195 protein-coding genes, 1 other RNA gene, 2 pseudogenes and 3 riboswitches (2 of these 201 cut by a window edge) are annotated in these 228,402 nt (G+C 72.3%); of the genes and pseudogenes, 103 read left to right on the top strand and 95 right to left on the bottom strand.

From position 1 onward, the window contains the following. The 3 genes from ACZ5ON_RS00260 to ACZ5ON_RS00270 all read left to right on the top strand — a co-directional run. Positions 1-73, top strand: partial view of a dolichyl-phosphate-mannose--protein mannosyltransferase gene (locus tag ACZ5ON_RS00260; protein WP_465582337.1) — the 3' portion only. 1,553 nt of this gene lie to the left of the window's left edge; only the last 73 of its 1,626 coding nucleotides appear in the window; its start codon lies beyond the left edge, outside the window; it ends in the stop codon at positions 71-73. Continuing rightward, positions 37-861 (top strand): ABC transporter permease, encoded by an 825-nt coding sequence (locus ACZ5ON_RS00265; RefSeq protein WP_465582340.1) that lies wholly within the window; start codon positions 37-39, stop codon positions 859-861. Before ACZ5ON_RS00260 ends, ACZ5ON_RS00265 begins: the two co-directional genes overlap by 37 nt. A 202-nt stretch (positions 862-1,063) precedes the next feature. Continuing rightward, the gene (locus ACZ5ON_RS00270; protein ID WP_465582343.1) at positions 1,064-1,648 is read left to right on the top strand and encodes a TMEM165/GDT1 family protein; all 585 of its coding nucleotides are present in this window, start codon (positions 1,064-1,066) and stop codon (positions 1,646-1,648) included. Positions 1,649-1,754: 106 nt separating this feature from the next. Here the strand turns inward: ACZ5ON_RS00270 and ACZ5ON_RS00275 are convergent, their stop codons facing one another. Then, complete coding sequence (locus tag ACZ5ON_RS00275) at positions 1,755-2,849, bottom strand: peptidoglycan-binding domain-containing protein (protein WP_465582346.1); 1,095 nt, start codon at positions 2,847-2,849, stop codon at positions 1,755-1,757. 251 nt (positions 2,850-3,100) lie between these two features. Here ACZ5ON_RS00275 and ACZ5ON_RS00280 point away from each other — a divergent pair, with 251 nt between their 5' ends. Then, the gene (locus tag ACZ5ON_RS00280; protein ID WP_465582349.1) at positions 3,101-5,170 is read left to right on the top strand and encodes an MDR family MFS transporter; all 2,070 of its coding nucleotides are present in this window, start codon (positions 3,101-3,103) and stop codon (positions 5,168-5,170) included. Between the two features lie 57 nt (positions 5,171-5,227). Here ACZ5ON_RS00280 and ACZ5ON_RS00285 read toward each other — a convergent pair whose 3' ends face one another. After that, on the bottom strand, positions 5,228-6,397 hold the full coding sequence (locus ACZ5ON_RS00285; protein ID WP_465582352.1) for an acyltransferase family protein: 1,170 nt from the start codon (positions 6,395-6,397) through the stop codon (positions 5,228-5,230). A 269-nt stretch (positions 6,398-6,666) separates the two neighbouring features. On the opposite strand from ACZ5ON_RS00285, the gene ACZ5ON_RS00290 reads away from it, so the two are divergent. Then, positions 6,667-6,999, top strand: coding sequence for an antibiotic biosynthesis monooxygenase family protein (locus tag ACZ5ON_RS00290; protein WP_465582355.1), 333 nt, complete (start codon positions 6,667-6,669; stop codon positions 6,997-6,999). A 116-nt stretch (positions 7,000-7,115) separates the two neighbouring features. On the opposite strand, the gene ACZ5ON_RS00295 is transcribed toward ACZ5ON_RS00290, so the two are convergent. From ACZ5ON_RS00295 to ACZ5ON_RS00320, 6 genes are all read right to left on the bottom strand, one after another. Continuing rightward, positions 7,116-7,958: an ECF transporter S component gene (locus ACZ5ON_RS00295; protein ID WP_465582358.1), complete on the bottom strand. Its 843-nt coding sequence runs from the start codon at positions 7,956-7,958 to the stop codon at positions 7,116-7,118. Continuing rightward, positions 7,955-9,574, bottom strand: coding sequence for an ABC transporter ATP-binding protein (locus ACZ5ON_RS00300; RefSeq protein ID WP_465582361.1), 1,620 nt, complete (start codon positions 9,572-9,574; stop codon positions 7,955-7,957). Before ACZ5ON_RS00300 ends, ACZ5ON_RS00295 begins: the two co-directional genes overlap by 4 nt. Next, on the bottom strand, positions 9,571-10,674 hold the full coding sequence (locus tag ACZ5ON_RS00305; protein WP_465582364.1) for a CbiQ family ECF transporter T component: 1,104 nt from the start codon (positions 10,672-10,674) through the stop codon (positions 9,571-9,573). Before ACZ5ON_RS00305 ends, ACZ5ON_RS00300 begins: the two co-directional genes overlap by 4 nt. A 22-nt stretch (positions 10,675-10,696) precedes the next feature. After that, positions 10,697-11,365 (bottom strand): SCO2322 family protein, encoded by a 669-nt coding sequence (locus ACZ5ON_RS00310; RefSeq protein WP_465582367.1) that lies wholly within the window; start codon positions 11,363-11,365, stop codon positions 10,697-10,699. Next, positions 11,362-12,837, bottom strand: coding sequence for a prenyltransferase/squalene oxidase repeat-containing protein (locus ACZ5ON_RS00315; protein WP_465582370.1), 1,476 nt, complete (start codon positions 12,835-12,837; stop codon positions 11,362-11,364). The genes ACZ5ON_RS00310 and ACZ5ON_RS00315 overlap by 4 nt, the downstream gene beginning before the upstream one ends. Positions 12,838-13,105: 268 nt before the next feature. After that, on the bottom strand, positions 13,106-13,726 hold the full coding sequence (locus tag ACZ5ON_RS00320) for a TetR family transcriptional regulator (RefSeq protein WP_465582373.1): 621 nt from the start codon (positions 13,724-13,726) through the stop codon (positions 13,106-13,108). Between the two features lie 238 nt (positions 13,727-13,964). Between ACZ5ON_RS00320 and ACZ5ON_RS00325 the strand changes: the two genes are divergently transcribed. The 3 genes from ACZ5ON_RS00325 (at position 13,965) to ACZ5ON_RS00335 (ending at position 17,164) form a co-directional block, all read left to right on the top strand. Continuing rightward, a complete protein-coding gene (locus ACZ5ON_RS00325; protein WP_465582376.1) occupies positions 13,965-15,278 on the top strand; it encodes a glycosyltransferase family 4 protein in 1,314 nt (437 codons plus the stop codon). Positions 15,279-15,374: 96 nt separating this feature from the next. Then, positions 15,375-16,109, top strand: a complete 735-nt coding sequence (locus ACZ5ON_RS00330; protein ID WP_344634252.1) for a class I SAM-dependent methyltransferase — start codon at positions 15,375-15,377, stop codon at positions 16,107-16,109. Further along, positions 16,106-17,164 carry a prenyltransferase/squalene oxidase repeat-containing protein gene (locus ACZ5ON_RS00335; protein ID WP_465582381.1) on the top strand — a complete coding sequence of 353 codons (1,059 nt, stop codon included), beginning with the start codon at positions 16,106-16,108 and terminating at the stop codon, positions 17,162-17,164. Before ACZ5ON_RS00330 ends, ACZ5ON_RS00335 begins: the two co-directional genes overlap by 4 nt. 110 nt (positions 17,165-17,274) lie before the next feature. Here the strand turns inward: ACZ5ON_RS00335 and ACZ5ON_RS00340 are convergent, their stop codons facing one another. From ACZ5ON_RS00340 to lanL, 10 genes are all read right to left on the bottom strand, one after another. Continuing rightward, positions 17,275-19,809: a DUF6185 family protein gene (locus ACZ5ON_RS00340; RefSeq protein WP_465582384.1), complete on the bottom strand. Its 2,535-nt coding sequence runs from the start codon at positions 19,807-19,809 to the stop codon at positions 17,275-17,277. A gap of 468 nt (positions 19,810-20,277) precedes the next feature. Continuing rightward, positions 20,278-21,297, bottom strand: coding sequence for a hypothetical protein (locus ACZ5ON_RS00345; RefSeq protein WP_465582387.1), 1,020 nt, complete (start codon positions 21,295-21,297; stop codon positions 20,278-20,280). Positions 21,298-21,470: 173 nt separating this feature from the next. Then, a complete protein-coding gene (locus ACZ5ON_RS00350) occupies positions 21,471-22,421 on the bottom strand; it encodes an N-acetylmuramoyl-L-alanine amidase (RefSeq protein WP_465582390.1) in 951 nt (316 codons plus the stop codon). 7 nt (positions 22,422-22,428) lie between these two features. Beyond that, positions 22,429-23,877, bottom strand: a complete 1,449-nt coding sequence (locus tag ACZ5ON_RS00355) for a hypothetical protein (RefSeq protein WP_465582393.1) — start codon at positions 23,875-23,877, stop codon at positions 22,429-22,431. A gap of 222 nt (positions 23,878-24,099) precedes the next feature. Further along, on the bottom strand, positions 24,100-24,798 hold the full coding sequence (locus tag ACZ5ON_RS00360; protein ID WP_465582396.1) for a class I SAM-dependent methyltransferase: 699 nt from the start codon (positions 24,796-24,798) through the stop codon (positions 24,100-24,102). A 98-nt stretch (positions 24,799-24,896) separates the two neighbouring features. Then, a complete protein-coding gene (locus ACZ5ON_RS00365; RefSeq protein ID WP_465582399.1) occupies positions 24,897-26,222 on the bottom strand; it encodes a M48 family metallopeptidase in 1,326 nt (441 codons plus the stop codon). 198 nt (positions 26,223-26,420) lie between these two features. Further along, positions 26,421-26,576: a hypothetical protein gene (locus ACZ5ON_RS00370; RefSeq protein ID WP_465582402.1), complete on the bottom strand. Its 156-nt coding sequence runs from the start codon at positions 26,574-26,576 to the stop codon at positions 26,421-26,423. A gap of 776 nt (positions 26,577-27,352) precedes the next feature. Next, positions 27,353-27,496, bottom strand: coding sequence for a VenA family class IV lanthipeptide (locus tag ACZ5ON_RS00375; protein WP_465582405.1), 144 nt, complete (start codon positions 27,494-27,496; stop codon positions 27,353-27,355). A 222-nt stretch (positions 27,497-27,718) separates the two neighbouring features. After that, the gene (locus ACZ5ON_RS00380) at positions 27,719-29,827 is read right to left on the bottom strand and encodes an alpha/beta hydrolase family protein (RefSeq protein ID WP_465582408.1); all 2,109 of its coding nucleotides are present in this window, start codon (positions 29,825-29,827) and stop codon (positions 27,719-27,721) included. 54 nt (positions 29,828-29,881) lie between these two features. Continuing rightward, complete coding sequence (lanL, locus tag ACZ5ON_RS00385) at positions 29,882-32,872, bottom strand: class IV lanthionine synthetase LanL (protein ID WP_465582411.1); 2,991 nt, start codon at positions 32,870-32,872, stop codon at positions 29,882-29,884. 657 nt (positions 32,873-33,529) lie between these two features. Here lanL and ACZ5ON_RS00390 point away from each other — a divergent pair. From ACZ5ON_RS00390 to ACZ5ON_RS00400, 3 genes are all read left to right on the top strand, one after another. Then, positions 33,530-34,411 (top strand): Nif3-like dinuclear metal center hexameric protein, encoded by an 882-nt coding sequence (locus tag ACZ5ON_RS00390; protein WP_465582414.1) that lies wholly within the window; start codon positions 33,530-33,532, stop codon positions 34,409-34,411. A gap of 99 nt (positions 34,412-34,510) precedes the next feature. Next, complete coding sequence (locus tag ACZ5ON_RS00395; RefSeq protein ID WP_465582417.1) at positions 34,511-35,251, top strand: zinc ribbon domain-containing protein; 741 nt, start codon at positions 34,511-34,513, stop codon at positions 35,249-35,251. Between the two features lie 263 nt (positions 35,252-35,514). Continuing rightward, entirely contained in the window at positions 35,515-36,666 is a 1,152-nt protein-coding gene (locus ACZ5ON_RS00400) for a bifunctional RNase H/acid phosphatase (protein WP_465582420.1), read from the top strand. Between the two features lie 275 nt (positions 36,667-36,941). On the opposite strand, the gene yaaA is transcribed toward ACZ5ON_RS00400, so the two are convergent. Both yaaA and ACZ5ON_RS00410 read right to left on the bottom strand, forming a co-directional pair. Further along, positions 36,942-37,742, bottom strand: a complete 801-nt coding sequence (gene yaaA, locus ACZ5ON_RS00405; protein WP_465582423.1) for a peroxide stress protein YaaA — start codon at positions 37,740-37,742, stop codon at positions 36,942-36,944. 44 nt (positions 37,743-37,786) lie between these two features. Continuing rightward, positions 37,787-38,335, bottom strand: coding sequence for a DUF3995 domain-containing protein (locus ACZ5ON_RS00410; RefSeq protein WP_465582426.1), 549 nt, complete (start codon positions 38,333-38,335; stop codon positions 37,787-37,789). A gap of 101 nt (positions 38,336-38,436) precedes the next feature. Between ACZ5ON_RS00410 and ACZ5ON_RS00415 the strand changes: the two genes are divergently transcribed. The 8 genes from ACZ5ON_RS00415 to ACZ5ON_RS00450 all read left to right on the top strand — a co-directional run bounded on the left by ACZ5ON_RS00415 (position 38,437) and on the right by ACZ5ON_RS00450 (position 48,168). Further along, a complete protein-coding gene (locus ACZ5ON_RS00415; RefSeq protein WP_465582429.1) occupies positions 38,437-39,882 on the top strand; it encodes an RNB domain-containing ribonuclease in 1,446 nt (481 codons plus the stop codon). A 142-nt stretch (positions 39,883-40,024) separates the two neighbouring features. Then, positions 40,025-41,494 (top strand): MFS transporter, encoded by a 1,470-nt coding sequence (locus tag ACZ5ON_RS00420; RefSeq protein WP_465582432.1) that lies wholly within the window; start codon positions 40,025-40,027, stop codon positions 41,492-41,494. Positions 41,495-41,569: 75 nt separating this feature from the next. After that, an RNA gene (rnpB, locus tag ACZ5ON_RS00425) (RNase P RNA component class A) lies at positions 41,570-41,971 on the top strand. A gap of 1,436 nt (positions 41,972-43,407) precedes the next feature. Beyond that, a complete protein-coding gene (locus ACZ5ON_RS00430) occupies positions 43,408-43,752 on the top strand; it encodes a hypothetical protein (RefSeq protein ID WP_465582435.1) in 345 nt (114 codons plus the stop codon). Positions 43,753-43,775: 23 nt separating this feature from the next. Further along, positions 43,776-44,771, top strand: a complete 996-nt coding sequence (gene sbnA, locus ACZ5ON_RS00435) for a 2,3-diaminopropionate biosynthesis protein SbnA (protein ID WP_465582438.1) — start codon at positions 43,776-43,778, stop codon at positions 44,769-44,771. 313 nt (positions 44,772-45,084) lie between these two features. Continuing rightward, positions 45,085-46,266 (top strand): LuxE/PaaK family acyltransferase, encoded by a 1,182-nt coding sequence (locus ACZ5ON_RS00440; RefSeq protein WP_465582441.1) that lies wholly within the window; start codon positions 45,085-45,087, stop codon positions 46,264-46,266. Then, positions 46,263-47,585: an acyl-CoA reductase gene (locus tag ACZ5ON_RS00445; protein ID WP_465582444.1), complete on the top strand. Its 1,323-nt coding sequence runs from the start codon at positions 46,263-46,265 to the stop codon at positions 47,583-47,585. Before ACZ5ON_RS00440 ends, ACZ5ON_RS00445 begins: the two co-directional genes overlap by 4 nt. Positions 47,586-47,739: 154 nt before the next feature. After that, on the top strand, positions 47,740-48,168 hold the full coding sequence (locus tag ACZ5ON_RS00450) for a hypothetical protein (RefSeq protein ID WP_465582447.1): 429 nt from the start codon (positions 47,740-47,742) through the stop codon (positions 48,166-48,168). 24 nt (positions 48,169-48,192) lie between these two features. Here the strand turns inward: ACZ5ON_RS00450 and ACZ5ON_RS00455 are convergent, their stop codons facing one another. From ACZ5ON_RS00455 to ACZ5ON_RS00485, 7 genes are all read right to left on the bottom strand, one after another. Next, positions 48,193-49,035, bottom strand: coding sequence for a pentapeptide repeat-containing protein (locus tag ACZ5ON_RS00455; RefSeq protein WP_465582450.1), 843 nt, complete (start codon positions 49,033-49,035; stop codon positions 48,193-48,195). A 158-nt stretch (positions 49,036-49,193) separates the two neighbouring features. Next, positions 49,194-49,661 (bottom strand): cysteine/serine endopeptidase inhibitor, encoded by a 468-nt coding sequence (locus ACZ5ON_RS00460; RefSeq protein WP_465582453.1) that lies wholly within the window; start codon positions 49,659-49,661, stop codon positions 49,194-49,196. Between the two features lie 547 nt (positions 49,662-50,208). After that, positions 50,209-50,619 carry a cytidine deaminase family protein gene (locus ACZ5ON_RS00465; RefSeq protein ID WP_465582456.1) on the bottom strand — a complete coding sequence of 137 codons (411 nt, stop codon included), beginning with the start codon at positions 50,617-50,619 and terminating at the stop codon, positions 50,209-50,211. A 258-nt stretch (positions 50,620-50,877) separates the two neighbouring features. Then, on the bottom strand, positions 50,878-51,051 hold the full coding sequence (locus ACZ5ON_RS00470; protein WP_465582459.1) for a hypothetical protein: 174 nt from the start codon (positions 51,049-51,051) through the stop codon (positions 50,878-50,880). 124 nt (positions 51,052-51,175) lie between these two features. Then, positions 51,176-51,673, bottom strand: a complete 498-nt coding sequence (locus ACZ5ON_RS00475; RefSeq protein ID WP_465582462.1) for an NUDIX domain-containing protein — start codon at positions 51,671-51,673, stop codon at positions 51,176-51,178. 39 nt (positions 51,674-51,712) lie between these two features. Continuing rightward, on the bottom strand, positions 51,713-52,744 hold the full coding sequence (locus tag ACZ5ON_RS00480) for a serine hydrolase domain-containing protein (RefSeq protein WP_465582465.1): 1,032 nt from the start codon (positions 52,742-52,744) through the stop codon (positions 51,713-51,715). Positions 52,745-52,886: 142 nt separating this feature from the next. Further along, positions 52,887-53,282, bottom strand: a complete 396-nt coding sequence (locus ACZ5ON_RS00485) for an ACT domain-containing protein (RefSeq protein WP_465582468.1) — start codon at positions 53,280-53,282, stop codon at positions 52,887-52,889. A 136-nt stretch (positions 53,283-53,418) separates the two neighbouring features. Here ACZ5ON_RS00485 and ACZ5ON_RS00490 point away from each other — a divergent pair, with 136 nt between their 5' ends. Together ACZ5ON_RS00490 and ACZ5ON_RS00495 are read left to right on the top strand one after the other, a co-directional pair. Further along, positions 53,419-53,793 (top strand): PadR family transcriptional regulator, encoded by a 375-nt coding sequence (locus ACZ5ON_RS00490; protein WP_465582471.1) that lies wholly within the window; start codon positions 53,419-53,421, stop codon positions 53,791-53,793. Beyond that, positions 53,790-54,755, top strand: coding sequence for a permease prefix domain 1-containing protein (locus tag ACZ5ON_RS00495; protein ID WP_465582474.1), 966 nt, complete (start codon positions 53,790-53,792; stop codon positions 54,753-54,755). Before ACZ5ON_RS00490 ends, ACZ5ON_RS00495 begins: the two co-directional genes overlap by 4 nt. Before the next feature lie 280 nt (positions 54,756-55,035). Here ACZ5ON_RS00495 and dmpI read toward each other — a convergent pair whose 3' ends face one another. The 3 genes from dmpI to ACZ5ON_RS00510 all read right to left on the bottom strand — a co-directional run bounded on the left by dmpI (position 55,036) and on the right by ACZ5ON_RS00510 (position 57,611). After that, on the bottom strand, positions 55,036-55,218 hold the full coding sequence (gene dmpI / locus ACZ5ON_RS00500) for a 4-oxalocrotonate tautomerase DmpI (RefSeq protein WP_465582477.1): 183 nt from the start codon (positions 55,216-55,218) through the stop codon (positions 55,036-55,038). 228 nt (positions 55,219-55,446) lie between these two features. After that, positions 55,447-56,373, bottom strand: coding sequence for a LysR family transcriptional regulator (locus ACZ5ON_RS00505; RefSeq protein WP_465582480.1), 927 nt, complete (start codon positions 56,371-56,373; stop codon positions 55,447-55,449). Positions 56,374-56,750: 377 nt separating this feature from the next. Continuing rightward, entirely contained in the window at positions 56,751-57,611 is an 861-nt protein-coding gene (locus ACZ5ON_RS00510; protein WP_465582483.1) for a class I SAM-dependent methyltransferase, read from the bottom strand. Between the two features lie 55 nt (positions 57,612-57,666). Between ACZ5ON_RS00510 and ACZ5ON_RS00515 the strand changes: the two are divergent. Then, positions 57,667-57,891, top strand: a pseudogene (locus ACZ5ON_RS00515) (hypothetical protein); the annotation flags it as partial. A 354-nt stretch (positions 57,892-58,245) separates the two neighbouring features. Here ACZ5ON_RS00515 and ACZ5ON_RS00520 read toward each other — a convergent pair. Beyond that, positions 58,246-58,734, bottom strand: a complete 489-nt coding sequence (locus ACZ5ON_RS00520) for a MarR family winged helix-turn-helix transcriptional regulator (protein WP_465582486.1) — start codon at positions 58,732-58,734, stop codon at positions 58,246-58,248. Between the two features lie 88 nt (positions 58,735-58,822). Here ACZ5ON_RS00520 and ACZ5ON_RS00525 point away from each other — a divergent pair, with 88 nt between their 5' ends. Further along, complete coding sequence (locus ACZ5ON_RS00525) at positions 58,823-59,410, top strand: NADPH-dependent FMN reductase (RefSeq protein ID WP_465582489.1); 588 nt, start codon at positions 58,823-58,825, stop codon at positions 59,408-59,410. A gap of 132 nt (positions 59,411-59,542) precedes the next feature. Here ACZ5ON_RS00525 and ACZ5ON_RS00530 read toward each other — a convergent pair whose 3' ends face one another. After that, a complete protein-coding gene (locus ACZ5ON_RS00530; protein WP_465582492.1) occupies positions 59,543-59,992 on the bottom strand; it encodes a hypothetical protein in 450 nt (149 codons plus the stop codon). A gap of 333 nt (positions 59,993-60,325) precedes the next feature. On the opposite strand from ACZ5ON_RS00530, the gene ACZ5ON_RS00535 reads away from it, so the two are divergent. Then, positions 60,326-60,970: a PadR family transcriptional regulator gene (locus tag ACZ5ON_RS00535; protein WP_465582778.1), complete on the top strand. Its 645-nt coding sequence runs from the start codon at positions 60,326-60,328 to the stop codon at positions 60,968-60,970. A 123-nt stretch (positions 60,971-61,093) separates the two neighbouring features. Here ACZ5ON_RS00535 and ACZ5ON_RS00540 read toward each other — a convergent pair whose 3' ends face one another. Then, the gene (locus tag ACZ5ON_RS00540; RefSeq protein WP_344634214.1) at positions 61,094-61,315 is read right to left on the bottom strand and encodes a hypothetical protein; all 222 of its coding nucleotides are present in this window, start codon (positions 61,313-61,315) and stop codon (positions 61,094-61,096) included. Positions 61,316-61,781: 466 nt separating this feature from the next. Between ACZ5ON_RS00540 and ACZ5ON_RS00545 the strand changes: the two genes are divergently transcribed. Beyond that, positions 61,782-62,489 (top strand): bifunctional DNA primase/polymerase, encoded by a 708-nt coding sequence (locus ACZ5ON_RS00545; protein WP_465582784.1) that lies wholly within the window; start codon positions 61,782-61,784, stop codon positions 62,487-62,489. A 135-nt stretch (positions 62,490-62,624) separates the two neighbouring features. On the opposite strand, the gene map is transcribed toward ACZ5ON_RS00545, so the two are convergent. Beyond that, positions 62,625-63,470: a type I methionyl aminopeptidase gene (map, locus tag ACZ5ON_RS00550; RefSeq protein ID WP_465582790.1), complete on the bottom strand. Its 846-nt coding sequence runs from the start codon at positions 63,468-63,470 to the stop codon at positions 62,625-62,627. 104 nt (positions 63,471-63,574) lie between these two features. Here map and ACZ5ON_RS00555 point away from each other — a divergent pair, with 104 nt between their 5' ends. Then, entirely contained in the window at positions 63,575-63,799 is a 225-nt protein-coding gene (locus ACZ5ON_RS00555; protein WP_465582793.1) for a hypothetical protein, read from the top strand. Between the two features lie 130 nt (positions 63,800-63,929). Here ACZ5ON_RS00555 and ACZ5ON_RS00560 read toward each other — a convergent pair whose 3' ends face one another. Continuing rightward, positions 63,930-65,252: an MFS transporter gene (locus tag ACZ5ON_RS00560; protein WP_465582797.1), complete on the bottom strand. Its 1,323-nt coding sequence runs from the start codon at positions 65,250-65,252 to the stop codon at positions 63,930-63,932. A gap of 114 nt (positions 65,253-65,366) precedes the next feature. Here ACZ5ON_RS00560 and ACZ5ON_RS00565 point away from each other — a divergent pair, with 114 nt between their 5' ends. After that, positions 65,367-65,987, top strand: a complete 621-nt coding sequence (locus tag ACZ5ON_RS00565) for a hypothetical protein (RefSeq protein WP_465582804.1) — start codon at positions 65,367-65,369, stop codon at positions 65,985-65,987. 16 nt (positions 65,988-66,003) lie between these two features. Here the strand turns inward: ACZ5ON_RS00565 and ACZ5ON_RS00570 are convergent, their stop codons facing one another. After that, complete coding sequence (locus ACZ5ON_RS00570; RefSeq protein ID WP_465582808.1) at positions 66,004-66,570, bottom strand: hypothetical protein; 567 nt, start codon at positions 66,568-66,570, stop codon at positions 66,004-66,006. A gap of 227 nt (positions 66,571-66,797) precedes the next feature. Between ACZ5ON_RS00570 and npdG the strand changes: the two genes are divergently transcribed. Further along, positions 66,798-67,490 (top strand): NADPH-dependent F420 reductase, encoded by a 693-nt coding sequence (gene npdG, locus ACZ5ON_RS00575; protein ID WP_465582813.1) that lies wholly within the window; start codon positions 66,798-66,800, stop codon positions 67,488-67,490. 86 nt (positions 67,491-67,576) lie between these two features. After that, a complete protein-coding gene (locus tag ACZ5ON_RS00580) occupies positions 67,577-67,765 on the top strand; it encodes a hypothetical protein (RefSeq protein WP_344634207.1) in 189 nt (62 codons plus the stop codon). Between the two features lie 40 nt (positions 67,766-67,805). Here the strand turns inward: ACZ5ON_RS00580 and ACZ5ON_RS00585 are convergent, their stop codons facing one another. Beyond that, on the bottom strand, positions 67,806-68,621 hold the full coding sequence (locus ACZ5ON_RS00585; protein WP_465582819.1) for a site-2 protease family protein: 816 nt from the start codon (positions 68,619-68,621) through the stop codon (positions 67,806-67,808). Between the two features lie 206 nt (positions 68,622-68,827). Between ACZ5ON_RS00585 and ACZ5ON_RS00590 the strand changes: the two genes are divergently transcribed. After that, complete coding sequence (locus ACZ5ON_RS00590; protein ID WP_465582822.1) at positions 68,828-72,367, top strand: AfsR/SARP family transcriptional regulator; 3,540 nt, start codon at positions 68,828-68,830, stop codon at positions 72,365-72,367. A gap of 60 nt (positions 72,368-72,427) precedes the next feature. On the opposite strand, the gene ACZ5ON_RS00595 is transcribed toward ACZ5ON_RS00590, so the two are convergent. From ACZ5ON_RS00595 to panB, 3 genes are all read right to left on the bottom strand, one after another. Continuing rightward, entirely contained in the window at positions 72,428-73,234 is an 807-nt protein-coding gene (locus ACZ5ON_RS00595; protein WP_465582827.1) for an ABC transporter permease, read from the bottom strand. Further along, on the bottom strand, positions 73,231-74,247 hold the full coding sequence (locus ACZ5ON_RS00600) for an ATP-binding cassette domain-containing protein (RefSeq protein ID WP_465582830.1): 1,017 nt from the start codon (positions 74,245-74,247) through the stop codon (positions 73,231-73,233). Before ACZ5ON_RS00600 ends, ACZ5ON_RS00595 begins: the two co-directional genes overlap by 4 nt. 175 nt (positions 74,248-74,422) lie before the next feature. Beyond that, the gene (gene panB / locus ACZ5ON_RS00605; RefSeq protein ID WP_465582833.1) at positions 74,423-75,295 is read right to left on the bottom strand and encodes a 3-methyl-2-oxobutanoate hydroxymethyltransferase; all 873 of its coding nucleotides are present in this window, start codon (positions 75,293-75,295) and stop codon (positions 74,423-74,425) included. A gap of 260 nt (positions 75,296-75,555) precedes the next feature. Between panB and ACZ5ON_RS00610 the strand changes: the two genes are divergently transcribed. From ACZ5ON_RS00610 to ACZ5ON_RS00620, 3 genes are all read left to right on the top strand, one after another. Next, positions 75,556-77,142, top strand: coding sequence for an MFS transporter (locus ACZ5ON_RS00610; RefSeq protein ID WP_465582836.1), 1,587 nt, complete (start codon positions 75,556-75,558; stop codon positions 77,140-77,142). 141 nt (positions 77,143-77,283) lie between these two features. After that, entirely contained in the window at positions 77,284-77,985 is a 702-nt protein-coding gene (locus ACZ5ON_RS00615; RefSeq protein ID WP_465582840.1) for a TetR/AcrR family transcriptional regulator, read from the top strand. A gap of 119 nt (positions 77,986-78,104) precedes the next feature. Continuing rightward, positions 78,105-79,160: an endonuclease/exonuclease/phosphatase family protein gene (locus ACZ5ON_RS00620; RefSeq protein WP_465582843.1), complete on the top strand. Its 1,056-nt coding sequence runs from the start codon at positions 78,105-78,107 to the stop codon at positions 79,158-79,160. Between the two features lie 103 nt (positions 79,161-79,263). Here the strand turns inward: ACZ5ON_RS00620 and ACZ5ON_RS00625 are convergent, their stop codons facing one another. Further along, positions 79,264-81,015, bottom strand: coding sequence for an NAD+ synthase (locus ACZ5ON_RS00625; protein WP_465582846.1), 1,752 nt, complete (start codon positions 81,013-81,015; stop codon positions 79,264-79,266). A gap of 231 nt (positions 81,016-81,246) precedes the next feature. Here ACZ5ON_RS00625 and glnA (ACZ5ON_RS00630) point away from each other — a divergent pair, with 231 nt between their 5' ends. The 7 genes from glnA (ACZ5ON_RS00630) (at position 81,247) to ACZ5ON_RS00660 (ending at position 92,577) form a co-directional block, all read left to right on the top strand. After that, a complete protein-coding gene (gene glnA / locus ACZ5ON_RS00630; protein ID WP_344634197.1) occupies positions 81,247-82,608 on the top strand; it encodes a type I glutamate--ammonia ligase in 1,362 nt (453 codons plus the stop codon). A gap of 839 nt (positions 82,609-83,447) precedes the next feature. After that, positions 83,448-86,417 carry a nitrate- and nitrite sensing domain-containing protein gene (locus ACZ5ON_RS00635; RefSeq protein WP_465582851.1) on the top strand — a complete coding sequence of 990 codons (2,970 nt, stop codon included), beginning with the start codon at positions 83,448-83,450 and terminating at the stop codon, positions 86,415-86,417. Between the two features lie 348 nt (positions 86,418-86,765). After that, entirely contained in the window at positions 86,766-87,203 is a 438-nt protein-coding gene (locus ACZ5ON_RS00640) for a roadblock/LC7 domain-containing protein (protein WP_465582854.1), read from the top strand. Between the two features lie 47 nt (positions 87,204-87,250). Beyond that, a complete protein-coding gene (locus ACZ5ON_RS00645) occupies positions 87,251-87,613 on the top strand; it encodes a DUF742 domain-containing protein (protein ID WP_465583913.1) in 363 nt (120 codons plus the stop codon). Positions 87,614-87,633: 20 nt separating this feature from the next. Next, positions 87,634-88,212 (top strand): GTP-binding protein, encoded by a 579-nt coding sequence (locus tag ACZ5ON_RS00650; RefSeq protein ID WP_465582857.1) that lies wholly within the window; start codon positions 87,634-87,636, stop codon positions 88,210-88,212. A gap of 43 nt (positions 88,213-88,255) precedes the next feature. Further along, positions 88,256-89,389 (top strand): FAD-dependent monooxygenase, encoded by a 1,134-nt coding sequence (locus ACZ5ON_RS00655; protein WP_465582860.1) that lies wholly within the window; start codon positions 88,256-88,258, stop codon positions 89,387-89,389. A 155-nt stretch (positions 89,390-89,544) separates the two neighbouring features. Continuing rightward, complete coding sequence (locus ACZ5ON_RS00660) at positions 89,545-92,577, top strand: bifunctional [glutamine synthetase] adenylyltransferase/[glutamine synthetase]-adenylyl-L-tyrosine phosphorylase (protein ID WP_465582865.1); 3,033 nt, start codon at positions 89,545-89,547, stop codon at positions 92,575-92,577. A 70-nt stretch (positions 92,578-92,647) separates the two neighbouring features. Here the strand turns inward: ACZ5ON_RS00660 and ACZ5ON_RS00665 are convergent, their stop codons facing one another. Further along, positions 92,648-93,610, bottom strand: a complete 963-nt coding sequence (locus ACZ5ON_RS00665; protein WP_465582867.1) for a phosphatase PAP2 family protein — start codon at positions 93,608-93,610, stop codon at positions 92,648-92,650. 488 nt (positions 93,611-94,098) lie between these two features. Between ACZ5ON_RS00665 and pulA the strand changes: the two genes are divergently transcribed. Together pulA and ACZ5ON_RS00675 are read left to right on the top strand one after the other, a co-directional pair. Further along, entirely contained in the window at positions 94,099-99,612 is a 5,514-nt protein-coding gene (pulA, locus tag ACZ5ON_RS00670) for a pullulanase-type alpha-1,6-glucosidase (RefSeq protein ID WP_465582869.1), read from the top strand. Positions 99,613-100,148: 536 nt separating this feature from the next. Beyond that, positions 100,149-102,479: a M4 family metallopeptidase gene (locus tag ACZ5ON_RS00675; protein ID WP_465582872.1), complete on the top strand. Its 2,331-nt coding sequence runs from the start codon at positions 100,149-100,151 to the stop codon at positions 102,477-102,479. 59 nt (positions 102,480-102,538) lie between these two features. Here ACZ5ON_RS00675 and ACZ5ON_RS00680 read toward each other — a convergent pair whose 3' ends face one another. Together ACZ5ON_RS00680 and ACZ5ON_RS00685 are read right to left on the bottom strand one after the other, a co-directional pair. Next, the gene (locus ACZ5ON_RS00680; protein WP_465582876.1) at positions 102,539-103,408 is read right to left on the bottom strand and encodes a hypothetical protein; all 870 of its coding nucleotides are present in this window, start codon (positions 103,406-103,408) and stop codon (positions 102,539-102,541) included. Between the two features lie 57 nt (positions 103,409-103,465). Beyond that, entirely contained in the window at positions 103,466-103,975 is a 510-nt protein-coding gene (locus tag ACZ5ON_RS00685; RefSeq protein WP_465582879.1) for a SigE family RNA polymerase sigma factor, read from the bottom strand. Positions 103,976-104,239: 264 nt separating this feature from the next. On the opposite strand from ACZ5ON_RS00685, the gene ACZ5ON_RS00690 reads away from it, so the two are divergent. Both ACZ5ON_RS00690 and ACZ5ON_RS00695 read left to right on the top strand, forming a co-directional pair. Continuing rightward, positions 104,240-105,970 carry a carbohydrate-binding module family 20 domain-containing protein gene (locus ACZ5ON_RS00690; protein WP_465582882.1) on the top strand — a complete coding sequence of 577 codons (1,731 nt, stop codon included), beginning with the start codon at positions 104,240-104,242 and terminating at the stop codon, positions 105,968-105,970. Positions 105,971-106,096: 126 nt separating this feature from the next. Next, positions 106,097-106,318, top strand: coding sequence for a hypothetical protein (locus ACZ5ON_RS00695; protein ID WP_465582885.1), 222 nt, complete (start codon positions 106,097-106,099; stop codon positions 106,316-106,318). Between the two features lie 53 nt (positions 106,319-106,371). On the opposite strand, the gene ACZ5ON_RS00700 is transcribed toward ACZ5ON_RS00695, so the two are convergent. Beyond that, positions 106,372-107,124: an SDR family oxidoreductase gene (locus ACZ5ON_RS00700; RefSeq protein WP_465582888.1), complete on the bottom strand. Its 753-nt coding sequence runs from the start codon at positions 107,122-107,124 to the stop codon at positions 106,372-106,374. Positions 107,125-107,820: 696 nt separating this feature from the next. On the opposite strand from ACZ5ON_RS00700, the gene ACZ5ON_RS00705 reads away from it, so the two are divergent. The 4 genes from ACZ5ON_RS00705 (at position 107,821) to ACZ5ON_RS00720 (ending at position 113,369) form a co-directional block, all read left to right on the top strand. Further along, the gene (locus ACZ5ON_RS00705) at positions 107,821-108,858 is read left to right on the top strand and encodes an alpha/beta hydrolase (RefSeq protein WP_465582892.1); all 1,038 of its coding nucleotides are present in this window, start codon (positions 107,821-107,823) and stop codon (positions 108,856-108,858) included. A 247-nt stretch (positions 108,859-109,105) separates the two neighbouring features. Beyond that, positions 109,106-109,849, top strand: a complete 744-nt coding sequence (locus ACZ5ON_RS00710; protein ID WP_465582897.1) for a hemerythrin domain-containing protein — start codon at positions 109,106-109,108, stop codon at positions 109,847-109,849. A gap of 131 nt (positions 109,850-109,980) precedes the next feature. After that, positions 109,981-110,943, top strand: a complete 963-nt coding sequence (locus tag ACZ5ON_RS00715) for a DUF1152 domain-containing protein (RefSeq protein ID WP_465582900.1) — start codon at positions 109,981-109,983, stop codon at positions 110,941-110,943. A gap of 179 nt (positions 110,944-111,122) precedes the next feature. Then, positions 111,123-113,369, top strand: coding sequence for a terpene synthase family protein (locus tag ACZ5ON_RS00720; protein WP_465582906.1), 2,247 nt, complete (start codon positions 111,123-111,125; stop codon positions 113,367-113,369). Between the two features lie 211 nt (positions 113,370-113,580). Here ACZ5ON_RS00720 and ACZ5ON_RS00725 read toward each other — a convergent pair whose 3' ends face one another. Then, positions 113,581-113,940 carry an ArsC/Spx/MgsR family protein gene (locus ACZ5ON_RS00725; protein ID WP_465582909.1) on the bottom strand — a complete coding sequence of 120 codons (360 nt, stop codon included), beginning with the start codon at positions 113,938-113,940 and terminating at the stop codon, positions 113,581-113,583. Between the two features lie 137 nt (positions 113,941-114,077). Between ACZ5ON_RS00725 and ACZ5ON_RS00730 the strand changes: the two genes are divergently transcribed. Next, positions 114,078-115,295 carry a cytochrome P450 gene (locus ACZ5ON_RS00730; protein ID WP_465582912.1) on the top strand — a complete coding sequence of 406 codons (1,218 nt, stop codon included), beginning with the start codon at positions 114,078-114,080 and terminating at the stop codon, positions 115,293-115,295. Here the strand turns inward: ACZ5ON_RS00730 and ACZ5ON_RS00735 are convergent, their stop codons facing one another. Further along, entirely contained in the window at positions 115,296-115,844 is a 549-nt protein-coding gene (locus tag ACZ5ON_RS00735) for a hypothetical protein (protein WP_465582915.1), read from the bottom strand. Positions 115,845-116,172: 328 nt separating this feature from the next. Between ACZ5ON_RS00735 and ACZ5ON_RS00740 the strand changes: the two genes are divergently transcribed. Continuing rightward, on the top strand, positions 116,173-116,358 hold the full coding sequence (locus tag ACZ5ON_RS00740) for a DUF6011 domain-containing protein (protein WP_465582920.1): 186 nt from the start codon (positions 116,173-116,175) through the stop codon (positions 116,356-116,358). 729 nt (positions 116,359-117,087) lie between these two features. On the opposite strand, the gene glnA (ACZ5ON_RS00745) is transcribed toward ACZ5ON_RS00740, so the two are convergent. Further along, positions 117,088-118,500, bottom strand: a complete 1,413-nt coding sequence (gene glnA / locus ACZ5ON_RS00745) for a type I glutamate--ammonia ligase (protein WP_465582925.1) — start codon at positions 118,498-118,500, stop codon at positions 117,088-117,090. 268 nt (positions 118,501-118,768) lie between these two features. On the opposite strand from glnA (ACZ5ON_RS00745), the gene ACZ5ON_RS00750 reads away from it, so the two are divergent. After that, positions 118,769-119,236: an RDD family protein gene (locus ACZ5ON_RS00750; RefSeq protein WP_344634168.1), complete on the top strand. Its 468-nt coding sequence runs from the start codon at positions 118,769-118,771 to the stop codon at positions 119,234-119,236. 119 nt (positions 119,237-119,355) lie between these two features. Here the strand turns inward: ACZ5ON_RS00750 and ACZ5ON_RS00755 are convergent, their stop codons facing one another. The 6 genes from ACZ5ON_RS00755 to ACZ5ON_RS00780 all read right to left on the bottom strand — a co-directional run bounded on the left by ACZ5ON_RS00755 (position 119,356) and on the right by ACZ5ON_RS00780 (position 125,683). Then, positions 119,356-120,054 (bottom strand): DUF4191 domain-containing protein, encoded by a 699-nt coding sequence (locus ACZ5ON_RS00755; protein WP_465582932.1) that lies wholly within the window; start codon positions 120,052-120,054, stop codon positions 119,356-119,358. A 178-nt stretch (positions 120,055-120,232) separates the two neighbouring features. Continuing rightward, entirely contained in the window at positions 120,233-120,451 is a 219-nt protein-coding gene (locus tag ACZ5ON_RS00760) for an SCO2195 family GlnR-regulated protein (protein ID WP_465582935.1), read from the bottom strand. Between the two features lie 150 nt (positions 120,452-120,601). Beyond that, positions 120,602-121,555, bottom strand: coding sequence for a lipoyl synthase (gene lipA, locus ACZ5ON_RS00765; RefSeq protein WP_465582939.1), 954 nt, complete (start codon positions 121,553-121,555; stop codon positions 120,602-120,604). Positions 121,556-121,721: 166 nt separating this feature from the next. Next, positions 121,722-122,492, bottom strand: coding sequence for a lipoyl(octanoyl) transferase LipB (lipB, locus tag ACZ5ON_RS00770; protein WP_465583916.1), 771 nt, complete (start codon positions 122,490-122,492; stop codon positions 121,722-121,724). 138 nt (positions 122,493-122,630) lie between these two features. Beyond that, complete coding sequence (locus tag ACZ5ON_RS00775; RefSeq protein WP_465582945.1) at positions 122,631-124,793, bottom strand: helix-turn-helix domain-containing protein; 2,163 nt, start codon at positions 124,791-124,793, stop codon at positions 122,631-122,633. A 128-nt stretch (positions 124,794-124,921) separates the two neighbouring features. Continuing rightward, positions 124,922-125,683 carry a 3-hydroxybutyrate dehydrogenase gene (locus ACZ5ON_RS00780; RefSeq protein WP_465582950.1) on the bottom strand — a complete coding sequence of 254 codons (762 nt, stop codon included), beginning with the start codon at positions 125,681-125,683 and terminating at the stop codon, positions 124,922-124,924. A 301-nt stretch (positions 125,684-125,984) separates the two neighbouring features. Here ACZ5ON_RS00780 and ACZ5ON_RS00785 point away from each other — a divergent pair, with 301 nt between their 5' ends. Then, the gene (locus tag ACZ5ON_RS00785; protein ID WP_465582952.1) at positions 125,985-127,760 is read left to right on the top strand and encodes a regulator; all 1,776 of its coding nucleotides are present in this window, start codon (positions 125,985-125,987) and stop codon (positions 127,758-127,760) included. Positions 127,761-127,879: 119 nt separating this feature from the next. On the opposite strand, the gene ACZ5ON_RS00790 is transcribed toward ACZ5ON_RS00785, so the two are convergent. Together ACZ5ON_RS00790 and ACZ5ON_RS00795 are read right to left on the bottom strand one after the other, a co-directional pair. After that, positions 127,880-129,205 carry an NAD(P)/FAD-dependent oxidoreductase gene (locus tag ACZ5ON_RS00790; protein WP_465582956.1) on the bottom strand — a complete coding sequence of 442 codons (1,326 nt, stop codon included), beginning with the start codon at positions 129,203-129,205 and terminating at the stop codon, positions 127,880-127,882. 622 nt (positions 129,206-129,827) lie between these two features. After that, the gene (locus tag ACZ5ON_RS00795) at positions 129,828-130,751 is read right to left on the bottom strand and encodes a TIGR01777 family oxidoreductase (RefSeq protein WP_465582961.1); all 924 of its coding nucleotides are present in this window, start codon (positions 130,749-130,751) and stop codon (positions 129,828-129,830) included. A 64-nt stretch (positions 130,752-130,815) separates the two neighbouring features. Here ACZ5ON_RS00795 and ACZ5ON_RS00800 point away from each other — a divergent pair, with 64 nt between their 5' ends. Next, a complete protein-coding gene (locus ACZ5ON_RS00800; protein WP_465582964.1) occupies positions 130,816-131,319 on the top strand; it encodes a GNAT family N-acetyltransferase in 504 nt (167 codons plus the stop codon). Positions 131,320-131,456: 137 nt separating this feature from the next. After that, entirely contained in the window at positions 131,457-132,266 is an 810-nt protein-coding gene (locus tag ACZ5ON_RS00805; RefSeq protein WP_465582967.1) for a hypothetical protein, read from the top strand. Positions 132,267-132,281: 15 nt separating this feature from the next. On the opposite strand, the gene ACZ5ON_RS00810 is transcribed toward ACZ5ON_RS00805, so the two are convergent. The 8 genes and pseudogenes from ACZ5ON_RS00810 to cobU all read right to left on the bottom strand — a co-directional run. After that, the gene (locus ACZ5ON_RS00810) at positions 132,282-132,797 is read right to left on the bottom strand and encodes a DUF4240 domain-containing protein (RefSeq protein WP_465582970.1); all 516 of its coding nucleotides are present in this window, start codon (positions 132,795-132,797) and stop codon (positions 132,282-132,284) included. Positions 132,798-132,951: 154 nt separating this feature from the next. Further along, complete coding sequence (locus tag ACZ5ON_RS00815) at positions 132,952-134,364, bottom strand: esterase/lipase family protein (RefSeq protein WP_465582975.1); 1,413 nt, start codon at positions 134,362-134,364, stop codon at positions 132,952-132,954. A 158-nt stretch (positions 134,365-134,522) separates the two neighbouring features. Beyond that, on the bottom strand, positions 134,523-136,328 hold the full coding sequence (gene sucB, locus ACZ5ON_RS00820; protein WP_465582982.1) for a 2-oxoglutarate dehydrogenase, E2 component, dihydrolipoamide succinyltransferase: 1,806 nt from the start codon (positions 136,326-136,328) through the stop codon (positions 134,523-134,525). Between the two features lie 58 nt (positions 136,329-136,386). Next, entirely contained in the window at positions 136,387-137,775 is a 1,389-nt protein-coding gene (lpdA, locus tag ACZ5ON_RS00825; RefSeq protein ID WP_344634153.1) for a dihydrolipoyl dehydrogenase, read from the bottom strand. Positions 137,776-138,191: 416 nt separating this feature from the next. Further along, positions 138,192-139,688 (bottom strand): leucyl aminopeptidase, encoded by a 1,497-nt coding sequence (locus tag ACZ5ON_RS00830; protein WP_465582987.1) that lies wholly within the window; start codon positions 139,686-139,688, stop codon positions 138,192-138,194. A gap of 244 nt (positions 139,689-139,932) precedes the next feature. Then, entirely contained in the window at positions 139,933-140,772 is an 840-nt protein-coding gene (locus tag ACZ5ON_RS00835; RefSeq protein WP_465583919.1) for an adenosylcobinamide-GDP ribazoletransferase, read from the bottom strand. A 113-nt stretch (positions 140,773-140,885) separates the two neighbouring features. Continuing rightward, a complete protein-coding gene (locus tag ACZ5ON_RS00840; RefSeq protein ID WP_465582991.1) occupies positions 140,886-142,007 on the bottom strand; it encodes a nicotinate-nucleotide--dimethylbenzimidazole phosphoribosyltransferase in 1,122 nt (373 codons plus the stop codon). A 66-nt stretch (positions 142,008-142,073) separates the two neighbouring features. Beyond that, positions 142,074-142,622, bottom strand: a pseudogene (cobU, locus tag ACZ5ON_RS00845) (bifunctional adenosylcobinamide kinase/adenosylcobinamide-phosphate guanylyltransferase); the annotation flags it as partial. 123 nt (positions 142,623-142,745) lie between these two features. Here cobU and ACZ5ON_RS00850 point away from each other — a divergent pair. Next, positions 142,746-142,946 carry a hypothetical protein gene (locus ACZ5ON_RS00850; RefSeq protein ID WP_465582996.1) on the top strand — a complete coding sequence of 67 codons (201 nt, stop codon included), beginning with the start codon at positions 142,746-142,748 and terminating at the stop codon, positions 142,944-142,946. A gap of 180 nt (positions 142,947-143,126) precedes the next feature. Here the strand turns inward: ACZ5ON_RS00850 and ACZ5ON_RS00855 are convergent, their stop codons facing one another. After that, the gene (locus ACZ5ON_RS00855; protein WP_465583922.1) at positions 143,127-143,873 is read right to left on the bottom strand and encodes a methyltransferase domain-containing protein; all 747 of its coding nucleotides are present in this window, start codon (positions 143,871-143,873) and stop codon (positions 143,127-143,129) included. 188 nt (positions 143,874-144,061) lie between these two features. Further along, on the bottom strand, positions 144,062-144,658 hold the full coding sequence (locus ACZ5ON_RS00860) for a DUF3043 domain-containing protein (protein WP_465583001.1): 597 nt from the start codon (positions 144,656-144,658) through the stop codon (positions 144,062-144,064). Positions 144,659-144,984: 326 nt separating this feature from the next. On the opposite strand from ACZ5ON_RS00860, the gene ACZ5ON_RS00865 reads away from it, so the two are divergent. Further along, a complete protein-coding gene (locus ACZ5ON_RS00865; protein WP_465583004.1) occupies positions 144,985-145,758 on the top strand; it encodes a PspA/IM30 family protein in 774 nt (257 codons plus the stop codon). Positions 145,759-145,806: 48 nt separating this feature from the next. After that, complete coding sequence (gene pspAA / locus ACZ5ON_RS00870; protein WP_344634147.1) at positions 145,807-146,100, top strand: PspA-associated protein PspAA; 294 nt, start codon at positions 145,807-145,809, stop codon at positions 146,098-146,100. Positions 146,101-146,164: 64 nt separating this feature from the next. Here the strand turns inward: pspAA and nadA are convergent, their stop codons facing one another. Continuing rightward, positions 146,165-147,394, bottom strand: coding sequence for a quinolinate synthase NadA (nadA, locus tag ACZ5ON_RS00875; RefSeq protein ID WP_465583010.1), 1,230 nt, complete (start codon positions 147,392-147,394; stop codon positions 146,165-146,167). A gap of 229 nt (positions 147,395-147,623) precedes the next feature. On the opposite strand from nadA, the gene ACZ5ON_RS00880 reads away from it, so the two are divergent. The 3 genes from ACZ5ON_RS00880 (at position 147,624) to ACZ5ON_RS00890 (ending at position 150,724) form a co-directional block, all read left to right on the top strand. Continuing rightward, a complete protein-coding gene (locus tag ACZ5ON_RS00880; RefSeq protein ID WP_465583015.1) occupies positions 147,624-148,550 on the top strand; it encodes an NADP-dependent oxidoreductase in 927 nt (308 codons plus the stop codon). 160 nt (positions 148,551-148,710) lie between these two features. Next, positions 148,711-149,178 (top strand): Lrp/AsnC family transcriptional regulator, encoded by a 468-nt coding sequence (locus ACZ5ON_RS00885; protein ID WP_465583018.1) that lies wholly within the window; start codon positions 148,711-148,713, stop codon positions 149,176-149,178. Between the two features lie 178 nt (positions 149,179-149,356). Then, positions 149,357-150,724 (top strand): pyridoxal phosphate-dependent decarboxylase family protein, encoded by a 1,368-nt coding sequence (locus tag ACZ5ON_RS00890; RefSeq protein WP_465583021.1) that lies wholly within the window; start codon positions 149,357-149,359, stop codon positions 150,722-150,724. Between the two features lie 75 nt (positions 150,725-150,799). Here ACZ5ON_RS00890 and ACZ5ON_RS00895 read toward each other — a convergent pair whose 3' ends face one another. Then, positions 150,800-151,672 (bottom strand): GNAT family N-acetyltransferase, encoded by an 873-nt coding sequence (locus ACZ5ON_RS00895; protein ID WP_465583024.1) that lies wholly within the window; start codon positions 151,670-151,672, stop codon positions 150,800-150,802. 206 nt (positions 151,673-151,878) lie between these two features. Here ACZ5ON_RS00895 and erpA point away from each other — a divergent pair, with 206 nt between their 5' ends. After that, the gene (gene erpA / locus ACZ5ON_RS00900; RefSeq protein WP_344634142.1) at positions 151,879-152,232 is read left to right on the top strand and encodes an iron-sulfur cluster insertion protein ErpA; all 354 of its coding nucleotides are present in this window, start codon (positions 151,879-151,881) and stop codon (positions 152,230-152,232) included. A gap of 92 nt (positions 152,233-152,324) precedes the next feature. Here erpA and ACZ5ON_RS00905 read toward each other — a convergent pair whose 3' ends face one another. Then, positions 152,325-152,951: a hypothetical protein gene (locus tag ACZ5ON_RS00905; protein WP_465583029.1), complete on the bottom strand. Its 627-nt coding sequence runs from the start codon at positions 152,949-152,951 to the stop codon at positions 152,325-152,327. A 104-nt stretch (positions 152,952-153,055) separates the two neighbouring features. Beyond that, the gene (locus ACZ5ON_RS00910) at positions 153,056-153,295 is read right to left on the bottom strand and encodes a hypothetical protein (RefSeq protein WP_465583032.1); all 240 of its coding nucleotides are present in this window, start codon (positions 153,293-153,295) and stop codon (positions 153,056-153,058) included. Positions 153,296-153,526: 231 nt separating this feature from the next. Here ACZ5ON_RS00910 and ACZ5ON_RS00915 point away from each other — a divergent pair, with 231 nt between their 5' ends. Next, positions 153,527-154,504: a carbohydrate kinase family protein gene (locus ACZ5ON_RS00915; RefSeq protein WP_465583036.1), complete on the top strand. Its 978-nt coding sequence runs from the start codon at positions 153,527-153,529 to the stop codon at positions 154,502-154,504. 78 nt (positions 154,505-154,582) lie between these two features. On the opposite strand, the gene ACZ5ON_RS00920 is transcribed toward ACZ5ON_RS00915, so the two are convergent. Beyond that, complete coding sequence (locus ACZ5ON_RS00920) at positions 154,583-155,968, bottom strand: aminotransferase class V-fold PLP-dependent enzyme (RefSeq protein WP_465583040.1); 1,386 nt, start codon at positions 155,966-155,968, stop codon at positions 154,583-154,585. Between the two features lie 504 nt (positions 155,969-156,472). On the opposite strand from ACZ5ON_RS00920, the gene ctaC reads away from it, so the two are divergent. The 4 genes from ctaC (at position 156,473) to ACZ5ON_RS00940 (ending at position 160,966) form a co-directional block, all read left to right on the top strand. Next, a complete protein-coding gene (ctaC, locus tag ACZ5ON_RS00925; RefSeq protein ID WP_465583044.1) occupies positions 156,473-157,324 on the top strand; it encodes an aa3-type cytochrome oxidase subunit II in 852 nt (283 codons plus the stop codon). Further along, a complete protein-coding gene (gene ctaD, locus ACZ5ON_RS00930; RefSeq protein ID WP_465583047.1) occupies positions 157,321-159,096 on the top strand; it encodes an aa3-type cytochrome oxidase subunit I in 1,776 nt (591 codons plus the stop codon). The genes ctaC and ctaD overlap by 4 nt, the downstream gene beginning before the upstream one ends. Beyond that, the gene (locus ACZ5ON_RS00935) at positions 159,096-159,494 is read left to right on the top strand and encodes a cytochrome c oxidase subunit 4 (protein ID WP_465583051.1); all 399 of its coding nucleotides are present in this window, start codon (positions 159,096-159,098) and stop codon (positions 159,492-159,494) included. Before ctaD ends, ACZ5ON_RS00935 begins: the two co-directional genes overlap by 1 nt. A gap of 326 nt (positions 159,495-159,820) precedes the next feature. Next, positions 159,821-160,966 (top strand): L,D-transpeptidase, encoded by a 1,146-nt coding sequence (locus ACZ5ON_RS00940; protein ID WP_465583055.1) that lies wholly within the window; start codon positions 159,821-159,823, stop codon positions 160,964-160,966. A gap of 16 nt (positions 160,967-160,982) precedes the next feature. On the opposite strand, the gene ACZ5ON_RS00945 is transcribed toward ACZ5ON_RS00940, so the two are convergent. The 5 genes from ACZ5ON_RS00945 to ctaE form a co-directional block, all read right to left on the bottom strand. Then, a complete protein-coding gene (locus ACZ5ON_RS00945) occupies positions 160,983-161,351 on the bottom strand; it encodes a GntR family transcriptional regulator (protein WP_465583058.1) in 369 nt (122 codons plus the stop codon). Positions 161,352-161,697: 346 nt separating this feature from the next. Further along, the gene (qcrB, locus tag ACZ5ON_RS00950) at positions 161,698-163,359 is read right to left on the bottom strand and encodes a cytochrome bc1 complex cytochrome b subunit (protein WP_465583061.1); all 1,662 of its coding nucleotides are present in this window, start codon (positions 163,357-163,359) and stop codon (positions 161,698-161,700) included. Continuing rightward, positions 163,356-164,423 carry a cytochrome bc1 complex Rieske iron-sulfur subunit gene (gene qcrA, locus ACZ5ON_RS00955; RefSeq protein WP_465583064.1) on the bottom strand — a complete coding sequence of 356 codons (1,068 nt, stop codon included), beginning with the start codon at positions 164,421-164,423 and terminating at the stop codon, positions 163,356-163,358. Before qcrA ends, qcrB begins: the two co-directional genes overlap by 4 nt. Next, positions 164,420-165,229, bottom strand: a complete 810-nt coding sequence (gene qcrC / locus ACZ5ON_RS00960) for a cytochrome bc1 complex diheme cytochrome c subunit (protein ID WP_465583069.1) — start codon at positions 165,227-165,229, stop codon at positions 164,420-164,422. The genes qcrA and qcrC overlap by 4 nt, the downstream gene beginning before the upstream one ends. A gap of 162 nt (positions 165,230-165,391) precedes the next feature. Then, on the bottom strand, positions 165,392-166,012 hold the full coding sequence (ctaE, locus tag ACZ5ON_RS00965) for an aa3-type cytochrome oxidase subunit III (RefSeq protein WP_344634129.1): 621 nt from the start codon (positions 166,010-166,012) through the stop codon (positions 165,392-165,394). Positions 166,013-166,457: 445 nt separating this feature from the next. Here ctaE and ACZ5ON_RS00970 point away from each other — a divergent pair, with 445 nt between their 5' ends. The 3 genes from ACZ5ON_RS00970 (at position 166,458) to ACZ5ON_RS00980 (ending at position 169,892) form a co-directional block, all read left to right on the top strand. Then, positions 166,458-166,883, top strand: coding sequence for a hypothetical protein (locus tag ACZ5ON_RS00970; RefSeq protein WP_465583073.1), 426 nt, complete (start codon positions 166,458-166,460; stop codon positions 166,881-166,883). A 121-nt stretch (positions 166,884-167,004) separates the two neighbouring features. Beyond that, positions 167,005-168,081 (top strand): anthranilate phosphoribosyltransferase, encoded by a 1,077-nt coding sequence (gene trpD, locus ACZ5ON_RS00975; RefSeq protein WP_465583076.1) that lies wholly within the window; start codon positions 167,005-167,007, stop codon positions 168,079-168,081. 235 nt (positions 168,082-168,316) lie between these two features. Then, positions 168,317-168,434, top strand: a riboswitch (SAM riboswitch). A 51-nt stretch (positions 168,435-168,485) separates the two neighbouring features. After that, positions 168,486-169,892, top strand: coding sequence for an aminotransferase class V-fold PLP-dependent enzyme (locus ACZ5ON_RS00980; protein WP_465583080.1), 1,407 nt, complete (start codon positions 168,486-168,488; stop codon positions 169,890-169,892). Positions 169,893-169,907: 15 nt separating this feature from the next. On the opposite strand, the gene ACZ5ON_RS00985 is transcribed toward ACZ5ON_RS00980, so the two are convergent. Together ACZ5ON_RS00985 and ACZ5ON_RS00990 are read right to left on the bottom strand one after the other, a co-directional pair. Continuing rightward, positions 169,908-170,189 (bottom strand): Lrp/AsnC family transcriptional regulator, encoded by a 282-nt coding sequence (locus ACZ5ON_RS00985; RefSeq protein ID WP_344634125.1) that lies wholly within the window; start codon positions 170,187-170,189, stop codon positions 169,908-169,910. Beyond that, entirely contained in the window at positions 170,186-170,995 is an 810-nt protein-coding gene (locus ACZ5ON_RS00990; RefSeq protein ID WP_465583085.1) for a rhomboid family intramembrane serine protease, read from the bottom strand. The genes ACZ5ON_RS00985 and ACZ5ON_RS00990 overlap by 4 nt, the downstream gene beginning before the upstream one ends. Positions 170,996-171,198: 203 nt before the next feature. Between ACZ5ON_RS00990 and ACZ5ON_RS00995 the strand changes: the two genes are divergently transcribed. From ACZ5ON_RS00995 to ACZ5ON_RS01020, 6 genes are all read left to right on the top strand, one after another. Then, complete coding sequence (locus ACZ5ON_RS00995; RefSeq protein ID WP_465583087.1) at positions 171,199-171,450, top strand: hypothetical protein; 252 nt, start codon at positions 171,199-171,201, stop codon at positions 171,448-171,450. A gap of 339 nt (positions 171,451-171,789) precedes the next feature. Further along, positions 171,790-173,199 carry an NYN domain-containing protein gene (locus ACZ5ON_RS01000; protein WP_465583926.1) on the top strand — a complete coding sequence of 470 codons (1,410 nt, stop codon included), beginning with the start codon at positions 171,790-171,792 and terminating at the stop codon, positions 173,197-173,199. Between the two features lie 224 nt (positions 173,200-173,423). Further along, the gene (locus ACZ5ON_RS01005) at positions 173,424-174,452 is read left to right on the top strand and encodes a C40 family peptidase (RefSeq protein WP_465583090.1); all 1,029 of its coding nucleotides are present in this window, start codon (positions 173,424-173,426) and stop codon (positions 174,450-174,452) included. A 305-nt stretch (positions 174,453-174,757) separates the two neighbouring features. Further along, positions 174,758-174,920: riboswitch (cyclic di-AMP (ydaO/yuaA leader) on the top strand. Positions 174,921-174,930: 10 nt separating this feature from the next. Next, a complete protein-coding gene (locus tag ACZ5ON_RS01010) occupies positions 174,931-176,034 on the top strand; it encodes a C40 family peptidase (protein ID WP_465583093.1) in 1,104 nt (367 codons plus the stop codon). Between the two features lie 192 nt (positions 176,035-176,226). Beyond that, positions 176,227-177,291, top strand: a complete 1,065-nt coding sequence (locus tag ACZ5ON_RS01015; protein WP_465583097.1) for a C40 family peptidase — start codon at positions 176,227-176,229, stop codon at positions 177,289-177,291. A 59-nt stretch (positions 177,292-177,350) separates the two neighbouring features. Then, a complete protein-coding gene (locus ACZ5ON_RS01020) occupies positions 177,351-178,577 on the top strand; it encodes a hypothetical protein (RefSeq protein WP_465583102.1) in 1,227 nt (408 codons plus the stop codon). A 74-nt stretch (positions 178,578-178,651) separates the two neighbouring features. On the opposite strand, the gene ACZ5ON_RS01025 is transcribed toward ACZ5ON_RS01020, so the two are convergent. Beyond that, positions 178,652-179,962 carry a glycosyltransferase 87 family protein gene (locus ACZ5ON_RS01025; RefSeq protein WP_465583930.1) on the bottom strand — a complete coding sequence of 437 codons (1,311 nt, stop codon included), beginning with the start codon at positions 179,960-179,962 and terminating at the stop codon, positions 178,652-178,654. A 232-nt stretch (positions 179,963-180,194) separates the two neighbouring features. Here ACZ5ON_RS01025 and ACZ5ON_RS01030 point away from each other — a divergent pair, with 232 nt between their 5' ends. After that, positions 180,195-181,331: a glycosyltransferase family 4 protein gene (locus tag ACZ5ON_RS01030; RefSeq protein WP_465583105.1), complete on the top strand. Its 1,137-nt coding sequence runs from the start codon at positions 180,195-180,197 to the stop codon at positions 181,329-181,331. Between the two features lie 146 nt (positions 181,332-181,477). On the opposite strand, the gene ACZ5ON_RS01035 is transcribed toward ACZ5ON_RS01030, so the two are convergent. After that, on the bottom strand, positions 181,478-183,271 hold the full coding sequence (locus ACZ5ON_RS01035; RefSeq protein WP_465583112.1) for an AMP-dependent synthetase/ligase: 1,794 nt from the start codon (positions 183,269-183,271) through the stop codon (positions 181,478-181,480). Between the two features lie 300 nt (positions 183,272-183,571). Between ACZ5ON_RS01035 and ACZ5ON_RS01040 the strand changes: the two genes are divergently transcribed. The 5 genes from ACZ5ON_RS01040 to ACZ5ON_RS01060 all read left to right on the top strand — a co-directional run bounded on the left by ACZ5ON_RS01040 (position 183,572) and on the right by ACZ5ON_RS01060 (position 187,574). After that, entirely contained in the window at positions 183,572-184,003 is a 432-nt protein-coding gene (locus ACZ5ON_RS01040) for an SRPBCC family protein (RefSeq protein ID WP_465583115.1), read from the top strand. Between the two features lie 10 nt (positions 184,004-184,013). After that, on the top strand, positions 184,014-185,189 hold the full coding sequence (locus tag ACZ5ON_RS01045; protein WP_465583118.1) for an ArsA family ATPase: 1,176 nt from the start codon (positions 184,014-184,016) through the stop codon (positions 185,187-185,189). Positions 185,190-185,238: 49 nt separating this feature from the next. Continuing rightward, positions 185,239-185,514: a DUF5304 family protein gene (locus ACZ5ON_RS01050; protein WP_465583122.1), complete on the top strand. Its 276-nt coding sequence runs from the start codon at positions 185,239-185,241 to the stop codon at positions 185,512-185,514. Between the two features lie 196 nt (positions 185,515-185,710). Beyond that, positions 185,711-186,652: an ROK family glucokinase gene (locus ACZ5ON_RS01055; protein WP_465583126.1), complete on the top strand. Its 942-nt coding sequence runs from the start codon at positions 185,711-185,713 to the stop codon at positions 186,650-186,652. Between the two features lie 154 nt (positions 186,653-186,806). After that, positions 186,807-187,574: an endonuclease/exonuclease/phosphatase family protein gene (locus ACZ5ON_RS01060; protein ID WP_465583129.1), complete on the top strand. Its 768-nt coding sequence runs from the start codon at positions 186,807-186,809 to the stop codon at positions 187,572-187,574. On the opposite strand, the gene ACZ5ON_RS01065 is transcribed toward ACZ5ON_RS01060, so the two are convergent. Together ACZ5ON_RS01065 and ACZ5ON_RS01070 are read right to left on the bottom strand one after the other, a co-directional pair. Then, the gene (locus ACZ5ON_RS01065) at positions 187,567-188,148 is read right to left on the bottom strand and encodes a hypothetical protein (protein WP_465583132.1); all 582 of its coding nucleotides are present in this window, start codon (positions 188,146-188,148) and stop codon (positions 187,567-187,569) included. The two genes, ACZ5ON_RS01060 and ACZ5ON_RS01065, sit on opposite strands and share 8 nt — an antisense overlap. 30 nt (positions 188,149-188,178) lie before the next feature. Next, positions 188,179-188,967 carry an alpha/beta hydrolase gene (locus tag ACZ5ON_RS01070; RefSeq protein WP_465583136.1) on the bottom strand — a complete coding sequence of 263 codons (789 nt, stop codon included), beginning with the start codon at positions 188,965-188,967 and terminating at the stop codon, positions 188,179-188,181. Between the two features lie 233 nt (positions 188,968-189,200). Here ACZ5ON_RS01070 and ACZ5ON_RS01075 point away from each other — a divergent pair, with 233 nt between their 5' ends. From ACZ5ON_RS01075 to ACZ5ON_RS01085, 3 genes are read left to right on the top strand one after another with little or no spacing between them, the layout of a single operon-like run. Next, on the top strand, positions 189,201-189,989 hold the full coding sequence (locus ACZ5ON_RS01075) for a lysophospholipid acyltransferase family protein (RefSeq protein ID WP_465583933.1): 789 nt from the start codon (positions 189,201-189,203) through the stop codon (positions 189,987-189,989). 25 nt (positions 189,990-190,014) lie between these two features. Next, positions 190,015-191,184, top strand: coding sequence for a MacS family sensor histidine kinase (gene macS, locus ACZ5ON_RS01080; RefSeq protein WP_465583140.1), 1,170 nt, complete (start codon positions 190,015-190,017; stop codon positions 191,182-191,184). Between the two features lie 20 nt (positions 191,185-191,204). Next, positions 191,205-191,849 carry a response regulator gene (locus ACZ5ON_RS01085; RefSeq protein WP_465583936.1) on the top strand — a complete coding sequence of 215 codons (645 nt, stop codon included), beginning with the start codon at positions 191,205-191,207 and terminating at the stop codon, positions 191,847-191,849. A gap of 74 nt (positions 191,850-191,923) precedes the next feature. Here the strand turns inward: ACZ5ON_RS01085 and ACZ5ON_RS01090 are convergent, their stop codons facing one another. Next, positions 191,924-193,885: an anthranilate synthase family protein gene (locus ACZ5ON_RS01090; RefSeq protein ID WP_465583143.1), complete on the bottom strand. Its 1,962-nt coding sequence runs from the start codon at positions 193,883-193,885 to the stop codon at positions 191,924-191,926. 304 nt (positions 193,886-194,189) lie between these two features. Here ACZ5ON_RS01090 and ACZ5ON_RS01095 point away from each other — a divergent pair, with 304 nt between their 5' ends. Both ACZ5ON_RS01095 and ACZ5ON_RS01100 read left to right on the top strand, forming a co-directional pair. Then, a complete protein-coding gene (locus tag ACZ5ON_RS01095; RefSeq protein ID WP_465583939.1) occupies positions 194,190-195,536 on the top strand; it encodes a class II 3-deoxy-7-phosphoheptulonate synthase in 1,347 nt (448 codons plus the stop codon). Between the two features lie 300 nt (positions 195,537-195,836). After that, a complete protein-coding gene (locus ACZ5ON_RS01100; protein ID WP_344634105.1) occupies positions 195,837-196,085 on the top strand; it encodes a (2Fe-2S)-binding protein in 249 nt (82 codons plus the stop codon). 13 nt (positions 196,086-196,098) lie between these two features. On the opposite strand, the gene bfr is transcribed toward ACZ5ON_RS01100, so the two are convergent. Next, entirely contained in the window at positions 196,099-196,578 is a 480-nt protein-coding gene (bfr, locus tag ACZ5ON_RS01105; protein WP_465583147.1) for a bacterioferritin, read from the bottom strand. A gap of 213 nt (positions 196,579-196,791) precedes the next feature. On the opposite strand from bfr, the gene ACZ5ON_RS01110 reads away from it, so the two are divergent. Beyond that, positions 196,792-197,421 (top strand): sulfite oxidase-like oxidoreductase, encoded by a 630-nt coding sequence (locus tag ACZ5ON_RS01110; protein WP_465583150.1) that lies wholly within the window; start codon positions 196,792-196,794, stop codon positions 197,419-197,421. A 67-nt stretch (positions 197,422-197,488) separates the two neighbouring features. On the opposite strand, the gene pknB is transcribed toward ACZ5ON_RS01110, so the two are convergent. The 4 genes from pknB to thiO form a co-directional block, all read right to left on the bottom strand. After that, complete coding sequence (gene pknB, locus ACZ5ON_RS01115; RefSeq protein ID WP_465583153.1) at positions 197,489-199,219, bottom strand: Stk1 family PASTA domain-containing Ser/Thr kinase; 1,731 nt, start codon at positions 199,217-199,219, stop codon at positions 197,489-197,491. A 124-nt stretch (positions 199,220-199,343) separates the two neighbouring features. Then, the gene (locus tag ACZ5ON_RS01120) at positions 199,344-200,162 is read right to left on the bottom strand and encodes a thiazole synthase (protein ID WP_465583156.1); all 819 of its coding nucleotides are present in this window, start codon (positions 200,160-200,162) and stop codon (positions 199,344-199,346) included. Between the two features lie 7 nt (positions 200,163-200,169). Next, on the bottom strand, positions 200,170-200,379 hold the full coding sequence (gene thiS / locus ACZ5ON_RS01125) for a sulfur carrier protein ThiS (RefSeq protein ID WP_465583161.1): 210 nt from the start codon (positions 200,377-200,379) through the stop codon (positions 200,170-200,172). After that, complete coding sequence (thiO, locus tag ACZ5ON_RS01130) at positions 200,376-201,539, bottom strand: glycine oxidase ThiO (RefSeq protein ID WP_465583164.1); 1,164 nt, start codon at positions 201,537-201,539, stop codon at positions 200,376-200,378. Before thiO ends, thiS begins: the two co-directional genes overlap by 4 nt. Then, a riboswitch (TPP riboswitch) is annotated at positions 201,534-201,646 on the bottom strand. It overlaps the preceding gene by 6 nt. A 120-nt stretch (positions 201,647-201,766) precedes the next feature. Here thiO and ACZ5ON_RS01135 point away from each other — a divergent pair. The 3 genes from ACZ5ON_RS01135 (at position 201,767) to thiE (ending at position 204,058) form a co-directional block, all read left to right on the top strand. Then, positions 201,767-202,951 carry an NAD(P)/FAD-dependent oxidoreductase gene (locus ACZ5ON_RS01135; RefSeq protein ID WP_465583942.1) on the top strand — a complete coding sequence of 395 codons (1,185 nt, stop codon included), beginning with the start codon at positions 201,767-201,769 and terminating at the stop codon, positions 202,949-202,951. 82 nt (positions 202,952-203,033) lie between these two features. Continuing rightward, positions 203,034-203,399, top strand: coding sequence for an Rv2175c family DNA-binding protein (locus ACZ5ON_RS01140; RefSeq protein WP_344634098.1), 366 nt, complete (start codon positions 203,034-203,036; stop codon positions 203,397-203,399). Then, positions 203,399-204,058 (top strand): thiamine phosphate synthase, encoded by a 660-nt coding sequence (thiE, locus tag ACZ5ON_RS01145; protein ID WP_465583167.1) that lies wholly within the window; start codon positions 203,399-203,401, stop codon positions 204,056-204,058. Before ACZ5ON_RS01140 ends, thiE begins: the two co-directional genes overlap by 1 nt. A gap of 84 nt (positions 204,059-204,142) precedes the next feature. Here the strand turns inward: thiE and ACZ5ON_RS01150 are convergent, their stop codons facing one another. Then, positions 204,143-205,249: a polyprenyl synthetase family protein gene (locus tag ACZ5ON_RS01150; RefSeq protein WP_465583173.1), complete on the bottom strand. Its 1,107-nt coding sequence runs from the start codon at positions 205,247-205,249 to the stop codon at positions 204,143-204,145. 149 nt (positions 205,250-205,398) lie between these two features. On the opposite strand from ACZ5ON_RS01150, the gene metF reads away from it, so the two are divergent. The 3 genes from metF to ACZ5ON_RS01165 all read left to right on the top strand — a co-directional run bounded on the left by metF (position 205,399) and on the right by ACZ5ON_RS01165 (position 207,835). Next, the gene (gene metF / locus ACZ5ON_RS01155; RefSeq protein WP_465583176.1) at positions 205,399-206,313 is read left to right on the top strand and encodes a methylenetetrahydrofolate reductase [NAD(P)H]; all 915 of its coding nucleotides are present in this window, start codon (positions 205,399-205,401) and stop codon (positions 206,311-206,313) included. A 96-nt stretch (positions 206,314-206,409) separates the two neighbouring features. Further along, positions 206,410-207,267: a hypothetical protein gene (locus tag ACZ5ON_RS01160; RefSeq protein WP_465583179.1), complete on the top strand. Its 858-nt coding sequence runs from the start codon at positions 206,410-206,412 to the stop codon at positions 207,265-207,267. 133 nt (positions 207,268-207,400) lie between these two features. After that, the gene (locus tag ACZ5ON_RS01165) at positions 207,401-207,835 is read left to right on the top strand and encodes an SRPBCC family protein (RefSeq protein WP_465583184.1); all 435 of its coding nucleotides are present in this window, start codon (positions 207,401-207,403) and stop codon (positions 207,833-207,835) included. Between the two features lie 30 nt (positions 207,836-207,865). Here the strand turns inward: ACZ5ON_RS01165 and ACZ5ON_RS01170 are convergent, their stop codons facing one another. Then, positions 207,866-209,314 carry a phytoene desaturase family protein gene (locus ACZ5ON_RS01170; RefSeq protein ID WP_465583187.1) on the bottom strand — a complete coding sequence of 483 codons (1,449 nt, stop codon included), beginning with the start codon at positions 209,312-209,314 and terminating at the stop codon, positions 207,866-207,868. A 71-nt stretch (positions 209,315-209,385) separates the two neighbouring features. After that, positions 209,386-210,012 (bottom strand): DUF4126 domain-containing protein, encoded by a 627-nt coding sequence (locus ACZ5ON_RS01175; protein WP_465583190.1) that lies wholly within the window; start codon positions 210,010-210,012, stop codon positions 209,386-209,388. Positions 210,013-210,671: 659 nt separating this feature from the next. Between ACZ5ON_RS01175 and ACZ5ON_RS01180 the strand changes: the two genes are divergently transcribed. The 3 genes from ACZ5ON_RS01180 to ACZ5ON_RS01190 all read left to right on the top strand — a co-directional run bounded on the left by ACZ5ON_RS01180 (position 210,672) and on the right by ACZ5ON_RS01190 (position 212,781). Further along, a complete protein-coding gene (locus ACZ5ON_RS01180; protein ID WP_465583193.1) occupies positions 210,672-211,259 on the top strand; it encodes an SAV_6107 family HEPN domain-containing protein in 588 nt (195 codons plus the stop codon). Between the two features lie 132 nt (positions 211,260-211,391). Continuing rightward, on the top strand, positions 211,392-212,144 hold the full coding sequence (locus ACZ5ON_RS01185; protein ID WP_465583196.1) for a methyltransferase domain-containing protein: 753 nt from the start codon (positions 211,392-211,394) through the stop codon (positions 212,142-212,144). Positions 212,145-212,397: 253 nt separating this feature from the next. Continuing rightward, positions 212,398-212,781 carry a DUF3040 domain-containing protein gene (locus ACZ5ON_RS01190; protein WP_465583200.1) on the top strand — a complete coding sequence of 128 codons (384 nt, stop codon included), beginning with the start codon at positions 212,398-212,400 and terminating at the stop codon, positions 212,779-212,781. A gap of 71 nt (positions 212,782-212,852) precedes the next feature. Here ACZ5ON_RS01190 and ACZ5ON_RS01195 read toward each other — a convergent pair whose 3' ends face one another. The 4 genes from ACZ5ON_RS01195 to ACZ5ON_RS01210 all read right to left on the bottom strand — a co-directional run bounded on the left by ACZ5ON_RS01195 (position 212,853) and on the right by ACZ5ON_RS01210 (position 218,418). Continuing rightward, positions 212,853-215,228, bottom strand: coding sequence for a transglutaminase TgpA family protein (locus tag ACZ5ON_RS01195; protein WP_465583204.1), 2,376 nt, complete (start codon positions 215,226-215,228; stop codon positions 212,853-212,855). Beyond that, positions 215,225-216,556 (bottom strand): DUF58 domain-containing protein, encoded by a 1,332-nt coding sequence (locus ACZ5ON_RS01200; RefSeq protein WP_465583210.1) that lies wholly within the window; start codon positions 216,554-216,556, stop codon positions 215,225-215,227. The genes ACZ5ON_RS01195 and ACZ5ON_RS01200 overlap by 4 nt, the downstream gene beginning before the upstream one ends. A gap of 1 nt (position 216,557) precedes the next feature. Continuing rightward, complete coding sequence (locus tag ACZ5ON_RS01205) at positions 216,558-217,508, bottom strand: AAA family ATPase (RefSeq protein WP_465583946.1); 951 nt, start codon at positions 217,506-217,508, stop codon at positions 216,558-216,560. 370 nt (positions 217,509-217,878) lie between these two features. Next, complete coding sequence (locus ACZ5ON_RS01210) at positions 217,879-218,418, bottom strand: beta-class carbonic anhydrase (RefSeq protein WP_465583213.1); 540 nt, start codon at positions 218,416-218,418, stop codon at positions 217,879-217,881. 495 nt (positions 218,419-218,913) lie between these two features. On the opposite strand from ACZ5ON_RS01210, the gene rsmH reads away from it, so the two are divergent. The 7 genes from rsmH to murD all read left to right on the top strand — a co-directional run. Next, the gene (gene rsmH, locus ACZ5ON_RS01215) at positions 218,914-219,882 is read left to right on the top strand and encodes a 16S rRNA (cytosine(1402)-N(4))-methyltransferase RsmH (RefSeq protein ID WP_465583217.1); all 969 of its coding nucleotides are present in this window, start codon (positions 218,914-218,916) and stop codon (positions 219,880-219,882) included. Between the two features lie 102 nt (positions 219,883-219,984). Continuing rightward, positions 219,985-220,521 (top strand): cell division protein FtsL, encoded by a 537-nt coding sequence (ftsL, locus tag ACZ5ON_RS01220; RefSeq protein WP_465583220.1) that lies wholly within the window; start codon positions 219,985-219,987, stop codon positions 220,519-220,521. Next, positions 220,518-222,635 carry a peptidoglycan D,D-transpeptidase FtsI family protein gene (locus ACZ5ON_RS01225; protein ID WP_465583223.1) on the top strand — a complete coding sequence of 706 codons (2,118 nt, stop codon included), beginning with the start codon at positions 220,518-220,520 and terminating at the stop codon, positions 222,633-222,635. Before ftsL ends, ACZ5ON_RS01225 begins: the two co-directional genes overlap by 4 nt. A gap of 218 nt (positions 222,636-222,853) precedes the next feature. Next, on the top strand, positions 222,854-224,545 hold the full coding sequence (locus tag ACZ5ON_RS01230; RefSeq protein WP_465583226.1) for a UDP-N-acetylmuramoyl-L-alanyl-D-glutamate--2,6-diaminopimelate ligase: 1,692 nt from the start codon (positions 222,854-222,856) through the stop codon (positions 224,543-224,545). After that, positions 224,542-225,945 (top strand): UDP-N-acetylmuramoyl-tripeptide--D-alanyl-D-alanine ligase, encoded by a 1,404-nt coding sequence (locus ACZ5ON_RS01235; RefSeq protein ID WP_465583232.1) that lies wholly within the window; start codon positions 224,542-224,544, stop codon positions 225,943-225,945. Before ACZ5ON_RS01230 ends, ACZ5ON_RS01235 begins: the two co-directional genes overlap by 4 nt. After that, positions 225,945-227,006 (top strand): phospho-N-acetylmuramoyl-pentapeptide-transferase, encoded by a 1,062-nt coding sequence (gene mraY / locus ACZ5ON_RS01240; RefSeq protein WP_465583949.1) that lies wholly within the window; start codon positions 225,945-225,947, stop codon positions 227,004-227,006. Before ACZ5ON_RS01235 ends, mraY begins: the two co-directional genes overlap by 1 nt. Beyond that, on the top strand, positions 227,003-228,402 hold the 5' portion of the coding sequence (murD, locus tag ACZ5ON_RS01245; RefSeq protein ID WP_465583236.1) for a UDP-N-acetylmuramoyl-L-alanine--D-glutamate ligase. Its footprint extends 31 nt past the window's final position; 1,400 of the gene's 1,431 nt are visible here — the first part of the coding sequence; its start codon is at positions 227,003-227,005; its stop codon lies beyond the right edge, outside the window. Before mraY ends, murD begins: the two co-directional genes overlap by 4 nt.

Raw genomic sequence — 228,402 nt, forward strand, 5'->3', positions numbered from 1 at the left:
CCCGCTCTACACGGCGGAGGTGATCCCGATGACTCAGTGGCAGAGTCGGATGTGGTTCACCAGTTGGATCTGAGCGCGGTGGCGGCCGCGGGCCAGTTGCTCCCGGTCACTCCCGCACTCGGCGTCGTCACCGCCGCGCTGCTGCTCGCGGCGGTCGCGGTCACCGGAGGGGGGAGGCTCGGACACGGGCGGGACGTCCTGCTGGCGGGCCTGCGGGCGGTGTTGCAACTCGCGGCGGTCGCCTTCGTGATCACCTGGGTGGTCGGCTCGATGCTGACCTCCGCGCTGTTCGTCCTGGTGATGTTCGCGGTCGCGGTGCGCACCGCCGGGCGGCGGATGACGGACGGCCCCGGCTGGGTCTGGGCCGCGGTCCCGATCGGGGCCGGTGTGCTGCCGGTGCTGGTGCTGCTGCTCGCCGGCGGGCTCCTGCCGCCGAAGGGCCTGTCGGTCGTCCCGGTCGCCGGGATCCTGCTCGGCGGCGGGCTCACCGCCACCTCGTTGGCCGGCCGCCGGGCCCTGGACGAGCTGCGCCTGCGGCACGGCGAGGTGGAGGCGGCGCTGGCGCTCGGCTTCGAGGAGCGGGACGCGCGCCTGGAGATCTGCCGCACGGCGGCGGCCACCTCACTCGTCCCGGCACTGGACCAGACCAGGACGGTGGGCCTGGTCACCCTGCCGGGCGCCTTCGTCGGGATGCTGCTGGGCGGGGCGACGCCCGTCCAGGCCGGCGCGGTCCAGTTGTTCGTGCTGATCGCGCTGCTCGTGGTGGAGGCGGTGGCGATCGTGGCGGTGCTCGAACTGGTGGGGCGGGGACTGGTGACCCGCGAGACCGCTCACCGGGTCAGGTACGCTGGTCGGAGTTGAAGGGGAGTAGCCCTCCACCGGACCGTCGACATACTGGCTTCGCCTCGTGCGGGCCCGGCGCCCGGGACACCGCCCGTGACGGGGGTGTCGGCGAGACCTTCGGCCGCAGTGCTGTGACCATGACCAGTGCTGTCGGGCCGAGGCGTCCCCCGATGGGCGGTCATCCGGCCCGGCAGCCCGACCAAGGGAAATCCACCCCCCGATGAGCCTGACCATCGCCGCCCTCACCTTCGGCATCATCTTCCTCGCCGAACTGCCCGACAAGACCGCCCTGGCCAGCCTGGTCCTCGGCACCCGCTACCGGGCGAGCTACGTCTTCGCCGGGATCGCCGCCGCCTTCGCACTCCACGTGGGTCTCGCCCTGGCGGCGGGCAGCCTGCTCGCCCTGCTCCCGCAGCGCTGGGTGGAGGGCATCACCGGGCTGCTGTTCCTGGTGGGTGCGCTGATGCTGCTCTGGCACAAGGACGAGGACGAGGAGGGGCACGCCGCCAAGGAGCCGTCCTCGGGCAGCTTCTGGAAGGTCGCCGGTGCCAGCTTCGTGGTCGTCGCGGTCGCCGAGTTCGGCGACCTGACCCAGATCATGACGGCCAACCTCGCCGCCAAGTACGCCGACCCGGTGTCGGTCGGCCTCGGCGCCTGGCTGGCGCTCTGCGCGGTCGGCGGGATCGCGATCGTGGGCGGGCAGAAGCTGCTGCAGTACGTGCCGATGCGGGTCATCGTCCGGGTGGCCGCCGTGGTGATGCTGCTGATGGCCGCCTTCAGCGTCTTCAACGCCGTCACGGGCTGACCCGGCCGACGGCCGCGGGGATGTGAGGCGTGCCGCGGTCGGCCGGGGCCTTCGGACGTGCGGTTCCCCGCGCCGTCGAGGGGTGCCCAGCCGGCCGCCCGGGTGCTCAGCAGAACGCGTCGTCCAGCGCCGCTCGGGTGTTGGGGCCGAAGACGCCGCTCGGATCGCCCTGGACGTTCGCGTCCCACTGGAAGCTCCGCACGCCCTTGGTCGTCGGGCCGTCGTAGGTGCCGCTCGCCCGTACGTGGTAGCCGCAGTTGGAGAGCTGCTGCTGCATGGCGGCGACGTCCGGGCCCTTCATTCCGGGACCCAGGGTGCGCGGGCCGCTCGGTGTCGGGGACGGGGACGCGGTGGTCGGCTCGGCGGACGGGGACGCGGTCGGCTTGGTCGTGGTCGCCCTGGCGATCACCGGGAGCCGGCTGAGGGTGGGGCTCGGCTTGGGGCTGGCCTTGCTCGGCGAGGGGGAGGGGCTGTCCGAGGCCGGGGCGGTGGTCGCCGGGACGCTCGGGGCCGAGCTGGTGGGCACGGGCTGCACGGTGCCGACCGGAAGCGGGTCGGCCTGGTTGACGCCCTTGTTCCCCGAGGCGGGCACCAGGGCGAAGGCGATCCCGGCGCCGATCGCGACGATCCCCACTCCGGCCGCCGCCATGACGACCTTGCGCTTCATGGGCGCCGACTGTTGCTGCGCCCGCCGCTCGGCCCTGCCACCCGGCCCGTCACCCGCCTGGAAGGCGAAGATCCCGAGCTCGGCGGCCCGGTCCTGCGGCTGGTGCGGTGCCTGGTACTGCGGCTGCTGAGGCGGCGTGGGCCGGTACTGCGGCTGCTGAGGCGGTGCGGGTCGGTACTGCGGCTGCTGAGGCGGTGCGGGTCGGTACTGCGGCGGGTAGGGCTGCTGAGCGGATCCGGACTGGTGCTGCTGCGGCGGTACGGGCGGCAGCAGCGTGGTGGCCTGCTGGTCCTGGGAAGGGACCGGCGGCAGCAGCGCGGTCGGGAAGGCGTCCGGGTCCGGCTCCTCGTACTCGGCCGCGGCCGGGACGTACGGGCGGACCAGCGGCGGGCCCTCGGCGTGCGGGAGGACCGCGGTCTCCTCCAGGTCGGGGTGCACCGGCTGATAGCCCGACCGGCCGTACGAAACGGGGGTGCATGCGCACCCGCCGGCCGTCCGGACGGTGCCGCAGCCGGCACAGTGCTCTCCCGGCATGGGCCGGTCCTCCTCGGTTCTGGTGGCGAACCCGCCTGATTATGCAGGAGCGTCCTGGGAGTTGACAGAGTCAAGCGTCCGGACCTGAGGCAGTTGTCCTGATCTGTGACGGTCTGTGCCATGTGAACGCTTGGCCGCCTTCCCGCGACGGCGGGATGCAGACGGTGCAATCAGATGTGGTGAATTCGGACAATACTGACACCATGGTGAGTCTGGATGATCGTCAGCCCGGATTTCACCGAGGAGCCGACATGGCGAACCCGGCAGGCGCGTCCGACCGGGCCGGAGCGGGCGGTCCCGCACTCCCGCAGACGACGGCGCACAACCTCTGGGTGCCGATCGGTGCGCTGCTGCTGGCGCTGCTGCTGGCGGCGCTCGACCAGACCATCGTCTCCACCGCGCTGCCCACCATCGTCAGCGACCTCGGCGGTCTGAAGCACCTCTCCTGGGTGGTCACCGCCTATCTGCTCGCCTCCACCGCCGCCACCCCGCTGTGGGGCAAGCTCGGCGACATGTACGGCCGGAAGCGGCTCTTCCGGGCCTCGATCGTGATCTTCCTGATCGGTTCCGCGCTCTGCGGACTCGCCCGGAACATGGGCGAGTTGATCGCCTTCCGGGCGCTGCAGGGGCTGGGCGGCGGCGGGCTGATCGTGCTCACCCAGGCGATCGTCGGCGACCTGGTCCCGCCCCGTGACCGGGGAAAGTACCAGGGCCTGTTCGGCGCCGTGTTCGGCGTCACCAGCGTGCTCGGCCCACTGCTCGGCGGGGTCTTCGTCGACAACCTCAGCTGGCGCTGGGTCTTCTACATCAACCTGCCGATCGGCGTCGTCGCGCTGGTGGTGATCGCCGCCGTGCTCCCCAGTGCCGGGGTGACGCGCCGGCACACCATCGACTACCTGGGCACCTTCCTGATCGCCTCGGTCGCCACCTGCCTGGTGCTGATGACTTCGCTGGGCGGCATCACCTGGCCGTGGGGCTCCTGGCAGGTGGTCGGCCTGGCGGTGCTCGGCGCGGTCCTGCTGGTCGCGTTCGTCGCCGTCGAGCGCCGCGCCGCCGAACCGGTCATCCCGATGCGGCTGTTCCGCTCCCGGACCTTCAGCCTGGTCACGGTGATCTCCTTCGTGGTCGGCTTCGCGATGTTCGGCGCGCTCACCTACCTGCCGACCTTCCTCCAGGTCGTCAAACGGGTCTCGCCGACCCTGTCCGGCATCCACATGCTGCCGATGGTGCTCGGCATGCTGTTGACCTCGATCGTCGCCGGCCAGGTCGTCGCCCGCACCGGCCACTACCGGATCTTCCCGATCGCCGGGACCGCGGTCACCACCGTCGGCCTGGTCCTGCTCTCCCGGCTCACCGAGCACAGCACCACCACCGAGACGAGCCTCTACTTCCTGGTCTTCGGCCTCGGGCTCGGCCTGGTCATGCAGGTGCTGGTGCTGATCGTGCAGAACTCGGTCGACTACCAGGACCTCGGGGTGGCCACCGGCGCCGCGACCTTCTTCCGCTCCGTCGGCGCCTCCTTCGGGGTCTCCATCTTCGGCACCGTCTTCGCGTCCGGCCTGGGCCGCCGGCTGCCCGAGGTGCTGGCCGGACTCCCGCTGCCACCCGGCTTCAACCCCGCGACCGTCACCGCCGACCCGCGGGTCGTCGCCACCCTGCCGGCCGCCGTGCAGGACGCGGTCCACCGCGCGTACGCCGAGTCGATCACCCGGGTCTTCCCGTACGCCGTACCGGTCGCCGTCGTCGCCTTCGTGCTGTCGCTGTTCATCCGGGAGCAGAAGCTGCGCACCACGGTCACCGCCCCGGACCTGGGCGAGAGCATCGGAGTCAACCCCGTCGAACGCTCCTCGCTGGACGAGATCGCCCGCGCGCTGTCCCTGCTCGGCTCCCGGGACGCCCGGCGCGACCTCTTCCGGCGGATCACCGAGGAGGCCGGACTCGACCTCGAACCCGCCTCCAGCTGGCTGATCCTCGCCATGCACCACCAGGGCCAGGTCGAACCCGCCGAACTCGCCGAGCGCCGGATCGTCCCGACCGAGGTGGTCGAGGCGGCCGTCCGGGAGGTGGGGAGCCGCGGCCTCGCGGTCCGCGACGGTCTGGCGATCCGCCTCACCGAACGCGGCCGGCAGGTGGCCGAGAAGCTGGTCGCCGCCCGGCGCTCCCAACTCGCCGCCCTGCTGGGCGACTACGACGAGAGGCGCTACGGCGACCTGGCCGACCTGCTCAACCGCCTCAGCAGGCAGCTCTGCACCGACGACCGCGACCGACCGGACCGCACCGGCCCCGACCAGACCCAGCGCGGCGAGGGCCACGCGGCCTGATCCGCGCCGGACGCCTGGTCCCCGGGCCGGTTCCGGGAACACCCGGTCGCCCGGCAGTCAGGACGCGGCGCGCCTCCCGGGCCACCGGGCGAGCAGCAGCCTGCGGCCGGGATTCTCGACGAAGGTGTGCATGGTCCAGGCGGCGGCCAGTGCGGCCGTGAGGACCGTACCCGCCAGCAGCAGGCCGTTCGGCCACCACGGCTCCTTCGGATGCGGGCGGAACAGGTGCTCGCCCGTCCGGATGACCAGTACGTGGACCATGTAGAAGGCGAAGGAGAGCTCGCCCAGCCGCACAGCGAGCCGGCCTCGCCAGGGCGAGGGTTCGCCGCGCAGATCGGCCGTCGCGGCAGCAGGGACGAGCGCGGCGAAGCCGACCACCGTGCAGGCGGCGAACCGGTACGTCCAGTCGGCCTGCGAGCTGAGGAAGTAGCCCGCCATCGTCAGACCGAGCGACACCGTCAGGCCGGGACCGCGCCAGCGGCCCGCCCGGACCAGCTCCGCGAGGGCGATGCCCAGCAGGAACTCCGGGAGCCGGGCGAGCGGGAGGTAGTAGACGGCCCAGGTCTGATCGGCCGCGGGGGCCAAGTGGCCGGCCAGGACGGGCATCGCCACCACGACGGCGACGCCGGCCGCCGCGACGACCGCGCTGCCGCGCCACCCGAGGCTGCGCAGCGGACGGATGACCAGCGGGAAGAGGAAGTAGAAGAACGCCTCGCAGGCGAGCGACCAGCTGACCGAGTTGACGCTCTCGAAGTAGGGGTACCGCGGAATCCAGGACTGGACCAGGAGCAGGTTCGCCAGCAGCTGCCTGCGCAGTGGCCTGGCGCCCGCGCCCAGGAAGCAGGCCAGGGCGAGCGCGATCACCGCCGTCACCGCGTGGAGCGGGTACACCCGGGCGAACCGGCGCCGCCAGAACTCGGTGACACCGCCGCCGGGCGGGGTGGACCAGGCGAGTACGAAGCCGGAGAGGACGAAGAAGAACGACACCCCCGTGTTGCCGGCCCCGAAGGCGAAGCCGACCACGTCCCCCACGCGGCCGCCGAAGTACCCGGAGATGTGCACGTGGTACAGGAACACCATGAGCGCGGCACCCCACCGCAGACCGGTCAGCGACGGCAACGCCGCCGGCCGGACGGACTGCGCCGCACCGTCGGCCCCAGTCGGTCGGCCGACCGAGGCGGTCTTGGAACGCTCGGGAACGAGGCTGACTGCGCGATCGGTGGTCATCGGCCGGAAGGTAGCAGGAGCAAGTGAACAACAGGGCTACAGCTGGGGGAAACTGATGAATCGTCATATTCGCTTCGCCTTCTCATTGAAGGCGGTGCGGTGAGGACTTCGTGGCCGTCGGCGGGGCGCGGGTCCGGGCCTGCCGCACGCGTGCGCGGCACGCGGAGGCGGCGTGGGAAGCGGGTGGGGGCGGCAGCCCGGGTCAAGGCTCGTACGCTTGGCGAGGGCGGCGCCAGGCCGCCCGAGAGCCGCACGTCGAGAGGTTTCCCATGGCTGTTGTGAAGATCAATGTGCTGACCGTGCCCGAGGAGATGCGGGAGACGTTGGAGAAGCGGTTCGCCTCGCGGGCGGGTGCGGTGGAGGGCTCGGACGGGTTCGAGTGGTTCGAGCTGCTGCGTCCCGTCGAGGGGACCGACAAGTACCTCGTCTACACCCGGTGGGAGAGCGAGGAGCACTTCAAGGCGTGGATGGAGGGGCCGATGCAGGCGGCGCACCGCCAGGGGCCGGCGGCGGAGGGCGGCGAGGCGCCCAAGCGCCCGGCGGCGAGCGACTCCACGCTGTGGTCCTTCGAGGTCGTGCAGTCGGCCGGCCCGAAGAAGTAGTCCCGCTGCGGTGGGCCCGCACTTTTGGTGACGGGAGATGGTGCGGGGAACCGCGCGAGAAGCCGGACGACTTGAGGGTGGCCCCTCGTGCGGTTCCCCGCACCCGTCGGGAGGGTTCAGGGCCGGAAGTCGGCCGTGGCCGTGAAGGCGGCGCGGCGGCCGGCCCGGCGCAGGGCGCGGAGGACCGGGCCGCCGACGGTGAGGCAGAGGACGGCGGTCAGGGCGGCGCGGGGGAGGTCCCAGCCGAGGGACGTGGTGAGGCAGTAGGTGATGAAGCGGGGCAGGTTGGCGCTGAGCGGGTCGCCGGGGACGAAGGCGATCGAGCTGCTCAGGCCGCCGATGTACGGCCAGCCCTGGAGGTTCATCACGGTCCCGTACGCGACGGCGGCCAGGCTGCCGTAGCCGGCGAGAAGTGCGCGTTCGCCGGCGCCCCGAAGTGAGGCCGCCCCTGGGAGCAGGCCGGCGCCGAGGCAGACCCAGCCCATGCTGAGCATCTGGAACGGCAGCCAGGGCCCGACTCCGGCGGTGAGCAGGGCGGAGGCGAACATCGAGACCGAGCCGAGGACGAAGCCGAAGCCAGGACCGAGCACCCGGCCGGCCAGCACCATCAGGAAGAACATCGGCTCCAGCCCGGCCGTACCCGCGCCGAGCGGCCGCAGCGCCGCACCCGTGGCGGCCAGTACGCCGAGCAGGGCCACCGCCTTGGCGTCCAGACCGCGCTCGCCGCCGCCAGCCGAGCGGCCCTCGGAGATCTGCGCGATCACCACGGCCAGCAGCAGCGGCATCAGCAGGGCGAACAGCCAGGGCGCGTCGGCAGAGTGGCCGACCAGCGCGGAGGAGCGGTCGGCGAGCAGCGGCCAGCCGAAGGCGGCTACGCCGATGGCGGAGACCAGGACGAGCAGGGCGATCGACCGCCGTCCGAGCGGGACCGGCCGGGCGAGCGCTTCCGGGGTGCTCACAGCGCCTCCTCGGCGGCGAGCGCCTCGACCACCTGCGGGACGGTCAGCCAGGGGGCCGGGGAGAGGATCTTCGCGACCTGGGGGGCGAACGCGGGTGAGGAGAGAACGATCTCCGGGGTCGGCCCGTCCGCGACGATCTCGCCCTCGGCCAGGATGACCGTGCGGTGGGCGAGTTCGGCGGCGAGTTCGACGTCGTGGGTGGCGAGCAGCACGGCGTGCGACTCGGCGGCGAGGCCGCGCAGGATCTCGACCAGGCGCGCCTTGGCGGCGTAGTCGAGGCCGCGGGTCGGCTCGTCCAGCAGGATCACGCCGGGCCGGGCGGTGAGCACCACGGCGAGCGCGAGGCTCAGCCGCTGGCCCTCGGAGAGGTCCCGGGGGTGGGTGGCGTCGTCGATGCCGGGGAGCAGCCGGGCCACCAGGTTGCGGCAGGTGCCGGGTTCGGCGGCCGCGTCGCGGTCGGCGGCGGCGCACTCGGCGGCGACCGTCTCCGCGTACAGCAGGTCGCGCGGGTCCTGCGGGACCAGGCCGACCTGGCGGATCAGCTCCTTGGGCCGGGCCTGGTGCGGGATCAGGCCGCCGACTTGGACCGAGCCGGCGGCGGGGCGGTGCAGCCCGACCAGCGAGCCGAGCAGGGTGGACTTCCCGGCGCCGTTGCGGCCCATCAGGGCGGTGATCTCGCCCGGGTGCAGGTCGAGCCGGACCCCGCGCAGTGCGGGCACCGGTCCGCGTCGGACGGCGAGGCGGTCCACGGTGGCGGTGGCCCGCGCGGGCGCCGGGACGGTGGCGGGTGCGGGCGCGCGGCCGTCCAGGCGGGCGCGCAGCGGTGCGGCCCTGCGCCGGGCGTCGCGGACCGAGAGCGGCAGCGGTGACCAGCCGACGGCGCGGCCGAGTGCCACCACGGGCGGGTGGACGGGGGAGTGGGCCATCACCTCGGCCGCCTCTCCCAGCACCGGCGTCTGACCGCGCCCTGGGAGCAGCAGCACCTGGTCCGCGTACTGGACGACCCGCTCCAGGCGGTGCTCGGCCATCAGCACGGTGGTGCCGAGGTCGTGGACCAGCCGCTGGAGCACCGCCAGCACCTCCTCCGCCGCGCCGGGGTCGAGCGCGGAGGTGGGTTCGTCCAGGACCAGCACCTTGGGGTGGGCGGTGAGCACCGAGCCGATCGCGACCCGCTGCTGCTGCCCGCCGGAGAGGGCGGTGAGCGCGCGGCCGCGGAGCTCGGCCAGGCCCAGCAGGTCCAGGGTCTCCTCGACCCGGCGGCGCATCACGTCGGGGGCGAGGCCCAGCGACTCCATGCCGTAGGCCAGTTCGTCCTCGACGGTGTCGGTGACGAAGTGGGCGAGCGGGTCCTGGCCCACCGTGCCGACCACGTCGGCCAGTTCGCGCGGCCGGTGGGTGCGGGTGTCGCGGCCGTTCACGGTGACCCGGCCGTGCAGCACCCCGCCGGTGAAGTGCGGGACCAGTCCGCTGACGGTGCCCAACAGGGTGGACTTCCCGGCGCCGGACGGGCCGACCAGCAGACAGAGTTCGCCCTCGGGGACGGTCAGGTCGACGCCGTGCAACGCCGGTTCGGCCGACTCGTGGTACTGGACCGAGACCTGCTCGAAGGTGATCACGAGGAACTCCGGGGCGGGGTAGGGGCGGTGGCGGCGGGCAGCAGGCCGACCAGTACGGCGAGGGCGGGCAGCAGCGGCAGCGCGGGCGCGGTGAGCGGGATCAGCGACGGCGTGAGGGCGGCCGGGTCACGGCTCGCCAGCCACACCATCAGCCCGGCGGCGGCCACGCCCGAGCCGGCGACCGACCACTCGCGCGCGGTCCAGGGGTCGGGGCGGTACCGGGTCCGCACGGCACGCCTGCTGCCGAGCAGCAGGCCGCCGCCCGCCGAGGCGAGGCCGAGCAGCAGCAGTGGCAGGGCCCAGCCCGCGCCGTCCGCCGAGAGCAGCCCGTACGCGGCGACGCACACGCCGAGCAGTCCGAGCAGGGTGAGTGCGGCGGTGGTCCGGGCGACCCGCGGCGGCACGTCGGCGGTGCGGCCGAAGCCCCGGGTGTCCATCGCGGCGGCCAGTCCTACGGAGCGCTCCAACGCGCTCTCCAGCACCGGCAGTCCGATGCCGAGGACCGCGCGGACGCCCCGGTCGGAGCCGCCGCGCAGCCGGCGGGCGGCCCGCAGCCGCTGGACGTCGGCGACCAGGTTGGGCGCGAAGGTCATCGCCACCACCACGGCCACCCCGGCCTCGTAGAGCGCGCCGGGCAGGGCGCGCAGCAGCCGGGCCGGGCTGGCGAGCGCGTTCGCGGCACCGACGCAGACCAGCAGGGTGGCCAGCCGCAGGCTGTCGTACAGCGCGAAGAGCAGGCCCTCCGCCGTCACCCGGCCGCCGATCCGCACTCCCTGCGCCCAGTGCGGAAGCGGGAGTTGGGGCAGGGTGACCAGGACGTGGGTGCCCGGGACGGGCGAGCCGAGGAAGACCGCGAAGACCATCCGCATGCCGAGTACCAGCAGCCCGAGCCGCAGGAACGTCCCGTACGAGCGCGCCCAGGGCGCGTCCCCGCGCCGGGCGGCGACCACGTACCCGGCGACGGCGACGATCAGCAGGAGCAGCAGCGGGTTGGTGGTCCGGGAGGCCGTCGCGCCCAGGCCGAGCGCCCAGAGCCACCAGGCGCCGGGGTGCAGCTGGCGGGGGCCGGTGGCCGGGCGTGGGGTACGGGACTTGGGCACAGCGGGAGTTCCTCAAGAACGCTTACGGAATCGGCCGGTTGCGGCGGCGCCGGGCCTGCCAGACCGCCCCGCCGGCCAGGGCGGCGACCAGGGCGCCACCGGCGATCAGGCCGAGGGACGGGCCGCTGCCCGGGTGTTCGGCGTGGTCGGCCGTGGCGGTTCCGGCGTCCGGGACGGTGTCGCCGCAACCGGTGCGCGGGTAGCCGGCGATGGCGCAGAGCAGGCCGCCACCGCCGTAGCGCAGCGGGGGCAGCGCGGCGGCGAGCACCTCGGCCGAGCTGGCCGTGGCCGGGACGGCGGCGCAGGCGGTACGCGGGGCGGGCGGGGTCTCACCGGAGGGCGCGTCGGCGGCGGTGCCGAAGTCCAGTACCACGGCGACCCGCTTCCTGCCGGGCTGGGCCGGGGTGGCGGCGCAGATCGCGCCGAAGTCCCCGGCGGCGGCGGGCCGGGCGGCGTCCTGACCGCCGTCCGGGCTGACCGCGAAGCGCCAGCCGTCCACGCCGCCGTCCTGCGGGACGTGGACGGTGGGACCCTGCTGCTGGTACGCCCAGGCCGAGTCGGACCACTTCCAGAACGACCAGTAGCGGTAGCCCGCGGCCTGCGCGGGCGCGGCGCCGAGCAGCGAGGTGAGCGGGACGGCCAGTACGGCGGCGAGCAGGGCCGCCGCCGTACGGCGCGGGACGCGGGTCACTTCTTCGGGTCGCCTTCGGGCGTGCCGTCGTCGGGCGTGCCCTGCTCGGACCGGTCGGTGTCGGAAGTGCTCTGCTCCGGCTGGTCGGTAGCGGGCTCGTCGGCAGCCGACGAGGCGTCGGGCTTGGCCTCGGCGCCCTGCTGGTGGGCGCCGCGACGGCGGTTGAGGCTGAGCAGCAGACCGCCGCCGACACCGACCAGCAGGCCGATGCCGACCACCCAGATCGGGGAGAAGCCGCCGTTGTCGTCGGCCTCGGTGATGCCGGAGCCGGGGGCCTTGGTGCCGTCGGGGTTGTCCGAGGCGGCGGAGGCGGCGGCCGCCGGGACCTGCTTCGGGGCCGGGCCCGCGTTGATCAGCAGGTGCACCACGTCGGTGCCACCGAAGTTGTACGGGTCGAGCTTGGCGGCCTGCGCGACCAGCAGCATCGCGGCGGCGGCGGACGGGTCGGTGCCCGACTTGCCCTTGGCGGCCCAGTCGTAGCCGTTCCCGGCCAGCCAGTCGGCGGCGCTGGCGGCCTCCTGCGGGTGCCCGGCCTGGATGAGGCCGAGCACGGCCCAGGCGGTGGCGGTGAAGTCCGGGGCGGGCGCGGCGCCGGGCAGGGCCTGCATCAGGTGCTGGCCGCCTGCGGCGAGTTGGGCGTGCAGGTACGCGGCGGCGGCCTCGGCGGAGTGCGCGCGCGGCGCGGTCTTCTCGGCCGAGCCGGCCGGGCAGTCGAGTGCCTTGGGCGCGCTCTCCGCCCGGTCGGTGCTGGTCACCAGCAGTCCGCCGCCCGCCGCGGCGAGCGCGGCCTGCGCGGTGGCCAGGCCGTTGGCGGCGAGGGCGCCGTCCGGGCCGGGCTGGTAGGCGAAGGCGCCGCGCTGCGCGGTGGGGGAGGCGCAGCCGAGTTGGAAGCCGCCCAGGCCGTCGTAGGCCGACTTGCCGTCCTTGGCCACGGCGGCCGGATCGGTGTGGGCGGTGAGCAGTGCGCTGACGGCCAGTCCGGTGGAGTTGGCGTCACCCGGGTTGCCGGGGTTGAAGGACCAGGTGCCGTCCGCGTTCTGGTTGTTCCTGAGCCACTCGACGCCCTTGCCGACCGCCTCCGGGTGCCCGCCGAGCGCGGACAGCGCCTGGATCGCCACGGCGGTGGCGTTGCTGTCCGCGGTCCTGGGGTCGCAGGCGGCGGTGGTGTCGGTCCGGTAGGACGGCCAGCCGCCGTCGGCGCACTGCTGTCCGGTCAGCCAGTTCACGGCCTTGTCGGACGGGGTGACCTTGGCGCCGGCCAGCGCGGTGAGCGCCAGTGACTGGCGCCAGACACCGTCGTACGTCGGGTCGCCCTTGCCGTAGAGCTCCGCGGGAGCGGGCTGGGCGGCCGGTGCGCTCGCGGGCGCGGTGGCGGCGGGAGAGGCGGTGTCGGCCAGCGCCGGTGCACCGGCGGCACCGGCCAGCAGTAGGCCGGCCAGCGAGGTGGCGCCCAGGCGGGCGGCGGTCAGCATGACGGAGGAATGCCTTTCGATGAGCGGTGCGGCGGCCCGTACGGGCGGTCAAGTGGACCTCGACGGGGATCACCGGGCCGGAGCCATCGACTCTATCCGGCCCGCCCGGGTGCCACCGCGCCGCCAGAAGTGGAACAGGTATCAGTTACGGCTCGATTGGAGCGTGGATGGATATCGCGCCCACAGGGGCGCGGGAACGGCGCGCGAGGGAAGGCGCGTACGCCTGCGGGTGCTTTCGGTGGACAGGCCGTACCGGGGCTCCCCGGCGCTAGGGCAGCGTGAGCAGCCGCGCGGCCGTGTGCAGATCGGCCCGTACGTCCGCCGGCGAGGCGCGGCCGGAGAGCCAGCCCAGCAGCGCGGCGTACCAGGTGTGCCCGATCACCCGCAGCGCCGCCTGCTGCGCGGCGGTGGGCTCGTCCCCGAGCCGGGCGGCGGCCAGCACGATGGCCGAGGTGAGCGAGCTGACCTCGTCCACCTCGCGGCTCACGGAGCGGTCGGCGAAGGAGAGCGCCCGGACCATCGCCTCGGCCAGCCGGGGCTCGCGCCCGAGCGCGTGGAACCCCTGGGTGAGCGCCTCGGCCACCCGGGCGGCCGGGTCCTCCCCGGCGGGCGGGCGGCGCAGCACTTGTTCGTGCAGGCGCCCGAGCTGCTCCAGCATCACCGCCACCAGCAGGTGCACCTTGGAGGGGAAGTAGCGGTACAGGGTGCCGAGCGCGACGTCCGCGCCCTCGGCGACCTCGCGCATCTGCACCGCCTCGTAGCCGCCCCGGGCGGCCAGCGCGGTGGAGGCCCGCAGAATGCGCCGCCGGCGCTCGGCCTGACGTGGAGTGAGGTCCTCCGCCGGCGGGGCGGAGGCGGAGGGCGCGGCGGCTGGGGGCAGGGTGGACAAGGCGGGCTCCTTCTCGCTGCGGGCTCGCGGACCCCGGCCGGGCGTTCGCCCGCGGTCGGGCGGGCGCAGCGTGGCGTGAATCACCAGCCCTGGATCCTGAGCGCAAGCTACGGGCCGGTATCTTCGAGGTCTCTCATTGTTCACTCGCTGGGCGGTGAGCTCCACACCGCCATGAAACGTGATCTACTTTACCGCCGAGGCAGTCCGTGCCCGGGTGAGTAGGGATAAGGGGCCCCGGATGACCGCGCTGACGACACCGCTGCGGATCGCCCTGCTCTCCTACCGCGGTGACCCGTTCTGCGGCGGCCAGGGGGTCTACGTCCGGCACCTCTCCCGTGAGCTGGCCCGGCTCGGCCACCACGTGGACGTGATCGGCGCGCAGCCCTACCCGGTTCTGGACGAGGTCGAGGGCCCGGGCTCGGTCCGGCTGGTGGAACTGCCCAGCCTGGACCTGTACCGGGCCGACGACCCGTTCCGCACCCCGGGGCTCGCCGAGTACCGGGGCGCGGTGGACGTGCTGGAGGTCGCCACCATGAAGACCGGCGGCTTCCCCGAGCCGCTGACCTTCTCACTGCGGGCCCGCCGGTACCTGGCCGCGCACAAGGGCCGCTACGACGTGGTGCACGACAACCAGACCCTCGGCTACGGCCTGCTCGGCCTCGCCCGGCACGGCTTCCCACTGGTCACCACCATCCACCACCCCATCACCGTGGACCGGCAGTTGGAGCTGGACGCGGCCGCCACCAGGCTGCGCCGCCTGTCGCTGCGGCGCTGGTACGGCTTCACCCGGATGCAGGGCAGGGTGACCCGCCGCCTGGACCACATCATCACCGTCTCCGGCAGCTCCAAGAGCGAGATAGCCGAACACCTGGGCGCGGTGCCCGGGAACATCTCGGTCGTCCCGATCGGCGCGGACACCCGGCTCTGGTCACCGGACGAGTCGGTCCCGGTGGTGCCGGGCCGGATCGTCGCGACCTCCAGCGCGGACGTCCCGCTCAAGGGCCTGATCCACCTGGTCGAGGCGCTGGCCAAGCTGCGGACCGAGCGCGAGGCGCACCTGGTGGTGGTCTGCAAGCGCCGCGAGGACGGCCCGGTGGCCGAGGCGGTGCGGCGGTTCGACCTGCAGGAGCACATCGAGTTCCGCAACGGCCTGAGCGACCGGGAGCTGGTCGACCTCTACCGCTCGGCCGAGGTGGCCTGCGTCCCCTCGCTGTACGAGGGCTTCTCGCTGCCCGCCGCCGAGGCGATGGCCACCGGCACCCCGCTGGTGGCGACCACCGGCGGCGCCATTCCCGAGGTCGCCGGCCCCGACGGCGAGACCTGCCTGGCGGTGCCGCCCGGCGACGCGGGCGCGCTCGCGGCGGCCCTCGGGCGGCTGCTGGACGACCCGCGGCTGCGCGAGCGGCTCGGTGCGGCCGGACGGGAGCGGGTGCTGGCCAACTTCACCTGGCGGCGGGCCGCCGAGCTGACCGCCGACCGCTACCGGGCGGCCATCGCCACCGGGACGGGGCAGCGCGCCCGCTCCGGCAAGGGCTGGCGCTACGTCGCCTGAGGCCGCCCCGGCGCCTCGTCAACTTCGCAGTAGGGGAACGGATCCCGGGGATCACCCCTCGGGGTCGAGTACAGCAGCAATGAATGGGAGCCCGCAGTGCTGACCGTCGATTTCTCCCGCTTCCCGCTCGCCCCCGGCGACCGGGTGCTCGACCTGGGCTGCGGCGGTGGCCGACACGCGTTCGAGTGCTACCGGCGCGGTGCCAACGTCGTCGCCCTGGACCAGAACGGCGACGAGATCGCCGAGGTGCGCAAGTGGTTCGCGGCGATGGAGCAGGCCGGCGAGGCTCCGGCGGGTGCCTCGGCCGTCGCGATGGAGGGCAACGCGCTGGCGCTGCCCTTCGAGGACGACACCTTCGACAAGATCATCATCTCCGAGGTGATGGAGCACATCCCCGACGACAAGGGGGTGCTCGCCGAGATGGTCCGGGTGCTGAAGCCGGGCGGACTGCTCGCCGTCACCGTGCCCCGCTACCTGCCCGAGAAGATCTGCTGGGCGCTCTCCGACGAGTACCACGAGGTCGAGGGCGGCCACATCCGGATCTACAAGGGCGACGAACTGGTCCAGAAGGTCCGCGACGCCGGCCTCACCCCCTACGGCACCCACCACGCCCATGCGCTGCACTCGCCGTACTGGTGGATCAAGTGCGCCGTCGGCGTCAACAACGACAAGGCGCTGCCGGTCAAGGCCTACCACCAGCTGCTGGTCTGGGACATCGTCGGCACGCCGGTCATCAGCACGCTCACCAAGGCGGCCGAGAAGGCGCTCAACCCGGTGATCGGCAAGAGCTTCGTCGTGTACGCCTCCAAGCCGCACCGGGCCGCCGAGTGACCGCCGCCGTCCCGGACGCCCTGCTGCTGGACGGCGTCCTCGACGCCGAGCAGGCCGCCGCGACCGTGCGCTCCATCCTGGCCGACCAGCGGCCCGACGGCGCCATCCCGTGGTTCGACGGCGGCCACCTCGACCCCTGGGACCACACCGAGGCCGCGATGGCCCTGGACACCGCGGGCGAACACGCCGCCGCCGAGAACGCCTACCGCTGGCTGGCCGAGCACCAGAACCCGGACGGCTCCTGGTACGCCGGCTACACCGACGGCGAGGTGACCAACGCGTCGAAGGAGACCAACTTCTGCGCGTACATAGCCGTCGGCGCCTGGCACCACCACCTGAGCACCGGCGACGACGCCTTCCTGGAGTGGCTCTGGCCGGTCGTCCGTCGCGCGCTGGACTTCACCGTCGGACTGCGGCTGCCCGGTGGGCCGATCGCCTGGCGCCTGGACGAGGACGGCACCGCCCCCGAGGAGGCGCTGCTCACCGGGTCGTCCAGCATCCTGCACGCCCTGCGCTGCGGGCTCGCCATCGCCGACTACCTCGAAGAGCCCCAGCCCGACTGGGAGTTGGCGGCTGGACGGCTGTGCCACGCGATCGCCGAACACCCCGAGCGGTTCCTCGACAAGGACCGCTACTCGATGGACTGGTACTACCCGGTGCTCGGCACCGCGCTGCGCGGCGCCGCCGCCACGGAGCGGATCGAGCGCGACTGGGAGCGCTTCGTGGTACCGGGCCTGGGCGTGCGCTGCGTCAGCGACCGGCCCTGGGTGACCGGCGGCGAGAGCGCCGAACTCGCCCTCGCGCTCTGGGCGGTGGGCCAGTCCGACCGCGCGGTGGAGATCCTGCGCTGGATCCAGCACCTGCGGCACACCGACGGGTCGTACTGGACCGGGTACGTCTTCGAGGACGACGCCATCTGGCCCGAGGAGCGCACCACCTGGACCGCCGGCGCCCTGCTGCTGGCCGTCGCTGCGCTGGGCGGCGACCACGCCACGGTGGCGGTCTTCGGCGGCGAGCAGCTGCCGAGCGGGCTGGTCGTCGGCGACTGCTGCTGACACCGTCCGCCGGAACGCCGTGCGGGACCGCTGTTCCAGGCCCTGCGCGGCGTTCCGGCGGGAGGGCGGCGGGAGATGAACGGCCGCTGCCGGCCTTTCGACCGGCGCGGTCAGTGCGGCCCTGGCTTCAAGCCCCGGGTGTCGAAGCCGCCGAAGTGCTGCCAGATCGCCACCAGCGCGCCCACCTGCACCAGAACCCAGGCGATCTGCGCGGACAGGCCTCGCATCTGGTAAATGGAGAGCAACAGCCCCAGGCGGTTGGGCCACAGGCGTTGTTCGGTGCGGAAGGTATCCGCGTCCAAGACGAGGCCGGTGACGGTCAGCACCGGGAGCATCACGCCGATGGCCTTGGCCGTGTCGCCGAGATCCTGGTCGACGAGAGTGTTGATCGCGATGTCCAGGGCGATCAGCACGGTGTAGGCGATCCACAGGCCGAGGGCGCGTGCCGGGCCGCGGCGGCCGGGCAGTTGGCGCCACATCGCTCCCAGCATCAGGCCCGAGCCCGCCCAGGCCAGCTCCCAGGCCGTGAACTTCCCCAGCAGATCGGCGTATCCGAAGTGGTCCTGTTCCGTGAACATCCACTGCTGTGGTGACAAGTAGTCCAACCAGATCATGATGATGCTCCAGGGAACGCCGACGACCGCCGCCACCACGCCGCCTCGAACGGCGTTCTCCCACCATCTGGCGTGCGGACCCCAGCTCAGGGCGACGTCCAGGACCGTGACCTGGTCGGGCAGGCAGCGCGGTGCCGCCCGTGCGGCGCCGGTCGCGGCCTCCCAGCAGTGCAGCCGTCCCAGTTCCTCCTCCAGGTCGTGGCGGTTCTGAGTGCCCTCGCCGTGCCCCTGCTCCAGAGCACGCGCCTCGACGACCAGTTCCCGGTAGCGTCGGGCACGCTCGATGAGCTCGTGGTGGTCCGCCTTGTCGATGACCACTTCGCTCAGCGCGGGAGCGCCGCGCCCCGCGAAGTGCTGGTTCAGGACCGCCCGCCGCCGGCCCACCGCGAGCAGGCCGTACAGTGCGGCGACGTCCAGTGCCAGCCAGAGCAGGCCGAGCAGCTGGCTGCCCGCGTACGAGCCCTCGCGCCAGGCCGCCACGATGGCGAAGAACAAGGCGAGCAGGAGGAAGTCGAACCTGGTGGGGGCCACGGAGGGGACCTGGCGCCCCAGTTCTCTGGCCCGCAGCAGCACCAGGATCGCGAGACCCGTCAGCACCCAGGTATGGGAGTAGCACCAGGTGGGGACACCGGAGGCGAAGCCCACCGCCTGCTGGCCCAGGAAGAGCATGTGCAGTGAGTGGTACGCCGGGGAGGTGCTGTCGACCAGCCAGCTGACCCGTTGCCAGCGGAGTTCGTCGGCGCGCAGTGCCAGCCCCAGCAGGACGACCGTGACCACGGTCAGCGCCGCACCGGCCCACCGCAGCCGCGGGGACCGGAGCAGTCCGCCCTCCCGCGCGAGCCGCCAGGCCCAGAGCAGCAGGCCGGCCAGCCCCAGCCACACCGTCGCCGCGGTCATCACCACCAGCGCGGCGATGCCGAGGGCGGGCAGGCTGCCGACGGAAGCGTGCGGGGCGGGCAGCCCGAACAGGGACGGCCGTACGGCCACCAGCCCGCCGGCCGCCGCCACCAGCGTGGCGGTCAGCAGCAACGACCTCCTCGGGCGGGCGAGGACCGTCAGAGCCCAGCCGATCAGTACGCCCAGCAGGATCTGCCAGCGCTGCTGCCCGCTCCACAGGTCCGTCGGCGCCTTGGCGCCGTCGAGGAGCAGGCTGAGCAGCAGCATGAGCACCAGGCCGGTCACCGCACTGAGCGCGGCCCACTGCGTCAGGGCACCGAAGCTGCGTCGCTCCAGTGCCGTACCGGCGGTGTCGGCCTGTCGACGGCGGGCCCAGAGGGCAGCGAGCACGACCACCGCCGACGTACCCACCCACGAGGCGGTCTTTCCGGCCGCGTTGACGGTACGCCACGGATCGACGTCCTCGGCACTGGCGGCCGCCCAGGCGCGCTGCCAGGAGGGGACCATCTCCACCGTCACCGTGGGACGCGTCCCCCCGGGCGGTCCGATCCCCTGCCATTCCAGGCCTCCGCCGCCGGCTGCCGGGGGCATCGGAGACACGTCGGCGACGTTCAGACCGTCCAGGTCGATCCGGACGCGCTCCCAGTCGGCGCCTTCCAGCGCCGTCGGTGGGGTGAGCAAGAGGTTCCATCGTTCGGGACCCACGTCGGCCGTCCACGGACCGATGGTGAAGATTCCTCGGTGGTTGAGCCAGGAGAGAACCTCGTACCTCACCTTGACCGAGCCCGGTTCCGCGGTCACCGCCGGGTTCTGCATCCGCCACTCGTTGGGGCGCAGGTACTGGTACTGGGGTCCCGCCTCCTTCCCCCGGAGCAGACAGCGCATCGCATGCTGGTGCCGGGAGGAACTGTTGCTCAGCAACAGGTCTTTGGCGTACGGCCAGGTGACGGGCACCCGGACCGTCATGGTCCCGATGGCCTGGACGAAGTTCTGCTTGTGGTTGACGAGTCGGAGGGTGGCTTCCGTCCGGGCGCTGACGAGTTGCTCCGGACGGCAGTCGTCGACGTCCGGCGGATCGGCCAGGGCCGGTCGCGCGCTCGACCACGACCAGCCGAGCAGTAACAGCAGCAGCACGGCGCACGGTCTCCACCGACGGGCCGCCTCGGCGCCGCCTTCGTCACACCGACCTCCGGCCGTCCGGGCCGCGGGGGATGCCGGACTGCCGAGGGGTTGCCGGGAGGAAGCCGTCAAGGCCGATCGCTCCCGCCGTCAGGGCGCCCGTCGAGCGACGGCACCGGGCCGAAGCGGTCGTGGATCTCGCGCTCCTCCGGAACGGCCGTGTGATCGCATGCGAATCGACCTCTTCGTGACCCAGGCCCAGCTGCCTGGTTGAACCGGGGGAGCGCTCGCCCGGAAGCGGCCGTTCGCCTTCCCATGGCCCGCTCCTCACCGTCATGCGAGTGGCACGATTCGGAGCGTAAGCGGGCCGATGCGCACCCGCAATCCAAGGTCGGCCGCCCGGCCGTGTTCCTGGAACGCGAAGGCCCGCGGCCGCCGGAGAAAGGTTCCGGCGGCCGCGGGCCGTCGTGGAGCGAGGAGGGATCAGCCGCGCTGGATGCCCGAGACGTCGGCGAGCAGGCCGGGGGAGCCGTCCGGCAGCTGGGCGACCAGGGCGGTGCCGCGCTGCTCGATCGCCAGGTACCAGGTGCCCGGGACGAGCTCGCCGACCGGCGGGCCCGCCGGGCTGTCCTTCGGCGTGACCTGGCGGGTGACCGGGACGGCGAACCAGAACGGCGCGAAGTCGGCGGCCGGCGCGGGTGCCGGAGCGGCGGCAGCGGCCGGAGCCGGCGCCGGAGCAGCCTGCTCGGCCTGCGGCTGGGCGGCGCCGGCCGCGGCCGGGTAGCCGTAGCCGCCCTGCGGCTGCCCGCCGTACGGCGTGCCGCCCAGCGGGGCGCCACCGTGCTCGGCGGCGGCCGGAGCGGGGTAGCCGTACTGGCCGGGCTGGCCGGGCTGTGCGTAGCGATCGGGCTGGCCCGGCTGGCCGGACTGCGCGTACGGCTCGGGCTGGCCGCCACCGGCCTGCGGGTACCCGGAGTGACCCTGCGGGGTGGCGGGCTTCTCGGGCATCAGCGGGGCCTGCAGTGCGGGCACCAGCGGGCCGCCCGCGGCCGCACCGGCGAGGACCACCAGCGCGAGCAGCGCCAGCCAGGCTCCGAAGCCGCTACCGGTGCTGGTGCTGACGGTGATCCCGCCCACACCGGTCGAGGAGTCGGCGGGGCCGCCGGCCAGCGACCACAGACCGGACCACAGCGCGGCGACCGCGAGGGCGGTGCCCCACTGGTCCAGCCGCAGGCCGAGCACCTGGCGGGTGGCCACGGCCTGGCCCTGGAAGCGGTGGAGCAGGATCAGTGCGGCGGCGATCACACCGAGCAGGAAGACCGAGGGGAGCACCGGGAAGATCGCGGTCGACCAGCCGCTCACCGAGGCCGAGCTGCACTGCTGACCGCCCTTCGGGCCCGAGCAGCCGGTGGAGGTCCGGTACGGCAGGAAGGAGGCGATGAGCAGTAGGAGGGCCGCACCTGCGACGGCGGCGTCTCCTCTGGTGAGAGCGCGCAGATTCACTAACGTTCCCCTCGTCGGCGTGTCGTGGACGGCGGTCGGATGGTCGGTTGACCGGCCGGGCGGGACGCCCGAACCGGGCAAAAGCCTAGGGGCAAGCCATTAACAGTGGCACAGCACCCTCCGGAACCGCCCCGAATCCTCGCAGATCGCCTGAGTCGGGCACGGCCTCGAGATCAGCCCGTGGGGGTGGTGAGGTAGCTCGTCAGGGCGTCGGCGATGGCCTGAGCGGCGAGCTGGCGCCACTTTGGATCGGTCATCCGCTGGGCGTCCCCGGCGTTGCGCATGTTGCCGCACTCGATGAACACCTTGGGTACCTTGGAGAGATTGAGACCGCCCAGGTCACTGCGGGTGTCCAGGCCCTGCTCGCCGATGTAGTCGGCGTAGGGCTCACCGGTGGTGGCCTTGAAGGTGTCCCGCAGCGTGACCCCGAGGCGGTGCGAGGGATCGACGATCGCCGAGGTGTCCGCGATCCCCGCGGTCACCTTGGCCGGCATGATCACGTGGAAGCCGCTGACGGAGGCCGGCGCGCCGTCGCCGTGCACCGAGACGGCGGCGTCGGCGTGCGCCGCGTTCCCGATCGCGGCACGCTCGTCGACGCACGGGCCGTAGGGCCGGTCGCCGTCCTGGGTCAGCACCACCTTCGCCCCCCGGGACTCCAGGATCGCCCGTGCGCGGTGCGAGACGTCCAGGGTGTACTCGGCCTCGCTGTACCCGTCGTTGGTCTCGGTGCCGGTGGTGTCGCACTCCTTGTGCGCGTTGCCGATGTCCACCTGGCGGTTGATCTCGGTGGGGTGGTTCACGTTCTGGGGGTTGTGGCCGGGGTCGAGCAGCACCGTACGGCCGCTCAGCCGGCCCGTGCCGGCGGACGCCGCGGCGGACGGGCTCGCACCGCTGTTCGCAGCGGTGCTCGGGTTCGCGGCGGGTGCGGTGCCGCCGGGCGAGGTGGGCGCCGACGGGGTGGCCGACGGCGGGGCGTCGGCGGTGCTCGGGGAGTGGCTGCCGGCCAGCGCCTGCCAGCCGAGCCAGCCGGCGAAGCAGAGCGGCACCGCGGTGCAGCCGAGTACGGTCAGCCGGAATCGGGTGGAGCGACGGGGGGCGGGGTGCTCGTCGGTGGTGCCGTTCACGAGTAGGTCAGATCCTGTCCCAGGTGCGCGTCGGCAGACTGTAGCGGCCTGCCATGGAATTCCACTTCGCGACGAAGTCCTGCTTCGTCCTGGTGGCCTGTGGGTTGAGGTCGTTGGCTCGCTTGAGGTCGTCGGTGTCGGGCGCGGCGCCGCTGCTGCAGCCGCGGCTGCCCACGGTACGGGCCCAGGCCGCGTACGCCCGGTCGATGTCGCCCGACTGCTGCCAGGCGCTGCGCAGGGTCTGCGCCGCGTCCGAGCCGCCCGGCAACTGGCCGAGGTCCAGCTTCGCCAGATCCGCTATCAGCTGGTCGCGCTGGGCGGCCCCGTCCTCGAAGACCTTGACGGCGCTGTCGATCTCGGACTTGGACGGGCAGCTGTTCACCTTCGCCACCGCGTTGCCGATCGGTGCCTTCGCGCCCTCGCCGCGGCTGAGCAGGTCGTCCAGCGACTTCGCCTGGGCGGCCGCGTTCGGGCCCGCGCCGTCGCTGGCCGAGGCACTCGGGGAAGCACTCACAGAGGCACCGGGCGCGGACGGGTCGGTACCGGCCGACGCGGGCTGCGAGGCGGCGGGGGCCGGCGCGGAGGCGGCCGGAGCCGGCTGCGCCTGGCTCTTCGAACCGTCACCGGAGCCGTCCAGCAGCCAGAACGCGCCGACGCCCACCGTGATCGCCAGCACCACGCCGACCGCCACGAACAGCGGCGTGCGGCTGCGCGGCCGGTCCTCCTCGTACGGGGCGAGCTCCTCGTACTCGGCGGACGGGCGGAAGCCGCCGCCCGGTACTGGAACCGGCCCGGGGCCCGGCATCGGGCCGGGGGCGGCACCGGGCGGCGGCGGGAAGGCGGACTGCGCCGGGGCGGCACCGGGCGGCGGCGGGAAAGCGGACTGCGCGGGCGGGAAGGCGGACTGCGCCGGTGGTGGTGGGAAGCCCGGGGGCGGCGTGGCGGGGGCCCCGAAGCCGGAGGACGGGGGCGCGGCGCCCAGGTACGGCCGGGCGCCGAGCGGTGGGCCCTCGTCGCCGACGGCGCCCGGACCGGAGTGCGTCCCTGGCGGCGAACCGGGCGGCGGCGGAGTGAACGGGGCACCGGGCGGCGGCCCTGCGGTCGGCGGCAGCGGCGGTACCGGCGGGAGCTTCGCGGTCGGTGCGTCCTGCGGCGCGGCGAAGCCGTACGCGGAGGGCGTGCCCGGCGGAGGCTGCGGCGCACCCGCGCCCGGTTGCGCGTGACCGTTCGGCTGAACGGGTGCGCCCGGCTGGGCCGGAACGCCCGGCGGGGCGGGTGCGCCGGGCGGGGGCGGGAAGCCGTACGGGGTCTGGTGGTGGGCCGACGCACCCGGGGCGGAGGACGGCGCCGGGGCACCCGGCTGGTCCTGGGCGGGTTTGCGGCGCACCCAGCCGCCCGCGCCACCGCGCGCGGTGGGATCCCAGACCGCCGGAGCGGTGTTGTCCTGGTCGGTCATTCCTCGCATCGCCCCGCTGTCGTCTCGAACTGGCCCGCCCGGTCCGGTTGTTCGCCGACACCGTACCCGCCTCCACGGCGTGTCGGTACGGCGGTGCGGCGGTACAGGGAGCTCGCGGGTGGTGCGGTACCGCCGTGTGCGGTGCCGCAGGACTGCGCTCCGAGGGAAGACGTTAGAGCATGGTCCGGCGAGTCCGCAGGAAGCCGGCGGCCTCGGGTGCGGTCAGCCGTCCGCGCGGTCCGAGCCCGCCGGAAGGCCTTCGTGCTGGCCGGCGCCGCGCCGCAGGACCCGCAGCGAACCGGTGACCGAGACCTCCTCGAAGCCCTCCGCCAGCGCCCGCAGGTAGACCCGGTACGGGGCCTGGCCGCCGTCGGCCGGATCCGGGAACACGTCGTGGATCACCAGCAGACCCTCATCGGCGAGGTGCGGCACCCAGCCCTCGTAGTCGCCCGTGGCGTGCTCGTCGGTGTGCCCGCCGTCGATGAAGACCAGCGCCAGGCGCCCGCCCCACACCGCCGCGACCCGCGGAGACCGCCCGACCAGGGCGATCACGTGCTCCTCGAGACCGGCGCGGTGCAGGGTCCGGCGGAAGCGCGGCAGGGTGTCCATCCGCCCGACCTCCGGGTCGACCAGGGTCGGGTCGTGGTACTCCCAGCCCGGCTGCTGCTCCTCCGAGCCCCGGTGGTGGTCCACCGTCAGCGCCACCGTGCCGGCCACCCGCGCGGCGCCGGCCAGCAGGATCGCCGAGCGCCCGCAGTACGTGCCTATCTCCAGCAGCGGCAGCCCGCCGGTCAGCCGCGCCGCGTCGAGGGCCGCCGCGTACAGCGCCAGCCCCTCGTCGGCCGGCATGAACCCGGTCGCCGCCTCGAACGCCGCCAGCACCTCGGGTGCCGGACGGGTGCTCTCCCGGAGATCGGTCATGCTGCTGCTCCCTGAGGTCGTGGTCCTGGTCGCTGGACCCTACTCGACGCCCGTCCGGCGCGGGCAGCCCGGGGCCGGACGGCCGACCCTGGACGGGCTCAGACCGTCTGCAGGCTCCGGGCCACCCGGTCCCGGGACGGAGCCAGTTCGGCCTCGATCAGTTCGGCCTCGGCGTCGGACAGCAGGACGGTCGCCCCGGTCTCCGGTCGGGTGCCGAGCAGGCGGAGTCTGAGGTGGGTCGGCGGGTGGGTCCGGTCCACTGCGCCCAGTTGACGGGCGGACAGGCGCAGCCGCCGCTCCAGCTCGGCCGGCGGGAGGGCGGCCGCCATTCCGCCGAACTCCGCCCAGAGGTCCGGCTCCGGAGCCGCGGCGCTCCGCCGGCTCCGGGAGCCGTGCAGCCTGGCGGTGCTGCGGTGGCGCAGCCGGATGGTCTCCGCACTCGAGTCCAGCAGCAGGGCGGACAGCATCCCGTACGCGGCGCGGGGCGAGGCGACCTCGGCGGCGAGCCGGTCGGCGTGGTACTCCGCCCGTTGGCCGGACCTGGTGGTCAGGGCCTCCAGCAGGTCCAGCAGGGCGCTCACCAGCTGCCTGATCAGCCAGCGCGCGAGGCCGGCGAGCAGATCGGCGATCTGGTCGAACAGCTTGCGGCTCAGGCTCCGGCGGCGGGTGGGCAGGCTGAACCGGTACCACTCGGTGAGAGCGCTCATCGCCGACGCCAGCCAGAGGCTCCGGCGATGGTCGCCGTTGACGTCGTGTCCGAACTCGTGGCCGAGCAGCGCCACCCGCTGCTGCGGCGTCAGCGCGGCCCACAGCGGCAGCCCGATGGTCAGCACGCTGCGCCGGCGGATCCCGACCCGGCCGAAGGAGGCGTTGAAGTCGCCGGTCACCCGGATCGTGTCCACCGGTGGGGCACCCACGGCCGCGCCGACCCGGTCGGCGAGCGCGTACAGCGCGGGAGCGTCGCCACGGCCCAGCACGGTGCCGCCACCGGGTACCCGGCCCAGCCGCGGGCGCAGCGGCCAGGCGATCACCAGGCCGATCAGGCCGAGGATCCGCAGCGGCCAGTGGTCGGTGCAGAGCAGCGCGACGGAGCCGGACACCACGGTGAGCGTCACCAGGTGCACCAGACCGGCCAGTGCCGCGGCCGCGATCCAGACCCGGTCGGGCCCCGGCTCCGCGTCGCTCGCCAGCGACTCGTACAGCTGCTCCACCCGGGTCCTGACCCGCTGTTCACGGGCGGCGTTGCGGCGCTGTCGGCGTTCGGCGAGGCGTCGGGCGCGGGGCGAGTCGTACTCGGGGGTGCGGGTGGCGGGGGTCAGGTTCCATTCGCAGCCGGGGCACCAGACGGGGAAGCGTTCGTCGGCCTCCAGTGGGGCCGAGCAGGCGGGGCAGGCGCGGGGGAGCGCGGTGGGGGTGGCAGGCATGGGCGCTGATCATGCCAGCAGGTGCGGACGGGGCAGGAGTCCGGTGGGGCACGGCCCCGGAACGCCGCGACCGAGGGGCCCCTGGTGGGGCCCCTCGGTCGGCTGACCCGCGTGGGTGCGGGCACGAACGCTCAGCGGTGGCCGAGAAGCTCAGCGGTGACCGAGGCCCAGTGACGGAGCCTCAGCGGTGACCGAGATTCAGCGGCGGTGGCGGCCGTGCGGGCTGGCGTCCGCGGCGTCGTCGGATGCGGTCATGCCCCGGTGGCGACCGTGTGCGGTGTCCTCGGTCGCGGCCCCGTCGGCGCCGGGCGCGGTGCTGTCGTGCTCGGTGGTGTCGGTGAGGGTGTCGGACATCAGGTTCGTCTTCTCCGTGCGAGGGTACTGGTCTGTGGTGCCGCCTGGCACCGGTCGAATCCGGCCGGGGTGCCTACCGCGGGTGGCGCGACGCGCCGGTACCGGTAGCGCGACCCCAAGCCTGTACGTGGCCACCCTATCGGCCGTCTCGTGCACCGGCGTATCGGGAAACCCCGTGGACTCGGCATCATCGACGCCGCACCGGACCTGTGCGGTTCCACGCCGGCGCGCCGGCCGGTGCGTTGCCGGAGGTGCCGCACGGGGTTGATCCCAGCCAGTGGCCGACCGGTTCGCGGTGGAGTGGGGAGAGCACCTGGGGCTCGCCGTGCCGGGCGGCTGGCCCCTGGGCCGGAGTCCAACAGGAGCACCGGACCGACTCGCAGGGCGGAGACGATCCGGTGGGGCGCTGCCACGAGGGTGCCCGCACGGGCAGCGAAACGCCCCCTGCCGCCGGGCCTCGGCGACCGCGTCCAGCTGGCAGGTCGCCTCCTCCGGCACCACCACCGGGGTGGGGAAGAGGCACGTCCGCACCAGGGCGGTGCGCCGGCGTTCCCCCGGCGGCGAGCGCGGACGGATCGCGCGGCGCATCGCCCGCGCTCGCGGAGCCGGGTGGCCATGGGTGCCGCGGCGGGCTGGAGGGCCGTGCACCGGGAGGCCGCCGGGCGGGTGTCCTGGCATGGGGCAACTCCCGGGATCCGGGCGGTGTTGGTGGCAACGGGAGGGCCGCGCCACCCCCGTGAGGGTGTGGCGCGGCCCCGTGTGCCGGCCTGCCGGTGTCAGCTGATGGTGAAGATCAGGCAGGTGAGGATCAGGCAGGTGTACTGGCAGCCGCCGCCGTGACCGGTCAGCTCGACCGACTCGGTCTCCGGCAGCTCCTGCAGCGCGGCAAGGTCGGTCTCGAAGTCCATCAGGTTCTCCATGGTTGGGTCCTCCCCTTGGTGTCCACCGGCCGCACGGTGCGGTCGGTGTCGGTTCTGTCGGCCGCGCGGGCGTTGCCCGCCGGGTTGCGGCCGCTGCGGCAGAATCGTTCTGCCGCAGGTCTCTCTCCCGGGCTCGGCGGGTCGGCCGGGCCGGGAAGCTTCGTGGGTGCCGTCGGCGGGAGCGGGGTGCGTGTCCACCGATGGGCGGTGTCGTGGTGCGGGCTAGGTCGGCCGTCCGGTGTGGAGGAAGGCGGCCAGCAGTTCGTGCAGGACGGCCCCGCCCTCCTCGGCCAGTACCTCGTGGCCGGCGCCGGCCGCCTCCACGTACCGGAAGTCGGTGCCCTCCGTCCGGCCGATCCGCAGCAACTCGTGCCGCAGCGAACGGGATTGGCTGACCGGTACCACCTCGTCCCGGTCCCCGTGCACGATCAGCAGCGGCGCCGTGAGCCGGTGCGCGAGATGGAGCACGTCGCGCGGGCCGCGGGCGTCGGCGATCGGATGGCCCCCGCCGAGCCGGGTGGTCAGTGCCCGGACCGGTGCCGACGCCTCGGCGAGCAGCCGGGCGCCGGACAGGAACGGTGCGACCACGGCGCAGCGGGACACCTGGCCGGCGGGGGCGTACGCGGTGGCGAGCAGGGCGAGGAAGGCGCCGTAGCTCACTCCGAACAGGGCCGGTGGTTCAAGTCCGAGCGCCGAGCGCTGTCCTGATAGGCCGTCGACGAGGTGCAGGACGTCGTCGAGGTCGGGTCCGCCCCAGGCGCCGCGGATGGCCATCGCGTGGTCCACGCCGTAGCCGATGCTGCCGCGCTGGTTGGGGGCGACCACCGTGAGGCCTTCGGTGGCCATCCGCTGCAGGGCCGGGTCGAACTCCAGCCGCCAGGCGTCCGCCGGCCCGCCGTGCAGCGCCACCACCAGCTGGGGTGAACTCAGCCAGGCGTCGCCGCCGTAGACCACGGCCTCGATCGGTCCGGCCGGGCCGGTGAGTTCGAGGCGCTGCGCCGGGTGCCAGCGCCCGCCCTCGCCGGGGTGGGTGCTCGCGTCCAGCCGGAAGCCGGGCGGTGAGGTGCGCAGGACCCGGGTCGGCGCGGACCAGGAGGACCAGGACGACCAGGACCGTACGGTGTCCTGGGCCGCTCCCCGGACGGCCGGTCCCACCGGCCCGCCCTCGTCCGGGGTGCCGCCTTCGGCGCCGGCCGGGTGGAAGGGGCGGGCGGCGTCCGCGGGGCCGAGCGGGGCCAGCTGGAGCGGCAGCGGTACGGGGGTGAGCGCGGGTGCGCCGGACGGGGTGAGGCCGAGCAGGACGTCGACGTCCAGGGTGGCGAGCGCGGCGGGGTGGTCGGGGGCGGAGTAGGGCATCCGCAGCCCGGCGGCGGACCAGTGCCCGACCGCGCCGAGCCGTCCGGGCGGGACGGGCAGCGGGTCGAGCCGGCCGCTGGTGGGCTGCCACAGGGCGAGTGCGGAGGCCGCGCCGTGGTCGATCTGTACGGCGACCCGGATCCCGGCGGGCGCGGGCGCGTCGCCGGGTGCCGACCGGGCGAGCGCCACCGGCCGCAGGACCATCTCCGGGACGTGCAGGCACTCGGGGAAGCGCGGTGGTCCGCCGGCGCCGAGCAGGCCCCAGCCGAGCCGGTCTGCGCCGGGGGCGTCACTGCGGATCATCGCGAAACCGGTGTCCGGGTCGAAGAGCACCAGCCGGTCGTTGCTGCCCTCGGCGATCTCCAGCAGCGGGCTGGCCTGGCCGGACGTCAGGTCCAGTACGACGGACTTGACTGCTCCCGAGCTGACCCGGTCCAGGGCGAGCAGCCGCCCCGTCCGGTCCAGCCAGACGCCGCCGCCGTGCAGCCCGGGGAGCTCGGCGATCCGGCGGGGCTCGGACCCGTCGGTGGTCACCAGCCAGACCGTGGTGACCGGTCGGGTGTCGGTGCCGAGGGCGACTGCGACCGGAACCTGCGCGGGCCGGGCCCCGCCGGGCAGCGGCAGCAGCCGCAGGCCCGGCATCCGCAGCGTGGCCAGCAGCTCCTCGGTGGAGTGGGCACCGCCGTTCGACGGTGCGCAGAGCGCGACCAGGTCGTGCCGGTCGCCGGCGTGGCGGCAGAGCAGGACCCGGCCGTCCGGCAGTGAGACCAGCTGTGAGCGCAGGCTCTCCGAGCGGTTGCCGGGCAGGACCAGCGCGGTCGGCCCTGCCGGGCCGTCCGCCGGCAGCCGCCAACTCTCCACGTACCAGCCGCCGTCGGCGGCCGCGGCCAGGCAGGCCGCGTGCGAGCCGTCTGCGGCGAAGGTGAAGCTCAGCCGGCGCAGCGCCTGGGCGGTGGTGCGGGTGGCGATGCTCATCGCGGGCTCACCTCCTGGGAGTTGTGGTCGGGTGGGGTCGGGCGGCGGGGGCGTTCATCCCCGGCTCGCCGTCGGCTCGGCGGCGCCGTGGCCGGACCGGGTGGCCGGCGGTCGCGGGTCGAGCCAGATCCGCGGACCGCCGTGGCGCAGCCGCAGCAGGAAGGCGAGGGCCCCCGAGCTGCCGGTGCCGTAGGCGGGGGTGCAGCCGGTGCCGGTCTCGTCCGGCAGGACCAGCAGTCCGTCCCTGAGCGCGCTGCGGGCGGCTATCAGGTCCGCCAATTCCCAGGCTGCGCTGCGGAACCGGCTCTCCCCGGTGGCCTCGGCGAGGTCCAGCAGGTACTCGCCGTTGCCGGCCAGGCCGTGGCAGGCGGACGTTCCGCTGTGCCACCGGCCGTCGAGCACCGCCTGTCCGGCGGCCACGGCCAGCTCGTACGCGCTGCGGTCGCCCGTCGCCCGCCAGAGCCGGACCAGGAAGCTGCCCGCTCCGGACGAACCGTTGCACCAGTGCGCCAGCCTGACGCCCTCCGGGTCGCCCGCGCTCTGCGGCCACCAGCCGGCGCGCCCGCCCGGGCCGTCCCGCCGCACGGTGGCGGCCAGTGTCCCGGCGGCCTCGCGGGCCCCGGCGAGCAGCCGGTCGTCCCCGGTGGCCTCGGCGGCGGCCAGCAGGAACGCGCCCACCCCGGCGACCCCGTGGCCGTACCCGAGATGCGTGATCCCGGCGAGGCTGGAGTCGAAGCCCTTCGGCACCGGCCAGACCGTGCCGTACGGTTCGCGTCGAGCGACGGCCAGCAGACCGCGGGCACACTCGGCCGCCCGGTCCAGGTACTCGGCGGAACCGGTCGAGCGGTACAGCCTGAGCTGCAGGAACCCGGCCCCGGCGGCGCCGTGGCAGACGTCGGGATTGGGCCAGACCGGCTGGACCTTGCGGGCCATCGCCTCGGCCCGGTCGGCGAGGTAGCCGTCCGCGAGCGCCTCGGCGGCGTCCAGCAGGGCCCAGGCGGCGCCCGAGCGGCCGAAGTGCAGCCCCGGTAGCACCACCGGCTCGGCCGCGCACCGCCGTTCGATCCACTCGGCCGCCAACCGGGCCGTCCGTAACGCCTGTTCGCGTACGGCGCCGGGAAGCGGCGCGACGGCGGCCCGGGCCAGTACGGCGAGCACGCCGGCGGCGCCGTGCTGGACGTTGCACGGATCGGTGAGCTGCCCGGCCGGGACGGTCGGCCAGAGCCGGTCGCCGCGCTCGGGTGTCGCGCTCTCGGCGAGCTGGCGCAGGCCGTCGGTGAGCAGCCGGTCCGCCAGGGCGGGGGACAGGGTCCGGCCGGGTGCCGGGAAGGGACTGCTCGCGGTCGCGAGTCCTCCGTCGGGGCGCGCCCGGTGCAGGGGGTTCGTCGGGAGTGCGTCCGTCGGCCCGCCGGGCAGCTGTGCGGGGGTGTCCGCCGCCGTCTCCGGGCGCTCAGCCGTGGGCCGCCCCGCGCCGGCCTTGCTCTCGGCCAGTGGCGCGTCCGGCCGGAGGGCGTCCGCGAGCGCGGCCCGTATTCGTGCCGTCTCCCACCGCTGCCCGGGCCGCTCGGCGCGCAGGGCGAGCACGAGCGGTGCCAGGTGCCGCGCGGTCTCGCCGCAGTGTGCGGCGGCGGCCAGCCAGTGGCCCAGCCGGTCGGTGACCGGTCGGGGTTCGGGGGAGTCCTCGGGCAGCAGCGGGTCGTGGCCGGTCGCGAGCAGGAAGAACAGGCCGCCCAGGGCGTACAGGTCGCCGGCGTACTCGGCGCGGGAGTCGGTCAGACCGGGTCCCTGCTCGGGGGCGCGGTACCCGGGCGTGCCGGCCGATCCGGCCGTGCTGCCCATCTCCGCCGCCAGTTCGAGGTCGATCAGCCGGAGCGAACCGTCCGGCCGCACCATCACGTTGCCGGGCGCCAGGTCGCGTACCACCAGCCCCTCGGCGTGCACCCGCTCGACCAGGTCGGTCAGAGCGAGGGCCAGCGGGCCCGCTTCGGCCCAGGCGATGTCCGGTGTGCCGTCGCGGCGCAGGCGTTCGGCCACCCAGCCGCCCAGCGTCCGGCCGGTGATCCGCTCCTGGACCAGGAAGAGCGAGTCACCCTGTTCGATCAGTTCCACCGGGTGCGGGGTGAGCGCGCGGCCGTCGAGGCGCTCCAGCAGCCGTGCCTCGTGGCGCAGCGCCGTCCTGGCCTCCCGGCCGGACCGGTCCACCTCGATGTGCGCGCGGGCCTGCTTGACCACCACCTCATTGCCGTCGGCGTTGTCCCGGCCGAGGAAGACACCGCCCTTGGTCCCGTGCCGGACGGCCGCCGTCAGCGCGTACCGGCCGCCGAGCAGTACCCCGCCGGGGCGCGATCCGCGGCCGGTGGAGCCGTTGCCGGGGGCACCGCCGCCGGCGGGCTTGCGGTCGGCGGTTCCGTTGCCGGGGGTGCCCCCGGTACGGGCCGGTGCGGCCCCGCGAGCGCCGGGGGCGGCCGACCCCCTCCCCTCGACGGGGTCGATCGCCCAGGGCGGGCACCGGTAGCTCGCGCCGCGCACGTCCTCCGTCCGGCTGCCGTCGGGGCCGGTCAGCATCGAGCGGTACGCCCCGTCGTTGCCGAGTTCGGCGCGGGCGGCGACGGCCCCGTACCGGTAGTGCACCCGACTGCCGGGCGCGTACGGCCGGTCGGAGAGGACGACGGGCCCCGGCAGGCCCTCGGTCGCGCGGTGCAGTTCCTCGGCGATCCGCCGGAACTGCTCTTCGTCGACGGGGTAGACGGTGATGAATTTCCCGGCGGAACCGCGCTCGCTGTTCCGGGAATTGATCTCGTGGAGCTTCTCCCGGTCGGCGGCGAATTTGAAAGTGCAGGGGTCTGCAGCGATGACCGACGCCACGGTGGAGAGGACTTCCGTAGCCGCCGGGGAGGCCGCGCTCACGTGTATTTTCCAGCCCTGCGCGGGTACCGCGGCGGCCGGCCCGGACGGCCGGGCCGTGCACCAGAAGCCCTCGACGGTGAGACGCCAGCCACCCTCGTCTCCCCGGCTCCCGGTGCCGGCCACGGCCGCCCGTGCCACCTCCGGCAGCGTGCCGGCCGCACCCGGCCCGTCGCCAACCGACCCCGGCCCCCCAGCCGAGCGCAGCGGTGTGCCCGCCCCCATCTGCTTCACACCCCTCTGCTGCGTCGCCGACGGCGCCCGCTGTGCGGGCCCTCGGTCCGGTCGGTCTTTCGGAGATACGGGACCGGTGCCCCGGCCGCGTCCGCCGCTTTCGCGCCGGCCCTCGGCGTCCCGCCGTCCCGTGCGCCGATCGTCCGATCGGCGGAGCTGGAGGTGGAACGCGGGGAGTCCGGAATTTCGGCGGAGCGCCCATCTCGACCCCCCTGGTCGAGGCAACTCCCGTTCGCATCACTGAAGTTACTTTCGGGACGGGGGTGCCTCAACGCCAGCGAGGTCACTTCACTCTTAAGGGTGATCCAGGCTCGTTTTCGAATGCGCGCTACCCGCAGAGTGTGACCAGAGGCGACGTGGAATTCATGCCTCCGTGCGCCGCCGTCGGCACGCTCACGTGCCTCCGGGCGCCTTCACGCGCCGGTTGACGGACAGCTGTGCGCCCGCCCGCCCGGCGGTGGACGTACCCGGGGCGGCAGGTGGACGGGCTGCTTCGCACACGTCCCGGGCGGCTCCCGCCCCCGCCGGGGCTCGGGGGCTCTCCGCGCGCGGTAGTCTCGACAGGTGCCGAAACTGTCCGACGTCATCAGTGCCCTCGAAGAGCTCTACCCGCCGCAGTGGGCGGAATCCTGGGATGCGGTCGGGCTGGTCTGCGGTGACCCCGAGGCCGAGGTCAGCCGCGTCCTGTTCGCCGTGGACCCGGTCCAGGCGGTGGTGGACGAGGCCGTCGAGTGGGGCGCCGACCTGGTGGTCACCCACCACCCCCTGTATCTGCGCGGCACCACCAGCGTCGCCGCCACCAGCTTCAAGGGGCGGGTGGTGCACACCCTGATCCGCTCCGGGACCGCCCTGCACGTCGCGCACACCAACGCCGACCACGCCGACCCGGGGGTGTCCGACGCCCTCGCGGAGGCGGTCGGCCTGCGGGTGCTCGGTCCGCTGATCCCGGACCCGACCGACCCGGCGGGCCGCCGGGGCACCGGCCGGATCGGCGTCCTGGAGCCGCCGCTCACCCTCGCCGACTTCGCCGCCCAGGTCGCGTCCGGGCTGCCCGCCACGGCCGCCGGCGTCCGGGTGGCCGGGGACACCGACCGGCTGATCACCCGGGTCGCGGTGTGCGGCGGCTCCGGTGACAGCTTCTTCGCCGAGGTGCGCGCCGCCGGTGTCGACGCCTACGTCACCGCCGACCTGCGCCACCACCCGGCCTCCGAGGCCACCGAGGCGGCCCCCGTCGCGCTGGTGGACGCCGCGCACTGGGCCACCGAGTGGCCGTGGCTGAAGCTCGCCGAACGCGGGCTGTCCGCAGCTGCCGAGAAGCACGGCTGGCCGCTGGAGACCAGGGTCTCCGAGGTGGTCACCGACCCGTGGACCGCCCACGCCCCGATGACCGCCTTCGCCTCCGGCACCCCGGTGGCGTCCGCCGCCGGAGTGACCGGGCGGGCCTGACACCCAGTCATCCCGGCCGACCTCGCGCGGCGCACCCGTGCGACACCCCGCGCACCCGAACCCGACCTGCAACCTGACAGATTCACAGGAGCCCTCCGCTTGAACGCCGCGCCCGCCGACCAGATCCGCCTGCTCGACCTGCAGGCCATCGACTCCCGCCTCGACCAGCTGGCCCACCGGCGCCGCAGCCTGCCCGAGCACGCCGAGATCGAGAAGGCGACCGCCGACCACACCGCGCTCAAGGACCTGGTCGTCGCCGCCCAGGCCCAGCTCGGCGACACCACCCGCGAGCAGACCAAGGCCGAGCAGGACGTCGACCAGGTCCGGGCCCGGGCCGCCCGCAACCAGCAGCGGCTGGACTCCGGCGCCATCACTTCGCCGAAGGACCTGGAGAACCTCCAGCACGAGATCGGCTCGCTGGCCAAGCGCCAGGCCGACCTGGAGGACGTCGTCCTGGAGGTGATGGAGCGCCTGGAGGCCGCGCAGACCCGGGTCACCGAGCTGACGGCCCGCCTGGAGCACTCCACGGTCGTCCTCAAGGAGGCCGAGCAGCGCCGGGACGCGGCCTTCGCCGAGATCGACGCCGAGGCCGAGAAGGTCAAGCGCGACCGGGAGACCGTCGCCGCCGTCATCCCGGCCGACCTGCTGAAGCTCTACACCCGTCTGCGCGAGCAGCAGGGTGGTGTCGGTGCGGCCCGGCTGTACCAGCGCCGCTGCGAGGGCTGCCGGGTTGAGTTCTCCATCACCGACCTGAACGCGATCAAGGCCGAGCCGAAGGACGCCGTCGTCCGCTGCGAGAACTGCGGGCGCATCCTGGTCCGTACGGCCGACTCGGTCTAAGCCCGTAGGGAGTACGCCCGCAGGGAGTACGAGCACGCGGGCACGCACCCGGGTGTACGGGTGCGTGCCCGCGAGCCGGCGTGCGCGCTGGGGTGAGTGCCGGCGTGCGCGGCGGTTGGCGTACCTGACGGGCGCCGAGCGTGGTGGTCGGCGTACGTGATGGTCGCCATGCGTGGCGGTCGACGTGCGCGGCTCTCGGCGGTGGTCCGAGCAGATGGCGGGTCCGGCCGGTGGCCGGCCGGGCGATGGAGGGTGAGCGGTCGATGGCAGGGCGAAGGTTCGTCGTCGAGGCGGACGGCGGCTCCCGGGGCAATCCGGGGCCGGCCGGCTACGGCGCGGTGGTCCGGGACGGCGACACCGGCCAGATCGTCGCGGAGGCTGCCGAGTTCATCGGGCACGCCACCAACAACGTTGCCGAGTACAAAGGCCTGATCGCCGGCCTGCGCGCGGCGCACGAGCTGGACCCGGACGCCGCGATCGACGTGCGGATGGACTCCAAGCTGGTGGTCGAGCAGATGTCGGGCCGCTGGAAGATCAAGCACCCCGACATGCAGCCCCTCGCCGCCGAGGCGCGCACCGTCTACCCGCGCTCCCAGGTCAGCTACACCTGGATCCCGCGCGAGAAGAACAAGGACGCGGACCGGCTGGCCAACGAGGCGATGGACGCGGGCAAGGCCGGACGGCAGTGGGAGTCCAAGGCCAGGACACATCCGGCACCCGCCGCCCTCCCGGTGGAGGAGCTCCCGGCGCCCACGGCACCCAAGGCGGGCTGGGCACTCCCGGCCGACCTCGGCACCCCCACCACCTTCGTGCTGCTCCGGCACGGGGAGACCGCGCTGACCCCGGAGAAGCGATTCTCCGGGAGCGGCGGCGGGGATCCGGAGCTCTCCGACCGGGGCCAGTGGCAGGCGGCCCGGGTCGCCGAGGCGCTCGCCGCGCGCGGCACCGTCCAGGCCGTGGTCAGCTCGCCGATGCGGCGCGCCCGACAGACCGCCGAGGCGGTGGCCACCCGCCTGGGCCTGGAGGTCAGGATCGAGGAGGGCCTGCGGGAACTCGACTTCGGTGATTGGGAGGGCCTCACCTTCGCCGAGGTGCAGGAACGCTACCCGGACGACCTCGCGGCCTGGCTCGGCTCGGCCAAGGCCAAGCCGACCGGCAGCAACGAGAGCTTCGCCTCCCTCTCCCACCGGGTCGGCGTCGCCCGCGACAAGCTGATCGCCCGCTTCCCGGGCAAGACCGTCCTGACCGTCTCGCACGTCAGCCCGATCAAGACCCTGGTCCGGCTAGCGCTCGGCGCGCCGCCGGACTCGATGTACCGGATGGAGCTGTCGGCGGCCTCGCTGTGCGCGGTCCAGTACTACTCCGACGGGAATGCCTCGTTGCGGTTGCTCAACGACACGAGCCATTTGCGCTGACCGGATCGCGGGTGACGGACGACGGATGACGTATGGCAGCTAGCAGATGACGGGTTTCAGATTCTGTCAGCCGATAGTCGTTGTCCGTCACTGGTCAGTCGGCAATCGTCTCCTGTCACCGGTCAGCCGGTATCCGTCGTCTGTTAGCGGCTGACCCTCGTCCGTCGATGGTCGTCCGTCGATGGTCGCCTGTCGGCGGTTGTCCGCCAGCGGTCGATCGCCGACGGTCATCCGTCATCCGTCATCCGTCGTCCGCCATTCGCCGCCCGAGCCGCTCAGTGCACGTCCGTCACCACGACATCCAGCTGCCACGCCTTGCGTGCCGACCCCTCGGTCGAGACCTCCACCCGGTACCCGAGTCCGAGCAGGGCCTCGATCAGCTCGCCCGGCGAGCCCGGCTCGACTCCCGCATTCAGCAGGTTCCCGACAAGCCGCCCCTTGGTGGCCTTGTTGAAGTGGCTCACCACCGAGCGCTTCAGTACGCCGTCCACCTCGCGCTCCTGCAGCACCCGCACGGTGACCGTCCGCGCGACCAGCTCCCCGGCCGGCTTCCATGCCGCCGCGTACGCCGAACTGCGCAGGTCCAGTACCAGCCCGTCCCCGGCGGCGGCCGGGAGCTCCGAGGCCATCTCGCGCCGCCAGTACGCCCCGAGTGCGCCCAGCGGCGGCAGCTTCACGCCCATCGAACAGCGGTACGGCGGGATCCGGTCACCGATCCGGACCGCGCCCCACAGCCCGGAGAAGACCAGCAGCGAACGCTCCGCCCGCCGGTACGCGGCCTCGTCCAGCTTCGCCAGTCCGAGCGCGTCGAACAGCACGCCCGTGTACACCTCGCCCGCCGGGAGCGCACCCGCCGTCCGCAGGCCGGCGTTGCGGGCCACCTCGCCGCGCAGGCCCTTGCTCAGCCCGAGCACCGCCTGCGCCGTGTCCTCATCGGCCGAGCAGAGTTCGACCAGGGCGTTCAGCACCCGCTCGCGCGCCGCCGACAGTCCGGGCAGCGAGAGTCCGTCCAGTGCCAGTGGCACCCCGTCCCCGGAAGCGGCCTTGCCCTCCGACGGCGGCAACAGGACCAGCACAGCGGACTCCTTCAACACTCCGTTGGCAGCGAACCCTGCCAACCTTACGCACCCCGTGCGGCGACCAGCGCCGCGCCAGCTCCCAGGGCCAGGCAGAGCGGGGAGTAGTAGCGCCGGTCCAGCCGGACGAACCGCTCGCTGCGGACGATCCGCCGGCCCGACTCCGCCGTGCCGAAGAGCAGCAGCCCTCCGACGCCGCGCGCCAGAAGTGCCGCTGCGACCGTCCCCGTCCCCGCCGTCCGCAGTGGACGGGGCCCGGCCGAGGGCAGTACTCCCGCGCGAGCACCCACCAGGTACGAGGCCGCGCCCAGCGCGACCGCCACCTCCGCGCACATCGCCGGCGTCGGCAGCCGGTCCACCCCGACACCGACCACGGCGTCGGCGAACTCCGCCGGGCTGCCCAGCGGCCACGGCGTCCGCATCCACACCGCGTGCAGCGCCCCGACCGCGCCGAGCGCCCCGGCCACCACGGCGCCGGTGGTCCGTACCGCCCCCGCGCCGGTGGTCCGTACCGCCCCCGCCGCCGAGCCTGCCGCCGTCCTCGCCGCCGCTCCGGCTGCTGCCCCTGCGGCGGTACCTGTCGTCGCACCCATGTTCACGCCCAACCCCCGTTCCGCCGAACCTCGTTCGCCACGCCCACCCTACGGCCCAGCACAACGGGCCACTTCACCCGCACCCGCCGTACGCTGCGACCATGCCGCGCCCACAACTCACGGTCAGAGCAACCGACTCCGCCCGGATCACCATCGAGCTCGCCGAGTTGCGGGCCGCGATGCAGCTGTCCGCGGACTGGCCCGACGAGGTCCTCGCCGAGGCCGGACGGTCCTGTGCCGTACCCCGGTTGCCCGAGTTCGACGCGACCGACCTCGACCTGTTCACCCTTGACCCGCCAGGCTCCCGCGATCTGGACCAGGCCGTGCACCTGGCGCGGCGCGGTTGCGGCTACCGGGTGCACCATGCGATCGCCGACGTCGCCGCCTTCGTCGGTCCGGGTGGCGCCGTCGACACCGAGGCCCACCGCCGGGTCCGGACCCGCTACCTGCCGGACACCCGGATCCCGCTGCACCCGCCCCTCGTCTCCGAGGCCGCCGGCCTCCACCCCGGCGAACTGCGCCCGGCCCTGCTGTGGCAGGTCGACCTGGACTCCGACGGTGCCGTGCTGCTCGCCGACCTGCGCCGGGCCACGGTCCGCTCCCGTCGCCGCCTCGACCCCGAGACCGTCCAGCGCGAGCTCGACCGCGGCACCGCGGCGCCGCAGATCGAACTCCTCGCCGAGATCGGCCGACTGCGCGAGGCCCGGGAGCAGGCGCGCGGCGGCGTCAGCCTGCCCGTCCCGGAACAGCGGATCGAACCGGTCGACGGCGGCTACCGGCTCGAGTACCGCGCTCCGCGCCCCGTCGACGGCTGGAAGGCCCAACTCACCCTGCTCACCGGTACGGCCGCTGCCGAGCTCATGCTGGACGCCGGCATCGGCCTGCTCCGCACCCTCCCCGGCGCGCCGCGGTCCGCGTACGCCAGGCTGCGCCGGGTCGCCCGCGCCCTGGACGTGGACTGGCCCGACGGCACCGGCTACCCCGGGCTGATCCGCTCGCTCGACCCGGGCCGGGCCACCGGTGCCGCCTTCCTCAAGGCGTGCGCCGGGCTGCTGCGCGGTGCCGGGTACCACGCCTTCGACACCGCTCGAGGCGTCCCGCCCCCGGCGGACCCGGACCACGCGGCCCTCGCCGCCCCATACGCGCACTGCACCGCGCCGCTGCGCCGCCTCGCCGACCGCTACACGCTGGAGGCCTGCCTGGCCCTCGCCGACGGCGCCGACGTCCCCGGCTGGGTTCAGGAGGCGCTGCCGCGGGTAGCCACGCTGATGGCGAGCGGTGACCGGCGGGCCCACGAGGTGGAGCGGGCCTTCACGGACCTGGTCGAGGCCGAGCTGCTGCGCGGACGTGAGGGCGAGGACTTCGAGGCCGTGGTGATCGAGGTCGACGAACGCCGACCGGTCGACGGCACGGTGCAGCTCCGGGAACCGGCCGTGGCCGCCCGGTGCGAGGGCGACTCGGCGCCCCTCACGCTCGGCGAACGCCTCCGGGTCCGGCTGACCAAGGCCGACCCGGCCACCCGTACGGTCCGCTTCGCCCCCGCATGAGCCTCCGCCGAGCGGGCGTTCGCTCCGGAGCGGGCAGCCGTCCTGCGTCCGCCCCCTCGCCGTCCGCCCCCTCGCCGTCCGTCCCCTCCCACTGCCTCCGACCCGTTCTCCACCGTCTCCGACCCGTTGGGATGATCAACAGGTGAGCGCACCAACCGTCACGCCGACCCCGACCACCCGCGGACACCGACTGTTCGTGCTCGCGATCTGCTGCTTCAGCCTGTTCATCGTCGGCCTGGACAACACGGTCGTGAACATCGCGCTGCCGTCGATCCAGCACGACCTGGGTTCGGCGGCCTCGGGACTCCAGTGGATCATCGACGCCTACACCCTGGTGCTCGCCGCACTGCTGATCCTCTCCGGATCGGTCGCGGACCGGTTCGGGCGGCGCCGGGTGTTCCTGACCGGACTGGTCGTCTTCGTCCTCGGCTCGCTGCTGTGCAGCCTCGCGCCCGGGCTGGGCTGGCTGGTGGCCTTCCGGGCCCTGCAGGCGGTCGGCGGCTCCATGCTGAACCCCGTGGCGATGTCGATCATCACCAACACCTTCACCGACCGCCGGGAACGCGCCCAGGCGATCGGTGTCTGGGGCGGAGTGGTCGGCATCAGCATGGCGCTCGGCCCGCTGATCGGCGGGACCCTGGTGGAGGCGGCGGGCTGGCCGTCGATCTTCCTGATCAACGTACCGGTCGGACTGTTCGCCTGGGCCCTGACCTTCCGCTACGTCCCCGAGTCCAAGGCCCCGAGGCCCCGGAAGCTGGACCCGGTCGGGCAGGTCCTGATGGTGGTGCTGCTCGGGTCCGGTACCGCCGCGATCATCGAGGGCCCGGGCCACGGTTGGGCCTCGCCCCTGATCCTGACCCTCGCCACCGTCGCCTTCACCGCACTGCTGGTCCTGCCCTGGTGGGAGCTGCGGACCCCCGAGCCGCTGATCGACCTGCGCTTCTTCCGCAGCGTCCCGTTCACCGGCGCCACCGTCACCGCCGTCTGCGCCTTCGCCGCGCTCGGCGGCTTCCTCTTCCTGAACACCCTCTACCTGCAGAACGTCCGCCACTACGACCCCTTCGAGGCCGGGCTCTGGACCCTGCCGATGGCCGGGATGATGGGCGTCTTCGCGCCGCTCTCCGGACGGATCGTCGGACGGCACGGTCCGCGCGTCCCGCTGCTCGCCGCGGGCGCGGCGCTGGCCGCCAGCGGCGTCCTGCTCACCCGGATCGCCGACGACTCGCCGGCCTGGCTGCTGCTGGTCGCCTACGCGCTGTTCGGAATCGGCTTCGGCCTCGTCAATGCGCCGATCACCAACGCGGCGGTCTCCGGCATGCCGGTGTCCCAGGCGGGTGTCGCGGCCGCCATCGCCTCGACCAGCCGCCAGATCGGGCAGTCGCTGGGCGTGGCGGTGATCGGCACCGTGGTCGCCGCCACGGCCTCCCTCGGCCCCCGCGCGGGCAGCGGCTTCACCGAGGCCAGCCACACCGGCTGGTGGATCGTGGTGGGCCTGGGCGCGGCCATCCTGCTGCTCGGCGTACTGACAAGCACCGCCTGGGCCGCCCGTACCGCAGCCGGAGTGGCGGTACGCCTCGCCCCCGAACAGGGGCGGCAGGCGGTCGCCCACTGAGCGTCCGCCCGCCGCGGCCGGAGCGCGGGGTACGGAGGCCCGCCGCCGACCGGCTACGATGACCAGTACGGCGGACGAGCCGGCCGGGCGGTCGCGACGGGTCCTCAACGGACCCGCCGAGGAACGTCCGGGCTCCACAGAGCAGGGTGGTGGGTAACGCCCACCCGGGGTGACCCGCGGGACAGTGCCACAGAAAGCAGACCGCCTGCGGCTTCGGCCGCAGGTAAGGGTGAAACGGTGGTGTAAGAGACCACCAGCGACCGAGGTGACTCGGCCGGCTCGGTAAACCCCACTCGGAGCAAGGTCAAGATCGGTGCCCTCGGGCACCGTGCGCGGATGTTCGAGGGCTGCTCGCCCGAGTCCGCGGGTAGACCGCACGAGGCTGTCGGCAACGGCAGCCCTAGATGGATGGCCGCCTCCCCGGGCCGCGCAAGCAACCCGGGAGACAGAACCCGGCGTATAGGTCGCGCTCGTCCGTCGCCTAGCCGAGGGAAGCCCTCTGACCTGCATAGTCCCAGGTCGGGGGCCTTTTTCATGCTCGGTGGCCGAGGGGGCCGGGTGGGCCTGTCCGGGCCGCTTTCGGCCCGATTCCCGGTGTCGTGTGGCGATCGCGTGGCGACGAGAGAGCCCTGGGGGCAGTTGAGCGAGGGCTGTCGTGGGCCTCGCCCGGTAGGCGTCCAGCCAGAGAGGGCCACTGTAAGCGTGCGCGGACACGGAAGCAGTCGCGCACGTGAGACCTCCGATCCGACGGGCCGCCTCGGCGAAGGTGATCACCGAATAAGGTGGGGGCGCCATGACAACCGATTGGCCCGGGGCGCGCGAGCGGGTTCTGGCTCTGGCCACAGCGCCGGGCGGCGGCAAGGTGTTCGGGGTGATGGGACACGGCTTCGCAGCTGCCGGTACCGTCGCGCCGCACCGGGAAAACGCCGTAGCCGGGCCCGCCCCGCCGGCTCCGACGTGCTGGTCGTGACCGGCTCGGAGCGCGGCCGAGTGTGGCGCGACCCGCGCGGCGACGGTACGGATCTGCATCCGGTGCGCGACGCGGATGGCTCTCCGTTGGACTTCGCAGGCTGGTACCTCGGCTGGCTCGCCGCCGCCGAAGCCGTCTGCGGCCTGGACCGATAGGGGGAGCTGGACGCAATGGCCAGCCGTCGAGAAAGCTGCGCCGCACACCTAAGCGCCTCGGACGCCGGCGGCCCCGGGCGAGGCGAAGGTCTGGTGCTCCGCCTTGCCCGAGCAAGACGGACGGACGGAACTCCGCCTGCCGCTGGGGTGAGGAATCCCTCACGCGCCGGTAGCGGCCACCAGTCGCGCTCCGGCCAGTTGGAGCGCAGGTCGAGCGGCTGCCGGTCGACGGGAGAGGGAGAGATCAAGCATGAGCAAAGGCCTTCCGTGGCCCGGATCGGTGCTCAATGACGGCCCGACCCTCCTGTCTGCCAAAGGAGGTGATCATGAGTCCCGGTGTGACGGATGTGACCGGAGGTCAGCGAGCGACGGAACGTCCGCGACGGTGAGTTGATGGTCAACGGGAACCGGCTGCCTTGAGGTGGTGGTGTCAATTTCTGTAACGAAAGGGGAATTGGGGGTCGAATGAGGAATCCGCCAAGGCGATAGAGGATGCGACTGGCCGCGAAGGATTTGCGAATGTGATGCGGGTCACTTTAAGTCGTCGTTGCTGGGTTTGCCGCGATCAAGCTAGCGTGGCCATGGGGACGGGCGATTTCCCTGAGGTGCAGTGGTTTTGAGCCGTCCGTCCAGGAACCGGTTGACGCGGTCCGATGCTGCGGACAGGCTGTCGCCAGCGCGATGGATCCGGGATTCCTCGATGCGCCCTGGTTGTTTTGTTCATGATGTCGCAAGGAAATGCCAAGAATACCTGATCACTCTGTAGGACTGTGAAGGTTGGTGCGCCTGTGGCAGTTTTCGACAGTGCTCTGGATCGTGGAGCCAACGCTCCTTCTCCGTTATTGAGAGTCGCACAGAACGGGGTCGATCTGCTCGCCGACCCGGCCGGGGGCACGAGCGGAGTGCGAATCGGCACCAATGCGGCTGCTCAGCGCGGCTTCGGCCCCGCGGAGATGCGCAAGTGTGCCCGCCTGATCGATGCCGTACTCGGCGCGGTCCGGCCGGTCGACGACCGGAGTTGCGAACTGGAGCAGTTCACCCGGAAGGCGGTGGCGGCGGACGTCGCCACGCTCGCCTCGCAATTCCCGCTGCCGCGATATGCGTCGACCGACCGATGGCAAGCCGAGCGGTGAGCCGCCTGGACGACCGTCTGGACATGCTGAGCGTATCCCCGGGGCAGACTCCGGTGATCAAGCTGGCCGACGAGGAGCTCGAGCTCTACGCGAAGCTGGAATTCTGCAATCCCAATGGAAGTGCGAAGGACAGGTCCGCGTTCTGGATTCTCAAGCGGGCGATCGAGCGGGGAGAAATCACCGAGCGGACCACGGTGGTGGAGTCTTCATCCGGCAACTTCGCGCTCTCGATGGCCTCGTTGTGCCGATCGCTCGGCATCGACTTCCTGCCGGTGATCGACCCGAACTGCAACGCCTCGACCGAGGCGTATCTGCGCTCGCTGTGCCGGCGGGTGGAGAAGGTGGAGCACCCGGACGGCGCCAACGGCTTCCTGAACGCGAGGCTGGACCGGGTCGGTGAACTCCGCCGGCAGCTGGAGCCGGTGTACTGGCCGAATCAGTACACCAATCCGGACGCGGCGGCGGCGCACTACCGGCTCACCGGTGGTGAACTGGCCCGTACCTTCCGCTCGGTGGACTACCTCTTCGTCGGTGTCAGTACCGGCGGGACCATCGCCGGGCTCTCGCACCGGATGAAGGAGGTGTTCCCGGGCGTCACGGTAGTCGCGGTGGATGCCGTCGGTTCGGTGATCTTCGGTGGGCCGTCGGCACCACGGCGCATTCCCGGCCTGGGCTCGGGCATCGTCCCGCCGCTGGTGGGGCGGGCGCTGATCGACGAGGTCGTGATCGTGCCGGAGCGCCAAGCCGCCGCCGGCTGCCATGAGTTGCTCCACCGGTACGGGATCTTCGCGGGCGGTTCGACCGGCAGTGTGTACGCCGCGATCCGGAGCTACTTCGCCGATCGCGAGCCGGCCCGGCGCCGACCGGATGGTCGGCCCCCGACGGTGGTCTTCCTCTGCGCGGACCGCGGCACCGGGTACGCCGACACCGTCCACAACCCCGACTGGGTGGCGGCGAACCTCGCGGACGAGGGTCCCGTCCGGTTCCAAGCCCTTGATCTTCCCGCCTCCATCGGATGAGGTAGCGGCAGCGCGAGGAACGAACCGAGCGCGACGAGTCACCAGCGAATGCGGCGGTGGGGGAGGGGCGTTGGGCCGTGGCCGGATCGATGGGCGGCCGGGCGCCGCCTGGACCGGGCGTGATCACGGCCGCCGTGCAGCGGCTGCTCGAGGAGTGCTGCACAACGGCCAGGAGGTGCGGCTGAGGTTCGCCGACCTCTTCGTCCTCGGTGCCGGGGGCACCATCGCGCGTCGCGAAGACCTTCTTCTACGCGCCGACGGTCTGAGCCGCTCCCCGCACCGCCGTTCCGAGAAACGCAATGAGGCGCCGAGAATGACCCGAATACCCACCCAGGTGTCCGGCACGCGACTGAGCGTGCCGGATCCGCGGCGACTGCGCGGGCTGCAGCTGCTGTTCGACACCGCGGCGCCGTTCGCCGCCGGACCCGAGAGCGACGAGCTCTTCCTCGGTGCGCTGCGCGAGGTGAACACCTGGCACCTGGAGCACTCACCGTTCTACGCCTCGCTCTGGGTGGAGGCCGGCCGGCCGGACATCGGCTCGACGGCGGACCTGGACCGGCTGCCCTTCGTCCACGCCTCCTTCCTGAAGCGGAACGAGATCAGGTCGGTGCCCGAGGAGCAGATCTCCCTGCACCTCACCTCCTCGGGCACCAGCGGCCAGAAGTCCCAGGTCTTCCTGGACAAGTGGTCGGCGGACGTGATGCAGGAGATGGACTGCCGGGTGTTTGACCACTACGGCTGGGTGGACCGGTCCGAGGAGGTCAACTACCTGGTCTACGGCTACGAACCGCGTCCGGACTTCACCAACGGCGCCACTTTCGGCCTCGGTTACGTCAGCGAGCTCGCGCCGGCCAGGTCGCTCACCTTCGGCCTGCGGCACACCGGTACCGGGCACGAGTTCGACCCCTTCGGCTGCATCCTGGCGCTGCAGCGCTACGCCGAGGAGGGCATTCCGGTCCGGATCCTCGGCTACCCCGCCTTCCTGCACTTCACGCTGGAGCGGATGGCCCAACTGAACCACCCGCCGCTGAAGTTGTCGCCGCGTTCGCTGGTCTTCCTGGGCGGCGGCTGGAAGAGCAACGCCGACCGGCAGATCCCCAAGGGCGACCTCTACGCGGCGATCAGGGAGCAGCTCGGCGTGCCGGACCACCGGATCCGGGACGCCTACGGCTCGGTCGAGCACCCGCTGCCGTACTTCGAGTGCGAGCGGCACAACCTGCACGTCCCGACCTGGTCCCGGGTACTGGTGCGGTCGGTCGACACGCTCCGGGCGCTGCCGTACGGGGAGACCGGCTACCTGCAGTTCGTCTCGCCCTTCATCACGTCGATGCCGACGCACAGCATCGTGATGAACGACCTGGGCACGCTGCACGCCCCCGAGGGCTGCGGCTGCGGGCTCGGCACGGCGTACTTCACCGTCCACGGGCGCGCCGGGGTCTCCCGCAACCGCTCCTGTGCCATCGCCGCCGCGGAACTCCTGAAGGCAGGGTCATGACCGACGTGAAGCACCTGTGGCAGGGAGAGTGGATCGACGACGAGGAGGCCGGGCGGCGGCTCGCCGACCTGGACACCTTCGCCGCCGCCGCCCGGCAGCTGCCGCCCTGCACCGAGGCGGTGATCGAGGCGTGCGCGGCGCTCGCCGCCGGGCTCGCCGGACCCGCCAGCACCGTCCGCGACCTGCTGGCGGCGGAGCTCGGGCGGTCGGGCGCCTCGGAGCAGGAGGCGGCGGCCGTGCTCGGCGACCTGGCCGGGCTGCTGCGCCGCGACGCCCTGGAGCGCGTACTGACGGCCCAGCTGGGTACCACCAGGCCCGAGACGCCCGTCCCTGCCGGGAGCGCGGCGGCGGAGTACTGGGCGCCGGTCGGACTGGTGGCGCACGTGCTGCCCGGCAACGTCGCCACCGCGGGGCCCTGGAGCCTGGTCGAGGGCCTGCTCACCGGGAACCTGAACATGGCCAAGACCACCGGCGGCAGCCGGTTCGTCCAGCTCTTCGCCGAGGCGCTGGCCGGGTACGACCCCAGCGGGGCGGTCGCCGCGCTGACCATCGTGCTGAGCTTCACGTCCCGGAACCGGGACTGGCTGCGCAGGGTCTGCCGGGCCGCCGACTCGGTGGTGGTCTGGGGCACGGAGGAGGCGGTCGCGGGGGTCGCGGAACACGTCGGGCCGGGGCGGCGGCTGGTGGCCTGGGGGCCGAAGATCTCCTTCGCCTACCTCACCGAGGCCGCCTGGTCCGACCCGGGGATCCTTGCGGACCTCGCCCGCAGCGTCTGCCGGCACGACCAGCAGGCGTGCACCAGCCCGCAGGTGCTCTACCTGGACACCGAGGACGACGACCAGCTCTTCGCGGTGGCCGAGCGACTGGCCGAGGCGCTGGCCGAGGCGGCCGCGGGACTGCCGCATCCCACCCCCACCCTGCAGGAGCGGGCCGAGATAACCACCACGGTGACGGTCGCCCGGCTGGAGCAGCACCTAGGCCACGGCCGGGTGCTGGCCGACCCCGAGGGGCGGTGGCGGGTGCTCGCCGACCGGCGCTCCGAGCCGGCGGTGTCCCCGCTGTTCCGTACGGTCTGGGTGCGGCCCCTGCCGCGCAAGCGGATCCCCGCCGTACTGCGGCCGCTGCGCAGCTATCTGCAGACCGTCGGTCTGGCGGCGGCCCCGGGCGAGACGGGCGTACTCGCCGACGAGTTCGTCCGGGCCGGCGCCCTGCGGGTCACCGCGGTGGGGGCGATGAACGACTCGTACCCGGGGGAGCCGCACGACGGGCTGCTCGCCCTCCAGCAGCACAGCCGGCGGGTCTTGGTGCCACGGGTCTGACCGCCCGCCGCCCGGGCCTCCCACAGCTGCGCCCGACCGCCCGCCGCTCTGCGCACGGGCGGTCGGGAGCGAGCCGGGGGCGCGTTCCGGCACTCGGCCGACTGCAAGTCAAGTACCTTGTGTACCCGGTCGGTTGACGAATGGGGAGGGATCGATGGACGGAGTCCCGGTGCTCGGAATCCGGGAGTGGCCCGGCGGGCAGGGTGTGGTGATCACCGGAGGGACGGCACCCGACGGGAGACCGGATGCCGTCATCCACTCCTATCTGACCGGCGACCGCCACAGCGCGCCCGCGTACGTCTTCGCGCAGACGGCCGGCCGCGACCAGACGTCGGCCGCGCTGGTGAACCTGCTCGGCCGGGGCGGCCGCCCGGGGCCGGAGGCGGTGCGGCGGCTCGGCGAGTACCCGGAGGCGGCCGAGATCGACGGCAGCCCGGTGGAGGCGGTACGGCACCACTGGAGCGACGAGCGCATCCGCGGCCTGGAGTTCACCTGGCGCGGGTGGCGGGTGGCGGTGCTGGCCTGGGAGCGGCCACTCGACGCCGCGTTCCTGGCCTCGCTCGGAGTGCGCCGCCGGGTGTGACCGGGCCGCGCCCGCGCGGGGCGGCTACCAGTGGGCGGGGCGGTTGAGGGCGGCGGGCAGCCTGGTGGCGGCATCGCCCCTGGCGGCGTTGAGCTGGGCCTGGGTGAGGAAGATGCTGCCGGTGAGGTCGGCGCCGGACAGGTCGGCGTTGCGGAAGTCGGCTCCGATCAGGTCGGCGGAGCGCAGATCGGCGCCGGACAGGTCGGCCGCGATCAGGTAGGCGCCGCGCAGGTTGGCGCCGCGCAGGTCGGCGCCCTTGAGCCGGGCGCCGATCAGGTCTGCGCCGCGGTGGTTCTTCTTCTTGCCGGGGACGCCGGCCCGGACCAGTTCGCTGGTGCGCAGCAGGAGCGCGTTGACGTCGGCGCGCAGTGCGGGGACGTCGGCCTGGACGAGGGTCTCGGCGTCGGCGCGGGTGAGGCGCTCGACATCGCCCAGCGCACGGTGCAGGTCGCGGTGGACGGGGCGGGCGGCGGGCAGCTCCAGCGCCTCGGTGAGGTACCAGAGCAGCTCGTGCAGCTGGCGCATGACCGGGAACACCTCGAACATCTGTCGTGCGGTGCCGGGGGCCTGCCGCCAGTCCTGCCCGTCGAAGGTGACTTGGGAGACCTTCTGCCCGGCGCCGAAGCAGTCGAACACGGTGCAGCCGGGGAAGCCCTTCTCGCGCAGCCGGGTGTGGATGCCGCAGCGGAAGTCCGCCTGGAGGTTGGAGCACGGCCGGCCGGCGTCCTTGTCGACCGCGAAGTCGGCCGAGGCGGCGAAGGGCAGGGCCACACAACACAGGCCGAAGCAGTTCGCACAGTCGGACAGCAGGCCGAGCCGGCTGTCACCCGGGGCCGGGGTGGACGGGGCGTTGCGCTTCTGGGACAAGGTGCGTTCTCCTGCGAGGGGGCCGAGCACCGCCTGCTGCCGCGCTCCGGGCCGGACCCATTGTCCCTGACCGGGAGCACCCAGGTGGAGCCGGGTGGGACGGGACCCGGTCCTGCGACGCCCGCCACCCCTGGCCCGCACGGCTTCCGGTCCCGGTGCTACCCGGCGATCGCCCCGTCGCCGTGCGCCGGGCCGAGGGCCTTGCCGCCGGCGGTGACGAACTGCCAGGTGATGCCGTTGACCACGCCCTTGTCGAGTGGCGCGAGCTTCGCGAAGGCCGGCCGGCTGAGGTCGATGTGACCGGCGTCGCACGATGGGCACTTGTCCCGGACCGGGACGGTGACGGTCTTCCCGTGGTACGTGACCTTCACCGAAATGCCCCTGCACAGCGGGTCGTTGTTGGGATTGGCGGAGGTCCACCAGGTGTGGGAGACCGCGACCAGGAGTTCCGATCCGGGGTCGATCCGGGTGCCGCAGGCGCCGTAGCCGGTGTCGGTGTAGTACGTCATGCTGCCGCTCACCGGCTTGTTGCCCGGTATCGCGGCGGTGGCGGTGCCCGCGCTCAGGACGACTGTCGCGATCGCGGCCAGCGGGGCGCCGGCCCAGGCCTTCAACTGCTCGCCCATGCGGGTGTGTTCCTCCAGCTCGGGTGTACGGTGCGCGAGTGGGCGTCGGCGGACTCCGCCGCTCGCTGGTGCTGGCGGTGCCTTCGGAGGTGTCAAGTGCGCGCCTGGAAGGCCGAGTTCGCGGTGCGGCCCCGGCGCGGCCAGATGTGAAAGGTATGCGACAAGTCGGCTGTGGTCTATACCTTGATGTACTTTCAGGTCATTCCAACCACAGCAGAGCCGGGCGTCGACGCATGGGTGTCGACGCCCGGCGGGTGCGCGTACGGCGTGCTCAGGTGCTCCGAGGGGTGGCGCGGTGGTTCATGGAGCCGGGGTGTTTTCGGCCCGGCGGGTCATCGGAGAGTGGCCGGATCTCCGGCTGCGGGCCGGACCCCGGCGTGAAGCTGGTCCGGGAGGCGGGAGTCCACTCCCGGTGGCCGTCAATCAGACTGCGGTGCGGGAGAGTTCGAGGGCGGCCGGCTCATCGGGGCGGGTGCCCGGCAGACGAGGTCCGTGCAGTCGTCCGTCGTTGCCCGGTGGCTCGCGGTCGCCGGCCCCGGCCGGCCCGTCATTGGTGGTCGGCCCAGACGTAGGTCTCGGGCAGGAGCTCGGCGACGGGCAGCGCGCGCGGCCCCTCCGCGGTGCCCACGAGCACGGTCAGGTCGGGGAAGTAGTCGAAGAGCACCTGCCGGCAGCGCCCGCAGGGCGAGACGATCCCGCGCCCGCCGTCGGCGACCGCCACGATCGCCTCCAACTCGTACGCGCCCTGCGCGGCGGCGGCGCCCAGGACCACCAGCTCGGCGCAGGGGCCGCCGGTGAAGTGGTAGACGTTGAGTCCGGTGATGATCCGGCCGTCCTTGGCGCGGGCGGCGGCGGCCACGGTGTGGTTGTCACCCCGGGCGTACGTCTCGGCGGTGTGCGTGGCCGCCCGGACGAGTTCGAGGTCTGCTTCCGGCTCTATGCGATCGACGGCGGCCATCGTGTCCGGCTTCCCTGCGGCTCGGCGCGGCGCGGGCCCCGGCGGCGGTAGTGCGCGGGAAAGGGCGTCGCGGCTGTTGGACTGGTACCAACCATTGGAACACCGATCGGCGCGAACACCGGCATGGTTTTCCGCCGCCTGGCCGCCTGGCCGCCTAGCCGCTGCGCTCTGCCTCCACCGTTCCTGCGCCTTCCCGTCGTCGTGGGGGAGCGCGAGTGCCCCGGTCGGCGCTCGGGCGGACCGGGGCACTGGGGGAGGTCAGTCCAGGTTGTGGTGCGGTTCGATGCCGTCGTAGTCGCAGTCGGGCCATCCCGAGGGCTCGTGCTCCGGGCCGCCGTCGGGAGTGTCGTCGCGTCGGCCGCCGACGCCGGTTGACCGGGTCTTGCTGCTGGTCTCGTCGCCGGGCGCGGAGTCCTCGTGGGGGCTGGGCATGGTGTCCCTCCTCGATCGGGTGCTCGACACTGTTGCCCGGAGATTAATCGGACTCGACTGTTACGGATCACTTTGCCTTCACGGCCCTCTGCAGGTTCACCCGAAGAGCAGCGGCCGGGGCCGCTCAGCCCAGGTAGCCGGGGCTGTGCAGCAGGGCGGTACCGCCGTCCCGGCGCGCCCGGAGCGCGTGCGCAAGCCGCGGCACGGCGTGCGGGTGCAGCAGCTCGACCGCCCGCCTGATCGGGAAGAAGCCGTACTCGGCCACCTCCTCTGCCTGCGGAAGGATCGCCGAGCCGGTCGGCACGGTACCGCCGTCGAACATGAACTGAACCGCCGGGTGAGCGAGTTGGCCCTGCTCGGGCAGCGGGTCGCGCCACTCCACCACCACCAGCCGCAGCTCGGCCGCGGTCAGTCCGGTCTCCTCGTGCAACTCCCTTGCGGCGCACTGCTCCGGGCTCTCACCGCAGTCGATCGCGCCGCCCGGATACAGCCAGGAATCCCGGTAAGTCGCCTTCAGCAGCAGTACGTTGCCGTCGGGGTCGGTCAGCAGCACGCTGCTCCCGACGTAGGCGCGGACGAGGCTCGTCAGCCATTCCTGCTCGGGTAGCCAGGTGGTGCTCAACGCAACTGCTCCTAGGGCGAGTCGTGCGGTCTGTGCGGGTCAGCTCGGGGAGGTCAGGGCGGAGACGGCGAGGGTGCGGACGGGTACCAGGAGGGCGGCGTCCCGGCCGTGGTAGACGGCGTTGGTGAGCAGGACGAGGTAGCGGCCGGTGCGCGGGGCGAGATGGATGCTGGTGCCGGTGAAGCCGTGGTGGTAGGCGACGGGCCCGCTGTCCGGGCCGGTGTCGGCGATGATCCAGGCGAGGCCGCGGTGCCGTCCCGGCTCGATGTACGCGGCAGGGCGCATGCTCTCGGCCAGCCACTCGGAGGCGACCGTGTGCTCGGCGAAGACGGCCAGGTCGGCTGCGGTGCTGAAGGCCCCGGCGTGGCCCGCGACTCCGCCCATCAGGGCGGCGCTGGGATCGTGCACCGTGCCCCAGACGTGCGGCGCCCCCACCAGGCGCGCCTCGGTCGGAGCCACCCGCGGCGAGCGGACCAGCGGGCCGTAGGAGGTCTCGGCCATGCCCAGTCCGCGCCAGATCCCGTCCGCCAGTTGGTCGAGGGGGCGTCCTTGCAGCGCGGTGAGGAGCAGGCCGAGCAGGATGAAGCCCCGGTCGATGTACCGGTGTCGGCGGCCGGGTTCGCTGATCAGTGGCTCCGCACAGATCAGCTGGGCCAGCGGGGTTGGGCTGCCCAGGTAGCGGTCGAAGGAGGTGCGGTCGAACAGGCCACTGGTGTGCGTGAGTATCTGACGTATCGTCAACGCCCCGCCTGGGCTGGGAAGGTCCGGTAGAAAGCTGCGGACGGGCGCGTCGAGTTCGAGCAGTCCGTCGCGGACGGCCCGACCGACCAGCGGCCAGGTGGCCGTCACCTTGGTGAGCGAGGCCAGGTCGTAGCGGGTGTGTTCGTCGGGCGCCACCGGTCCGCAGTCCGGGGCGACCGTGCCGCAGGCGACGGTGGTGCGCGGACCGCCGGCGGTGCCGGCGGTGATCACACCGCCAGGGATCCGCCCCGCCGCGACCAGCGGTGCCAGGGCGTCCTGCAGAGTGGCGGCGGCGCCGGCCGCCCAGTTGCGGGCCGAGGACACGGTCACTTCCTCCCTTTCCTGCGGGGCCGGCCTGCGGAGCAGGGCCATCTCTGTGGTACCCCGGCAGCCGGGCGCAGAAGCTGAAGCGGACGTGTACGGCAGGATTCGGGGGCGTGGTCGGGGCACCCCGCCCCGGGGTGCCCGGAGGTCAGGCGGAGGTGGACAGTTCCTCCAGGACCGCGACCGCGCGGTCGGCGTCGTCGGCCGAGACGAACAGGTGGTCGTGGTGGAAGCCGGCCACCACGTTGCAGCTGATGCCGTGTTCGGCGAGGCGACCGGCGACGGCGGCAGTCAGTCCGACGGCCTCCAGCGCGGAGTGGATGCGCAGCGTGATCCAGGCGGCCACGTACTCGTACCGCAGGCCGAGGGCGTCGGCCTCCTCCTGTGCCACCACCACGGTCGGCCCCTCCGGCTCCGCGACCGTGACCACCGGCCGCAACCCGGCCGGGACGCGGGCGGGGAGGGTGCAGTAGACGTACCGGCCCGGGTTGAGGGTCGGGCGCATTCCGCTCAGCAGCTTCTGGAGATCTCGTTCACCGGCCATGGCCGCCACCGTAGCCCGTACCCGCGGCGGTCGCCGGGAGGACGCGGCGGTCGGGGCGCGGAGCGCGGCCCGCGTTTGCGGGCCGCACACTGATGTCGCTGGACCATAATGTGTGCCACACACTATGGTGCTGTGTGTGGACGAATTCGAACTCCTCGACGCCCATCGACAGGAGCTGCGCCGCGGCTCCGTGGTGCTCGCGAGCCTGCTCGCGCTGCAGGCGCCGGGCTACGGCTACGGCCTGCTGGACGAGCTTGAGCGTGCGGGCATGCCGGTCGCGGGCAACACGCTCTATCCGCTGCTGCGCCGGCTGGAGAGCCAGGGATTGCTGACCAGCGAGTGGGACACCAGCCAGGCACGCCCGCGCAAGGTCTACCGGACCAGCCCTGACGGTGTCCGCCTCGCCGAGGCGCTGCTGCGCGAGTGGCGCCTGATCGACACCGCGTTCACCCGCCTCGACCCCTCGTCGGCCACCGGCTCGGCCCCCACCTCGAAAGGACAGGACCTGTGACCACCGGATTAACGGACCGGTACATCGCCGCCACCGTGCGGCGCGTGCCCGACAAGCAGCAGGGCGAGATCGAGCGCGAGCTGCGCGCCGCGATCGCCGACGACGTCGAGGCCCGCATCCAGCGCGGTGAGGCACCGGCCGACGCCGAGTACGCCGTGCTCACCGAACTCGGCTCCCCCGAGCGGCTGGCCGCCGGCTATTCCCACTCCACCCTCGCGCTGATCGGCCCCGACACCTACCCCGGCTACGTCCACGCGCTGCGGGGCGCCTGCCGGGGCGTGCTTCCGGTCGTCTACATCGTGCTCGTCCTCGTCGCCCGCGCCCACGGGGAGAACGCCTGGGTCGCACTGCTGCGCCCGATCGGCAGCACCGTGACCGTGGCCGTGTACCTCGCCGTCTGCGTGACCGTCCCGTTCGTGATCGCCGATCGGGTGCGCGGCGCCCGTCCCGAGGCCGCCCCGGCGGCCGGCCCGTGGACCCCGGACCAACTGCCCGCCGCCGACCAGCCGCGCCCGGCCCAAGTCCGCGATCTGGTCACCGGGGTGATCAGGGCCGCGGCCCTGATCGCGGCCCTGATCGCGCAGCGGGTGATCTCACCGGTCACCACCCCCTCGGGCGCGCATGTGCCGATCGTCAACCCGGCGCTCTGGGACTTCTGGATCCCCTACTTCGCCGGAGTGCTCGCCCTCTCCGTCCTGCTCGACGTCGTCGTCCTGCGCCTGCGCCGCGGTAGCCCCGCCATCGCCATCGCCCGAGTCGCGTTCACCTTCGCCGGAATCGCTCCGCTCGCGTGGCTGTTCTGGCAGGCGCGGGTGCTCAACCCCGCGCTCGCCGACGGCGCCGGCGCACTGGCGACACTGGCGGCGCCGGGCAACTGGACGGCCTGGCTCGCCGTCCTCGTCCTCGCCCTGGCCGCCACCGGCGCACTCGCCCAGGTCCGGCGCGAGCTCCGCCAGCCGTGAACCGCGGCCGCGCGGAGAGCCGGGAAGGTCCCCGAGGAGGACGGCGTGGGGGGGGGGGGGGGGGCCCCCCCCCCCCCCCCCCCGCCCCCCCCCCGCCCCCGCGCAGCCTCCCTGTTTTGTTTTGGCTTTCTCCCTCCTCCCCCCTCCTCCCCCCACACCCCCCCCCCCCCCCCCCCCCCCCCCCCCCCCCCCCCCCCCCCCCCCCCCCCGCCTCCCCCCCCCCCCCCCCCCCCCCCCCCCCCCCCCCCCCCCGGGGCGCTCAACTCGATGACGGTTAAGGCTACTTGTCGGCGGTGAGCTTGCCGGCGCTGCCCCAGCTCTCCGGCGAGACCTCCTGGATCCACACCTGGACGGTGTCCGCCGGGATCTTGTACGCGTCGACGAAGGCGTCGGTGATGCGGGCAACCAGCTCCCGCTTGAGCTCGACGCTGCGGGGGCCCTGCTGGATGGTGACGACGGGCATGGTCTGCTCCTGGATCGTTCGCGCGTGTGGATCGGATCGCGGCGGCTCCCGGGCCGCGGAGGCGGTGGGGCTGCCGACATCCAGTTCACTCCGGCGGGCGCTCGCGACCCAGCGGCAATCAGAGCTCGTGACGATCGCGAATCGTGATCGCGAATCGCGATCGTGCGTTGCGATCAGGCCCTGCGGTGAAGGCCCTGCGGTATAGGTCTCGCGGTGAAGGTCCTGCCGTCAGGCCCCGTGGTCGTCGCGCCCGGCCTCGCGGCAGGCCGCCAGCAGCGGGCGCAGTCGTTCCGGTGCGGCGGCGCCGTGCACCGCCAGCGCGGTGGGGAGCGACAGGTTGCTCGCCGGGCCGCCCGCGCCGTCCGGCGAACGTGCCGGCAGGAAGGCGACCCGGCCGCCGAGCAACTGGTCCGCGTGCGCCGCGTACAGCACGGTCCAGCCCGGGGAGCCCGCACCCAGCGCCGCCAGGGTGTCCTGGAGGGAGCTGTGCGGGGGCCCCGGCACGGGCTCGAAGCCGGCGTCCCGGCAGGCGCCGACGACGAGGTCGACCAGCGGCGGATTGTTCTGGCGAGCCGTCAGGTAGAGCGGCATCTCGGCGAGCCGGGCGAGATCGACACCGGCCGCATCGGCCAGTGGATGGCGAGAGGACAGCACCACCAGCAACTCGTCCTGCCAGACCGGGATCTGCCGCACGCCCTCGGGTGCCTCCATCTCCCCGCGCAGGAAGGCCGCGTCCAGCTCCCGGTCGGCGACCCGCCGCAGCCGGTCGCCCCGTGGCACCGACACCAATTCGACCCGGGTGCCGGGCGCTTGTCGCTCCAGTGCCTCCAGTACCCGCTCCAGTCGCGCGCCCATCCCCGCACTGGTGCCTATCCGCAGTACCGGGGCGCGTGCGGCGGTGAACCCGTCGACCGCTTCCAGCGCGCGCCGCTCCGCCGCCAACACCTCGCGGGCGGCGGGCAGGAACGCGGCGCCGGCCTCGGTCAGCCGCACCCGCCGGGGCGATCGGTCGAACAGTTCCACCCCCAACTCCCGTTCAAGCCGCCGGACCTGTTGGCTGACGGCAGACTGGACGATCATCAGCCGCTCGGCGGCGCGGCCGAAGTGCAGCTCCTCCGCCACGGCGGCGAAGTACCTCAGTTGGCGAAGTTCCATCCCTTGATCCTCGCAGGGAATCCCGGCCTTCAGACCGGGCGGGAATGCGATCCTTGGCCCGGAGACGCGGAGCGCCGGAGTTCCCTGCGTCCTGGGGTGACGGCCTCGCACGCCAGCGGCCAGTACGTCACAGGTACGAACCGGTGTCGTAGGCGGTGCGAGGACGTCCGCCGACTCGAAGAGACGACAACGCGGACACTGAGGTTGTTTCAAAGGTGTTCGCTCGTGAAACACGGCGACGGTCGCCGGTCATGCTGCGGGTTCCATGTTCCATGAGTTGTTTCGGCTGGACGGCTGAAACGCCCTCATGAAACGGCGGCAGGGACGGATAGTCGAAGGCCGGCCCCCGCCACACGCGGGGCCGGCCTTCGTCGTGCTCAGTGCGCCGCGCGCACCGCCGAGACCAGTCCGCCGGTGCCCTCGTCCTGCTGCGGCGGGGTGAGCACCGGACGGCCGTAGGCCTCGGCGCGCTCACGCAGGGTGAAGATCTCCGCCTCCCAGCCGAGGCCGTCCAGCCAGCCGACCGGGTCCTCCGGCATCTCCGAGACCCACATCGTCGCTGCCGATCCCGGAGCGGCGTCCCCGCGGAAGCGTTCGACCACACCGCGCGAGGCCAGTGTCAGGCCCAGCCTGCTGCCTGCAGCGGACAGCGCGCCGACCCGTTCGAGCAGCGACTGCACCGCGTCCTCGGGCAGATAGATCAGCAATCCCTCGGCGATCCACACCGTCGGCTGCGCCGGATCGTGCCCGGCCGCGGCCAGGGCGCCGGGCCAGTCCTCGCGTAGGTCGACCGGGACGGTTATCCGCTCGCAGCGCGGAACGGCCCGTTCCTGACGCAGCACCGAGGCCTTGAAGCCCAGCGGTTCGGCCGTGTCGACCTCGAACAGCCGGGTCCCCGCAGGCCAGTCCATCCGGAAGGCCCTGCTGTCCATCCCGGCTCCGAGCAGCACGACCTGCCGGACGCCGGACGCGACTGCCCGGTCCAGCAGGTCGTCCAGGAACTTCGTCCGGATGACGATCGAGAAGGCCACACCGAGCCAGCGGCGCCGCGCCGCCTCGTCCGCGCGCGGGGGCGGCGGCGCCCCGGGGCCTCTCCCGCCGGCCGTGGCGAAGGCCAGCGCCAGCGGGTCCCGGAACAGCGGCTGCTCGCGTGCCGTCTCCATCGCCCTCACCCGGGCCACGCCCACGGCTGTGGCCCACACCCCGGACGGCTCGACCCGCCCCGCCGCATCAGTCATGCGTTCAGCCTAGGCCGCCGGGGCGTCACACCGGCGCGGTGGGACCGGGGTTTCCTTCGCAACCTTCTCCTGCCTGCACCACTACATGTGGCACACGGTCTGGCGATGGGTGAAACGGAAACACCCCAAGACGGCCTGGAAACAGATCCGTCGCCACTACGGCGGTCACGGATCCTGGTGGGCCAGCGAGAACAGGGAACTGTTCAACCCGATCTCGGTAGGCACCACGCGCTACCGCTACCGGGGAACAATCCCCACTCCCTGGCCGAGCACGGGATGAGAACTATCGCCGCGGGATCCCTTCGGGGCTTGTGGAGAGCCGGGTGCGGTGCCAAGTCGTATGCCCGGTTCAGGAAGCGGCTCCGGGGAAACGGACCGGTCGAAAGACCGGAACCGCGCCCCCCGGGCCGACTTCACCAGTGGTGGTCTGTGACAGCGAAGATGGATCACTTGCAAGTGAAGTTGGACCGACGCTAGTTTGCGACAGCGAAGTTGGACCGGTAGGGCTGTCGTCAGGCGGGGGACGCGGTGGGAGAGCCAGCCCGTGCGCTGGATCAGGATGCACTTACGGGCTTTGAGCTGGACTTCGAAGACCCAGCGCGAGCCCACACGAGACCCGCTTAACACCAGCCACCTAGGACGCGCCGTCGCCGGCGGTCTCGCCGCAGCGCGGCTCGATGCGGTCGACTACTTGCTCGCTCCACGCGCCGATGACCGCCGCCTGCTCGGGAGTGAGTGAGTCGAAGAAGTGGCGGCGGATGTTGTCGGCATGCACGAGGATGGCGCTCTGGGCGGCGCGGCGTCCCTCGGCGGTCAGCCCGATCCCCGCGCGGCGGCCATCGGCCCCGTACTGGGTGCGCTTTACGAAGCCCCGTTTTTCCATGCGTGTCAGCTGGTGTGAGACGCGGCTCTTGTCCCAGTCGAGGGACTCGGAGAGTTCGCCGACGCGCATCTCGGGGCCGGTACCCCTCCACAGCGTCACCAGCACACTGAACTCGGCTTTCGAGATTCCGCTGTCGCGCTGCAGACCACGCTCCAGCTCCCTGGTGAGCAGGCGCTGTGCGCGCATCCAGGTGTCCCAGAACTCCCACTCCTCGGGTTCCAGCGATCGAGTCTCCGTCATGTCGCCGAGGATACCGCGACCAGCAGAGTTGTCACTTCAACTCTTCCCGATCTAGAGTTGACGCATCAACTCTCCTGAGGGGAAGACCATGACACTCCGCATCGCACTCATCCTCGGAAGCACCCGCCCCGGACGCCGCGGCGACCAGATCGCCGCCTGGGCGCTGGAGGCCGCCCGTGCCCACGGCGGCGCCGACTACGACCTCATCGACCTCGCCGACCACAACCTCGGCAACCTCGACGAGCCCGGCAACCCGAACCTCCAGCAGTACCAGCACGACCACACCCGCACCTGGGGCGCACTCATCGACAGCTTCGACGGCTACGTATTCCTCGTCCCCGAGTACAACCGGTCCTACCCCGGAGCCCTGAAGAACGCCCTGGACTACGTCTACCGGGAGTGGAACGACAAGGCCGCCGGGATCATCAGCTACGGCGGCTGGGTCGCCGGGGCCCGGGCCGCCGAGGCGCTGCGGCTCGTCCTCGCCGAACTCCAGGTGGCCACGGTCCGGGCCCAGCCCACCATCTCGACACACTCCTCGTTCCACACCGGCACCTTCGTCCCCCAGGAGGGCCTCGACACCGCCGTGGGCGGCATGCTCGACCAGGTGATCGCCTGGTCCGGCGCCCTGCGCGGGGTCCGTGAGGCCAAGACGCCGACGGCCACGGCTGCATGATCAGATCACATCTCCCACCTCGGCCGCTGTCCCGCCAGGCACGCCAAACCCTGAACCGGAACCACTACAGCGGCGCCTCGACCTGACCACCGGGAAGCAGAGTGGCTTCCGTTCATGACCGGCCACTCGTGTTCAGTCGAGTGCGGAAGCCTGGCCGACCGCGGCAAACAGGATGAGTGGCAGTTCCTTGTCGGCCTGGCCGATCGCCAGCGCGAGCCAACGACCGCTGTCGGGAAGCGGCCACACCTGCATGCTCACGGCCTGTTGGCTGAGGTAGTCGAGCGGCTCGGGCACCGGCTCTCCCTCGCAGCCAGCACTGAGATACGGTCCGAGATCCACGACGAACGCGTTGCCCCACCGAGTCGTCAGGCGTGCTGCCAGGTCGTCGAGGCAGGCCTGCAGGTCGGCTTCGGCCTCAGCCCAGGCCTGTCCGTCGTCGTCCTCCCAGAAGTCCCGGCTGACCTGCAGTTCGCGCACATGATGCTCTGGTCCACCTCCCCCGGAGGCGTTGACATAGGTCACCTCCGGGAACGGCTGCACGGCCAGCGCGTCAATTGTCGAGAGGTACTCCTCGGTTGTCATGGGCGCAGGTTATGGGACCGCGCGGACAACTCGCACCGACCAATGATCGGCCGGACAGCTCCTGGATCGACTGAGCCAACCGGTCATGCCGCCCCACTCAAGTCACAGCATCAGTCCAACTTCGCTGTCCCAAACCATGCAGTGATCCATCTTGGATGGCACGACCAGGCATCGGTCCAACTTCAGTGGCATGCCGTCCACCTTCGCTGTCACAGGTCAAGTGGCGCCGACGGCGGAACCGTTGACGAGCGATAGTTAGCGATATATCGTCGAGGTATCGAGATGCTTCGGAAGAGAAGTGTCGAGCGAGAGTGGCGAAAGGTGGTGCGCGCCATGCGCACAAGGGGATCGTTCCGGGGAGGGCGTCGGCGCTCGGAGCGTGGGGAGTTCTCGGGTGAGGGCTTCGAGGGGCGGCACGCCTTCGGTGCCTTCGGTGGGCCTGGCGGCCGGCCCGGCCCGTGGGGGCCCGGCCTCGGCGGGCCGTTCGGCCCCGGCGTGGGCGGACGGGGGCGCGGCGGCCACGGCCGCCGGGGCGGCCGGGCGCGGCGCGGTGACGTGCGCGCCTCGCTGCTGGCGCTGCTCAGGGAGAGGCCGATGCACGGCTACGAGATGATCACCGAGATCGGCGAGCGGACGGGCGGGGCCTGGCGGCCGAGTCCGGGATCGGTCTACCCGACCCTCCAGCTGCTGGAGGAGGAAGGGCTGATCCAGGCTCAGGAGGTCTCCGGAAAGCGCCTGTTCGAGCTCACCGAGGCCGGCCGGGCGGAGGCCGAGGCCGGTCAGGAGTCCCCCTGGGACGAGGCCGGGCGCGGTGTCGACTGGGAGGCGGTCCAGGAAGTCGGCCAGGCGCTGGCCGCGGTGGACCACGCCGTGCGGCAGGTGATGACCACCGGCTCGGAGGAGCAGCGCGCCAAGGGGCTCGCCGTGCTGACCGAGGCGAAGAAGAAGCTGTACCTCATCCTCGCCGAGGAGGACTGAGCGCGGCCCGGCCCTCGCCGAGGAGGGCCGACGGCGGCCGGATCCGCGCCGGACGGGATCGGCCGGGCCTGGCGGGCGCGGGGCCGCGCGCCCCGGACACCCGCTCGGGAGCCCCCGGTGGAGTCAGGCCGAGGCGGACGGGTCGTACTCGTACCGCCAGTAGCGGCGCCGCTTCTCGGAGCGCAGCTCGGCCCGCCGGTAGACCAGGGTGGTGGCCGGTGCGTCGCCATGGGCGGGGACGGGTACTCGGTAGATCTTGGGCACGCTGCCCAGCAGGGTCAGGCCGATCGGCAACACCCTGCCGTCCAGGGGTCCGCCTACGAATTCGGTGTCGGCACTTCTCACCACCCCAGCCTAAGCGAGCCGGCGCGGCCCTGGCCGGGCCCCTCGCCCGGGGGGCGGGGGCGGAAAGTGTGGCGGCTGTGGAGAAGTGGTGACGTTGGAGAAACGGAGCAGCAGGGCCACGGTGACGGTCGCAGTGACGCACGCAGCACCGCCCCCGGTCATTCGGACCCGTCCGGCACCCTTATCCTGCTCTGTACGCCCCCGGGAACCGCCCGGGTCTGCGGGCCCCGTACGGGCCGGGTCGGGCGCGTGTCGGTGTGCCTTCCCGTCGAGCCCAACTCTCGTACTCCGTACCGTGACCCAGGCGTTGGCCGACCGGCAACCCCGGCTCCGGCCCATGGCGGACGTGCCTGATCGAGCACCGTCCGGGAAGCAACAGGCGAGCCCGGGCGTTGCGTCGGTTGTCGCGTCGGTCGCCGCGTCGCACCAGGCGCGGCTGGTCACGGCAGGGTGCGGAAGGGGTCCGATGGAAGCCAGCGGCAGGTGGACGACCTGGTGGCGCAGGCGCGAGCGGCAGGAGGGGCGTGCGGCCGGCGGCGCGGACCCGGCGGTGAGACTCGATCAGCTGCTCCAGGCCGTCAGAGCGGGCTTCCCGGTGGCTCCGGCCGCCCATCCGGCCGGTTATCGATGTTCCTGTGACCGGATCGGCTGTCCGGCCCCCGCCCAGCACCCGGTCTCCTTCGCCTGGCAGTCCCAGGCGACCACCGACACCGAGCAGCTGACCCGCTGGCTCTCCCGCGACCCGCAGGCGAACTTCATCACCGCCACGGGCCGCGCGCACGATGTCCTGGACGTCCCGGCCGAGGCCGGCAGGCTCGCGCTGGAGCGCCTCGACGCGCTGGGCGTCGGCGGCCCGGTCGCGGCCGTCGGCGAGGACCGCTACCTGTTCTTCACGGCCACCCGCGGCACTCCGCAGGACGAGGACGAGTGGTGGCCGAGCGCGCTGGACAGCACGCCGGACACCGTGTCCGAGCACCCGGGCCTGCGGTGGCACTGCCGCGGCTCGTACACCCTGGTGCCGCCCGCCGCGCTCCCGGACGGCTCCGAGGTCCGCTGGCTGGACTCCCGAGGCCCCGAGCAGCCGCTGCCGGACGCGCTGCGGGTGCTGGACGTGCTCACCGACGCCTGCACCGAAGTGGGCGCGGTCGCCGAGGAGCAGTGGCTGATCGGTTAGCGGTCCCTGCCGCTGCTTCGGCCGACAGCCGGAGCCGGGAGCGGCCGCGACGACCGTCCTGGGGCCACCGGCGCATGGACGGCGACGCCTGACGGGCCGTCGGGCGGCTCGTCGGGCGTCGCGGTCATGGGGCCGTTACGGCAGGGTGAGGATCTCCGCGCCGTCGGCCGTGACCACCAGGGTGTGCTCGAACTGGGCGGTGCGCTTGCGGTCCTTGGTGACGACCGTCCAGCCGTCCTCCCAGACCTCGTAGTCGTAGGTGCCCAGGGTGAGCATCGGCTCGATGGTGAAGGTCATCCCGGGCTTGATCACCTCGGTGGCCCGCTCGCTGTCGTAGTGCGGGACGATCAGGCCGGAGTGGAACGACGTGTTGATGCCGTGTCCGGTGAAGTCCCGCACCACGCCGTAGTCGAAGCGCTTGGCGTAGGACTCGATGACCCGCCCGATCACGTTGATCTGCCGGCCGGGCTTGACCGCCTTGATCGCCCGGTTGAGCGACTCCCGGGTCCGCTCGACCAGCAGCTCGGATTCCTCGTCCACGTCGCCGCACAGGAAGGTGGCGTTCAGGTCGCCGTGCACCCCGTGGATGTAGGCGGTCACGTCGATGTTGACGATGTCGCCGTCCTGAAGGACCGTCGAGTCCGGGATGCCGTGGCAGATCACCTCGTTGATCGAGGTGCAGATCGATTTGGGGAACCCCCGGTAGCCGAGGTCCGACGGGTACGCGCCGTGGTCGCACATGTACTCGTGGGCGACGGCGTCGAGCGCGTCGGTGGTGACGCCGGGCGCGATCAGCTTCGCGGCCTCCGCCATCGCCTGCGCGGCGATCCGGCCGGCGATCCGCATCTTCTCGATCGTCTCGGCGGTCTGCACCTCGGGCCCGGTGTAGGGCGTCGGCGCGGGCTTGCCCACGTACTCGGGGCGCGCGATGTGCGCCGGGACCTTGCGGGTGGGGGACTGGATGCCGGGTACGAGAACCATGGCCGCGAGTCTATCCGCCGGGCCCCGCCCCGCCCCGGCTGTGTGTCCGAGCCGGGCACCGGGAATGATCCGTACCGAAGCGAACGAGCGACGGGAGACCGATCATGGCGTTGGGATTCGGCCGTAAGCCCACCGGCAAGCCGGGGGAGTGGTTCTACTGCATCAAGCACGCCAAGGTCGAGGAAGGCCCCGAGTGCCCCGCCAAGGACCGGCTGGGGCCGTACGCCACCCGTGAGGAGGCCACCCAAGCTCTGGAGATCGCCGCCGAGCGCAACCGCGAGTGGCGGACCGATCCCCGCTGGCGCGACGACCAGCCGAGCGACGAGTAGCGGGACGGCCGCGCGAGGGCCGTAAGGCTCGCTCTCCCGGGGCGCGCGGGGGCGCACGGCCGGCCCGCGGTGAAGCCGAGCGCGGCTGTCGCGCTCCTGACGCCGTACCCGAGTGCCGAGCGGGGCCCGCTCAGACCGTCGCCGCCTCGGCCTGCCGCCGGGCCGCCCGGACGGCCGCCGCGTGCGGGTCGGCCCTCGAGTCGTACGCCAGCAGCTTCGGCAGGGCGGCGGCGAGTCCGAGCACGCCGGCCACGCAGGCCAGCCCGCCGGCCCAGACCGAGCCGCGTACGCCGATCACCGCGGCCGTCCCGCCCACCCGGACCTGCCCCAGCTGCGGGCCGACCGAGTAGCTGAGCAGCTCCACCCCGGCCAGCCGCCCGCGCAGCTCGTCCGGAACGGACTGGCTCCAGATCACCGAGCGGGCGATGCCGCTGATCTGGTCGGCGCCGCCGGCCAGCGCCAGACCCAGCAGGACCAGCCAGATCTCACCCGCCAGCCCCGCCAGCACCATCGCCGCACCCCAGCCGAGCGCGGCGAGCACCAGCATCCGGCCGTGCCGGTGGACACGCGAGGTCCAGCCGCTGGTGGCGCCGACGGCCAGCGCCCCGGCCGCCGAGGCGCCGTACATCAGGCCGAGCGCCCACTGGGCGTGCAACTCGCCGGCCAGGAACGGGAATACCGCCACCGGGTAGGCGAAGAGCATCGCGCAGAGGTCTATCGCATAGGTGCCCAGCAGGTCGGGCCGGCTCCAGGCGTACTTCACACCGGTGGCGATCGTCCGCAGCGAGGGCTTCTCGGCGCCGGTGGACGGCGGGACGGCCCGCATCCGGGTGAGCAGCAACAGTGAGCCCCCGAAGGTGGCGACGTCCAGTGCGTACGCCGTCTGCACGCCCGCCGTCGCCACCACGACGCCGGCCAGCGCCGGGCCGGCCACCGAAGCGGCGTTGCGGGACAGCGAGTTGAGCGCGTACGCGGCGGGGAGCCGGTCGTGTGCGACGATCCTCGGGGTGAGCGCGTCGAGGGCCGGCCGCTGCAGACCGCCGAGGGCCGCGACCAGCGCGGCCACCAGGTACACCGGCCACAGCAATGGCCGCGGCAGCAGCGCGTTGAGCAGCAGCAGCCCGGAGAGCAGGCCGAGCCCCGCCTCCGACAGCAGCACCAGCCTCCGCCGGTCCAGCGCGTCCGCGAGCGCACCGCCCCACAGCCCGAAGACGATCAGCGGGACCAGCTCCACCGCTCCCACCAGGCCGACCGCGAAGGAGGAACCGGTCAGGTCCTTGAGCTGCAGTGGTACGGCGACATAGGTCAGGAAGCTGCCGAAGGCGGTGACGGAGCCCGAGGTCCACAGCAGCCGGAAGTCCCGTGAAGAACGCCAGGGGGACATGTCGGGGCGGATCCCGCGCAGCGCGGACCGCAGTCGGCCCGGCCGACGGGACGGTTCGTCGGAAGTCATGGTCCCGTCATCCTGGGCTGCGACGGCGTTCGGGAGCAACCGAATTAGGGGGTATCCGGATCCCCGCACCGATTCCGGCTGCGCCCGTCCCCGGCGCGGTAGTTGGATGGCCGGGTGACCGATGACTCCCGCATCCCCGAGCACCCGCTGGACCGCCTGCACCGCGGGGTACGGCGCACCCGCGAACTCACCGGCGGCCGGGCGGCCACCGGCCTGAGCCATGACGAGGCCGATGCCGAACTCGGCACCGTCGCCACCGACGACGCCATCGGCTTCGACCCGTTCCCGCTGCTGCGCGCGCTGCACACCTGCGGCGCGCGGGCGGTGGTGATCGGGCAGGTGGCGGGGATCCTGCACGGCTCCACCGAACTGACCGGCGACCTCGATCTCCTCTGGGACGGCGACCCGGGCCAGGCGCCCGCCCTCACCGCCGCCTTCGCGGCCGTCGGTGGCGGCCTGTACGACGACGACGGCGCTCCGCTGCCGCTGTGCCCGCATTCCTTCGCCCGCCCGAAGGTCCAGTTCACCTCGCCCACTGCGAGCGGCGACTGCTGCACCCCGGCCCTCCCCTGGGGCGGCATCCCCGTCGCCGGCTTCCTCGACCGCGCGCTCACTGTCACCGCCTCCGACGGCCTCACCGTCCGCTACCTGTGCCGAGAGGACCTGATCGCCATGCGCCGCGCCGTCGGCCGGCCCAAGGACCTGCGCCGCGCCGCTGAGCTCGAAGAGCTCTGAGACGCGGTACGGCCGTTCACCAGTGGGCGAGCGGGGAGGCGGCCAGCCGGGCGAGGAAGGCGAAGCGGGGGCGGAGGCCGGCAGCGGTGCTGACGAGGTGCTGGACGAGGTCGAAGGGCTCCTCGGCGGCTTCGGGGACGGCGAGGCGTTCATGGGCGAGGGAGGCGAGGTCGCGGTCGCCGGTGTCGAGGGCGAGGACGGTGGCGCCACAGCGCCGGGCGTCGTGGACGCGCTCCAGCAGCGGCGCCTCGGCGGCGTCCGGGGCGACCACCAGCACCGTGGCGCCGCGCCGGACCTCCGTCAACAGGTCGACGCGGTGGGCGAGATGGGCCGGTGAGCGGTCCGGGACGCGGTGCCGCAGCAGGGTGGGGGCCAGTTCGCCGACACCGGAGCGGTCGGCCTCGATGTCCAGATGGGCGGCCAGGTGCCAGGGCTCGTACCGCTCGGTGCCGACCAGCAGCAGCCCGGTGGCGCCGCGCCGGCTGACGGAGTGGCGCAGCGCGCCGCCGAAGGCCCGGGTGGTCTCCGGCCATCCGGTGCCGGCGAGCGATCGGGCCAGTGCTGAAACTCTCACCGCGTCCATCTCTCTCCTTGCGTGGGAATCCCGGCCTTCAGGCCGGGAGGGAAACGCATCCTTCTGAACTACGGCGCGGAGCGCCGGAGTGCAATCCGTGACCTGTCCTCGGGCAGCGGTCAGGGCTTGGCCGTCATGAGGCTCCACGGAGCCGAGTGAGAAGCTTCCCTGCGGGGAGGAGGAGTCACGGAGGGAGAGGATGGAGTACCCGGCCGGGTTTTGGCAGGATCTCCGGCATGAGTACCCACGATTCAGTGACGGAGCCGACCCGAGGGCTCCCCGATGTCTCCCAGCTGGTGATCGGTGTCCTGGGCGGCACCGGCGACCAGGGCCGCGGTCTGGCCTACCGCCTGGCCAAGGCCGGACAGCAGGTGGTGATCGGCTCCCGTACCGCGGAGCGGGCCGAGGCGGCGGCGGCCGGAATCGGCCTCGGCGTCCGGGGCGCGGAGAACGCGGCCGCGGCCCGGGAGAGCGACATCGTGATCGTCGCCGTGCCGTGGGACGGCCACGCCGCCACCCTCTCCGCCCTGCGCGAGGAGCTCGCGGGCAAGCTCGTGGTGGACTGCGTCAACCCGCTGGGCTTCGACAAGCAGGGCGCCTACGCGATCCGGCCCGAGGAGGGCAGCGCCGCCCAGCAGGCCGCCGCCCTGCTGCCCGACTCCCGGGTCACCGCGGCCTTCCACCACCTCTCGGCGGTGCTGCTGCAGGATCCCGCGATCGAGCGGATCGACACCGATGTGATGGTGCTCGGCGACGACCGCCAGGCGACCGACGCCGTTCAGGCGCTGGCCGAGCGGATCCCCGGCATGCGCGGCATCTTCGCGGGCCGGCTGCGCAACGCCCACCAGGTGGAGTCGCTGGTGGCCAACCTGATCTCGGTCAACCGCCGTTACAAGGCCCATGCGGGCCTGCGCATCACCGACGTGTGACCGTGCCCGGAGGGCCCCTGCGACGGCGTCGGGGGCCCTTCGGTGAGAATGGAACGGTCATACCGATCCGTAAGGAGTCCCGCGCCATGCCACGCAACGCCCTCTTCGCCTCGATCGTCTTCGTGCTGGCGGTCGCCGCGGCCGTGGTCTCGTTCGTCCAGGGCAACTGGCTGGGCGTGGTGTGGGTGCTGATGGCGGGCGTCTCCAGCAACATCGCCTGGTTCTACCTGCGCCGTGCGCGCCAGCAGAAGGCCGGGGCGGCCACCGGGGCCTGAGCCCCGGGCCGCTCGGGCCGGTGCCGCCGGACCCGCCGGGTCAGTGCTGCCAGAAGCTGAACAGGTACCGGCCCAGCGCGGCGTAGGCGCCGTCCACACCGAACAGGTCCATGGTCCGGTAGACCAGGTCGAAGAACCACTGGTTGACCTCGGACTGCCAGAGCACCACGAAGACCGCCAGCAGCCCGTACGGAGCGAACGGCTCGACCGCCCGGCGGGTCTTCGGCGACAGCCACGGCTCGACGATCCCGTAGCCGTCCAGCCCCGGGACCGGCAGCAGGTTCAGCAGGGCCGCGCTGAGCTGGAGGAAGGCCAGGAAGCCGAGGGCCGCGGCGAGCGGGGAGACGTTCAGGTCGTGGCCCTCGTAGCTCGCGTGCACGGCGGGGTCGTCCAGCCAGCCCGCACCGACCGGGATCAGCAGGAGCACCGCGCAGAGGACGTTCACCAGCGGGCCGGCGGCCGAGATCAGGCTGTGCTTGAGCCTGCCCCGGATGCGGTGGCGCTCGATGTAGACCGCCCCGCCGGGCAGGCCGATGCCACCGAGGATGACGAAGATCATCGGCAGTACGAAGCTGAAGACCGCGTTGGTGTACTTGAACGGGTTGAGGGTGAGGTAGCCCTTCGCCCCGATGGTGATGTCACCGCCGTGCATCGCGGTCCGCGCGTGCGCGTACTCGTGCAGGCAGAGCGAGACCACCCAGCCCGCCACCACGAAGAGGAACACCCCGACGCCCGCGTTGCCGTAGCCCGACCAGACGGCCCAGCCCGAGGTGCCGAGGATCGCGAGCAGGGCCCAGAAGACCGGGCTTATCCTGCGTTCCCCGCTGCGCGAGCGCTGGGTTTCGGCGAAGGTCATGGCGGTGGAGCTCCGAGGGGTAGGAGGAGGGCGAGGTCGATCATGCCGGGCCGGAGGAGGCCGGGACAAGCCGTCCCGGGTGAACGGACGGGCCCACGTCAGGGTTCCACACCCGCGGCTCGGTCGGGGCGCGCCCCCGCCGAACCGCGGGTCCCGGTCCGCCGGGGCCTGCGGGGTGACCGGTAAACAGGAGTGCGCCGCTGCGGGTGTCCACCAGAATGGTCCCCGTGCACTACGGCATCCTCGGAACGACCACCGCCCATCGGGAGGACGGCACCGCCGTCCCGCTGGGCGGCGCCCGGCTGCGCGCGCTGCTCACCGCGCTGGTGCTGCGGCAGGGGCGGCCCGTCCCCACGGACCTGCTGGTGGAGGAGGTCTGGGGTGCCGAACCGCCGCAGGACTGTGCCGCCGCCCTGCAGACCCTGGTCGGGCGGCTGCGCCGCACCGTCGGTCGGGACGAGGTCGGCTCCGGCCCGGCCGGGTACTGGCTGACCGGCCGGAACACCGACCTCGGGGAGTTCCAGCGGCTGTTCGCCGAAGGCCGGCAGGCCACGGCCGCCGCCGACCACGCCCGCGCCGCCGAGCGGCTGGGCCGCGCCCTCGGCCTCTGGCGCGGCCCCGCGCTGGCCGACCTGCCGGACCGCGGCGGACCGGCCGCCCGGCTGGAGGCCCAGCGCGAGGAGGCCCGCAGGTGCCGGATCGGCGCCGAACTCGAACTCGGCCGGGCCGCCGAGCTGACGGCCGAGCTGGCCGAACTCTGCGCGGAGCGACCACTGGACGAGCAGCTGCAGCTCCTGCTGGTCCGCGCCCTGAACGACAGCGGCCGGACGGCCGAGGCCCTCCAGCAGTACGAGCGGGCCCGACGTGTCCTCGCCGAACAGCTGGGCGCCGACCCGGGCCCGGCACTCCAGGCCGTCCACCGCGAACTGCTCCGCCCCACCACCCCCGGACCAGCGGCGCCGCAGGTCCCGCCCGCCGCGTACGGCTTCGCGACGCACCCGCCCATACCGGCCGCCGGGGAGCAGCGGCGGCCCACGGCCCTGCGCCCGGCCGGCAATCTGCGCCCCCGGCTGACCAGCTTCGTCGGACGGGAGGCCGAACTGGCCGCCCTGGAGCGCGCCTTGACGGCGAGCCGGCTTGTCACTCTCACCGGCCCCGGGGGCTCGGGCAAGACCAGCCTGGCCGTCGAGGCGGGCCGGGCCGCCGCCGAGGCCGCTGCCGCGATCGCGGCCACCGGCGCGCCGGGCACCCCCGAAGGCTGGCCCGACGGTGTCTGGCTCGCCGAACTCGCCCCGCTGGAGGACCCGGGCGACGTACCGGCCGCCGTACTCTCCGCGCTCGGCCTGCGGGAGACCGTGCTGCACACCGGCGGCGCGGTCGCCGAGGCGGCCCGTACCGACGACCCGGTGCGGCGGATCGTCGAGCACTGCGCGCAGCGCCGGATGCTGCTGGTGCTGGACAACTGCGAGCACCTGATCCAGGCGGCCGCCGAGCTGGCCGACCGGCTCCTGACCGAGTGCCCCGGGCTGACCGTCCTGGCGACCAGCCGGGAGCCGCTCGGGGTGCCCGGCGAGAGCGTGCGGCCGGTCGAGCCGCTGCCCGACCCGGTGGCGCTCAGACTGCTGGCCGAGCGCGGTGCCGCCGCCCGGCCCGGTTTCGATCCCGCCGAGGACCCCGAGGCCTGCGCCGAGATCTGCCGCCGGCTGGACGGCTTGCCGTTGGCCATCGAGCTCGCCGCCGCCCGCCTGCGGGGACTGACGCCGCGCCGGCTCGCCGACCGCCTGGACGGCAGGTTCGCGCTGCTCACCGCCGGTTCCCGCACGCTGCTGCCGCGCCAGCAGACCCTGCGCGCGGTGGTCGACTGGAGCTGGGACCTGCTGAGCACGCGCGAGCGCGCCGTACTGCGCCGGCTCTCCGTGTTCGCCGGCGGGTGGACCCTGGAGGACGCCGAACGGGTCTGCGCCGACGCTGCCCCGGGAGCCGAGGGTACCCCGCCGAATGCGGGGGGAGGCCGTCGGCACCCGGTCAGAGCGTCCGGAGGCGATCGAGAAGTAACGGTACCCCGGGAGGAGGTCGCCGACCTGCTGCTCTCGCTGGTGGACAAGTCGCTGATCGTGGCCGGCCTCGGTACCGAGACCAGGTACTGGATGCTGGAGACCATCCACGAGTACGCCGCCGAACGACTCACCGAGGCGATGTCGGCGGGCGGGGCCGACGAGGGAACGGCGCTCCGGCACATCCGCTGCTTCCGCGAGCTCGTCCGCACCGCCGAGCGGCACCTGCACGGTCCGGACCAGCTGCACTGGCTGGCCGTGCTGGAGCGCGAGCAGGACAACATCCGCGCCGCGCTGCGCCGCGCGGTGGACGGTGGCGAGGAGCAGGAGGCGCTCGTCCTGGCGCTCGGGATGAGCTGGTTCTGGGCGCTGCGGGACTACCGCACCGAGGCCTGCGGCTGGTACGAGGCGGTCGGCACGCTCGCCCCGGATCCGTACGCCGACGACGCGCCGAGGCCCGTCCCGCTGTCGGCCGATCCGCTGGACGCGCCGCCGCCGATGCCGCCTGACCTGCTCCAGGAGGCCCGGCGGCAGGTCCATCTGCACCGTCTGGTCGCCATGTTCAGCGGCAACATGGAGATACTCGGGGATCCGGGGGCCACCGATCTCGCCCGGCGGGTACTCGCGGCCTACACCCCGGACCTGCCGCAGTCCTTCCGCCTCCCCGTGCTGCACCGGGTCTTCGCGGCCTTCCCGGCCGGTGAGTTCGGCCGGCTGCGGCCGATGCTGGACGAGGCCGTCGAGGGCTGCCGCCGCCACGGCGGAGACGGCGACCTCGCGTTCATCCTGCAGATCCGCTCCCGGATGCTGAACGACTGGTCGGGCGGCCTCGACCAGGCGATCCGCGACGGTGGCGAGGCACTGGAGCTGTTCACCCGGATCGGCGACCGCTGGGGCATGTCCGAGGCGCTGTCCGCGAGGGGCGAGACGTTGTTGAAGCAGGGCGACAGCGCGCGTGCCACCGAGGCGTACCGGAGGGCCATCGAACTGGCCCGGGAACTGGAGGCGCCGCAGGAGATCCCGATGCTCCGGATACGCCTGGGCGAAGCCCTGTTGGACACCGATGTGGCGGAGGGCGAGCGCCTGATCCGGGAGGCGCTGGGGGAGACCGCGACCGGACGCGGCGCCGACGAGGGAGCGACGCTGTACGGGTGCCTGCTGCTGTGCAACCTGAGCGCCGCGCGCGGGGATTACGCCGAGGCGCTGGACCAGCTGGACCGGCTGAAGGGCGACCGGCAGGTGTTCGGCCCGATGGTGCCGAACGTGTTCCAGGGCATCGTGACCTCGATCCGGGCCTGGATCACCGCGCTGAGCGGTGATCCCGAGGCCGGTCTCGACCTGCTCAGGGAGGCGCGGAGGCTGGTGAACTCGGTGGAGAGCGGCGTCAGGGTCTTCGCCGAGCACATGACCGTGATGCTGGTCCTGCCGGCCGTCGGGGTGCTGACCGCGGTCGCCGAGCTGCGCGGGGATTCGGCCGTGGCCAGGCGGGCGGCCGTGCTGATGGGCGCGTACCAGACCCTGCACGGCGCGCTCGGCTCGTACCTGGAGCGGCAGGAGAAGGACCGGGGCGAGCGCAGGCTGCGCGCCCTGATCGGCGACCGGGCCTACCAGGAGGGGCTGGCCGAGGGCGGCGGGCTCACGCTCGCCGAGGCGGCCGCCATGATGAACGATCCGGACGGGTCCGGGTCCTGAGCGACCGTGCGCGGGTTCCGGAGCCCGACGGCTGGTCGGACTCCGGCACCCGCGCTCCGGTCAGGTCCGCTTGCGGAACCTGGCCACCGCCAGCGGGGCGGTGACGGCAGTGATCGCCACCGACCAGATCAGGACGATCGTCACCGGGTGGGCCACCGCGCCCTGACCGTTGATCAGCGCCCGGCAGGCGTCCGCCAGTGCGGACAGCGGGTTGACGTGGGTGAAGGCCTGCAGCCAGCCCGGCATGCTGGTGGGCGGCGCGAAGATCGAACTGCCGAACTGCAGCGGCGCGATGACCAGCATCGACACGCCCTGGACGGCCTGGGCGCTGCGCAGCGACATACCGAGCAGCATGGAGACCCAGACGATCGACATCCCGAAGAGCAGCGAAAGGCCCACCGCCGCCAGCAGGTTGAGGAAGCCGCCGGTGATCTCCAGCCCGAGGACCATCGAGAAGCCGATCAGGATGGTGAAGGAGAGCAGCCCCCGGCAGGTCTCGGCCGCGATCTTGGAGAGCAACACCGAGGCCCGGCCGATCGGCAGCGTGCGGAAGCGGTCCATCACCCCGGTCTGGAAGTCGCTGTTCAGCCCGGTGCCCACCGCCATCGCCAGGTTGAGCCCGGTGGTGCCGAGCAGTCCCGGGATCATGTACTGGACGTACTGGTGCTGGCCGCCGGAGACCGCGCCGCCGAAGACGTAGACGAACAGCACCGTGAAGATGATCGGGACCAGTACGGCGTCCAGGATCGACTCCGGGTCGGCCTTGATCCGCATCAGGTTGCGACGGGTCAGCGCACCGATGTGCCGCAGATGGGCGCCGAGCCCGATCCGGGAGTCGGTGGTTTCGTACGAGAGGGCGGCAGTCACGCCACGGGCTCCTTCGCGAGAGTCGGGGCGGTGGCCGCAGCGGGCTTGGCGGTGATGGTGAGGAACACCTCGTCCAGGCTGGGCAGTTTGGTGTCGATGGCAGCGATGCCGAAGCCCCGGGTGCCCAGCACGCCCACCACGGTGGTGAGTTGGCCGTCGTCGGTGATCTGCACGGTGAGCACACCGGCGTCCGTGGAGATGGTGGCGCCGGTGATGCCGGCCTGGTGCAGGCAGCGGGCCATCTCGGGTAGTTCGGCGGCCTGCACCGGCGTCACGTGCAGGGTGTGGCCGCCGACCTGGGCCTTGAGCTCGTCGACCCCGCCGTTGGCGATCACCCGGCCCTTGTCGATCACGGTCAGCTCGTGCGCGAGCTGCTCCGCCTCCTCCATGTACTGGGTGGTGAGCAGCACGGTGGAGCCGTCGGCGACCATCCGCTGCACCTCGTCCCAGACCTCGTTGCGGGTACGCGGGTCGAGACCGGTGGTCGGCTCGTCGAGGTAGAGCACCCTGGGGCGGCCGATCATGCTGGCGGCCAGGTCGAGCCGGCGCCGCATGCCGCCCGAGTAGGTCTTGGCGGGGCGTCCCGCGGCCTCGGTGAGCGAGAAGCGCTCCAGCAACTCGGCGGCGCGGGCCTTGGCCTCCCGGCCGGAGAGGTCGAGCAGCCGCCCGATCAGGTAGAGGTTCTCGTAGCCGGAGAGCAGTTCGTCCACCGAGGCGTACTGACCGGTCAGGCCGATGGTGCGGCGCAGCTGCCTGGGCTGGCGCAGCACGTCGTAGCCACCGACGTAGGCGGTGCCGGCGTCGGGCTTGATCAGGGTGGAGAGGATGCGCACCAGGGTGGTCTTGCCGGCGCCGTTCGGGCCGAGCACACCGAGGACGGTGCCCTGCCTGACGCTGAGGTCGACGCCGTCGAGGGCCCTGGTCTCGCCGTAGTGCTTGACGATCCCGCGTACCTCGACGGCGTTGCCGCTGCGGGGCCCCCGCTCGTTCGGGGTGCTGTCGATGCGTGTCATGCCCTCAGGCTGCCCGGGCCGCCTGTCAGCCCGCTGTCATCCTGCTGCCGCCACCGTCATCGCGCTGTCGGGTGGCGGATCGGGGCGGGGAACCGAGTGCCCGGTCGCTGCACCGGTTCCCCGCCCGCTCAGCCGCTCACCCCCGCCCGGAGGGTCGACTCGCCGTGTCCGGGCGTCACTTGAAGGTGTGCTCCGGCGCCGGGAAGGTGCCCGCGCCGACCTCGGCGGCGAACTCGCGGGCGGCTTCCCCGAGGACGGCCCGCAGGTTGGCGTACTGCTTGACGAACTTCGGCACCCGGCCCGCCGTCATCCCGGCGAAGTCGGTCCACACCAGCACCTGGGCGTCGCAGGCCGCACCCGCGCCGATGCCGACGGTCGGGATCGCCAGCTGCTCGGTGACCTGGCCGGCCAGCTCGGCCGGTACGGCCTCCAGCACCACCGCGAACGCCCCGGCCTGCTGCACGGCCTTGGCGTCCCGCAACAGCTGGTGCGCGGCCTCGTCGCCGCGTCCCTGCACCGGGTACCCGCCGAAGGCGTGCACCGACTGCGGGGTCAGGCCGACGTGGGCCATCACCGGGATGCCGGCCTCCACCAGCAGCTCGATGGCCCGGGCGCTGCGCTCGCCGCCCTCCAGCTTGACCGCGCCGACCCCGGCCTCCTTGAGCAGCCGGGCGGCGTTGTGCAGGGCCTGGGCGGGCGACTCCTGGTAGGAGCCGAACGGCAGGTCGGCGACGACCAGGGCGCGCTTGGTGCCGCGGACGACGGCTGCGGAGAGCATCACCATCTGGTCCATGGTCACCGGCACGGTGGTCTCGTAGCCGAGGTGGCAGTTGCCCGCCGAGTCGCCGACCAGCAGGACCGGGATCCCGGCCTCGTCGAAGACCCCGGCGGTGAGGGCGTCGTACGCGGTGAGCATCGCCCAGCGCTCACCGTGCTGCTTGGCCTTTGCCAGGTCGCGGACGGTCACCCGGCGGTTGGTGACGCCGCCGTAGAGGACGGTCGGCGTGCCGTCCTGCGGCTGGGCAGGCGAAAGCGGAGAAGCGTTCATCGAACAGGCTCCTGAAAGGTTGTCGTCTCGTGGCGCCGTGCGGCGTCCCCGGATCTGCCCCCATGCTTGCACGCCGTTCGGCAGGTGCAAAAGGGCGGGGACCGGACAGCCGGTGCGCTCCCCGGGCCCTCCTTTGCGGAGTCTTTACGATACGGCACCGTCTCGTATCGAAAAGCGGGCTATCCTGGGCTTGCAAGGGGTTACGAGACGCTGCCGGCTCGTAAGTCCGCACATCCTCGTACGGACGGGAACACTCTCCGATGGCCACAGTCGCACCTCAGCGGATCCCCGAGGCGATACACCGTCGCCGCTGGGCGATCCTGGGCACCCTGGTGCTCTCCCTGCTCGTCGTCGTCCTCGACAACTCGATCCTCAACGTGGCGATGAAGACCATCGCCTCGCCCGCCCCCACCGGCCTCGGCGCCAGCCAGAGCGACCTGGAGTGGGCGATCAACTCCTACACGCTGGTCTTCGCCGGGCTGCTGTTCACCGCGGGCCTGCTCGGCGACCGGATCGGCCGCAAGAAGACCCTTCTCGGCGGCATGGTGGTGTTCGGCCTCGGCTCGCTGCTGTCCGCGCTGGCCTCCTCGCCCGGCCAGCTGATCACCTTCCGTGCGGTGATGGGCCTCGGCGGCGCGTTCGTGATGCCCGCGACGCTGGCCATCATCATGAACGTCTTCGAGCGGCACGAGCAGCCCAAGGCGATCGGCATCTGGGCCGGTGCGGTGGGCCTGGCGATCGCGATCGGGCCGATCACCGGCGGCCTGCTGATCGAGCACTTCTGGTGGGGATCGGTCTTCCTGGTCAACGTCCCGATCGTGGCCCTCGCGCTGGTGGCGATGTCACTGCTGGTCCCGGACTCCCGCGACCCGAGCCCCGGCAGACTGGACCCGATCGGCGTGCTGCTCTCCGTCATCGGCCTGGTCGCGCTGATCTACGGCATCATCAAGGGCGGCGAACTGGCCGACCTCACCAGGTTCGAGGCCTGGGGCCCGCTGCTCGGCGGCCTGCTGGCGCTGGTCCTGTTCGTCCTGCACGAGAAGCGCACCGACCACCCGGCGCTGGACGTCAGCTGGTTCCGCCGGATGCACTTCACCGGCTCGGTCGTGGTGATCGGCCTGGTCTTCTTCGCGCTGATGGGCGTCTCCTTCTTCGGCGTCTTCTACACCCAGAGCGTGCGCGGCTACAGCGCCCTGCAGGCCGGTGTGCTGATGCTGCCGATGGCCGCCGCCCAGATGCTCTTCGCCCCCCGGGCCCGCCTGGTGGTGGACCGCTTCGGCGTCCGCGCCACCTGCGCCGGAGGCATGCTGCTGATCGCGGTCGGCTTCCTCGGCTACCTGCTGCTCGGCCTGACCACCTCGATCTGGGTGCTGGTCGCACTCGGCTTCGTGATGGGCGCAGGCATGGCGCACGTGATGCCGCCGGTCACCACGGCCATCATGGGCTCGCTGCCGCGCGAGAAGGCCGGTGCCGGGTCGGCGGTCAACAACACCTTCCGCCAGGTCGGCGGTTCGCTCGGCGTCGCCATCCTCGGCGCGGTGCTCTCCACCTCCTACCGGGACGGCGTGGCCACCCAGCTCGCCCACCTCCCCGCCCCGCTGCGGGACAAGGCGGGGGAGTCCCTGGAGGCGACCCTCGCCATCGCCGACGGCACCCACCACACCGAGCTGATCGGCCCGGCCAAGGACGCGTTCATCCACGCGATGCACATCGTCTCCGGGCTCTCCGCCGGGATCACGGTGATCGGCGTGCTGCTCGCCTGGTTCATGCTCCCCGGCAAGGCCCAGGCCGGACCAGGCGAGGTGCCGCAGCCCCAGAGCCAGCCGCAGCAGACCGTCGAGGTCTGACCGGGCCAGGCGACGGGGAGGGATGGACGGCCGGCCGGAACGGGGGCGCGGTACCGGTCCCGACAGGAGGACGACGGGCACCGCGGCCGCTGACCGCGGTGGAGAGACGGAAGGCTTCGAGCGGCTGTGGAGAATAAGGCCATGCAGATCGACACCACGGCCCCGGCGACCCCGGCCGAGTCCCACTGCCCCGCTGCCGAGCCGTGCGCCCGGCGGCGGGGCCGCCCGCGCAGCGAGGCGGCGGAGCAGGCGATCGTCGCCGCGATCGAGCGACTGATGGAGGAGGGGGCGGGCCTGGCCGACCTCTCGATCGAGGGGATCGCCGCGGCCGCGGGTGTCGGCAAGGCCACCATCTACCGGCGCTGGCCCAACAAGGAGGCGCTGCTGGTCGATGTGGTCGCCCGGCTGGAGGCCCCCGAGCCGCAGCTCATCGGCGGCACGGTGCGCGAGGAGCTCCTGGCGATGATGGAGTTCATGCGCCGACGGGGCCTGGCCAAGCGCTCGCGCTGGGTGCTGAAAACCGCCCTCGGCCAGTTGAACAACTGGCCCGAACTGCGCGCGATGTACCAGGAGCAGGTGATCGAGCCCCGCCGCGAACTGGTCCGCCAGGTGGTCCGGCGCGGCGTCGCCGAAGGGGTGATCCGCTCCGACCTGGACGCCGACCTGCTCTCCGAGGTGGTGATGGGGCCGATCCTGCTGCGCACCGTCTTCTGGGAGGACGCGCCGCTGGACGATCCCGCCCTGGCCGAGCAGCTGGTCGACGCCATCCTCAATGGCATCGCCGCTCCCACGCCGACCGCCGTCCCGGCCGCGGCGGCCCCCTCCGGTGGCGAATCTCACTGAGAGCTGCGCGCCGCAACCCCCCGCGACCATAGCCGCGTCTGTCCAGGCATAGGCTGATCCGAGAATCCCACTAAAGCGGCATCAGCTCGGTCGGACGGGGACGGTACGGAGGATCAGGCATGGCGCAGGTGGACAGGGCAGTGGCGGCCGAGGACGGTGGGGACGCCCCCGCCCCTGCGAGTGCCACCGCCCAGGGAAGCACCGGCGCCGGGTTCCGTTCGCGGTTCCGCGGCTGGTTCCGCGGCTGGCGTCCCGCCGGGCGGCGCGGCTGGATCACCGCCGTGCTCGCCGTGCTCCTCGCCGGGCTGCTCGCGCTGCACTCCTCGGTGCCCAACTCCGTCGGCAACCTCGGCAGCCTGCTGGAGACCTTCCTGCCCTGGGCGGGGCTCACCCTGCCGCTGCTGCTGACCATGGCCGTGTGGCGGCGCTCGGTGACCGCACTGGTGGCGGTGCTGCTGCCCGTGATCGTCTGGTTCAACCTGTTCGGCGGACTACTCTTCGACAAGAGCAGCGGCAAGGGCGACTTCACCGTCCTCACCCACAACGTGGCGGCGGCCAACCGGGACCCGGCCGGCACCGTCCGGCTGCTCAACGGCTCGGGTGCGCAGATCGTCGCCCTGGAGGAACTGGCCGCGCAGGCCGTCCCGACGTACCAGGCGGGGCTGGCGGCCACCTACCCCTACCACGCGGTGGAGGGCACCGTCGGCCTCTGGTCGAAGTATCCGCTGAGCGGCGTCTCCCAGGTGGACATCAGGATCGGCTGGGTCAGGGCCTTCCGCGCCACCGTGGCCACCCCGCGGGGCCCGCTCGGGGTGTACGTCGCGCACCTGCCCTCGGTGCGGGTCAAGTTCGACCGGGGCTTCACCGCGGAGCAGCGCGACGTCAGCGCGCAGGCGCTGGGCGACGCCATCGAGCGCGACAGCCTGAAGAAGGTGCTGCTGCTCGGCGATCTGAACGGCACCATGAACGACCGGAGCCTGGCCCCGATCACCTCGCAGATGCGCTCCGCCCAGGGGGCCGCCGGAGACGGTTTCGGCTTCAGCTGGCCGTCGTCCTTCCCGATGGCCCGGATCGACCAGATCATGAGCAAGGGCGGCCTCAGGCCCACCGCCTCGTGGACCCTGTCCGCCGACGGCAGCGACCACCGCGCCATCGCCGCGTCCTACCGGTACTGAGCCGCGTCCTGCGGGCAACTGGGCCGCACCCTGCCGGCACCGAGGCCCGAGCCCCGCGGCGCTGTCGACAATTGCACCGCGGGGCCGATGGGTTGACGGACCGTCAGCCCCGGCGCCAGCGGTTGGTGATGGGCAGCCGGCGGTCCCGGCCGAAGCCCTTGGCGGAGATCTTGGGGCCCGGCGGGTACTGGCGGCGCTTGTACTCGGCGGTGTCGACCAGCCGCACCACCCGGTCCACCACCTCGGGGTCGAAACCCGCGGCGACGATGGTGTCGCGGCCCTGGTCGCCCTCGACGTACAGGTCGAGGACGGTGTCCAGCAGGTCGTAGTCCGGCAGCGAGTCGGTGTCGACCTGGTCGGGGCGCAGCTCGGCGGACGGCGGCTTGGAGATGGTGTTCTCCGGGATCGGCGGGGTCTCGCCGCGCCGGACGGCCTCCTCGTTGCGCCAGACGGCGAGCCGGAAGATCAGCGACTTGTAGACGTCCTTGATCGGCCCGTACGCGCCGACCGAGTCGCCGTAGAGCGTGGAGTAGCCGACGGCGAGCTCGCTCTTGTTGCCGGGGGCCAGCACGATGTGGCCCTCCTGGTTGGAGAGCGCCATCAGCAGGGTGCCGCGCAGCCGGGACTGCAGGTTCTCCTCGGCCAGGCCGGCCAGGCCGAGGGCCTCCATGTAGGCGTCGAACATCGGGGCGATGGAGACGGTGCGGAAGTTGAGGCCGGTGCGCCTGGCCAGCTCGGCGGCGTCGTCGCAGGAGTGCTGCGAGGAGTAGCGGCTGGGCATGGAGACGCAGTGCACGTTCTCGGCGCCGATGGCGTCCACCGCGATGGCGGCGACCAGCGCGGAGTCGATACCGCCGGAGAGTCCGATCAGCACGGACTTGAAGCCGTTCTTGCGGACGTACGCCCGGGTGCCGGTGACCAGCGCCTGGTAGATCTCCGCCTCGTCGCTCACCTGAGGGGCGATGCCCGGGCTGACGGGCTCGGCGGGGGCGGGCAGCACCTCGCCGCCGAGGTCGGTGCGGACCAGCTGGAGGCCGTCGCTGAGCAGCAGCCCGTCGGTCGGGTCGGCGGCGGCGGGCAGGTCCAGGTCGAGGATCAGCAGGCTCTCCTCGAACTTCGGGCCCCGGACCAGCACTTCGCCGTCGGCGTCGACCACCAGCGAGTCACCGTCGAAGATCAGCTCGTCCTGGGCGCCGACCATGTTGAGGTAGACCAGCGAGCAGCCCGCCTCGGCGGCCCGGCGGGTGACCAGCTCCAGGCGGATGTCGTCCTTGTTGTGCTCGTACGGCGAGCCGTTGATCGACAGCAGCAGCCCGGCGCCGGCCTCGCGGGCGGCGGTGACCCGGCCGCCGTCCTGCCAGATGTCCTCGCAGATGGCCAGCGCGACATCCACGCCGTGCAGGCGCAGTACGGAGAGCTGGTTGCCGGGGACGAAGTAGCGGTACTCGTCGAAGACGCCGTAGTTGGGCAGGTAGTGCTTGGCGAAACGGTTCACCACCTTGCCGCGGTGCAGCACGGCCGCGCAGTTCTGTGGCGACCCGGCCGGGCGGCCCGACCGCGGCACGTCCCGCTCGGAGCGGCCGAGGTAGCCGAGCACCACCGGCAACTCGCCCAGGCCCTCGGCGGCCAGCCGCTCGGCCAGCTCGACGAGTGCGGTCCTGGACGCCTCGACGAAGGACCGGCGCAGCGCGAGGTCCTCGACTGGGTAGCCGGTCAGCATCAGTTCGGGGAAGGCGACCAGCTGGGCGCCCGCCTCGGCGGCCCGCTTGGTCCAGCGCACCACCTCATCGGCGTTGCGCGAGATGTCACCGACCCAGGGGTCGATCTGGCTCAGGGCGAGACGGAGATTGGGCATGAAAAGAGTCTAATCGTCTAACTGACGTTATGTCGCGGGCGGGTGCGTCCGCCTTCCGCGCGCCCGCCCCACCCCCGGCCTGCGCGGCTGCCGGGGGTGGGGCCAGGGGTCGGCAAGTCGGTACGGATCCGCCATGATGGGGGCAGCCGCTCCGTGAGCCGCTCCCGCCGGTCGCTTTCGCGTGCTTCCGTGCGTAACACGAACGTAAAGAGCAGAGGTGAGACTGTCCCCATGGGCAAGCAGCAGGAGTTCGTGCTTCGCACGCTCGAAGAGCGTGACATCCGTTTTGTCCGGCTGTGGTTCACCGACGTGCTCGGGTTCCTGAAGTCGGTCGCAGTGGCGCCCGCCGAGCTGGAGCAGGCCTTCGAGGAGGGCATCGGCTTCGACGGCTCGGCCATCGAGGGATTCGCCCGGGTGTACGAGTCCGACATGATCGCGAAGCCGGATCCGACCACCTTCCAGATACTGCCGTGGCGCTCGGAGACCCCGGGCACCGCGCGGATGTTCTGCGACATCCTGATGCCGGACGGCTCGCCCTCCTTCGCCGACCCGCGCTTCGTGCTCAAGCGCACCCTGGAGAAGGCCTCCGACCAGGGATTCACCTTCTACACCCACCCGGAGATCGAGTTCTTCCTGCTGAAGAACCTGCCCGGTGACGGCACCCCGCCGATCCCCGCCGACCAGTCCGGCTACTTCGACCACACCCCGCGTGGCGTCGGCCACGACTTCCGCCGCCAGGCGATCACCATGCTGGAGTCGATGGGCATCTCGGTGGAGTTCTCCCATCACGAAGGAGCCCCCGGGCAGCAGGAGATCGACCTGCGCTACGCCGACGCGCTCTCCACGGCCGACAACATCATGACCTTCCGCCTGGTCATGAAGGAGGTCGCGCTGGAGCAGGGCGTGCACGCCAGCTTCATGCCCAAGCCCTTCTCCGACCACCCCGGCTCCGGCATGCACACCCACGTCTCCCTCTTCGAGGGCGACCGCAACGCCTTCCACGAGTCCGGCGCCGAGTACCAGCTCTCCAAGGTGGGCCGCTCCTTCATCGCCGGCCTGCTGAAGCACGCCGCCGAGACCGCCGCCGTCACCAACCAGTGGGTCAACTCCTACAAGCGGATCTGGGGCGGCTCGCAGCGCACCGCGGGCGCCGGCGGCGAGGCCCCCTCGTACATCTGCTGGGGTCACAACAACCGCTCGGCCCTGATCCGCGTGCCGATGTACAAACCGGGCAAGCAGGGCTCCACCCGGGTCGAGGTCCGCTCGCTCGACACCGGCTGCAACCCCTACCTCGCCTACGCCGTCACCCTCGCCGCCGGACTCAAGGGCATCGAGGAGGGCTACGAGCTCCCGCCCGGCGCCGACGACGACGTCTGGGCCCTCTCCGACGCCGAGCGCCGCGCCATGGGCATCCAGCCCATGCCGCAGAACCTCGGCGAGGCCATCGACCTCATGCAGCGCAGCGAACTGGTCGCCGAGACCCTCGGCGAGCACGTCTTCGACTTCTTCCTGCGCAACAAGCGCCAGGAGTGGGAGGAGTACCGCTCCGAGGTCACACCGTTCGAGCTGCGCAAGAACCTCCAGGTGCTGTAGTCGCAGGTCAGATCGGGTTCGAAACGCAAAACGCCCCTCGGGTCGACGGATTGGATCCGTTGGCCCGAGGGGCGTTTTCGGTGCTTCTGTTCCTCCCGGGGGCCCCTCTGGGCCGTGAGGGCGTGAAGCGGCGGCCCAGCCGAGGGCGTCGTGGAGCGCATCCACGGCGCGCCGGGTCGGGCCGTCACTGCTGGGCATCACGAGGTGCCCGCTGAACGCCTTGACGCTCTCGCCGTCGTCGTGTGTCCGGGCGTGCGCGGACTGCTACGACAGCAGCCGGCTGCGCCGCGCGGCGCCGGATCGATGACCGCGGCGCCCGCGGGCCACAGCGCCGGGCCGAAGGGCCGAGCGGGCGAAGCATGCGTGAGATCCGATGGGGAGCGGTCGCCCCGGATGCTGCCGGTGTGCACGAAAGAGAATGACTGTACGTCAGGTGGAGTGTGTCCTCGCGATGGTGAGGGCATCGGTGGCGCGGCGTCGGCATGGGCCCGGATGGCGGTGGAGCTGGCGAGGGCGAAGAGGAAGGTGGCCCGCTGCGTCAGTATCGAACCAGGGGGCTGAGGTTGGGGTCGGATCGCCACAGGTCGGCCCAGGTGAAGGGGAGATGGCCGGCTGTGGACTCAGGATCTGACTGACAGATGGCCAGAAGATGATGGATGATCAATAAGTGACTGGGTTTTCCCAGGAGTTATGGACATGACTAGTATCCACCCGTCAATGTTCTTACCAGATCTGACCAGTCGTGAACGACTGGTGCCGTCTCCAAGGAGCATGCCCTGCGCACGCGCGCGAACCGGCGGATCCGCTCGACCAGGATGTCCCTCAGGACGGCCCTGCTCGTGCTAGCAGTCGTACCCGGCTTGGCCCTGGCCGCCCTCTGGGCGGTGACCAGCGGTCAGACCCTGCTGGACTTCCAACGGCAGGCCGCCCAGGGGCTGCTGGCCCAGAAGGCGGGCCAGCCGTCCAACATCGTCTACTACAACCTGCAGGAGGAACGGCGGCTCAGCGCCGAGGCCCTCAGTGGCCGCGCAGGCGCCACCGACGCGCTGGTCAAGCAGCGCAAGCAGACCGACGACGCGATCCGCACCTTCCAGGAGCTGTCCTCGGTCGCCACCGACGGCGCGCCCACCGAGGTGCGCGACGCGCTCGCCGAGGCCCGGCGGGCGATGACCCAGCTGTCCGCCGAGCGCCTGCTGGTGGACCAGGGCGGCGAGGCGCAGCAGGCGGCGGTGTACCGCTACTACACCCAGCTGATCGCGGTCGACCTCAAGCTCTTCACCACGCTCAGCCATGTGGACAACGGCAGGGTCGCCACGGTCTCCCAGCCGCTGGTCGACCTGTTCTGGTCCAAGGAGATGATCTCCCGCTCGGATGCGCTGCTGGCCCAGGCCTGGCCCACCGGGAAGCTGGGGGCGCAGGACTACCAGGGCCTGGTGCAGTCCATCTCCGACCAGTCCTTCCAGTTCGTCATCAAGGTCGCGCCCTACCTGCCGACCAATGAGCAGGCGATGGCGAAGCAGATCATCGGAAGTCCGGCCTGGCAGGCCAAGACCGAGGTGGAGAAGGACCTGCTGCGTCCCGCCGCGGCGGACAGCAACGGGTCCGTCCCGATCGGCGCCAGCCAGCAGCAGATCGCCGCGGACCAGAAGAAGTGGCGCCAGGCGATGGACGACCTGAACCCCAAGCTGGTCGACCTGGTGGAGCGCAGTACCGACACGGTGGTGTCCACCGGCAAGAACGAGATCATGTCCCTGCTGATCAGGGTCGTGCTCACCGCCGTGGTCGGCCTGATCGCGGTCATCGCGGTGATCCTGACCACCTGGCGCCTCACCCGTACGCTGCGCCACCGGATCGGTGAACTCCAGGAGCAGGCCGAGGAGCTGGGGAACAAGCTGCCGGAGGTGGTCGAGCGCCTCGGTCAGGGCGAGCAGATCGACGTCGAGACCGAGGCCCGCGGTATCGCGCGGGACGACCGCAGCGGCGTCAACGACGAACTCGCCCAGCTCGGCGCGGCGTTGAACCTGGCCCGGTCCAGCGCCCTCACCGCGGCCGTGCGGCAGGCCGAGCAGCACCGCGGGTTCGAGCGGCTGCTCCAGCGCATCGCCCGCCGCACCCAGCTGCTGATCGGCCAACAGCTCAAGAGGCTGGACGAGTTGGAGCGCAAGCACGAGGACCCGGAGGTGCTGGACGGCCTCTTCGACCTCGACCACCTCACCGCCCGTCTGCGCCGCTACGAGGAGAATCTGGTCATCCTGGCCGGCGGTACCCCGCACCGGCGCTGGCGCAAGCCCGTCCCGCTGCTGGACGTGATGCGCTCGGCCCAGGGCGAGGTGCAGGACTACCGCCGGGTGATCCTGGACGTCGACGGCAGTCCCTGGCTCTCCGAGCGTGCCGTCGGCCCGGTGGCGCACATCCTGGCCGAGCTGATCGAGAACGCGCTCAGCTTCTCCCGGCCGCCGAGCCCGGTCGAGGTCCGGGCCGCCCGGGTCAGCCGGGGCACGGTGATCGAGGTCGAGGACCGCGGCCTGGGCATGGACGAGGCGCAGCTCGCCGAGGCCAACCAGCTGATGGGCCGTCCGCCCCGGACGGACGTGCTCGCCCGCGCCGACGACATCCGGCTCGGCTTCTTCGTGATCGCCCGGCTCGCGGCCCAGCACGGGCTGCGGGTGGAGTTCCGGCCCTCGGCCTTCGGCGGTACCAGGGCGGTCGTCCTGATCCCCGATGAGCTGATCGCCCCCGACGGCCCGGCACGTCCGGTCGCGGTGCCGCAGCCGGCCACCGAGGGGCTGCCGACCCGCAAGCGCGGCCGGGCCCTGGCCGGGGTCACACCGCTGATCGAGCCGGTCGGTCCGGCGATGGAGCCCTCCGGTCCGCTGATCGAGCCGGTCGCCGAGGCGACGGAGCCCTCCGGTCCGCCGGCCGAGCCGCCCGTTCCGATGGTGGAGCCGCTTCGGGTCGTGGCGGACGCTTTCGGCCCGGCGCAGGAGCCGGGTCCGATGGACGAGACGTACGAGTCGCACGGCGGTCATGGCATGCACGGGGCGTTCGGCGGACACGAGGAGCACGAGTCGCACGGCGGTCATGGCATGCACGGGGCGTTCGGCGGACACGAGGAGCACGGGGCGTTCGGCGGACACGAGGAGCACGGGGCGTTCGGCGGGCACGAGGAGCACGGGCAGCACGAGGAGCACGAGGTCTACGGGGCCCAGCCGGCGTACGAGCCGCACCAGGAGTACGGCTCGTACGAACTGCACGCCCCGGACGGGCACCTGGCCGAGGTGCACCCCGTCCCCGAGCCCTCCTGGCACGCGGCACCGCAGGCCGCTCTGCAGGACGTGCCGCAGGCGTGGCAGTCGCCGGCCGAGGTCCGGGAGCGGCCGGCCGGGCGCGAGTCGGACATCGCCGTGGACACCGCGGACGAGCGGCCCGGGCCGAGGGACACCATGCTCCCGTCGGGTCCGAGCACCACCTCCGCGGAGCCGCCGCTGCCGCGCCGGATCCGGCAGGCCAGCCTGGTGGACGAGCTCAGGGTCAACCCGGCGCCGCAGGCCGCCGCGCCGAAGCCGCCGCGCTGGGACGAGAACCCGTTGCTCCGGCCGGTCCCGCGACGGGCCGGGGCCGCCATCGGTGCGTTCCAGCGGCGGTCCCGGGCCGCCCGCGAGGGCACGGCACAGCCGGGGCAGGCCGTACCGCCCGGACAGCAGCAGCCGATCCTCCCCGAGTGGGAGTACCGGACCGGGGCCGGTGAGCCGCAGCCCATCGAGCCCTGGAACGTCTCCCCCATCCCTACGACGGAAGACCGGTCTTGACATCCTCCTCCGGCTGAAGGTCCCAACGGAGTCCTGAAGCCGGAGGATTCCAACCCTCGCGGGTCGGGCTTTCTGCTTCACAGCCGACTGCCGACCTGGACTACCAGCAAGGGACGGTGTACCGCCCATCGGTCTTACATCAGCTCCACAGACCCGACTTCCCGCCAGCCCGGCGGTAGGCCGGTCCGAAGCTTGCCACTCCACACCAGCGCGACCAAGCCATCGCAGTAAGTGACGCATCGGAGCTGGGATGGTAGTCCGCCCTGGCGGCGGAACGCCATCCTGACCTGCCCTGCAGGAGTTCCGATCCTCCCCGGCTGAAGCCAGGGGTTTCCTCGGAGGTATCAGATGACTCGCACTACCGCCACCCACCAGGATCTCGACTGGCTGCTCGACGGCCTGTTGGACTCGGTGGCCGGGACCAGAAACGCCGTACTGCTCTCCGACGACGGCCTGGTGGTGAGCCACTCCCGCACCATCGACCGCTCCGACGCCGAGCGGCTGGCCGCGGTCGCGACCGGGCAGCAGAGCCTGGCGCGGGGTGTCGGCCAGCTCTTCGACGGCGGCCCGGTGCACCAGGTGATCGTGGAGCTCGCCGACCTCTGGCTGTTCATCATCGCCGCGGGGCAGGGCACCCACCTGGCCGTGGTCGCCTCGCAGGAGGTGGACGCCGAGGTGATGTCGCTGGCCATGCACAACCTGGTGCAGCAGGTCGGCCAGAAGCTCGGCACCCCGGTCCGGAGCGAGTTCGACGCCTTCGGCGCCCGAGGCGGGCAGCGCGGGTGAACCCGTACTGGGAGGAGGAGGAAGCCGAGGAGGACAGTGCGGGCAGCATGGTCCGCCCGTACACCATCACCCGGGGCCGCACCGCGCCCGAGCGTGACGACTTCAGCCTGATCACCGTGCTGACGACCGTGCAGGGCCCCAGGGACGCGCACGGTGTGCCGTTACGGCCCGGGCGGCGTGCACTCCAGCCCGAGCACCGGGCGATCCTCACCTTCTGCGACCGCCCGAGCGCGGTCGCCGAGGTCGCCGCGGAGCTCGACCTGCCGGTGTCGGTGACCAAGATCCTGCTGGCGGACCTGGTCGCCCAGGGTCTGTTGCTGGCCCGCGCCCCGCTGTCGGTGGCGCGGGCCGCGGGCGGCCCCGACCTCGGCCTGCTGGCCGCCGTCCGTGAAGGACTCCGGAGACTCTGAGACAGTGGGATGACAGCGATATGACGAGCAGTCAGGCGGCCCCTGCCGCCGTCAAGATCCTGATCGCCGGGGGTTTCGGCGTCGGCAAGACCACCCTGGTGGGCGCGGTCAGCGAGGTCGCGCCGCTGCGCACCGAGGAGTACCTGACCCGGGCCAGCATCGGCGTGGACGACCTGGCCGGGATCGACCAGAAGGACACCACCACCGTCGCGCTGGACTTCGGCCGGATCACGGTCAGTTCGGAGTTGGTGGTCTACCTCTTCGGCACCCCGGGCCAGGAGCGCTTCTGGTTCATGTGGAACGACCTGGTCAACGGCGCACTCGGCGGTGTGGTCATCGCCGACACCCGTCGGCTGGAGAGCAGTTTCGCCTCGATCGACTTCTTCGAGAGCCGGGGCATCCCGTTCGTGGTCGCGATCAACTGCTTCCACGGCCAGAACAGCCGGACCGCGGCCGAGGTCCGCGACGCGCTGGACCTCGACCCGCACGTCCCGCTGCTGATCGGCGACGTCCGGGAGCGGTCGTTCGGGCGGGACGCGCTACTGGCCCTGGTCGACCACCTGATGAGCCTGCCGGCCGAGCCCGTACCGGCGGGCTGACCCCCAGACCGGTCCTCTGCAACGCCCCCAGGAGACACCCGAGATGGCATCACCCCTGCGTGTCCTGGTCCACGGCGGCGGCATCGGCGGGCTCAGCCTCGCCATCGCGCTGGCCCGCCGCGGCCACACCGTCGAAGTCGCCGAGCTTCGGGCGGAGTTGGACGCGCTCGGCGTCGGCATCGTCCAGCCGTCCAACGCGCTGCACGTGATGCGGGAGCTCGGTGTGCTGGAGCAGTGCCTCAAAGCTGGCTTCGAGTGGGAGGTGCTGACCATCTGCGATCCGGCCGGGAACACCCTGGCCGGGATCCCGCAGCCCCGGATGGGCGGTGTCCCCGCGAACAACGGGATACCGCGGCCCGCGCTCGCCGGAGTGCTCGGCCGGGCCGCCGCCGAGGCGGGTGCCCGGATCCGCTTCGGCACCACCATCACCGAACTGGCCGACGACGGCTCGGGCGTGGACGTCACCCTCTCCGACGGCTCGAAGGGCCGCTGGGACCTGGTGGCCGGCTTCGACGGCATCGGCTCGCCGCTGCGCCGCCGCCTGTACGGGGAGCGGTTCCGGCCCGAGTACACCGGCTTCGCCAACTGGCGGGTCACCGTGCCCCGGCAGCCCGAGGTGCGGGGCGTGGTGATGAGCACCGGCAACCCGGCGGCGAAGGCGCTGCTAACCCCGATCACCGGTGAACTCATGTACCTGGGCGCGGTGTTCGCCGAGGCCGAGGGCTTCAGGCCGGACCCGGAACGCGCCCACGAACAGCTCGCCGAGCGGCTTGCCGGCTTCGGCGGACCGGTCGCCGAGGCACTCGCCCAGGTGACCGACCCGCGCGCCGTGGTGTACTCGCGGATCTCCCAGGTGACCGTGGACGCGCCTTGGCACGTCGGCCGGGTGGTGCTGGCCGGCGACGCCGCGCACGCCTCCACCCCGCACCTCGCGCAGGGGGCGGCGATGGCGGTCGAGGACGCGCTGGTCCTCGCGCAGTCGCTGGACGCGGCGGACGGGGTGCCGGTCGCGCTGGCCGCCTGGGAGGAGCGGCGGAGGCCGCGGGCCATGTGGGTGCAGAACATGTCGCGTGCGGTGCTCAAGCAGGAGACCGGCACCCCCACCACCCCGGAGGAGGACGAGCTCCTCAAGGTCGGCACTCCGGGTGCGGCCCACGTGCTGGTGCAGCCGTACTGAGCGCGTGCAGCCGTACTGACCGCGCCGTGGGCGAGCCCGTGGGGAGCGCGGGCCACGCGGTGCCCGGAGCCCTCCGCGGGGCCGGTGCATGGCGGTCCTGTCCCGGTCGGCACCGGACACGTACGCTTCCAGCAGGGTCGGCAGCTGGAGGGGCGATGGCAGTGGAAGGACGGGCCGGGAGCCGGAGCAGTCGCCTGGAGATCAGGCTGGTGCGGCGGGGGTTCACCGATCCCGAGGTGGCCGTGAAGCTGCTCGCGGAGCCGGCCCTGAACGGCCTGGCGGCCGACCCGGTACTGCTGGACGCACTCGGTGCCGCGCCCGACCCCGACCTCGCGCTGCTGGGCCTCGCCCGCCTGCTGGAGGCCCTGGACGAGCCCGAGCGGCACACCCTGCGGGACACCCTCACCGGCTCCAAGCCGCTGCGCGACCGCCTGCTCGGCGTACTCGGCGCCTCCGCCGCGCTCGGCGACCACCTGGCCCGCCACCCCCGCGACTGGCACGCGCTGGTCACCTTCGAGCTGCGTGACATCCATCCGGGCCCGCAGGACTTCCTGCGCCAACTCTCCGACCGCGTCTGGCGGAGCGGTGCCGCGAACGGCGCCGGCCGGGCAGACGCCCTGCGCACCGCCTACCGCCGCTGCCTGCTCGCCATCGCCGCCCGCGACCTCAGCCGCACCACCGACCTGCCGCAGGCCAGCGCCGAACTCGCCGACCTGGCCGGGGCGACCCTGCAGACCGCGCTGGACATCGCCGCCGAGGAGGACCCTCAGGCCGCCCGGGCCTGCCGGCTCGCCGTGATCGGGATGGGCAAGTGCGGCGGCCGCGAGCTCAACTACGTCTCCGACGTGGACGTGATCTTCGTCGCCGAACCCCACGAGGGAGTGGACGAGCACCGGGCGCTGCAGGCCGCCACCAGGCTCGCCGCCCGGATGATGCGGCTGTGCTCCGACACCACCGGCGAGGGCAGCATCTGGCCGGTGGACGCCAACCTCCGCCCCGAGGGCCGCAACGGGCCGCTGGTCCGCACCCTGGCCAGCCACCTCGCCTACTACCAGCGCTGGGCCAAGACCTGGGAGTTCCAGGCCCTGCTCAAGGCCCGCCCGGTCGCCGGGGACACCGAACTCGGCGTCGCCTACGCCGCGGCCACCGCACTGCTGGTCTGGCAGGCCGCCGAGCGGGAGAACTTCGTCGCCGACGTCCAGCAGATGCGCCGCAGGGTGCTCGACTCCATCCCCGCCACCGAACTGGACCGGCAGCTCAAGCTCGGCCCCGGCGGCCTGCGCGACGTGGAGTTCGCCGTCCAGCTGCTGCAGCTGGTGCACGGCCGCACCGACGACACCCTGCGCAGCGGCAACACCCTGGGGGCCCTGGCCGCCCTCAGCGCCGGCGGCTACGTCGGCCGGGCCGACGCCGCCTCGCTGGACGCCGCGTACCGGTTCCTGCGCGCACTGGAGCACCGCATCCAGCTGTACCGGCTGCGCCGCACCCATCTGATGCCCACCGACGAGCGCGACCTGCGCCGGCTGGCCCGCTCACTCGCCCACCTGATCAACGACGACACCCGCGCCGACCCGGTCGCCGCGCTGCAGCGCGAGTGGAAGCGCCACACGGTCGAGGTGCGCCGGCTGCACGAGAAGCTGTTCTACCGGCCGCTGCTGGACGCCGTCGCCGAACTGCCCGCCGAAGCCGTCCGGCTCAGCCCCGAGGCCGCCAAGGCCCGGCTGGCCGCCCTCGGCTACGCCGACCCCGCCACCGCGCTGCGCCACCTCACCGCGCTGGCCGCCGGGGTCAGCCGCAAGGCCGCCATCCAGCGCACCCTGCTGCCCGTACTGCTGGGCTGGTTCGCCGACTCCGCCGACCCGGACGCCGGACTGCTCAACTTCCGCCAGGTCTCCGACGCACTCGGCCGCACCCCCTGGTACCTGCGACTGTTGCGGGACGAGAGCGGCGCGGCCGAGCAGCTCGCCCGGGTGCTCTCCGCCGGGCGGCTCGCTCCCGACCTGCTGCTGCGCGCCCCCGAGGCGGTCGCCATGCTCGGCGACCCGCAAGGGCTCGTCCCGCGCGGACGGGCCGCGCTGGAGTCGGAGGTGCTGGCCGCCGTCGGTCGGGCCGCCGACGCCGAGGCCGGAGTCGCCTCCGCCCGGTCGGTCCGGCGGCGGGAACTGTTCCGGACCGCCGCCGCCGATGTGCTCGGGCGGTTCTCGGACGACCCGGGCGAGGCCGTGGACGCCACCGGGGAGGCGCTGACGGCGCTCAACGCCGCCACCCTGCAGGGTGCGCTGCGCTCCTGCGTCGCCGAGTGGGAGGCCGAGCACGGCGAGCTGCCCACCCGGTTGGCGGTGATCGCCATGGGCCGCTTCGGCGGGCACGAACTCGGCTACGGCTCCGACGCGGACGTGCTCTTCGTCCATGACCCGCTGCTCGACGTCCTGGAGCACGATGCCGCCCGGGCCGCCCAGGCCGTCTGCCACCGGCTGCGCACCCTGCTCGCCGCCCCCTCCACCGAGCCTCCGCTGCTGGTCGACGCCGACCTGCGGCCCGAGGGCCGCACCGGTCCGCTGGTGCGCACCCTCGCCTCGTACGAGGCCTACTACCGGCGCTGGTCGCACGCCTGGGAGAGCCAGGCGCTGCTGCGGGCCGAGCCGGTCGCGGGCGACCTGGAGCTGGGGGCGAGTTTCCAGCGGCTGATCGACTCGCTGCGCTACCCCGGGGCGGGCGTACCCGAGAAGGACCTGCTGGAGATCCGGCGGATCAAGGCCAGGATCGAGTCCGAACGCCTGCCGCGCGGTGCCGATCCGACCACCCACACCAAGATCGGGCGGGGCGGGCTGGCGGACGTGGAGTGGACGGTGCAGCTGCTCCAGCTGCAGCACGGGCACGAGCTGCCGGAACTGCGGACCACGCGGACCCGGCAGGCGCTGGCGGCCGCGGCCGCGGCCGGGCTGGTCGCCGGGCGGGACGCGGCGGTGCTCGACGCGGCCTGGGTGCTGGCCTCGCGGGTGCGCGGCGCCGTCATGCTGGTCCGCGGCCGGGCGGGGGACAGCTTCCCCGTCGACGGCCGCGAACTGGCCGGAGTCGCCCGCTACCTCGGCTACGGCTCGGGGCACACGGGTGAGATGGTCGACGACTACCGGCGTACGACGCGGCGGGCCCGCTCGGTCGTGGAGAAGCTGTTCTACGGCCCGTGAGAGCGAAACCGTCCGGGGGTGAGGGGAGTCCCCCTCACCCCCGGACGGTCTGCTGTCCGAGGTCCGCGCGTCAGCCGCGCGAGGCACCGACCGGTGCCGTCCACTGGGCGGGGACGGTGACCGGTTGGTCGGGTGCGGGTTCGTGTGGCGTACGGGGGAGCCGGTAGGCCCACTGGTGGTAGATCAGCCGGGAGGCGAGGAAGCCGACGGCCAGGCAGATCTCACCGCAGACCGCGTCCATCCAGAAGTGGTTGGCGGTCGAGATGATCACCAGCAGCGTGGTCAGCGGATAGAGCAGGCCGAGCAGCCGGGCCCAGAGCGGCCTGGCCAGGAAGAAGATCGCCAGCCCGCACCACATCGACCAGCCGATGTGCATCGAGGGCATCGCCGCGTACTGGTTGGAGACGTGGGCTCCGGCCCCGGAAGCCATCGACCCCCAGGTTTGGTGCACCTTGACGGTGTCGATGAAGCCGCCGCCGTCCATCAGCCGGGGCGGGGCCAGCGGGAAGAAGTAGAACCCGATCAGCGCGATACCGGTGGTGACGAACAGTACGGTCCGCGCCGCCGCGTAGCGGCCCGGATGCGAGCGGTACAGCCACACCAGCACACCGATGGTGATGATGAAGTGCAGCGTCGCGTAGTAGTAGTTCATCCCGACGATGAGCCAGGTGACCGAGTTCACGGCGTGGTTGATCGAGTGCTCGACCGCGATGCCGAGGTGCTGCTCGAAGTGCCAGATCCAGCTCGCGTGCTTCTGCGCGACCGTCTCCTGCTCGGGGACGGCGTTGCGGACCAGGGAGTAGATCCAGTAGCTGAGGCCGATCAGCGCCAGCTCGAAGAAGACCCGGGGGCGCGACGGATTCCGGCGCTGCTCGTGGATGCGGCGGCGGAGCGCGGCGCTTCGCGTCTCGGTGGCGCGGGTGGTTCCGTCCGGCGTGGGAATCGAAGGGACCGCGCCGTCGACGGAACCTGCACCACTGGCCGCCTCGGCGTGTTCGACGCCGGCTGTACGGATCTCGGTCGGTTCCCCCATGGACGAGAAGTCTGCCAGACGTCCTGTGGTCGCCTGCTCATCCTGCGGTAGTGGATTCTTCACCAGCTGTCCCCCCGAGGGGGTAGGGGATGGGTACCGGAGGTGGGCATGGGCTCCATTGTGACTCGCACTCGAACGACCCCGTGACCCGCCCCCCGGGTAGCGGAAGAGGCCCCGGGGGGAGTCGGCCGGGAGGCCCTGGGGAACAGGGCGGGGAGGCTCCGGGGAGGACGGGAGGAGTGGGGCGGGGGAGGCCCGTCGGCTGTCAGGCGCGACGGGCCACCGTCCCCGCACGCGGGGCCTGCCTGTCCCACACCCACAGGCCCGCGTGGTGCCGGCGCACAGCGGGGCACCCGTGACTCTGGCCCGTGAGCAACGGTTCGGTCAAGAGATCTCTTGCAGGTTTTACAAGATCTTGCTGAAAGACCTTGCAGTCGCTAGCGTCCACGCCACTCAATGACGACCAACTGCCTCAAGGGAGAGCCGCAGTGGCCGAAATACCGCTTCGCCGCCCACGGAGCACCATCCTCGCCCGCAGACCCGGTAGAGCCGCCGCGCTGCTGGCCGCCCCGCTACTGACCTCGCTGGTGGCCGCGACGCTGGGTTCGGCCGCCCCGGTGGCCGCCGCCGCCCGGCCGGCCCCGCCCTCCGACGCCGCCCTCGCCACCACGGCCAAGCGGCACGACCTGACCCGCGAGCAGTTCTACTTCGTGCTCCCGGACCGATTCGCCAACGGCGACCCCGGCAACGACACCGGCGGTGTCACGGGCTCGAGGATGGAGAACGGCCTCGATCCCACGGACAAGGGCTTCTTCCACGGCGGTGACCTCAAGGGGGTGATCGACAAGCTCGACTACATCCAGGGCCTGGGCACCACCGCCATCTGGCTGGCCCCGATCTTCAAGAACAAGCCGGTCCAGGGCACAGGAGACGCCGCCTCGGCGGGCTACCACGGCTACTGGATCACCGACTTCACCCAGGTCGACCCGCACTTCGGCACCAACGCCCAGCTGGCGGAGCTGATCCGCAAGGCGCACGCCAGGGGCATCAAGGTCTTCTTCGACGTCATCACCAACCACACCGCGGACGTCATCGACTACGCCGAGGGGAAGCACGACTACCGCTCCACCGGCGCCTATCCGACCCTGGACGCCGACGGCAACCCGGTCGACGAGACCGCCCTGGCCGACTCGGGCGCGCCCTGGCCGAAGCTCACCGCCTCCTCCTTCCCCTACACCCCGGTCTTCCGCAACGCGGCCGATGCCAAGGCCAAGTCCCCGGCCTGGCTGAACGATCCGTCGCTCTACCACAACCGGGGCGACTCGACCTTCGCCGGGGAGTCCGCCACCGAGGGCGACTTCAGCGGCCTGGACGACCTGGACACCCAGAACCCCAAGGTGGTCGAGGGGTTCAAGAAGATCTACGAGAACTGGGTCAGGCAGACCGGCGTGGACGGCTTCCGGATCGACACCGTGAAGCACGTCGACATGGCCTTCTGGCAGAACTGGGCGCCCGCGCTCAAGCAGTACGCCGCCCAGCAGGGCGACAAGAACTTCTTCATGTTCGGCGAGGTCTACTCCGGCGACCCCTCGGTCACCGCGCCGTACGTCACCAAGGGCAAGCTGCAGGCCGCCCTGGACTTCCCGTTCCAGCAGGCCGCGCGGAGCTACGTCTCGCAGAACGGCTCGGCCAAGGCGCTCTCCTCGGTGTACGGGCAGGACTACCGCTACACCACCGCCGACACCGACGCGTACGAGCTGCCGACCTTCCTCGGCAACCACGACATGGGCCGCTTCGGCTCCTTCCTGCGGAGCGACAACCCGGGCGCGGGCCAGGACGAGCTGCTCGCCAAGGACCGGCTCGCCAACCAGCTGATGTTCCTGACCCGCGGCCAGCCGGTCGTCTACTACGGCGACGAGCAGGGCATGACGGGCGCGGGCGGCGACAAGGACGCCCGGCAGGACATGTTCGCCTCCAAGGTCGCCTCGTACAACAGCGACATCGTGATCGGCGGCAGCAGCGGACCGGCCGACCGGTACGGCCGCGACGTGCCGCTCTACCAGGAGGTGTCCGCGCTGGCGCAGCTGCGGAAGGCCAACTCGGCGCTGGCCGACGGCGCGCAGGTCGAGCGGTACGCCGCCGACGGCCCGGGGGTGTACGCCTTCTCGCGGATCGACGCCGGGCAGCAGGTCGAGTACGTCGTCGCGGTCAACAACTCGACCGAGGCGAAGACCGTCACCCTGGACACCTTCTCCGCGGGGATGGACTTCGACCGGATCTACCCGACGGCCGGCGCCAGGACCACCAGCGGTGCGGACCGCCGGATCACCGTCACCGTGCCGCCGCTGTCCTCGACCGTCTACGAGGCGGCGGGCAGGCTGGCGAGGACGGCCGCGGCGCCCCAGCTCACCCTGCGGACGCCGGCCCAGGGCTCGACCGGCACGGTCACGGTCGGCGCCGAGGTGCCGGGCGGCGGCTTCAACCGGGTCTCCTTCGCCGCGCAGATCGGCAACGGCCCCTGGCAGGTGCTCGGCACCGCCGACAACGGCACGTACCAGGTCACCCAGGACCTCGGCACCGTCGCGCCGGGGACGGAGGTGCGGTACAAGGCAGTGGTGCAGACATCCAGCGGACAACTGCGCTCCGCCACCGGGAGCTTCACCACCGGCACCCCCGACCCCAAGCCGGTGCCGAGCGCGACCTCGCGCCCGTACGCGGTGGTGCACTACCAGCGCAAGGACGGGAACTACGACGGCTGGAACCTCTACGCCTGGGGCGACCTCGCCGACGGCGAGGCCACTGACTGGCCCGCCGGGCACGGCTTCACCGGCCGGGACGCCTACGGGGCCTTCGCCTACGTCAAGTTGAAGAGCGGTGCCTCGGACCTCGGCTTTATCGTCGAGAACAACGGCACCAAGGACGTCGAGGCCGACCGGCACATCGACCTCTCCAGCACCGGTGAGGTCTGGCTCAAGGAGGGCGACCCCACCGTCCGGACCAGCAACCCCGGGCCGGTGGACACCGTGCCCGCCGACACCGCAGTGATCCACTACCACCGGGCGGACGGCAACTACGACGGCTGGGGCCTGCACGACTGGACGGGCGCCGCCAAGCCCACCGACTGGGGCAGCCCGTTGCAGCCCGCCCGCCGGGACGCCTTCGGCGACGTCTTCGAGGTGCCGCTGGCGTCCGGGGCCACCAGCCTCAGCTACATCGTGCACAACGGCAACGACAAGGACCTGCCGGACGACCAGTCGTTGGACTTCGCCACCAGCGGCCGCGAGGTGTGGATCCTCGGCGGGCAGCAGGGCCATCTGCTGCCGCAGTCCACGGGCGACGCGGCGCAGTTGGACCTCGGCTCCGCCAAGGCCCAGTGGATCGACGCCAGGACCGTGGTGGTTCCGGCCGGCTTCGGCGCCGGCGACGGCCAGTTGGCCGGCGGGACCAGTGCCCAGCTGATCTACGACCCCGAGGGCGGCCTGCGGATCGACAAGGGCGTGCTCGACGAGCCGGGCCACTGGATCCGGCTCAACCCCGGCACGCTCACCGACGCCCAGAAGGCCAAGTACCCGCATCTGGCCGGGTGCCGGGCCTTCACGGTGGACGCCCGGGACGCGGGCCGGATCACCGCCGCGCTGCGCGCCCAGACGGCGTTCACCGAACACCTGCCGAACGGAGCGCTGTCGGCCGCCACCGGGGTGCAACTCCCGGGCGTGCTGGACGATCTGTACGGGGCGAAGGCCGCCAAGGCCGAGCTCGGACCGGTCTACCGGGACGGCAAGGTCACCCTCTCGGTCTGGGCGCCGACCGCGACCCAGGTCTCGGTCCAGCTCTTCGACCGGGCGAGTGGCGGTACGCCGAAGACCGTACCGCTGCGGCGGGACGAGGCGAGCGGGATCTGGTCGCTCAGCCGCAGTACCCGTGAACTGGACGGGAAGTACTACCTGTACCAGGTCGCGGTGTGGGCACCGAGCGTCCAGCAGCGGGTGACCAACACCGTCACCGACCCGTACTCGGTGGCGCTCTCCACCGACTCCAGGCGCAGCCTGGTCACCGATCTGGCGGCCGGGCGCAACAAGCCGAAGGGCTGGGACCAGCACCGCAACCCGGCCGGGATCCCGGCGGTCAAGCAGCAGATCCAGGAGCTGCAGGTCCGCGACTTCTCGGTGGCCGACACCACCGTGCCGGCGGCCGAGCGCGGCACCTACCTGGCCTTCACCGAGTCGCAGTCGGCCGGTATGAAGCACCTGCGCGAGCTGGCCAAGGCCGGCATCACCACCATCCACCTGCTGCCGACCTTCGACATCGCCACCATCCCGGAGAACCGCGCCGACCAGAAGCTGCCCGCCTGCGACCTCAAGTCGCTGCCGCCGGACAGCGAGAAGCAGCAGGAGTGCGTGGCGGCCGTGCAGGCCGGCGACGCCTACAACTGGGGCTACGACCCGCTGCACTACAACGTCCCCGAGGGCTCGTACGCCACCGATCCAGGTGGGACGGCGCGGACCGTGCAGTTCCGTCAGATGGTGCAGGCGATGCACCAGGCGGGCCTGCGGGTGGTGCTGGACGTGGTCTACAACCACACCGCGGCCGCCGGACAGGCCGACCACTCGGTGCTGGACAAGGTGGTGCCCGGCTACTACCAGCGGCTCGACGCCAACGGGAAGGTGACGGCGGACAGTTGCTGCGCCGACACCGCCCCCGAGCACGCCATGATGAACAAGCTGGTGGTCGACTCGGTGATGCTGTGGGCCAAGCAGTACCGGGTGGACGGCTTCCGGTTCGACCTGATGGGTCTGGACCCCAAGTCCACCATGCTGGACGTGCAGTCGGCACTGCGCTCGCTGACCAGGGCCAAGGACGGAGTGGAGGGGAAGGACGTCTTCCTCTACGGCGAGGGCTGGAACTTCGGGACCGTCGCCGACAACTCCCGCTTCGTGCAGGCCACTCAGCAGAACATGGCGGGAACCGGCATCGCCACGTTCAACGACCGGATCCGCGACGCCGGGCGCGGGGGCAACTTCATGCTCTCCTCCGCGCCCCAGCAGGGCTTCGCCTCCGGGCTGTTCACCGACCCGAACGGTTCGGCGGCGGGCGGCACCCCGGAGGAGCAGAAGGCCCGGCTGCTGCACCAGATGGACCAGATCAAGGTCGGCCTGACCGGGAACCTGGCCGGCTACTCCTTCACCGACAGTTCGGGAAAGCCCGTCACCGGCGCGGGAGTCGACTACAACGGTTCGCCGACCGGCTACGCCGCCAACCCGGGCGAGGCGGTCGAGTACCTGGACGCGCACGACAACACCGACCTGTTCGACGCGCTCGCCTACAAGCTGCCCGTCACCACCTCGCCCGCCGACCGGGCCAGGATGCAGGCGCTCGGCCTCTCGCTCACCGCGCTGGCCCAGGGCCCGGGCTTCGCGCAGGCCGGCAGCGACCTGCTGCGGTCCAAGTCGCTGGATTCCAACTCGTACGACTCCGGTGACTGGTTCAACTCGATCTCGTGGGACTGCAAGCAGGGCAACGGCTGGGGGCGCGGCCTGCCGATGGCCGCGGACAACAAGTCGATGTGGCCCGCCGCCAAGGCGCTGCTGGCCGATCCGAGGCTGACGGTCGGCTGCGCCGAGATGACGGCGAGCAGCGCGCTGTACCAGCAGTTCCTGCGGATCAGGCAGTCCTCGCCGCTGTTCGCGCTGGCGAGCGGGGCCCAGGTGCAGCGCAGGCTGTCCTTCCCGCTCTCCGGTACCGCGGGCGAGGCGCCCGGTGTGATCACCATGCACCTGGACGGGGCCGGGCTGAGCGGCGCGGAGAAGGGCATCACGGTGGTCTTCAACGCCACGCCGACCGACCAGAAGCAGACCGTCTCCGCGCTGGCCGGAACCGGGCAGCGGTTGCATCCCGTACAGGCGGCCGGAGTTGACCAGGTGGTCAAGCGGTCCGCCTTCGATCCGGCGACCGGTACCTTCACGGTGCCCGCCCGGACGGTCGCGGTCTTCGTGCAGAGCTGACCCCGTCCGGAGCCGGCGCACCGCCGGACCCAGAGGCCCCGCCGACCCGGCGGGGCCTCTGCCGCATCTGGCCGAAAACGAACCCTGTGCCGCCTCAAGGGGTGACAACGACAGGTTCGCCGGCGCTGCCGCGGCCCGCTGGCCGGGTCTACGCGCGCAGCTCGTGTTGTGGTCGGGCAATGTGCTGGCGTTATGACATTCATATGCAGAAATAGCGTTGGTCAAGCCTGAGTTGACACCGCCTCGGCTTTGTGGTGTCGGGGGTGGTTATTGGCCAATTGCTGGCATGCATCTGTCACCGGTGGCGCCTTTGCTGCCACGATTCCCCCGGCTGCAGATGAGGAGGGTCCCCCACCCCTCCGGGTGCGGCTGTTCCAGCGCAGGCACAGAGCCATCGGCTCCATCTCCTGAACCGCGCCCCTCACTGCAACGCACCCTGCCGCGAACCACGGTGGGGCCCCCACTGCGCCGCAACCCTGCGGCCAGGTTTCTCTCCACCGTTCGTGACCCCGCGACCGGTCGGATAAGGAGTCCGCATGTCCCGTTACAGGCACGCCCGGGTGAGCCTGGCCGCACTCGCGGCCACAACAGCCCTGCTGGTCACCGGAATTCCGGTGATCGCCCAGGCCTCGCCGAGTCCCTCGGCCGGTGGTGCCGTCCCGCAGGCGGCCACCAACCGGGCCCAGCTGATCGCCGACGCGAACCGGACCGTCGCAGCGACGGCGCAGTCGCTGGGTCTCGGCAGCCAGGAGAAGCTGGTGGTCAAGGACGCGATGCGGGACGCCGACGGCACCCGGCACACCCGCTACGAGCGCAGCTACGGCGGACTTCCGGTGCTCGGCGGTGACCTGGTCGTGCACCAGACGGCGACCGGGGTGACCAAGGGTGTGGACCGCGCCTCCACCGCCTCGCTTAACGGCCTGAGCACCAGCCCCAAGCTGGCCGCGCCCAAGGCGCAGGCCGCAGCCCTCGCGACGGAGGCCGGCTCGAAGGTCGAGACCGCGCCCCGCCTGGTGGTCTTCGCCGCCAAGGGCACCCCGAAGCTGGCCTGGGAGACGGTGGTCACCGGCAAGCAGAAGGACGGCACCCCGAGCCGGCTGCACGTGGTCACGGACGCCACGACCGGCGAGGTGCTCTCCAAGGTCGAGGGCATCGAGACCGGCACCGGCCAGGGCGTCTTCGTCGGCAACGTCAACATCGGCACCACGCTGTCGGGTTCGACGTACCAGATGAAGGACAACACCCGTGGTGGGATGTACACCACCGACATGAACAACGGCACCTCCGGCAACGGCACGCTGTTCACCAAGTCCACCGACGCCTGGGGCAACGGCCAGGTCGGCAACAGGGAGTCGGCCGCCGTCGACGCCCACTACGGTGTGGCCGCGACGTGGGACTTCTACAAGCACACCTTCGGCCGCAACGGCATCCGCAACGACGGCGTCGGCGCCTACAGCCGGGTGCACTACGACACCGGCTACGTCAACGCGTTCTGGGACGACAGCTGCTTCTGCATGACCTACGGCGACGGCACCGGCGACACCCACCCGCTGACCGAGATCGACGTGGCCGGCCACGAGATGAGCCACGGCGTCACCGCGGCCACCGCGAACCTCAACTACTCGGGCGAGTCCGGCGGTCTGAACGAGGCCACCTCGGACATCATGGGCACGATGGTGGAGTTCTACGCCAACCTGCCCTCGGACACCCCGGACTACCTGATCGGCGAGCTGATCAACATCAACGGCGACGGCACGCCGCTCCGCTACATGGACAAGCCCTCCAAGGACGGGCAGTCGGCCGACTCCTGGTACTCGGGCGTGGGCAACCTGGACGTGCACTACTCGTCCGGCATCGCCAACCACTTCTTCTACCTGCTGGCCGAGGGCAGTGGCGCCAAGGTGATCAACGGCGTCAGCTACAACTCCCCGACGGTGAACAACATCACCGTCACCGGCATCGGCCGGGACAAGGCGGCGGCGATCTGGTACCGGGCGCTGACCACCTACATGACCTCCACCACCGACTACGCGGCCGCCCGCACCGCCACTCTCAGCGCGGCCACCGACCTGTACGGCGCCGGCAGCACCGAGTACAACCAGGTCGCCACCGCCTGGGCCGGGGTCAACGTGGGCTCGCTGCCGAGCGGCGGAGTCGCCGTCACCAGCCCGGGCAACCAGAGCACCGCGCTGAACGCCTCGGTCAACCTGCAGGTCAAGGCCACCGGCGGCACCGGCGCGCTGACCTACTCGGCCACCGGCCTGCCGACCGGCCTGTCGATCAGCTCCAGCGGTCTGATCACCGGTACCGCGACGGCCGCGGGCACCTACAACGTGACCGTGACCGCCAAGGACTCCTCGGGCAAGAGCGGTTCGGCCAGCTTCAGCTGGACGGTCAGCAGCGGTGGTGGCGGCGGCTGCACCCCGGCCCAGCTGCTCGCCAACCCCGGCTTCGAGAGCGGCGGTTCGTCCTGGACCGCCTCCAGCGGCGTGGTCGACAACAGCTCGGGCGAGGCCGCCCACAGCGGCTCGTACAAGGCCTGGCTGGACGGCTACGGCTCCAGCCACACCGACAGCCTCTCGCAGACCGTGACCATCCCGGCGGGCTGCAAGGCCACCCTCAGCTTCTGGCTGCACATCGACACGGCGGAGTCCGGCTCGACCGCGTACGACAAGCTCGCCGTGCAGGTGAACGGCACCACGCTGAAGACCTACAGCAACGTGGACGCCGCCGCCGGCTACCAGCAGCGCACCTTCGACCTCTCGGCCTACGCGGGCCAGACGGTCACTCTGAAGTTCACCGGCACCGAGGACTCCTCGCTGCAGACGAGCTTCGTGATCGACGACACCTCGGTCCAGACCGGCTGACGCCGACACGGTGACCGGGTGAGGGCCCGGCGGCTTTGGCCGCCGGGCCTTTCGGTGTGTCAGGTGTGATCGGGTGTGGCGGTGGCCCGGACGCCCCGCACCAGAGCGGCGCCCGCGTCCTCGGTGGAGTGCGGGAGGTGCAGTTTCCAGTGCGGATCGCGGGCCAGCGCGGTGAGCTGGTCGAGAGTCAACGGCGGCTTCGCTCGCGGGGCCCCCTGGGGCTGCTCGTCGGGCATGGTCTCGATCCCGTTCATCATCTCGAGAAGGATGTAGCTGCCGTCCGGGCGGGTGAGCGCCACCATCTCGCTGTAGACGCCGTGCGGATCACCACCGGTGACCCAGGCCCTCCCGAAGGTGCCGTCGTCGTACCTGAGGGGCCTGCAGCTCACCGGGTCCGCCCCGGGCGGCCGATGGTCGTGCTCCGGGGTGTTGGTCGGGCATTCACCCGTCACCTGCCGCCCGTCGGGGGGAAGCAACTCGGCCCGGACCGTCACCGGTCCTCTGGTGTCGAACTCGTAGTCCACCTGGAAGACACCGCCGACCTTCGGCGGTTCGCCGAACGGGTGGTCGTCGTACTTCGCGTAGGTACCGGGCGGCAACAACTCGGTGAGCACCTTGAACAGCCCGGCGTCGGTGGCCGTGACAAGCGGGTCGGTGCTGCTCGGAGCGGGTGATGCGCTGACCCGGGCCGGGGCCGGGCCGGTGGCGGGACCGGAGCCGGTCGGGCCGGGGCCCGCTCGCAGGCCGAAGGCGGCACCGGTACCGGCCAGCGCGACGACCGCGACGGCAGCGGCGGCGGTCTGCAGTCGGCGGCGCCGGCGCAGCCCGCGGCCCCGGCGGTTCGCCTCGTCGAGGATGGCGGAGACAGGGGGGGACAGGCCGACCACGCTCTCTTCGAGCATGCGGCTCAGGTCGTGCTCAAGGTCCATGGCCGGGTTCCTTGGTGTCGGTAGTCGGGGGAAGGTCGGGCATAGGGAGAGACGGAGTCAGCCGCACAGGAACAGCTCGCGGTCGTTGCCGAGGATCTCCCGCAGCTTGGCGAGCGAACGGGTGTTGAGACTCTTCACCGCGCCGTTGGACATGCCGAGCATCTCGGCCACGGCCTCGATGCTGTGGTCCTCCAGGTAACGCAGGACGACCACGGCCCGGTTGCGCGGGGGCAGCTGGGCGAGCGCGGCGGTCAGCGTGACCCGTAGGTCGCTGCCGCCGTCCTGGGCGGCCCAGGACTCCGGCAGCTCGGCGGTGACCACCTCGGTGGAGCGTCGCAGCCGCTGCTGGGAGAGGTAGGTGCGCAGCAGCACCTTCCGGGCGTAGGCATCCAGTCCGGGCTCGTCCCGGCCGCGCCGGAGCCGGCCCCAGGCCGAGTACATCTTGGCCAGGGTGGTCTGCACCAGGTCCTGCGCCTGGTGCCAGTCACCGCACATCAGGTACGCGACCTGAAAGAGTCGGCGAGTCCTGGTGCTCGCGAACTCCTCGAAGCCGAGCGCCTTGTCCATCCGGTCCGTCCCCCGCACATCCGGTGCCGCTGTCCTGCGCCCTTGCCGGCGCCATCGGTACTAGATGCGTCGACGCGGCGATAGGTATCACGCCGTCCGCCGGGGATATCGAACTGTTGCGCGCGTGCGCCTTGACGCGCCGTTGACATGACCATAAGTTCGGCGCCACTGAAAGTTTCCTGCAAGTTTCAGAATGCTTGCAGCCATCACCCGGCCCACCCCGCCGGGCACCGCAGGTCCCCCACCCTGCCCCTTGGAGACAACGTGGTCACCACACCCCCCACCCGTGCGCGCGTCCGCGCGCTCGGTGCGCTGGGCGCCGCCTGTGGGCTGGCGCTCTCGCTCTGCACCGCCTTCACTTCCGCCCCCACCGCCCAGGCCGCCCCGCCGAGCGGCAAGGACGTCACGGCCACCCTGTTCGAGTGGCGCTTCGACTCGGTCGCCAAGGCGTGCACGGACACCCTCGGCCCGAAGGGATACGGCTTCGTCGAGGTCTCCCCGCCGCAGGAGCACATCCAGGGTCCGCAGTGGTGGACCTCGTACCAGCCGGTCAGCTACCAGATCGCCGGGCGGCTCGGCGACCGCGCCTCGTTCCAGGCCATGGTGAACACCTGCCACGCGGCGGGCGTCAAGGTGATCGCCGACTCGGTGATCAACCACATGACGGCGGGCTCCGGCACCGGCACCGGCGGCACGGTGTACACCAAGTACAACTACCCCGGCTACTACCAGGACCAGGACTTCCACACCTGCCGCCAGCCGATCACCAACTACAACGACCGCTCCAACGTGCAGAACTGCGAGCTTGTCAACCTCGCCGACCTGGACACCGGTAGCTCCTACGTCCAGCAGACCATCGCCCACTACCTGGACGACCTGGGCTCGCTGGGCGTGGACGGCTACCGGATCGACGCCGCCAAGCACATCGCCGCCACCGACCTCGCCGCCATCAAGGCCAAGATGGCCAACCCCAATGCCTACTGGGTGCAGGAGGTCATCTACGGTGCGGGCGAACCGATCCAGCCCTCCGAGTACCTCGGCACCGGGGACGTGGACGAGTTCCGCTCCGGCACCTGGCTGAAGAGCGCCTTCGACGGCGGCCGGATAGCCGACCTGGCCAACTGGGGCTCCGGACTGCTGCCGAGCGGCCAGGCCCGCACCTTCGTCGACAACTGGGACACCGAGCGCAACGGCTCCACCCTCAACTACCGGTACGGCAACAGCTACACGCTGGCCAACGTCTTCATGCTGGCCTACCCCTACGGCTCGCCCAACGTCTACTCCGGCTACTCCTTCTCCGGCAACGACGACGGCCCGCCCAACGGCGGAACCGTCAACGCCTGCTACCAGGACGGCTGGAACTGCACCCACGCCTGGCCGCAGATCGCCAACATGGTCGGCTTCCGCAACGCCGTCTCCGGCACCGCGCTGACCGGCTGGTGGTCCAACGGCAGCAACGCGATCGCCTTCGGCCGCGGCGACAAGGGCTATGTGGTGATCAACCACGAGAGCGGGCCGATCACCCAGACCTTCCACACCTCGCTGCCCGCCGGGACGTACTGCGACGTCGAGCACGGCGACCCGAGCGGCGGCTGCAACGGCCGGACGTACACGGTCGGCTCGGACGGGACCTTCTCGGCCACCGTCGGCGCGGGCGACTCGGTCGCGCTCTACGTCGGTGCCCCCGGCGCGCCCGCCCCGGCCGGCGGTGCCTCCTTCGCGGTGAACGCCACCACGGTGCCCGGCCAGAACATCTACGTGACCGGCGACAGCGCCGCCCTCGGCAACTGGGACACCGACAAGGCCCTGCCGCTCTCCTCGGCGGGCTACCCGGTCTGGACGCTCGACGTGCCGATGGCCGCCGGCACCTCCTTCCAGTACAAGTACATCCGCAAGGACGGGAGCGGCACGGTCACCTGGGAGGGCGGAGCCAACCGCACCGCGGTGGTGCCGTCCACCGGCCGGATCACGCTGAACGACACCTGGCGCAACTGACTGCCCGACCGCGCGGCGCGGCCACCGCCGGGGTGGTCACGGCCGCGGCGGCGAAGCCGCTCGAAGGAGTGCTCCTCGCGCGTCGAAGCGCGGGGGCGGTGCGGGGGCGCTGGCAGCATCGGCCGGGTGACCACGACGCCCACCGTTCTCGAGCTCCAGCTGTACGGCGGCCGCTGGGACGGACACCGGAAGCGGGTCCGCTCGGCGGCGCCGCCGCCCTTGCTCCGGATGCTCCTGCGCGCCGAACTCCCCGCCACCGAAGCCGGCGAGTACTGGCCCACCACCAGCGTCTACCGCCTGGACGACCGCGCCGGCACCCGCTGCTACCGCCACTCGCACGACGAGTAGCCCGGGCAGCCGGCCCGGTGCACGGCGGGGGAACCGCCCCCGGGGACGAGGACTCAGCCCCGTCCGATGTACGGCATGGTGGTGGCCAGCACGGTGGCGAACTGGACGTTGGCCTCCAGCGGGAGTTCAGCCATGTGGCGTACGGTGCGGGCGACGTCGGCCACGTCCATGGTCGGCTCGGGCGCGATCCGCCCGTCCGCCTGGCGCACCCCGGTACTCATCGCGGCGGTCATGTCGGTGGCCGCGTTCCCGATGTCGATCTGCCCGCAGGCGATCCGGTACGGACGGCCGTCCAGGGAGAGCGACTTGGTGAGGCCGGTGACGGCGTGCTTGGTCGCGGTGTAGGCGATGCTCCGCGGCCTGGGGGCGTGCGCGGAGACCGAACCGTTGTTGATGATCCGTCCGCCCTGCGGAGTCTGCCGCTTCATCAGACGGAACGCGGCCTGTGCACAGAGGAAGGTGCCGGTCAGGTTGAGGTCCACCACCGCCCGCCAGTCGGCGAGGGTGAGGTCCTCGAGCGGGACGGCGGTGCCGAAGGCCCCGGCGTTGTTGAAGAGCAGGTCGACCCGGCCGAACCGCCGCTCGGCGGCGGCGAACAGCGCGTCCACGGCCTCGGCGTGGGTGACGTCGGTCGGTGCCACCAGGACCTGATCGGCGGGGAGCCCGGTCAGTTCGGCCGTCTCGCGCAGCGGCTCGGGCCGGCGTCCGGCGAGGACCAGCCGCCAGCCGCCCGCGGCGAGTTCGAGCGCCACGGCGCGGCCCACGCCGCTGCCCGCTCCGGTGATCACGGCGATCTGCTCGGACACTGCGCGACTCCTCGGGGTGCGACGACCCCTCGATGATCGCCGATCGTCGCTGTGGAGTCACTGGTGCGAGCGTCCGAGTCCCGCGTCCGGAACCGGAGCCCCGGTGGGATGACCGGGGCCTGCCGCCCGGACTCCGACACGCCAGGTGCTACGCCGTCCGGCTGGACTTCGGCCACGGCTGCCGTCCCGTTCCCGCCCTGCATCGTTCCCGCCCCGCATCGCATCGCATCGCATCGCCCCGCACCGGTCGGCTGTGCCCGCGAGGTCCGCCTCCGCCGCGTGATGGTGGTCACGGGGTGTCGGCCACCCGCACGGCGGCGCCGCGACGACCACTTCCGCGTCCCGCAACGGTCGGTCGTAAACAGCCGTTACAGCTGGTCGAGCGGCCCATCACGGCACGTTGAGGAGCCCCCGCCGAACGGCGGGGCCCATGCCCCGGCGAACGTCCGGTAAACGAATGGTATGACCTGGCCAGGCAACCGCAGGCCGTCGTAGTCGCGTCATAGGATCACAGCACGGCGCGCCGCTCCACGGGGAGCAGGGGCGCCGTGCTGAGGTCGGGAGGAGTGTTTCCCCCGCAGCACCAGCCTCCGGTGACGCCGGAACACCGCTCGCGACCTCCTCAGCGGCCCCAACCCGGGGCCACCCGCCCGGATCCGCCCGGCCGGGCGTCATATCGGTCGGAGAGTTTTCACCGTGCAGCCGCAGCAGCCGCAGTCGCACTCGCAACCCACCCGCACCCGCGCCGTCCTCGCCGGTGTCACCGCGCTCGCACTGTCCGCCGCCCTGGCGGCCTGCGGCAGTGACAGCAAGCCGGCTGCCGACGCGAAGCCGGGCAACACCACGACCGCCAGTCCCGCCGCCGCGAGCAGCGTGCCGCCGAAGGACAGCAAGGTCATCATGCCGACAGGCCCGGCCGCCGACCTCAAGAAGTCCCGGGACACCAAGGCCGGCCCGATCCTCATGACCAAGCTGGCGGGCAAGAAGTCCGGGGTCACCGCGGAGGTCTGGGTCTGGCTGCCGCCGCAGTACAACGACCCGAAGTACGCCAAGTTCGGCTTCCCGGTGCTCACCCTCTACGCGGGCGGCCAGAGCAACGGCTACAACACCTGGACGGACAACCAGCTGCCGATCCAGGAGATCGACGCCGACCTCGTCAAGGAGCAGAAGGCGCACCCGTTCATCATGATCATGCCGGTGCAGAACCTGACCGGCGACGAGAAGCGGGCCTTCGACTGCAGCGACATCCCGGGCCAGCCGAAGATGGGCACCTGGATGTCCGAGGACATCCCGGACTTCGTCCGCGCCAACTTCCGCACCCTGAAGGGCCGCGACAGCTGGGGCCTGATGGGCGCCTCCACCGGCGCGTTCTGCAGCGCCAAGCTGGCGATGCAGCACCCCGACGTCTACAAGGCCGCCGTGCCGATCGACGGCTACTGGGACCCGGACTCGCTGCTCTGGAAGGGCCACGAGGAAGAGCGCCTCGCCAACAGCCCGGGCAAGCTGATCTCCACCAGCAAGGCCGACGTCCGGATGCTCGCCACCTCCGGCGGCGGCAACGCCTACGAGGTCAACCTGGTCAAGTCCTGGGTCGCCAAGGCGGCCGCCCCGACCACCGTCGAGTACTACCAGCAGCCCAAGGGCCAGCACCTCACCAAGGACTTCGCGAAGATGATCCCGATGACCCTGGAGTGGCTCACCAAGAACCTCGAGGGCCCCGCCAGCGACGAGTGACGGACGGCCGGCACGGCCTCCCGGTGACACCCGGGACGTCGGTGCTCGACTTCATCCGAGGGACCCGAACCGCGCGCCGGCCACTGTGTCGGCGCGCAGGCGTATCCGGCCTCTGACCTGCGCGTCAATCGGTCATTGATTCGACTCTGATGAGCTGTCATCACCCTGGAGAACCGAGGCCGGGGCGCAGCCGCCGAAGCAGCGCCACCGGACCGGCCCAGCCTCAGCGAGTCATGAAGAGAGCCCGATGCCCAGCCACCTGCTGCCCGTCGAGTACCCGACGATCCCCGCCCAGCCGGGCGGTGAGCACGACGCACAGCCCGCCCAGGCCGCCGTGGAGCCGATGCCCTTCGCCGGTCTGCGTCTGGTGCACGCCGCACTCCGCCGAGACCTGGCCCGGCTGCCCAACGCGCTGCGGCTGCTCCAGCCCGGCGACACCGCCGCCGCCGAGGCGCTGCAGCGGCACTGGGACTTCCTCACCGCCATGCTCACCTGTCACCACGAGCAGCAGGACAGCCGGCTCTGGCCGCTGCTGCGCCGCTTCGCACCCGAGCTGCGCCTGCTGCTCAACTGGCTGGAGTCCGACCACCACAACCTGGACCACTCCTTCACCCGGGTCACCACCCTGGTCCGGATAGCCACCCGCGACCCCGCCAGCAGCTGGCCCGTCGCCTACGCGGTGGAGGAGCTGGCCGCCCGGCTGGAGACCCACCTGCGGATCGAGGAGCGCCAGCTGCTGCCCCGGATGTCCGGCGTCTTCCCGAGCGGTTCGCGGATCGGCACCCTCCCCGAACTGCTCGACCTGCTGCGGCTCGCGGACGGTCCCGGCAGCGCCGACGCCCTGGTCTGGCTGCTGGAGGGAGTGGACCCCCGCCAGGTCGACCGCCTGCTCGCCGACTGCGACGACATGACGGCCCGCCAGTGGCCGCACTGGCGCGACACCTACGCCCGGGTCAGCAACCAGCTCTGGGGGCCCGTCGCCACTCCCTGAGGGACGGGAGCCCGGGGTGAGGAGAGCCGAGCGCGGCGGGCCGCCGCGCCAACCCCCGGGAACTGCCGCCCCGATGCGCTCCCTTCGCCGAGGAGCCCCCGGGGAGCGGACCGCCTTGGTACCGTCCCCGGATGTTCTCGCTCCTCGAGCCACCGCTCCTCGCCCGTCTGAAGACCGCCGAACGGATCCTGATCGCCGGAGCCGGCGGTGGTTTCGACGTGTACGCCGGCCTCCCGATCGCCCTCGCGCTGCGCGCGGCGGGCAAGGAGGTCCATCTCGCCAACCTCTCCTTCAGCCACCTCTACGGTCTGCCCGCCGGCGTCTGGCTGGCCCCCGAGCTCGCCGAGATCCGCCCGGACACCGCCGCCGCCGAACCGTACTTCCCGGAGCGGACCCTGGCCCGCTGGCTCAGCCTGCACGGTATGCCCGACACCGTCTGGGCCTTCGGCTCGGTCGGCGTCCAGCCGCTGCGGGCCGCCTACCGTACCCTGGCCGAGCACCTCGGCATCGACGCGATCCTGCTGGTGGACGGCGGCACCGACATCCTGATGCGCGGGGACGAGGCGGGGCTGGGGACGCCTGAGGAGGACATGGCCAGCCTGGCCGCGGTGGCCGGGATGTCCGGGATACCGCTGCGGTTGGTCGCCTGCCTGGGGTTCGGCATCGACTCCTACCACGGCGTCAACCACTCGCTGGTGCTGGAGAACCTGGCGGCCCTGGACCGGGCCGGCGGCTACCTGGGCGCCTTCTCGATCCCGCGCGACTCCCGGGAGGGCGCGCTGTACCTGGACGCGGTGGCCCATGCCCAGGCGGCCTTCCCCGAGTACCCGAGCATCGTCCACGGTTCGGTGGCGGCCGCGCTGCGCGGACAGTTCGGCGACGTTCGCTTCACCGAGCGAACCCGGTACAGCTCACTGTTCATCAACCCGCTGATGACCCTCTACTTCGGGGCCACGGTCGAGGCGCTCGCCGCCAACCACCTCTACCTGGACCGGCTCGAACAGACGTATCTGATGCGCCAGATCTCCTCGGCCATCGACGAGTTCCGGGACGAACTGCCCGCCCAGCGCCCGCCTCGGATGTTCCCGCACTGATCGGCGGTCGCGCCGTGGGGTGCGAACAGGTAGCCGAGCGCCCCGAGCGTGCGCCTCGTGCGCCGGGCGTGAATGCAAACGGATGCAACCACTTCCCCTGTTCAGCAGGTGTGCGGGACAGGCGACTTGGGCACGCTACGCGCCGATCATGACCGAGCGCGACGAGAGGCAAGGCGGCCGTGAGCCAACCCTTCGAACTGCCCGAGTTCTACCTGGCGCATCCGGCGAGGCTGAACCCTCACCTGGAGGAGGCCAGGGCCCACACCAAGCAGTGGGCCCGCGGGATGGGAATGCTGGAGGGTTCGGGCGTCTGGGACGAGCACGACCTCGACTCCCATGACTACGCGCTGCTCTGCGCCTACACCCACCCGGACTGCGACGGGCCCGAACTCTCGCTGGTGACCGACTGGTACGTGTGGGTCTTCTTCTTCGACGACCACTTCCTGAAGCTCTTCAAGCTCAACCAGGACCGCCCCGGCGGCAAGGCGTACCTGGACCGGCTGCCGGCCTTCATGCCGATGGACCTCTCCGCCAAGGCGCCCGAGCCGACCAACCCGGTCGAGGCGGGGCTCGCCGACCTGTGGGCCAGGACGGTCCCCTCGATGTCGATGGACTGGCGGCGCCGCTTCGCCCTGAGCACCGAGCACCTGCTCAACGAGTCGCTCTGGGAACTCTCCAACATCAACATCAACCGGATCCCCAACCCGGTCGAGTACATCGAGATGCGCCGCAAGGTCGGCGGCGCCCCCTGGTCGGCCGGGCTGGTGGAGCACGCGGTGGGCGCCGAGATCCCGGCCTCGGTCGCCGGGGCCCGGCCGCTGCGGGTGCTCAGGGACGCCTTCTCGGACGGCGTCCACCTGCGCAACGACCTGTTCTCGTACGAGCGGGAGACCCAGGAGGAGGGGGAGCTGAGCAACGGCGTGCTCGTGCTGGAGACCTTCTTCGGCTGCTCCACCCAGCAGGCGGCCGACGCGGTCAACGACCTGCTGACCTCGCGGATCCACCAGTTCGAGAACACCGCCCTCACCGAACTCCCGCCGCTCTTCGCCGAGAAGGGGCTCACTCCCGACGAGTGCGCGGCCGTCCTCGCGTACGTCAAGGGACTGCAGGACTGGCAGTCGGGCGGCCACGAGTGGCACATGCGCTCCAGCCGGTACATGAACGGTGCCGGCGCCGGCAGCGCGCCGAGCTCGACCTCCTTCCGGCCGCAGGGCCTCGGCACCTCGGCGGTGGACCCCAGGGCGCTCGCCGGGCTGATCGGCACGGGCCGTACGCGCAGCTTCACCCATCTCCCGCACCAGCGGGTCGGGCCCTCGCGGATCCCCGAGTTCACCATGCCGTTCAGCACCTCGCTCAGCCCGCACCTGGCGGGCGCCCGCCAGGAGAACCTCGAATGGGTGCGCCGGGTCCGCCTGCTGGACGCCGACCCGGGCATCCCCGGCTCCAACGTCTGGGACGAGCAGCGGCTGACCGACATCGACCTGCCGCTCTGCGCGGCCGGCATCGACCCGGACGCCACACCGGAGGAACTCGCGCTCTCCTCGGCCTGGCTGACCTGGGGCACCTACGCGGACGACTACTACCCGGCGGTCTACGGACGCACCCGGAACCTCGCCGGTGCCAAGCTCGCCAACGAACGGTTCTCGCTCTTCATGCCGATCGACGGCGAGAGCGTGCCCGAGCCCGTCACCGGCCTGGAACGCGGCCTGGCCGACCTCTGGCAGCGTACCGCCGCGCCGCTGGACACCGAGGCGCGCCGCGACTTCCGGGCCGCCGTCGAGGCCATGACGGACAGCTGGCTGTGGGAGCTCGCCAACCAGCTGCAGCACCGCATCCCCGACCCGGTCGACTACCTGGAGATGCGTCGGACCACCTTCGGCTCCGAACTCACCAGCCTGCTCAGCCGGATCTCGCACGGTCGCCGCATCCCGGCGGAGATCTACCGCAGCGGCCCGGTGCGGTCCCTGGAGAACGCGGCCATGGACTACGCCGCGCTGATGAACGACGTCTTCTCGTACCAGAAGGAGATCGAGTTCGAGGGCGAGGTCCACAACGGAGTGCTGGTGGTGCAGAACTTCTTCGACTGCGACTACCCGACCGCGCTGCGCATCGTCAACGACCTGATGACCTCCCGGATCACCCAGTTCCAGCACGTGGCCGAACACGAACTGCCCGTCCTGTACGACGACTTCGACGTCGACCAGCAGACCCGCCGGGCCGTCGACGACTACGTGCAGGACTTCCGGTACTGGCTGGCCGGGATCAAGATCTGGCACGAGGACTGCGTCCGCTACCGGGAGCAGGACATCCTGCGGCATGGCGCCCGGTCCGGCCGGCACCTCGGAGCTGCCCGGCGGTTCGCCGGACCGACCGGCCTCGGAACCTCGGCCGCGCGGGTGCAGGCGGTCACCGCCGCGCGCCGTTGAGGATCTTCACCGCTGTCCGGACCGACCGCGGAGTACCGCGATGCGGTACGACCCGGGGAGTGCGGCGGCCGGGTTCCCGCCCGGCCGCCCGCCTGGTGATCCGCTCCTGGCACCAGGGCGAGGGGGAGCGCACGATCGACCGCCGGCCCTGACCACGCCCCTGGGCGCGGGTGCACTCCGTCAGGACCCGACGGCTCCGCGGGTGCGCCCGCTAGCCCGGGATGACCGACCGCAGCGCTTCCTGCGTCCGCGCCACCACCGCGTGCCCGTCGTCCGCGGTGATGATCGGCCGCTGGATCAGGATCGGGTTCGCGGCCAGCGCCTCGATCCACCGGGCCCGGTCGGCTTCGGTCCGGCCCCACTCCTTGAGCCCCAGCTCCTTGCCGACCGCCTCGTCCACCCGGGCGATGTCCCACGGTTCCAGCGCCAGCCGCTCCAGGACCCGCTCGATCTCGGCGGCGTCCGGCGGGTCCTCCAGGTAGCGGCGGACGGTGTACTCGGCCCCGGCGGCGTCCAGTTCGCTGATCGCCGTACGGCACTTCCCGCAGCGCGGGTTGATCCAGATTTCCACGCCGCAAGACTAGGCGATCGGCACCCCGCGGGGCGCTCCGCCCGCCCGCACCCGCCCCCGAAAGGCCCACCGCCCGGGAACTCATCACTCCCACCGTCCAGTTGACCCACCAGTACCCCAGTCGAGAGGGACGTTTCATGGACGGCGCGGCGATCATGGAGCAGCTGATGTCACCGGCGGGCCGGGCCGACCCGTACCCGCTGTACGAGCTCGCCCGCGGCCTCGGGGCGGTCGTCCCCAGCGGCGGGGGACTGGCGATGGCCGTCGGGTACCGCGAGGTGCACCAGGCGCTCCGCGACCCGGACCTCGGGGTGGTGGACGCCGAACAGCGGGAGCGCTGGGAGGAGAGCTACGCCGAGCACCCGTCCCAGCTCCTGCTCAGCCGCTCGATCCTGGAGACCAACGCCCCGCACCACCACCGGATGCGCTCGCTGATCGCCTCGGTCTTCACGGCCCGCCGGACCGCCGCACTGGCGGAGCCAGTCACGGCCGCCGTGCACCGACTGCTCGACGAGATGGCCGATCAGGGCGCCGACGGCTCGCCGGTCGACTTCATGGACGCCTTCGCCTACCGGCTCCCGGTCGGCGTGATCTGCGAACTGCTCGGGGTGCCGGAGGCCGACCGCGCCCGGTTCCGCCCGCTCGCCGCCGACCTCGCGGCCGTGCTGGAACCGATCGTCGACGAGTCGGAACTGGCCGCCGCCGACGAGGCGGCCGAGGAACTCACCCAGTACTTCGCCCGCCTCGCCGCCCGGCGCCGGGCGGACCCGCAGCAGGACCTGGTCAGCGCCCTGGTCGAGGTCGCCGCCGCGGAGCCGTCCCGGCTCCGTGGCCACGAGCTGCTGGCCAACCTGGTCCTGCTGCTCGGCGCGGGCTTCGAAACCACCACCAACCTGCTCGGCAACGGTCTCGCCCGGCTCTTCGAACACCCCGGGATGCCGGCCGCCGTCCGCGCGGGCACCGTCACACCGTCCGGACTCACCGACGAGGTGCTGCGCCACGATTCGCCCGTCCAGCTCACCGTCCGGGTCGCGACCACCGACGGCGTGCGGGTGGGCGACGAGGAGATCCCCGGGGGCGGCGGCGTGTTCCTGCTGATCGGCGCCGCCAACCGCGACCCGCTCCGCTACCCGGACCCCGCCCGCTTCGACCCCACCCGCCAGGACAGCCAGCCGCTGAGCTTCGGCGGCGGCCCGCACTTCTGCCTCGGCGCCGGCCTGGCCCGGCTGGAGTCCGCCATCGCCCTCCCCGCCCTGCTCAACCGCTTCCCCGCACTCGCCCCGGCCCCCGGCGCCACCCGCCGCGACCGCCTCGTCCTGCGCGGCTTCCACACCCTTCCGGTGACCCTCCGCTAGCTAGGCGCCGTAGCCGTCGTCGGGAAGTCTTCGGTCCGGCTCCGGACAGGGGGCGTGGGACGGGCCCCAGATACCGGCCTTGTGCAGCACCCAGTCGTCGAGCGGCGGCGAGTCGTAGTCCTCCCGGTCGGTGAGGACGAAGTCCACGTGTACGTCGTCGCCCGTTTCGATCTCCAGGGTCCGCTGGTCGGTGAGGCGCTCGTACTCGACAACCTTCCAGCGGCAACCGGCCTGTGTGAGCGCTGCGGTCATCGCCGATTCGGTGATACGGGAGTCGACGGCGCGGAACTCGCCTCGCCTTGGGCCGGGCAGTTCGAAATCGTCGTGCCAGGTCGGGAAGACCATGGAGCTCAGCAGCCGGCATCGGCAGACGACCAGTTGCACACTTCCGAAGCAGAAGCCGTGCGGCCAGCGGCGCCGCTCGTCCAGTCGCCCGCTGTTCGTCGGCTCCCCGTAGGCCGCGATTACGTCGGCGAGGCGGGCACCGTGGTGGAGCGGTCCGAAGGTTCCGGTTGCCGCCATCCGGGCCAGTTCCGCTGCGAGGTCCATGCCGAAGATCATTCCATTTGTGGGTGGTTGGTTGTTGACAAGTCCGCTCCTACCTGCATGGTGAGCTGCCGTAAGACCGCGCATGACTCGGCGTTCTGCTCTCCTGAGTTCTTCGCCTCGGAGCTGTTCCGGGCCCGTGAGAGCGCGGGGCTCACCCAGGACGACCTTGCCAAGCTGATTCCCTGCCACTCGTGCCGATCGTGCTGGCAGTAACTCGCCTCAGACATGAGGCACTTCGGATTTCCCGAGCCGCGCCCCGCTATGCCGTCCGTCTCCTGCCCGCCCGCATCGCCCCACGGCGAGCGGGATTTCCGCCAGACTGGGCGGCGTGTCCGACCCCGCCCTGATCCCAGCGCCGCCGGCCAGGCTTCCCGCCCGCATCCGCTGCCGCCGCTGCAACCGCCTGCTTCACGACCCGGAGTCCCGGATGCTCCGCCTGGGTCGCGAGTGCCGCATCCCTGACACACCGGTCCAGGTGGCCCCGGGCGAACAGGACCCGCTGCCGGGGCTCTGAGCGAGGTGGCTGTCCGCAGCGTGATGGGCTTCGGGTCGGCAGACGGAGAGGCCCTGCCTGAACCAGCAGGCAGGACCTCGTTGCCACCGCTACCTTTTGCGCTGCCGCGGAGGCTTGGGGATCCATGGCGTCAGGCCGACCCCGTACGCCGTCCAGTTCCGAACGTTCGACTGCCGGACGTCGGACTGCGATCGCGGTGCCTCTTATCAGGTCACGTGGATCATGCCTCCGACCAGCGGAACTGGCGGCCCGGAGGAAGACCGTTTCACAACCAGTGCACACGCAGCGGCGATGACGATGAGATGCGATGAGAAGGGCTGAGCGGAGACCATGAGATCGAGTCGAGGTCCACCGTGTGGAGCTACGCGGTGCTACTTCGTCTGGGCCTGTCCCACACGCATTGCCGTCGTCAAACCCGACGGCACCACTGGCACGGTGGGTTGCGACAGACGGAAGACTCTGCGCCCGGAGGAGACTGGATACCTGGGAAAGCACCCATCGCTGTAGGCGTCAAACTCGTGCTCGCCTTCCGGCGGGCTCGGTCCCGGGCGCGCAGCCCGGGGCTGTGGTTCCCGTCACCGCCGCCGGCCTCCGTGCACTCTCATTTCACATCGCGAGCCCCAGGGCCTTCGACACGAGTCGGCCGCACGGCGTTTCCGCAGGTCAGCGAGGTGCCGACCTGCGGAAACGACAAGAGATCGAACTGCGTTTCCGCAGGTCAGATGGCCTTTACAGGTCGTAGTACAGCTCGAACTCGTGCGGGTGCGGACGCAGCGCGATCGGGGCGATCTCGTTGGTGCGCTTGAAGTCGATCCAGGTTTCGATCAGGTCGGGGGTGAAGACGCCGCCCGCGAGCAGGTACTCGTGGTCGTCCTCCAGGGCTTCGAGGACGGCGGCGAGCGAGGCGGGGACCTGGGGGACCGAGGCGTGCTCCTCGGGGGCGAGCTCGTAGAGGTCCTTGTCGACCGGCTCCAGCGGCTCGATCTTGTTCTTGATGCCGTCCAGGCCGGCCATCAGCATGGCGGAGAAGGCCAGGTAGGGGTTGGAGGAGGGGTCGGGAGCGCGGAACTCGATGCGCTTGGCCTTGGCGTTGGAGCCGGTGATCGGGATGCGGATCGCGGCCGAGCGGTTGCGCTGCGAGTACACCAGGTTGACCGGCGCCTCGAAGCCGGGCACCAGGCGGTGGTAGGAGTTCACCGTGGGGTTGGTGAAGGCCAGCAGCGACGGTGCGTGCTTCAGCAGACCGCCGATGTAGTAGCGGGCGGTGTCGGAGAGGCCGGCGTAGCCCTGCTCGTCGTAGAAGAGCGGGGAGTTGTCCAGCCAGAGCGATTGGTGGACGTGCATGCCGGAGCCGTTGTCCCCGAAGATCGGCTTGGGCATGAAGGTGGCGGTCTTGCCGTTCCGCCACGCGACGTTCTTGACGATGTACTTGAACAGCATCAGGTCGTCGGCGGCGTGCAGCAGGGTGTTGAACTTGTAGTTGATCTCGGCCTGGCCGGCGGTGCCCACCTCGTGGTGCTGGCGCTCGACCTGGATGCCGGACGCGGCCAGCTCCAGCGAGATCTCCGCGCGCAGGTCGGCGAAGTGGTCGACCGGAGGGATGGGGAAGTAACCGCCCTTGTAGCGGACCTTGTAGCCGCGGACGTCGCCCTCGACCGAGCCGGTGTTCCAGGCGCCCGCTTCGGAGTCGATGTGGTAGAAGGACTCGTTCGCGCTGGTCTCGAACCGCACCGAGTCGAAGACGTAAAACTCCGCCTCCGGCCCGAAGAAGGCGGTGTCCGCGATGCCGGAGGAGGCGAGGTACGCCTCTGCCTTCTTGGCGACGTTGCGCGGGTCGCGGCTGTAGGCCTCACCCGTGATCGGGTCCTGGATGAAAAAGTTGATGTTGAGGTGCTTGTCGGTGCGGAACGGGTCCAGGCGGGCCGTGCTGAGGTCCGGCGCCAGTGCCATGTCCGACTCGTGAATGGCCTGGAAGCCGCGGATCGACGAGCCGTCGAACATCAGCGTCTCGTCCGGGTCGAAGGTGGAGGCGGGGACCGAGAAGTGCTGCATGACACCCGGCAGGTCGCAGAACCGGACGTCGATGAACTTGATGTCGTTGTCCGTGATGTACTGCTTCACTTCGGCGGCGTTGTTGAACATCCATCCTCCTCAGCGTGCGATTTGGTGGCTCACCATAGGGAGGGGCCGTTTCCGACCGGTGACCCCACCGTTTCCTGAATGTTAACCACCCGCGCGTCGCAGGCGGCAAAGTCGTACGGTTCCGGGCAAAACGCTTCTCCGCTCCAGGTCGCGTGCGGCAGGTGGTCTGGACCACTCGGCCGGATCGGTGGTGTGCGGTTCACCCACACGGGTTGCCAATGGGGGAGGGGGCCGAAGATCGGCCGTACTGCCCGGATAGTGTGGATTCGTGGACACCAGAGAAGCGTTGGGATCGTGGATCGACGGCCCGAAGGCCGCCGCCGAGAAGATGGGCGCCGACTTCGGGTACCGCGGTGAGCGGCTCGGCCGGCCCAAGGAGGGCCCCGGATCGATCGCGGGCCCGGGCCGCCGGATCGGCGCGCTGTTCGTCGACGGCTGGCTCTGCAGCCTGGTCGCCTACGGGCTGATCGCCCGCGGTGACCAGACGGTGGCCAATCTGTGGACCACTCCGCTGTTCTACCTCGTCAGCGTGCTGCTGCTGGCCACCGCCGGGACGACGGTCGGCAAGCGGCTGTTCGGCCTGCGGGTGGTCCGGCTCGACGGCAGTCGCGCGACCGTCCCCCAGGTCCTGCTGCGCACCCTGCTGCTCTGCCTGGTGGTGCCGGCGGTGGTCTGGGACCGCGACACCCGGGGACTGCACGACAAGGCGGTCGGCACGGTGGAGGTCCGGATTTGACCTTCCGGGGAGGCCGTCCTCCGGGGAGGCCACCCTTAGGTGAAACCCCTTCGGGAAGTCGAACGGCCCCGCCGCGAGGAGTTCGCGGCGGGGCCGTGGTGTGTCCGGGGGAGCGGTGGTCAGCGGACCTGGCCGCCCTTGGGCATCCGGGCGCCCTTCGGCATCGGGCCCTTGGGGATCGGCGCCTTGGAGAGCAGGTCGCCCAGCGCGCGCAGGCGGTCGTTGGTCTCGGTGACCTTCGCCGGGGTGATCGCGTTCGGCATCCGCATCAGGTGGATCTGCAGCTTCTTGAGCGGGATCTCGCCGTCGCCGTCGCCGACCATGATGTCGTGCACCGGGATGTCGCCGACGACCTTGGCCATCTTCCGCTTCTCGGCGGCCAGCAGCGGGCGGACCCGGTTCGGGTTGCCCTCACCGATCAGCGCGATACCGGGCCGGCCCACCGCGCGGTAGACCGCGTCCTGGTTGCGGGTGACGGCGACCGGGGTCGGGTTGGTGCTCCAGCCGCGCCGGATGTTGTTCAGCACCGCCGCCACCGCGCCCGGCTGGCCCTCCATCTGCCCGAACGCCGCCCGCTCGGCGCGCCGCCCGAAGACGATCGCCATCGCCAGGAAGGCCACGATGAAGCCGAGGATGCCCAGGTAGATGGGGTGGTCGATCGCAAAGCCGATGGCGAGGAACACGCCGAAGGTGATCAGGCCGACGCCTGCGATGATCAGGCCGATCTTGGTGTCGACCTTCTTGGTCATTTGGTACGCCAGGCGGATCTGCTTGAGCCGCCCGGGGTTCCCGGATGTTTCCGTCGCCATAACGCTCATGGTACGTGGCGGGGCCCGGGGATATCCAAGGGGCGCCCCCCACCCGCATCAGCGCATTCCGGCGCGACCCGGATATTCCGCAGCACCTGCGGGCATTCGGCGGCACACGACGGCATCCACAAGCATTCAACGGGGCCCGCCGGCCTTGAGCGGCGGCCGGACCGACCGGCCCGCCCGCTCAGGCCCCTCGGCGGCGCTCCTCGGTGGAGCCGCTCAGCAGCGCCGCACCGCTCTCCCGGTCCGCCGCGTTCCGGCGGTTCTCACAGACGGCCGTCCAGGCGTTCAGCCGGGCCTGCTGCCGTCCGCCCGCGAGCAGCACGCTCTCGGCGAGGCGCAGCGCGCCGCCGACCGAACGGACCTCGCGGACCCGGGCGAGCTTTCCGATGCGTACCTGCATGCCGAGCACTTCCCTCGTCGAGATACGGATTGGGCGGTACGGAGTTGGGCGGTCCCATCCTGACCCGCCGGTGTTACCGTCCGGTGAGCTGACTGTCACTGTCAGATGAAAGCAGAGTGCGGCCGCGGCGTCCGGCGTGATCGGCGCGGGTCAGACGGCCGCCTGCTCACGGCGCTCCAGCGCCTGGCGGTACAGCCGGCCGGCCCGGTACGAGGAGCGCACCAGCGGGCCCGACATGACACCGGCGAAGCCGAGCTCCTCGGCCTCCTCCTGCAGCTCCACGAACTCCTGCGGCTTCACCCAGCGCTCCACGGGGTGGTGGCGCAGCGACGGGCGCAGGTACTGGGTGATGGTGATCAGCTCGCAGCCGGCGTTCACCAGGTCCTCCAGCGCCTGGCTGACCTCCTCGCGGGTCTCGCCCATGCCCAGGATCAGGTTGGACTTGGTCACCAGACCGGCCGCACGGGCCTGCGTGATGACGTCCAACGAGCGCTCGTAGCGGAAGGCGGGGCGGATCCGCTTGAAGATCCGCGGCACCGTCTCGACGTTGTGCGCCAGCACCTCGGGACGGGACGAGAAGACCTCGGCCAGCTGCTCGGGCACCGCGTTGAAGTCCGGGACCAGCAGCTCGACGCCGGTCCGGCCGCCCGCTCGGTCGGCCGTCATTGCGTGCACCTGGCGCACCGTCTCGGCGTACAGCCAGGCGCCGCCGTCCTCCAGGTCGTCACGGGCGACGCCGGTGATGGTGGCGTAGTTGAGGTCCATGGTCAGGATGGACTCGGCGACCCGTCGCGGCTCGTCCCGGTCGAACTCCGCGGGCTTGCCGGTGTCGATCTGGCAGAAGTCGCAGCGGCGGGTGCACTGGTCACCGCCGATGAGGAAGGTGGCCTCGCGGTCCTCCCAGCACTCGAAGATGTTCGGGCAGCCGGCCTCCTGGCAGACCGTGTGCAGACCCTCCTTCTTCACCAGCGACTGGAGGGCGTTGTACTCCGGGCCCATCTTCGCCCGGGTCTTGATCCACTCAGGCTTCCGCTCGATCGGGGTCTCGCTGTTGCGGACCTCCAGGCGAAGGAGCTTCCTGCCGTCGGGTGCGACAGCGGACACGTGCGACTCCTAGAACTAGACGGGGTACCACCAGGGTACGCCTGTGCTTGTGGGGCTTGTGTCGGGCCGGTGCCCCGCATTCGCAGGGCAACAGCACGCGGGTCTGGCCCATTCCCAGTGCGGAGGCCGGGAACGGGCCAGGAGGAACGGCCGGGAAGGGTCGGAATCAGCGGACGAGCGCGGGCTCCGGCAGTTCCGCGAAGACCGCCCGCAAATGCTCCTCGACCACCGGCAGCGCGTCGCCGACCCCGAAGTCCCGACCCAGCTCCGAGGCGATCGACGCCACTCCGGCGTCCCGGATCCCGCACGGCACGATCCGGTCGAACCAGGTCATGTCAGGGTTGCAGTTGAGCGCGAAGCCGTGCATCGTCACACCGCGCGCGACCCGCACCCCGATCGCCGCCAGCTTGCGGTCGTCGCCGCGCTGACCGGCGTTGGAGGGCGCGTACTCGGGCCCGGCCAGCCGGGGGTCGATACCCAGCGGCAGACCCATCCGCAGCGTCAGCTTGCCGATCTCCACCACCTTCGCAGGGTCCACCACCGCGTCCGCGATCGCCTCGCCCAGCACCCACACCCCGCTGCGGCCCTCGACCCGGGTGCTCTCGACACCGAAGCCGGCGCACGAGCGGATCAGCGCCTCCTCCAGCCGGCGCACGTACGCGACCACGTCGATCGGATCCGGCAGCTTGACGATGGGGTAGCCGATCAGCTGGCCCGGACCGTGCCAGGTGATCTCGCCCCCGCGGTTGACCTCGACCACCGGGGTACCGTCCAGCGGGCGGTCCGCCGGGTCGGTGCGCTTGCCCGCGGTGTACACCGGCTGATGCTCGAGCAGCAGTACGGTGTCCGGGATCTCGTCCGCCACCCGCAGCGCATGCAGGCGCTGCTGCTCGGCCCACGCTTCCTCGTACGGCACCAAGCCCTCGCCGATACCCATCCGCACGAACCGCACGTTCTCGCTCACCGCTGCTCCTTGCCAGGCGTTCGAGACCAACTCGGCAAGCGTACGCCTGACCGGGTGAGGCCCGGCTGCTCGGGGCGGACGGACCACTCTCCAGGGGCGGCGGGCTTCTGCTCAGCTCTCCGCGAGGAGCCGCAGGCGCAGTGCGAGCTGGAGCTCCAGCGCGCGTTCGGGCTGGTCCCAGTCGCGCCCGAGCAGCGCCCCGATCCGGTCCAGCCGCTGCACCACGGTGTTCACATGGACGTGCAGGTCGTCCTTGGCCCTGGTCAGGCTGCCGCCGCAGGCGAAGTAGGCGCGCAGGGTGCGGACCAGCTCGGTGCCGCGCCGGGCGTCGTACTCCAGCAGCGGCCCGAGCGTGCTCGCCACGAAACCCTCCACCCGGTGGCCGTCACCGAGCAGGACTCCGAGGAACCCCAGTTCGGCGGCGCCGGCGCCGTGGCCGACCCGTCCGAGCACCCGCAGCGCGCGTACGCACCGCACCCCTTCCGAGTAGGAGGCGGCCAGCGCGACGGGACCGGTTGCTACCCGGCCGGCGCCGACCGTGACCGGGGAGCCCAGCAGCCCGGCCAGCCGTTCGGCGGCCTGGGCCGCCCGCTGCCCGGGAGAGTGCGATCCGTCGTCGGGGAGCAACAGGGCCACCGCCTCGCCGTGCTCGGCGCTGAGGCCCCTGGTCCCGAACAGGTGGCGGACGGCGGCCCGGGGCAGCCGGCTCCGGTCCTCGGGCGCGGCTTCGGCGACCAGTACCAGGTGCGGCCAGCCGAGGTCGACGCCGAGACGGCGGCCGCGAGCGGTGAGCCCGGCGGGGTCGCGGTCCGGAGCGGTGAGCAGATCGGTGAGGAGTTCGCCGCGGACCCGGTTCTCGGTCTCGGCGACCGAGCGGCGCAGCAGCAGGAGCAGCGCGGTGACCACGGCGGAGCGCTCGAACAGGCGGCGGTCCGCGTGGTCCAGGTCCGGCCGGCCCTGCAGCAGCAGGCTGCCGAGCAGCTCCTGTCCGGCCAGCACCGCGCAGACCCAGCTCTCCCCGTGCCGGACGGCGCGCCCGTCGCTGCGCGAGGCGGCGAGCGCCCGGGCCAGTCCCCTACTTGCCCTACTTGCCAGCTCGCCTCCGGGCGCTCCTACCACGGCGCCGACACTCGCCCCCAGCCTTGGCGGCCGGGAGGTGCCCCCGGCTCCGGCACTCTCCCCCAGCCCCCGGCCGGCGGTCCCCCCTTCGCTCGCTTGTCGCTCGTCCCCGCGGCGGAGCCGCTGATGGGCACTTCCGGCACCGGCGCGCCGCCCCCAGCCTCCGGGCCTGGGGGTCCCCCCGGCCGAAGGCCGGGGGACGGGTACCCCCTCGGCTCGGGGCCTGCCGTCCCGGCCGCGGCCGGCCAGCCGGCCGCCCTCGGCGTCCCGTACGGTGACCTCGCCGCCGAGCAGGGCGGCGACCTCGGCGGCCACGTCGGGTACCTCGGCGCCGCGCAGCACCAGGTCGGTGAGTCGGTCGTGGGCCTGTTCGGCGCGCTGGACGGCGGCGGCGTGCGCCCGGATGACGGCGTTGGCGGCGTTCAGCTCGGCCAGCGCGGCCCGGGTGTCGGACAGCGACTTCGCGTAGTCCAGGGCGATGGCGGCGTGCGCGGCGAGCGAGCACAGCAGTGCGACCTCGTCGGGGGAGAAGGAGCGCGGGGTGCGGTCGGCGGCGAACAGCACCCCGATCACCCGGCCGCCGACCAGCAGCGGCACCCCGATGATCGCCACCAGTCCCTCGTCAAGGACCCCGGCGTCAATCCGGTCGGTGTGGCGGAAGCGCTCGTCGGTGCGGTAGTCGTCGGTCGCGTAGGGGCGGGCGGTCTGTGCGACCAGTCCGCCCAGGCCGTCCCCGAGGCTCAGGCGCAGGGTCTGGAACAGCTCCGAGACCGAACCGTCGGTGACCCGCACGTAGGTGTCCCCGGCCGCGGGGTCGGGGAGGGTGAGGTACGCGGTGTCGGTGCCGAGCAGCATCCTGGCCCGGCGGACGATCGCCTGCAGGACGGTGTCCAGGTCCCGCGAGGCGGAGAGGTCGCCGGCAGTGTCGAAGAGCGCGGTCAGCTCCGCCTCCCGGCGCCGGTGCTGACGCAGGGTCCGGTGCACGCTCATGGCCTGCCAGGCGGCCGCGTCGATCTCGGCCAGTACGGCGGCCGGGGCACCCTGCCGCCGGGCCTCGGCCGGCACCTCGGCGAGCTCCTCCGCGGCGGCACCGGATGCGAGCAGGGCGAGCAGGCTGTGCAGCGCCGGGGCGGAACTGGTGTGAGGGTCGTCCATGGTGCGCGCCATCGTGCCAGGTCCGGCCCGGACGGGGAACGCCCAGGGCTTTCCCGGCCTCGTACCGGGGAGCACGAGAGCGCGCCCGGCCGACCGCGCGCCGCCGTACGGCCATCGGTGCGCAGTCCTCAGTGAGCGGTCCAGCCGCCGTCCACGGGCAGGCTCGCGCCGGTGATGTACGCGCTGTCGGGGGAGCACAGCCACAGGGCGATCCGGGCCACCTCCGCCGGCTCGATCAGGCGCTTGACGGCGGTGCGGGCGAGCATGATCCGCTCCACCACCTCCTCCTCCCGGATGCCGTGCACCCGGGCCTGGTCGGCGATCTGCCGCTGCACCAGGGGAGTCCGCACGTACGCGGGACTGATGCAGTTGCTGGTCACGCCGTACGGAGCCCCCTCCAGGGCGACCGTCTTGCTCAGCCCCTCCAGGCCGTGCTTGGCGGTCACGTACGCGGACTTGAAGGCGCTGGCCCGCAGACCGTGCACGGAGGAGATGTTGACGACCCGGCCCCACCCGCGCGCGTACATCCGCGGCAGGGTGCGGCGCAGGATCCGGAACGGTGCCTCCACCATGATCCGCTGGATCAGCGCGAACCGCTCCGGAGGGAGCTCGTGTACGGGCGCGACGTGCTGCAGGCCGGCGTTGTTGACCACGATGTCCGCGTCGTCCGGCAGCGCGTCCACGGCTGAGGGGTCGGCGAGGTCGGCGACGAAGGCCGATCCGCCCGTCCGGTGGGCGAGTTCCTCGGCCGCGGCGGCCGCCACGTCGACGACGTAGATCCGGGCGCCGGCTGCGGCGAAGGCCTCCGCACAGGCCCGGCCGATGCCCGAGGCGGCGCCGGTGACCAGTGCCGTACGGCCGTCGAGCGGGCGGCGGGAAGTGGTGTCCATGGCTGAGAACGGTAGGAACGCGCAGCCGCCCACTCCTATGTGACGGACCGCCACAACACTCCGCATGCGAGTGGTGCTGACCGCTATGGGACGGAAACGGGCGGAGTCACACATGCACCCAAACACGTTCAGCCCCACCTTCCTCACAATGGGCGCCACTGAGTCACCCGTTCGGAGGATTGGCCGCCCAGATCCGCCCATAGCGGCAAAATGCCCGCTACATTCACGCCGACTCCCGACAGGGGGCGCCGCCCCGGGTACCGGGGTACTGGTGCGGCGCTAGAGAGGTGTTGAGACCGACATGCCCCAAACGCCCGCAACCGACCGCCCGACGAACACGTACGGACAGCTCGACCCGCACCACGCGCCGGCCGGGACACCCCCGCACGCCGACGACCACGGTCAGACCGATGCCCTGCGGTCCGCCGGGGCCACCCAGGCGGCGGACCCGCAGCCGGCGCACGCCCAGGCCGTGCACGTCCAGCCCGTGCACGGCGCCGCTCACGGCACCCACGGTGCCGACCGGACCCAGAACCCGCGGCTCGCCGCCCTGATCGAGGAGGCCGGGTTCTCGCACGCCGGTCTCGCCCGCCGGGTCGATCAGCTGGGCCTGGAGCACGGCCTGGACCTGCGCTACGACAAGACCTCCGTGACTCGCTGGCTGCGCGGCCAGCAGCCCCGCGGCGCCACCCCCGCGCTGATCGCCGAGGTCTTCACCCGGCGTCTCGGCCGCCGCTTCTCCGCCCAGGACATCGGCCTGGACGCCTGCGCCCCCGTCTACGCCGGACTCGAGTTCGCCGAGACCCCGCAGGAGGCCGTGGACATCGTCGCCAGCATGTGGCGCAAGGACAACGGCCCGCAGTCCGAGCTGCGCCGGATCGCCTTCACCCCGGCCGGCCTGGTCGTCCCCAGCCGGGACTGGCTGATCGGCCGCACCGACGAGCGGGTCGCCCGCGACGGCTCCGTCCCGGGCGCGGACGACCGCCCGGCGATCCCCGGCGCCCGGCCCGGCACCCCGGCCGCCCCGGCTCAGGCGGCCATCCCGGCCCAACTGCTGGTTCAGGCGCCGATGGTTCGGGTGCCGTCCCAGAGCCGCGGCCCCGGCGGTCCGGCCCGGGCCGCCGGTACCGAGCCGGGCGAGCCCGCCGTACGCGAGCAGCGCCCGGCGCTACGGGTCGGCCGGGGCGACATCGCTGCCATCCGTGCCGTCGGCGACCTCTTCCGCGCCCTGGACCAGGCGTACGGCGGCGGTCACGCCCGGCAGGCACTGGTCCGGTACCTGGAGAGCGAGGCCGAACCGATGCTGCGCGGCCGGTACGGCGAGCAGATCGGCCGGGCCCTGTTCGGCGCGGTCGCCGACCTCACCAGACTGGCCGGCTGGACGTCCTTCGACATCGCCGCACACGGCCTCGCCCAGCGGTACTTCGTACAGGCGCTTCGGCTGTCCCAGGCGGCGGGGGACCGGCCGCTCGGCGGCCACGTCCTCACCACCATGAGCCAGCAGGCAGTCCACCTGGGCCACGGCCGGGAGGCCATCCAGCTCGCCAGAGTGGCCCAGCAGGGCGTCGGCACCGCCGTACCGCCGACCGTGCAGGCCCTGATGCACGCCGCCGAGGCGCGCGGCCACGCCCTGGTCGGCGACGTGCGCTCCTGCACCACCGCCATGGTCCGCTGCGAACGGGCCCTGGGCACCGCCCGGACCGGCGACGACCTGCCCACCTGGGCCCGCCACTTCGACGAGGCCCAGCTGGCCGACGAGTTCGCCCACTGCTACCGGGACCTCCAGCAGTGGCGCCCGGCCGCCCAGCACGCCGAGAAGTCCCTGCGGCTGCGGGCCCCCGCCTTCGCCCGCAGCCGGATCTTCTGCCGGATGGTGCTCGCCACCGCCCGCCTCGGCATGGGTGACGTGGACGATGCCTGCGGCATCGCCGCCGACTCCCTGCGGGCGGCGGGGGAAATGCGCTCGGCCCGCACCGTCGAGTACCTCCGCGACTTCCACCGCCGCCTGGCCCCCTACCGGGGCAGTCAGGCCGCCCGCTCCTTCGAGGAGGCCGCCCGCCAGACCGGCGTCATCTGAGCGCAGGCCCCCGGTATCGGGCCGGATCGGCGCGGGACCCCGAGGCGGGCACGGCGGGCCGGTGCCGCGGCTGGTCCGCGACGCCGGCCGCCGTGCCCGGGCCGCCCGGAGCGAGTCGGCTACGCCGCCTCCGCCGCCCGCGCGGTCGCCGGTACCCGGAGGTCGCGCAGCACGGCCTGCGCCGCCCGCCGTCCGGAGACCAGCGCGCCCTGCACGGTGCTGGTGTCCCGGTGGTCGCCGCAGGCGTACAGCCCGGCCAGCAGGCGCACCGGGCGCCGGAAGTTGTGCGGCGGCGGCATCGCCGGCACGGCGTCCGGGACGTGGCGCACGCTCAGGAACTCCCAGCCCGAGGTGGACGTGCCGTACAGCTCGGCCAGCCGGCGCCGGACCAGCGGCTCGTACCCGGCGGGACCGCCCGGCTCGAAGCTGCGGCGTCCGAGCACGGTGGTGGCGATCAGCGCCTGTCCGGGCGGTGCGTACGAGGGGTCCACCTCGCTCAGCACCAGCGAGTGGGAGAGCACGGCCCGGCCGCCGGGCCGGTCGGCGTCGAGGAGCAGGAGGGCCTCGCCCAGCGGTGAGCGGTCCGCGGCGTGGTAGTAGGTGGTCACCGGGTGGTGGTCCGGTACCCGCAGGCCGGGGAGCAGGGTGGCCGCCGACTGGGCGTCGGTGGCCAGCAGCACCGCGCGGGCGGCGATACGTCCGTGCCCGGCGGTGTCGACGCCGTCGGCGGCGATCGCGGTGACCCGGACGCCGAGCCGGATCGTCCCGGCGGGAAGCCGTTCGGCCAACTGCGCCGGGACCGCGCCGATGCCGGCGGCGGGCAGGCAGAGCCGTCCGCGCGCGTAGGAGCGCAGCACCACGTCGGCGACCCGGCTGCTGGTGCCGAGCGTGGGATCGCTGAGCAGGGCGCCGAGCAGCGGGCGCAGGAAGCCGTCCACGGCGCGGGGGGCCAGGCCCCGCTCGGCCAGCGCACGGGCGATGGTGGTCTCCGGCCGGGTCAGCAGTCGCTGGACGGGGGTGGCGGCGAGCCGGGTGAGGGAGGCGCCGAGCCTGGCCTTGTCCAGCGGGCTGCCCAGCGGGCCGCGGGTGGCGGCCTGCCGGGCGGCGGTCTGCTGCGGATCGCCCACGCGGTAGCGGCGGATCCCGCTGTGCACCAGGACACCGGGGGCGAGCGGACGCAGCTCCAGCCGGTCCAGATCGAGCCGGCGGCGTGGCTCGGGGAAGTCGGTGTTCAGCAGGTGGCCGCCGTTGTCCAGGCGGAAGCCGTCGAGTTCGCGGCCGGCCGTCCGGCCGCCGATCCGCTCGGTCGCCTCCAGCACCTGGACGGTCACGCCTCGGCTGGTGAGCGCCTGAGCGGCGGCCAGGCCCGCGAGCCCGGCGCCCACCACGACGACGTCCGGATCGGACTGCCGGCGGGTGCGGCGAGTGAAGTCATGTGCGGGCACGAGTGTGCTCCTCCCTGATCCCTGGGGAACCGGCCGACGCGGGCAACAGGCTGCCGGGGTACGGTCCGACGATGTGATGCCCAGTCAGTGAGGCGATCAGGCAGAGAAGTTCGTTCGAATCGGGGGCCTCCCTGGGCATCGGCGGCATGGTGCGGGGTGCGGTCACGGACTGTGCGCAGGAACGGCGCATTCCCCGGTTCGGCGGGCGCGTACGGTCACCAGGGGCGTACGGCGCGCCGCCCGGATGCCACCGTGCGCCCCCTCCATCCGCCCCACCCGCCCTGGTCCGTACGCTCCCTGGACGTTCCCCGGACATTCCGGTGCGGCACGGCCGGCGTGCGGCACCCCGGGGTGCGCGGGGTGCCCCACGTCCGGTCCGCCGCACCGGATCCGGCACCCGCCTTCGGCAGGGCGCAATACCGGGGCGCGAGGAGTCTTGCGCGCAATGGTGCACCGCCGTTGCGGGCTGGCCGCGCGGTCCCGTGCCCTCGGAGGCATTGGGCGGATCAGGTGCTTGGAAGGCCCTCCCGTCCAGTGGATCGCCCGTGCCGGCCCACTGCTCCGGCCGGTCCCGCCGCGACGGTGCCGGTCCCGCGGCCCGAGGGCCCTGCCCGGCCGGGGATCAGGCGCCCGGCTGCCGCTCCAGCGCCGCCCGTACCGCCGAATCCGCATCCGGGTGCCGGAAGCGGAACCCGGCGTCCAGGAGCCGCTTGGGCAGGACCCGGTGGCTTCCGCAGACCTCCACCGCCATTTCGCCGAGCGCCAGCCGCAGCACCGGCTCCGGCACCGGGAACGGCGTCGGCCGCCCGAGCCCGCGACCCATCGCCTCGGTCAGCTCCCGGTTGGTGACCGGCTCGGGGCCGGTGAGGTTGAACGGCCCGCTCAGCTCCGGCCGGTCGATCAGGAACCGCAGCGCCGCGACCTCGTCCGCCAGCGAGATCACCGCCCAGTACTGGTCGCCCGAGCCCAGCCGCCCGCCCAGTCCCAGCCGGAACAGCGGGAACAGCCGTCCGCCCGCGCCGCCCTCCGCCGAGAGCACCAGTCCGGTGCGGGCGTACGCGACCCGGATCCCGGCGTCCTCGGCGGGCCGGGCGGCGGCCTCCCACTCGACGCAGACCCGCGCCAGGAAGTCGTCCCCGGCGGGCGCGTCCTCGTCGATGATCCGGTCGCCGGTCTGGCCGTAGTAGCCGACGGCGGAGGCGTTCACCAGGACCCGGGGCGGCTCCTTGGCCCCGGCGATGGCGGCGGCGATGGTCTCGGTGCCGAGCACCCGGCTGTCCCGGATCTCCTGCCGGTAGGAGTCCGTCCACCGGTGGTCGCCGACCCCGGCGCCGGCCAGGTTCACCACGGCCTCGACCCCGTCGAGGCCGGCCCGGTCGATCTGCATCCGATGCGGGTTCCAACCGACCCCGACCGTGCCGTCCGACTGCCTGCCGGTCCTCGTCCGGTGGCGGACCAGCCGCACCACCTCGTGGCCGTCCGCCAGCAGAGAGCGGACGAGCGCCGAACCGATCAGACCCGTTGACCCTGTCACCGCGATACGCATGGGGCCATCGTGCCAGGTCGTAAAACCGTGGTCGGGGAGCCGCCCGCTGAATAGCATGTCGGCCATGCGATCTGACAGTGTGACCATACGAGGAGCACTGACCGAGGACGGCCCGCAGCTCGCCGTGATCGACCACGAGGCCTGGTCCTGGACGAGCGACGTCCTGCCGCAACCCGCCAGGGACGTCGAGTACTTCAACGAGCGGCGCGCACCCGAGCAGTTCCTGGTCGCCGAGTCGCAGGGTCTGGTGGTCGGTTACGTCCGGCAGGTGCCGGCGACGCCGCTGGAGAGCAACCGACACATCCGCCAGATCCAGGGCTTCGCGGTACTGCCGGAGGCTCGGGGCCGGGGCATCGGCGCCCTGCTGCTCGACGCCGCGGTCGAGGCCGCCCGCGCCGACCGGATCCGCCGCCTCACCCTGCGGGTGCTCGGCTGGAACGTGAACGCCCGACGGCTCTACGAGCGGGCCGGGTTTACGGTGGACGGAATCCTGCCGGGGGAGTTCCACCTCGACGGCCACTACGTGGACGACGTGCTGATGGGACTCGACCTGGTGGACCGCGCCTGAACCCGGCACGCGCCGGCCCGGTCCGCTTCCTGATCCCCCGCTGCAGATCCTCTGCGACCTGGGCGACGTGACGAAGGTCGGGCGAGGAGTCCTAAGCCGTCTGCCGAGGCCGGGCGGCGACCGGTACGGTACCGTACGTGAGCGATTCGACTCCGGCGGGCCGGAACCGAGAGCCGGGCCTCGGGGCGTTCGGCGGCGCACCGGAAGGCCGGTGGGACGGGGGCGACCGGGCCGAACCGGCTCCGTCGTCCGCGCGGAAGTCGCGGAGGCCCCTCGGCGGGCTGATCGTCAGCCTGGTGGTCGCCGTCTTCGCGACGGCGGCGCTCACCGGGCTGGTCTGGATCGTCGCCGATTCGGACGGTCCGGACGACGTCGCCGCGCTGCCCTTCCTCGGCACCGCCAAGGCCGGCCCGGGACGGCCGGCCCGGGATGCTACCCCCACCATCATGGCGCCGGACGGCCCCGTAAGTGACCCGGTGCACGGTTGGACCATCCCGCTGCCCGCCGGCTGGACCTCGGACCGGCACAGCCGTGACGCCGCCGTCCACCTCTCCACCACCCCGTACTCCTGCGCCACCCCGGCGGGCTGTGCACGTGGCATCTTCGCCATCGGCACGGTACCGGTGACCGGCCCTGACGCGGTCGCGGTCGCCCGCGCGGCGATGGCGGACACCGCACCGGCGCTCTTCGGCGAACTCGCCTCGCACCGGCAACTGCCCTCCGGGCCGGTCGCGGTGGCGGGCAGGCGAGGCTTCGCCGAGCGCTGGCACGTGGTGCCGAAGGGCGGCGTCCAGGGGTACGTCCTGGTGGTGGCCGTCCCGGCGCACGGCGGCGGCTTCACCGTGCTGACCGGATCGGTGGACGACGACCCCCTGGCGCCGGACCCGGCGGTGCTCGACCGGATCGTCCAGGGCATCAGGGCGAGCTCGGGCGGCGCGGGCGACTGAGGCTCGCCGTCACCCTCAACTTCCGTACCTTTCCCACAGCTTGGGGAACCGCTTCGCCATCAGCGCGGCGTCCTCGAAGTCGAACGGCGCGCCCTCGGGCCGGCTCGGCTGCTCGATCCCGAGATCGGGCAACGGCAGCCCGGTGAGCTGCTCGTGCGCCTCGTCGGCGGCATAGCCGAGGTCCTCGGCCTCGCCGTCCTCCTCCTCGTCGAAGTCCGGTACCAGCTCGGCCAGATCGTCCGGCTGGTGCAGGGCCCCCTCGAAGACCTCCCGGCCCTGGCCGATCAGCCAGCAGCGGAAGTAGTCGAAGGCGTCCTCCGATGCGCCGCCGAGCAGCAGGTGCGCGGCCGCCCAGAGATCGATCCGGTAGGCGCGCTGGAACCGGGCCTCGAAGAGCCGCGCGAAGTCGAGCACATCGTCCGGCGTCAGCTGCGCGAGCCGCTCGACCAGCGCGTCGGCCTGGTCGTCGGGGTCGCCGTCGGCCGCGTCCCGGGTCTCGTCGATGAGCTGCCAGAAGTCCGTCTCGTACATCACCGCTCCAGCATCGCCGCTCGTCAGGGCGAATGCGTGCGTTGACGCCCGTGCGGAGTGGCGCGCCTTCGCCGGGGGCCCGGGGCCGGGTCCGGAAGCGCTCGGGACCCCGGTGCAGCCGATGGCCGCCCCGGGCGGACTCCCCGCCCCAGGGTCACTCGTCGCTCACCAGCAGCAGCGCGGTGACCGCCTCCGTGCGCCCGCTGTCCTTCACCACGGCCCGGTACGCACCGGGCGCAAGGCCCTGGATCACCGTCCGGTGGTGGCCGCCCCCGAGGTTTCGCAGCGCGTGCCGCCGCACCTCCCCGGTGGGTGAACCCAACTCCTCCAGGCTCACCTGAACTGCCAACTCGTCGGTGTAAGGGGCGAATTGATTGATGACCACCTCGATCCGGCAGTCCTCCCCGTGGGCCAGTTGCTCCGGCGCCCGTACGCTCAGCCCGCCCGGGTCCGCCTCACCTCCCCGGTGGTACGGCGGCTCGGGGGCGAGCCAGCCCCACAGGTCCTCCCGGACGGACCGGTGGTTCTGCAGCGAACCGTGCAGCTCGCACGGGGTACGGACGGCGGAGGCCGGTCCCGGGTGGCCGAGCGGGCAGGCGGAGAGCCTGGGGACCCGGCCGTCGCCGCCCTCGTCCACACCGCCGATGCTCTCCAGCGGGAGAAGTCGTTCACCCTCCCAGGCGACCGTGGTTGCGGTCGGTTGGCGGACTCCGGTCACGGGCAGCAGCTCATAGCCCGGACGGCCGGCCCGGGACTCGGCGGCCTGCCGGATCTCGCGGTGGAAGGCGACCGCCTCGGCCAGCAACCGCTCGTCCACCCCGGGCAGTCCGGCCACTTCCGCCGGGCGCAGCAGGGAGCCGTCGGGGCCGGGCAGGCAGCCGTAGCCGGGCAGCAGCTCGTGCAGCGAGGGCAGGCTGCGGGCGAAGGCGGTGAGGTCGACGGCCAGTCGGCCCCAGCCCCGGTGCACACCGTTGACCAGGTGGAGCAGGGCGTCCGGTGAACCCCGGTGCGGAGTGCCGAGGGTGATCAGCCGACGGGTGATCCCGCGGCCGCCGCGGCACTCGACGTAGTGCCGGGCGACCAGACCACCCATCGAGTGGCAGATGAAGACGACCCGGGCCTCCCGCCGGCTGGCGGCCGAGGCCCGCCAGCGGTCGAGGGCCCGCTCGACGGCGGCGCCGAGCCGGGCCGAGTTGTGGCGGCAGGAGAGCCGCCAGTCGTACCCGAACGCGAGCAGGTTGGCCGGGGACCTGTCGGACGGGTGCCGATCGAGGGTGAACTGGTGCTCCAGCCAGTCCAGCAGGCGTGAGTAGCCGTCGACGGCGAGCCCGGTGCCGGGCAGCGCGTGCAGGTCGTGCATCAGGCCGACGGCCCGTACACCGTCGTCGAAGTCGGGATCGGCCGACCGTACGGCGAGCCTGGGGGCGGCGCCCGCGAAGGCCCGGATGCCCCGCAGCAGGGCGCCGCCGGAGAGGTCCCAGACCGGTCGACCGTCCGCGTCGACGAGCCGGCTGCCCATGATCCCGGGCACCACCACGACCAGGTCCTCGACCCGCTCCCGCACCACGCCCCACCCCCTGAAGCTCCAGACCGGCCCACGTTACCGCCAGTCGCGCCCATTGCGGGCAACTCCCGTACGCACCAAGGGCGGTGCCCCGCTCCGTACGCGCTGGACGCGACGGAACGGGGCACCGCCCTTGCGGCTACCGGCCGATCAGAGGCCGATCAGAGGCCGAGCTCGACCTCGAACTCGCCGGCCTCGAGGATCTCCTTGACGGCCACCAGGTAGCGGGCGGCGTCGGCACCGTCCACCAGGCGGTGGTCGTAGGAGAGCGACAGGTAGGTCATGTCGCGGATGCCGATGGCGGTGCCGCCCTCGGCCTCGATGACGACCGGGCGCTTGACGGTGGCACCGATGCCCAGGATGGCGACCTGGTTCGGCGGCACGATGACGGTGTCGAACAGCGCACCGCGCGAGCCGGTGTTGCTGATGGTGAAGGTGGCGCCGGACAGCTCGTCCGGGGTGATCTTGCTGTCGCGCACCTTGCTGGCCAGCTCGGCGGTCTTCTTGGAGATACCGGCGATGTTGAGGTCGCCCGCACCCTTGATGACCGGGGTCATCAGACCCTTCTCCGAGTCCACCGCGATACCGATGTTCTCGGTGTCGAAGTAGGTGATGGTGCCCTCGGACTCGTTGATCCGGGCGTTGACGACCGGGTGGCTCTTCAGCGCCTGGGCGGCGGCCTTGACGAAGAACGGCATCGGGGACAGCTTCACGCCCTCGCGGGCGAGGAAGGCGTCCTTGGCCTTGCCGCGCAGCGTCATGATCTTGGTGATGTCCACCTCGACCACGGTGGTCAGCTGCGCCTGCTCGTGCAGGGCCTTCATCATGTTGTCGCCGATGACCTTGCGCATGCGGGTCATCTTGACCGTCTGACCGCGCAGCGGGGACGGCGCGGCGGCAGCGGCCTTCGGCGCGGCGGCCGGGGCGGCGGCCGGAGCGGCGACCGCGGCCTTGGCGGCCTCGGCGGCGGCCAGGACGTCCTGCTTGCGGATGCGGCCGCCGACACCGGTGCCGGTGACGGACGAGAGGGCCACACCGTGCTCGGCCGCGAGCTTGCGGACCAGCGGGGTGACGTAGGCGTCGCCGGCCTCGGCGGCCGGGGCGGCGGCCGGAGCCGGGGCAGCAACCGGAGCCGGGGCGGTAACCGGAGCCGGGGCGGCAACCGGAGCCGGGGCCGGGGCAGCGGCGGGGGCCGGAGCCGGGGCCGGGGCCGGGGCAGCGGCGGGGGCCGGAGCCGGGGCCGGAGCGGCCGGGGCGGCGGCCGGAGCCGGGGCAGCAACCGGAGCCGGAGCAGCGGCGGCCGGAGCGGCACCCGCGGCACCGATCAGCGCGAGCTGGGCGCCGACCTCGGCGGTCTCGTCCTCGCCGACCAGGATCTTCACCAGGACACCGGCGACCGGCGACGGGATCTCGGTGTCGACCTTGTCGGTCGAGACCTCCAGCAGCGGCTCGTCCACCTCGACGGTGTCACCCTCGGCCTTCAGCCAGCGGGTGATGGTGCCCTCGGTGACCGACTCGCCCAGGGCGGGGAGCACCACCGGGGTGCCCGCAGCGGCGGTGGCCGGGGCGGCGGCCGGAGCCGGGGCAGCAGCCGGGGCCGGAGCGGCGGGAGCCTCGGCGACCGGGGCCGGAGCAGCCGGAGCAGCCGGAGCGGCAGCGGCGGCCGGGGCGGCAGCGGCGGCCGGGGCGGCAGCGGCGGCCGGGGCGGCAGCGGCGGCCGGGGCGCCGGTGCCGTCGTCGATGACGGCCAGCTCGGCGCCGACCTCGACCGTCTCGTCCTCGGCGACCTTGATCGAGGTCAGGATGCCGGAGGCCGGGGCGGGGATCTCGGTGTCGACCTTGTCGGTCGACACCTCCAGCAGCGGCTCGTCGGCCTCCACGCGCTCACCCTCGGCCTTCAGCCAGCGGGTGACAGTACCCTCGGAAACGCTCTCGCCCAGCGCGGGCAGTGTTACTGAGACCGCCATGGTTTCAGCGACTCCTATCAAGTCTTGCGTACGGGAAATGGGGAAGTAAGAGCCGCGATCAGTCGTGCGCGTGCAGCGGCTTGCCGGCCAGCGCCAGGTGCGCCTCGCCGAGGGCCTCGGACTGGGTCGGGTGGGCGTGGATGAGCTGCGCGACCTCGGCCGGCAGGGCCTCCCAGTTGTAGATCAGCTGGGCCTCGCCGACCTGCTCGCCCATGCGGGCGCCGACCATGTGGACGCCGACCACGGCGCCGTCCTTGACCTGGACCAGCTTGATCTCACCGGCGGTCTTCAGGATCTTGCTCTTGCCGTTGCCGGCCAGGTTGTACTTGAGGGTGACGACCTTGTCCTTGCCGTACAGCTCGACGGCCTTGGACTCGGAGATGCCGACCGAGGCCACCTCGGGGTTGGAGTAGGTCACGCGCGGCACGCCGTCGTAGTCCAGCGGGACCGGCTTGAGGCCGGCCAGGCGCTCGGCGACCAGGATGCCCTCGGCGAAGCCGACGTGGGCCAGCTGCAGGGTCGGGACGAGGTCACCGACGGCAGAGATGGTCGGGACGTTGGTGCGCATGTACTCGTCGACCAGGACGTAGCCGCGGTCCATCGCGACGCCGTTCTCCTCGTAGCCGAGGCCGGCCGAGACCGGGCCGCGGCCGATGGCGACGAGCAGCAGGTCGGCGTCGATCTGCTTGCCGTTCTCGGTGGAGACGCGCACACCGGTCTCGGTGTACTCGACGCCGGAGAAGCGGGCCTTCAGCTCGAACTTGATGCCGCGCTTGCGGAAGGCGCGCTCCAGCAGCTTGGAGGAGTTCTCGTCCTCCAGCGGGACCAGGTGCGGCAGCGCCTCGACGATGGTGACGTCGACGCCGAAGGACTTCCAGACCGAGGCGAACTCGACGCCGATCACGCCGCCGCCGAGGATGACGGCCGACTTCGGGATGCGGTCCAGCTTGAGCGCGTGGTCCGAGGAGATGATCCGGTTGCCGTCGATCTCCAGGCCCGGGATCGAGCGCGGCACGGAGCCGGTGGCGAGGATGATGTGGCGGCCCTCGATGCGCTGGCCGTTGACGTCCACCGAGGTCTGCGAGGAGAGCTTGCCCGCGCCCTGGATGAAGTGGACCTTGCGGGAGGCCACCAGGCCCTGCAGGCCCTTGTACAGGCCGGCGATGACGTCGTCCTTGTACTTGTGGACACCGTTGATGTCGATGCCCTGGAAGGTGGCCAGGACGCCGAACTCGGCGGCTTCCTTGGTCTCGTCGGCGATCTCTGCGGCGTGCAGCAGAGCCTTGGTGGGGATGCAGCCGCGGTGCAGGCAGGTGCCGCCCAGCTCACCCTTCTCGATCAGCGCAACGCTCAGCCCGAGCTGAGCGGCGCGGAGCGCCGCGGCGTAACCGCCGCTTCCGCCTCCGAGAATGACTACGTCGAAAACGGTGCTGGCGTCGTTCGCCACGTCACGTCCTCCATGCAAAGGGGTGCGGTTCGCCGGGCCGGTCACGGTCCGGTGGGGAAGCCCTGGTAAGGCGCCCAGTCGTGCCGGAAATACATCTTCGCACTTGTTGGCGGCGACTGATGTCCGGGGCCGCCTCGGCCGGGCCCGGCGATCTCGAACAGATGGGTGAAATGTACCTATCTCGTGGGTATTGTCGCAGCTCGCGACGGTGCTGCCGGCCGCGCGAGGCCGGATCCAGTTGATCGTGGACCAGGGCGGTTCCGCCCTGCGGAAGAAAGTTTCGCCCCCAGCGAACACGGTTCCGGAATGAGGCGATCTGTATTACCGACAGGTAACCCGGAAATGCGCCGAGGGCCCGACACCGGACGGTGTCGGGCCCTCGGTCGGTCCGCCGGTGCCGGGCACCGGCGGTCGGGTCAGGCGTTCGCGGTCTCCTCCGCGAAGCGGACCAGGGTGCGCACCGCGCTGCCGGTGCCGCCCTTCGGGGTGTAGCCGTACGGGGCACCCTCGTGGAACGCCGGACCGGCGATGTCCAGGTGCGCCCAGTCGGTGCCCTCGGCGACGAACTCCTTCAGGAACAGGCCGGCCACCAGGCCGCCGCCCATCCGCTCACCCATGTTGGCGAGGTCGGCGATGGTGGACTCGACCATGCCCTTGCGCAGGTCGGCCGGGAGCGGCATCGGCCAGGACTGCTCGCCGACCGCCTCGGCGGCGGCGTGCAGCCGGCCGCGCAGCTCGTCCCGGTTCGCCATCACGCCGAAGGTGCGGTTGCCCAGGGCCAGCACCATGGCGCCGGTCAGGGTGGCCACGTCCACGATCACGTCCGGGTTCTCCTCGCCGGCGCGGACGATCGCGTCGGCGAGCACCAGGCGGCCCTCGGCGTCGGTGTTGAGCACCTCGACGGTCTTGCCGCCGTACATCTTCAGCACGTCACCCGGGCGGGTGGCCGAGCCGGACGGCATGTTCTCCGCCAGGGCGAGCCAGCCGGTGACGTTGACGGCCAGGCCCAGGCGCTTGGCGGCGACCACCGAGGCGAACACGGCGGCGGCGCCGGCCATGTCGCACTTCATCGTCTCGTTGTGGCCGGCCGGCTTCAGCGAGATGCCGCCCGAGTCGTAGGTGATGCCCTTGCCGACGAAGGCCAGGGTGGCCTTGGCCTTCGGGTGGGTGTAGGCGACCTTCACCAGGCGGGGCGGGTTGGCCGAGCCGGTGCCGACGCCCAGGATGCCGCCGAAGCCACCCTTGGCCAGCGCCTTCTCGTCCAGCACCTCGACCTTCAGGCCGTGCTCCTTGCCGGCCGCCTGGGCGATCGCGGCGAAGGACTTCGGGTTGAGCTCGTTCGGGGCGGCGTTGACCAGGTCGCGGGCGCGGTTGATCTCCTCGCCGATCGCCGCGGCACGCTCGGCGGCGGCCTTGGCGTCCTTGCTGCCCTTGCGGTCGGTCAGCAGCACGAGCTCGCCGACCGGAGCCTTGCCGTTCTCGCCGCCCTTGTAGGCGGTGAAGCTGTACGAGCCGAGCAGACCGCCGAGCGCGACGGCCTCGAACTCCTCGGTCGAGGCGACCGGGAGGGCCAGCGCGGCCTTCTTGATGCCGGCCAGCGTGCGGGCGGCGACACCGGCCGCACGGCGCAGCGCCTCCGCGCTGTAGCCCTCGTCGGAGACCTCACCGAGGCCGACGGCCACCACCAGGGCGGCCTTCACGCCGACGGGGGAGGGGAGCTTGACCGACTCGCCCTCGGCACCGGTCGCGCCCAGGGTGCTGAGGACCTCGGCCAGCTTGCCCTCGAACGCCTCGGCCACGACCTCGGCGCCATCGGCCACCACGAGGCCCTTGGGGCCCTTGCCGACACCGATCACCAGGGCGTCCGCGCGCAGCGTGGCGGCGGAGGAGGTGCTCACAGACAATGCAGTCACGTAGATGAGTCCTGTTCTTTCACGGTCCACAGCCGGGTGCGGCGCCGGTGCCGCACCGGCATCACCCCGGCGTGCTCCGCTGGAACAGGGCGCAGGGTAACGGTGCTCCCCGCATGTTAGTCCGCATGATGGGATCACGCCGCCCTCGGGATGGGCCCGGTTTCCTGGCGAACGGGTGCCTCGGACCTCGCAATTGGCCGCAATTCACCCAACATCGGTCCAGGTCTTCCGTCATGACCCACCGTCACCATCCGGTCAGCGCCAGGGTGAGCAGTGCGGCGGTGGCGGCGGTCTCCGCCAGCGCACCGAGCACGTCCCCGGTGATGCCGCCGAACCGCCGCACGCAGCGCCGTAGCAGCAGGCCCGCCGCACCCAGGCCGGCCAGCAGCGCGCCGGGGTAGCGCAGCGCCGCCCAGCCGTCCGCCCATCCCGCCGCGGCAAGGCCGAGCCCCGCGAGCGCGGAGACGGCGAGCGCACCGGCCGGCGGCACCGTGGCGGCCACCATCGCACCCAGCCCGCCCGGTCGCGCGGCGGGAACCGACCGCAGGCAGCCCCAGGACAGCGCGCAGCGAGCGGCCACCGCGGCGGTCAGTACGGCCAGCGCGCCGTGCCGGGTGGAGTCGGCGAACTGCCCGGTCAGGGCGGCGATTTGGGCCAGCAGCGCGAGGACGAGGGTGAGTACGCCGAATGGCCCGATGTCCGACTGCTTCATGATCCGCAGAGCGTCCTCGGCCGGCTTCCCGCTGCCCAGGCCGTCCGCCACGTCGGCCAGTCCGTCCAGGTGCAGCCCGCGGGTCAGCCAGGCCGGTACGGCCACCGCGGCCACCGCCGCGAGCAGTCCGCCCGCGCGCCAGTCGACCAGCGCGCCGGCGCCCGCCGCGAGCGCCCCGAGCACGACCCCGACCAGCGGGGCGCAGACCATCGCCCGTCCGCCGGCCGCCCGGTCCCACCGCTCGACCCGTACACGCAGCACCGACAGCGTCCCGAACGCGAACCGCACCCCCTCCCCCCACGAGGGCGCCTCACCGGCACTTCGGGTCAATGCTCCAGATCCCCACTCGCTCGAACCGGCGGCGAACCGCATGATCGGCAGCGCACCTCCCGAGGGCGCGCTGCCGGGCCGCCCGGCACTGCCGACCACGTCACAGGGAGGCATTGCGGCCGGGGTGCGCCGTGCCACGCGCCCCCGGGCGGCGCTCAGCCGCGTGCCAGCAGCTCCGCCGCCGTGGGCAGGCGCGGCGGCTCCTTGGGCCCGGCCGTCACCCGCTGGATCCGCAGCACCTCGGCCGGATCCGCGAGCGTGTCGGTGGCGGCCTGGAGCAGCGGCAGCGCCAGGAGCGCACCGACCCCTTCGCCCATCGAAACGCCCAGCTCCTGGAGCGGGGTCAGGGTCAGCCGGTCGAAGGCCTTGGCCTGCGCGGGTTCGCCGCTCGCCTGTCCGGCCCGCCACCACTCGGGTGCCCGGAACGCGATCCGCTGCGCGACCAGTGCACAGGCGGCCGAGACCACCCCGTCCAGCACCACCGGCAGCTTGCGCACCGCGGACTGCAGCAGGAACCCGGTGATGGCCGCGAAGTCCGCTCCGCCGACCGCCGCGAGCAGCGCCAGCTGGTCGCCCAGCACCGGGCGGGCCCGCCGCAGCGCATCGCGTACGGTCGCGCACTTGACCATCCACACCCGGTCGTCGATGCCCGAGCCGCGCCCGGTGACGGCGGCCGCGTCGGTGCCGCAGAGCGCGCCGATCAGGACCGCGGCGACCGTGGTCGAGCCGGCGCCGAGGTCGCCGAGCAGCACCAGGTCGGTTCCGGAGTCGGCCTCCTCGTCGGCGATGGCCGCACCGATCCGGAAGGCCTGCGCGGCCTCGTCGAGGCTGATCGCGTTCTCCACGTCGATCCGCCCGGAGCCGCGCCGCACCCGCTGGTGCTCCACCTCGGCGGGGAAGGTCCCGGGGACGGCGTCGACCGCCAGGTCCACCACCCGCACCTCGGCGCCGTAGCGGTGCGCCAGGACCGCGACGGGGGCGGTGCCGTCCAGCACCGCCTGCACCCGCTGAGCGGTGCCGGGTGCGCCGGGGCGGGAGACGCCGAGACCGGCCACGCCGTGGTCGCCGGCGAAGACCAGCACCTTGGCGGCGGTCAGCGGCCGCACCGGCGAGTCGCCCTGCACGGAGGCCAGCCAGCTGCCGAGTTCCTCCAGCTGCCCGAGGCCGCCGCGCGGCTTGTCGAGCTGCTGCCAGCGCTCCTCGGCGGAGCGGCGGGCGCTGTCGTCGGGGCGCTCGACGAGCGAGGAGAACGTATCGAGATCCACGGTGGTGTCCATCGAGCTGAAATCTACACGGCAGAGGCGGACTTGCGGTGGTGGCCCTCGAAGCCGCCCACCCACCCGCTACCCGGCGGCGGGCTTGACCGTGAGCACCTGCCCGGCCACCACCAGCAGCACTCGCTCAGAGGCGTCCGCCACCGCCATGTTCAGCCGGCCGAGAGCGTCCCGGAACCGCCGGCCGGCGGCGGTGGCCGGGACCACCCCCATGCCGACCTCGTTGCTCACCGCGATCACCTGACGCTCCGTCAGCCGCCAGGCCTCGGCCAGCTCGTCGCAGCGCCGCTGCACCGCGCGCTCCGCACCGCCGATCCACGCCGCGTCGTCCCAGGCGCCGCACTCGTCCATCACGGCGGTCAGCCAGAGCGCCAGGCAGTCGATCAGCACCGGCGCGCGGTCGGCCCGGTCGGCGAGTACGGGCACCAGGTCGCAGGTCTCGGCGGTACGCCAGGAGTCCGGTCGCCGCTCCCGGTGCAGGGCGACCCGCTGGGCCCACTCCCGGTCGCCGTCACGGGTGCCGCCGGTGGCCACGTAGAGCGCGTCCCGGTACGGGGCGAGCAGCTGCTCGGCCCGGGTGGACTTGCCGGAGCGGGCGCCGCCGAGGATCAGGGTGCGGGGGAGTGCCATGTCCCACATCCTGCCTGACGAGGCATGAGGGCGGTTCGTCCGGGCACGCTAGTGTGCGCAACTGCAGCGCACGACGGAGACGAAGCGGTCCCGAGGCGGGAGGAGCCCGGCATGGTGTTCACGTGGCGGTACGAGAAGGCGGACGGCACCCTCATCGAGCCGCCCGGCGGCCAGGAGGAGTTCGCCAGTCAGGGGGACGCGGAGTCCTGGATCGGCGAGGGCTGGAAGCAGCTGCTGGAGGACGGTGCCGACCGGGCCGCGCTCCTGGACGACGGCCGCGAGATCTACACCATGAGCCTGCACGCCGAGTGACCCTCCGTCCCGGCCGGTGGCCGGGACGTCCTGGGGCGCGAGGCGCTGCGCGACGGCCCTCGTTGAACCGCGGAGCGCTCCCCGCACGGTTCCCGCGCCCCTGAGGAGCTCCCTGAGGAGCCCTCAGCCCTTCTGAAGAGCGCCCGCCCGACGGCTGCCCGGCCCTGACCCCGTCGGTCGCTACTTGGCGCCGATCACGTGCAGCAGGGCCGCCACCCGCCGGTACGGCTCCTCGCGCCCGGCCCGTTCCTCGGCGTCCAGCAGCTGCGCCAGCTGCCGCCCGTCCACCGGCGCGGCGTCCTCGGGCGTGGCGTCGGTGAACACCCGGACGCCGTACCAGTCCCGCAGCGGGACCGACAGCCCGGCCAGCGTGGTGGTCAGGTCCGCGAGACGGTCGGCACGGGCGGGCAGACCGAGGTGATTGGTGTAGCGGGCGCTGTCGAAGGCGTGCAGCACGGCCCGCCAGTCACCGGTCAGCCCGGGCCGCATGGCCAGCGCGTCCGCGTTGCGCACCAGCAGCGAGAGCACACCGCCGGGGGCGAGGATCCGGGCCAGTGAGGCGAGCATCGGGTCCGGGTCGGGCAGGTACATCAGGACGCCGTGGCAGAGCACCACGTCGAAGCTGCGCGGGCCGAACCAGCGTCCGCACTGGTGGCCGTCCCCGCCCAGCAGCCGGACCCGGTCGCGCACCTCGGGCGGCTCGGCCGCGAGCGCGGCCCGGGCGGCACCGAGGGTGACCGGGTCGGGGTCGAGCCCGGTGACCAGGTGGCCGGCCCTGGCGAGCCGCAGCGCCTGGGTGCCCTGGCCGCAGCCGACGTCCAGCACCCGCAGGCCGGTCCGCCCGGTCAGCTGCTCGGCGAGCTGCCGGGCCACCAGCTCCTGCCGGACCAGGTTGCGCAGCCCGCCCTGCCGCTCCAGCCACGACATCCCGGGCTGTCCGAAGGGCCGGGCCGCAGGCAGCCGGTCGTGCGCCCCGGCACCCTGGCCGGGCAGCGCACCCGCCGCAGCAGGCGGCACCGCGGCGGGAACTACCGCACCGGGCACCGGAGAAAGCCCGGGGCCCTCCGGCCAGGCGGGGGAGACCCAGTACGACTGCGGCGGAACCGGCTCGGCGGTCAGGGCCGCTCGCCCCGCTTGACCTGCGGCTTCGGCAGTCGCAGCCGCCGCATCTGCAGAGTGCGCATCAGGCCGTACGCGACCGCGCCACGGGTGTTGTCGTTCGGGAAGCGCTCGGCCAGCGCCTTGCGCAGGCCCAGGCCCAGCCGGACCGAGTCGAGGATGACCAGCACGAAGAACAGCAGGAACAGCAGCTGGGCGACCAGCTGGAGCATCGGGTTGCGCACGATGCTGAGGACCAGCACCACCACCGCGTAGGGGAGGAAGAACTCGGCCATCGTCCAGCGCGAGTCCATGTAGTCGCGGGTGAAGCGGCGCACGGGGCCCTTGTCGCGGAGCGGCAGGGCGCGCTCGTCGCCGTTCAGCAGAGCCAGGCGCTGCTGCTCCCGCTCGGCGCGCAGCCGCTCGCGGGACTGGCGGGCGGCCTCCTTGCGGTCCTTGGGCACGGTCACCCGGTTGCGGCGGTTGGCCTCGGCCTCGCTGCGCTTGGGGGTGGGGCGGCCCTTCTTCGCCTCGGGGTGGCGGGGGGTCGTCTCGTCCTGCTCGGCCACCACGGTGGCGGAGGAGGAGGCATCATCTGAGCGGCGTCGGAACACACCACCAGCGTACGTGCTGGCCGCGGGCTTCTTACCGCCCCTTCGGACCCAAACCGGTATCGATCCGGCGCACCCCCGGTCCCGGGCAGCGCTTCCCGGCCCTCTTCCCCTACGGGACCCCCTACCCGTGATGGATCATGGACCGGGGCCGGATCCACCCTCGGGATGAGGTTCGAGCGGTTGCGCCTGTAGCAGTCTTGTAGCAGGCAGGTGCACTGCGGGCAGTTGCCCGCTGCACCTACACTCAAGGTTGTCAGCAACGAGACGGAACCGCAGGCCCGAGAAGGGGGCACCCGAGGCCCATGAGCGACGGAATCATGAAGCGTATGGGGCTGATTTTCCGCTCCAAGGCGAACAAGGCCCTGGACCGGGCGGAGGACCCGCGCGAGACGCTCGACTACTCCTACCAGAAGCAGCTCGAACTGCTGCAGAAGGTCCGCCGGGGTGTCGCCGATGTGGCCACCTCCCGCAAGCGCCTGGAGCTCCAGCTGACGCAACTGCAGCAGCAGTCGGCGAAGTACGAGGACCAGGGCCGCAAGGCGCTCTCGCTGGGCCGCGAGGACCTCGCCCGCGAGGCCCTGACCCGCAAGGCCAACCTCCAGTCGCAGATCACCGACCTGGAGACCCAGTACCAGCAGCTCCAGGCCGAGGAGGAGAAGCTCACCCTCGCCTCCCAGCGCCTTCAGGCCAAGGTGGACGCCTTCCGTACCAAGAAGGAGACCATCAAGGCCACCTACACCGCAGCCCAGGCGCAGACCCGGATCGCGGAGTCCTTCTCCGGGATCTCGGAGGAGATGGGCGATGTGGGCCTCGCCATCCAGCGCGCCGAGGACAAGACCGCGCAGATGCAGGCGCGGGCCGGTGCGATCGACGAGCTGCTCGCCTCGGGCGCGCTGGACGACGCCAGCGGTCTGGGCCGCAAGGACGACATCGAGGCCGAGCTGGAGCGGGTGGCCGGCGGCAACGACGTCGAGCTGGAGCTGGCCCGGATGAAGGCCGAGCTCACCGGTGGCCCGGCCGCCGCCCCGCAGGCGATCGAGCAGGGCAAGCCCGCCGCCGCGCCGCAGGACGCGCCGCCCACCATCAACTACAAGAAGTGACCTGAGCCGCACCGCACAGAGCTGCAACGAACAGGGAGACGCACCGGCATGATCATGAGGGTCATGGGTGAGGGTCAGTACGAGGTGGGCGAGGACCACCTCAACCGGCTGAACCAGCTCGACGACGAGCTGCTCACGGCGCTCGACTCGGGTGACGAGACGAGGTTCCGGGAGGCATACGGCAAGCTGCTGGACGCGGTCAGGCAGCTCGGCACCCGGGTGCCGGACGACTCGCTGGAGCCGTCGGACCTGATCCTCCCCGACGCGGAGGCGAGCCTCGACGAGGTCAGGCGGCTGCTGCTGAGCGAGGGCGAGGGGATAATCCCCGGCTTCGCGGAGTAGGTTCCGTGGCAAGAACAGAAGGGCGGGCCCCTCCAGGGGGCCCGCCCTTCTGCCGCGCTGAGGGCTACGGCAGGGCCAGCATCCGGTCCAGCGCGGCCTTGGCGTACTTCTCCGTCTCCGGGTCGACGGTGATCACGTTCGGCACCCGGCCGTCGACCAGCGACTCCAGCGCCCAGACCAGGTGCGGCAGGTCGATCCGGTTCATGGTCGAGCAGAAGCAGACCGTGCGGTCGAGGAAGACGATCTCCTTGTCGGGGTGCGCCTTGGCCAGCCGGCGGACCAGGTTCAGCTCGGTGCCGATGGCCCACTTGGAGCCGGGCTCCGCGGCGTCCAGCGCCTTGATGATGTACTCGGTCGAGCCCACCATGTCGGCGGCGGTGACCACCTCGTGCTTGCACTCCGGGTGCACCAGGACCGTCACGCCGGGGATCCGCGCGCGGACCTCGTTCACCGAGTCCAGGTTGAAGCGGCCGTGCACCGAGCAGTGCCCGCGCCAGAGGATCATCCTGGCGTTCCGCAGCTGCTCGGCGGTCAGCCCGCCGTTCGGCTTGTGCGGGTTGTAGAGGACGCAGTCGTCCAGCGAGAAGCCCATCTCCAGCACCGCGGTGTTGCGGCCCAGGTGCTGGTCGGGCAGGAAGAGCACCTTCTGGCCCACCCGTCGCCCACCATCGCCCTCGATCGAGGCGCTGCGCGCCGCCCCTTCCTCGAACGCCCACTCCAGTGCCCGCTTGGCGTTGGAGGAGGTGCAGATGGTGCCGCCGTGCTTGCCGGTGAACGCCTTGATGTCGGCCGAGGAGTTCATGTACGAGACCGGGACGGTCACGTCGGCTATACCGGCCTCGGTCAGCACGTCCCAGCACTCGGCGACCTGCTCGGCGGTGGCCATGTCGGCCATCGAGCAGCCGGCCGCCAGGTCGGGGAGGACGACCTGCTGGGCGTCGGAGGTCAGGATGTCCGCGGACTCGGCCATGAAGTGCACACCACAGAAGACGATGTACTCGGCCTCGGGACGGGCGGCGGCGTCGCGGGCCAGCTTGAAGGAGTCGCCGGTGACGTCGGCGAACTCGATCACCTCGTCGCGTTGGTAGTGGTGGCCCAGGATGAAGACGCGGTCGCCCAGCGCCGCCTTGGCCGCGCGGGCGCGCTCGACCAGGTCGGGGTCGGAGGCAGGGGGCAGGTCCCCGGGGCACTCGACGCCGCGCTCGCTGTTCGGGTCGGCCTGGCGGCCGAGCAGCAGCAGAGCGAGGGGCGTCGGAGTGGGGTCGACGCCGTGGGTCTCGGTGGTGGTGGTCACGGGCGGGTGCCCTCCTGTGCGGCCGGTCGGGTTCGGCCCCTGCCGACTTGCGGCTTCGCCGCGGGGGCCTTCTCGTCTATCTGACGCTATCGATGATAACCCGTTAGCGTCACTCTGACGATGGCCATCGTGTCGATGTGATGAGAACCGCTCTCCGTTATGGCGGCTTCCAGCACGCTTCCGGCGTGGTTCGACCGGTACCCGGGCCCGGATCGCGTTGGCTGGTGCCATGAAGGCAATCGCGATCAGGCGGTACGGCGGCCCCGAGGTCGTCGAGTACACCGAACTCCCCGACCCCAAGGTGGCCCCGGACTCGGTGCTGGTGCGGGTGAAGGCGGCCGGGGTCAACCCCGTGGACTGGAAGATCCGCGAGGGGTACCTGGACGGGATGCTGGACGTCCACTTCCCGCTGATCATGGGTTGGGACCTGGCCGGGGTGGTCCAGGCGGTGGGCGGCGCGGTCACCGAGTTCAAACCCGGCGACGAGGTGATCGGCTACGTCCGCAAGGACTGGGTCGAGTACGGCACCTACGCCGAGCTGGTCTCCGCACCGGTCCGTACGCTGGCGCGCAAGCCCGCCGCCCTCGACTGGGCCCAGGCGGGCGGCCTCCCGCTGGCCGGGCTCACCGCCTACCAGTGCCTGGTCAAGACGGTGCGGGTGCGCCCGGGAGAGACGGTGCTGATCCACGCGGCGGCGGGCGGGGTCGGCAGCCTCGCGGTCCAGATCGCCAAGGCGCTTGGTGCCCGGGTGATCGGCACCGCGAGCGAGCGCAACCACGCCTACCTGCGGAGCCTGGGCGCCGAACCGGTGGTGTACGGGGAGGGGCTGGCCGACCGGGTGCGGGCGCTCGCGCCGGACGGGGCGGATGCGGCGATCGACCTGGTCGGCGGGGCGGCGGTGGCGGTCTCGCTGGAACTGGTCGCCGACCCGGGCCGGATCGCCTCGGTCGCCGACTACGGCGTGGTCGCCCACGGCGGCCGCTACGTCTTCGTCCGTCCGGATGCCGCCGACCTCACCGAACTCGCCGGCCTCGCCGACGAGGGAAAGCTGACCGTGCCGGTGGCCTCGACCTTTCCGCTCGCCCAGGCGGCCAGCGCCCAGGCCCTCAACGCGGAGGGGCGGACCAGGGGCAAGATCGTCCTCCTGGTGGACTGATCAAGACTTTTCGTCAGAATAGGGCGGTGCGACGTTTCTGCGGACACCACCGCGGAGCCGTCCCGCCGTCCTCCGCCGCCCCTCCGGAAACCCCCGTCGGCGGCGTATCCTCGCCCACCGGCGACGCCAGACCCGCACGACACCCGTGGAGCCAGCACCGATGAGCACGCACCGACCGTCAGACCTCGGCGGGGCGTCACTGCTGGACGAGACCGACCGGCTGCTCCTGGAGCACCTCAGCAGGGACGGCCGTGCCTCCTACGCCGAGATCGGGCTGCTCGCCAACCTCTCCGCCACCGCCGTCCGCCGCCGGATCGACCGGCTGCGGGCCCGCGGCGTGGTGCGCGGCTTCACCGTGGTGCTCGACCCCGCCCTGCTCGGCTGGCGCACCGAGGCCTTCGTCGAGGTCTACTGCCGCGCCCGCACCTCGCCCGAGGAGCTGCTCGCCAGCCTGCGCCAGTTCCCGGAGGTGGTCGCCGCCTGGACGGTCACCGGCGATCCGGACGCCCTGGTGCACCTGAGAGCCGCCGACACCCGCCACCTGGAAGCCGTCATCGAACGCATCCGCAAGGAACCCGGTGTCCAGCGCAGCCGTAGCTCCGTGGTGCTCTCCCAGCTCATCGGCTGACCGCCCGGATCACCCGTACGCAGGAATCCTGCGTAGCGCGTTCTCAACACGCCCGAATCCTGCCCGAGCAGCCCCTTTCCGACGCGCGCGGCAACCGGGCCGCTGCCTACGCTGATCGTGTCCGGGCGGCCCCACGTGCCCCGGCTCTCCCTGCTACCCCACAGCGAAGGGGACCCTCGTGTCCGCAGCCCCGAACCGCATGCACCGGCCCGACGCAGAGCTGGTCGACCTGGTATTCGACTACATGCGCGAGCGGCTGCAGTACGACCCCGTACCGCTGGACCACCCCGGCGACGGCGAGCACCTGCGGGCGCACCTGGCCGGCCTGCTGAACGAGCACGGCAACAACCCCGCCGACGTGCTCAAGCTCTACGACCACGAGCTCTCCCGGGCCGTCATCTCCGCCGACAGCCCGCGCTACCTCTCCTTCATACCGTGCGCCCCGACCAAGGCCGCGCTGCTCTTCGACATGGTGGTCTCCTGCGCCTCTCTGCAGGGCATCTCCTGGCTGGAGGCGGCCGGCGCCATCGCCGCCGAGAACCAGGTGCTGCGCCTGATCGCCGACCGGGCCGGCCTGCCAGAGACGGCCGGCGGCACCTTCGTCTCCGGCGGGTCGGCGGGCAACCTCTCCGCCCTGGTGGTCGCCCGTGACACCGCGCGCCGCAAGCTCGGCGTCGGTCCGGAGGCCCGGCTTCGGATCGCCATCGCCGACCAGGTGCACTCCTCGGTCAAGAACACCTTCAACATCATCGGCGTGGAGGCGTTCAAGGTCCCGGCCGTGGACCGCCGCTTCACCGGCGAGGCACTGCGGGCCGCGCTGGCCGCCGACCCCCACCCCGAGACCGTGATCGCCGTGGTCGGCACCGCCGGCACCACCAACGAGGGCATCGTCGACGACCTCCAGGGCCTGTCCGAGGTCGCCCGCGAGCGCGGCATGTGGTTCCACGTGGACGGCGCGTACGGCGGCGCCGGTCTGTTCGCCCCCTCGGTCCGCGAGCGCTACAACGGCATCGAGCACGCCGACTCCTTCGTGGTCGACCCTCACAAGTGGCTGTTCGCACCGTTCGACTGCGCCGCCCTGATCTACCGCAACCCGCAGCTGGCCCGCGCCGTGCACACCCAGGACGCCTCCTACCTGGACGTCCTGCACACCGAGGGCGACGAGTGGAACCCCACCGACTACGCCTACCACCTGACCCGGCGCGCCCGCGGCCTCCCGCTGTGGTTCTCCCTCGCGGTGCACGGCACCCAGGCGTACACCGACGCGATCGAGGAGGGCCTGAAGCTGGCCCGGGAGACCGCCCAGCTGATCCGCGGGACGGAGCACCTGGAACTGCTGCACGACCCGCAGCTGTCCGCCGTCTGCTTCCGCCGCAAGGGCTGGACCAGCGAGGACTACTACCGCTGGTCCCAGCAGCTGCTGGCCGACCAGATCGGCTTCGTCACCCCGACCGGCTGGGACGGTGAGACCGTCGCCCGCTTCGCCTTCCTCCACCCGGGCACCACCGTGGACATGGTCCGGGAGATCCTCGACACCATGGCGTGACCGTAGGTCCCTTCGGGCAGGCCCCTGCCCGAAGGGACGCGGCCCGCGCGCCGGCCCTGCGCCTAGCTAGTAGAACTAGAGGAGCGACCCGCTCGGGATGTACGGCGAGGGCGGCCGCATCCCGCGCAGCGCCAGGTAGCCCCGGTTGGACAGGGTGAGCCCCAGCTCCAGCCCGACGTCCACGGCCCACTCCTGCTCGGTGGTGAGGAACGCCACCCTCGCCTCGGCTCCGTCGGGCACCCGGGCCAGGGCCTCCAGCAGCAGCCGGACCGCGATCCGCTTCGAGGTCGCCGCGAGCAGCTTGACCGCGCCGCCGTCCCGGTAGCAGTACCCGCTCCCGGCCAGGCTGTCCGCGATCAGCAGTTCGTCGAAGTGCGCCAGCATGTACTCGTGGTCGACCCCGTGGGCGGCCCCGCGCAGCCGCCGGTCGACCGAGTCCAGCAGGTGGAAGTGGGTCGCGTTGCCCGGGTGCACCGGGATGTCCCCCGGGTCGAGCAGTCCGGAGCGGTCCACCCGCCCCTTCAGCTCCATGGTGGGATGCAGCGTGAGCCCGGCGCGCCGGTAGCGCCGCGCCGCCGCCGGGGACGGCGAGGCGCACACCATCCCGCGCAGGCAGCCCCGGCCGTACTCACCGGCCCGGTCCAGCAGCAGCCGGCCGACCCCCTTGCCCTGGGCGCTCGGCAGTACGGCGTACAGCGAGAGCAGCCACACGCCCTCCCGCCGCGTCGCCTGCACCACGCCGACCGCCTCGCCGTCCTGCTCGGCGACCCAGCAGCCCGCCGGATCGGACCGCAGCAGATGCCGGGTGCGCGCCAGCCGCTGCACGGTCCGGCGCTCGTCGTCCGGCTCGGCGGCCGGAACGTCGAAGGGGTCGCGGAAAGCGGCACGGGCGACACGCTGCACCGCCAGCGCGTCGGCCGGGGTGTCCTGGAGCCGACGAACGATCACACCGCCATCCTGCCGCCGGAGCCGCCCCCGGCGTGCCCTTTTGCCGGGATCGGACGATCGGGAAGCACGCGCGGTGTGCGAGCATGGGTGCGTAGGGGAACGGGTTCCGCGAACCACCCCTCGGGAAAGAACCACCGACCGGAAATGAATCCGGGAGGCCGCTGGTTGGCACTGGCGGCACATTGTCGTCAAGACCGGGAGTAAGCATGACCGTCCAGGACGAGACCACTGTCGAGAGTGGCATCATCCTCACCGATGCCGCCGCGGCCAAGGTCAAGGGCCTGCTTGAGCAGGAAGGCCGCGACGACCTGGCGCTGCGCGTCGCCGTTCAGCCGGGCGGCTGCTCCGGCCTGCGCTACCAGCTGTTCTTCGACGAGCGCTCGCTCGACGGCGACGTCGTCAAGGACTTCAACGGTGTCAAGGTCGTCACCGACCGGATGAGTGCCCCGTACCTGGGCGGTGCGACCGTCGACTTCGTCGACACCATCGAGAAGCAGGGCTTCACCATCGACAACCCGAACGCCACCGGCTCCTGCGCCTGCGGCGACTCCTTCAGCTAAGCCTCACGGCTCCTGCCAGGCCCTTCGGTATGAACGACGGCGGCCCCCGGGTGATCCCGGGGGCCGCCGCCCGATTCCGCCGCCCCTGGGCCCTACTGCGGACCGCCGATCGGCGGCGGGTCCATCGACAGCGTCTGACCGGTGCCCAGGTCCACCACCGAGCGGCCGGCCAGCGGGCGGCTCAGCTTCGCCGTCACCGAGTTCCGCTTGGCGAGGGCCGGGCAGGCCTGGCCGCGGGGCGCGGTCTGGGTGACCACCACCCGGACGTCCACCTCACCCTGCTTGGACTCGTCGGTCTTCAGCCCGTACTTGTCGCAGACCCCGCCGTAGAACCAGACCGTCAGCTGGTCGTCCTGCACCTGGTAGGCCAGCGCGGGCAGCTTGACGGGCGCCGGCTCGCCGGGCGCTATACCGGGATTGCCCGGCGATCCGCCGGGGACCGGGGTGCTTGGATCCGCGGTCGCGGAGGTCGTCGGGCCGGCGCTCGGGCCGGCGCTCGGGCCGGCGGTCGTGGTGGACGTCGTGCCGGAGGGCGAGGGTGCCGCCGAGGAGACCGTGGGGCTAGCCGACGATCCGGCGGCCGCGTCCGAACCCCCGCCGGACCCGGAGGGCCCGCAGGCGGCGACCGTACCGACGGCGAGCACCAGCCCGGCCAGGGCCGTCGCCCGGCGCCGAACCCGCCCGCGCACGGACCGTGCGGCTGAGGTGTTCTCGTCCATGCTCTGACTTCCTCCCGAGGGCTCGCGCTCCGCCACCTCGGCGGCGCTGCGCGGATCTGACGTGCCCCGGGTGAATCCGGTTCCCTCGGTCGGAAGCCGGGCGATCAGCTCCCGTACTCGGGCATGTCGGCGACCAGCCGCCGGGCCCGGGACGGTACCGACACGCCCGCAGGTCGCAGCGCGACAGCGGCCTGCGGAGCAGTGCCCACCGGGGGCCAGAAGCGGCCGAGCCGGCGGGAGGAACTGACCAGGGAAGCGAGCGAGTCGGCCTCGATCTCGCCCGTCCAGGAGCGGGCGGACGACCGGACGGGGCTGGGCCGCAGCGCGGACGGGTTGGGCTTCATCGGTGTTCACCGCTCCGATCGCCGTGCCGTGGCGGCACCGCCACGGACCTGGGGCCGATGGGCCTTCTGAGTGCGACCCTAGGCCGCGGCCGGGCCGTGAACCAGGGGTACCGGCGGGTAGTACCCGTTCGAGTGGCCGAATAGCAGGTACGGGTACGCGGCCCGGGGCGGGTACCGTTGGAGGGTTCTTTCAGCTGTTTTCCCGGCCCAGAGCCACCAGAGGAGACCTTCGTGCGCATCGCCGTCGCCGGCTCGATCGCCACCGACCATCTGACGACCTTCCCCGGCCGCTTCGCCGACCAGCTGGTCGCCGAGCAACTGCACACGGTCTCGCTGTCGTTCCTGGTGGACACCCTCGACATCCGCCGTGGCGGGGTGGCCCCGAACATCTCCTTCGGCATGGGCGTGCTCGGCCTGCGCCCGATCCTGGTCGGCGCCGCCGGCGCGGACTTCCAGGAGTACCGCAGCTGGCTGGAGCGCAACAACGTCGACACCGACTCGGTGCACATCTCCGAGACCAGGCACACCGCCCGCTTCATGTGCACGACCGACCAGGACCACAACCAGATCGCCTCCTTCTACACCGGCGCGATGGCCGAGGCCCGCAACATCGAGCTGAAGCCGATCGCCGACCGCGTGGGCGGCCTCGACCTGGTCCTGATCGGTGCCGACGACCCGGCCGCGATGGTCCGCCACACCCAGGAGTGCCGCACCCGCGGCTACGCGTTCGCCGCCGACCCCTCGCAGCAGCTGGCCCGCCTGGAGGGCGACGACATCCGGCTGATCGTGGACGGCGCCGCGTACCTGTTCACCAACGAGTACGAGGCCGCGCTGATCGAGTCCAAGACCGGCTGGGACACGGACGAGATCCTCCGCCGGGTCGGCACCCGGATCACCACCCTCGGCGCCAAGGGCGTCCGGGTCCAGCGCCAGGGCGAGCCGGACATCTCCGTCGTCTGCCCGGCCGAGGACCGCAAGGCCGACCCCACCGGCGTCGGCGACGGCTTCCGCGCCGGCTTCCTGGCCGGTCTCTCCTGGAACCTCGGCCTGGAGCGCTCCGCCCAGCTCGGCTGCATGCTCGCCACCCTGGTGATCGAGACCGTCGGCACCCAGGAGTACGAGCTGCGCCACAACCACTTCCTGGACCGCTTCGCCGCGACCTACGGCGAGGAGGCCGCCGCCGAGGTCCGCGCCCGCCTGGTCAACTAGCCCCCACCGGTCCCGACAGGACGGACGTACCGGGGCGCGGGAAGCCGCAGGGCGGCATCCCGCGCCCCTCGCGCGCTCTCAGCCCACCCTGCGGACCAGGTACGCCGAGCCCCGGTCCCGCCCGTACTCGGCAGCCGCCCGCTCGCCCAGGTACTCCTGCCCGCGCATCTCGCACCAGGCCGGGACGTCCAGCCGGGCCGCCTCGTCGTCGGACAGCACCGCGACCGTCCCGCCCGGCTCGACCTCCCCGATCCGCTTGGCCAGTTCGATCACCGGCAGCGGGCAGCGCTTCCCCAGCGCGTCGATCACCAGGGTCTGCCGCGCGGCCGCCGGGGCCGCCAGGTCGAGCCCCAGCGGAGCCCGTACACCCGCCACCACCTCGGGCAGCACGGCCAGGAAGCGGTCGACATCCGACTCGGCCACCCCGTAGGGGAGCGATACGCGGACGTTGCCCTCGGTCAGCACGCCCATCGCCGCCAGCACATGGCTCGGCGTCAGCGTGCTCGAGGTGCAGGAGGAGCCGGAGGAGACCGCGAACCCGGCCTTGTCCAGCTCGCCCAGCAGCACCTCGCCGTCCACGTACAGGCAGGAGAAGGTGACCAGGTGCGGCAGCCGCCGGACCGGATCGCCGACCACCTCGACCTCCGGCACCAGCCGGGGCACCTGCGTCCGGATCCGCTCCACCAGCGCGTGCAGCCGGGCGTTCTCCCGTTCGGCCTCGGCCCGGACCGCCCGTAGCGAGGCGGCCGCGGCCACGATCGCGGGCACGTTGACGTATCCGGGTGCCCGGCCGCTCTCGCGCTCGTCGGCGGGCAGCGGTGAGACGTACCTGACACCCTTGCGTACGGCGAGCACCCCGACCCCGGCCGGGCCGCCCCACTTGTGCGCACTGGCCGTCAGCAGCGACCACCCGGACGGCACCGGCAGCCGCCCCACGCTCTGCGCAGCGTCCACCAGCAGCGGCACCCCGCCGATCGCGGCGGCGACCTCGGTGACCGGCTGCACCGTTCCCACCTCGTGGTTGGCGGACTGCAGAACCGCCAGCGCGGTGTCCGGACGGGCGGCGGCGGCGAACTCCTCGGCGGCCACCAGCCCTTGCCGGTCGACCGCGACCGCACTCACCTCTCCGCCCTCGGCGGCGTGTCGCTCGGCCGTGTGCAGCACGCTGGAGTGCTCCACGGCGGAGTGCACCAGATGACGGCCCGTCCGGCGGCGTCCGGCCACGGCGCCGAGCATGCCCAGCTGGACGGCCTGGGTGCCGCTCGCGGTGAAGGAGATCTCGTCCGGCCTGGCGCCCAGCACCTCGGCGACCGTCTCCCGGGCCGCGTCCAGCAGCATCCGGGCCTGCCTCCCGGAGCGGTACAGCCGGGCCGGGTCCGCCCACCCCTCGTCCAGCGCGGCGTTCAGCGCCTGCCTGGCGACGGGATGCAGCGGAGCGGTCGAGGCCACGTCGAAGTAGGACACGGACGACAGTATCCCGCGTTCGTCCCCCGTCAGCCGTCCGGACCGCACCGCACGCGGCCCCGCTCGCCGGCGCCGCGGTCCGCCGCGCACGACCGCCCCGCAAGGCCGCGTTCGGCGGGGGAGCCCGCCGGCCCGGGACCGGGTGCGCCCACTTGCCCGGCCATGGTGCCGGGCACGCCCGGCTGGACGGCTCGGGGCTCGCGGTGGCCTCGTTTGTCCGATTCGCGCTGACCCGACGGCCTGTCACCCGGGCGTCGCAGTGCCATCCCACGATTGGGTGTGCGAGGCTCGAAGGACCGCGATGACCTGGGATTCCGTACATGCCGGGGCTGATCGGGTAGGCGGGCGGCGCGTTAGCGGGACCTGCCCGTCAGGAGCACATAAGCCTGGAGTAGGGTTTGGCCCGCATAAGCATTCAAACCGTGCCCGTGGCCGGGTCGCAGGGGAGGCGCACAGCATCCCGGGGGCGACGCGATCGCGGGCGAGACTTCGGGAAGGCGCTACGTGAGTCCCAACGGCTCCGACCGCTCGCCGCGGCGCACGATGCGGCGGAAGCTGCCTCAGGCGCTGGCACTGGGCCTCGTCATCGCGACCGCTACCGGCTGCTCGGCCAATGACCTGCCCAGGCTTGGCCTCCCGTCGCCCGTCACCAAGGAAGGCCCACTGGTCCTCCACATGTGGCAGGGCTCGTGGATCGCGGCGCTGGTAGTCGGCGTACTGATGTGGGGTCTGATCATCTGGAGCGTGATCTTCCACCGGCGCAGCCGCACCAAGGTGGAGATCCCGGCTCAGACCCGGTACAACGTGCCGATCGAGGCGCTGTACACCGCGGTCCCCATCGTCATCGTCTCGGTGCTGTTCTACTTCGTCGCCCGCGACGAGTCCCGGCTCACCCAGACCTCGGCCAAGCCGCAGCACTACGTGAACGTGGTCGGCTTCCAGTGGAGCTGGGCGTTCAACTACGAGAACACCGAGAACCCCGACCCGGCGAACACCAACGCCGCGTACGAGGTCGGTACCCCCGCCGAACCGCCTACGCTGTACCTGCCGATCAACGAGACGGTGCAGTTCCGCCTGACCTCGCGGGACGTGATCCACGACTTCTGGCCCGTCAACTTCATGATGAAGATGGACGTCGTGCCGGATCTGGTCAACAGCTTTGAGGTCACCCCGACCTCGTACGGCACCTTCCGGGGCAAGTGCGCCGAGCTCTGCGGCGTCGACCACTCCCGGATGCTGTTCAACGTCAAGGTGGTCTCGCACGACGAGTACGAGCAGCACCTGAAGGAGCTCCGGGCCAAGGGCCAGAGCGGCGCGGTGCCTTCGGGCATCACGGGCATTGAAGGTGAGAAGTGACTATCCTCAACGAGCCCGCCGCCGCCGGCGGGGCATCCGGGCTCTCGGCAGGCGGGGCCCCCCGGACCCGTAAGCCGGGTTCCACGATCATCAAGTGGCTGACCACCACCGACCACAAGACGATCGGCACGATGTACCTCGGTACCTCGTTCGCGTTCTTCCTGATCGGTGGCATCCTCGCCCTGGTCATGCGTGCCGAGCTGGCTCGTCCCGGGACCCAGATCCTGTCGAACGAGCAGTTCAACCAGGCGTTCACGATGCACGGCACGATCATGCTGCTGATGTTCGCGACGCCGCTGTTCGCCGGTTTCGCGAACTGGATCATGCCGCTCCAGATCGGCGCTCCCGACGTCGCGTTCCCGCGTCTGAACATGTTCGCCTACTGGCTGTACCTGTTCGGCTCGCTTATCGCGGTGGCTGGCTTCCTCACCCCGCAGGGCGCCGCCGACTTCGGCTGGTTCGCCTACTCGCCGCTGTCGGACGCGGTCCGCTCGCCGGGTGTCGGCGCCGACATGTGGATCATGGGTCTGGCCTTCTCCGGCTTCGGCACGATCCTCGGCGCGGTCAACTTCATCACCACGATCATCTGCATGCGCGCGCCCGGCATGACGATGTTCCGGATGTCGATCTTCGTCTGGAACACCCTGCTGACCGCCGTGCTGGTCCTGCTGGCCTTCCCGGTCCTCGCGGCCGCGCTGTTCGCCCTGGAGGCGGACCGCAAGTTCGGGGCGCACGTCTTCGACCCGGCCAACGGCGGTGTACTGCTCTGGCAGCACCTCTTCTGGTTCTTCGGTCACCCCGAGGTGTACATCATCGCGCTGCCGTTCTTCGGCATCATCTCGGAGATCGTCCCGGTCTTCAGCCGCAAGCCGATGTTCGGTTACTCCGGTCTGATCGCGGCCACCATCGCGATCGCCGGTCTGTCCGTGACGGTGTGGGCCCACCACATGTACGTCACCGGACAGGTGCTGCTGCCGTTCTTCTCCTTCATGACCTTCCTGATCGCGGTCCCGACCGGTGTGAAGTTCTTCAACTGGGTCGGCACCATGTGGAAGGGCTCGCTGAGCTTCGAGACCCCGATGCTCTGGACGGTCGGCTTCCTGGTCACCTTCCTCTTCGGCGGTCTGACCGGTGTTCTGCTGGCCTCCCCGCCGATCGACTTCCACGTCTCGGACTCGTACTTCGTCGTCGCCCACTTCCACTACGTGGTCTTCGGTACCGTCGTGTTCGCGATGTTCGCGGGCTTCCACTTCTGGTGGCCGAAGATGACCGGCAAGATGCTCGACGAGCGCCTTGGCAAGATCACCTTCTGGACGCTGTTCTTCGGCTTCCACACCACCTTCCTGGTCCAGCACTGGCTGGGTGCCGAGGGCATGCCGCGCCGCTACGCCGACTACCTGGCCTCGGACGGCTTCACCACGCTGAACACCGTCTCCACCATCGGCTCGTTCCTGCTCGGTCTGTCGATCCTGCCGTTCCTCTACAACGTCTGGAAGACCGCCAAGTACGGCGAGAAGATCGAGGTCGACGACCCGTGGGGCTACGGCCGTTCGCTGGAGTGGGCGACCTCCTGCCCGCCCCCGCGGCACAACTTCCTCACGCTGCCCCGGATCCGTTCCGAATCCCCGGCCTTCGACCTGCACCACCCGGAGATCGCCGCGCTGGACTACCTGGAGAACCACGGTGAGCCGGCCAAGCACTTCGAGGGCGTGACCCCGGCGAAGTACGACAATCCGGCGCTGGGCAAGGGCAAGAAGGGTGGGAACGCCTGATGAAGGAACAGGGCAAGATCTTCCTGGGTCTGGCGGTCTTCGTACTGGCGATCGCCATCACCTACGGTCTGTGGTCCAAGGAGGCGGCCGGTACCACCGCGCTGTTCCTGGCCTTCGGCCTGTGCGCCTTCATCGGGTACTACCTCGCCTTCACCGCCCGCCGGGTGGACAGCGGCGCGGGTGACAACCCCGAGGCGGAGGTCGCGGACGACGCCGGCGAGCTGGGCTTCTTCGCCCCGCACAGCTGGCAGCCGCTCTCGATGGCGGTCGGTGGTGCGCTGGCCTTCCTGGGCGTCATCTTCGGCTGGTGGCTGATGTTCTGGGCGGCCCCGATCATCCTGATCGGCCTGTACGGCTGGGTCTTCGAGTTCTACCGGGGCGAGAACCAGAACCAGTAGGTTCTCCTCGCTCCAGGCGCCGGGCCGGGCATCCCTTCGGGGGTGCCCGGCCCGGCGCCGTTCTGTTGACCGGATAATCCGTCGGGATGTATCGCTTACCCGTTCGGTCCATTCGGACCCCTGAGCGGTAGTCCCTGCCGTGGCCGCCTTCCTACGCTCGTGAGCATCGTCGGAATCCTCTTCTGGGTGTGAGACCCCTGGAGGCAACGTTGAGCGGCATTCACGGAGCGGGCCCCCGTCGGGCCTGCATATTCGCACTTCTGGTCCTGACCCCCCTAGCGGGCTGCACGGTCGGAGGTGACGGTTCGGTGGAGGCGGTCAGCGCCGTGGATGTGAAACCCCTGGTTCATCTCCCGGCGGCCGATGGAATCGACCCGAACCTCCCCATATCGGTCACGGCCGAGAAGGGCAGCAAACTGACCGATGTCACCGTCACCGGACCGGACGGCCGGCAGGTCGTCGGGAAACTGGCCGATGACCAGCGGAGCTGGCAGAGCGTGGGACGGCTCGGGGCGGGGACCAAGTACCTGATCCGGGTGGCCGCGGACGACGGTGACGGCGGCCGCGGCGAGACCACCGGCACGTTCACCACGGCCCAGGGCCGGGCCAGGCTGAGCGCGGAGCTCGGCCCCAACACCAGCGGCTCGGGCCTGTACGGCGTCGGTCAGCCGCTCACCGTCAAGCTCTCCCAGCCGATCAAGGACCCGGCGGCCCGGCAGGAGGTGGAGCGCAGCCTCAAGGTGGTCTCCGAACCCGCCGTGACCGGCTCCTGGTACTGGGTGGACGACAGCAACCTGCACTTCCGCCCCACGGAGTACTGGCCCGCCCACGCCACCGTGAAGTTCTCCTTCGACCGCCCCGGTACCCGGATAGCCGACGGGCTGTACGAGGGTGACGCGGTCAGCCGGACCATCCGGACCGGCGACCGGGTCGAGGTGCTGATAGACGCGGGCTCGCACTACCTGACCTACCGCCGCAACGGCGAGGTGGTGAACACCATTCCGGTGACCACGGGCAGGCCGGGGTTCTCCACCCGCAACGGCATCAAGGTGGTGCTCGGCCAGGAGGCCAGCGTCCGGATGAGGAGTTCGTCCATCGGCATCGCGGCGGACAGTCCCGACTCCTTCGACACCAACGTCAGGTGGGCCACCAGGGTCACCTGGAGCGGAGAGTACGTGCACGCGGCGCCCTGGTCGCTCTCCTCCCAGGGCGTGGAGAACGTCAGCCACGGCTGCACCGGGATGAGCACGGCCAACGCCAAGTGGTTCTTCGACGAGACCAGGGTCGGCGACGTGGTCCAGGTGGTGAACAGCTTCGGCAAGATGATGGAGCCGTTCGGCAACGGCTTCGGGGACTGGAACGTCTCCTGGGCGGAGTGGACCAAGCACAGCGCCCTCGGCCGGACCGTCAGCACCGCGGGCCGGGCGGAGGAGGAAGCCGTGCCCGTCGGCGCCGTGGTGCCGCAGGTCTAGGGCCTGCCCGGCGGGCTCAGGAGCCGTACGCCAGCCGGAGAGCGTCCCGTACCGCGCTCATCGCCTCGTCCCTGGAGAGACCGAGGCGGTGGGCGCGGTCGGCGTACTCGGCGGCGGCGGTGGCGGCCAGCCGGTGCGAGGTGTCGCCGACGGCGGCGATCAGGGTGCCGCGCCGGCCGTGCGTCTCGACCACGCGGTCCGCCTCCAGCTCCCGGTACGCGCGGGCGACGGTGTTGGCGGCCAGGCCGAGCTGTTCGGCCAGCGCCCGGACGGTCGGCAGCCTGAGACCGGCCGGCAGCGCGCCGCTGCGGGCCTGCTCCGCGATCTGCGCGCGGACCTGCTCGTACGGGGGAGTGGCGGATGAGTGGTCGATGCTCAGCTGCACTGATGGGCTCCTGACGGGTCGTTGGACCCCATTGTGCCCGAGTGATCGGTTAGGCCCGGCCGCCGTGGCCGGGACGCCGCCCCGGCCACGAGGCACCGGGTGGACATCCGGACGGCGACCGACGGCTGTTCGCGCGGTTCCCCGCGCCCCGGACTGTGCGCCCCGGACTGTGCGACGCGGGCCGTCGGGATCGGCCCGGCAAGGGGGCCTTCCGCTCCACACCGGACACCGGGGCGCTCCGGCGGCCCGGGCCAGCAGCCGGCCGGCGAGAACGGCCGAGGGCCCCTGCCCGGCGGCTGCCGGGCAGGGGCCCTCAGGTGGCGATCAGCGGCGTTGCCGCGCGGGATCAGTGGTGGCCGTGGCCGCTGGTGATCTCGCGGTGCTCCTCCGCCGTCGGCTTGGGGATCTGGCCACCCTCGCCGAAGTAGCCCTGGGAGAGCTTGGCGCGGGTCTTCTCCAGACGGCCGACCTTGCGCTTGACGCCGTTCTCGTCGACCTGGGCCGGGATCGGCAGTGGCTCGTACTGCTCGTGGGCGACGTGCTTGTACAGCTCGGCCTGCGGCAGCTGGGCGTGGACCTCGATGAACTCACCGTGCGGCAGGCGCTTGATGACGCCGGTCTCGCGACCGTGCAGCACCTTCTCCTTGTCGCGGCGCTGCAGACCGAGGCACCAGCGCTTGGTGATGAAGAAGACCACGACCGGCACCACGAAGAAGCCGACCCGGACGAAGTACGTGATCGAGTTGAGCGACAGGTGGAAGTGCGTGGCGAACAGATCGTTGCCACCACCGATCAGCAGGACCAGGTAGACGCTGATCCAGGCCGCACCGAGCGCGGTACGGACCGGGGCGTTGCGCGGGCGGTCCAGGATGTGGTGCTCGCGCTTGTCGCCGGTGACCCAGCCCTCGATGAACGGGTAGACCGCGATGGCGACCAGGACCAGCGGGAAGATCATCAGCGGCACGAAGACACCCAGGTTCAGGGTGTGGCCCCAGGCCCGGACCTCCCAGCCCGGCATGACACGGATCAGACCCTCGGAGAAGCCCATGTACCAGTCCGGCTGGGCGTCGGTCGACACCTGGTCGGGGCGGTACGGACCGTACGCCCAGATCGGGTTGATCATCGCGATCGCGGAGATCGCGGCGATGATGCCGAAGACCAGGAAGAAGAAGCCACCGGCCTTGGCCATGTAGACCGGCATCAGCGGCATGCCGACGACGTTCTTCTCGGTCTTGCCCGGGCCCGCCCACTGGGTGTGCTTGTGGTAGAAGACCAGGATCAGGTGCGCCACCAGCAGGCCCAGCATGATGCCCGGGATGAGCAGCACGTGGATGGTGAAGAAGCGCGGGATGATGTCGGTGCCGGGGAACTCGCCGCCGTACAGGAACATCTGGATGTAGGTACCCACCAGCGGGACGGCGAGGATCGCGCCTTCCATGAAGCGGATACCGGTACCGGACAGCAGGTCGTCGGGCAGCGAGTAGCCGAAGAAGCCGTCGAACATGCCGAGGACCAGCAGCAGGAAGCCGAAGACCCAGTTGATCTCGCGCGGCTTGCGGAACGCGCCGGTGAAGAAGACGCGCATCATGTGCACGAGCATGCCGGCGACGAACACCAGCGCGGCCCAGTGGTGGATCTGACGGATCAGCAGACCACCGCGGACCTCGAAGCTGATGTTCATGGTCGAGGCGTAGGCCTCGGACATCTTGATGCCGTCGAGCGGGGCGTACGGGCCGTGGTAGACGACCTCGGCCATGCTCGGCTTGAAGAACAGCGTCAGGTACACACCCGTGAGGATGATGATCACGAAGCTGTAGAGGCAGATCTCACCGAGCATGAAGGACCAGTGGTCCGGGAAGATCTTGCGCAGGTTGGCCTTGGCGAGGGAGTAGATCCCCAGCCGTCCGTCCGTCCAGTCAGCTGCCGCTTCCCACTTGTTGGCGGGGTTGGCACGCGTGCTGCCACTGCTGGGCTTTGCGTCGGTGCTGACGCTGCTCGCGGAACTCATGAGCGCTCCCAGAAGCTCGGGCCGACGGGCTTGCTGAAGTCGCCGGTGGCGACCAGGAAGCCCTTCTCGTCAGTGGTGATCTTCAGCTGCGGCAGCGGGTGGCCGGCCGGGCCGAAGATCACGCGCGCACCGTCCGCCAGGTCGAAGGTCGACTGGTGGCAGGGGCAGAGCGCGTGGTGGGTCTGCTGCTCGTACAGGCTGATCGGGCAGCCGACGTGGGTGCAGATCTTGGAGTAGGCGAGTACGCCCTCGAAGCCGAGCTCGCGGGACTTGGCGTCCTTGATGTCCTCCGGAGCGATCCGGACGATCATCAGGGCGTCCTTGGCGATGCGCTGCTGGAAGTCCTCGTCGGACTCCTCCAGGCCCTCCGGCTTGGCGAAGGTCAGCGAGCCGACGACGATGTCCTCGGCCTTCATCGGCTGGTTGGTGTTCATGTTGATCAGCTGGATCGGCTTGGCCGGTGTGGCCTCGTTCCAGTTGGTGTGGTCCAGCTTCTTCTCGGGCAGCGGGCCGAGATCGCGCAGCAGGACGACGCCGGAGAGCGGCACCAGGGCCATCGAGCCGATGAGCGTGTTCCGCAGCAGCTTGCGGCGGCCGAAGCCGGACTCCGCGGCGCCGGTCTTGAACTGCTCGATGACGTCGTTGCGGACCTCGTCGTCGGCCTCGATCGCGTGGCGCTCGGCGGGCATCTCGACGTCCGACATCAGGGTGCGGGCCCAGTGGACCGCGCCCGCGCCGATGCAGAACAGAGCCACGCCCAGGGTCAGACCCAGCGCGAAGTTCAGCGCGCTGATGTGGCCCAGCGGGAAGACGTAGATGATCTTGTCGATCGGGAAGATCACGTACGAGGCGATGAAGCCGATCGTGGCCAGCATCGACACGATGAACATCAGCGAGACCTGGCGCTCGGCGCGCTTGGCGGCCCGCTCGTCGATGTCGGTACGACGGGGCTCGTGGGCCGGCAGGCCCGGGTCGGCGAACGGGTCGCCGTGCTCGGCCACCTCGTGGCCGTGGGAGGCGTCCTGCGCCTCCGGCAGCTTCTCTTCAGGAATGTCGTGGCTCATGACTTCTTGGCCTTGGTGGTGTGGGCGGCGACCCAGATCGCGACCGCGATGAGGGCGCCGAGACCGAAGATCCAGCCGAACAGACCCTCGGTCACCGGACCGAGGCTGCCCAGGGCGAGACCACCGGGGTTGGGCTCCTCATTGGTGGTGTGGCGGACGAAGGCCACGATCTGCTTCTTCTGCTCCTCCGGCATGGTGGTGTCGGGGAACGACGGCATGTTCTGCGGGCCGGTCTGCATGGCCTCGTAGATGTGCTTCGCGTCGACGCCCTCCAGCGAGGGGGCGTACTTACCCTTGGTCAGGGCGCCACCCTGGCCGGCGAAGTTGTGACACTGGGCGCAGTTGGTGCGGAACAGCTCGCCACCCTTGGCCACGTCCTTCGGGTCCGTGGACGAGTACTGGTCCTTGGTCGGGGCGACCGGGCCGGGGCCGAGCGAGGCCACGAAGGCGGCCAGCTGGTCGATCTCGGCCTGGCTGTAGACGACCTTCTTGCGCGGGACCTGGGCACCCGGCTGCTGCGCGGGCATGCGGCCGGTGCCGACCTGGAAGTCGACAGCGGCGGATCCGACGCCGACCAGGCTCGGGCCGTCGGAGGAGCCCTGGCCGTTCAGACCGTGGCAGGAGGAGCAGCCCACGGCGAAGAGCTTCTTGCCCTCATCGATCGCGAGCGACTGCGCCGAGGTGTCGGCCTGCGCCTTCTCGGCGGGGGCGAACGCGGCGTACAGCCCCCCGGTGGCCGCCAGGGCGAGAAGTAGGACGACCAGCGCCGCCAGTGGGTGGCGCCGTCGTGCGGAGAGCTTTTTCACGGAATAACCCCGGTGTCAGGATCTGGTCGTCGGCTGGTGGGCGTGCCCGGCGGCGCGGTCTGCTCTGGGCCGGCTTCGGGACGCGCGTTCAGGTCGGAGCGGCACGGCCCGCTGACGGGCGAGCGCTGTCTCCGACCGGCGGCCAGCGACCTGATCAGCTGGTTACTTGATCAGGTAGATGGTCGCGAACAGGCCGATCCACACGACGTCGACGAAGTGCCAGTAGTACGACACCACGATCGCGGCGGTGGCCTGCTCGTGCGTGAACCGCTTGGCTGCGTAGGTCCGTCCCAGGACCAGCAGGAAGGCGATCAGACCACCCGTCACATGCAGGCCGTGGAAGCCGGTGGTCAGGTAGAACACCGTGCCGTACGGGTCGGAGGACAGCGAGAGGCCGTCCTTCTTGACCAGTTCGGTGTACTCGAAGATCTGGCCGCCGATGAAGATCGCGCCCATCACGAAGGTGATGGTGAACCACGTGCGGAGCTTCTTCACGTCACCGCGCTCGGCCGCGAAAACGCCGAGCTGGCAGGTGAGGGAGGAGAGCACCAGGATCGTGGTGTTCACCGAGGAGAAGGGCACGTTGAGGGCGTGCGCCTTCTCGGTCCAGAACTCTGCGCCCTTGACCGAGCGGAGCGTGAAGTACATCGCGAACAGGGCCGCGAAGAACATCAGCTCCGAGCTCAGCCAGACGATGGTTCCGACGCTGACGAGGTTCGGCCTGTTGACCGCTCCGTGCGCGTGTCCGGTTTCTGTTGCTGTTGCTGTCGCCACGACGGACATTATGTCGGTCCCTTATTCCGTCTTCACGCCGGGGGTCTCCCTTCGGAGTGTCCGGTGCGTGCGGTATGCGCAGTTGGGCTCCGGCGGGGTGTTCGGTCGTGGGCCGAGTGCGGTGATGTCCGTTTTCTAATGGTTCTTCGGGCTGGTCGGAGCCGGTTCGGGGGCCGCCCGGCCGGTGACGGCACTCCTGTGCTCCGCGTGTCGCTACCGCGCGAGCCGGTCCGGCTGGGCTAGGGCCTCCACCGTCCGGGTGATGTGACGATATCGGGGTGACGGCCCGTCCTCCGGGTGGGTGAGGCCCGCGCGCGGTGCCTTGAGCGAGATCGCGCCAGGGGCTCACCCCGGGGGGTGGGCGGGAGTAGCATCCGGAAGTAGACGTGGTCCGGATCACACTGGACTCGTCGGAGCAGACGTTATAGAGGACGAGCCCCCGGGAGCAGGCCCCATGGCGCACACGACCGACGAGACGCTCACCGTTCTGGTCTACAGCGACGACCGCAACACCCGGGAGCAGGTGACTCTCGCGCTCGGTCGGCGGCCCGCCGCCGATCTGCCGGAACTGCGTCATCTGGAGTGCGCGACGGTGCCCGCGGTGCTGCGGGCGCTGGAGCGCGGCGGGATCGACCTCTGCATCCTGGACGGCGAGGCCGTCCCGGCCGGCGGGCTCGGGGTCGCCCGGCAGATCAAGGACGAGATCTACGGCTGCCCGCCCGTGCTGGTGCTGATCGGCCGGCCGCAGGACTCCTGGCTGGCGGCCTGGAGCCGGGCGGACGCCGCGATCTCGCAGCCCGTCGACCCGGTGGCACTCGCTAGGGCGGTCGCCGCACTGCTCCGGGCCCGGCTCGAGGCGCGGACGCCCACCCGCCACTGATCTCCGGGGCGGGGCGTCTCAGCGGGGCGTCTCGGTAGAAGAGAAGACAACGGCACGGGTGCCCGCCCGGTCGATAGGCTGGCTTCATTCCTTTCGGTGAACACGAGAGCTGGAGTCGGCCATGGTGAACGTGAACCCTGCGAACGGCGGTATCGACCCCGCGCAGGTGATCCGCACCTGGCCGGACCTCCTGAGCACCCTGTTGTCGGGCAGCGACCTCGCCCAGACGGACGCGGTCTGGGCGATGGACCGGATCATGAGCGGTGAGGCGACCCCGGTGCAGGTGGCAGGGTTCATGGTCGCGCTGCGGGCCAAGGGCGAGACGGTGGACGAGATCACCGGTCTGGTCGAGTCGATGTACGCGCACGCCGAGCCGCTGCACATCCCCGGGCCCGCGGTGGACATCGTCGGTACCGGCGGCGACCGGGCCAAGACCGTCAACATCTCCACCATGTCCGCGATCGTGGCGGCGGCCGCCGGCGCGAAGGTGGTCAAGCACGGCAACCGGGCGGCCTCCTCCGCCAGCGGTTCCTCCGACGTCCTGGAGCGGCTCGGCATCAGCCTCGACCTCAGCACCCGCCGGGTGGCCGAGGTGGCCGAGGAGGTCGGCCTGACGTTCTGCTTCGCCGCCAAGTTCCACCCGGCGATGCGGCACGCCGCCCCGGCCCGCCGCGACCTCGGGGTGCCGACCGCCTTCAACATCCTCGGGCCGCTCACCAACCCGGCCCGGGTCACCGCGCACGCGATCGGCTGCTTCGACACCCGCCTGGCCGGGCTGATCGCGGGAGTGCTGGCCCGGCGGGGCGCCCGCGCGCTGGTCTTCCGGGGTGACGACGGCCTGGACGAGCTGACCATCTCGACCACCTCGCACGTGTGGATCGTGAAGGACGGTCAGATCGTCGAGACCTCCTTCGACCCGCGCGAGGTCGGCATCGAGCCGGTCGGCATCGAGGCGCTGCGCGGTGCCGACGCCGAGTACAACGCCGGTGTCGCGCGCCGGGTGCTGGGCGGTGAGCGCGGTCCGGCACGGGACGCCGTCCTGCTCAACACCGCTGCCGCGCTGGTGGCGCTGGACCTGACGGACGCGCCGCTGGCCGACCAGCTGCGGGCCGGGATGGAGCGGGCGGCGGCTGCCATCGACTCGGGTGCCGCGCAGGACGTCCTCAAGCGGTGGGCCGAGGCGACGGCACGCGCGTAGCCCCGCCGGCTCCGAGGGGGAGGCGCGCGTCACGGGAGGTGGCGGGCCGCACCCGCATCCGGCGGGTGCGGCCCGCCGACCCGTCAGGTCCGGTGGTCCGGAAGGCCGGCCCGGCCGCAGCTCGGCGCGGTTTCGCGCGCGCCCGGGGCCTGCGCTTCTGCGGAGCCGGAGAGGGCCGTCCGGAGTGTGGGATGTCGTTTGACCGTCCTTCGGGGCTGGCCTAAAGTCCAGCGCAGGTCATGAGTGACAGCGTCAAGCCCCAGCTGGCTGTCCGGCAACCCTCCGTCCGTGGCGGGGTGCCCTGGGTGAGGACCGGGCTGCGTGGCGATCCGTCCGCGCGGCAAGCGCGGACGCCCGGTGTATCTGCATTCCCGGGGTCCCCGGCCCCAGAGGAGTGCGTTCCCATGTCCGCTCACCAGTCGCCCGCTGCCGCCCCTTCGACGGCAGGCACCCTTTCGGAGGGCTGTGCCCCGCTCGCCGTCCTCGGCCACGACGTCCAGGTCCCGCTGGTCAGCGGTGAGAAGGTCGGGTACGCCGCGCTGGACTACGCGGCCAGTGCCCCGGCGCTCCAGCGGGTCTGGGACGACGTCGCCGCCTACGCCCCGTACTACGGCAGTGTGCACCGCGGCGCCGGATACCTCTCGCAGCTGTCCACCGACCTGTTCGAACAGAGCCGCCGTACCGTCGCGGACTTCCTGGACCTGCGCGAGGGCGACCAGACGGTGTTCACCCGTTCCACCACCGACTCGCTCAACCTGCTGGCCGGGGTGGTTCCGGCGGGCACCCGGGTCTTCGCCTTCGAGACCGAGCACCACGCCTCGCTGCTGCCGTGGCGCCGCCACGGCCTGACGGTCGGCTACCTGCGCGCCCCGCGCTCGCACGCCGAGGCGGTCGCCGCGCTGGACGCCGCGCTCGCCGAGCACCCCGAAGGCCCGCGGCTGCTCTGTGTGACCGGTGCCTCGAACGTCACCGGGGAGCTGTGGCCGGTCGCCGAGCTGACCGAGGTCGCCCACCGGCACGGTGCCCGGGTCGTGCTGGACGCCGCGCAGCTGGCCCCGCACCACCGGGTCTCCGTCCGCGAGCTGGATGTCGACTGGATCGCCTTCTCCGGCCACAAGCTGTACGCCCCGTTCGGCGCGGGCGTGCTCGCCGGGCGCGGCGACTGGCTGGACGCGGCCGAGCCGTACCTGGCCGGCGGCGGCGCCAGCCGTACGGTGGCCCGGGAGGCGGACGGGTCGGTGGCCGTCGAGTGGCACCGGGGGCCCGCCCGGCACGAGGCGGGGTCGCCCAACGTGATCGGCGCCTACGCCATCGCCTCGGCCTGCCGGGCGCTGACCGAGGCCGGCTTCGACGCGCTGGAGGGCCGGGAGCAGCGACTGGTCGAGCGGCTCAAGGCCGGGTTGGCCGAGATCCCCGAGGTCAGGGTGCTCAGCCTGTTCGGTGCGGACTCCGCGCGGGTGGGGGTGCTCTCGTTCGTGGTGCGGGGCTGGAACAGCTCGCACTTCGCGGCGGTGCTCTCCGCCGAGTACGGGATCGGGGTGCGGGACGGTCTGTTCTGCGCGCACCCGCTGGTCCGTACGCTGCTCGGCGGTGAGGACGCGGCTCCCTCGGAGTGCGGCGCCCCCGAGCCGTCGCTGCCCGGCGAGCGCAGCCTGAACGCGATCCGGGTCAGCTTCGGCGCCGGGACGCCCGACGAGCACCTGGACCGCTTCCTGGTGGCCGTCCGCGAGCTGGTCACGGACGGCGCGCGGTGGACCTACCGGAGCGAGGGCGGGCGCTGCGTGGCGGACACCCGGCGCGAGCGGGCGTAGCGGGGCGGCGCCGGGTTACTCGTCGAGGCCCAGTGCGAAGGCGGCCTCCAGGTCGTGCTGGGAGTAGGTGCGGAAGGCGATCTGGGTCTGGGTGTCCAGCACTCCGGGGACCTTGTTGAGCTTGCCGGGGATCACCGCGGCCAGATCGTCGTGCCGCCGCACCCGCACCATCGCCACCAGGTTGTAGCCGCCGGTCACCGAGTACACCTCGCTGACGCCCTCGAGGGCGGCGATGGCCTCGGCGATCTCGGGGATCCGGTCGACGCTGGTCTTGATGAGAACGATCGCGGTGATCACTCGTCGGCTCCTGTCCGTGGGGAGGGGGCCAGCGTATCGGGGCGGGCCAGGGTCACTGCCCAGGTGGCCAGGTAGCCGGTGGCGAAGCCGATCACGTGCACCAGGTAGGCGACCTCGGTGCCACCCGTGTGCACCGACCACCACTGCAGCGCGAACCACAGTCCGAGCACCAGCCAGGCGGGGAACCGCAGCGGCAGGAAGAACAGCAGCGGCACCAGCGCGGTGACCCGGGCCCTCGGGTAGAGCCGCAGATAGGTGCCGAGTACTCCGGAGATCGCGCCCGAGGCACCGACCAGCGCGCGCACCGCCTCCGGTGAGTGCGCCTGGGCAGCCGCGTAGCCGTAGGTGGCCAGCGCACCGACGGCGAGGTAGCCGAGCAGGAAGCGGAACCGGCCGAAGCGCTCCTCGACGCCGGGGCCGAAGACGAAGAGGAAGAGCATGTTGCCGAGCAGGTGCAGCCATCCGGCGTGGACGAAGAAGGAGGTGAGCACCGAGAGGGCGGGGATCTTGCCCGGGGTGGGGGAGAGCAGGCAGCCGGGAACGGCCGGCGGCAGGGTGGCCAGCTGGGCGGCGGTCAGTGGGCGGTTGGCGACCAGTTCGGCGGGCACCGCGCCCCAGCGCTGCTCGTAGCGCTGCTCGGCGCAGATCCGGCTCGGGCCGGTGCCGTAGCCCGGACTGAGGCCGAGGCTGGGGCCGGCCAGCAGCAGCACCGCGCTGGCCGCGATCAGGGCGAGGGTGACCACCGGGGCTCTGGGGGGCGGGATGCCGTCCTGGGTGGCGAGGTGGTCGAGGACGGGAGTCGCCATGGAGACGAGCATTCCTCGGGTGGTCCCGGACGACACCGAGGTGTACTGCGTGTGGGCTAGCCGCCGGGCGAAGCCGGGGAGGTCCGTACCGGTGGCGGGCCGGGTAGGGGCAGGCAATAGGCTTGGGCCGCCGTACCGCACCAGCCACCGCAGCCGACCTGGGCGACAGCCGAGGGAGCTCACGAGAGATGAGGACCGCGCCGATGAGCATCGCCGCCCCCACTGCCGAGACCCGCTGGCGCTGCACCCTCTGCGGCAACCTGACCCGCTTCGACGTGACCCGCTCGGCGAAGGTCGTCGAGTACCTGCACTTCGACCTGGCGGGCGAGTCCAAGGTGGAGGAGACCGAGGTGCTGGCCGAGACCATCGAGTCGGTGCGCTGCCGCTGGTGCAACGCCGTGGACCAGGTCGAGCTGGTGGCCCGTCCCGGCGCCGAGGAGCAGAAGGACGCCTGACGCCGGACGGCCCGTCCCGGCATCGAGCGCCCTGTGCGCGGCCGGGCGGGGCCGCTGTCCCATGGGCCGGGGCCTGCCGCCCCCGGTGTGTGACGGGGTCCCGGGAGGGGCACGGTACACGGGACAATTGCAGAGAGCGGTGGGTTTGAGGGCCAGCGGCAAGGGGCCGTAGGGGACCCGCAGAGCAGGATCGGAGCCGAGGACGTGGTGGACACAGCGAGGGGGCCGGCCGAGCCGCAGGGGCGTGGGCCCGCTGTGGACCAGGCCGGCGCCGTCCCGGTGGCCGGTGCCGCTCCCGGTCCCGAGGCCGGGACGGCGGCGGTCGAGGTACCGGCGGCCCTGGCCGCCGAGGCCGCCGAGGCCGCTGCGGCCGAGACCGAGCGGACCGGACCTGCCGAGGCCGGGCCCGCTGGGGCCGAGCAGACCGAGCCCGCCGAGGCCGAGCAGCTGGACCGGCCGTTGCCCGAGGGGGTGCGCCGCCGGGTGGTCGGAATCGCCGCAGACGCACTGGGCGGACTGCCACAGGCCGATGTGCCCGGCTCGCTGCGCCAGTACGCGAGGTTCACCACGGCCCGGCGGGCCAAGTACGCGGGCACGGCACTGGCCGCCGCCCTGGAGTCCGAGCCGCTGTTCCGGCTCCGGATAGCGGACCGGCTTCGGCTGGGCCAGCCCGATCTGGTCAAGGCGCTGGAGGCCGGGAGCGTGCCCGGCGCCGCCGACCCGATGGATGTCGCCGCCGCCGCGTACCTGCTGCGGCCGGCGGGCTGGGCGAGGCTGGTGGCCGAGGCCGGGGAACAGGTGGAGCGGGCGGGCGCCGAGGGGGCCGCGGCGGAGGCCGCCCGGGTCGTGGAGAAGCTCCAGGAGGAGCTGGCCGAGGTACGGGCCCAGGGGCGGGCTGATCTGGACCGCCAGCGGGCCGACGCGGAGGGTGTCCGCAGGGAGGCGGAGTCGCTGCGCAAGCGGGTGCGCAGCCTGGAGAGCGACACCCGGCGGGCGCAGGCCGAGACGCGCAAGATGCAGCTGGAGCTGGATGCGGTCAGGGCCGCCGCCGCCGCCGAGCGCAGTGCGGCGGAGGGTGAGGCGCGGCGGCTGCGGCACCGGATCGCCGAGCTGGAGACGGCCGTTGAGGCCGGTCGCCGCTCGTCCAGGGAGGGGCGCAGCATCGAGGACATGCGGCTGCGGCTGCTGCTGGACACCGTGCTGCACTCGGCGCAGGGGTTGCAGCGCGAGCTGGCGCTGCCGGTCTCGCAGATCCGTCCGGCCGATCTGGTGGACGCGGTGGTGCCCGGCTCGGCCTCGCCCAACGACGTGGCCCGGCGCGGGCTGGCGGAGGACGACCCGGCGCTGCTGGACCAGTTGCTGGCGATCCCTCAGGTGCACCTGGTGGTGGACGGCTACAACGTCACCAAGACCGGCTACCCGACGCTGCCGCTGGAGCAACAGCGGATTCGGCTGCTCGGCGGGCTGGCGATGCTGGCGCAGCGGACCCAGGCGGAGGTCACCTGTGTGTTCGACGGGCAGGACCTCGACGTACCGGTGATAATGGCGCCCCCGCGCGGCGTCCGGGTGCGGTTCAGCCGGACCGGGGAGACGGCGGACGAGCTGATCCGGCGTCTGGTCCGGGCCGAGCCGAAGGGACGTCCGGTGGTGGTGGTCTCCGCCGACAAGGAGATCGCCGACGGGGTTCGGAAGGCGGGGGCGCGCCCGGTGTCGTCCGTGCTGCTGCTGAACCGGCTGTCCCGGTCCTGACCTGGGGGTCGGTCCTTCCGGCTGCCCGCAGGGTCCGGCGTTTACGACGCTCCGGACATTCCCGGCGATATGTGACGGACCGGTGAATTCCATGCGGGGACTGGAGGTTGGCACCGGCGAGGGAGTGGCGCGAATCCGTCATCTTCACTAGGGTCTGGCGTCAAACCTATTTTCCGGAATTCCGCCCGAACGGACGGAGCCAGCAGGAAGAAGGAGCCAGTCCTTTGGCCAGCCACCGCCGTCCCAAGCAGCCGAGCCGCGCGCGGGTGTCCGTGCTGACCGCTGCAGCTGCGACCGCGGTCGCCCTGTCGGCCAACGCGAGTGCCCACGCGGCGCCCGCCCAGCCGAGCAAGGACGAGGTCAAGGTCCAGATCGACCAGCTGAACACCGAGCAGGAGCAGGCGGCCGAGAAGTTCAACGGCGCCCAGGAGCGGGCCGACCAGCTGCGCAAGCAGGCCGACCAGCTCCAGGACCAGGTCGCGCGCGGTCAGGAGCAGCTGACGCAGCTGCAGACCAGCCTGTCGGCAGTGGCCGGTGACCAGTACCGCTCGGGCGGTATCGACCCGTCCGTGACCCTGATGCTCTCGTCCAACCCGGACGGCTACCTGGAGCAGGCGTCCAGCGCTCAGCAGATCAACCAGACCGAGGCCGACATCCTGAAGGCGCTGAAGGAGCAGCAGGCCCGCCTGGACCAGCAGAAGCAGGAGGCGGCGTCCGTCCTCGCCGAGCTGGACCGCAACACCCAGGAGCTGAACGACGCCAAGGCCCAGGTGCAGCAGAAGCTGCAGGACGCCAAGAACCTGCTGAACTCGCTCACCGCACAGGAGCGGGCCGCCGTCGAGGCGGCCGACCGTGCCTCGCGCGGCGACTCCCGGGCCGACCTCGGCTCGCTGCCGAGCGCGGGCGGCTACGCCGGCGTCGCGGTCAACGCGGCGCTGAGCAAGCGGGGTTCGGAGTACGTCTGGGGTGCCGAGGGTGCGACCACCTTCGACTGCTCGGGCCTGATGGTCTGGTCGTACGCGCAGGCGGGTGTCTCGCTGCCGCGCACCTCGCAGGAGCAGGCCTCGGTCGGTTCCCGGGTGCCCTCGCTGGACCAGGCACAGCCCGGCGACCTGGTCATCTACGGCAGCGACGCGCACCACGTCGGGATGTACATCGGCAACGGCATGGTGGTGCACGCCCCGCACACCGGTGACGTGGTGCGGACGATGAAGGCGGACGCGATGCTGATCCTCACCATCCGCAGGGTCTGACGACCGCTGCGAGTCCGGCTTCCCGGCCCGCCGAAACCGTCCTGTGATGCAGGGCACTTCGGCGGGCCGTTTTCGTGAAAGCATGTCAGCCGTCGGTATCCGAGTTGTCACGCACGGTCGGTTCACAAATGAACTTGGCGTTGACTCAGAATTTTTTCTGACAAGGATTTGAACGGATCACGGTTTCGTTACTAGGGTCGGGAGCTGAACCACCGTACAGTCGATCACCCAGCCAGGGTGGCGGCGGTGGTTACCGCCGAGTCCGAGAGGCAGCACGGGCAGTTCAACTGTCCACGGGGAAGCCCCTGTTGGGGGTGCTGCGGATCGGAGCCGGGGAACCACGTTCCTCGGGGTGAATCGGCGCCAGGCCGGCCGGCCGTCGGGGACGCGGGCCGGTGAGGCGTCGTAGGGCATGTCTTCCAGCCCGAACCCGTCAGCTCACCCGGTAGGCGGACGTAGGAAGAAGGAGTCCGCCTTCGTGGCGTCCCATCGTCGTCCCAAGCCTGCAAGCCGTGTCCGCGTGTCGATCATGACGGCGACAGCCGCGACCGCGGTGGCCATCTCCTCCCAGGTCGGTGCGCACGCCGACCCGAAGCCGACCCTGGACGAGGTCAAGACCCAGGTCGACCAGCTCAACGACCAGGCCGAGGTCGCCAGCGAGAAGTACGACGCGGCCAACGAGAAGCAGCAGGAACTGCAGAAGCAGGTCAACGACCTGCAGGACCAGGTGGCCCGCCAACAGGCGCAGGTGAGCACCGTGCAGTCCGGGCTGGCCGAGGTCGCGGCCGAGCAGTACCGCAACGGCGGCATATCCCCGACCGTGCAGCTGATGCTCTCCAGCTCGCCGGACTCCTTCCTCTCCCGGGCCGACTCGGTCCAGCAGATCGGCCTCTCGCAGGCCGACGCGCTCAAGACGCTCAAGGCCGACCAGGCGAAGCTGGACCAGCAGAAGGCCGAGGCCCAGCAGAAACTGGGCGAGCTGGACGCCACCACCCAGGACCTCAAGGCCCAGAAGGATGACGTCCAGGCGAAGCTGGCGAAGGCCCGGGAGCTGCTCGACTCGCTGACCCAGCAGCAGCGGGAGCAGTTGGCCCAGGCCCAGGCCGCCGCGGACGCCGCCGCCCGTGCCTCCCGCGACCAGAACCGCACCGACCTCGGCGGCGGCAGCGGTGGCGGCGGTACCGGCACCGGCGGTGGCGGTGGCAGCACGGTCCACGTGCCGGCGTCGGGCTCGTACGCCGCCCGCGCGCTCGCCTACGCCGAGAGCCAGATCGGCAAGCCCTACCAGTGGGGTTCCGAGGGTCCGGACTCCTTCGACTGCTCGGGTCTGATGGAGTGGGCCTACGCGCAGGCCGGCGTCTCGATCCCGCGCACCTCGCAGGAGCAGGCGTCGGCCGGCACCAACATCGGTACCGACATCTCCAGGGCCCAGCCCGGTGACCTGGTCATCTTCTACAGCGACATGCACCACGTCGGCATGTACGCGGGTGGCGGCCAGGTCGTCCACGCTCCGCGTACCGGCGAGAACGTCAAGTACATGCCGGCCACCGTTCTGCCGATCGCGGCCATCATCCGCGTCTGACCTCTTCGCGCTCCCGTCCGCAGGCCCGGCCCCGTCTCCAAGGGGCCGGGCCTGCGGCCTTCCCGGGCTAGTCGAGTAAATGTCCGATTAGTGGTCAAATATTCGGTGTTGCAAGGGTTTGGACTAGCTCCTCCGAAGTCGCTAACGTCTGCCCCCGGACGTTAGCCGAGGACGAATGGAGCAGCCGCCCCGATGTCGATGCACCGCCGTTCCCCCCTGCAGGGCACGCAGCGGCTGGCCCGCGCCTTGGCGCTCACGGCAGCGGCCACCACTGCACTCGGCATGACGCTCGGCGGCCCGGCCCAGGCGGCCCCGGGCGCACCGGGGGAGCCGCCGTCGAAGCAGGAGGTCAGGGCTCAGGTCGACCAGCTGTACGAGGAGGCCGATCGGGCGGCGGAGCGGTTCAACGCCGCCCAGGAGTACCAGAAGCGTCTGCAGAGCGAGGCCGACGGCCTGCAGGGCCAGGTCGCCGCCGCGCAGGACGAGCTGAACCGGCTGCGCGGCGATCTCAACGCGGTGGCCGCCGCCCAGTACCGGGCCGGCGGCATCGACCCGGCCGTCGCACTGATGCTGGACACCGATCCCGCCGGGTACCTCGCCCGGGCCCGCAGCCTCAACCAGGCCGCCGAGCGGCAGAGCGCCGCCGTCCGGCAGGTGATCGACCGGCAGCTCAGGCTCGACCAGCGCCGTGCCGAGACCACCGCCAAGCTCGCCGAGCTGGAGGAGGCCCGCCGTACCCTCGCGGAGAGCAAGCAGCAGATCCAGCAGCGGCTCGACCAGGCCCAGCGGCTGCTCAACACCCTCGGAGCGGCCGAGCGGGCCGGGATGGCCGTGGAGGACGCCAGGGAGGCGGAGCAGCGCGCCACCCGCGGCACCGACCGGCTCGACCTCGGCGACCTGCCCGCCTCCTCCGACCGCGCCGCCGCCGCGCTGGCCGCCGCCACCTCTCGGATCGGCACGCCCTACGTGTACGGATCGGCGGGCCCGAATGCCTTCGACTGCTCGGGTCTGATGTACTGGAGCTGGCGGCAGGCCGGAGTGACCTTGCCGCGCACCTCGCAGGCGCAGATGTACGCGGGGCGGCGAGTGAGCCTGAGCGAGGCACGACCGGGAGACCTGGTGATCTTTTTCAGGGACATGCACCACGTCGGCATGTACGCCGGCGGCGGGGTGGTCGTGCACGCGCCCCACCCGGGCGCCAGGGTCCGCTACGAGAGTGTGAACGCGATGCCGGTGGCCGGGGTGGTGCGGGTCTGAACACGGACCACGAACCGCTGGTCACCGACCTGCCCCGGCCGACCGGGGCAGGTCGGCCCTTGCTGTCCCGGCGCGGCGCGCTGCTGCTGGCGGCCGGCGGCCTCGTTCAGCTCTCCGGGGCCGGGGCGCGCTCGTCGGCCGGTACCGCCGAGGGGGTCGCCGCCGCGGGTCCGCCCGTCCGGCCGCGGATCGAGGCCCTGCTGTCCCGGCGGGCCAAGGCGCTGCTCGGTTCGGACTCGACCGGGCTGCTCGCGGACGTGGCCCCGGAGGCCAGGGATGCCCAGCAGGAGGTGCTGGCCCGCTGTCGCGACCTCCCGTTCGCCGACCTCTTCTACCGGATGACCGACTTCACCGAGCCCCGGGACGCCGACCGGATCACCGTGGCGGCCGATCTCGGCTACCGGCTGCGCGGTGTCGACGACCACCCGGCGCTGCTGGGCCGCACCCTGGAGCTCGTCCGCGGTGACGGCGGCTGGCTGCTGGCCAAGGACGAGCCGACCGGGGCCGCCGCGCTCTGGGACCTGGGCACCGTCCGGGTGGCGCGCGGCAGCCACTGCCTGGTGCTGGGCCTGCTGGGGAGCGCCGACCTGGCCAGGACCGCCGAGGTCGTGGACCAGGCGGTACCAGCGGTCGAGGAGGTCTGGGGCGACGGCTGGGCGGGGCGGCTGCTGGTCGAGACCCCGCAGAGCGAGGAGCAGTTCGCCCAGCTGCTGGGGGTCTCCGCCTCCGACTACCAGGGCATAGCCGCCGTCACCACCGCGGCCGCCGGTGCCCCGCACGGCACCGCCGCCGACCGGATACTGCTCAACCCGGACGCCTACGCCGGGCTCAGCGACCTGGGCCGCAGGGTCGTCACCACCCACGAGGCCACCCATGTCGCGACCCGGGCCGACACCAGGCCCTGGACTCCGCTCTGGCTCTCCGAGGGCGTGGCCGACTACACGGGTTACCGCGGCAGGGGCCGCAGCGCCCGACAGATCGCCCCGGAGCTCGCGGGCGACGTGTCGGCCGGCCGGCTGCCGAGCGCGCTGCCCCTGGACAAGGACTTCGCCGCCGGATCGTCCGGTATAGCCCAGGCCTACGAACTGGCCTGGCTGGCCTGCAACCTCATCGCCACGCGGTGGAGCGAGAAGCACCTGGTCTCGCTCTACCGGGCGGTAGGCGCGGCCGACCCGGCGAGGTCGCAGGGGCTCGACGGGCTGTTCCGTGCCCAACTCGGCGTCTCTCTCGACGAGTTCACCCGCCAGTGGATCGGCGAGGTGCGCCGGCTGCCGACGCGGCCGTAGCGGGGCCGCGGTCGGGAGCGCTCAGGCACGCGGCGGCGTCCACCACCCGCCGGAACCCGTCGCGAGAGCGGGCCCTACTTCCTGGCGGTCTCGGAGCCGAGGCCGTCCAGCAGGTCCTGCTCGTAGGCGATACCGGGACGGACCGGGTAGCCCGTCCGCTCCAGGGGCGGGAGTACGACGGTGCGCTCGGCGTCCGGGTCCCGGGTGGCGCGCCACAGGCGGCGGCAGGAGACCAGGGTGGCCGCCAGCAGCAGCCCGTTCCGTACGGTCAGCACCGCCACGCCCCACGGCTGGCTGTGGTGCACCTGGCCGAACAGGATCGGGAACTCCAGGGTGGTGAAGAGGGTGGCGACCAGGATCAGCACCGCGACCGGCTTCTGGCTGGTGCCGCGCACGGTCAGGCAGACCGCCGCCACGCCGATCAGCCAGACCAGGTACTGCGGGCTGATCACCCGGCTGGTCACGGTAAAGATCAGCAGTGCGGCGAGCGCCGCGTCGTACCCGGTGGCGGCCTGCCAGCGCTTGGCCCGCAGCCGCCACAGCAGCAGCCAGCCGAAGCCGAGCGCGGTGGCCGCCACCGACAGCTGGGAGATCAGCGGCACCCAGGGACCGAGCAGCTCCAGCGAGCCGTAGTTCATCGAGACCTGGCCCGGCCAGGCGCCCGCCAGCCGGGCGAAGTGCAGCGGCAGCGCGCCGAGGGACTCCACCTCGATGCCCCGGTCCCGCTGGAACTTCAGGAATTCGAAGGCGCCGTTCATCCCGGCCGCCAGCAGGAAGCACAGGGTGCTCAGGGTGGCCACCGCGGCCGTCCAGGAACGGCGGGTGCGGCGGCCGCGCGGGGTGCCTGCCAGCGCCAGCACCGGCCAGATCTTCACCAGGCCGCCGAAGCCCAGCAGGATGCCGCCGATGGCCGGCCGGCGCAGCAGCGCCAGGAGCCCGGCCACCGCGACGGCGGTCACCACGATGTCGTACCGGCAGTAGACCGTGGGCCCGAGCAGCGGAACACCCGCCACCCAGACCCAGGCGCCGGTGTAGCTGCGTCCCCGCCGGGTTCCGGCCCGCATCAGCAGGGCCATCACCAGCGCGTCCAGGACGCCGCAGACGACGAAGAAGGAGACCAGATAGGACCAGGGCAGCAGGCCGGGCAGCATGATCACCAGCGCCGCACCCGGCGGGTACTGCCAGGTCACGTCGTCCAGCGGGAAGGTGCCGGTCTGCAGGACCTCGTACCAGCCGTGGTAGATCACCGAGACGTCGGCGGTGACGTCGGTGCCGGAGATCCGCAGCACGCCGGACGCCATCAGCACGATCAGTACCCGGGTGACCACCCAGCCGCCCGCGAGGCCCCACAGTGCCCCGCCGGCCGGGCGGTCGGGGCGTGGCAGTGCGGTGCTGCCGGTGTTGCCGGTGACACCGGCCGGGACCAACTCCACTGCGCTCCCTCGTACGAATAACGGGCCGTGCGGCTGTGCCCGCGAGACCCCTCGTCCTTCCGGACCGGCACGGGAGGGAAACGGTTGCGGTGCCCGGCCGCGTTCCCGGTGAGCCGCGGTGTTGACCTATGGTACGGATCACCGAGCGGTACACCGAGCACCCCCCGACCGAGCGAGCCGTGGCATGCACAAGACCCTGATCGTCACCAATGACTTCCCGCCGCGGCCCGGCGGAATCCAGGCGTTCGTACACAACATGGCCGTGCGCCAGCCCGCCGGAAGCATCGTGGTGTACGCCTCCACGTGGCGTGACGGCAGCGAGGTCCGGCGGTTCGACGCGGAGCAGCCCTTTCCGGTGATCCGGGACCGGACGAAGATGATGGTGCCCACCCCCAGGGTCACCCGGCGGGCCGCCGAGATCCTGCGGGCCGAGGGGTGCGACTCGGTATGGTTCGGGGCCGCCGCGCCGCTCGGGCTGATGGCCCCGGCACTGCGTCGGGCGGGGGCCGGACGGCTGCTCGGCATGACCCACGGGCACGAGGCCGCCTGGGCCCAGCTGCCCGGTTCCCGGCAGTTGCTGCACCGGATCGGCGGGGGCACCGACACCCTCACCTACCTCGGCGAGTACACCCGCTCGCGGATCGCCGCCGCGGTCGGCCGGGCGGCCGCGAAGCGGATGGTGCAGCTGCCGCCCGGGGTGGACGAGCAGACCTTCCGGCCGGACTCCGGCGGCGCCGAGATCCGGGCCCGGCTGGGACTGAGCGACCGCCCGGTCGTCGTCTGCGTGTCGCGGCTGGTGCCGCGCAAGGGCCAGGACACCCTGATCGCCGCGATGCCGCAGATCCTGGCCTCGGTGCCGGACGCCGTGCTGCTGATCGTCGGCGGCGGCCCGTACCTGCCCGAGCTGCGCAAGCTGGCCGAGGCCAAGGGCGTGAGCGGCTCGGTGCGGTTCACCGGCGCGGTGCCGTGGGAGGAGCTGCCCGCGCACTACGGTGCCGGGGACGTCTTCGCCATGCCCTGCCGCACCCGCCGGGGCGGCCTGGACGTGGAGGGCCTGGGCATCGTCTACCTGGAGGCCTCGGCGACCGGGCTGCCGGTGGTCGCCGGCGACTCGGGCGGGGCGCCGGACGCCGTCCTGGAGGGTGAGACCGGGTACGTGGTGTCCGGGCGGTCCGCGGCGGCCGCGGCCGAGCGGATCGTGCGGCTGCTGCACGACGAGGAGCTGCGCCGGCGGATGGGGGAGGCCGGGCGGCGCTGGGTGGAACGCTCCTGGCGCTGGGACCTCCTCGCCGGGCGGCTCACCTCGCTGCTGGCCGCCTGAGCCGCCGGGCCGGGGAGGGCCCCTCGCTCCCGGAGGGATCCCTCGGGAGCGAGGGGCATGCCCCTGTCTGCTCAGCCGAGTGCCCTTGAACGAGGCGCGGGCGCCCGGGGTGCTGCCAACCTCCCCGCCGCCCCGGGGGCGCTCTCTCAGCGCTGGTAGAGGGCCTCGACGTCGGCGGCGAAGTCCTTGAGGACGACGTTGCGCTTCAGCTTGAGCGAGGGGGTCAGGTAGCCGCTGGCCTCGGAGAAGACGGTGTCGAGGATGCGGAACTTCTTCACGGCCTCGGCGTGCGAGACGGCCAGGTTGCCGTCGTCCACGGCAGACTGGACGGCCGCCAGCAGGTCGGGGTCCTCGCGGAGCTCGGCGAGGGTGGCCTCGGCGGGCTTGCCGTTGAGCTCCTTCCACTTGGGGAAGAAGTCCTCGTCGATGGTGATCAGACAGGAGATGAAGGGCTTGCGGTCGCCGACCACCATCACCTCGCCGATCAGGGCGTGGGCGCGGATCCGGTCCTCGATCACGGCGGGGGCGACGTTCTTGCCGCCCGCGGTGACGATGATCTCCTTCTTCCGGCCGGTGATGGTGAGGTAGCCCTCGTCGTCCAGGGAACCGAGGTCGCCGGTGGCGAACCAGCCCTCGCGCAGGGCCTCGGCGGTGGCGGCCGGGTTGTTCCAGTAGCCGGTGAACACCTGCGGGCCCTTGAGCAGCACCTCGCCGTCCTCGGCGATCCTGACCGAGGAACCGGGCAGCGGCTGGCCGACCGTACCGATCTTCGGCTTGTCGTGCGGGTTGAAGGCGGTGGCCGCGCAGGTCTCGGTCAGGCCGTAGCCCTCCAGGACGGTGAAGCCGATGCCCCGGTAGAAGTGGCCGAGCCGCTCGCCGAGCGGGGCGCCGCCGGAGATGGCGTGGGTGGCCCGGCCGCCGAGCGCGGCGCGCAGCTTGCTGTAGACCAGCTTGTCGAAGAGCGCGTGCTTGAGTCTGAGGATCAGGCCCGGGCCGCCCTGGTCCAGCGCCCGGCTGTAGGCGATGGCGGTGTCGGCGGCCTGGTCGAAGATCTTGCCCTTGCCCTCGGCCTGTGCCTTGGTCCGCGCGGTGTTGTACACCTTCTCGAAGACCCGGGGCACGCCCAGGATCAGGGTCGGGCGGAAGGAGGCCAGCTCGCCCGTGACGTCCCTGATGTCGGAGACGTGGCCCAGCTTGATCGGCGCGATGGCGGCGGCGATCTCGGCGATCCGGCCCAGCACGTGCGCCAGCGGGAGGAAGAGCAGGACCGAGCCGTCGCCGGTCCGGAAGAGCGGCGTCAGACGGGCCGTCACATTGCCCAGCTCGGCGAGGAAGTTGGCGTGCGTCAGCTGGCAGCCCTTGGGGCGCCCGGTGGTGCCCGAGGTGTAGACGATGGTGGCGATCGAGTCGGCGTCCGCGAGGGAGCGGCGCTCGGTGACGGTGTCGTCGTCGACCCCGGCACCGGCCTCGGCGAGGGCGGCGATGGCGCCCGTCTCGATCTGCCAGGTGTGCTTCAGCTCCGGCAGCCGTTCGCGGATGCCGTCCACCACGGCCGCGTGGCTGTCGGTCTCGGTGATCACGGCGACCGCCCCGGAGTCGCCGAGGATCCACTCCACCTGCTCGGCGGAGGAGGTCTCGTAGACCGGCACGGTGATCGCGCCCGAGGTCCAGATCGCGAAGTCCAGCAGCGTCCACTCGTACCGGGTGCGGGACATGACGGCGACCCGGTCGCCCGGCTGCACGCCGGAGGCGATCAGGCCCTTGGCGGTGCTGTGCACTTCGGCGAGGAACTGCACGGCCGTCAGATCGGCCCACCGGCCCTCGACCTTACGGCTGATCACTGCCACGCCCGGGTGCCGCTCGGCGTTCTGGTGGACGAGGTCGGCGAGATTACCGGTACTCGGTACCTGGTATAGGGCCGGAAGGCTGAACTCGAGCAAGACTGCTCCTCGTCTGCGACGCTGCGGGACGGCAGGACGTTACTGCCCGGTATATGGATTCGACCAGGGGTGTCGGTCCGGTTGTTCCGAGAGTCACACCGTTCGGCCAGGTCTGGCGGGATCCGCTTCGCTGCCGCGGGCGAACCGGGAGGTTTCGACACGCACCATACGACAGCGTCGATGTGACCCGCCGGTAGCCGGGATCCGTGCGGTCGGCCGGAGCCCCGCGGCGCAGGAGCGCCGGTACGGCGCGATAACCTGCCCTGGGCGCAAATCGGAAGAGACGCGGAGGACCGTTCCATGGCGGAACACACCAGGTCGAGCATCACCATCGCCGCGACCCCGGCCGAGGTGATGGCCGTGATCGCGGACTTCGCCGCGTACCCGGCGTGGACCGGAGAGGTCAAGGAGATCGAGGTCCTGGAGAGCGCCGGGGGCGGCCGCGCCACCCAGGTCCGTCTGCTGCTCGACGCCGGGGCGATCCGCGACGAGCACGTCCTCGCCTACACCTGGGACGACGACCGCGAGGTGTCCTGGACGCTGGTCAAGAGCCAGATGCTGCGCGCCCTGGACGGCTCCTACACCCTGGTTCCGGTCAGGGGTGGCACCGAGGTCACCTACCAGCTCGCCGTGGACGTCAAGATCCCGATGCTCGGCATGATCAAGCGCAAGGCGGAGAAGGTCATCATCGACCGGGCGCTCGCCGGGTTGAAGAAGCGCGTCGAGGGCTGAGGCGGCGGCGGTGCGGACGATCCTGGTCAGCGGAGACGGCTCGGCACTGATCGCCGCGGCCACCGCCCTGCACGCCGCCGGCCAGGGCCGGCGCACCCTGCTGCTCGCCGCCGACGACCCGCACCGCACCCTGGACGCCGCCCTCGGCGTCCGGCTCACCGGGCTGCCCACCCCGTACGCCGAGCACCTCACCGTCGCCCGGGTCGACGAGCAGGAGACCTTCCGGGCCGCGCTGGACGGCTTCGGCGGCCGCCTCGGCCCCGCGCTCGACCTGATCGGCGCCGCCCCGCTCGACCCCGAGGAGCTCACCCCGCTCCCGGGTACCGGCCGGCTCGCCCTGCTGCGCGCACTGCGCACCGCCGACGCCGAGGTGCTGGTGGTCGCCGCCCCCGCCCCGGCGGAGCTGATCGCCACCCTGGCGCTGCCCGAACAACTCGCCCGCTATCTCGACCGGCTGCTGCCCGAGCAGCGCCAGGCCGCCCGCGCGCTGCGCCCGCTGCTGGCGGCCGTCGCCGGGGTGCCGATGCCCGCCGACTGGCTCTTCGAGGCCCGGGCCAAGGCCGCCGCCGTGCTCGCCGAGGCCCGTGCCGCGGTCGAGCACCCGGGCACCTCCGTCCGCCTGGTGGTGGACGCCGGCCACCACAGCCTCGACGAACTGCGCCGGATCCGGGCCGGGTTCGCGCTGTACGGCCAGCGCCTGGACGCCGTGGTCGCCCACCGCGCGCTGCCCGCCGCCGCGTTGGAGTCCACCGACCCCTGGCTTGCCGCCCAGGCCGCCCGTGAGCGCGACCGGCTCGCCGAACTGGCCGGGGAACTCGGCGACTTGCCGCTGCTGGTGGGCCGCCGGCCCGAGCCCACCCTGGAGGGGGTGGCCGCGCAGTTGTACGGCGAGCGGGAGTTGGTCCCGTACGACACCTCCTGGCAGGTCGTGGACCGGCTGGCCGAGGAGGGCCAGCTGGTCTGGCGTCTCGTGCTGCCCGGCGCCGACCGCTCCGAGCTGGAACTCGTCCGTCGTGGTGACGAGTTGGTGATCGGTCTGGGCGGCTACCGGCGGATCCTGCGGCTGCCCTCCGCGCTGCGCCGCTGCACCGTGCAGGGCGCCGGAATGGCCGAGGGCGTGCTCTCGATCCGCTTCGCGCCGGACCCGGCGCTCTGGCCGACCGGCTGGCCCCAGGGCATCGGGTAGCGTCTCGGGCACGGCGGCCGAGGTGGCCGCCCCAGCAGAGAGGCGCCCGATGGCCGAGGAGAAGACCGACCAGCCCTTCACCGGTGAGTTCGGCCCGCTGGTCGAGGAGGTCCGCCGGTTCGCCGTCGCGGTGGGGGAGAAGGCCCAGGAGGTCGGCAGCCGGCTGCGGGAGCAGCACCCCGAGGTGTGCGGACACCTGGCCGCCGCGGGCGGCGAACTGCTCGCCGCTTACCGGGCCGCCGTCTCGGGCCATGAGCGCCGCTGGTCCGCCCCCGGGCAGCCGGACTCGGAGCGCATCGATCTCGACGGCCCATTGGACAATTAGTGAAAACACGGGTCATACCCGGTGATGGCTCGGCTTCACAACGTTACTGATCAGGGCATAACGTACGACTTTTGAAAGCGTGCTGCCGAGATCTCAGGAAAATGTCTTCGGATAATGTATGCAGCGCGGTGTACGCGAGCACCGTTGTCCGGGTACCGTTCGAGGCAGCGGGAACGAGTGAATAGCTGAGGGACACATGGCTCTGACCATCGGCGTCGATGTCGGCGGCACCAAGATCGCGGCCGGCGTGGTCGACGAGAACGGCGAGATCCTCGCCCGGACCCGGGTACCCACCCCCGCCGACCCCCAGTGGGCGGTCGATGCCATCGCCCAGGCCGTCCGTGAACTCAAGGACCAGCACCCGGACGTGACCGCCGTCGGTGTCGGTGCCCCCGGCTTCGTCGACCGCGACCGCTCCACGGTGATCTTCGCCCCGAACATCGCCTGGGAGAACGAGCCCCTGCGGGGCCGGATCGAGGAGCTCACCGGCCTGCGCGCGGTGGTCGAGAACGACGCCAACTGCGCCGCCTGGGCCGAGTTCCGCTTCGGCGCCGCGGCCGCGTACGAGGACATGGTCCTGATCACCGTCGGCACCGGCATCGGCGGTGGCATCGTGCTGGACGGCCGCCTGCACCGCGGCCGCTTCGGCGTGGCCGGCGAGATCGGCCACCTCAACATGGTCCCGGACGGCCTGCCCTGCGGCTGCGGCGGCAAGGGCTGCTGGGAGCAGTACGGCTCCGGGCGCGCGCTGCGCCGGTACGGACGGGAGCGCGCCGCCGCGGACCGGGTGCGGGGCAAGTGGATGCTCGACCTCAACGACGGGGTTGCCGAGACCATCCGCGGCATCCACATCACCGAGGCCGCCGAGGGTGGCGACCCGCTCGCGCTGGAGTGCTACGAGGAGCTCGCCGACTGGCTGGGCCGGGGCATGGCCGACCTGGCCGCACTCTTCGACCCGGCGGTCTTCGTCCTCGGCGGCGGGGTCTCCGACTCCGGCCGGCTGCTGCTCGACCCGGTCGCCAAGGCGTTCGAGAAGTACCTGACGGGCGGGGTGCACCGCCCGCGCGCCGAGGTCGTGCTGGCCTCGATGGGCTCCGCCGCCGGTATCGCCGGCGCGGCCGACCTGGCGCGGACCTGACGCTCAGGGCCGGGCCCGCCGAGAGAGCCTCGAATCCGCGGGAACCGCGCGAGCAGCCGTACGCGGCCGCTCGCGCGGTTCCCGCGTTCTCCGACACCGGACCGCCGACCCGGTGCCCCTGGTGCGCCCCCGGGTGGTGGCCGATCATGGGGGCATGCCGCTTCCTCCGCTGCCCGCCTCCGGGGACGAGCCCGACGGCGGACGGCGCGTCCGCCTGCTGAGCTACAACGTCCGTTCGCTGCGCGACGACCGACGGGCCCTGGTCCGGGTGATCCGCGCCTGCGAACCCGACCTGATCTGCATTCAGGAGTCCCCCCGTTACTGGCGCCCCGGCGGCCAGGCGGCCTGGCTGGCCCGGCGGACGGGCACCGTGATCCTCGCCGGGGGCGGCCGGATCACCGCCGGACCGCTGCTGCTGGGCCGACCCGGCGTCCGGGTGACCGAGACCAGGGACCGGCTGCTCCCCAAGACCCGGGGGCTTCACGCCCGGGGCTTCGCCACCGCCGTGGTCCGCCTCGGCGGTGCGGCCCCGCTGGTGGTGACCAGCTGCCACCTCAGCCTCGATCCCGAGGAGCGCCACCGGCAGTTCGGGCTGCTCCCCGGTCAGCTCTCGCCGGGTGAACTCGGCGTCATCGCGGGCGACTTCAACGAGCATCCGGACGATGCGGGCTGGCGGCGCCTGGCCGCCGACTTCCAGGACGCCCATGCCGCCGCCCCCTGGGGCGGCACCTGGACGTCGGTCCCCGAGAACCCGTACCAGCGCATCGACGCGGTCTTCGCCTCCCCGGGCATCGAGGTGCTGGCCTGCGGCGTCCCGCACGGTCTGCCGGGCGTCGCCCCGGCCGACCTGCTGGCGGCCACCGACCACCTGCCCGTGCTGGCGGTCCTGCGGGTACCGCCGGCGCGGGGGTGGGTCAGATGACCGCGCCGCCGTTCGGGTCCGGGGGTTCGTCCTCGTCGCGGCTCTTCATCCGGGCGATCAGGGTGACGAAACCGCCGAGGAAGCCGATGATGCCGACCCAGGCCGGCCAGCCGGAGACCTCGCGCCAGACCAGCGCGTCGAAGAGCAGCAGCGCCGGGCCGCCGAGCACCGCGAGCCAGGCGAACTTGGCCGCGGTGTCCGCCTTGGGCAGCGGCGGGTCGGGCTGTACGAAGTGACCCTCGTCCTCCTCCTCGGCGAGGCCGTAGTCGCGCGGCCCCGAGCCGCCCGCCGGGCGGGGGCGCGGCTGGGGGGTGAACTCGGCCAGTTCCGGCGGGGTGGCCGCCCGGGCGTCGGTCTCGCCCTTGGCGCGGAGGTTCTCGATCTCCGGCCAGTCGGGGTCGGTGAGGTCCACCGGGTCGTCGAACTGGGCGACCAGGGCCGCGAAGATCGCGTCCTGCTCGGCCTGGCTGCCCGCCGCCGGGCGTCGGGCAGGCGTCTCCGGCTCCTTGGGGGAGTCCCCCTTGGCCTCGCCGTCCCGTGGCAGCTCCTCGTCGCCGCCCGCCGCCGTGCTCATCGGTACTGCCTCTTCTGCACAACCAGCCCTTCAGCCCAGGTGGTTCACGGCCTCGGCGGTCGCCAGGGGCGCCAGCCGCCGGATGAGGTCGAGGCTCGCCTCGAAGATCAACTCGGCGTCGTGGTCCAGCGTCGCCACGTGGAAGCTGCGCTCGCAGAGCAGCTCGGTCACGTCGGTCGAGGATATCCGGGCGAGCACCAGTGCGGAGTTGGCGGGGGAGACGACATGGTCCTGCGGGCTGTGCAGCAGCAGGACCGGTTGCCGTACCCGGGGCAGCTCGGCCTGCACCGTCCGCCACAGCCGGCTCAGCGACCAGGCGGCGTGCAGCGGCGTACGGTCGTAGCCGACCTCGACGGCGCCGTCGAGCGCGATGTCGTTGGCGATCCCGGGAATGCTCGGCACCAGGTGCCGCAGCACCGGCAGCAGCACGCTCGAGGGATTGTCGGAGCGGACGGACGGATTGACGAGCACCAGTCCGGCGACGGCCGGGCCGTGCTGGGCGGCCAGGCGCAGGGCGAGCGCACCGCCCATCGAGAGCGCGCAGACGAACACCTGGTCGCAGTGCTCGGCCAGCTCGCGGAACCCGCGGTCGGCCTCGGCGTACCAGTCCTCCCAGCGGGTCACCTGCATGTCCTGCCAGCGGGTGCCGTGGCCGGGCAGCAGCGGCACCGAGACGGTCAGCCCGGCGGCGGCCAGCCGCTCTGCCCACGGCCGCATCGACTGCGGGGAGCCGGTGAAACCGTGCACTAGCAGTACCCCGGTCCGCCCGCCCGGCCGGCGGAACGGTTCGGCACCGGGCAGCAGTGGTGACACCGGCATCTGCGGGCTCCTTCGCGGGCAGCACTGGGATCCGAATCGTCGCACGCGGCCACCGCCGCCGTACAGGCCCGCAGCCCGGGCGGACCCGGCCCCCGAGCCGAAGCGAGCCGCGGGGGAGCGTCCGGCGGCGGGCGGGCGAGTCACGGCCCCGGCGCGGGTGCACATTGCGCAGGCCGAAAGCATTAGGATCGTCCGGTCCGTATAACAGGAGGCCCGGGTTGTTCTACCGACTGATGAAGATGATCGTCGCACCGCTGCTGCGGATCTTCTTCCGGCCGTGGTTGGAGGGCGCGGAGAACATCCCCGAGGAGGGGGCCGCGATCATCGCGAGCAACCACCTCTCCTTCTCGGACTCCTTCTTCCTGCCCGCGCTGATGAAGCGCCGGGTCACCTTCATCGCCAAGGCGGAGTACTTCACCACGCCGGGCGTCAAGGGCAGGCTCACCGCCGCATTCTTCAAGGGCGTCGGCCAGCTGCCGGTGGACCGCTCCGGCGTCCGCGGCGCCGGCGAGGCGGCGATCCGCAGCGCCATCGCGGTGATCGAGCGGGGCGAGCTGTTCGGCGTCTACCCCGAGGGCACCCGCTCGCCCGACGGCAAGCTCTACCGCGGCAAGGTCGGCGGCCTGGCCCGGGTCGCGCTGGCCACCGGCGCCCCGGTGATCCCGGTCGCGATGATCGACACCGAGAAGGTGCAGCCCCCCGGCCAGGTGATCCCCAACTTCGGTATCCGGCCCGGTATCCGGATCGGTCGCCCGCTCGACTTCTCCCGCTACCAGGGCATGGAGAACGACCGTTTCATTCTCCGTTCCGTCACCGACGAGGTGATGTACGAGATCATGCGGCTCTCCGGCCAGGAGTACGTGGACATTTACGCGACCGCCGCCAAGCGGCAGATCGCCGAGGACAAGAAGCGCGCCGAGGCGGAGCGCAAGGCCGAGCAGAAAGCCCTGAAAGCCCAGCAGGAGGCCGAGAAGGCCCAGGCCGAAAAGGACCGGGCCGAAATGGAGAAGGACTCGGAATAGCGGAGAAAGCACGGCAGGGGGGAAGATGGCGGACCACAGACCCGGCACCGGACACGCGTCCGGTCCCGGCAGGGCGATCACCGCGGGCGGCATGTCGGTCGAGATGCCGGTCTGGCGCGCCATCTCCCTCTTCCGCATCCTGGCCCTCGGCTACGCGGTCATCCGCTACTTCCACTCCTACCTGCACTACCTCCACCCGGTCTCCGGCTGGATCTACCTCGGCGCGCTGACCCTCTGGACGCTCGCCAGCACCCGCGCCTTCGCCGACCCGAACCGCTGCACCCGGTACGTGCTCGCCACCGATCTGGCCGCCACCGTCACCGGCATCGTGATGAGCGGCATCATCGACACCCCCGCCCGGATCCACGCCGGTGCGCTGACCCTGCCGACCATCTGGGCGGCGGGCACGGTCCTCGGCTTCGCGGGCAAGGGCGGCTGGCGGGCCGCGGCCTTCTCGGGCAGCGTGATCGGCGTGGCGAACTTCGCCGGCCACGGCGGCCTCACCGGCGACAACGTGCACAACATCGTGCTGCTGCTGGTGGCCGGCTGCGCCGTGGGTTACGTGATGGAACTCGCCCGGGCCAGCGAGGCGGTCCTGGTGCGGGCCCTCCAGGTGGAGGCGGCCACCCGCGAGCGCGAGCGGCTCTCCCGCGACATCCACGACGGGGTGCTCCAGGTGCTCGCGCTGGTGCAGCGCCAGGAGGGCGACCTGGGCGACCTCGGCCGGCTGGCCGGCGAGCAGGAGCGCGCGCTGCGCACCCTGATGACCGGTGCGCCGCTGCCCCGGCAGTCCTCGGACGCCGAAGCGGACCTGCGGGCGCTGCTCGCTCCGTACGCAGACGACCGGGTCACCCTCTCGGCACCGGCGACCCCGGTACGGCTGCCCGGCCGGGTGGCCGGCGAACTGGCCGCCGCCGTCGGCGCGGCCGTCGACAACGTGCACCGCCACGCGGGCGAGCAGGCCCGCGCCTGGATCCTGGTCGAGGACGAGCCGGAGGCCGTCACCGTGAGCATCAGGGACGACGGCCCCGGCTTCCCGGCCGGGCGGCTCGGCGAGGCCGAGCGGTCCGGCAGGCTCGGGGTGGCCCAGTCGATCCGGGGACGGCTGCTGGATCTCGGCGGCACCGCCGAGCTGTACTCGGTGCCCGGCGAGGGCGTCGAGGTGGAACTGCGAGTGCCCAGGGAGGGCGAGTGACCGTCGATCAGATCCGCGTCATGGTGGTGGACGACCACCCGATGTGGCGGGACGCGGTCTCCCGGGATCTCACCGAGGCCGGCATGGCCGTGGTCGCCACCGCCGGGGACGGCGAGGAGGCGGTCCGCCGGGCCCGCGCCTCCGCCCCGCAGGTCCTGGTCCTCGACCTCAACCTGCCGGGCCTGTCCGGTGTCGAGGTCTGCCGCCAGGTGCTGGGGTACGACCCGTTGGTGCGGATCCTGATGCTCTCCGCGAGCGGTGAGCACGCGGACGTGCTGGAGGCCGTCAAGTCCGGCGCCACCGGCTACCTGGTCAAGTCGGCCGGGCGCGAGGAGCTGCTGGACGCGGTCCGCCGGACGGCACTGGGGGACCCGGTGTTCACTCCCGGGCTCGCCGGCCTGGTGCTGGGCGAGTTCCGCCGCCTGGCCGCCGAACCCGCCGCGGCCGCCACATCTTTGGCCGTCCCCAAGCTGACCGCCCGGGAGACCGAGGTGCTCCGGCTGGTCGCCAAGGGCCTGTCGTACCGTCAGATCGCCGACCGGTTGGTGCTGTCGCACCGTACGGTGCAGAACCACGTCCAGAACACGCTCGGCAAGCTGCAGTTGCACAACCGCGTCGAGCTGGTGCGCTACGCGATCGAGCAGGGGCTGGACGACGAGATCTGACCGTACCGGCCAGAGGCCCGGGGAAGTGAGCGGCGGGCCACCCGCGCGGTTCCCCGGCCCCCGGGCGGGGCGGCTCACGCGACCGGGTTCACCTCGGCGCGCGGCTCTCCGTGCTCCCGGGCGCCGCACAGGAGGTCGGTGACGATGGCCGCGCCCTCGCGGGTGAGCACCGACTCGGGGTGGAACTGCAGGCCAGCGAAGCCGGGGCCGCGCAGGGCGTGGACGTCCCCGGTGCGGGGGTCGCGGGCGACCTCGACGCCCTGGGCGGCCAGTCGGTCGGCCTCGGCCCCGGTGCAGCGGGCGGTGAAGGTGTTGTAGAAGCCGACCGTCCGCCGGGTGCCGAAGAGCTCGACGGTCTCCTGGGCGCCCTGGTACGGGACGGCCTTGCGGGCGAGCGGCAGCCCGAGCTCGGCGGCGAGCAACTGGTGGCTGAGGCAGACGGCGAGCAGCGGAGCCGTCCTGGTGCCCGCCCGGACGGCGGCCAGCGCGTCCGTGACGATCGGCCGCAGCAGCGCCATCTTGGGGTCGGCGGGATCGGCCGGGTCGCCCGGGCCCGGGCCGAGCACCAGCGGTCCCGGGTGGGCCGCGACCAGCGACCGCAGCCCGGGGGTGTCGAAGCGCCGGACCGTGACCCGGTGGCCGAGCGCGGTGAGCAGGTGGGCGAGCATCGCGGTGAAGGTGTCCTCGCCGTCCACCACCAGGGTCTCCAGCGGCTGGGTGACCTGGGCGGGCTGCTGCATCCGCAGCCAGAACGGGGCGAGGCCCCGGCGCCGGGCGTCGAGGGCGCGCTGGACCCGGTGGTCGTCGGCCAGCCGGAGCCCCTCGGAGCCGCTGGTGCGGCGGGCTGGGGCCGGGCGGGCGCCGATCGCGGTGAGTACCCCGGCCGCCTTGGCATGGGTCTCGGCGACCTCGGACTCGGGCACGGAGTGGCGGACCAGGGTGGCCCCGACTCCGACCCGCAGCCGTCCGGTGGCCGGGTCGATGTCGGCGGTGCGGATGCAGATCGGCGAGTCCAGCTGCTGGGCGCCGCCGGCCGAGCGCCCGATCAGCGCCAGCGCGCCCGAGTAGTAGCCGCGCCCGCCGGTCTCGTAGCGGCGGATCACCCGGGTGGCGTTCTGCACCGGGCTGCCGGTGACGGTGGCCGCGAACATGGTCTCCCGCAGCACCTCCCGGACGTCCAGCGAGGTGCGTCCGCGCAGCTCGTACTCGGTGTGCGCGAGGTGGGACATCTCCTTCAGCCGGGGGCCGAGCACCTGGCCGCCGAGGTCGCCGACGGTGCACATCATCTTGAGCTCCTCGTCGACCACCATGGTGAGCTCCTCCAGCTCCTTGGGATCGTCCAGGAAGGCGAGCAGCGAGTCGATCTCGGCGCCGCCGGCCGGGTAGCGGTAGGTGCCGGAGATCGGGTTCATCACCACCGTGCCGCCGCTCTGCCGGACGTGGACCTCGGGCGAGGCGCCCACCAGCACCCGGTCCCCGGTGTGCACCAGGTACGTCCAGTAGGCGCCGCGCTCCTGCTCCAGCAGCCGCCGGAACAGCGAGAGTGCGAGGGCCGGGCCGAAGTCCTCCAGCCGTGCCCGGAACTCGCGCCGGATCACGAAGTTGGCGCCCTCGCCGCGCCCGATCTCGTCCCGGATCACCCGGTGGACGATCCGCGCGTACTCGGCGTCGTCGACGTCGAAGCCGCCGTCGCAGAGCGCGACGGGCAGCTGCGGAAGCGCCTGGCGCAGCTCGGCGAGCGGGAAGGCGTACTGCTCCCGGACGCGGATCGCCTGCAGCGGGGTGCCGTCGTCGTGGGCCTCGAACCCCCGTTCGCGGATCTGCCGGTAGGGGACGAGGGCCAGTAGGTCGTGGCGCGGTCCACCGTCGGGCACTCCGGAGGGCACGGGCAACTCGGCCAAGGTCGTGTACGCGCCGACCTCGCCCAGCAGGACCTCGACGGTGTCGGGGGTCAGCCGGGGCGTGCGGCGGTGCAGCAGGGCGAAGGCCGGGGCGGTGGGGTCGGTGAGGCGGGTGAGCAGGTCGTCGAGGTGCACGGTACGGCTTCCTTCCGGTGGTCGGCAGGGCGGTGGCTGGTCCGCTCTTCCCGGAGGGCCTTCGTGCGATACGCCGACGGCCGCCCCGAGGGGCGGCCGTCGTGTCGTCTAGGGACGCGCGAGCTGTGGGCCACCCGGAGGGTCGGCCCACCACCAGCAGAGGGTGTGCGGCGCGGTCATGGGACGAGGGTAGCGGATCGGCTCCGGAGGTGATGACGATCACCGGGAATGTCCAGATCTCGTCTCATCCATCGGGCAGCGTGACCAAATCGTTTGCGCTACCCCGTAGCCTTGACCCGTGACCGTGACAACTGAGACAAACGGGACCGGCCAGCACAGCTGGCAGTCCCTGCCCGCGGCGCAGCAGCCTGAATGGCCGGACCAAGAGGCTCTGCGCAAGGTACTTGCGGAGCTCGCCTCGTATCCGCCGCTCGTCTTCGCCGGCGAGTGTGACCAGCTGCGCGCCCGGCTCGGTGCCGTCGCGCGCGGTGAGGCATTCCTGCTGCAGGGCGGCGACTGCGCCGAGGCGTTCGACGCCGTGTCCGCCGACCAGATCCGCAACAAGCTGAAGACGCTGCTGCAGATGGCCGCGGTGCTGACCTACGCGGCCTCGGTGCCCGTGGTCAAGGTCGGCCGGATCGCCGGCCAGTACTCCAAGCCGCGTTCCAAGTCCGTCGAGACCCGGGACGGCGTGACCCTCCCGGTGTACCGGGGCGACTCGGTGAACGGCTTCGAGTTCACCCCCGAGGCCCGGATCCCGGACCCGGAGCGCCTGAAGCGGATGTACAACGCCTCCGCCGCGACGCTCAACCTGGTCCGCGCCTTCACCACCGGTGGTTACGCCGACCTGCGCCAGGTGCACGCCTGGAACCAGGACTTCGTCCGCAACTCGCCCGCCGGGCAGCGCTACGAGCGGCTGGCCAAGGAGATCGACAACGCGCTGGCCTTCATGAAGGCGTGCGGGGTGGCTCCGGAGGAGTTCAAGACGGTCGAGTTCTTCTCCTCGCACGAGGCGCTGGTGCTCGACTACGAGACCGCGCTGACCCGTACCGACTCGCGGACCGGCCACCTGTACGACGTGTCCGGCCACATGGTGTGGATCGGTGAGCGCACCCGGCAGCTGGACCACGCGCACATCGAGTTCGCATCCAAGATCCGCAACCCGATCGGCGTGAAGCTCGGTCCGTCCACCACGGTCGACGAGGCGCTCACCCTGATCGACCGGCTCGACCCGGAGCGTGAGCCGGGCCGGCTCACCTTCATCACCCGGATGGGCGCCGGCAGGATCCGCGAGCACCTGCCCACCCTGGTGGAGAAGGTCACCGCGACCGGTGCCCAGGTGGTCTGGATCTGCGACCCGATGCACGGCAACACCTTCGAGGCCGCCACCGGCCACAAGACCCGCAGCTTCGACGACGTGCTCGACGAGGTCAAGGGCTTCTTCGAGGTGCACCGCGCGCTGGGCACCCACCCGGGCGGCATCCACGTCGAGCTGACCGGTGACGACGTCACCGAGTGCGTCGGCGGCGGTGACGAGGTCCAGGTGGACGACCTGCACCAGCGTTACGAGACGGCCTGCGACCCGCGGCTCAACCGCAGCCAGTCGCTGGACCTGGCGTTCCTGGTCGCGGAGATGTACCGCGGCAACTGACGCCGGTTCCCGCCCCGAACCGAAGGGCGCGCCGATGCCGAAAGTGACGAGCGACAAGCGAGCGAAGCGAGTGCGGAGCAGTGCGGAGCGAGGAGCGTCGGCATCGGATCTGGGCGCCCGGAGGCGAGCGGGCGAGTAACTGTAGCGGGCGAGCAACTGTGACGAAGGCCCCTCCGTTTTCGGTGAATCCGGGAGCGGAGGGGCTTCTTCGTCCCCCGGTCCATTGGGTAAGGTGAGGCTAAGTGAGTTAAGGCAAGCCTTGGCTCTGTTCCACGAGCGCGACCCCCGGGAGAGACCGCGATGTACGTCTGCATGTGTCATGCGGTCACCGAGGACGAGGTCAAGCAGCAGATCGACGGCGGGGCCAACACCCCGCGCCAGATAGCCAAGGGCTGCAAGGCCGGCACTGACTGCGGCTCCTGCGTGCGGCGGATCCAGGCGCTGCTGGGTGAGCACGGCGCGCGCCCGTGTCCGACCGCCCGGCTGGCCGCCAGGCTGGGACTGGCCGAGCCGGAGACCGGGCTGGTCGAGCCGCTGCGCGCGGCCTGAGCGGCTGGGCGGGTCAGGACTCGGGCTGCTCGATCACCTGGGCGATGTAGAGGGCCTCGCCGAGTTTCTCCAGCAGTTCGAGCTGGGTGTCGAGGTAGTCGATGTGGTCCTCCTCGTCGGCCAGGATGTCCTCGAAGATGTTGGCCGAGGTGATGTCGTTCTTGGCCCGCATCAGCACGATCCCGCGCTTCAACCGGTCGATGGCCTCGACCTCGATCTGGCGGTCGGCCTCGAACATCTCCTTGACCGTCTGGCCGATCCGGACGTGGAACAGCCGCTGGTAGTTCGGCAGGCCGTCGAGAAAGAGGATCCGGTCGGTGAGCACCTCGGCGTGCTTCATCTCGTCGAAGGACTCGTGCCGGGTGTGCTTAGAGAGCTTCGTCCAGCCGAAGCTCTCCTGCATCTTGGCGTGCAGGAAGTACTGGTTGATGGCGGTCAGCTCGGCGGTGAGCTGCTCGTTCAGGAACTCGATGACCTCTGAGTCGCCCTTCATGGCGGTGCCTTCCTGCTCATGCGTCGCACGCGAAACCCACGGCTGTGACCGCATCGTGACACCCTCTTGGATGAGAATTCCAGTTAGTTCACACTTAGTGGCAGATGTGGTGGAACATCCGATTTGTCCGCTATGCGGACGGCGGGGCCTCCCACCAGGGCCCCCACCAGGGCCGCCCGCGGCGTCCGGTCCGCTGTCTGTCACCATGGAGCCATGGGTCAGCACGAACGAGAAGAGCTTCAGCCGTCTGACCCCAGGCTCCCTCCCGGCCAGCGGCTGCAACGCGGCTGGCCGGTGCTGCACTACGGGCCCGTTCCCCGGTTCAAGCCGCTGACCTGGGACTTCCAGGTCTTCGGGGCCACCGCCTCGGCCGAGAAGCACCGCTGGGACTTCGAGGGCTTCCACGAACTGCCCAGGACCACCGTGCGCGGCGACTTCCACTGCGTGACCAGGTTCTCGATGCTCGACAGCGAGTGGAGCGGCGTGGCGGCCGGCACCGTCCTCGACCTGGTGCCGCCGACCCCCGACACCACCCATGTGATGGTCTGGGCGGAGTACGGCTACAGCGCCAACCTCCGGCTCGCGGACTTCGCGGACTCGCGGACGCTCTTCGCCACCCACCACAACGGCGAGCCGCTCACCGTGGAGCACGGCTTCCCGGTGCGCCTGGTCGTGCCGCACCTGTACGCCTGGAAGGGGCCGAAGTGGGTGCGCGCGGTCGAGTACATGCGCGCCGACCGCCGGGGCTTCTGGGAGGAGCGCGGCTACCACAACCTGGCCGACCCGTGGGCCGAACAGCGCTACTCGTACCAGGAGAAGCCCGGCGACGGGCCGCTGCGCTGACCGGCCGTGCGGTGGCCGCGGGCGGGGCCCCGGGGGCGGGTCACCGGGGACCCGCGTCCCGGAAGGCTCAAAAGGCCGGCAGCTTCAGGGTGACCGCGGTGCCCTGGGGGGCGGGCGTGCCGGCGGCCGGGCTCTGGCTGATGACCTTGCCGGTGCCGAAGAAGTCGAGGCCGCTGGTCTGGCTCTGGAAACCGGCGTCGGTCAGCGCCTTGGCGGCCGCCTCCTTGGTCAGGCCGACCACGTTCGGAACCGGGACCATGCCCTTGGATACCACCAGCGCCACCGGGGTGTTCAGCGCCACCTGCCCGCCCGCGGCCGGGGTGAAGCTGATCACCGAGCCCTGGGGCACCGCGTCGTCGTACGTCTCGGTGACGGTGCCCGGTACGAGACCGACGTCGGTCAGCGCCTTGCGGGCCTGGTCCAGCGGCTTGCCGGCCAGATCGGGCACGGCGATCCGCTGCGGGCCCTTGGAGAGCGTCACCTTCACCGGATCGCTCTTGCGCACCCGCTGGCCGACGCCCGGGTCGGAGGAGACCACCTGCCCGGCCGGGATGCTCTCGCTGAACTGCTGGCTGAACACGCCCTGCAGCCCGGCCTTGTCCAGGGTCTGCACCGCCTGCGCCCGGGTCTGTCCCAGCACGCTCGGCACCGTCGCGTACACGGCGCTGGAGAGGAAGTACGTCGCACCGCCGACCAGGGCGAGCAGCACGGCCACCACCGCCGTCCACACCAGTGGCTTGCGCGAGCGGCGCGGCCGGGCGGGAGGTACGTCCCGGGGTTCGTCGTACGGGCGCGGGTGGGAGAAGTCGAGAGTGGGGAGGTCGAGCACACTGGTGCGCTCCACCTGCCGCTCGACCACTGCGGTCACCTCGCCGGTGGGGTACTGCGGGGTGGTCCTGGACGAGGCCGGGGGTTCGGTGTCCAACTGCTCGGGCGTGAGCGAGCGGCGGGCCCGCTGGAGGGTGGCCAGCAGCTCGACGGCGTCGTAGGGGCGGGCCTGGGGATCGCGGGCGGTGGCCGCCGCCACGATGGCGTCGAGCCCCGGTGCGACGTTGGGCGCCACCTGCGAGGGCGGCGGGACGTCCTCGTGCAGATGGCGGTAGATCACCTGCATCGGGTTGTCGCCGGTGTGCGGCTTGCCGCCGGTGAGCATCTCGTACAGCAGGATGCCGGCCGCGTAGACGTCGACCCGCTGGTCGGTCGGCGCACCGGGCTGGATCTGCTCGGGTGCGAGGTAGGAGACCGTGCCGAGCACGGTGGTGGCCGAGGTGGTGTTGGTGACCGCGCCGTCCCCGCCGGAGAGCACCCGGACCAGGCCGAAGTCGGCCACCTTCACCAGGCCGCTGTCGGTGATCAGGACGTTCTCCGGCTTCACGTCCCGGTGCACCAGACCGGCCCGGTGCGCGGCGCCGAGGGCGGCCAGTACCGGCTCCAGGACGTCCAGGGCGGCCCGGGCGCTCAGCGCACCGCGCTCGCGCAGCAGGTCGCGCAGGGTGCAGCCGGGCACGTACTCCATGGCCAGGAAGACCGTGCGGCCGTCCGCCCCCTGGTCGAAGACGTTGACCACGTTGGAGTGGGTCAGCCGGGCGACGGCCTTGGCCTCGCGGATGAACCGGGCGGTGAAGTCGGGGTCGTCCACCAGGGACGGGTGCATCACCTTGAGCGCGACCACCCGGTCGAGCCTGGTGTCGGTGCCCCGGTAGACGGTGGCCATGCCGCCGGCCGCGATGCGCTGCTCGACCCGGTACCGGCCGTCGAGCAGGGTGCCGATCAGGGGATCGTGCAGCGTTGTGTCCACCAGAGGAGTGTAGGGGGTCACGTATTTGCCGTGGTGCACGCGAATTTGCCGTGGTGCACGCGAACCCCGTCGGGGAGGCGGGCACGCCCCGCTCCCGGGGCGTGCCGGGCCGCGGTGGCCGCCGCTAGAAGGCGGGCCGTTCGCGGTGGTCGAGGTCGGCGCGGCCGGCCATGGCGGAGGAGGCCTCGGCGTGGAAGCGGCGCGGGATGCGGCCAGCCCGGTAGGCGAGCCGGCCGGCCTCGGTGGCGTGCCGCATCGCCTCGGCCATCAGCACCGGCTCCTGGGCCCGGGTGACCGCGGAGGCCAGCATGACGGCGGCGCAGCCGAGTTCCATCGCCAGCGCCACGTCGGAGGCGGTGCCCGCACCCGCGTCCAGGATCACCGGGACACCCGCACTCTCCACGATCAGCTGGAAGTTGTGCGGGTTGCGGATGCCGAGGCCCGAGCCGATCGGCGAGCCCAGCGGCATGATCGCCGCACAGCCGACGTCCTCCAGCTTCCGTGCCAGCACCGGGTCGTCGTTGGTGTACGGGAGTACGGTGAAGCCGTCGTCCACCAAGGTCTCGGCCGCGTCCAGGAGTTCGATCGGGTCGGGGAGCAAGGTGCGCTCGTCCGCGATGACTTCGAGCTTGACCCAGTCGGTGCCGAGCGCCTCGCGGGCCAGCCGGGCGGTCAGCACGGCCTCTCCGGCGGTGAAGCAGCCGGCAGTGTTGGGAAGGATGCGGATGCCGTTGCGGGTCAGGACGTCCAGGACCGAACCGTGGGTGTTCGGGTCGACCCGGCGCATCGCGACGGTGGTCAGCTCGGTGCCCGAGGCGCGCAGCGCCTGCTCCAGGACCTCCAGGCTCGGCGCACCGCCGGTGCCCATGATCAGACGGGAGTCGAAGGTGGTGCCGGCGACGGTGAACCGGTCCTTCTCGTCGTCGAGTCGCATGGCGGCCATGTCTGCGTCAGCCTCCCTGTACTGCGGTGAGGATCTCGACGCGGTCACCCGAGTCGAGCACGGTGTCGGCCCACGCGCTGCGCGGGACGACGGTCTCGTTCAGCGCGGCGGCCACCCCGGTCGGCGCCTTGCTCAACGCGGCCACCACCTCCGCGAGCGTGGTCGCGGGCGGAATCCGGCGCGGTTCGCCGTTGACGGTGAGTGAGATCTCGTTCATGCGGCGACCTTCGTGCCGAAGCGGCTGGGGGAGAAGGGGACGGCGAGTTCGGGGACGGTGCCGGTGGCCAGGTACTCGGCCAGCAGGTCGCCCGTCACCGGGGCGAGCAGGACGCCGTTGCGGTAGTGGCCGGTGGCCGCCACCAGCCCGGGGAGGGCGGTCGGACCGAGCAGCGGGGCGTTGTCCGGTGAGCCCGGCCGCAGTCCCGCACCGGTCTCCACCAGCGGCAGTTCGGTCAGCCCCGGGACCAACTCGTGTGCGTCCCTCAGCAGTTCGTACACCCCGCCGGCGGTGACCGTGGTGTCGTAGCCCTGCTCCTCGGTGGTCGCGCCGATCACCAACTCGCCGTCGGCGCGCGGCACCAGGTAGACGTGCTGCCCGCGCACCACCGCGCGGACGTTGCGGGAGAGGAACGGTGAGTACGGCCGCGGGATGCTCAGTCGCAGCACCTGGCCCTTGACCGGCCGGATGGCCGGCAGCACGCCCTCGGGCAGACCCGTCAGCAGGTGGCTGCGGCAGCCCGCGGCGAGCACGATGCGCTCCGCGCGCAGCAGTTCGCCGGTGGACAGGCGCACGCCCGTCGCCCGGTCGCCCTCGACCAGCAGCTCGGTCGCCTCGGCGGCGAGCAGCCGAGCTCCGGCCCGCTCGCAGGCCCGCACCAGGGCGGTGGAGAGCCGCCGGGGGTCCACCTGGTGATCGCCCGTCACCTGCAGTCCGCCGCGCACGCCGGGCGCCAGCATCGGCTCCAGCCTGCGGCACTCGCGGCCGGTCAGCCAGTGCGACTCCAGGCCGAGCCGCTGATGGAAGGCGTGCAGTTCGCGCAGCTCCTCGCGGTCGTCGGAGTCCAGCGCCACCGCCAGGGTGCCGGTCTGCCGGTAGCCGGTGTCCAGGCCGGTGAGCTCGGACAGCTCGGCGGTGAAGGCCGCGTACCGTTCGTTGGAGGCCATACCTAGCCGCAGCAGCGGCTCCTCGCCGTACTGGAGCTCGGTGACGGGCGCCAGCATCCCGGCCGCCACCTGCGCCGCCCCGCCGCCGTGGGCCGGATCGACCGCCACGACCGCGAGCCCCCGCTGGGCGGCCCGCCAGGCCACGCCCAATCCGATGACACCGCCGCCGATCACCAGCACGTCGGTGCCCGACCCGCTCACAACGCGTGTCAAAGCTGCTCTTCTCCCTTCGCCGGCATGACCCGGATCAGGTTCGGACGGTCGCAGGCCGCCGCAGCCCGCCTCTCAGCCCGGTGCACCGGGCTCCCGTGATGGTCCAACCACCATAACGCCGGGCCCGGCCCGGGCCGAATGCGCCTACGGATTGCGGACAAGCCCCCGGACACCGGCGCCCGGCTCGGTAGGGTGGCCGGGTGGCAGAGCTGAGCATCACGGATCCGATGGTCGTCGTGGGGGCCGGGATGGCGGGGGCGCAGGCGGCGCTCGCGCTGCGCCAGGGGGGCTGGCGCGGGCCGATATCCCTGGTCGGCGAGGAACGGCACCCGCCGTACGACCGGCCGCCGCTGTCCAAGGACGTCCTGCTGGGCAAGCGCGACTCCACCGAACTGGACATCGACTGGCAGGACCTGGGCGTGGAGCTGCTGCCCGGTCGCCGGGCCACCGCCGTGGCGCCGGGCGTCCTGCACACCGACGCCGGTGAACTCCCGTACGGCGGCCTGGTGATCGCCACCGGTGCCGCACCGATCGCCCTGCCGGGATCGGACGGCGCGCGGGTGCTGCGCACCGTGGACGACGCGCTCGCGCTGCGGGCCGAGCTGGTGCCCGGAGCGCGGCTGGTCCTGGTCGGGGCGGGCTGGATCGGGGCCGAGACCGCGACGGTGGCGCGGCAGCTGGGTTGCGAGGTGACGGTGGTCGAGGCGGGCCCGGCCCCGCTGGCCGGTGCCCTGCCCGCCGAGCTCGGCGCGCTGATGGCCGACTGGTACGCCGCCGCCGGGGCGGAACTGCGCTGCGGCACCGGCGTCGCGGTCGTCGAGCCGGACGCGGTCGAGCTCACCGATGGCACCCGGCTGCCCGCCGACCTGGTCGTGGTCGGCATCGGCGCCCGTCCGGCCACCGGCTGGCTCGCGGGCAGCGGCGTCGGGCTGGACGCGTCCGGCGCGATCCTGGTGGACGAGTGGCTGCGCTCCGGCGCGGAGCACGTCTGGGCGGCCGGCGACTGCGTCTCGTACCCCTCGGCCCGGTTCGGTACCCGGCTGGCCGTCCAGCACTGGGACCACGCGCTGCAGTCCGGCCGTGCCGTGGCCGCCTCGGTGCTGGCCACGGCACTCGGGCAGGAGCCCGGTGAGCCGTACGACCCCGTGCCGTACTTCTGGTCGGAGCAGTTCGGCCGGATGGTCCAGTACGTCGGGCGGCACGCCGGCGCGGACCGGCTGGTGTGGCGGGGCTCGGCGCAGGACCAGGCCTGGGCGGTGCTCTGGCTGCGCGAGGACCGGCTGGTCGGGACGCTCGCGGTGGACCGTCCGCGTGACGTCACCCAGGCCCGGCGACTGATCGCCACCGGCGCGGTCCTCGATCCGGCGAAGGCGGCGGAGGTGTCGCTCCAGCTCAAGGCGGCATTGGCCTGAAGGCTCCGACCGGAGCGGGACGGCGGCGGCGCCGGGGCGGAGGTAGGTGCGCGGGGGCGCCGAGAGGTGAGAGTCTGGTGCCGTGAGTGAGATCGATCCCAAGATTGAAGCCCTGGTCCCCGCCTGGATGTACCTGCCCGACATCTCCGAGCAGTGGGGTGTCCTGGTCACCGAGGTCCGCAACCAGGTGAAGGCGGGCCACCTGGTGGCGGTCCGGCGCGGCGAGAACAAGGCGCTCCAGGTGCCTGCCGCGTTCATCGACACCGACGGCCCCGTCAAGCACCTGGTCGGCACCCTGACCGTGCTGCGGGACTGCGGGTTCAACGACGAGGAGATCCTTGAGTGGATGTTCACCGAGGATCCGTCGCTGCCCGGCAGCCCGATCCAGGCCCTGCGGGAGAACCGGGGCACCGAGGTCAAGCGCCGCGCCCAGGCGATGGCGCTCTGATGGCGGACGTCCGTACCCGGCTGGCGGACGCCCGGCTCTACCTGTGCACCGACGCCCGGCGCGAGCAGGGTGACCTGCCCGAGTTCCTGGACGCGGTGCTGGCGGGCGGCGTGGACATCGTCCAGCTCCGCGACAAGGGCCTGGAGGCCCGGCAGGAGCTGGAGTGCCTGGAGATCATCGCCGACGCCGCCCGGCGGCACGGCAGGCTCTTCGCGGTCAACGACCGCGCCGACGTCGCGCACGCCGCCCGCCCGCACGTGCTGCACCTCGGGCAGGACGACCTGCCGGTACCGGCGGCGCGGGCGATCCTCGGCGACGAGGTGGTGATCGGACGGTCCTGCCACGCCGAGTCCGAGGTGGACGCGGCGATCGCCGAGCCGGGCGTGGACTACTTCTGCACCGGCCCGGTCTGGCCCACCCCCACCAAGCCCGGCCGTCCCGCCCCCGGGCTCGGGCTGGTCTCGTACGCGGCCGAGGCAACGGCTCGTTCGGAGGCTGGCGACCGCCCGTGGTTCGCGATCGGCGGTATCGACCTGTCGAACCTGGACGAGGTGCTCGCGGCCGGCGCCCGGCGGATCGTGGTGGTCCGGGCGATCACGGCCGCCGAGGACCCGGGCGCGGCGGCGGCGGAGCTGGCCCGCCGGGTCCGCGCGGCCTGACGTCCTTCGGGTCGGCGGGGCACGCGGTGCCCCGCCGACCCCGCCGCAGGGGCACGCCCGTCAGCCCGCGCCGCTCCGGCCGGGTCAGTACTTGCGGACGGTGGCCGCTTCGGCGAGGGCGAGCAGGGCCGCGCGGGCCGGGCCGCCGGCCAGCGGGGCGGCGTCGAGGGCGTCGAGGGACTGCCGCATCAGCTCCGCGATCCGGTCCTCGACCAGCTCGGCCGCGCCGCTGTGCTCGACCAGCCGGCGCAGCTCGGGGATCTCCTCGGCAGTCAGGTCGGGAGCGCCGAGGCGCCGGTCCAGCCGGCGGGCGTCCGCGGCGCCGAGACCGCGCATCGCGTGCGCGATCAGCAGCGTCCGCTTGCCCTCGCGCAGGTCGTCACCGGCCGGCTTGCCGGTGACCGCCGGGTCGCCGAAGACGCCGAGCAGGTCGTCGCGGAGCTGGAACGCCTCACCCAGCGGCAGGCCGAACTCCGAGTACGCGGTGAGCACTTCGGGACCGGCCCCGGCCAGCAGGGCGCCGATCTGGAGCGGGCGCTCGATGGTGTACTTGGCCGACTTGTAGTGCAGTACGGTCCGGGTGCGAGCCAGCGCGCCCTCGTCCGTGGAGTCCCCGGCGACCGGCTCCAGCACGTCCAGGTACTGACCGACCATCACCTCGGTGCGCATCAGGTCGAAGACCGGCTTGGCCGCGAGCACCCGCTCGGCGGGCAGTCCGGAGCGCAGGAAGAGCTCGTCGCACCAGATCAGCAGCAGGTCACCGAGCAGCACCGCCGCCGAGGCTCCGTACTGCTCGCGGTCGCCGCGCCAGCCGCTGCTGCGGTGCAGGGCCTCGAAGCGGCGGTGCACCGAGGGCAAGCCGCGCCGGGTGTCGCTTCGGTCCATCAGGTCGTCGTGCACCAGGGCGCTGGCCTGGAGCAGCTCCAGCGCGGCGGCCGCCCGCGCGATGGACGGGTCCCCGGATGCGCCGCCCGCGCCGCGCCAGCCCCAGTAGCAGAAGGCCGGCCGCAGCCGCTTGCCGCCGTCCAGCAGGAACTCGCGCAGCGCCTCGGTGACGGGCAGCAGCTGGGCGGAGATCCCGGAGAGCAGTGCGGACTGCCCGTCCATGAACTCCGCGAGGGCCGCGTTGACGCGCTCGCGGACGGCCTCCACGGCTATGGGGTCGACCGACTGGCTGCTGGACGAGGGCACGAGGAACTCCGGATCACTGGGGTGACAATCAGACTAACGGGAGGACTGTCCGAGCCCGCCATCAAGGGCTTCCCCGGCCTTTCCAACCGGTGTCTCAGTTGGTGGACAAAAACTGTCAGGCCCTTCGCCGCGCCCGCTAACCTGCCAGCATGGCACTTGGCATCTCCTCCACCAGGACCGACCGCGCCCAGACGGTCCACGACCTGCTGGCGGCCGGGGACCGTTCGTTCTCCTTCGAGTTCATGCCCCCGCGCAGCGAGGACGCCGAGCGCCGCCTGTGGGACGCGATCCGCCGCCTGGAACCGCTCAACCCCAACTTCGTCTGCATGACCTACGGTGCCGGCGGCTCCTCCCGGGGCCGCACCGTCGACATGGTGGGCCGGATCGCCACCGAGACCACCCTGACCCCGGTCGCCCACCTCACCGCCGTCGACCACTCGCTGGCCGAGCTGCGGAACATCATCGGCCACTACGCGGACCAGGGCGTCCGCAACGTCCTCGCCGTCCGGGGCGACCCGCCCGGCGACCCGCAGGGCGAATGGGTCCGCCACCCGGAGGGCGTCACCTACGCGTACGAGCTGGTCGAGCTGATCAAGGACATCGGCGACTTCTGCGTCGGCGTGGCCGCGTTCCCGCAGATGCACCCGCGCTCGGACAACTGGGACGACGACATCCGGCACTTCGTCCACAAGATCCGTGCGGGCGCCGACTACGCGATCACCCAGATGTTCTTCGAGGTCGAGGACTACCTGCGGCTGCGCGACCGGGTCGCCGCGGCCGGCTGCGGGGTGCCGATCATCCCGGAGATCATGCCGGTCACCAACATCCGGCAGCTGGAGCGCTTCCCGCAGCTGTCCGGGTCTGACTTCCCGGAGGACCTGAAGCGCCGCTTCGAGGCCGTCGCCGACGACCGGGAGGCGGTGCGCGCCATCGGCATCGAGCACGCCACCGCGATGTCGGAACGGCTGCTCGCCGAGGGCGCTCCCGGCCTGCACTTCATCACCCTGAACCACTCCACCTCGACCCTGGAGATCTACCAGAACCTCGGTCTCCACCAGCGCTGAGCCAGGCGCCCTCGGCCGGTCCCGGCGATGTGGGTCCGGGGCCGCCGAGCAGGTACAGTCGCCCGCACACGCGCGGTTCGCGACTGGAGGTAGCGGATGGGCATCGGATATCTGGTGCTGTACGTCGCGCTGGCGCTGGTGGCGCTCTGGTTGCTCGCCGAGCTGCTGCTGCAGAGCCGCGCGCCGCTGCACTGGCGGGCCCTCGCACTGGTCGGCTTCCTGGGCGTGGTCGCCGGGATGCGGCTCGGTTCGGTGGTGGTGATCGGAGCCGGTGCGGCGGCCTTCGCCCTCGGCCAGGTCTTCGTCACCCGCGCGGTCAAGCAGGGCACTGTCTCGGCCTGGTCGCTGCGCGGCAAGGACGGTGCTCTGCCGGGCCCGCTCGCCCGGATCCCGCTGCTCAGCGCCGCCACCGGCGGTGCCGCCGTGGCCGCCGCCGCGGCGGTGCGGCAGGTGGGCGAGGTCGGGCCGATCGAGGAGGCCGCCCCGCTCGCGCCCGTGCCCGCGCCGCGCGACCCGAGCCCGTTCGAATCGGTACCGTCCGATCCGGCCCCCGTCGACCCGATCCCCTTCGATCCCTACGGACAGCCGGCCGCGTACTCCCCGTACGGGCAGATGCAGGAGATCGGCGACGCCAGCGTGTACGTCGAGCCCTTCCAGTCGACCGAACCGTACCCGGTCGGTGCCTACCAGCCGCAGCCCGCCGAGCCTGCCCCGTACGCCGACCAGCACTGGCCGCAGCAGCCGGGGTACGGGTACGGGTACGAGCAGTCTTACCAGGCGTACCAGGCGTATCAGGATCCGTACGGCCAGCAGCACCAGCAGCCCCAGTATCAGGACGCCCAGTATCAGGACGCCCAGCAGCAGTACGCCCAGCCCTGGGAGTACCAGCAGGCGCAGGCCGTGGAGCAGTCCGGCTACGGCCACAATCCCTGGGGCTACCAGCAGCAGGGCTGAGCCCGGGGCCGCTCGGGGGTGCCGTCCCGCCCCCGTCCGAACCGTTCGGCTCCCCTGACGACGAACCCATGACCGATCGGGTGGTCGGGCCGTAGGCTGGTCGGGTTGACTTACCGTCAGCCACACGCCGGGGGTGCCTGTGTCCCATGCCGTCACGGTCGAGGTAGCGGCTTCGCCCGCGCGGATCTGGCAGGTGCTGGCGGACGTCGAGCGCTGGCCCTCGTGGACCGCCACGGTCTCGGAGGTGCGCCGGCTGGAGGACGGGCCGTTCGGCGTCGGCAGCACGGTGCGGATCCGGCAGCCCAGGCTCCGCCCGGCCGTCTGGCGGGTGACGGAGTACGAACCGGGCCGCTGCTTCGTCTGGCAGAGCGGCGCCCCGGGTGTACTGACCGTCGCCGAGCACCGGATCGACCCGCGAAGGGAAGGCGCTGCGGACGTCACGCTGACTCTCGGCCAGTTCGGCCCGGCGGCCCCGGTGGTCGGCGTGGTCTACGGGCCGCTGACCCGCCGCTACCTGGCCATCGAGGCGGCCGGCCTCAAGCGGGCCGCCGAACAGCCGGCGCCGTGAGCCCGGGCACCGGTGCCCGGGCGTGTGCCGTCAGGCCGGGCCGATCCCGGTGGCCGTGATCGAGGCGGACATCCCGGCCCTGGCCAGGCCCCCGCCGGGGTGGACGGTGGCGCCGATCAGGTGGAGGCCCGGGATGCCGGAGTCGTTCGGCGGGTTGAGGAACCGCCCGCCGGCCCCGGCCAGCGACGGGTGGACCAGGGCGGCGGTCGGCGGCAGCACCTCGCGCCAGAGCACCCGTTCGCGCAGATCGATCCCGGCGGCCGCCAGGTGGTCCAGCAGATGGTCGGCGTACGCCTCGAAGTCCGGTGCGAGCTCGGCGAGTTCGTCCGGATCGGGCACGGTGACGGTGAGCGTGACGGCCTCGTGAGCGTCGTCCGGGCGCAGCGTCGGATCGTCGGGCCGGTGGACCTGGACCGTGGGGCACTCGGGCAGGCCGGGGTGCTCGAAGACCCGGTCCAGTTCGCGCTCCAGGTCGCGGGCGTGCACCACCGTGCGGTACGCCGTGCCGGCCGGGCGCGCGCCCCGCAGGGCCAGCAGGACGGTGAGCCGGCCGGTGGAGGGGCCCTCGCCGAACTTCGGGTCGAGGCCGGGCACGATGCCGCGCCGCGCCAGGGTGCGGGCGTCGACCGCCGAGAGCACCAGATCCGCCTCGAAGCGGCGCTCCCCGGCCACGACCCCGCAGGCCCTGCCGTCAGCCACCAGCACCTCGGTGACCGGAGTGCCGAAGTGGAACTCCACCCCGCGCTGCTCGCACCGCCGGTACACCGCCTCGGCCAGCGCCCGGTTGCCGCCGGTGACGTACCAGACGCCGAAGGACTGCTCCATGTACGGCAGCACGCTGGCCCCGGCCGGCGCCTCGTCTGGGGAGAGGCCGAAGCGCAGTGCGTACTCGTACAGCAGCGCGGTCAGCCCGGGATGACCGCCGAGCTCGCGTTCGGCGACGTCGGCGAGGGTGCTGGTGCGGCGGGAGAGGCGGGCCAGTCCGCGGCGCGCCGGCGCCGGGTACGGATCGGTGCGCAGCGGACCGGGGTCGGCCGGCAGCGGCTCCTCCAGCAGCGGCCGCCGGGTGGCCTCCCAGACCGCGCGGGCCCGGTTCATCACCTCGCCCCAGCGCTCGCCCGACCCCGGGCCGAAGGCCTCGTCCAGGGCCTGGGCGACCCCGCCGCGCGAGGCGTTGGGCAGCAGCAGGTCCGTACCGTCCGGGAAGAGGTGCCGGCTCTCCGGTGCCACCGGCGCCAGCTCGACCAGCTGTTCCAGCGGCTCGCGGCCCGACTTCAGTGCGAGGTCGCGGTAGACGGCGGGCAGCGTGAGCAGCCCGGGGCCGGTGTCGAAGGAGAAGCCGTCCCGCTCGTAGCGGCCGAGCATCCCCCCGTACGTCCCGCTCGCCTCACAGACCGTCACCCGGTGTCCGAGGGTGGCCAGCCGGGCGGCGGCGGCCAGTCCGCTGATTCCTGCGCCGATGATGACGATCCGTGCCATGGGACCTGATCCTAGATCTCGCCCGGCGGCTCCTTCGGGCTGCGCCCCTCGGCGGCCGGTGGCCGGGCGGTTCAGGGGCGTCCCGCGCCGACCGGCTGGGGCTGCCGCGCGGCGGTCCGCCGTGCCTTGCGCTCGCGGCGCCGCTGGCGGAAGGCGCGGATCCGGGAGACGGCGAACCAGACCAGCACCACGCCGACCACCAGCAGGATCGCGGCGATGGACGCGGCGAACCACGGGTGGAAGATCGCCAGGGTGACCAGGCCGGCCACCGAGAGGTCCTCGACCAGGCTGACGACGATGTTGCTGGCGGGCTCCGGAGAGGTGTTGACGGCCATCCGCAGCGAGGCCTTGATGAGATGGCTGACCAGTGCCGTCGTACCGCCCACCGCACCGGCCGCCACCTCGCCGAGCGAACCCGGGTGGGCGCTGGCCAGCAGCGCGGCCACGGTCGCACCGGCGATCGGGCGGATCACGGTGTGGATCGCGTCCCACACCGTGTCCACGTACGGGATCTTGTCGGCGACCGCCTCGCAGAGGAACAGCACGGTCACGGCGATGAGTACATCGGTGCGCTCCAGCACCGGCGGCACCGACTCCGCCCCGGCGAAGCGTCCGAGCAGGCCGAGCAGCATCACCACGGCGTAGGCGTTGATCCCGCTCGCCCAGCCGCTGGTGAAGATCAACGGGACGATGCCCACTTTCGCGCTCCTCCTTGGACCCCGTGTCCGACGTACGGGCCACACCGTATCGGGACGCACGGACGGCCCGGGTTCTCAGGACGCCGCCGGGTGCCGGCCGGTTCCAGCCCGCCGGGCGGTCGCCGGGAATTGAGTACGGATACTCAGTTCCCGACTTGAGTACCCGATCGGATGGCCTCCGACCTGCGGAAACCGGCATAGTTACGGCATCGGGACGACGGCCTTCGAACAGGCGGTGCCCGGTGGCGGTTCCGGGTCCATCGGCCGTGTGGGGCAACGATGGGGCCCGCTGCGGAGCCGTGTGAACCGGCCGGACGACGGCCGCGCACCGCCGGTACGGGGCGGCGGAGCGGGGTCGTGGGGAGGGCGGCCGGTGGGGGGAGTACCGGGGGGAGCACCGGGCAGTGCCGGGCCGTAGCGCCGGGTGCGCCCGGTTGACGGGCGGGGCGGTTCCGCACGGCAGGCCGACGGGGGAGTCGGGGCGGCCGGGCGGGACCGCCCTCGCCGTTGTCCGCCGGTGGTGGCCGGATCCGCACGCTCCGGGGGACCCGGCGGAGCCTGTGCGGACGAAACGGCAGACGGATTGTCAGTGGTGCCGTTCAGGATGGAACCGCACGGGCCACCCGGCCCGCGCCACCCGCTTCGGACCGGGGGATGCCATGACCATCAGCCGTCCTGAGACCGTCACCCGCCGCCCAGCCGCCGACCCTCGTACCCCCGCGCCCCAGAACCCCCCGGCCCAGAGCCCCGCACCGCAGGGCCGGGGCGCCGACGTCCACCCCGTACTGCGCCGGGCCGCCGCCCCGCCCGCCGCCCTGGACCTGCTGCGCCAGGCGGACCTGACCCTCGTCCGTGCCCGCCAGTACGAGGACCCGCTGGAGCGGTACGCCGCCGCGCACCTGGCCGCGCTGCGCACCACCGCGGCCGTGCTCGCCGTGCGCGGGCGGCCGGAGAAGAACCCGCGCCGCCGCCGGGCCATCCGCAGCGCCTGGGACGTGCTGCCCGAGGTCGCCCCCGAACTCGCCGAGTGGGCCGTGTACTTCGCGGCCGGTGCCCGCCGCCGGGCCGCCGCCGAGGCGGGCATCCGGGGCGCGGCCGGCCCGCGCGACGCGGACGACCTGATCCGCAACACCGCGCTCTACCACCGCATCGTGCAGCGCCTGCTGGGCCTGTACCCCGAGCCGCCGGCCCAGCCGCTGCCGCTCGACCGCCGGGCCGCCGCGAGCGAGGACGATACGCGGCGCTAGCCGGTCGGTTGGCGGGTCCGTGCCGCGGGCGCCTTGTGCAGCCGATGTGACCGGGGTGGGACGGGATCGCGCAGGGGCCGGGCGGACTAAGGTGGGGGCATCAGCGAACCCCCGCCACGAGGAGCTCCAGCCTTGTACCCGACGCGTCCCCGCAGCGCCCTGCGTACCGCCGTGGTGTGGGAGGTGGTGAAGACGGCTCTGGAAGGCCGGGCCGCCGAACTGGACCAGCCGGTGCTGGACGTGCTCGACACGGGCGGTGGCACCGGCAACTTCGCGGTGCCGGTGGCCCGGCTGGGACACCGCGTGACGGTGGTCGACCCGAGCCCGGACGCGCTCTTCGCGCTGGAGCGCCGGGCCGCTGAGGCGGGCGTAACCGACCTGGTCCGCGCCGTCCAGGGCGACACCCAGACCCTCCCCGAGGTGGTCGACCCGGCAAGTGTGGACGCGGTGCTCTGCCACGGCGTCCTGGAGATGGTGGACGACCCGGCCGAGGCGCTCGGCAACCTCACCGCGACGCTGCGCAAGGGCGGACTGGTGAGCCTGCTCGCGGCCAACCGCAACGGCGCCGTGCTGGCCCGTGCCCTGGGCGGGCACTTCACCGAGGCCAGGGCCGCCCTGGACGCCGCCGACGGCCGCTGGGGCGAGCAGGACCCGATGCCGCGCCGCTTCAGCGCCGAGGAGCTCGGCCGGCTGGCCCGCGCCGCCGGCCTGCGGGTGGACTCGGTGCACGGCGTACGGGTCTTCGCCGACCTGGTCCCCGGGATCCTGGTGGACACCGAGCCCGGCGCGATGGAGGCGCTGCTCAAGCTGGAGCAGGCCGCGGCCGGGGAGCCCGCGTTCCACGCCGTGGCCACCCAGCTGCACCTGCTCGCCTCGCTCGCCTGACCATTCGACCGCAACCGCGAAGGTTCCTTCGTTCCGGGCACTTGTCCAGGTGCTGCGCCGTTGGGCACCGTACGGGAGGCACACGCGTACGCGGCCGGAGCCACGTGCGCCCGACCGTCCCGTACCCGGCCCTCCGGACCGTATGATCTGGGTAAAGCCGGAAAGCATGACAGCCAGAACCATGGGGCATATGGACCACACAGGGCCGAGCCAGGGGTGGCGGACCGGTCGCCCCGACGAGTAGGAGGACTCCGTGCCGCTCTCGGAGCACGAGCAGCGACTGCTCGAGCAGATGGAGCGAGCGCTGTACGCAGAAGATCCCAAGTTCGCGTCAGCGCTCGAGGGAACCGGGCTGCGCACCTACACCCGTCGGAAGGTCTACCTGGCCGCCGCGGGGTTCGTCGTGGGTGTCGGCCTCCTGATGGGGGGCATGGTCGCTCAGTACGTCTGGGTGGGCGTCGTCGGGTTCCTGGTGATGCTGGGCTGCGCGGTCCTCGCCGTCACCTGGTGGAGGCGTAGCCCCGGCGGGCACGGAACGGGCCCGAAGGCGGCCCCGGCTCCGCGCCGGAAGGCCGGTGTGATGGACCGGATGGAGCAGCGCTGGCAGCGCCGCAGGGATGAGCACAACGGCATCTAGCCGGTCGGTGATCTGGACATACGGGTGAGGGCGGGCAGTCGGTCGACTGCCCGCCCTCACCCGTTCCGGTACTACCGTCCGCGGAACGGTGCCATCAGGCGGTCGGAGAGTCGTCCGAGGGCGTCCCGGACGGCGGCGACCCGGTCCTGGAACCGCCAGCCCAGGCGCGCGGAGGACGGCGGCAGCAGGACGGCCCTGACCCGGTCGCGCCGCCCGGCGGCGGCCCGCAGGCCCGCCGCGGCGGTCCGTACGTCCGCTCCCACCGCGGACCGGGGCTGCGGGAGGCGAGCGTAGAGCACCTGCTCGGTGGCCAGGGCGACCCGGCCGGCGGCGGCCGCGGCGGTCTCGTCCAGCCGCCCGGTCCCGGCGATCCGCTGGACCGCGCGACGCGGGGTGCGCGTCTCGTCGGGCGGGATCCCCAGGTCCCAGGCGGTGTCGATCAACTCCTCCCAGGCGGCCAGCACCTGCTGCTCGGTCGGCTCGGCGGACGGGCCGCCGGGCAGGTGCCGGCCGGCGCCGAGGCGGCGGCGGCGCTGCCTCAGGCGCCAGAGCATCGGCGTGGCCAGCAGGGCGAGGACCAGCAGACCCGCCGCGAAGGAGGCCAGAGCCTGCCAGCCCAGCCACCACGAGGTGGCCGCCGAGGTGCGCGGCGCGGTCTTGCTCCGGTCCGCGCAGTCCCCGGCCCGGCGTTGCAGCGCGTTGCAGGCGCTGCCGGCGCTGGGCGAGGCCGAGGCGCTGGCGGTCGGTTCGGCGGAGGGCCGGTCGGACGGGGCGCTGGGCGCGGGTGCGGTCTGCTCCCGGGAGTAGCCCGGGGCGCCGCCCCGGCTGGGAGTCGGCTCGAACCGGAGCCAGCCGGCGCCGTGGAAGTACAGCTCGGGCCAGGCGTGGTAGTCCTGCGCGTGCACCACGTAGTGGCCGTTGCCCTGGTCGCTGCCGGGGACGAACCCGATGGCGACCCGGGCGGGAATGCCGAGCGTGCGGGCCATGGCGGCCATGGTGGCCGCGAAGTGGACGCAGAAGCCGGTCTTGTCCCGCAGGAACCGCATGATGGCGTCACTGCCGGTGGCGGCGGGAACCTGCAGGCTGTAGTGGAACTCAGGGGAGTTGAACCAGTTCTGCAGGGCCACCGCGCGGTCGTAGGCGTTGGTCTTCCCGGCGGTGACGCTCCGGGCGGTCTCGGCGACCACGGCCGGAAGGCCCGGTGGCAGTTGGAGGTACTTCTGCGCGAAGTCGGCGGGCGCCGGTCCCGCAGAGCGCAGCTGTGCCGGGCTCGGCTCGATGTCCAGACTGTCGACCTGGTACTTCAGGCCGTTGCTCTGCTGGCCGGTGTCGGCGACCACCGTGCGGGTGCCGGGCTCGTACCGCCAGCGGCCCGGCACCGTGACCGTGTCGGCCGGGTAGGGCATCGGCAGGGTGTCGGTGCTGAGGCTGTCGGAGATCGTGACGGTGGTGGAGACGGGGGTGGTGGGTACGACCGCCCCGAGGCCCTCGGGTGAGGGGAACGGCTTGGGCAGCGGCTGCAGCGGCTGCTCGGAGTACTTCCACTCGACGCCGTCGAAGTCGTCCAGCGAGTTGATCCGCAGGTACATCTGGTTCACGTTGCTGGCGTCCGAGGTGTAGCTGAACATCTCGACGTTGTCCGGCCGGTTGAGGCTGGCGGTCAGCGCGACCACCGGGTTGAGCGAGGTGATCCGTCCGGCGCCGCCGGGGCCGTTGCCCGCCCCCGGGTTCTTGCCGATCAGGCCGAGGCTGCCCTGCGGGACGAATGCCGGGAGGACCAGCGCGCACACCAGGGCGAGCAGCCCGACCCGGTGGCCGTTGTGGGTCAGCGAACGGTCGTCGCCCCGCCCGCTGCCGCGGAAGACCCGGCCCCAGCGGGACAGCCGGTCCTGGCCCTCGGCGAGCAGCAGCAGCAGGTAGCCGGCGGCCGCCGGCAGGAACCAGAACCAGGAGTGCCCGGCGGGGTTCAGACCGGTTCCGACCGAGTAGAGCGCGAGCAGCGGCAGGCCCGCGGCGGCGGCCCGGCGGAAGGTCACCGCGAGCGCGTCCACCAGGACGGCGATCAGCGTGACCGAGCCGACCAGGATCAGCCGGAGCCCGGGCGAGGAGGGCGCCGGGATCGTGTACTCCCGGATCGTCGAGACCCCGTCGGCCACCAGCGTGCCGACCGCGTCGATCGCCTTGGGGCCCGGCAGCACACCGGCCGTGAACGAGGACGCGACGGTGAGGAGCATCAGCAGGTACAGCACGGCCAGCAGTTGGAGCGGTACCACCAGCGCCCGGGAGAGGGCGAGGCGGCGCAGCCCGGCGCCGACCGCGGCGACCGCGATGATCTGCACGAGGGCGGCGAGGTACCAGGTGCTCTGGTTGACCAGCGGAGTCAGGCAGAGTGTCGTCAGCGCGACGGCCAGCGCCGAGTGGAGCGTCAACTTGGCCCGGGTGGTCACGAACCGACCTCGTCTCGGTAGGGGCCCCGTGCCGGGGAGCCCTGGGCAAAGCGGTCGGCGAGGCGCCAGAGGTCGGGCACCGAGTCGCCGGACATGGCGGGCAGGACGGTCCAGCCGGCCTCGCGGAGCAGCCGGATCCGTCGGGCGGTCCGGTCGTCGGGGGCGTCGGGCAGGATCGCCCGCAACCCGGACCAGGTCTCGACGGCCAGCACGAAGGCGATCGCGGAACCCGTCCGGCGGCGAAGCTTGCAGAGCCGGGTGAGCTGGTCCTCGTCCAGGTCGCCGAGGACGGCCACCAGCAGGCCCTCGCCGCCGAACCGCAGCACGTCCTCGGCGCGGCTGAAACCGCCGCCGTCGGAGTGCTCGACCACGGCCAGCGCGTCCAGCAGCAGCCCGGCCGACTCGCCGACCGTGGCTACGGAGCTCTCGGCGCCGGCGACGGAGCTGCCGGTGTCGGTGAGCAGCCGGGTCCGGTAGCCGAGTTCCAGCAGGTGGACGCCGACCGAGGCGGCGCAGCCGACGGCCCACTCGAAGGAGGAGGCGGGGCCGCTGCCCCGGTGCGCGAACTCCCGGGTGTCCAGCAGCACGGTGGCGCGGGCCCTGAGCGGCTGCTCCTCCCGGCGGACCATCAGCTCGCCGTACCGGGCGGTGGACTTCCAGTGCACCCGGCGCAGGTCGTCGCCGTGCCGGTACTCGCGCGGGATGACGTCGTCGTCCCCGGCCAGCGCGAGGGTGTGGGTGTTGCTCTCACCCCGGCCGGCCGACTCGCCGGCCAGCCGTACAGGGGGCAGCGGCTGCACCTGCGGCACCACCGTGAGGATGTCCGAGGCGACGAAGGACCTGGTCAGCTCGCACATCCCGAACGGGTCGGCGACCCGCAGCTGGAGCGGCCCGAGCGGGTAGCGTCCGCGCAGGTCCGAGCGGACCCGGTAGGAGACCTCCCGGAAGCCGCGCGGCTCGACCCGGTCCAGCACGAAGCGGGGGCGAGGCCCGAGCACGTACGGGACCTGGTCCTCCAGCAGCAGCAGTCCGGTGGGGACCCGGGAGACGTTGTCCAGCCGCAGGTGCACCCGGGCCTCCTGGCCGGCCGTGGCGCGGTGCGGAGAGAGCCGCCGACCGCCGGCGACCCGGTAGCGGGTGCGGAGCAGCAGGGCGGCGGCGCACAGCGGCAGCGCGGCCAGCAGGACGCCCACCTGGAGCAGGGTCTCCTGTCCGAAGACGTACGCGCACACGACGGCGGTGATCCCGGCGGCCAGGAAGGAGCGGCCCCTGGTGGTCAGACCCTGCAGGCCGGTGCGCAGGCCTGACGGCTTGTCGGCCTTCGACACCTCAGCCGCGCCCCTGCGGACGCGGGATCGGAAGCCGGGCCACCAGGTCGAGGACGATCTGCTCGGCGCTGCGGCGGCCCAGCTGGGCCTCGGCGGTGGGCAGCAGACGGTGGGCCAGGACGGGGACGGCGAGTGCCTGGATGTCGTCCGGCAGCACGTACTCGCGGCCGTCCAGCGCGGCGGCCGCCCGGGCGGCGCGGACCAGGTGCAGGGTGGCCCGGGGGGAGGCCCCGAGGCGCAGCTCCGGGTGGTTGCGGGTGGCGGCGACCAGGTCGACGGCGTAGCGGCGGACCGGGTCGGCCAGGTGCACCGTGCGGACCAGGTCGATCAGCTTGAGGATGTCGTCGGCGTGCGCGACCGGCCGCAGGTCGTCCAGCGGGTTGGCGCCGGCGTGGTGGTCGAGCATGGCGAACTCGGCCTCGGGGCTGGGGTAGCCGATCGAGATCCGGGCCATGAAGCGGTCGCGCTGGGCCTCGGGCAGGGTGTAGGTGCCCTCCATCTCGACCGGGTTCTGGGTGGCGATCACCATGAACGGGGAGGGCAGCTCGTAGCTGGTGCCGTCGATGGTGACCTGGCGCTCCTCCATCGACTCCAGCAGCGCGGACTGGGTCTTGGGCGAGGCCCGGTTGATCTCGTCGCCGACCACGATCTGGGCGAAGATGGCGCCCGGGCGGAACTCGAAGTCCATCCGCTGCTGGTCGAAGATGCTGGTGCCGGTCACATCGGAGGGCAACAGGTCGGGCGTGAACTGGATCCGGCGGACCGAGCAGTCGAGCGAGCGGGCGAGCGTCTTGGCGAGCATGGTCTTGCCGACGCCGGGGACGTCCTCCAACAGCAGGTGCCCTTCGGCCAGCAGCACGGTCAGCGCGATCCGGACCGCCTCCGGCTTGCCGTCGATGACGCTCTCCACCGAGGCGCGGACCCGATCCGCCACTGCACCCAGCTGTTGCAGTCCGGCCGGACGCGGAGCCTCCGCCCGGACGGTGGAGGTCTGTCCGTTGTAGGTCGTCACCCGTAAGCTCCCATGGCCCAGTCGCCGGACCTCGTTCCGGGTCCGGCCCCACCCCGATCACGCGGCCTGCCGCCACTTCGGTTCCGGTGCGGTTCCGTAAAGGACCTGGGGACCTGGAGGACCAGTCCAAGGACCGGTGCAGGCCGGTGGCGCGGTCAGGCAGCCCCAGGTGGTGCGGGGCAGCCTGCAGGCGCATTCTTCCCTGCCGGACGCCTGAAAGTCACTCGGGAGGGCGAGACGCGAGCACTGTCCCGGTTCGTCCCCGGGGCGAGCGCGCTCCCGCCGGCCCGGGCCGGCGGAAGCGGCCGGGCTAGTGGACTTCGCGCAGCAGGCCGGTGTGGACGTCGAAGACGAAGCCCCGGACGTCGTCGGTGTGCAGCAGGAACGGGGAGGTGCGCACCCGCTGCATCGACTGGCGGACGTCGCCGTCCAGGTCGACGAAGGCCTCGACGGCCCACTGCGGGCGCTGGCCGACCTCCAGTTCCAGCTCGCGGCGGAAGTCCTCGGTGAGGGCGAGCAGGCCGCAGCCGGTGTGGTGGATCAGCACGATCGAGCGGGTGCCGAGCGCGCGCTGGCTGATGGTCAGCGAGCGGATGGTGTCATCGGTGACGACGCCGCCGGCGTTGCGGATCACGTGCGCGTCGCCGAGTTCCAGGCCGAGCGCGGCGAACAGGTCGAGCCGGGCGTCCATGCAGGCCACCACGGTGACCCTCTGCACGGGCCGGGCGTCCATGCCGCCGTCGCGGTAGGTGACCGCGTAGGCGCGGTTGGCCTCGACGAAGCGGTCGGTGATGGTGGGGGCGGGCTCGGCAGCGGCGGACGGCTTGGGCCGGTCAGGGGTCACTGTCATGCCGACGACGGTAATAGGATTTCCCCCCCGATGGTGGATGAGGACCTCCCCTTCTTGGGCGGTGTGATAGAGCGCATAGCGGAGTGCGCTCGGCCATTCGGGTGGCTCGGCCGGTTCTGTCCCGTTCTGTCCGGCGCGCGCCGGGCGCGGCGTGCATCTCGCCAGCGGCGCCGGTCCACCGCTCGCGGAGCCGGTCACACCCCCGCCGACCTGCGGAGAACCGATACCTCCGGCCGGGTGGTGCGCCGTCGAGGACGATTGACTGACCACCTCGGCGCGATAGAGTTGCGGCGCAGTGAAGCACCGGTGTCACGCTCCGTCAACCATGCCTTTCCGGCCGGTCGGTGCGCTCCGTACGCCGCCCGTGGCCTCCACCCGCTCTGTGCCTCCTGGCGCACCTTCCCCGGTGCCGGGCGGCACTCCTTCCCCAGGCGAGCGGGCGGGGACCAGGGGCGGCGTGCGTGTCGTTCCCGCCCGGTGGTCCAGAATGGTGGGATGAGCAGCGAGAACTCGGCACCCAAGCACGTCCCGGTGATGCTCCAGCGCTGTATGGACGCGCTGGCACCCGCGATCTCCACCCCCGGTGCCGTGGTGGTGGACGCGACCCTCGGCCTCGGCGGGCACAGTGAGGCGCTGCTCACACAGTTCCCCGAGGTCCGGCTGGTGGCCGTGGACCGCGATCCGGCCGCCCTGAAGCTCTCCGCCGAACGACTGGCCCGCTTCGGCGACCGGGCCACCCTGGTGCACGCGGTGTACGACGAGATCCCGCGGGTGCTGGCGGAACTCGGGATCTCCGAGGTGCAGGGCATCCTGTTCGACCTCGGCGTCTCCTCGATGCAGCTGGACGAGGCCGACCGCGGCTTCGCCTACGCGCAGGACGCGCCGCTGGACATGCGGATGGACCAGTCCCGCGGCCTGAGCGCCGCCGAGGTGCTGAACACCTACAGCCACGGCGAGCTGGCCCGCATCCTCAAGTTCTACGGCGAGGAGCGGTTCGCCGGGAAGATCGCCTCGGTGATCGTGCGGGAGCGCGAGAAGGAACCGTTCACCACCAGCGCGCGTCTGGTGGAGTTGGTGCGCAACGCCATTCCGGCCGCCACGCGGCGGACCGGGGGCAACCCGGCCAAGCGGACCTTCCAGGCGCTGCGGATCGAGGTCAACGGCGAGCTGGAGGTCCTGGACCGGGCCATCCCCGGTGCGCTGGACGTGCTCGCACTGGGCGGCCGGATCGCGGTGATGTCGTACCAGTCGCTGGAGGACCGCCTGGTCAAGCAGTACTTCGCGGCCGGTTCGACCAGCACCGCCCCGCCCGGCCTGCCGTTCGTCCCGGAGGAGCACCAGCCCTGGCTGAAGCTGCTCACCCGCGGTGCCGAGCTGGCCACGGAGGAGGAGATCGAGGAGAACCGGCGCGCCGCGCCCGTACGGCTGCGCGTGGCGGAGAGGATCAGGGAGACTCGGGCCTGATTCCGGCCGGGGGGAGAGCGGCGAGGGAGTAGTGGGGTGCCGGTGGCCGGTGGTGGGCCCCGCCTGCCCGTGGGCGGGCAGGGACGGGTCCGGGGAGGCAGGATGCTGCCCGGTCAGGGTGGGAGAGCGCGGATCACCGTCCGCCCCGGGCGGCGGCCGGTGCGGGGGCGGACACCGTTCGCGGTGCTGCTGGTGGTGCTGCTCTCGGGTGGGCTGCTCGGGTTGCTGATGCTGAACACGGCGCTGAACGAGGGCTCCTTCGAGCTCTCCCGGCTGCAGAAGCAGACCACCGAGCAGACCGACCAGCAGCAGACCTTGCAGCAGCAGATCGACCAGGCCTCGGCACCGGACGCGCTGGAGCGGCGGGCCCGTGAGCTGGGCATGGTGCCCGGCGGCGATCCCGCCTTCCTGCAGGACGACGGCAAGGTGCTCGGCAAGCCGGGCCAGGCGCAGGACAGCCCGCCGGTGAAGCGTTCCGGCACCGAGCTGTGGCAGCAGCAGAACCGGACCGCCCAGCCGTCCGCCTCCGCCTCGCCCTCGCCCTCGCCCTCGCCGAGTCCCGTCGGGGACGGCACGGTGCAGATCGACCCGGCACCGCCCGCCACCCCGTCAGCCCCCGCCGGAGGTTCGCCGCGATGAGTACGCCCCGTCAGCCCTCGCGCGGCTCCGGTGACCGCAAGCCGCAGCGCCCTGCCGGCGCCCGCCCCAAGCCCGCGGGCGATCCGCGCCGCAACCCGGCGCGCGGTGCGGCCCGTACGCCGTCGCGCAATCCGGGTGAGCGCCCGCGCGCACCACGCCAGCGCACTTCTGAGCAACGCCGTCCATCGGCAGGGCAGTCGCGCCCGTCGGCCGGCCGGCCACAGCCGCGTACGGTCAGGCTCGGCGACTCGCGCCGCCGGCTGCGGCTGATCACCGTCGCGCTGACCCTGGTCTTCTCGATCTTCGCCGGCCGGCTGGTCCAGCTCCAGCTGCTCGACTCGGACACGCTGGCCGTCGCGGCGGGCGCCAACCAGTACTACTACGCCAAGCTCTCCGCCGAGCGCGGATCGATAACGTCCTCGGACGGCGTCGCCCTGGCCACGACCGTGGACGCGTACGACGTCGTCGCCGATCCGACCTTCTACCCCCCCGACAAGACCAGGATCCCGGACGCCCCCGAGCAGGCCGCCGCGCTGCTGGCCCCCATCCTCGGCCGCAGCAAGGACCAGCTGGCCGCGGCCCTGCACACCCCGAAGACCAAGTGGGTGATGCTCGCCCCCCGGCAGAGCCCCGACGTCAAGAAGCAGATCACCGATCTGAGGGCCTCGCTCACCAAGCAGACCGACACCAAGGAGTGCCGGGCCCAGCGGGCGCTCCTCGGCAAGCCCGCCGAGCAGGGCGGACGCCAGTACCTGGACACCGCCTGCGTCAACCCGCTGGTGGGCCTCGGCTTCACCGACAGCAAGCAGCGGGTCTACCCGGCCGGCGGCGTGGCGGCCAACCTGGTCGGCTTCGTCAACTCCGACGGGGTCGGCACCGGCGGCTTGGAGCTCCAGTACCAGAAGGAGCTGGCGGGCAGGGACGGCCGGGTCACCTACGCGTCCGGCGCCGGCCGGGTGGTGCCCACCTCCGCGGGCGGCAGCCAGCAGTTGCCGGTGCCCGGGCTGGACCTGCGGCTGACCGTCAACCGGGACATCCAGTGGGCGGCGCAGCGGGCGATCACTGACCAGGTGGCCAACGCCGGTGCGGAGAAGGGCTACGTCGTCGTCCAGGACGTGAAGACCGGCCAGATCCTGGCCATGGCCACCTCGCCCGGCTTCGACCCCAACAACCTGCGCGCGGCCAAGGCGGACCAGCTCGGCAACGCGGCCGTCCAGGACGCGTACGAGCCGGGCTCCACCGCAAAGCTGATGACCATGGCCGCCGTGCTGGACACCGGCTCGGCGAAGTGGGACACCCACGTCACCGTGCCCAACACGCTGCAGCGCTCCGACCGGGTCTTCCACGACGACATCGACCACCCCACCTGGTACCTGACGCTGGCCGGGGTGCTGGCCAAGTCCTCCAACATCGGGACCATCGAGGCCGCCGAGCACCTGGGCAAGACCCAGCAGGAGTCCAACCGGATCCTCGGCGACTACCTGCACCGCTTCGGCATCGGCCAGCCCACCGGGCTCGGCTTCCCCGGCGAGACCAGGGGCATCCTGGCCAAGCCGGAGACCTGGAGCGGGTCGCAGCAGTACACCATCCCGTTCGGCCAGGGCCTGTCGGTCAGCGCGCTGCAGGCCACCTCGGTGTTCTCCACCATCGCCGACGGCGGGGTACGGGTGACCCCCAGCCTGCTCGCCGGAACCACCGGACCCGACGGCCGCTACACCCCGGCACCGGCCGGGGAGCAGACCCAGGTGGTCAAGCCGGAGACCGCCAAGACCCTCACCGAGATGCTGGAGTCGGTCGTCTCCGACGAGCAGGGGACCGGCGGCGCGGCGCAGATCCCGGGCTACCGGGTGGCCGGGAAGACCGGCACTGCCAACCGGGTCGACCCCAAGACCGGCAAGTACTCCGGCTACACCGCCTCCTTCATCGGCTTCGCCCCCGCGGAGGCGCCCAGGGTGACGGTCTCCTGCGTCATCCAGGACCCGGTCAACGGCCACTTCGGCGGCCAGCTCTGTGGTCCGGTGTTCAAGCAGGTGATGGAGTTCACTCTGAAGACCCTGCACGTCGCGCCCAGCGGGAGCGAGCCGCCCAACCTGCCCGTCGACTGGAAGCCCTGATGAACCACCGTCCAGACCCCCTTCCCGATCCCACGTCGCAGCCCCTGCCGGGTGCCGGAGGTGCCCGGCGGGCCGAAGGGCGCGACGGCGCGGAGAGCGGCGAGCGCGGGGGCGACGGGCGTCGGGACCGGTTCGAAGGGCCCCGGGGCGGGTCGGGCGAATGTAACGGAACGGTCCGGTTTGGCCCTGGGGGCCCATCGGCAGATAGCCTTCCCGCCGTGCCGAAACCCGATCAAACCAACGTGACCCCGCCCCGCCCGACCAGCCCGGCGGCGACTGAGCTCGCCGAGGTCGCCCGTCTGCTGGGCCTGGAGCCCGTCGAGGGCGCGCTGGTCACCGGCATCACCCACGACTCCCGCGCGGTGCGCCCGGGGGACGTGTACGTGGCCTTCCCGGGCGCCAATCACCACGGCGCGGCCTTCGCCGCCCAGGCGGTGGCCGCCGGAGCCGTCGCCGTGCTGACCGACCGCACCGGCGCCGAGCTGGCCGCCGCAACCGGCGTCCCGCTGCTGGTGGTGGACAGCCCGCGCGCCGTGATGGGCCTGCTGGCCGCCGCGATCTACGGGCGGCCCAGCGAGCAGCTGCTGACCATCGGCCTCACCGGAACCAACGGCAAGACCACCACCTCGTACCTGGTCGAGGGCGGCCTGCGCGGCGCCGACCTGGTGCCCGGCGTGATCGGCACCGTGGAGATGCGGGTCGGCAGCGAGCGGATCAAGAGCGAGCGGACCACCCCCGAGGCCACCGACCTGCACGCCATCCTCGCCGTGATGCGCGAGCGCGGCGCCGACGCGGTGGTCATGGAGGTCTCCAGCCACGCGCTGGTCTACGGCCGGGTGGACGGGGTCGTCTACGACGTCGCCCTGTTCAACAACCTCACGCCCGAGCACCTGGACTTCCACCCGGACATGGAGGACTACTACCGGGCCAAGGCCCGGCTCTTCCAGCCGGACAAGGCCCGCCGCGGCGTGGCCAACCTGGACGACGCCTACGGCCGCCGGCTGGCCGGCGAGGCGCCGATCCCGATGACCACCTTCTCCGCCGCGGGCGACCAGGACGCCGACTGGCGCGCCGTGGACGTCCAGCTCGGCCCGGCCGGCTCGACCTTCCGGGTGCTGGGCCCGGACGGCGCCGCCGCCGACGCCTCGGTGCCGCTGCCGGGGCCGTTCAACGTCGCCAACGCGCTCGGGGCGATCACCGCCCTGGTCACTGCCGGGGTGCCGCTGGAGGCGGCCGTCGCCGGGGTGGCCTCGATCGCGGGCGTGCCCGGCCGTCTGGAGCGGGTCGACGCCGGCCAGCCGTACGTCGCCGTGGTCGACTACGCGCACAAGCCGGACGCCCTGGAGGCCGTCCTGAAGTCGCTGCGCGAGATCACCAAGGGCCGGCTGCACGTGGTGGTCGGCTGCGGCGGTGACCGCGATCCGCACAAGCGCGGCCCGATGGGCGCCATCGCCGCCCGGCTCGCCGACACCGCCGTCCTGACCAGCGACAACCCGCGCTCCGAGGACCCGCTGGCGATCCTCGCCACCATGCTGACCGGCGCTGCGGGCGTGCCCGAGGCCGAGCGCGGCGAGGTGCTGGTCGTCCCGGACCGGGCCGAGGCCATCGCGGACGCCGTCGCCCGTGCCCACGCCGGGGACACCGTCCTGGTGGCCGGCAAGGGCCATGAGCTGGGCCAGTACGTGCGGGACGAGATCCGTCCCTTCGACGACCGCGAGGTGCTGCGCGAGGCCATCGTGCACGCCACCCGCCCCGAGCCCAAGGGTGCGGCGACCGCGGCGGAGCCGCTGATCGGCCCTGCCGGAGCGGCGAGCGGCGAGCGGGGAACGAGCGCCGAAGCGAAGAGCGCCGACACCGGGGCAGGAGCGCCCGGAGGCGAGCGGGCGAGTAACGGAGTGGAGCAGCAGTGATCGCACTGACCCTGGCAGAGATCGCCACCGCCGTCGGCGGCACCCTGGACGCCGCCGACCCGCAGGCCCTGGTGACCGGCCCGGTCGAGGTGGACTCCCGGCAGCTGCGCCCCGGCGGGCTGTTCGCGGCCATCCTCGGCGAGCACGTGGACGGCCACGACTACGTCGAGCAGGCGGTGGCAGCCGGAGCCGTCGCGGTGCTGGCGACCCGTCAGGTCGGCGTCCCGGCCGTGCTGGTGGACGACGTGGTGGCGGCCCTCGGCCGACTGGCCCGCGCGGTGATGGACCGGGCCGAGGGCACCGAGGTGGTGGCGATCACCGGCTCGGCCGGCAAGACCAGCACCAAGGACCTGATCGCCCAGGTGCTCCGGCGCCGGGGCGAGACGGTGTTCCCCCCGGGATCGTTCAACAACGAGATCGGCATGCCGCTGACCGCGCTGCGGGTCGAGGACTCCACCCGGCACCTGGTGCTGGAGATGGGCGCCCGCGGCAAGGGCCACATCGACTACCTGACCGGGATCGTGCCGCCGCGGATCGGCGTGGTGCTCAACATCGGCACCGCGCACCTGGGCGAGTTCGGCTCCAAGGCCGCGATCGCCGAGGCCAAGGGTGAACTGGTGGAGGCACTCGCCCCGCAGGGCGTCGCGGTGCTCAACGCCGACGACCCCATGGTGCGGCCGATGGCCGAGCGCACCGAGGCCCGGGTGCTGTTCTTCGGCGAGCACCCGGAGGCCGATGTCCGGGCGGCGGACGTTCGTCTGGACTCCACCGGGCGTCCATCGTTCACGCTGATCACCCCGGCCGGTTCCGCAAGTGTTCAGCTGCGCCTGTACGGTGAGCACCACGTCTCGAACGCCCTCGCCGCCGCCGCGGTGGCGGTGGCGCTCGGCATGTCCGTCGACGACACCGCCGCCGCCCTGGGCGAGGCGGGTGCGCTGTCCCGCTGGCGCATGGAGGTCGTCGACCGGGCCGACGGAGTCACCGTCGTCAACGACGCCTACAACGCGAACCCCGAGTCCATGAGGGCCGCGCTGCGGGCTCTGGTGTCGATCGGGGGCCGAGGCCCGGAGCGCCGCCGTACCTGGGCGGTGCTCGGCGAGATGCGGGAGCTCGGCGAGGACAGCCTCGACGAGCACGACGCCATCGGGCGGCTCGCGGTCCGGCTGGACGTCACCAAGCTGGTGGCGGTCGGCGGACGCGACGCGGCGTGTATGGAACTCGGCGCGAGGAACGAAGGTTCGTGGGGTGAGGAGTCGGTGCTGGTGTCCGACGCGGACGCGGCGATCGAGCTGCTGCGAGCGGGGCTGCGACCAGGGGACGTGGTGCTGGTGAAGGCATCGCGTTCGGTGGGGTTGGAGAGGGTCGCCGAGGCGCTGCTCGCGGACGGTGACGCCCGATGATGAAGCAGATCCTGTTCGCGGGCATGATCGGCCTGGTGCTGTCCCTGCTCGGCACCCCCGCGCTGATCAAACTGCTGGCCAAGAACGGCTACGGGCAGTACATCCGCGACGACGGCCCCAAGGCGCACCACAGCAAGAAGGGCACGCCCACCATGGGCGGCATCGCCTTCATCCTGGCGACGCTGATCGCCTACTTCGCCACCAAGGCGATAACGGGCGAGAAGCCCAGCTACTCCGGTCTGCTGGTGCTGTTCCTGACCGCGGGACTCGGCCTGGTCGGCTTCCTGGACGACTACATCAAGGTGGTCAAGCGCCGTTCGCTGGGCCTGCGGGCCAAGGCGAAGCTGCTCGGCCAGTCCTTCGTGGGTCTCGCCTTCGCGATCCTTGCGCTGCAGTTCAAGGACGACCGGGGGCTCACCCCGGCCTCGACCCACCTGTCCTTCGTCAGGGACTTCAGCTGGTCGGTCGGCCCGGTGCTGTTCGTCATCTGGGCCTACTTCATGATCGCCGCGATGTCCAACGGCGTGAACCTCACCGACGGCCTGGACGGTCTGGCCACCGGTGCCTCGGTGATGGTCTTCGGCGCCTACACCTTCATCGGCGTCTGGCAGTACGGCCAGCGCTGCGCCTCGATGATCACCGCCACAGCCAACTGCTACGACGTCCGCGATCCACTGGACCTCGCCGTGGTGGCCGCCGCCCTGATGGGCTCCTGCTTCGGCTTCCTGTGGTGGAACACCTCGCCCGCCAAGATCTTCATGGGTGACACCGGCTCGCTGGCCCTGGGCGGCGCGCTGGCCGGTCTGGCGATCTGCTCCCGCACCGAGATGCTGCTGGCGCTGCTCGGCGGCCTCTTCGTGATCATCACCCTGTCGGTGATCATCCAGGTCGGCTCGTTCCGGCTCACCGGCAAGCGTGTCTTCAAGATGGCCCCGCTGCAGCACCACTTCGAGCTCAAGGGCTGGAGCGAGGTGCTGATCGTGGTCCGGTTCTGGATCATCCAGGGCCTCTGCGTGGCGGTCGGCCTCGGCCTCTTCTACGCGGGATGGGTGACCGGATGACCGAATACGTCTGGGACGGCCTGCCGGTCACCGTCGCCGGCCTGGGCGTCTCCGGGATCAGCGCGGCCCGGGTGCTGCGCGACCTGGGCGCCGAGGTCACGGTGGTCGACGGCGGCGACGGAGAGGGCCTGCGCGCCCGCGCTGCCGAGCTGGAGCGGCTCGGCGTCAGGGTCCGGCTCGGCGATGGCGACAACCTGCCCGAGGGGACCCGGCTGATCGTCACCTCGCCCGGCTGGCCGCCCAACAGCCCGCTGTTCCTGGCCGCCGCCGAAGCGGGCGTCGAGATCTGGGGCGACGTCGAGCTGGCCTGGCACCTGCGCAGGCCGCTGGCGTCGACCGGAGAGCCCGCCCCCTGGCTGGCCGTCACCGGCACCAACGGCAAGACCACCACCGTCCAGATGCTGGCGTCCATCCTGGCCGCGGCCGGGAAGCACACCGCAGCCGTCGGCAACGTCGGTGTCTCGGTGCTGGACGCGGTGCTCGCCGAGGAGCCGTACGACGTCCTCGCGGTGGAGCTCTCCAGCTACCAGCTGCACTGGGCGCCCTCGCTGCGCCCGCACTCGGCCGTCGTGCTCAACCTGGCACCCGACCACCTGGACTGGCACGGCTCGATGGAGGCGTACGCCGCCGACAAGGGGCGGATCTACCAGGGCAACCAGGTCGCCTGCGTCTACAACCTGGCGGACCCCGCCACCGAGGCGCTGGTCCGTGAGGCCGACGTCGAGGAGGGCTGCCGGGCGATCGGCTTCGGGCTGGGCTCGCCGGGCCTGTCGCAGTTCGGCGTGGTGGACGACCTGCTGGTGGACCGGGCCTTCGTGCCCGACCGGCAGAAGAACGCCGCCGAGATCGGTTCGGTCGGGGACGTCAACCCGCCCGCCCCGCACAACATCGCCAACGCCCTCGCGGCCGCGGCCCTGGCCAGGGCCTACGGCGTGGACACCAAGGCCGTCCGGGACGGCCTGCGGGCCTTCCGTCCGGACGCCCACCGGATCGCCGAGGTGGCGGTGGTGGACGGGGTCACGTACATCGACGACTCAAAGGCCACCAACACCCACGCGGCAGCCGCCTCGCTGGCCGCCTACGAGCCGATCGTCTGGATCGCCGGCGGCCTGGCCAAGGGGGCGACCTTCGACGAGCTGGTTCGGGACGCGGCGCCGCGGCTGCGCGCGGTGGTCCTGATGGGTGCCGACCGTGGGCAGATCCGCGAGGCGCTGGCGCGACACGCGCCGGATGTCCCGGTGATCGAGGCGGCCACGGGCCAGACTGGCGCGGTGGCGATGACCGAGGTGGTCCGCGAGGCCGCCAAACTCGCCCGATCAGGTGACACCGTCCTGCTTGCTCCGGCCTGCGCCTCGATGGACATGTTCACCAACTACGGCGAGCGCGGCGATCTGTT

The sequence above is a fragment of the Kitasatospora sp. NPDC032150 genome, assembly GCF_055579945.1.

Bases quoted from the DNA above. Each gene is read 5' to 3' on its own strand.
- ACZ5ON_RS00715 (WP_465582900.1), top strand. From the start codon at position 109,981: ATGTTCTCGCTCCTCGAGCCACCGCTCCTCGCCCGTCTGAAGACCGCC.
- ACZ5ON_RS01070 (WP_465583136.1), bottom strand. From the start codon at position 188,967: ATGCCGGTGTCACCACTGCTGCCCGGTGCCGAACCGTTCCGCCGGCCG.
- ACZ5ON_RS01050 (WP_465583122.1), top strand. From the start codon at position 185,239: ATGGCCGAGGAGAAGACCGACCAGCCCTTCACCGGTGAGTTCGGCCCG.
- qcrA (WP_465583064.1), bottom strand. From the start codon at position 164,423: ATGAGCCACGACATTCCTGAAGAGAAGCTGCCGGAGGCGCAGGACGCC.
- ACZ5ON_RS00675 (WP_465582872.1), top strand. From the start codon at position 100,149: ATGTCCCGTTACAGGCACGCCCGGGTGAGCCTGGCCGCACTCGCGGCC.
- ACZ5ON_RS00800 (WP_465582964.1), top strand. From the start codon at position 130,816: ATGCGATCTGACAGTGTGACCATACGAGGAGCACTGACCGAGGACGGC.
- ACZ5ON_RS00850 (WP_465582996.1), top strand. From the start codon at position 142,746: ATGGTGTTCACGTGGCGGTACGAGAAGGCGGACGGCACCCTCATCGAG.
- ACZ5ON_RS00520 (WP_465582486.1), bottom strand. From the start codon at position 58,734: ATGACGGAGACTCGATCGCTGGAACCCGAGGAGTGGGAGTTCTGGGAC.
- ACZ5ON_RS00760 (WP_465582935.1), bottom strand. From the start codon at position 120,451: ATGCAGGTACGCATCGGAAAGCTCGCCCGGGTCCGCGAGGTCCGTTCG.
- ACZ5ON_RS00360 (WP_465582396.1), bottom strand. From the start codon at position 24,798: ATGACCGATCTCCGGGAGAGCACCCGTCCGGCACCCGAGGTGCTGGCG.
- ACZ5ON_RS00275 (WP_465582346.1), bottom strand. From the start codon at position 2,849: ATGCCGGGAGAGCACTGTGCCGGCTGCGGCACCGTCCGGACGGCCGGC.
- ACZ5ON_RS00440 (WP_465582441.1), top strand. From the start codon at position 45,085: ATGACCCGAATACCCACCCAGGTGTCCGGCACGCGACTGAGCGTGCCG.
- ACZ5ON_RS00580 (WP_344634207.1), top strand. From the start codon at position 67,577: ATGCCACGCAACGCCCTCTTCGCCTCGATCGTCTTCGTGCTGGCGGTC.
- ACZ5ON_RS01085 (WP_465583936.1), top strand. From the start codon at position 191,205: ATGGTGGTGGACGACCACCCGATGTGGCGGGACGCGGTCTCCCGGGAT.
- ACZ5ON_RS00710 (WP_465582897.1), top strand. From the start codon at position 109,106: ATGCCCAGCCACCTGCTGCCCGTCGAGTACCCGACGATCCCCGCCCAG.
- ACZ5ON_RS00470 (WP_465582459.1), bottom strand. From the start codon at position 51,051: ATGCCCAGCCCCCACGAGGACTCCGCGCCCGGCGACGAGACCAGCAGC.
- metF (WP_465583176.1), top strand. From the start codon at position 205,399: ATGGCACTTGGCATCTCCTCCACCAGGACCGACCGCGCCCAGACGGTC.
- ACZ5ON_RS00505 (WP_465582480.1), bottom strand. From the start codon at position 56,373: ATGGAACTTCGCCAACTGAGGTACTTCGCCGCCGTGGCGGAGGAGCTG.
- glnA (WP_465582925.1), bottom strand. From the start codon at position 118,500: ATGTTCAACAACGCCGCCGAAGTGAAGCAGTACATCACGGACAACGAC.
- erpA (WP_344634142.1), top strand. From the start codon at position 151,879: ATGACCGTCCAGGACGAGACCACTGTCGAGAGTGGCATCATCCTCACC.
- ACZ5ON_RS00995 (WP_465583087.1), top strand. From the start codon at position 171,199: ATGAGCATCGCCGCCCCCACTGCCGAGACCCGCTGGCGCTGCACCCTC.
- ACZ5ON_RS01110 (WP_465583150.1), top strand. From the start codon at position 196,792: ATGGGTCAGCACGAACGAGAAGAGCTTCAGCCGTCTGACCCCAGGCTC.
- ACZ5ON_RS00980 (WP_465583080.1), top strand. From the start codon at position 168,486: ATGTCCGCTCACCAGTCGCCCGCTGCCGCCCCTTCGACGGCAGGCACC.
- ACZ5ON_RS00445 (WP_465582444.1), top strand. From the start codon at position 46,263: ATGACCGACGTGAAGCACCTGTGGCAGGGAGAGTGGATCGACGACGAG.
- ACZ5ON_RS00660 (WP_465582865.1), top strand. From the start codon at position 89,545: ATGGCAGTGGAAGGACGGGCCGGGAGCCGGAGCAGTCGCCTGGAGATC.
- dmpI (WP_465582477.1), bottom strand. From the start codon at position 55,218: ATGCCCGTCGTCACCATCCAGCAGGGCCCCCGCAGCGTCGAGCTCAAG.
- ACZ5ON_RS01040 (WP_465583115.1), top strand. From the start codon at position 183,572: ATGGCGGAACACACCAGGTCGAGCATCACCATCGCCGCGACCCCGGCC.
- bfr (WP_465583147.1), bottom strand. From the start codon at position 196,578: ATGAAGGGCGACTCAGAGGTCATCGAGTTCCTGAACGAGCAGCTCACC.
- ACZ5ON_RS00380 (WP_465582408.1), bottom strand. From the start codon at position 29,827: ATGAGCATCGCCACCCGCACCACCGCCCAGGCGCTGCGCCGGCTGAGC.
- ACZ5ON_RS00625 (WP_465582846.1), bottom strand. From the start codon at position 81,015: ATGCCCAATCTCCGTCTCGCCCTGAGCCAGATCGACCCCTGGGTCGGT.
- ACZ5ON_RS00620 (WP_465582843.1), top strand. From the start codon at position 78,105: ATGGCGCAGGTGGACAGGGCAGTGGCGGCCGAGGACGGTGGGGACGCC.
- ACZ5ON_RS00810 (WP_465582970.1), bottom strand. From the start codon at position 132,797: ATGTACGAGACGGACTTCTGGCAGCTCATCGACGAGACCCGGGACGCG.
- npdG (WP_465582813.1), top strand. From the start codon at position 66,798: ATGAGTACCCACGATTCAGTGACGGAGCCGACCCGAGGGCTCCCCGAT.
- ACZ5ON_RS01100 (WP_344634105.1), top strand. From the start codon at position 195,837: ATGTACGTCTGCATGTGTCATGCGGTCACCGAGGACGAGGTCAAGCAG.
- ACZ5ON_RS00910 (WP_465583032.1), bottom strand. From the start codon at position 153,295: ATGAAGCCCAACCCGTCCGCGCTGCGGCCCAGCCCCGTCCGGTCGTCC.
- ACZ5ON_RS00755 (WP_465582932.1), bottom strand. From the start codon at position 120,054: ATGAGCGTTATGGCGACGGAAACATCCGGGAACCCCGGGCGGCTCAAG.
- sucB (WP_465582982.1), bottom strand. From the start codon at position 136,328: ATGGCGGTCTCAGTAACACTGCCCGCGCTGGGCGAGAGCGTTTCCGAG.
- ACZ5ON_RS00465 (WP_465582456.1), bottom strand. From the start codon at position 50,619: ATGGCCGCCGTCGATCGCATAGAGCCGGAAGCAGACCTCGAACTCGTC.
- ACZ5ON_RS00650 (WP_465582857.1), top strand. From the start codon at position 87,634: ATGACGAGCAGTCAGGCGGCCCCTGCCGCCGTCAAGATCCTGATCGCC.
- ACZ5ON_RS00365 (WP_465582399.1), bottom strand. From the start codon at position 26,222: ATGCCTGCCACCCCCACCGCGCTCCCCCGCGCCTGCCCCGCCTGCTCG.
- qcrB (WP_465583061.1), bottom strand. From the start codon at position 163,359: ATGAGTTCCGCGAGCAGCGTCAGCACCGACGCAAAGCCCAGCAGTGGC.
- ACZ5ON_RS00530 (WP_465582492.1), bottom strand. From the start codon at position 59,992: ATGACAACCGAGGAGTACCTCTCGACAATTGACGCGCTGGCCGTGCAG.
- macS (WP_465583140.1), top strand. From the start codon at position 190,015: ATGGCGGACCACAGACCCGGCACCGGACACGCGTCCGGTCCCGGCAGG.
- ACZ5ON_RS01015 (WP_465583097.1), top strand. From the start codon at position 176,227: ATGTCGATGCACCGCCGTTCCCCCCTGCAGGGCACGCAGCGGCTGGCC.
- ACZ5ON_RS00285 (WP_465582352.1), bottom strand. From the start codon at position 6,397: ATGACCACCGATCGCGCAGTCAGCCTCGTTCCCGAGCGTTCCAAGACC.
- ACZ5ON_RS00865 (WP_465583004.1), top strand. From the start codon at position 144,985: ATGGGGCTGATTTTCCGCTCCAAGGCGAACAAGGCCCTGGACCGGGCG.
- sbnA (WP_465582438.1), top strand. From the start codon at position 43,776: ATGCTGAGCGTATCCCCGGGGCAGACTCCGGTGATCAAGCTGGCCGAC.
- mraY (WP_465583949.1), top strand. From the start codon at position 225,945: ATGAAGCAGATCCTGTTCGCGGGCATGATCGGCCTGGTGCTGTCCCTG.
- ACZ5ON_RS00410 (WP_465582426.1), bottom strand. From the start codon at position 38,335: ATGGGTGCGACGACAGGTACCGCCGCAGGGGCAGCAGCCGGAGCGGCG.
- ACZ5ON_RS00905 (WP_465583029.1), bottom strand. From the start codon at position 152,951: ATGGACGAGAACACCTCAGCCGCACGGTCCGTGCGCGGGCGGGTTCGG.
- ACZ5ON_RS00585 (WP_465582819.1), bottom strand. From the start codon at position 68,621: ATGACCTTCGCCGAAACCCAGCGCTCGCGCAGCGGGGAACGCAGGATA.
- map (WP_465582790.1), bottom strand. From the start codon at position 63,470: ATGGTTCTCGTACCCGGCATCCAGTCCCCCACCCGCAAGGTCCCGGCG.
- ACZ5ON_RS00315 (WP_465582370.1), bottom strand. From the start codon at position 12,837: ATGCTGACCGCCGCCCGCCTGGGCGCCACCTCGCTGGCCGGCCTACTG.
- ACZ5ON_RS00555 (WP_465582793.1), top strand. From the start codon at position 63,575: ATGGCGTTGGGATTCGGCCGTAAGCCCACCGGCAAGCCGGGGGAGTGG.
- ACZ5ON_RS01030 (WP_465583105.1), top strand. From the start codon at position 180,195: ATGCACAAGACCCTGATCGTCACCAATGACTTCCCGCCGCGGCCCGGC.
- ACZ5ON_RS00325 (WP_465582376.1), top strand. From the start codon at position 13,965: ATGACCGCGCTGACGACACCGCTGCGGATCGCCCTGCTCTCCTACCGC.
- ACZ5ON_RS01075 (WP_465583933.1), top strand. From the start codon at position 189,201: ATGAAGATGATCGTCGCACCGCTGCTGCGGATCTTCTTCCGGCCGTGG.
- ACZ5ON_RS00270 (WP_465582343.1), top strand. From the start codon at position 1,064: ATGAGCCTGACCATCGCCGCCCTCACCTTCGGCATCATCTTCCTCGCC.
- ACZ5ON_RS00775 (WP_465582945.1), bottom strand. From the start codon at position 124,793: ATGGACGACCCTCACACCAGTTCCGCCCCGGCGCTGCACAGCCTGCTC.
- ACZ5ON_RS00485 (WP_465582468.1), bottom strand. From the start codon at position 53,282: ATGGCCGGTGAACGAGATCTCCAGAAGCTGCTGAGCGGAATGCGCCCG.
- ACZ5ON_RS01170 (WP_465583187.1), bottom strand. From the start codon at position 209,314: ATGGCACGGATCGTCATCATCGGCGCAGGAATCAGCGGACTGGCCGCC.
- ACZ5ON_RS00685 (WP_465582879.1), bottom strand. From the start codon at position 103,975: ATGGACAAGGCGCTCGGCTTCGAGGAGTTCGCGAGCACCAGGACTCGC.
- ACZ5ON_RS01120 (WP_465583156.1), bottom strand. From the start codon at position 200,162: ATGGCCGCCATGCGACTCGACGACGAGAAGGACCGGTTCACCGTCGCC.
- ACZ5ON_RS01055 (WP_465583126.1), top strand. From the start codon at position 185,711: ATGGCTCTGACCATCGGCGTCGATGTCGGCGGCACCAAGATCGCGGCC.
- ACZ5ON_RS01160 (WP_465583179.1), top strand. From the start codon at position 206,410: ATGGGCATCGGATATCTGGTGCTGTACGTCGCGCTGGCGCTGGTGGCG.
- ACZ5ON_RS00400 (WP_465582420.1), top strand. From the start codon at position 35,515: ATGGCAGGGCGAAGGTTCGTCGTCGAGGCGGACGGCGGCTCCCGGGGC.
- ACZ5ON_RS01060 (WP_465583129.1), top strand. From the start codon at position 186,807: ATGCCGCTTCCTCCGCTGCCCGCCTCCGGGGACGAGCCCGACGGCGGA.
- ctaE (WP_344634129.1), bottom strand. From the start codon at position 166,012: ATGTCCGTCGTGGCGACAGCAACAGCAACAGAAACCGGACACGCGCAC.
- ACZ5ON_RS00735 (WP_465582915.1), bottom strand. From the start codon at position 115,844: ATGGACCTCGCAGCGGAACTGGCCCGGATGGCGGCAACCGGAACCTTC.
- ACZ5ON_RS00570 (WP_465582808.1), bottom strand. From the start codon at position 66,570: ATGGACGCGGTGAGAGTTTCAGCACTGGCCCGATCGCTCGCCGGCACC.
- panB (WP_465582833.1), bottom strand. From the start codon at position 75,295: ATGAACGCTTCTCCGCTTTCGCCTGCCCAGCCGCAGGACGGCACGCCG.
- pspAA (WP_344634147.1), top strand. From the start codon at position 145,807: ATGATCATGAGGGTCATGGGTGAGGGTCAGTACGAGGTGGGCGAGGAC.
- ACZ5ON_RS00560 (WP_465582797.1), bottom strand. From the start codon at position 65,252: ATGACTTCCGACGAACCGTCCCGTCGGCCGGGCCGACTGCGGTCCGCG.
- rsmH (WP_465583217.1), top strand. From the start codon at position 218,914: ATGAGCAGCGAGAACTCGGCACCCAAGCACGTCCCGGTGATGCTCCAG.
- ACZ5ON_RS00510 (WP_465582483.1), bottom strand. From the start codon at position 57,611: ATGACTGATGCGGCGGGGCGGGTCGAGCCGTCCGGGGTGTGGGCCACA.
- ACZ5ON_RS00680 (WP_465582876.1), bottom strand. From the start codon at position 103,408: ATGGACCTTGAGCACGACCTGAGCCGCATGCTCGAAGAGAGCGTGGTC.
- thiE (WP_465583167.1), top strand. From the start codon at position 203,399: ATGGCGGACGTCCGTACCCGGCTGGCGGACGCCCGGCTCTACCTGTGC.
- ACZ5ON_RS00355 (WP_465582393.1), bottom strand. From the start codon at position 23,877: ATGACCGACCAGGACAACACCGCTCCGGCGGTCTGGGATCCCACCGCG.
- ACZ5ON_RS00415 (WP_465582429.1), top strand. From the start codon at position 38,437: ATGCCGCGCCCACAACTCACGGTCAGAGCAACCGACTCCGCCCGGATC.
- ACZ5ON_RS00640 (WP_465582854.1), top strand. From the start codon at position 86,766: ATGACTCGCACTACCGCCACCCACCAGGATCTCGACTGGCTGCTCGAC.
- ACZ5ON_RS00880 (WP_465583015.1), top strand. From the start codon at position 147,624: ATGAAGGCAATCGCGATCAGGCGGTACGGCGGCCCCGAGGTCGTCGAG.
- ACZ5ON_RS00935 (WP_465583051.1), top strand. From the start codon at position 159,096: ATGAAGGAACAGGGCAAGATCTTCCTGGGTCTGGCGGTCTTCGTACTG.
- lipB (WP_465583916.1), bottom strand. From the start codon at position 122,492: ATGGGTATCGGCGAGGGCTTGGTGCCGTACGAGGAAGCGTGGGCCGAG.
- ACZ5ON_RS00370 (WP_465582402.1), bottom strand. From the start codon at position 26,576: ATGTCCGACACCCTCACCGACACCACCGAGCACGACAGCACCGCGCCC.
- ACZ5ON_RS00855 (WP_465583922.1), bottom strand. From the start codon at position 143,873: ATGTCGTGGCTGGAGCGGCAGGGCGGGCTGCGCAACCTGGTCCGGCAG.
- trpD (WP_465583076.1), top strand. From the start codon at position 167,005: ATGGTGAACGTGAACCCTGCGAACGGCGGTATCGACCCCGCGCAGGTG.
- ACZ5ON_RS00655 (WP_465582860.1), top strand. From the start codon at position 88,256: ATGGCATCACCCCTGCGTGTCCTGGTCCACGGCGGCGGCATCGGCGGG.
- ACZ5ON_RS01180 (WP_465583193.1), top strand. From the start codon at position 210,672: ATGACCATCAGCCGTCCTGAGACCGTCACCCGCCGCCCAGCCGCCGAC.
- ACZ5ON_RS00450 (WP_465582447.1), top strand. From the start codon at position 47,740: ATGGACGGAGTCCCGGTGCTCGGAATCCGGGAGTGGCCCGGCGGGCAG.
- ACZ5ON_RS00885 (WP_465583018.1), top strand. From the start codon at position 148,711: ATGAGCACGCACCGACCGTCAGACCTCGGCGGGGCGTCACTGCTGGAC.
- ACZ5ON_RS00645 (WP_465583913.1), top strand. From the start codon at position 87,251: ATGGTCCGCCCGTACACCATCACCCGGGGCCGCACCGCGCCCGAGCGT.
- ACZ5ON_RS00535 (WP_465582778.1), top strand. From the start codon at position 60,326: ATGCGCACAAGGGGATCGTTCCGGGGAGGGCGTCGGCGCTCGGAGCGT.
- ACZ5ON_RS00545 (WP_465582784.1), top strand. From the start codon at position 61,782: ATGGAAGCCAGCGGCAGGTGGACGACCTGGTGGCGCAGGCGCGAGCGG.
- ACZ5ON_RS00615 (WP_465582840.1), top strand. From the start codon at position 77,284: ATGCAGATCGACACCACGGCCCCGGCGACCCCGGCCGAGTCCCACTGC.
- ACZ5ON_RS00970 (WP_465583073.1), top strand. From the start codon at position 166,458: ATGGCGCACACGACCGACGAGACGCTCACCGTTCTGGTCTACAGCGAC.
- ACZ5ON_RS00730 (WP_465582912.1), top strand. From the start codon at position 114,078: ATGGACGGCGCGGCGATCATGGAGCAGCTGATGTCACCGGCGGGCCGG.
- ACZ5ON_RS00795 (WP_465582961.1), bottom strand. From the start codon at position 130,751: ATGCGTATCGCGGTGACAGGGTCAACGGGTCTGATCGGTTCGGCGCTC.
- ACZ5ON_RS00280 (WP_465582349.1), top strand. From the start codon at position 3,101: ATGGCGAACCCGGCAGGCGCGTCCGACCGGGCCGGAGCGGGCGGTCCC.
- ACZ5ON_RS00600 (WP_465582830.1), bottom strand. From the start codon at position 74,247: ATGACACGCATCGACAGCACCCCGAACGAGCGGGGGCCCCGCAGCGGC.
- ACZ5ON_RS00290 (WP_465582355.1), top strand. From the start codon at position 6,667: ATGGCTGTTGTGAAGATCAATGTGCTGACCGTGCCCGAGGAGATGCGG.
- ACZ5ON_RS01065 (WP_465583132.1), bottom strand. From the start codon at position 188,148: ATGAGCACGGCGGCGGGCGGCGACGAGGAGCTGCCACGGGACGGCGAG.
- ACZ5ON_RS00840 (WP_465582991.1), bottom strand. From the start codon at position 142,007: ATGGACACCACCGTGGATCTCGATACGTTCTCCTCGCTCGTCGAGCGC.
- ACZ5ON_RS00525 (WP_465582489.1), top strand. From the start codon at position 58,823: ATGACACTCCGCATCGCACTCATCCTCGGAAGCACCCGCCCCGGACGC.
- ACZ5ON_RS00460 (WP_465582453.1), bottom strand. From the start codon at position 49,661: ATGGGCGAGCAGTTGAAGGCCTGGGCCGGCGCCCCGCTGGCCGCGATC.
- ACZ5ON_RS01210 (WP_465583213.1), bottom strand. From the start codon at position 218,418: ATGACAGTGACCCCTGACCGGCCCAAGCCGTCCGCCGCTGCCGAGCCC.
- ACZ5ON_RS00610 (WP_465582836.1), top strand. From the start codon at position 75,556: ATGGCCACAGTCGCACCTCAGCGGATCCCCGAGGCGATACACCGTCGC.
- ACZ5ON_RS01225 (WP_465583223.1), top strand. From the start codon at position 220,518: ATGAGTACGCCCCGTCAGCCCTCGCGCGGCTCCGGTGACCGCAAGCCG.
- ACZ5ON_RS00780 (WP_465582950.1), bottom strand. From the start codon at position 125,683: ATGGACACCACTTCCCGCCGCCCGCTCGACGGCCGTACGGCACTGGTC.
- ACZ5ON_RS00665 (WP_465582867.1), bottom strand. From the start codon at position 93,610: ATGGGGGAACCGACCGAGATCCGTACAGCCGGCGTCGAACACGCCGAG.
- ACZ5ON_RS00990 (WP_465583085.1), bottom strand. From the start codon at position 170,995: ATGGCGACTCCCGTCCTCGACCACCTCGCCACCCAGGACGGCATCCCG.
- ACZ5ON_RS00835 (WP_465583919.1), bottom strand. From the start codon at position 140,772: ATGCGGTTCGCCGCCGGTTCGAGCGAGTGGGGATCTGGAGCATTGACC.
- ACZ5ON_RS00785 (WP_465582952.1), top strand. From the start codon at position 125,985: ATGCCCCAAACGCCCGCAACCGACCGCCCGACGAACACGTACGGACAG.
- thiS (WP_465583161.1), bottom strand. From the start codon at position 200,379: ATGAACGAGATCTCACTCACCGTCAACGGCGAACCGCGCCGGATTCCG.
- glnA (WP_344634197.1), top strand. From the start codon at position 81,247: ATGGGCAAGCAGCAGGAGTTCGTGCTTCGCACGCTCGAAGAGCGTGAC.
- ACZ5ON_RS00375 (WP_465582405.1), bottom strand. From the start codon at position 27,496: ATGGAGAACCTGATGGACTTCGAGACCGACCTTGCCGCGCTGCAGGAG.
- ACZ5ON_RS01135 (WP_465583942.1), top strand. From the start codon at position 201,767: ATGGTCGTCGTGGGGGCCGGGATGGCGGGGGCGCAGGCGGCGCTCGCG.
- ftsL (WP_465583220.1), top strand. From the start codon at position 219,985: ATGCTGCCCGGTCAGGGTGGGAGAGCGCGGATCACCGTCCGCCCCGGG.